Origin of the sequence: Streptomyces sp. NPDC015661 (assembly GCF_043077765.1) — a bacterium.
Lineage (GTDB): Bacteria > Actinomycetota > Actinomycetes > Streptomycetales > Streptomycetaceae > Streptomyces.
This window is the reverse complement of record NZ_JBIBST010000007.1, coordinates 1-230686: the sequence shown is the minus strand read 5'-3', so window position 1 is coordinate 230686 and position 230686 is coordinate 1. Positions and strand designations below refer to the sequence as shown.

189 protein-coding genes, 2 tRNA genes and 2 pseudogenes (1 of these 193 cut by a window edge) are annotated in these 230686 nt (G+C 72.8%); 105 read left to right on the top strand and 88 right to left on the bottom strand.

Annotated elements, in window-relative coordinates:
• On the bottom strand, nt 1-421 hold the 5' portion of the coding sequence (locus ACF07V_RS20470; protein WP_392155980.1) for a serine protease. 446 nt of this gene lie to the left of the window's left edge; only the first 421 of its 867 coding nucleotides appear in the window; the start codon lies at nt 419-421; its stop codon lies beyond the left edge, outside the window.
• A 224-nt stretch (nt 422-645) separates the two neighbouring features.
• Here ACF07V_RS20470 and ACF07V_RS20465 point away from each other — a divergent pair, with 224 nt between their 5' ends.
• The 9 genes from ACF07V_RS20465 (at nt 646) to ACF07V_RS20425 (ending at nt 9891) form a co-directional block, all read left to right on the top strand.
• Nucleotides 646-924: a polyprenyl synthetase gene (locus ACF07V_RS20465; protein WP_392155979.1), complete on the top strand. Its 279-nt coding sequence runs from the start codon at nt 646-648 to the stop codon at nt 922-924.
• Nucleotides 917-1969 carry a polyprenyl synthetase family protein gene (locus tag ACF07V_RS20460; protein ID WP_392155978.1) on the top strand — a complete coding sequence of 351 codons (1053 nt, stop codon included), beginning with the start codon at nt 917-919 and terminating at the stop codon, nt 1967-1969. Before ACF07V_RS20465 ends, ACF07V_RS20460 begins: the two co-directional genes overlap by 8 nt.
• 22 nt (nt 1970-1991) lie before the next feature.
• Nucleotides 1992-3155: an oxygenase MpaB family protein gene (locus tag ACF07V_RS20455; RefSeq protein WP_392155976.1), complete on the top strand. Its 1164-nt coding sequence runs from the start codon at nt 1992-1994 to the stop codon at nt 3153-3155.
• Nucleotides 3156-3266: 111 nt separating this feature from the next.
• Nucleotides 3267-3351: transfer RNA gene (locus ACF07V_RS20450), tRNA-Leu, on the top strand.
• Nucleotides 3352-3435: 84 nt separating this feature from the next.
• Entirely contained in the window at nt 3436-3945 is a 510-nt protein-coding gene (locus ACF07V_RS20445) for a hypothetical protein (protein WP_392155975.1), read from the top strand.
• 108 nt (nt 3946-4053) lie between these two features.
• Complete coding sequence (locus ACF07V_RS20440) at nt 4054-5871, top strand: ABC transporter ATP-binding protein (RefSeq protein WP_392155974.1); 1818 nt, start codon at nt 4054-4056, stop codon at nt 5869-5871.
• 271 nt (nt 5872-6142) lie between these two features.
• Nucleotides 6143-8179 (top strand): DNA helicase RecQ, encoded by a 2037-nt coding sequence (gene recQ / locus ACF07V_RS20435; RefSeq protein ID WP_392155973.1) that lies wholly within the window; start codon nt 6143-6145, stop codon nt 8177-8179.
• Nucleotides 8180-8350: 171 nt separating this feature from the next.
• On the top strand, nt 8351-9319 hold the full coding sequence (locus tag ACF07V_RS20430; RefSeq protein WP_392155972.1) for a hypothetical protein: 969 nt from the start codon (nt 8351-8353) through the stop codon (nt 9317-9319).
• Between the two features lie 62 nt (nt 9320-9381).
• On the top strand, nt 9382-9891 hold the full coding sequence (locus ACF07V_RS20425; RefSeq protein WP_392155971.1) for a hypothetical protein: 510 nt from the start codon (nt 9382-9384) through the stop codon (nt 9889-9891).
• 4 nt (nt 9892-9895) lie between these two features.
• Here ACF07V_RS20425 and ACF07V_RS20420 read toward each other — a convergent pair whose 3' ends face one another.
• The gene (locus ACF07V_RS20420) at nt 9896-11197 is read right to left on the bottom strand and encodes a YhgE/Pip domain-containing protein (RefSeq protein ID WP_392155969.1); all 1302 of its coding nucleotides are present in this window, start codon (nt 11195-11197) and stop codon (nt 9896-9898) included.
• A 153-nt stretch (nt 11198-11350) separates the two neighbouring features.
• Here ACF07V_RS20420 and ACF07V_RS20415 point away from each other — a divergent pair, with 153 nt between their 5' ends.
• Nucleotides 11351-13867, top strand: a complete 2517-nt coding sequence (locus ACF07V_RS20415) for an ATP-dependent Clp protease ATP-binding subunit (RefSeq protein WP_392155967.1) — start codon at nt 11351-11353, stop codon at nt 13865-13867.
• Between the two features lie 79 nt (nt 13868-13946).
• Here the strand turns inward: ACF07V_RS20415 and ACF07V_RS20410 are convergent, their stop codons facing one another.
• The 3 genes from ACF07V_RS20410 to ACF07V_RS20400 are packed head-to-tail and all read right to left on the bottom strand — an operon-like array spanning nt 13947 to nt 18064.
• Entirely contained in the window at nt 13947-14876 is a 930-nt protein-coding gene (locus tag ACF07V_RS20410; protein WP_392155965.1) for a LysR family transcriptional regulator, read from the bottom strand.
• Nucleotides 14877-14924: 48 nt separating this feature from the next.
• Entirely contained in the window at nt 14925-15761 is an 837-nt protein-coding gene (gene fdhD / locus ACF07V_RS20405; RefSeq protein ID WP_392155964.1) for a formate dehydrogenase accessory sulfurtransferase FdhD, read from the bottom strand.
• Nucleotides 15749-18064 carry an FdhF/YdeP family oxidoreductase gene (locus ACF07V_RS20400; RefSeq protein WP_392155962.1) on the bottom strand — a complete coding sequence of 772 codons (2316 nt, stop codon included), beginning with the start codon at nt 18062-18064 and terminating at the stop codon, nt 15749-15751. Before ACF07V_RS20400 ends, fdhD begins: the two co-directional genes overlap by 13 nt.
• Before the next feature lie 177 nt (nt 18065-18241).
• Between ACF07V_RS20400 and ACF07V_RS20395 the strand changes: the two genes are divergently transcribed.
• The gene (locus tag ACF07V_RS20395; protein WP_392155961.1) at nt 18242-20017 is read left to right on the top strand and encodes an FUSC family protein; all 1776 of its coding nucleotides are present in this window, start codon (nt 18242-18244) and stop codon (nt 20015-20017) included.
• 7 nt (nt 20018-20024) lie between these two features.
• Here ACF07V_RS20395 and ACF07V_RS20390 read toward each other — a convergent pair whose 3' ends face one another.
• Nucleotides 20025-22346, bottom strand: a complete 2322-nt coding sequence (locus ACF07V_RS20390) for an FdhF/YdeP family oxidoreductase (RefSeq protein ID WP_392155959.1) — start codon at nt 22344-22346, stop codon at nt 20025-20027.
• A 209-nt stretch (nt 22347-22555) separates the two neighbouring features.
• On the opposite strand from ACF07V_RS20390, the gene ACF07V_RS20385 reads away from it, so the two are divergent.
• The 3 genes from ACF07V_RS20385 to ACF07V_RS20375 are packed head-to-tail and all read left to right on the top strand — an operon-like array spanning nt 22556 to nt 24995.
• Entirely contained in the window at nt 22556-23545 is a 990-nt protein-coding gene (locus ACF07V_RS20385; protein ID WP_392155957.1) for a Dyp-type peroxidase, read from the top strand.
• A complete protein-coding gene (locus tag ACF07V_RS20380) occupies nt 23542-24357 on the top strand; it encodes a family 1 encapsulin nanocompartment shell protein (protein ID WP_392155956.1) in 816 nt (271 codons plus the stop codon). The genes ACF07V_RS20385 and ACF07V_RS20380 overlap by 4 nt, the downstream gene beginning before the upstream one ends.
• Nucleotides 24354-24995: a DUF1345 domain-containing protein gene (locus ACF07V_RS20375; RefSeq protein ID WP_392156411.1), complete on the top strand. Its 642-nt coding sequence runs from the start codon at nt 24354-24356 to the stop codon at nt 24993-24995. The genes ACF07V_RS20380 and ACF07V_RS20375 overlap by 4 nt, the downstream gene beginning before the upstream one ends.
• A gap of 12 nt (nt 24996-25007) precedes the next feature.
• Here the strand turns inward: ACF07V_RS20375 and ACF07V_RS20370 are convergent, their stop codons facing one another.
• From ACF07V_RS20370 to ACF07V_RS20360, 3 genes are all read right to left on the bottom strand, one after another.
• Nucleotides 25008-25826 (bottom strand): hypothetical protein, encoded by an 819-nt coding sequence (locus tag ACF07V_RS20370; RefSeq protein ID WP_392155955.1) that lies wholly within the window; start codon nt 25824-25826, stop codon nt 25008-25010.
• 4 nt (nt 25827-25830) lie between these two features.
• Nucleotides 25831-26295, bottom strand: a complete 465-nt coding sequence (locus ACF07V_RS20365; protein WP_392155953.1) for a GreA/GreB family elongation factor — start codon at nt 26293-26295, stop codon at nt 25831-25833.
• A gap of 100 nt (nt 26296-26395) precedes the next feature.
• Nucleotides 26396-27640: a serine hydrolase domain-containing protein gene (locus tag ACF07V_RS20360; protein ID WP_392155952.1), complete on the bottom strand. Its 1245-nt coding sequence runs from the start codon at nt 27638-27640 to the stop codon at nt 26396-26398.
• Between the two features lie 160 nt (nt 27641-27800).
• On the opposite strand from ACF07V_RS20360, the gene ACF07V_RS20355 reads away from it, so the two are divergent.
• Complete coding sequence (locus ACF07V_RS20355; RefSeq protein ID WP_392155951.1) at nt 27801-28445, top strand: 1,4-alpha-glucan branching protein; 645 nt, start codon at nt 27801-27803, stop codon at nt 28443-28445.
• Nucleotides 28446-28452: 7 nt separating this feature from the next.
• Here the strand turns inward: ACF07V_RS20355 and ACF07V_RS20350 are convergent, their stop codons facing one another.
• The 3 genes from ACF07V_RS20350 to ACF07V_RS20340 form a co-directional block, all read right to left on the bottom strand.
• Entirely contained in the window at nt 28453-29526 is a 1074-nt protein-coding gene (locus ACF07V_RS20350; RefSeq protein ID WP_392155949.1) for a trypsin-like serine peptidase, read from the bottom strand.
• A 6-nt stretch (nt 29527-29532) separates the two neighbouring features.
• Nucleotides 29533-34827 (bottom strand): trypsin-like peptidase domain-containing protein, encoded by a 5295-nt coding sequence (locus ACF07V_RS20345; protein WP_392155947.1) that lies wholly within the window; start codon nt 34825-34827, stop codon nt 29533-29535.
• Nucleotides 34828-34997: 170 nt separating this feature from the next.
• Nucleotides 34998-35891, bottom strand: a complete 894-nt coding sequence (locus ACF07V_RS20340; protein ID WP_392155946.1) for a DNA/RNA non-specific endonuclease — start codon at nt 35889-35891, stop codon at nt 34998-35000.
• 206 nt (nt 35892-36097) lie between these two features.
• Between ACF07V_RS20340 and ACF07V_RS20335 the strand changes: the two genes are divergently transcribed.
• A complete protein-coding gene (locus ACF07V_RS20335) occupies nt 36098-36907 on the top strand; it encodes a caspase domain-containing protein (RefSeq protein ID WP_392155944.1) in 810 nt (269 codons plus the stop codon).
• A gap of 154 nt (nt 36908-37061) precedes the next feature.
• Nucleotides 37062-38489 carry a rifampin monooxygenase gene (rox, locus tag ACF07V_RS20330; protein WP_392155943.1) on the top strand — a complete coding sequence of 476 codons (1428 nt, stop codon included), beginning with the start codon at nt 37062-37064 and terminating at the stop codon, nt 38487-38489.
• A gap of 204 nt (nt 38490-38693) precedes the next feature.
• Here rox and ACF07V_RS20325 read toward each other — a convergent pair whose 3' ends face one another.
• The 7 genes from ACF07V_RS20325 to ACF07V_RS20295 all read right to left on the bottom strand — a co-directional run bounded on the left by ACF07V_RS20325 (nt 38694) and on the right by ACF07V_RS20295 (nt 49383).
• Nucleotides 38694-41729: an AAA family ATPase gene (locus ACF07V_RS20325; RefSeq protein WP_392155941.1), complete on the bottom strand. Its 3036-nt coding sequence runs from the start codon at nt 41727-41729 to the stop codon at nt 38694-38696.
• A 189-nt stretch (nt 41730-41918) separates the two neighbouring features.
• Nucleotides 41919-43616 carry a S8 family serine peptidase gene (locus ACF07V_RS20320; protein ID WP_392156410.1) on the bottom strand — a complete coding sequence of 566 codons (1698 nt, stop codon included), beginning with the start codon at nt 43614-43616 and terminating at the stop codon, nt 41919-41921.
• A 519-nt stretch (nt 43617-44135) separates the two neighbouring features.
• Entirely contained in the window at nt 44136-45002 is an 867-nt protein-coding gene (locus ACF07V_RS20315; RefSeq protein ID WP_392155939.1) for a GNAT family N-acetyltransferase, read from the bottom strand.
• Nucleotides 45003-45229: 227 nt separating this feature from the next.
• Nucleotides 45230-46129: a hypothetical protein gene (locus tag ACF07V_RS20310; protein ID WP_392155938.1), complete on the bottom strand. Its 900-nt coding sequence runs from the start codon at nt 46127-46129 to the stop codon at nt 45230-45232.
• Nucleotides 46126-47136: an SPFH domain-containing protein gene (locus tag ACF07V_RS20305; protein WP_392155936.1), complete on the bottom strand. Its 1011-nt coding sequence runs from the start codon at nt 47134-47136 to the stop codon at nt 46126-46128. The genes ACF07V_RS20310 and ACF07V_RS20305 overlap by 4 nt, the downstream gene beginning before the upstream one ends.
• A gap of 88 nt (nt 47137-47224) precedes the next feature.
• A complete protein-coding gene (locus ACF07V_RS20300; RefSeq protein ID WP_392155934.1) occupies nt 47225-48493 on the bottom strand; it encodes a DMT family transporter in 1269 nt (422 codons plus the stop codon).
• A complete protein-coding gene (locus tag ACF07V_RS20295) occupies nt 48490-49383 on the bottom strand; it encodes a phosphatase PAP2 family protein (protein ID WP_392155932.1) in 894 nt (297 codons plus the stop codon). Before ACF07V_RS20295 ends, ACF07V_RS20300 begins: the two co-directional genes overlap by 4 nt.
• Nucleotides 49384-49533: 150 nt before the next feature.
• On the opposite strand from ACF07V_RS20295, the gene ACF07V_RS20290 reads away from it, so the two are divergent.
• Both ACF07V_RS20290 and ACF07V_RS20285 read left to right on the top strand, forming a co-directional pair.
• Nucleotides 49534-50136 (top strand): TetR/AcrR family transcriptional regulator, encoded by a 603-nt coding sequence (locus ACF07V_RS20290; protein ID WP_392155931.1) that lies wholly within the window; start codon nt 49534-49536, stop codon nt 50134-50136.
• A 106-nt stretch (nt 50137-50242) separates the two neighbouring features.
• Complete coding sequence (locus tag ACF07V_RS20285) at nt 50243-50611, top strand: DUF488 domain-containing protein (RefSeq protein WP_392155929.1); 369 nt, start codon at nt 50243-50245, stop codon at nt 50609-50611.
• Here ACF07V_RS20285 and ACF07V_RS20280 read toward each other — a convergent pair.
• Nucleotides 50600-51154: a DUF309 domain-containing protein gene (locus ACF07V_RS20280; protein ID WP_392155927.1), complete on the bottom strand. Its 555-nt coding sequence runs from the start codon at nt 51152-51154 to the stop codon at nt 50600-50602. The two genes, ACF07V_RS20285 and ACF07V_RS20280, sit on opposite strands and share 12 nt — an antisense overlap.
• A gap of 89 nt (nt 51155-51243) precedes the next feature.
• Here ACF07V_RS20280 and ACF07V_RS20275 point away from each other — a divergent pair.
• The 5 genes and pseudogenes from ACF07V_RS20275 (at nt 51244) to ACF07V_RS20255 (ending at nt 56709) form a co-directional block, all read left to right on the top strand.
• Nucleotides 51244-54036: pseudogene (locus tag ACF07V_RS20275) on the top strand (ATP-binding protein).
• A gap of 53 nt (nt 54037-54089) precedes the next feature.
• A tRNA-Pro gene (locus ACF07V_RS20270) sits at nt 54090-54163 on the top strand.
• Nucleotides 54164-54314: 151 nt separating this feature from the next.
• Entirely contained in the window at nt 54315-54683 is a 369-nt protein-coding gene (locus ACF07V_RS20265; protein ID WP_392155926.1) for a BlaI/MecI/CopY family transcriptional regulator, read from the top strand.
• Complete coding sequence (locus ACF07V_RS20260; RefSeq protein ID WP_392155924.1) at nt 54680-55591, top strand: M56 family metallopeptidase; 912 nt, start codon at nt 54680-54682, stop codon at nt 55589-55591. Before ACF07V_RS20265 ends, ACF07V_RS20260 begins: the two co-directional genes overlap by 4 nt.
• Nucleotides 55592-55767: 176 nt before the next feature.
• Complete coding sequence (locus ACF07V_RS20255; protein WP_392155922.1) at nt 55768-56709, top strand: tyrosinase family protein; 942 nt, start codon at nt 55768-55770, stop codon at nt 56707-56709.
• Between the two features lie 46 nt (nt 56710-56755).
• Here ACF07V_RS20255 and ACF07V_RS20250 read toward each other — a convergent pair whose 3' ends face one another.
• The 4 genes from ACF07V_RS20250 to ACF07V_RS20235 all read right to left on the bottom strand — a co-directional run bounded on the left by ACF07V_RS20250 (nt 56756) and on the right by ACF07V_RS20235 (nt 61920).
• On the bottom strand, nt 56756-57793 hold the full coding sequence (locus tag ACF07V_RS20250; RefSeq protein WP_392155921.1) for an NlpC/P60 family protein: 1038 nt from the start codon (nt 57791-57793) through the stop codon (nt 56756-56758).
• A gap of 121 nt (nt 57794-57914) precedes the next feature.
• Nucleotides 57915-58247 carry a L,D-transpeptidase gene (locus tag ACF07V_RS20245; protein ID WP_392155919.1) on the bottom strand — a complete coding sequence of 111 codons (333 nt, stop codon included), beginning with the start codon at nt 58245-58247 and terminating at the stop codon, nt 57915-57917.
• A complete protein-coding gene (locus tag ACF07V_RS20240; RefSeq protein ID WP_392155917.1) occupies nt 58244-61180 on the bottom strand; it encodes an ABC transporter permease in 2937 nt (978 codons plus the stop codon). The genes ACF07V_RS20245 and ACF07V_RS20240 overlap by 4 nt, the downstream gene beginning before the upstream one ends.
• Before the next feature lie 2 nt (nt 61181-61182).
• Entirely contained in the window at nt 61183-61920 is a 738-nt protein-coding gene (locus ACF07V_RS20235) for an ABC transporter ATP-binding protein (protein ID WP_392155916.1), read from the bottom strand.
• A 270-nt stretch (nt 61921-62190) separates the two neighbouring features.
• Between ACF07V_RS20235 and ACF07V_RS20230 the strand changes: the two genes are divergently transcribed.
• The 3 genes from ACF07V_RS20230 to fdhF are packed head-to-tail and all read left to right on the top strand — an operon-like array spanning nt 62191 to nt 66886.
• Nucleotides 62191-62448, top strand: coding sequence for an SHOCT domain-containing protein (locus tag ACF07V_RS20230; protein WP_392155914.1), 258 nt, complete (start codon nt 62191-62193; stop codon nt 62446-62448).
• Between the two features lie 53 nt (nt 62449-62501).
• Nucleotides 62502-64196 (top strand): NAD(P)H-dependent oxidoreductase subunit E, encoded by a 1695-nt coding sequence (locus ACF07V_RS20225; RefSeq protein WP_392155913.1) that lies wholly within the window; start codon nt 62502-62504, stop codon nt 64194-64196.
• Nucleotides 64193-66886 carry a formate dehydrogenase subunit alpha gene (gene fdhF / locus ACF07V_RS20220; RefSeq protein ID WP_392155912.1) on the top strand — a complete coding sequence of 898 codons (2694 nt, stop codon included), beginning with the start codon at nt 64193-64195 and terminating at the stop codon, nt 66884-66886. The genes ACF07V_RS20225 and fdhF overlap by 4 nt, the downstream gene beginning before the upstream one ends.
• Before the next feature lie 34 nt (nt 66887-66920).
• Here the strand turns inward: fdhF and ACF07V_RS20215 are convergent, their stop codons facing one another.
• Both ACF07V_RS20215 and ACF07V_RS20210 read right to left on the bottom strand, forming a co-directional pair.
• Nucleotides 66921-67778, bottom strand: a complete 858-nt coding sequence (locus ACF07V_RS20215) for a universal stress protein (protein ID WP_392155911.1) — start codon at nt 67776-67778, stop codon at nt 66921-66923.
• A complete protein-coding gene (locus tag ACF07V_RS20210) occupies nt 67775-68455 on the bottom strand; it encodes a CBS domain-containing protein (protein WP_392155910.1) in 681 nt (226 codons plus the stop codon). The genes ACF07V_RS20215 and ACF07V_RS20210 overlap by 4 nt, the downstream gene beginning before the upstream one ends.
• 192 nt (nt 68456-68647) lie before the next feature.
• Between ACF07V_RS20210 and ACF07V_RS20205 the strand changes: the two genes are divergently transcribed.
• The 4 genes from ACF07V_RS20205 to ACF07V_RS20190 all read left to right on the top strand — a co-directional run bounded on the left by ACF07V_RS20205 (nt 68648) and on the right by ACF07V_RS20190 (nt 71548).
• A complete protein-coding gene (locus ACF07V_RS20205; RefSeq protein ID WP_392155909.1) occupies nt 68648-69571 on the top strand; it encodes a universal stress protein in 924 nt (307 codons plus the stop codon).
• 174 nt (nt 69572-69745) lie between these two features.
• The gene (locus tag ACF07V_RS20200) at nt 69746-70651 is read left to right on the top strand and encodes a universal stress protein (RefSeq protein ID WP_392155907.1); all 906 of its coding nucleotides are present in this window, start codon (nt 69746-69748) and stop codon (nt 70649-70651) included.
• On the top strand, nt 70648-71226 hold the full coding sequence (locus ACF07V_RS20195) for a universal stress protein (RefSeq protein WP_392155906.1): 579 nt from the start codon (nt 70648-70650) through the stop codon (nt 71224-71226). Before ACF07V_RS20200 ends, ACF07V_RS20195 begins: the two co-directional genes overlap by 4 nt.
• Nucleotides 71108-71548 carry a universal stress protein gene (locus tag ACF07V_RS20190; RefSeq protein WP_392155904.1) on the top strand — a complete coding sequence of 147 codons (441 nt, stop codon included), beginning with the start codon at nt 71108-71110 and terminating at the stop codon, nt 71546-71548. The genes ACF07V_RS20195 and ACF07V_RS20190 overlap by 119 nt, the downstream gene beginning before the upstream one ends.
• Nucleotides 71549-71819: 271 nt before the next feature.
• On the opposite strand, the gene ACF07V_RS20185 is transcribed toward ACF07V_RS20190, so the two are convergent.
• The 5 genes from ACF07V_RS20185 to ACF07V_RS20165 form a co-directional block, all read right to left on the bottom strand.
• Nucleotides 71820-72479, bottom strand: a complete 660-nt coding sequence (locus tag ACF07V_RS20185) for a DUF4389 domain-containing protein (RefSeq protein WP_392155903.1) — start codon at nt 72477-72479, stop codon at nt 71820-71822.
• Nucleotides 72480-72549: 70 nt separating this feature from the next.
• A complete protein-coding gene (locus ACF07V_RS20180) occupies nt 72550-73197 on the bottom strand; it encodes a CBS domain-containing protein (protein WP_392155902.1) in 648 nt (215 codons plus the stop codon).
• A gap of 10 nt (nt 73198-73207) precedes the next feature.
• Nucleotides 73208-74635, bottom strand: a complete 1428-nt coding sequence (locus ACF07V_RS20175) for an MBL fold metallo-hydrolase RNA specificity domain-containing protein (protein WP_392155901.1) — start codon at nt 74633-74635, stop codon at nt 73208-73210.
• 34 nt (nt 74636-74669) lie between these two features.
• On the bottom strand, nt 74670-75659 hold the full coding sequence (locus ACF07V_RS20170; RefSeq protein ID WP_392155899.1) for an Acg family FMN-binding oxidoreductase: 990 nt from the start codon (nt 75657-75659) through the stop codon (nt 74670-74672).
• 22 nt (nt 75660-75681) lie between these two features.
• Nucleotides 75682-76305, bottom strand: coding sequence for a CBS domain-containing protein (locus ACF07V_RS20165; RefSeq protein WP_392155897.1), 624 nt, complete (start codon nt 76303-76305; stop codon nt 75682-75684).
• Nucleotides 76306-76559: 254 nt separating this feature from the next.
• Between ACF07V_RS20165 and ACF07V_RS20160 the strand changes: the two genes are divergently transcribed.
• On the top strand, nt 76560-77459 hold the full coding sequence (locus tag ACF07V_RS20160; RefSeq protein WP_392155896.1) for a universal stress protein: 900 nt from the start codon (nt 76560-76562) through the stop codon (nt 77457-77459).
• A gap of 98 nt (nt 77460-77557) precedes the next feature.
• Nucleotides 77558-79288 carry a GAF domain-containing sensor histidine kinase gene (locus tag ACF07V_RS20155; protein ID WP_392155895.1) on the top strand — a complete coding sequence of 577 codons (1731 nt, stop codon included), beginning with the start codon at nt 77558-77560 and terminating at the stop codon, nt 79286-79288.
• A 187-nt stretch (nt 79289-79475) separates the two neighbouring features.
• On the opposite strand, the gene ACF07V_RS20150 is transcribed toward ACF07V_RS20155, so the two are convergent.
• From ACF07V_RS20150 to ACF07V_RS20140, 3 genes are read right to left on the bottom strand one after another with little or no spacing between them, the layout of a single operon-like run.
• Nucleotides 79476-80162, bottom strand: coding sequence for a response regulator (locus tag ACF07V_RS20150; protein ID WP_392155894.1), 687 nt, complete (start codon nt 80160-80162; stop codon nt 79476-79478).
• A gap of 51 nt (nt 80163-80213) precedes the next feature.
• Complete coding sequence (locus tag ACF07V_RS20145; protein ID WP_392155893.1) at nt 80214-80852, bottom strand: CBS domain-containing protein; 639 nt, start codon at nt 80850-80852, stop codon at nt 80214-80216.
• 31 nt (nt 80853-80883) lie between these two features.
• Nucleotides 80884-82281, bottom strand: coding sequence for a glycosyltransferase 87 family protein (locus ACF07V_RS20140; RefSeq protein ID WP_392155892.1), 1398 nt, complete (start codon nt 82279-82281; stop codon nt 80884-80886).
• A 113-nt stretch (nt 82282-82394) separates the two neighbouring features.
• Here ACF07V_RS20140 and ACF07V_RS20135 point away from each other — a divergent pair, with 113 nt between their 5' ends.
• Nucleotides 82395-83564 (top strand): molybdopterin-dependent oxidoreductase, encoded by a 1170-nt coding sequence (locus ACF07V_RS20135; RefSeq protein ID WP_392155890.1) that lies wholly within the window; start codon nt 82395-82397, stop codon nt 83562-83564.
• Nucleotides 83561-83980 carry a hypothetical protein gene (locus ACF07V_RS20130; protein ID WP_392155889.1) on the top strand — a complete coding sequence of 140 codons (420 nt, stop codon included), beginning with the start codon at nt 83561-83563 and terminating at the stop codon, nt 83978-83980. Before ACF07V_RS20135 ends, ACF07V_RS20130 begins: the two co-directional genes overlap by 4 nt.
• Here ACF07V_RS20130 and ACF07V_RS20125 read toward each other — a convergent pair.
• From ACF07V_RS20125 to ACF07V_RS20115, 3 genes are read right to left on the bottom strand one after another with little or no spacing between them, the layout of a single operon-like run.
• Nucleotides 83956-84618, bottom strand: a complete 663-nt coding sequence (locus tag ACF07V_RS20125) for a class I SAM-dependent methyltransferase (RefSeq protein ID WP_392155887.1) — start codon at nt 84616-84618, stop codon at nt 83956-83958. The genes ACF07V_RS20130 and ACF07V_RS20125 overlap by 25 nt on opposite strands.
• Nucleotides 84615-85247 carry a DUF2064 domain-containing protein gene (locus ACF07V_RS20120; protein ID WP_392155885.1) on the bottom strand — a complete coding sequence of 211 codons (633 nt, stop codon included), beginning with the start codon at nt 85245-85247 and terminating at the stop codon, nt 84615-84617. The genes ACF07V_RS20125 and ACF07V_RS20120 overlap by 4 nt, the downstream gene beginning before the upstream one ends.
• Nucleotides 85244-85921, bottom strand: a complete 678-nt coding sequence (locus ACF07V_RS20115; protein ID WP_392156409.1) for a glycosyltransferase family 2 protein — start codon at nt 85919-85921, stop codon at nt 85244-85246. Before ACF07V_RS20115 ends, ACF07V_RS20120 begins: the two co-directional genes overlap by 4 nt.
• A gap of 135 nt (nt 85922-86056) precedes the next feature.
• Between ACF07V_RS20115 and ACF07V_RS20110 the strand changes: the two genes are divergently transcribed.
• A complete protein-coding gene (locus ACF07V_RS20110; protein WP_392155884.1) occupies nt 86057-86779 on the top strand; it encodes a response regulator transcription factor in 723 nt (240 codons plus the stop codon).
• Entirely contained in the window at nt 86776-87888 is a 1113-nt protein-coding gene (locus ACF07V_RS20105) for a sensor histidine kinase (protein WP_392155883.1), read from the top strand. Before ACF07V_RS20110 ends, ACF07V_RS20105 begins: the two co-directional genes overlap by 4 nt.
• Before the next feature lie 6 nt (nt 87889-87894).
• On the opposite strand, the gene ACF07V_RS20100 is transcribed toward ACF07V_RS20105, so the two are convergent.
• Together ACF07V_RS20100 and ACF07V_RS20095 are read right to left on the bottom strand one after the other, a co-directional pair.
• Entirely contained in the window at nt 87895-88959 is a 1065-nt protein-coding gene (locus ACF07V_RS20100; RefSeq protein ID WP_392155882.1) for an NAD-dependent epimerase/dehydratase family protein, read from the bottom strand.
• Nucleotides 88960-89076: 117 nt separating this feature from the next.
• Nucleotides 89077-90069, bottom strand: a complete 993-nt coding sequence (locus ACF07V_RS20095; RefSeq protein ID WP_392155881.1) for a GlxA family transcriptional regulator — start codon at nt 90067-90069, stop codon at nt 89077-89079.
• A 52-nt stretch (nt 90070-90121) separates the two neighbouring features.
• Between ACF07V_RS20095 and ACF07V_RS20090 the strand changes: the two genes are divergently transcribed.
• From ACF07V_RS20090 to ACF07V_RS20080, 3 genes are all read left to right on the top strand, one after another.
• On the top strand, nt 90122-90517 hold the full coding sequence (locus tag ACF07V_RS20090; protein ID WP_392155880.1) for a cupin domain-containing protein: 396 nt from the start codon (nt 90122-90124) through the stop codon (nt 90515-90517).
• Nucleotides 90518-90810: 293 nt separating this feature from the next.
• Complete coding sequence (locus ACF07V_RS20085) at nt 90811-92307, top strand: globin domain-containing protein (protein WP_392155879.1); 1497 nt, start codon at nt 90811-90813, stop codon at nt 92305-92307.
• The gene (locus ACF07V_RS20080; RefSeq protein WP_392155877.1) at nt 92304-93107 is read left to right on the top strand and encodes a pyridoxamine 5'-phosphate oxidase family protein; all 804 of its coding nucleotides are present in this window, start codon (nt 92304-92306) and stop codon (nt 93105-93107) included. The genes ACF07V_RS20085 and ACF07V_RS20080 overlap by 4 nt, the downstream gene beginning before the upstream one ends.
• A gap of 38 nt (nt 93108-93145) precedes the next feature.
• Here the strand turns inward: ACF07V_RS20080 and ACF07V_RS20075 are convergent, their stop codons facing one another.
• Complete coding sequence (locus tag ACF07V_RS20075) at nt 93146-93400, bottom strand: hypothetical protein (RefSeq protein ID WP_392155875.1); 255 nt, start codon at nt 93398-93400, stop codon at nt 93146-93148.
• A gap of 126 nt (nt 93401-93526) precedes the next feature.
• Here ACF07V_RS20075 and ACF07V_RS20070 point away from each other — a divergent pair, with 126 nt between their 5' ends.
• From ACF07V_RS20070 to ACF07V_RS20035, 8 genes are all read left to right on the top strand, one after another.
• Nucleotides 93527-95110, top strand: a complete 1584-nt coding sequence (locus tag ACF07V_RS20070) for a NaeI family type II restriction endonuclease (RefSeq protein ID WP_392155873.1) — start codon at nt 93527-93529, stop codon at nt 95108-95110.
• Nucleotides 95111-95234: 124 nt separating this feature from the next.
• A complete protein-coding gene (locus ACF07V_RS20065; RefSeq protein ID WP_392156407.1) occupies nt 95235-95675 on the top strand; it encodes an Lrp/AsnC family transcriptional regulator in 441 nt (146 codons plus the stop codon).
• Nucleotides 95676-95737: 62 nt separating this feature from the next.
• A complete protein-coding gene (locus tag ACF07V_RS20060) occupies nt 95738-98686 on the top strand; it encodes an aminotransferase (protein WP_392155871.1) in 2949 nt (982 codons plus the stop codon).
• Nucleotides 98687-98804: 118 nt separating this feature from the next.
• On the top strand, nt 98805-99629 hold the full coding sequence (locus ACF07V_RS20055; protein ID WP_392155869.1) for a PQQ-binding-like beta-propeller repeat protein: 825 nt from the start codon (nt 98805-98807) through the stop codon (nt 99627-99629).
• Between the two features lie 40 nt (nt 99630-99669).
• Nucleotides 99670-102099 (top strand): WD40/YVTN/BNR-like repeat-containing protein, encoded by a 2430-nt coding sequence (locus tag ACF07V_RS20050; RefSeq protein WP_392155868.1) that lies wholly within the window; start codon nt 99670-99672, stop codon nt 102097-102099.
• A 28-nt stretch (nt 102100-102127) separates the two neighbouring features.
• Complete coding sequence (locus tag ACF07V_RS20045; protein ID WP_392155866.1) at nt 102128-102367, top strand: ABC transporter permease; 240 nt, start codon at nt 102128-102130, stop codon at nt 102365-102367.
• Between the two features lie 135 nt (nt 102368-102502).
• Nucleotides 102503-102967: a hypothetical protein gene (locus ACF07V_RS20040; RefSeq protein WP_392155864.1), complete on the top strand. Its 465-nt coding sequence runs from the start codon at nt 102503-102505 to the stop codon at nt 102965-102967.
• Nucleotides 102968-103092: 125 nt separating this feature from the next.
• Nucleotides 103093-104763 carry an NB-ARC domain-containing protein gene (locus ACF07V_RS20035; RefSeq protein ID WP_392155862.1) on the top strand — a complete coding sequence of 557 codons (1671 nt, stop codon included), beginning with the start codon at nt 103093-103095 and terminating at the stop codon, nt 104761-104763.
• Nucleotides 104764-104770: 7 nt separating this feature from the next.
• Here the strand turns inward: ACF07V_RS20035 and ACF07V_RS20030 are convergent, their stop codons facing one another.
• From ACF07V_RS20030 to ACF07V_RS20015, 4 genes are all read right to left on the bottom strand, one after another.
• Complete coding sequence (locus ACF07V_RS20030; RefSeq protein ID WP_392155861.1) at nt 104771-106219, bottom strand: purine-cytosine permease family protein; 1449 nt, start codon at nt 106217-106219, stop codon at nt 104771-104773.
• A gap of 159 nt (nt 106220-106378) precedes the next feature.
• Nucleotides 106379-107647 carry an MFS transporter gene (locus tag ACF07V_RS20025; RefSeq protein ID WP_392155859.1) on the bottom strand — a complete coding sequence of 423 codons (1269 nt, stop codon included), beginning with the start codon at nt 107645-107647 and terminating at the stop codon, nt 106379-106381.
• A gap of 14 nt (nt 107648-107661) precedes the next feature.
• Nucleotides 107662-109092 (bottom strand): GH1 family beta-glucosidase, encoded by a 1431-nt coding sequence (locus ACF07V_RS20020; RefSeq protein WP_392155857.1) that lies wholly within the window; start codon nt 109090-109092, stop codon nt 107662-107664.
• Between the two features lie 91 nt (nt 109093-109183).
• Complete coding sequence (locus tag ACF07V_RS20015; protein ID WP_392155855.1) at nt 109184-109843, bottom strand: TetR/AcrR family transcriptional regulator; 660 nt, start codon at nt 109841-109843, stop codon at nt 109184-109186.
• Nucleotides 109844-109924: 81 nt separating this feature from the next.
• Between ACF07V_RS20015 and ACF07V_RS20010 the strand changes: the two genes are divergently transcribed.
• Together ACF07V_RS20010 and ACF07V_RS20005 are read left to right on the top strand one after the other, a co-directional pair.
• Complete coding sequence (locus tag ACF07V_RS20010) at nt 109925-110578, top strand: helix-turn-helix transcriptional regulator (protein WP_392155854.1); 654 nt, start codon at nt 109925-109927, stop codon at nt 110576-110578.
• A gap of 32 nt (nt 110579-110610) precedes the next feature.
• Nucleotides 110611-111174 carry a DUF3291 domain-containing protein gene (locus ACF07V_RS20005; RefSeq protein ID WP_392155852.1) on the top strand — a complete coding sequence of 188 codons (564 nt, stop codon included), beginning with the start codon at nt 110611-110613 and terminating at the stop codon, nt 111172-111174.
• A 22-nt stretch (nt 111175-111196) separates the two neighbouring features.
• Here the strand turns inward: ACF07V_RS20005 and ACF07V_RS20000 are convergent, their stop codons facing one another.
• The 6 genes from ACF07V_RS20000 to ACF07V_RS19975 form a co-directional block, all read right to left on the bottom strand.
• Nucleotides 111197-112429 (bottom strand): serine hydrolase domain-containing protein, encoded by a 1233-nt coding sequence (locus tag ACF07V_RS20000; RefSeq protein ID WP_392155850.1) that lies wholly within the window; start codon nt 112427-112429, stop codon nt 111197-111199.
• 449 nt (nt 112430-112878) lie between these two features.
• Nucleotides 112879-113412 (bottom strand): EF-hand domain-containing protein, encoded by a 534-nt coding sequence (locus tag ACF07V_RS19995; protein ID WP_392155849.1) that lies wholly within the window; start codon nt 113410-113412, stop codon nt 112879-112881.
• A gap of 116 nt (nt 113413-113528) precedes the next feature.
• The gene (locus ACF07V_RS19990; RefSeq protein WP_392155847.1) at nt 113529-114347 is read right to left on the bottom strand and encodes an SDR family NAD(P)-dependent oxidoreductase; all 819 of its coding nucleotides are present in this window, start codon (nt 114345-114347) and stop codon (nt 113529-113531) included.
• A gap of 117 nt (nt 114348-114464) precedes the next feature.
• Nucleotides 114465-116651, bottom strand: coding sequence for a catalase/peroxidase HPI (katG, locus tag ACF07V_RS19985; protein WP_392155845.1), 2187 nt, complete (start codon nt 116649-116651; stop codon nt 114465-114467).
• 149 nt (nt 116652-116800) lie between these two features.
• Nucleotides 116801-118699: a transketolase gene (locus tag ACF07V_RS19980; protein WP_392155844.1), complete on the bottom strand. Its 1899-nt coding sequence runs from the start codon at nt 118697-118699 to the stop codon at nt 116801-116803.
• Entirely contained in the window at nt 118696-119355 is a 660-nt protein-coding gene (locus ACF07V_RS19975; RefSeq protein ID WP_392155842.1) for an endonuclease, read from the bottom strand. The genes ACF07V_RS19980 and ACF07V_RS19975 overlap by 4 nt, the downstream gene beginning before the upstream one ends.
• A 190-nt stretch (nt 119356-119545) precedes the next feature.
• Here ACF07V_RS19975 and ACF07V_RS19970 point away from each other — a divergent pair, with 190 nt between their 5' ends.
• The 5 genes from ACF07V_RS19970 (at nt 119546) to ACF07V_RS19950 (ending at nt 123933) form a co-directional block, all read left to right on the top strand.
• Nucleotides 119546-120022, top strand: coding sequence for a universal stress protein (locus tag ACF07V_RS19970; protein ID WP_392155840.1), 477 nt, complete (start codon nt 119546-119548; stop codon nt 120020-120022).
• Between the two features lie 47 nt (nt 120023-120069).
• Nucleotides 120070-120321, top strand: a complete 252-nt coding sequence (locus ACF07V_RS19965; RefSeq protein WP_392155838.1) for a DUF6213 family protein — start codon at nt 120070-120072, stop codon at nt 120319-120321.
• A 6-nt stretch (nt 120322-120327) separates the two neighbouring features.
• Nucleotides 120328-120549, top strand: coding sequence for a hypothetical protein (locus tag ACF07V_RS19960; protein WP_392155836.1), 222 nt, complete (start codon nt 120328-120330; stop codon nt 120547-120549).
• 17 nt (nt 120550-120566) lie between these two features.
• A complete protein-coding gene (locus ACF07V_RS19955; protein ID WP_392155834.1) occupies nt 120567-121496 on the top strand; it encodes a Ku protein in 930 nt (309 codons plus the stop codon).
• Between the two features lie 106 nt (nt 121497-121602).
• A complete protein-coding gene (locus ACF07V_RS19950) occupies nt 121603-123933 on the top strand; it encodes a SpoIIE family protein phosphatase (RefSeq protein WP_392155832.1) in 2331 nt (776 codons plus the stop codon).
• A gap of 16 nt (nt 123934-123949) precedes the next feature.
• Here ACF07V_RS19950 and ACF07V_RS19945 read toward each other — a convergent pair whose 3' ends face one another.
• The 4 genes from ACF07V_RS19945 to ACF07V_RS19930 form a co-directional block, all read right to left on the bottom strand.
• Nucleotides 123950-126913, bottom strand: coding sequence for a HAMP domain-containing protein (locus ACF07V_RS19945; RefSeq protein ID WP_392155830.1), 2964 nt, complete (start codon nt 126911-126913; stop codon nt 123950-123952).
• A gap of 64 nt (nt 126914-126977) precedes the next feature.
• A complete protein-coding gene (locus tag ACF07V_RS19940) occupies nt 126978-127427 on the bottom strand; it encodes an ATP-binding protein (protein ID WP_392155828.1) in 450 nt (149 codons plus the stop codon).
• A 75-nt stretch (nt 127428-127502) separates the two neighbouring features.
• Nucleotides 127503-127892, bottom strand: coding sequence for an STAS domain-containing protein (locus ACF07V_RS19935; RefSeq protein ID WP_392155826.1), 390 nt, complete (start codon nt 127890-127892; stop codon nt 127503-127505).
• Between the two features lie 5 nt (nt 127893-127897).
• Nucleotides 127898-128893 carry a SigB/SigF/SigG family RNA polymerase sigma factor gene (locus ACF07V_RS19930; protein WP_392155825.1) on the bottom strand — a complete coding sequence of 332 codons (996 nt, stop codon included), beginning with the start codon at nt 128891-128893 and terminating at the stop codon, nt 127898-127900.
• A 185-nt stretch (nt 128894-129078) separates the two neighbouring features.
• Here ACF07V_RS19930 and ACF07V_RS19925 point away from each other — a divergent pair, with 185 nt between their 5' ends.
• Nucleotides 129079-129420: a DUF3040 domain-containing protein gene (locus ACF07V_RS19925; protein WP_392155823.1), complete on the top strand. Its 342-nt coding sequence runs from the start codon at nt 129079-129081 to the stop codon at nt 129418-129420.
• Between the two features lie 93 nt (nt 129421-129513).
• Here ACF07V_RS19925 and ACF07V_RS19920 read toward each other — a convergent pair whose 3' ends face one another.
• A complete protein-coding gene (locus ACF07V_RS19920) occupies nt 129514-129669 on the bottom strand; it encodes a hydrophobic protein (protein ID WP_392155821.1) in 156 nt (51 codons plus the stop codon).
• A gap of 204 nt (nt 129670-129873) precedes the next feature.
• Here ACF07V_RS19920 and ACF07V_RS19915 point away from each other — a divergent pair, with 204 nt between their 5' ends.
• The 4 genes from ACF07V_RS19915 (at nt 129874) to ACF07V_RS19900 (ending at nt 134088) form a co-directional block, all read left to right on the top strand.
• Nucleotides 129874-130440 (top strand): type 1 glutamine amidotransferase domain-containing protein, encoded by a 567-nt coding sequence (locus ACF07V_RS19915; protein WP_392155819.1) that lies wholly within the window; start codon nt 129874-129876, stop codon nt 130438-130440.
• Between the two features lie 136 nt (nt 130441-130576).
• Nucleotides 130577-131371, top strand: a complete 795-nt coding sequence (locus ACF07V_RS19910) for a polysaccharide deacetylase family protein (protein ID WP_392155817.1) — start codon at nt 130577-130579, stop codon at nt 131369-131371.
• Between the two features lie 71 nt (nt 131372-131442).
• Nucleotides 131443-133617 carry a hypothetical protein gene (locus tag ACF07V_RS19905; RefSeq protein WP_392155815.1) on the top strand — a complete coding sequence of 725 codons (2175 nt, stop codon included), beginning with the start codon at nt 131443-131445 and terminating at the stop codon, nt 133615-133617.
• Between the two features lie 165 nt (nt 133618-133782).
• Nucleotides 133783-134088, top strand: coding sequence for a hypothetical protein (locus tag ACF07V_RS19900; protein ID WP_392155811.1), 306 nt, complete (start codon nt 133783-133785; stop codon nt 134086-134088).
• A gap of 63 nt (nt 134089-134151) precedes the next feature.
• On the opposite strand, the gene ACF07V_RS19895 is transcribed toward ACF07V_RS19900, so the two are convergent.
• Nucleotides 134152-134643: a carboxymuconolactone decarboxylase family protein gene (locus ACF07V_RS19895; protein ID WP_392155810.1), complete on the bottom strand. Its 492-nt coding sequence runs from the start codon at nt 134641-134643 to the stop codon at nt 134152-134154.
• Nucleotides 134644-134761: 118 nt separating this feature from the next.
• Here ACF07V_RS19895 and ACF07V_RS19890 point away from each other — a divergent pair, with 118 nt between their 5' ends.
• From ACF07V_RS19890 to ACF07V_RS19870, 5 genes are all read left to right on the top strand, one after another.
• Nucleotides 134762-135685, top strand: coding sequence for a pirin family protein (locus ACF07V_RS19890; protein WP_392155808.1), 924 nt, complete (start codon nt 134762-134764; stop codon nt 135683-135685).
• 61 nt (nt 135686-135746) lie between these two features.
• Entirely contained in the window at nt 135747-136091 is a 345-nt protein-coding gene (locus tag ACF07V_RS19885; RefSeq protein WP_392155807.1) for a GNAT family N-acetyltransferase, read from the top strand.
• Between the two features lie 389 nt (nt 136092-136480).
• On the top strand, nt 136481-137893 hold the full coding sequence (locus ACF07V_RS19880; RefSeq protein ID WP_392155805.1) for a family 2B encapsulin nanocompartment shell protein: 1413 nt from the start codon (nt 136481-136483) through the stop codon (nt 137891-137893).
• 96 nt (nt 137894-137989) lie between these two features.
• On the top strand, nt 137990-139306 hold the full coding sequence (locus ACF07V_RS19875) for a family 2 encapsulin nanocompartment cargo protein terpene cyclase (protein ID WP_392155804.1): 1317 nt from the start codon (nt 137990-137992) through the stop codon (nt 139304-139306).
• A 15-nt stretch (nt 139307-139321) separates the two neighbouring features.
• A complete protein-coding gene (locus ACF07V_RS19870; RefSeq protein WP_392155802.1) occupies nt 139322-140200 on the top strand; it encodes a geranyl diphosphate 2-C-methyltransferase in 879 nt (292 codons plus the stop codon).
• Nucleotides 140201-140256: 56 nt separating this feature from the next.
• Here the strand turns inward: ACF07V_RS19870 and ACF07V_RS19865 are convergent, their stop codons facing one another.
• Entirely contained in the window at nt 140257-141759 is a 1503-nt protein-coding gene (locus ACF07V_RS19865; RefSeq protein WP_392155800.1) for an MFS transporter, read from the bottom strand.
• Between the two features lie 156 nt (nt 141760-141915).
• Here ACF07V_RS19865 and ACF07V_RS19860 point away from each other — a divergent pair, with 156 nt between their 5' ends.
• Nucleotides 141916-142359 carry a MarR family winged helix-turn-helix transcriptional regulator gene (locus ACF07V_RS19860; RefSeq protein WP_392155798.1) on the top strand — a complete coding sequence of 148 codons (444 nt, stop codon included), beginning with the start codon at nt 141916-141918 and terminating at the stop codon, nt 142357-142359.
• 252 nt (nt 142360-142611) lie between these two features.
• Here ACF07V_RS19860 and meaB read toward each other — a convergent pair whose 3' ends face one another.
• From meaB to ACF07V_RS19845, 3 genes are read right to left on the bottom strand one after another with little or no spacing between them, the layout of a single operon-like run.
• On the bottom strand, nt 142612-143595 hold the full coding sequence (gene meaB / locus ACF07V_RS19855) for a methylmalonyl Co-A mutase-associated GTPase MeaB (protein ID WP_392155797.1): 984 nt from the start codon (nt 143593-143595) through the stop codon (nt 142612-142614).
• Nucleotides 143592-145769 carry a methylmalonyl-CoA mutase gene (gene scpA, locus ACF07V_RS19850; protein ID WP_392155796.1) on the bottom strand — a complete coding sequence of 726 codons (2178 nt, stop codon included), beginning with the start codon at nt 145767-145769 and terminating at the stop codon, nt 143592-143594. Before scpA ends, meaB begins: the two co-directional genes overlap by 4 nt.
• Nucleotides 145769-147580: a methylmalonyl-CoA mutase family protein gene (locus ACF07V_RS19845; protein ID WP_392155794.1), complete on the bottom strand. Its 1812-nt coding sequence runs from the start codon at nt 147578-147580 to the stop codon at nt 145769-145771. The genes scpA and ACF07V_RS19845 overlap by 1 nt, the downstream gene beginning before the upstream one ends.
• Nucleotides 147581-147715: 135 nt before the next feature.
• Here ACF07V_RS19845 and ACF07V_RS19840 point away from each other — a divergent pair, with 135 nt between their 5' ends.
• The 3 genes from ACF07V_RS19840 (at nt 147716) to ACF07V_RS19830 (ending at nt 151518) form a co-directional block, all read left to right on the top strand.
• Nucleotides 147716-148423 (top strand): DUF2470 domain-containing protein, encoded by a 708-nt coding sequence (locus ACF07V_RS19840; RefSeq protein ID WP_392155792.1) that lies wholly within the window; start codon nt 147716-147718, stop codon nt 148421-148423.
• A gap of 131 nt (nt 148424-148554) precedes the next feature.
• Nucleotides 148555-150825 carry an MMPL family transporter gene (locus ACF07V_RS19835; protein ID WP_392155790.1) on the top strand — a complete coding sequence of 757 codons (2271 nt, stop codon included), beginning with the start codon at nt 148555-148557 and terminating at the stop codon, nt 150823-150825.
• Between the two features lie 186 nt (nt 150826-151011).
• Nucleotides 151012-151518 (top strand): HD domain-containing protein, encoded by a 507-nt coding sequence (locus ACF07V_RS19830; RefSeq protein WP_392155788.1) that lies wholly within the window; start codon nt 151012-151014, stop codon nt 151516-151518.
• Between the two features lie 17 nt (nt 151519-151535).
• Here ACF07V_RS19830 and ACF07V_RS19825 read toward each other — a convergent pair whose 3' ends face one another.
• A complete protein-coding gene (locus tag ACF07V_RS19825) occupies nt 151536-152450 on the bottom strand; it encodes a glycerophosphodiester phosphodiesterase (protein ID WP_392155786.1) in 915 nt (304 codons plus the stop codon).
• A gap of 167 nt (nt 152451-152617) precedes the next feature.
• On the opposite strand from ACF07V_RS19825, the gene ACF07V_RS19820 reads away from it, so the two are divergent.
• Both ACF07V_RS19820 and ACF07V_RS19815 read left to right on the top strand, forming a co-directional pair.
• On the top strand, nt 152618-153349 hold the full coding sequence (locus ACF07V_RS19820) for an IclR family transcriptional regulator (RefSeq protein ID WP_392155784.1): 732 nt from the start codon (nt 152618-152620) through the stop codon (nt 153347-153349).
• A gap of 181 nt (nt 153350-153530) precedes the next feature.
• Complete coding sequence (locus tag ACF07V_RS19815; protein WP_392155783.1) at nt 153531-154001, top strand: hypothetical protein; 471 nt, start codon at nt 153531-153533, stop codon at nt 153999-154001.
• Nucleotides 154002-154066: 65 nt separating this feature from the next.
• Here ACF07V_RS19815 and ACF07V_RS19810 read toward each other — a convergent pair whose 3' ends face one another.
• The 4 genes from ACF07V_RS19810 to ACF07V_RS19795 all read right to left on the bottom strand — a co-directional run bounded on the left by ACF07V_RS19810 (nt 154067) and on the right by ACF07V_RS19795 (nt 158888).
• The gene (locus ACF07V_RS19810; RefSeq protein ID WP_392155781.1) at nt 154067-155509 is read right to left on the bottom strand and encodes a GH1 family beta-glucosidase; all 1443 of its coding nucleotides are present in this window, start codon (nt 155507-155509) and stop codon (nt 154067-154069) included.
• Nucleotides 155510-155558: 49 nt separating this feature from the next.
• Nucleotides 155559-156440 carry a carbohydrate ABC transporter permease gene (locus ACF07V_RS19805; protein WP_392155779.1) on the bottom strand — a complete coding sequence of 294 codons (882 nt, stop codon included), beginning with the start codon at nt 156438-156440 and terminating at the stop codon, nt 155559-155561.
• 4 nt (nt 156441-156444) lie between these two features.
• The gene (locus tag ACF07V_RS19800; protein WP_392155777.1) at nt 156445-157449 is read right to left on the bottom strand and encodes a carbohydrate ABC transporter permease; all 1005 of its coding nucleotides are present in this window, start codon (nt 157447-157449) and stop codon (nt 156445-156447) included.
• Between the two features lie 89 nt (nt 157450-157538).
• Nucleotides 157539-158888, bottom strand: a complete 1350-nt coding sequence (locus tag ACF07V_RS19795; RefSeq protein WP_392155775.1) for an ABC transporter substrate-binding protein — start codon at nt 158886-158888, stop codon at nt 157539-157541.
• A 355-nt stretch (nt 158889-159243) separates the two neighbouring features.
• On the opposite strand from ACF07V_RS19795, the gene ACF07V_RS19790 reads away from it, so the two are divergent.
• The 3 genes from ACF07V_RS19790 to ACF07V_RS19780 all read left to right on the top strand — a co-directional run bounded on the left by ACF07V_RS19790 (nt 159244) and on the right by ACF07V_RS19780 (nt 162997).
• Entirely contained in the window at nt 159244-160275 is a 1032-nt protein-coding gene (locus ACF07V_RS19790; protein ID WP_392155773.1) for a LacI family DNA-binding transcriptional regulator, read from the top strand.
• Between the two features lie 245 nt (nt 160276-160520).
• The gene (locus ACF07V_RS19785; protein WP_392156406.1) at nt 160521-161996 is read left to right on the top strand and encodes an APC family permease; all 1476 of its coding nucleotides are present in this window, start codon (nt 160521-160523) and stop codon (nt 161994-161996) included.
• Nucleotides 161997-162046: 50 nt separating this feature from the next.
• Nucleotides 162047-162997: a hypothetical protein gene (locus ACF07V_RS19780; RefSeq protein ID WP_392155772.1), complete on the top strand. Its 951-nt coding sequence runs from the start codon at nt 162047-162049 to the stop codon at nt 162995-162997.
• A 115-nt stretch (nt 162998-163112) separates the two neighbouring features.
• Here ACF07V_RS19780 and ACF07V_RS19775 read toward each other — a convergent pair whose 3' ends face one another.
• A complete protein-coding gene (locus ACF07V_RS19775) occupies nt 163113-164867 on the bottom strand; it encodes a glycoside hydrolase family 6 protein (protein ID WP_392155770.1) in 1755 nt (584 codons plus the stop codon).
• A 16-nt stretch (nt 164868-164883) separates the two neighbouring features.
• A complete protein-coding gene (locus ACF07V_RS19770; RefSeq protein ID WP_392155768.1) occupies nt 164884-166455 on the bottom strand; it encodes a cellulase family glycosylhydrolase in 1572 nt (523 codons plus the stop codon).
• 271 nt (nt 166456-166726) lie between these two features.
• On the opposite strand from ACF07V_RS19770, the gene ACF07V_RS19765 reads away from it, so the two are divergent.
• The gene (locus ACF07V_RS19765) at nt 166727-169639 is read left to right on the top strand and encodes a glycoside hydrolase family 48 protein (protein ID WP_392155766.1); all 2913 of its coding nucleotides are present in this window, start codon (nt 166727-166729) and stop codon (nt 169637-169639) included.
• A 242-nt stretch (nt 169640-169881) separates the two neighbouring features.
• Here ACF07V_RS19765 and ACF07V_RS19760 read toward each other — a convergent pair whose 3' ends face one another.
• Nucleotides 169882-171003, bottom strand: a complete 1122-nt coding sequence (locus ACF07V_RS19760; RefSeq protein WP_392155765.1) for a dispase autolysis-inducing protein — start codon at nt 171001-171003, stop codon at nt 169882-169884.
• A gap of 291 nt (nt 171004-171294) precedes the next feature.
• Here ACF07V_RS19760 and ACF07V_RS19755 point away from each other — a divergent pair, with 291 nt between their 5' ends.
• The 7 genes from ACF07V_RS19755 (at nt 171295) to ACF07V_RS19725 (ending at nt 181027) form a co-directional block, all read left to right on the top strand.
• Entirely contained in the window at nt 171295-172809 is a 1515-nt protein-coding gene (locus ACF07V_RS19755) for an alpha-N-arabinofuranosidase (RefSeq protein ID WP_392155763.1), read from the top strand.
• Between the two features lie 158 nt (nt 172810-172967).
• The gene (locus ACF07V_RS19750; RefSeq protein WP_392155761.1) at nt 172968-174251 is read left to right on the top strand and encodes an ABC transporter substrate-binding protein; all 1284 of its coding nucleotides are present in this window, start codon (nt 172968-172970) and stop codon (nt 174249-174251) included.
• Nucleotides 174251-175297 carry a carbohydrate ABC transporter permease gene (locus ACF07V_RS19745; RefSeq protein ID WP_392155759.1) on the top strand — a complete coding sequence of 349 codons (1047 nt, stop codon included), beginning with the start codon at nt 174251-174253 and terminating at the stop codon, nt 175295-175297. The genes ACF07V_RS19750 and ACF07V_RS19745 overlap by 1 nt, the downstream gene beginning before the upstream one ends.
• Nucleotides 175294-176154, top strand: a complete 861-nt coding sequence (locus ACF07V_RS19740) for a carbohydrate ABC transporter permease (RefSeq protein ID WP_392155757.1) — start codon at nt 175294-175296, stop codon at nt 176152-176154. Before ACF07V_RS19745 ends, ACF07V_RS19740 begins: the two co-directional genes overlap by 4 nt.
• Complete coding sequence (locus ACF07V_RS19735) at nt 176151-176729, top strand: hypothetical protein (protein ID WP_392155755.1); 579 nt, start codon at nt 176151-176153, stop codon at nt 176727-176729. Before ACF07V_RS19740 ends, ACF07V_RS19735 begins: the two co-directional genes overlap by 4 nt.
• Before the next feature lie 504 nt (nt 176730-177233).
• The gene (locus tag ACF07V_RS19730) at nt 177234-179966 is read left to right on the top strand and encodes a Tat pathway signal sequence domain protein (protein WP_392155753.1); all 2733 of its coding nucleotides are present in this window, start codon (nt 177234-177236) and stop codon (nt 179964-179966) included.
• Between the two features lie 8 nt (nt 179967-179974).
• Nucleotides 179975-181027 (top strand): rhamnogalacturonan acetylesterase, encoded by a 1053-nt coding sequence (locus ACF07V_RS19725; protein ID WP_392155751.1) that lies wholly within the window; start codon nt 179975-179977, stop codon nt 181025-181027.
• Here ACF07V_RS19725 and ACF07V_RS19720 read toward each other — a convergent pair.
• Complete coding sequence (locus tag ACF07V_RS19720; RefSeq protein WP_392155750.1) at nt 181024-183912, bottom strand: glycoside hydrolase family 2 TIM barrel-domain containing protein; 2889 nt, start codon at nt 183910-183912, stop codon at nt 181024-181026. The genes ACF07V_RS19725 and ACF07V_RS19720 overlap by 4 nt on opposite strands.
• A gap of 284 nt (nt 183913-184196) precedes the next feature.
• Here ACF07V_RS19720 and ACF07V_RS19715 point away from each other — a divergent pair, with 284 nt between their 5' ends.
• The 7 genes from ACF07V_RS19715 (at nt 184197) to ACF07V_RS19685 (ending at nt 191420) form a co-directional block, all read left to right on the top strand.
• On the top strand, nt 184197-185252 hold the full coding sequence (locus tag ACF07V_RS19715) for a LacI family DNA-binding transcriptional regulator (RefSeq protein WP_392155748.1): 1056 nt from the start codon (nt 184197-184199) through the stop codon (nt 185250-185252).
• Entirely contained in the window at nt 185233-185772 is a 540-nt protein-coding gene (locus ACF07V_RS19710) for a SigE family RNA polymerase sigma factor (RefSeq protein ID WP_392155746.1), read from the top strand. Before ACF07V_RS19715 ends, ACF07V_RS19710 begins: the two co-directional genes overlap by 20 nt.
• Complete coding sequence (locus ACF07V_RS19705; RefSeq protein WP_392155744.1) at nt 185772-186440, top strand: hypothetical protein; 669 nt, start codon at nt 185772-185774, stop codon at nt 186438-186440. Before ACF07V_RS19710 ends, ACF07V_RS19705 begins: the two co-directional genes overlap by 1 nt.
• Nucleotides 186441-186525: 85 nt before the next feature.
• Nucleotides 186526-187287 carry a MerR family transcriptional regulator gene (locus tag ACF07V_RS19700; RefSeq protein ID WP_392155743.1) on the top strand — a complete coding sequence of 254 codons (762 nt, stop codon included), beginning with the start codon at nt 186526-186528 and terminating at the stop codon, nt 187285-187287.
• Nucleotides 187288-187440: 153 nt separating this feature from the next.
• Nucleotides 187441-188019: a hypothetical protein gene (locus tag ACF07V_RS19695; protein WP_392155741.1), complete on the top strand. Its 579-nt coding sequence runs from the start codon at nt 187441-187443 to the stop codon at nt 188017-188019.
• 145 nt (nt 188020-188164) lie between these two features.
• The gene (locus tag ACF07V_RS19690; RefSeq protein ID WP_392155739.1) at nt 188165-189832 is read left to right on the top strand and encodes a rhamnogalacturonan lyase B N-terminal domain-containing protein; all 1668 of its coding nucleotides are present in this window, start codon (nt 188165-188167) and stop codon (nt 189830-189832) included.
• 88 nt (nt 189833-189920) lie between these two features.
• Nucleotides 189921-191420, top strand: a complete 1500-nt coding sequence (locus ACF07V_RS19685) for a carboxylesterase/lipase family protein (RefSeq protein ID WP_392155738.1) — start codon at nt 189921-189923, stop codon at nt 191418-191420.
• 16 nt (nt 191421-191436) lie between these two features.
• On the opposite strand, the gene ACF07V_RS19680 is transcribed toward ACF07V_RS19685, so the two are convergent.
• The 12 genes from ACF07V_RS19680 to ACF07V_RS19625 all read right to left on the bottom strand — a co-directional run bounded on the left by ACF07V_RS19680 (nt 191437) and on the right by ACF07V_RS19625 (nt 205015).
• Nucleotides 191437-192567, bottom strand: coding sequence for a pectinesterase family protein (locus tag ACF07V_RS19680; protein WP_392155736.1), 1131 nt, complete (start codon nt 192565-192567; stop codon nt 191437-191439).
• Between the two features lie 22 nt (nt 192568-192589).
• Entirely contained in the window at nt 192590-193885 is a 1296-nt protein-coding gene (locus ACF07V_RS19675) for a polysaccharide lyase family 1 protein (protein ID WP_392155734.1), read from the bottom strand.
• Nucleotides 193882-194688, bottom strand: coding sequence for a rhamnogalacturonan acetylesterase (locus tag ACF07V_RS19670; RefSeq protein ID WP_392155733.1), 807 nt, complete (start codon nt 194686-194688; stop codon nt 193882-193884). Before ACF07V_RS19670 ends, ACF07V_RS19675 begins: the two co-directional genes overlap by 4 nt.
• The gene (locus tag ACF07V_RS19665) at nt 194685-196025 is read right to left on the bottom strand and encodes an ABC transporter substrate-binding protein (RefSeq protein ID WP_392155731.1); all 1341 of its coding nucleotides are present in this window, start codon (nt 196023-196025) and stop codon (nt 194685-194687) included. Before ACF07V_RS19665 ends, ACF07V_RS19670 begins: the two co-directional genes overlap by 4 nt.
• 71 nt (nt 196026-196096) lie before the next feature.
• Nucleotides 196097-197749: a family 43 glycosylhydrolase gene (locus ACF07V_RS19660; RefSeq protein WP_392155729.1), complete on the bottom strand. Its 1653-nt coding sequence runs from the start codon at nt 197747-197749 to the stop codon at nt 196097-196099.
• Nucleotides 197746-198591: a PmoA family protein gene (locus ACF07V_RS19655; protein WP_392155727.1), complete on the bottom strand. Its 846-nt coding sequence runs from the start codon at nt 198589-198591 to the stop codon at nt 197746-197748. The genes ACF07V_RS19660 and ACF07V_RS19655 overlap by 4 nt, the downstream gene beginning before the upstream one ends.
• Nucleotides 198588-199787 (bottom strand): Gfo/Idh/MocA family protein, encoded by a 1200-nt coding sequence (locus ACF07V_RS19650; RefSeq protein WP_392155725.1) that lies wholly within the window; start codon nt 199785-199787, stop codon nt 198588-198590. Before ACF07V_RS19650 ends, ACF07V_RS19655 begins: the two co-directional genes overlap by 4 nt.
• On the bottom strand, nt 199784-200644 hold the full coding sequence (locus ACF07V_RS19645; RefSeq protein ID WP_392155723.1) for a carbohydrate ABC transporter permease: 861 nt from the start codon (nt 200642-200644) through the stop codon (nt 199784-199786). Before ACF07V_RS19645 ends, ACF07V_RS19650 begins: the two co-directional genes overlap by 4 nt.
• Nucleotides 200641-201537: a carbohydrate ABC transporter permease gene (locus ACF07V_RS19640; RefSeq protein WP_392155721.1), complete on the bottom strand. Its 897-nt coding sequence runs from the start codon at nt 201535-201537 to the stop codon at nt 200641-200643. Before ACF07V_RS19640 ends, ACF07V_RS19645 begins: the two co-directional genes overlap by 4 nt.
• A 90-nt stretch (nt 201538-201627) precedes the next feature.
• Entirely contained in the window at nt 201628-203358 is a 1731-nt protein-coding gene (gene araD, locus ACF07V_RS19635) for an L-arabinonate dehydratase (RefSeq protein WP_392155720.1), read from the bottom strand.
• Entirely contained in the window at nt 203355-204257 is a 903-nt protein-coding gene (locus tag ACF07V_RS19630) for a dihydrodipicolinate synthase family protein (RefSeq protein WP_392155718.1), read from the bottom strand. The genes araD and ACF07V_RS19630 overlap by 4 nt, the downstream gene beginning before the upstream one ends.
• Before the next feature lie 116 nt (nt 204258-204373).
• Nucleotides 204374-205015: a GntR family transcriptional regulator gene (locus tag ACF07V_RS19625; RefSeq protein ID WP_392155716.1), complete on the bottom strand. Its 642-nt coding sequence runs from the start codon at nt 205013-205015 to the stop codon at nt 204374-204376.
• Nucleotides 205016-205304: 289 nt separating this feature from the next.
• Here ACF07V_RS19625 and ACF07V_RS19620 point away from each other — a divergent pair, with 289 nt between their 5' ends.
• Entirely contained in the window at nt 205305-207317 is a 2013-nt protein-coding gene (locus ACF07V_RS19620) for a fibronectin type III domain-containing protein (protein ID WP_392155714.1), read from the top strand.
• A 41-nt stretch (nt 207318-207358) separates the two neighbouring features.
• Nucleotides 207359-207826: a pyridoxamine 5'-phosphate oxidase family protein gene (locus ACF07V_RS19615; protein ID WP_392155712.1), complete on the top strand. Its 468-nt coding sequence runs from the start codon at nt 207359-207361 to the stop codon at nt 207824-207826.
• Here ACF07V_RS19615 and ACF07V_RS19610 read toward each other — a convergent pair.
• Nucleotides 207813-208811: pseudogene (locus ACF07V_RS19610) on the bottom strand (fibronectin type III-like domain-contianing protein); the annotation flags it as partial. The gene ACF07V_RS19615 and the pseudogene ACF07V_RS19610 overlap by 14 nt on opposite strands.
• 326 nt (nt 208812-209137) lie before the next feature.
• Here ACF07V_RS19610 and ACF07V_RS19605 point away from each other — a divergent pair.
• The 3 genes from ACF07V_RS19605 to ACF07V_RS19595 are packed head-to-tail and all read left to right on the top strand — an operon-like array spanning nt 209138 to nt 212777.
• Entirely contained in the window at nt 209138-210844 is a 1707-nt protein-coding gene (locus tag ACF07V_RS19605) for a Tat pathway signal sequence domain protein (RefSeq protein WP_392155710.1), read from the top strand.
• Nucleotides 210841-211863, top strand: coding sequence for an ABC transporter permease (locus ACF07V_RS19600; RefSeq protein WP_392155708.1), 1023 nt, complete (start codon nt 210841-210843; stop codon nt 211861-211863). Before ACF07V_RS19605 ends, ACF07V_RS19600 begins: the two co-directional genes overlap by 4 nt.
• Nucleotides 211860-212777 carry a carbohydrate ABC transporter permease gene (locus ACF07V_RS19595; protein ID WP_392155707.1) on the top strand — a complete coding sequence of 306 codons (918 nt, stop codon included), beginning with the start codon at nt 211860-211862 and terminating at the stop codon, nt 212775-212777. Before ACF07V_RS19600 ends, ACF07V_RS19595 begins: the two co-directional genes overlap by 4 nt.
• A 43-nt stretch (nt 212778-212820) precedes the next feature.
• Here the strand turns inward: ACF07V_RS19595 and ACF07V_RS19590 are convergent, their stop codons facing one another.
• Complete coding sequence (locus tag ACF07V_RS19590; protein WP_392155705.1) at nt 212821-213846, bottom strand: LacI family DNA-binding transcriptional regulator; 1026 nt, start codon at nt 213844-213846, stop codon at nt 212821-212823.
• A 270-nt stretch (nt 213847-214116) separates the two neighbouring features.
• Between ACF07V_RS19590 and ACF07V_RS19585 the strand changes: the two genes are divergently transcribed.
• Both ACF07V_RS19585 and ACF07V_RS19580 read left to right on the top strand, forming a co-directional pair.
• A complete protein-coding gene (locus ACF07V_RS19585; protein WP_392155703.1) occupies nt 214117-214419 on the top strand; it encodes an antibiotic biosynthesis monooxygenase in 303 nt (100 codons plus the stop codon).
• A gap of 182 nt (nt 214420-214601) precedes the next feature.
• On the top strand, nt 214602-215372 hold the full coding sequence (locus ACF07V_RS19580) for an IclR family transcriptional regulator (RefSeq protein ID WP_392155701.1): 771 nt from the start codon (nt 214602-214604) through the stop codon (nt 215370-215372).
• A 1-nt stretch (nt 215373) separates the two neighbouring features.
• Here ACF07V_RS19580 and ACF07V_RS19575 read toward each other — a convergent pair whose 3' ends face one another.
• Complete coding sequence (locus tag ACF07V_RS19575) at nt 215374-216696, bottom strand: ROK family protein (protein ID WP_392155699.1); 1323 nt, start codon at nt 216694-216696, stop codon at nt 215374-215376.
• Between the two features lie 150 nt (nt 216697-216846).
• Here ACF07V_RS19575 and ACF07V_RS19570 point away from each other — a divergent pair, with 150 nt between their 5' ends.
• The 5 genes from ACF07V_RS19570 (at nt 216847) to dgoD (ending at nt 221591) form a co-directional block, all read left to right on the top strand.
• A complete protein-coding gene (locus ACF07V_RS19570; RefSeq protein WP_392155697.1) occupies nt 216847-217752 on the top strand; it encodes an SMP-30/gluconolactonase/LRE family protein in 906 nt (301 codons plus the stop codon).
• 222 nt (nt 217753-217974) lie between these two features.
• A complete protein-coding gene (locus ACF07V_RS19565) occupies nt 217975-218613 on the top strand; it encodes a bifunctional 4-hydroxy-2-oxoglutarate aldolase/2-dehydro-3-deoxy-phosphogluconate aldolase (protein ID WP_392155695.1) in 639 nt (212 codons plus the stop codon).
• Nucleotides 218610-219560 carry a sugar kinase gene (locus ACF07V_RS19560; protein ID WP_392155693.1) on the top strand — a complete coding sequence of 317 codons (951 nt, stop codon included), beginning with the start codon at nt 218610-218612 and terminating at the stop codon, nt 219558-219560. The genes ACF07V_RS19565 and ACF07V_RS19560 overlap by 4 nt, the downstream gene beginning before the upstream one ends.
• A 31-nt stretch (nt 219561-219591) precedes the next feature.
• Nucleotides 219592-220344 carry an SDR family NAD(P)-dependent oxidoreductase gene (locus ACF07V_RS19555; RefSeq protein WP_392155691.1) on the top strand — a complete coding sequence of 251 codons (753 nt, stop codon included), beginning with the start codon at nt 219592-219594 and terminating at the stop codon, nt 220342-220344.
• Between the two features lie 101 nt (nt 220345-220445).
• A complete protein-coding gene (dgoD, locus tag ACF07V_RS19550; protein ID WP_392155689.1) occupies nt 220446-221591 on the top strand; it encodes a galactonate dehydratase in 1146 nt (381 codons plus the stop codon).
• 60 nt (nt 221592-221651) lie between these two features.
• Here dgoD and ACF07V_RS19545 read toward each other — a convergent pair whose 3' ends face one another.
• Entirely contained in the window at nt 221652-223232 is a 1581-nt protein-coding gene (locus ACF07V_RS19545; RefSeq protein WP_392155687.1) for an arabinogalactan endo-beta-1,4-galactanase, read from the bottom strand.
• A 122-nt stretch (nt 223233-223354) separates the two neighbouring features.
• Nucleotides 223355-225379 (bottom strand): beta-galactosidase, encoded by a 2025-nt coding sequence (locus ACF07V_RS19540; RefSeq protein ID WP_392155685.1) that lies wholly within the window; start codon nt 225377-225379, stop codon nt 223355-223357.
• Between the two features lie 209 nt (nt 225380-225588).
• On the opposite strand from ACF07V_RS19540, the gene ACF07V_RS19535 reads away from it, so the two are divergent.
• Genes ACF07V_RS19535 through ACF07V_RS19520 form a run of 4 tightly spaced genes read left to right on the top strand, consistent with a single transcriptional unit; the run spans nt 225589 to nt 229800 of the window.
• Nucleotides 225589-226905 (top strand): ABC transporter substrate-binding protein, encoded by a 1317-nt coding sequence (locus ACF07V_RS19535; RefSeq protein WP_392155683.1) that lies wholly within the window; start codon nt 225589-225591, stop codon nt 226903-226905.
• Nucleotides 226902-227834, top strand: a complete 933-nt coding sequence (locus tag ACF07V_RS19530; protein WP_392155681.1) for a carbohydrate ABC transporter permease — start codon at nt 226902-226904, stop codon at nt 227832-227834. The genes ACF07V_RS19535 and ACF07V_RS19530 overlap by 4 nt, the downstream gene beginning before the upstream one ends.
• Entirely contained in the window at nt 227831-228745 is a 915-nt protein-coding gene (locus ACF07V_RS19525; RefSeq protein ID WP_392155679.1) for a carbohydrate ABC transporter permease, read from the top strand. The genes ACF07V_RS19530 and ACF07V_RS19525 overlap by 4 nt, the downstream gene beginning before the upstream one ends.
• 29 nt (nt 228746-228774) lie before the next feature.
• Complete coding sequence (locus ACF07V_RS19520; protein ID WP_392155678.1) at nt 228775-229800, top strand: LacI family DNA-binding transcriptional regulator; 1026 nt, start codon at nt 228775-228777, stop codon at nt 229798-229800.
• On the opposite strand, the gene ACF07V_RS19515 is transcribed toward ACF07V_RS19520, so the two are convergent.
• Both ACF07V_RS19515 and ACF07V_RS19510 read right to left on the bottom strand, forming a co-directional pair.
• Nucleotides 229760-230440, bottom strand: a complete 681-nt coding sequence (locus ACF07V_RS19515; protein ID WP_392155676.1) for a lactate utilization protein C — start codon at nt 230438-230440, stop codon at nt 229760-229762. The genes ACF07V_RS19520 and ACF07V_RS19515 overlap by 41 nt on opposite strands.
• On the bottom strand, nt 230437-230686 hold a 250-nt coding region (locus tag ACF07V_RS19510), incomplete at its 5' end, for a lactate utilisation protein LutB domain-containing protein (protein WP_392155674.1). The genes ACF07V_RS19510 and ACF07V_RS19515, both read right to left, overlap by 4 nt.

Genomic DNA, 230686 nt, shown 5'->3' with positions numbered 1-230686 from the left:
CGTACGTCTTGGTCAGCTGGTAGATCGAGATGTCCGTGTCCGTCATCGTGCCGTACGCGATCTTGCTGGCGCGCAGCGTCCCGACGCCGGTGCCGGCCGAGTTGAGCAGGGTGAACGAGCGGCTGGAGCGCTTGTTCAGGACGACCTGGCCCGCCGTCGGCATGCCGGTCTCCAGGCAGTGCCCGTTGGACAGGACCAGCGCGGGGTCGGACGGCAGGGAGCTGGGGGTGCGGACGACGGAGCCGGAACAGTTGCTGAGCGCGACCGTTCCCGCGAAGTCGACGGCGGCCGCGGCCTGTGGCTGGGACGCCGCGGCCGGTGCCTGGGCGACCGTCTCCGTGGGCGCGGAGGCCGCGGCCGGGACCGCCGCCGCTCCGGTCAGGAGCAGGGCGAGCAGGGCGCCGGCGAGAGGCTTCTTCATGTGGGGGTTCCCCTCTGAATGACCGTGCAACCGAGAATCCTTCGGTTGTCATGTGCATTCTTTGAAGGGAGTTGCCCAAGTGGCAAGAGGGCGTGCGGTGTTGGGTGGGGCGGCCATGTCCACCTTTCGGCGAAATGATCACTCGTTCGTGAGTTCCGCCGTCCTTTCCGCACGTCCGGCGCGAGTCTGGGAGGAGTGACGTCGGCGCTTGGGCGGGAGTGGGTGTGACGCGAGAGACGGGATCCCGTGGGGGCCTCGACGATCGGGCGGTGTTACTGGCGGCGGGCCTCGCGGACCTGGCGGTGAGCACGCTGGGGTCGGGCCTCGGGCTCGTCCGGGGGCTGCTGCGGCGGTCGGACGCCGCCGAGGTGGCGGCCGAGGCGGAGCGGGACCTGGAGGCGCGCGGCCGGCTCGTACTCGACCGGTACATGTCCCCGCCCCCCGCCCACCTGGAGGTCCTCGCCCGGCACGTGCTGGCGCGACGGGCCGGCGACGGTGGCTGAGGGATGGGAGTCGGCCGCGTTCAAGGCGCGCGTCGACGACGTGCTGCGGAGCCATGTCGCGCGGGAGGCCGACGGACTCACCGCGGTCGACCCGGCTCTGGGTCCGGTGGCCGAGCAGCTGGAGGCGGCCGTCGCCGACGGCAAGCGGCTGCGCGCGGCGTTCTGCTACTGGGGCTGGCGCGCGGTGGGGCAGCCCGACAGCGACGCCCTGGTGCGGGCGGCGTCCGCCATGGAGCTCGTGCACGCGGCCGCCGTCGTCCACGACGACCTGATCGACGACAGCCCGCTGCGCCACGGCCGGCCCACCGCGCACATCGCCCTGCGGACGGCCCTGGAGCACCACCCGCGGCCCGCCGCGGGAGCCCGGTCGCTCGCGATGCTCGTCGGCGACCTGCTCATGTCGATCGCCGGGCAGCTCTTCGTCACCAGCGGCCTGCCCGCCGCCTACCTCGGCCGGGCCCGCCCGCTGTGGGCGGCGCTCGCCCGCGACCTCGTCGCCGGTGAGTGCCTGGAGATCCTGCACACCGGTGCCGCCCCCGACACGACGGCCTCGCTGAAGGTGATCCGCTACAAGACCGCCAAGTACACCGTCGAGCAGCCGCTGCTGATCGGCGGCGCCCTGGCGGGGGCGGGCGGAAGGCTGCGCGGAGGCTACTCCGCGTACGGGGTGCCGCTCGGCGAGGCGTTCCAGCTGAGGGACGACCTGCTGGGATTGTTCGGCGACCCGGAGACCACCGGCAAGGCCGGCGCCGACGACGTGCGCGGGAACCGGCCCACGGCCCTGTTCGCCGAGACCTGGCGGCTCGCCGGTGACGAGGAGCGCGGGCGGCTGCGCGAACTGCTCGCCCGGCGCGAGCCCGACGGGGACGCCCTGGAGGCCGTACGCGAGGTGATGCGGCGGCTGGAAGCGCCCGAGCGGGTCGAGGCCATGATCACCGAGCGGGTCGGGGAGGCCCTCCGCGCCCTCGACGAGCTGAACCTGCCCGCCGCCCCCGCCGCCGCGCTCACCGCCCTGGCGCACGCGGCCGCGGTCCGCCGTTCCTGACGCAGAACAAGGAGCCCTGCCCATGAGCATCACCGAGGCGTCGATGGACGCCCTGCGGCGGACCGGCGACGAACTCGCCGACGCCACCGTCGCCACCCTCTTCGAACGCGGGGAGGTGGGCACCTTCAACACCCTCATGCGGTACGTGTCCACCGCGGGATCCCCGCTGCCGGACGGGCTGCCCGAGGTCGCCCGGGAGTACCTCCACGCCACGAGCGCCCCGCCGTCCTGGGTGGACTGGGCGGAGATGGAGAAGGCCCGGCTGTTCTTCATCGACAACAACGTGCACATCTCCACCGCGCTGTCCTTCGCCTCCATGCCCGCCTGCTACCTCGTCCCGCACGTGGCGAAGCTGCTGTCGGCGACGCACGGTCTGAAGTACCCCTCGAAGCGGATGGCGGAGACCGGCCAGTTCACCGTTCATCTGATGCAGCCCGACGCCTTCGAGGCAGGGAGCCGCTTCATCCCCGCCGCGCAGAAGGTCCGCCTGCTGCACGCCTCCATCCGGCACCACCTCCGGCGCGAGAACCGCTGGGACGTCGAGGCCCTGGGGGTGCCGATCTGTCAGGAGGACATGATCGGCGGGCAGATGTTCTTCTCGATGCTGGTCCTCGACAGCCTGCACCGCCTCGGCATCCACATGTCCTCCGAGGGGGCCGACGCCTACTACTACGCCTGGCGCGTGGTCGGCGCCATGCTGGGCGTCGACCAGGACGCCGTCCCCAGGACGCTCGACGAGGCCCGCCGCTTCCTCGACCTGTACATGATCCGCCACATGGGCCCGTCCCCCGAGGGCGTCCATCTCACCCGGCAGCTGATCGACCTCTACGAGGAGGTCGTCCCCGGCACCTTCTTCGACCCGATCGTCTCCGCGCTCATCCGCTACCTGGTCGGCGACACCTGCGGCGACTGGCTCGACGTGCCCCGCACCCGTTGGGACACCGTCGTGAAGTCCGTCCCCCACCTCCTCGGCGTCCTGGAGACCATCGAGGACCGGTCACCGCTCGGCGCCTGGGCCCTGGACCGCCTCGGCCACCTCACCACCGTCCTCGAACTGTCCTCCCTCACCCGGGGCCGCGTCATGCACTACGCGATCCCCGAACACCTGAAGAAGGACTACGGACTCCCGTCCGGACCGCCCCGCACCCGCCGCTGGACCCCGCCCGCCGCCACCGTCTCCCCGTGACGCACGTCCAGCACCGCGCTGACCACCGGAAACGTGGGTGAAGAGCACCCCGGAAGCCTGGTAGATTGTTCTCTGTCGCCGCGGGGGAAACCCCGGAACGACAATCACCCGGTCCGGGTGGCGGAATGGCAGACGCGCTAGCTTGAGGTGCTAGTGCCCTTTATCGGGCGTGGGGGTTCAAGTCCCCCCTCGGACACAGAGAACACACCATGTGGTGGTCGGGATCATCCCGGCCACCACATGGTGTTTCCGTATGTCGTCACGGGGAACCGGGGGGCCGATGATTCTGGGTGATCCGCGCCGTACGGCGGTCGGCGTCCTGATGGTGCTGAGCCTCGTCGCCGGCTGCGGCGGCGTGGCCGAGCCGCCGACCCGCACGGCCTCGCAGCAGCCGCCGGAGGCTGAGGTCAGGACGGACCGCGCGCCGGTGGAGCAGCGGTTTCCGCAGTTCGGGAGGTTCACCGGAGTCGAGTGGGCCGCAGCGCCCCTCGGTCAGGCGGACTCCCGCGTGCCCGGGCCCACCGACGTCCGGTTCTCCGGTGTGGCGACCCTGGCCGAGGCGGACGTCCGGCGACTCCTGAAGGAGTACGACTGGGTGCCCGCCGAGAAGCCGCCGGCCGTCCTCGGCGGCATCGCGCCCAAGGTGCCCGGGGGCACGGCGTGGCGGACGAGCGAGGAGTTCACGTCCGAGGTCACCCGGGACGTGTACACCGGGGAGTTCCACCTGGATCCCGCAGCGGGGCTCATGGTCTTCGACACCGTCAACGCGACGGCCGCCGAAGGGTCCTGACCGACCGAGCCCCGACCGGACGGTCGGACGGAAAATGCTTGGACCGGGAAAGCGGTCGCGCGGGAGACTCCCTTTACTCACCTTCGGTACGAGAACACAGGGTTGGGTATGGGATCACCGCAATCGCGCGAAGGTCTGCCGAACAGGGGTTCGGTGCTTCTCGCAGTCCGCTTCTACGGACGGGAACTGGTCCGCCTCCGATGGCTGGCCGCTCCCGCCCTGCTCCTGCCGGCACTCGGCAACATCGCCACGAACTACATCTCCCCCCTCGTCGTCGCCAAGCTCGTCGGCCGGATCGCCGGCGGCGGCACCGGCGAAGGAATCGACGAGCTCCTTCCGTACGTCCTCGTCTTCGCCGGGGTCCTGCTCCTCGGGGAGGCCCTGTGGCGGGTCGGAATACACTGCCTCAACCGCCTCGACGCCCGCGGCATCGAGAACCTCTACGTCATCGGCATGGACGAACTGTTCGCCAAGGACGCCGCGTTCTTCCACGACAACTTCGCCGGCTCGCTCACCAAACGGGTCCTCAGCTTCGCCTCCCGCTTCGAGGAGTGCGTCGACACCCTGACCTTCCAGATCGTCGGCAGCATCGTGCCGCTGATCTTCGCCTCCGTCGTGCTCTGGCAGTACGACCCGCTGCTCGTGGTCGGACTCGTGGTCCTCCTCGTGTTCACGGGCGCGTGCGTGACACCGCTGATCCGGCGCCGGCAGGCGCTCGTCGCCCAGCGCGAGCAGGCGATCGCCCGGGTGTCGGGCCACGTCGCCGACGCCCTGACGAACATGGACACGGTCCGGTCCTTCGGGGCCGAGAGGCGCGAGGCCGCCGAGCACCGCTCCCGGGTCGCGGAGTCGCGGCGGCTCACCCTGCGCTCCTGGGACTACGGCAACCTGCGCATCGACACGATCGTCGCGCCGATGTCCGTCCTGACGAACGTCCTCGGACTCGTCCTGGCCGTCGCCCTCGGCGGGGGACAGCACGGTGTGGAGGCCGTCATCGTCGCCTTCACCTACTACGCCAACGCGACCCGGATCATGTTCGAGTTCAACCAGATCTACCGGCGCCTGGAAAGCTCGATGACGGAGGCCGCGCAGTTCACCGAGCTCCTCCTCGACGAGCCGACCGTCCTCGACCCGGAAACCCCGGAACCCCTCCGCCCCGAGGACGCCCAGGTGCGGTTCGAGAAGGTGTCCTTCGCCCACGCGGGCGCGAAGCCGCTCTTCGAGGACCTCGACCTGGACGTGCCCAGCGGCGCGAAGATCGGATTCGTGGGCCGCTCCGGCGGCGGCAAGACCACGCTCACCCGGCTGCTCCTCCGGATGACCGACATCGACGGCGGCCGGATCACGATCGGCGGCCAGGACATCAGCAGGCTCCGGCAGACCGAACTGCGCAGCATGATCGCGTACGTGCCGCAGGACCCCGCGATGTTCCACCGCACCCTCCGGGAGAACATCGCCTTCGCCCGGCCGGACGCCACCGACGCCGAGATCCGGCGCGCGGCCGAGGCGGCGCACGTCACCGAGTTCGCGGACGCGCTCCCCGAAGGCTTCGACACCATGGTCGGCGAGCGCGGCGTGAAACTGTCCGGCGGCCAGCGCCAGCGGGTCGCCCTCGCCCGGGCGATCCTGCGCGACGCGCCGATCCTCCTGCTCGACGAGGCGACCAGCGCCCTGGACTCCGAGAGCGAGGTCCTCGTCCAGGACGCGCTGTGGGCGCTCATGGAGGGACGGACCGCGCTCGTGGTGGCCCACCGGCTGTCCACGGTGGCCACGATGGACCGGCTCGTCGTCCTCGACCGCGGACGGATCGTCGAGCAGGGCACCCACCAGGAGCTGCTCACCGCCGAGGGCGCCTACGCGAGGCTGTGGCAGCACCAGTCGGGCGGCTTCCTGGACGACAGCCCCGCGGGGGCCGGGGTGCACTGACCTCGGCTTTCGCGGGGGTCGCGGTGCACTGACCTCGGCTTTCGCGGGGGTCGCCGTGCACTGACCTCGGCCTTCGCGGGGGTCGCCGTGCACTGACCTCGGCCTTCGCGGGGGTCGCGGTGCACTGACCTCGGCTTTCGCGGGGGTCGGCGTGCGCTGACCCCGGCCTTCACGGGGGCCTGGGCGCCCCGGTGCCGGCCTTCGCGGGGGTTTTCCACAGGTTGGTCCCGGGCGGGGCCGGGGTGCCGGTGCGGGCGGCTAGGCTTCAGAAATGGTCCTTTCCGACGCCTCTGCCGCTCCGGCCGCTCCTGACACTCCCGACGCCACCGCCGAGATCTCCGACGCCGCCCGGGTGCTCCACCGTGTCTTCGGCTACAGCTCCTTCCGCGGGGAGCAGCAGGAGATCATCGAGCAGGTCGTCGGCGGCGGTGACGCGCTCGTCCTGATGCCGACGGGCGGCGGCAAGTCGCTCTGCTACCAGATCCCCGCCCTGGTCAGAGCGGGGACGGGCGTCGTGATCTCGCCGCTCATCGCCCTGATGCAGGACCAGGTGGACGCGCTCAGGGCGCTCGGGGTGCGGGCCGGCTTCCTGAACTCGACGCAGGACCCGTACGAGCGGCAGGCCGTCGAGCAGGCCTTCCTCGCGGACGAGCTGGACCTGCTCTACCTGGCCCCGGAGCGGCTCCGCACCGAGGGCACCCAGCGGCTGCTCGACCGGGGCACGGTGTCGCTCTTCGCGATCGACGAGGCACACTGCGTGGCCCAGTGGGGCCACGACTTCCGGCCCGACTACCTCGCCCTCTCCATGCTCCACGAGCGGTGGCCGAAGGTGCCGCGGATCGCGCTGACGGCGACGGCCACGGAGGCCACCCACGCCGAGATCGCGAAGCGGCTCGGCCTGGAGGACGCCCGGCACTTCGTCGCCGGCTTCGACCGGCCGAACATCCAGTACCGCATCGTCCCGAAGAACAACCCGGTCAAGCAGCTCCTGGAGCTGATCAGGACCGAGCACGACGGGGACGCGGGCGTCGTCTACTGCCTGTCGCGGGCGTCGGTGGAGAAGACGGCGGCCGCCCTCGTGGAGCACGGCATCGACGCCGTCCCGTACCACGCCGGCATGGACGCCGGGACGCGCGCGGCGAATCAGGCCCGCTTCCTGCGGGAGGACGGGGTCGTCGTCGTGGCGACCATCGCCTTCGGCATGGGCATCGACAAGCCGGACGTACGCTTCGTGGCCCACCTCGACCTGCCCAAGTCGGTCGAGGGCTACTACCAGGAGACCGGCCGCGCGGGCCGTGACGGGGAGCCGGCCACCGCCTGGCTGGCGTACGGCCTCCAGGACGTCGTCCAGCAGCGCAAGCTCATCGACGGCTCCGAGGGCGACGAGACGCACCGCCGCTCCCTCGCGATGCATCTGGACGCCATGCTCGCCCTCTGCGAGACGGTCGACTGCCGCCGGGTGCGGCTCCTGGAGTACTTCGGCCAGTCCGGCACGCCGTGCGGGAACTGCGACAGCTGCCTGACGCCGGGCGAGTCCTGGGACGGGACCGTCGCCGCGCAGAAGCTGCTGTCCACGGTGTGGCGGCTCGCCAAGGAACGGCGCCAGAAGTTCGGCGCCGGCCAGATCATCGACATCCTCCAGGGCAAGAGGACCGCCAAGGTCATCCAGTTCGACCACGACCAGCTGTCGGTGTTCGGCGTCGGCTCGGACCTGGGCACCGCCGAGTGGCGCGGGGTCGTCCGCCAGCTCCTCGCGCAGCGGCTGCTCGCGGTGGAGGGCGACTACGGGACGCTCGTGCTCACCGAGGAGAGCGGCGAGGTCCTCGGCGGGCGTCGGCAGGTCCCGATGCGCAAGGAGAAGGCGGCCGCCCCGGCCCGAAAGGAGTCCGGGGCCCGCTCCGGCAAGGGCGCCCGCGTGCCGGTGGATCTGCCGGCGGCCGCCGTGCCCGTCTTCGAGGCCCTCCGTGCCTGGCGGGCCGCGACCGCCCGCGAGCAGGGCGTGCCGGCGTACGTCGTCTTCCACGACGCGACGCTGCGCGAGATCGCGACCCTGATGCCCGGCACCGTCGAGGAGCTCGGCACCGTCGGGGGCGTCGGCGAGGCCAAGCTCGGCAAGTACGCCGAGGGCGTCCTCGACACCCTGGCCCAGACCGGCGGCGCCGGGACGGGCACCCCGTCCGCACCTGCCGCAGCCGCATCGCCGGTGCCCGCTGCCGCGCCTCCGGTGCACGACGCCGGGCCGTCCTACGACGAGGAGCCGCCGTTCGACCCGGACGAGTTCGAACCGCCGTGGGACGAGGACGAGTAGCCCCGGGCATTCCCCGTTGACGGAGGCCGTGTCGGAGAGATCCGACACGGCCTCCGTTCTTGTTTCCGCGAGCTCCCGGGGTGGCTCTGACCAGCTGTGACAGCCGGGTATCCTGCTCTCCGACCGAACCAAGCCCCCACCGGGACCAGTCATGTGAGGATCCCTCAGTCGATGGCGAGCAGCCACCACAGAAACACGCGCATATGCGCGGCTCTCGCCGTCACCGCCCTTGGCCTGACCGGGTGTTCCACCGGGCAGGAGACGGGGACCGCCGCGCCGACGCCCGCCGCCACCGTCGCCGTGCGCTCCGCCGCCGACGCCTCGGCCTGGACCCTGCCCATGCAGGCGTACCGCCCGACGGCGGAGCAGGGCAGGACCCTTGCCCGCGCGGAACAGAAGCTGGTCGGCCAGTGCCTCAAGGGCTTCGGGATCGCCTGGAAGCCGGCCCCGGAGCTGCCCGCGATCGGCCCGAAGAACCTGCTCGACTGGCGGTACGGCATCCATGACGCCGGAATGTCCGCGAAGTTCGGCTACCAGGTCGACCCGGTCCAACAGGCCCGCTACGACGAGGCGTTGCGCGCCGCCGACGCCCAGCCGCAGCTCTCCGCCGACGAACAGATGGTCATGGGCGGCACCGACATGCCCGCCGAACTCCTGGAGAGGGTCGGCCCCGAGGCCCGGCGCGGTTTCCACGACGGGCGGAAGATCCCCGAGGGTGGCTGCTTCGGCGAGGCACGTCGGACCCTGGGCGCGGGTTCGACGCTGGGCGTCTCCCCGCTGGTGCAGCGGCTCACGAACGAGTCGTACCCCACCTCCATGGAAGACCCGTCGGTGAAGGCGGTGTTCGGACGCTGGTCCGCCTGCATGAAGGCCAAGGGCTTCACGTACCCGGCTCCCATGGCCGCCAACGACGACCCCCGCTTCCGGCCGAGTCCCGGGGGCGCGTCCCGCGTCGAGATCGACACGGCGCTCGCCGACATCGACTGCCGGGCCACGCACCGGGTCGCGGAGGCCTGGCACGAGGCGGAGACCCGGATCCAGCGCGCCTCGATCGCGCGCAACGCGACGGCGCTCGCGGCGGACCGCCGCACCCTCGACAGCAGCCTGCGCAAGGCGGCGGACGTCCTCGCCCGCCCCTGACCCTCAGACCTCTTCTCTTGTCTGTTTCTGTTTCTGTTTCGACGATCACTGTGGAGACCCTTGTGAAGACCTCGACCACCGTGCGGCGCACCCGCCTGCGCACCGCCTTCGTCGCCGCCGTGATGGGCGCCTCCGTCCTCTCCGGCACGGGCATGGCCCACGCGGAGGGCAACCCCACCGCCTACATCAGCAGCGACGAGGACACGATCATGTCGAGCCAGAAGTGCGCCGGCTCGTCGGAGGAGTTCCGCTTCCGCCTCTACTACAGCCCCAACTACTCGGGCGCCTGGGTCAACATCGGCCACGACATCTACGACATGCTGGCGCTCAAGATGCCGTACACCACGCCCGTGCCGCTCCGCTTCTGCCCCAACACCGGCTCGGGCAGCGGCCAGGCCGCCGGCAACAACGCGGCCTCCGCCTACAACTGGTACGACGGCTACTCGGCCAACGTGTACTACAGCGCCGGCTACAAGGGTGCCTACGACTACGTGGGCAGCCGCTCCGGCGTCTCCACGCTGGTGAACACCCGGAACGACAACCGCTCCATCAAGTTCAGCGTCTCCTGGTAGTCGCTCACTCGGGCTGCGGCGTGAGGCGCCGCAGCCCCCTGCGGTCGTAGTAGTGCGTCATGGCGAAGCCGAACGCCAGGGCCGCTGCCGTACCGACCGCGATCATGATCCAGCCGCGGGCGAGCCCCGCGTCGGCCCGGGCGTCGAAGTACAGGATGGACCGGACGCCCGAGCTGAGCTGGTGCATCGGCTCGAAGACGCCCAGGAAGCGGTAGAACGCGGGGGTCGCCTCCAGAGGGACGGTCGCCCCGGAGGACGGCAGGGCCAGCGCGATGAAGATGAACATGGACACGAGCTGGCCGATGCCGCCGAAGGCGGCGTTGATGGCCTGGACACCCAGACCGACGGCCACCGTCGCGCAGTAGGAGAAGAGCCACAGCATCGGCAGGTGGTCGGCGTCCATGTCCAGGATCCCGATCGTGGCGATCATGACGAGCGTGGTGGTCAGGAGCGCGATCCCGGCGGTCATCAGCATCTTCAGGACGAGTGTCTGGGTGCGGCTGATCGGGACGGTCGGCCGCCGGGTGTGCCAGGGCCCGAGCTCGCTGTCGGCGTAGCCGAGCGCGGTGTCGACGCCGGCGTTGACGAGGTTCCCGCCGATGAAGCCGCCCAGGACGAGCAGCAGGGTGTAGTAGAAGGCGGTCAGGCCGAGCCCGCTGTGCCGGCCGATCGGATGGCCGACACGGGTGACGACCGCGACGGGGTCGGCCAGCAGCGTCCGCGTGGTCGGTACGTCGGAGGTGGCCGCGAGCTGCTTGCCGATGGTCAGCGAGGCCTGGTGCGCCGCGCCCTGGTTGATCTGGGCCGCCAGTGACGAGCCGAGGCTGCCGAGACCGGGGTTGGTGAGCACGGTGAGCGTCGGGCGTTCCGTCGCCCGGTTCGTGGTCAGCGCCGCGACGGAGGCGGTGAAGTCCGGCGGGACGACCAGGGCGCCGAAGACCTTGCCCGAGGCCAGTGCGTCCTGGACCTCCGCGCCGTCGAGGCGGCGCCAGTCGATGGTGGTCTTCGAGTTGCCCACCAAGGCGACCGAGTCGGTGATCTGCTTCCCCAGGCTCTCCGACTGACCCGGCAGCGGGCGGCCCTGGTCCTCGTCGACCAGCGCGATGGGCAGCCGGTCCAGATGGTCGTTCGGGCTGAGGATGCCCCCCATGTAGAGGAGCGACAGCAGCAGCGACACCAGGGCGCACAGGACGGTCGGTACGAGCCACAGCTTGGCGTGCCGGACGAGCGCGGAGGCACGCACCTGAGGGCCGGGCCCGGGGCCGGGCTCGGGTTCCGGGGCGTTCGGGGGGATCGCGGAGGTCATGGGCCCATCGTCGACGGCCGGGCCGCGATCCGGGCATTCCGGTCGCCCATGCGGGTGGGTGTGTCGGGCGCGCGGCCGGTCCGCTCCGATTGCGGAGGTGTGGGCGCCGGGTTTGAGTGGGGGCGACCCCTTTTCGCGCTTTCAGGAGCTGCCATGTCGATGGCGTTCGGTTCGTCCTTCGGTTCGTCGGATCCGTTCAGCGACCTGTTCAACCGGTTCTTCGGAATGTCGCCCGCGTCCTCGCCCCCGGCGGTGCAGCGCGTGCCCATCGGACGGCTGCTGACCGAGTCCTCCCACGAACTGCTGAACACCGCGGCGCGCAAGGCCGACGAGGACGGCAGCTCCGACCTCGACACCGAACACCTCCTGTGGGCGGCGACCCAGGTCGAGCCCACCCGGCGGCTGCTCTCCCAGGGCGGGGTGAACCCCGACAAGCTCGCCGAGCAGCTCGCCCAGGTCCTGCCCCGGGAGTCCGCGGAGCCGTCCGCCGAGCCCGGACTCACCCCGGCGGCCAAGCGGACCCTGGCGACCGCCCACGCCTACTCGCAGGCGGCGGGGGTCTCGTACATCGGCCCCGAGCACATCCTCAGCGCCCTCCTCGGCGACGCGGACTCCGGCGCCTCCCGCTTCCTGCGGGCCGAGGACCTGGACGTGAAGAAGCTCCGCGGCCCCACCGACCAGGCGGCCCGCCCGGAGCAGGGCGGCGCCCCCGCCGCCGCGAAGCAGCCGGCCACGACCCTCGACGAGTACGGCCGCGACCTGACCGAGGAGGCGAAGGCGGGCAAGCTCGACCCCGTCGTCGGGCGGGCCGACGAGATCGAGCAGACCATCGAGATCCTCTCCCGCCGTTCCAAGAACAACCCCGTGCTCATCGGCGAGCCCGGCGTCGGCAAGACCGCCATCGTGGAGGGCCTCGCCCAGCGCATCGTCGCGGACGAGGTCCCCGACACCCTGAAGGGCAAGCGGGTCGTCTCCCTGGACCTGTCCGGCATGGTCGCCGGAGCGCAGTACCGGGGACAGTTCGAGGAACGCCTCAAGAAGGTCATCGAGGACGTCCAGGAGGCGAGCGGCGACATCATCCTCTTCATCGACGAGCTGCACACGGTCGTCGGCGCGGGCGCCACCGGCGAGGGCTCGATGGACGCGGGCAACATGCTCAAGCCCGCCCTCGCCCGCGGCGAACTGCACGTCGTGGGCGCCACCACCATCGACGAGTACCGCAAGCACATCGAGAAGGACGCCGCCCTCGAACGCCGCTTCCAGCCCGTCCTGATCCCCGAGCCGACCGTCGAGGAGACGGTGCAGATCCTCGAAGGACTCCGGGACGCGTACGAGGCCCACCACCAGGTCCGCTTCGCCGACGGGGCCCTCGCGGCGGCGGCCGAACTCTCCGACCGCTACATCAGCGACCGGTTCCTGCCCGACAAGGCCATCGACCTGATGGACCAGGCCGGCGCGCGCGTACGGCTCCGCAGCGGCGGGCGCTCCACCGAGGTCGTCAGCCGCGAGGACACGCTCGCGAAACTGCGCCGGGAGAAGGACCAGGCCGTCGCCGCCGAGGACTTCGAGAAGGCCAAGGAACTCAAGGACCGGATCGCGGAGGTCGAGGGCGAGCTCGCCGGGATCGAGGAGCGCCGCGAGGGCGTCGTCTCGGTCACGGCCTCCGACATCGCCGACATCGTCTCCCGCCGCACCGGCATCCCCGTCTCGCAGCTCACCGCCAGCGAGAAGGAGAAGCTGCTCAAGCTGGAGGAGGAGATGCACGCCCGGATCGTCGGCCAGGACGAGGCGGTCACCGCGGTCTCCGAGGCCGTACGCCGCAACAGGGCGGGCATGGGCGACCCGAACCGGCCCGTCGGCTCCTTCCTCTTCCTTGGGCCCACGGGCGTCGGCAAGACCGAACTCGCCAAGACCCTCGCCGAGCTGCTCTTCGGGGCCGAGGACCGCATGATCCGCTTCGACATGAGCGAGTTCCAGGAGAAGCACACGGTCGCCCGGCTCGTCGGCGCGCCTCCCGGATACGTCGGCTACGAGGAGGCCGGCCAGCTCACCGAGAAGGTCAGGCGCCAGCCGTACAGCGTCGTGCTCTTCGACGAGATCGAGAAGGGGCACCCCGACGTCTTCAACACGCTGCTCCAGATCCTCGACGACGGCCGCCTCACGGACGGCCAGGGCCGCACGGTCGACTTCCGCCACTGCGTCGTCATCATGACGTCCAACATCGGCGCCCACCGCATCCTCGCCCACGAGGGCGACGCGGCCGACCTGCGGGACGACCTGATGGAGGATCTGAAGGGGCGCTTCCTGCCCGAGTTCCTCAACCGCATCGACGACATCATCGTCTTCCACAGCCTCACCGAGGAGGACCTGTCGGAGATCCTCGACCACCTCCTCGACCGGAGCAAGCACCGCGTCCACGCCCAGGGCATGACCCTGGAGGTCACCGAGGCGGCGAAGAAGCTCCTCGTCGCCCACGGCTACCAGCCGGCGTTCGGCGCCCGGCCGTTGCGCCGCACGATCCAGACGGAGCTCGACAACCGTGTCGCCTCCCTGCTGCTCGGCGGCGAGGCGGACCCCGGCGACACGATCGTCGCGGACGTCGTCGAGGACTCGCTGCACTGCACGGTCCGCAAGCCCGAGGCCGTGGGGAGCGGCGCCGCGGCGGCCTGACGGCCGCCGCGCACGAGCAGGGAACGGGGCCGTCCCGAGCGGTCCCGTTCCCGATTTCTCCCGCCGAGTCACCCTTCTCTCAGCGCGGTACCGAGTCGCCCGGGAGGCGGTCAAGGGCTCCGGCGACGTCGGTGCGGCCCGCGACCTCCCTCAGCGCGCGCGCCATCACGGACTCCGGCTCCCGGACGACCGTCACCAGACCGACCGGGACCGACCGCGTCGGCTCGGTCATCGGCACCGCCCGCATGCCGTGCGGCACCCCGAAGACGTGCAGCCAGGCGTGCGGCACGATGCCCGCCCAGTGCCCGGTCCGGACATGGGCGAAGAGTGCCGCCACCGAGTCCGTCTCCACCCGGGGCGAGGGCCGCACCCCGGCTTCGGCGAACACCTCGTCGAGGACCTGGCGCCCCTGCATGGTCCCGGTCAGCAGACAGAGCGGCAGCCGCGAGGCCTCCGCCCAGGTCGCCGTCGTCCGGTGCGCCGGGGCGTCGGCGGCGCCGGTGAGGAGCACGTACCGCTCCTCGTACAGCGGCACCGCCCGGAAGTTCTCCGCCAGCCCCTTGTGCAGATACGTCACCCCGGCGTCGATCTCGAAGTCCCGCAGCTGCCGCAGGACGTCCTCCGCCCGCAGGTCCGTCGCCACCTCCACGGTCACCAGCGGGTGCGCCAGACAGAACGGCTCCGTCAGCAGCGCGACCGCGCCGGACGCGGTCGGGACCGAACCGATCCGCAGCCGGCCGCTCAGACCCGTCCGCAGCGCGCCGACCTCGCTCTTCAGGGCGTCACGGTCGGCCAGGAGACGCTGCGCCCACACCACGATGCGCTCGCCCTCGGGCGTGAGGCCCTCGTACCGGCGGCCGCGCAGGACCAGCGGGACGCCGAGCTCGTCCTCCAGCTTCCGGATCGCCTCGGAGAGGGCGGGCTGGGAGACGTGGCAGGCCTGGGCGGCGCGGGCGAAGTGACGCTCCCGGGAGAGGGCCACCAGGTACTCGAGTTGACGGAACAGCACCCCACGGGTCTACCGGACCGCCCGCCCGAACGCCAGCCGCCACCGCCGTCACCCCACGCCCACGGCCTCCAGCCGTTCCTCGCCGCAGTACACGTTCATCGACGTCCCGCGCAGGAAGCCGACCAGGGTGAGACCGCTCTCCGCCGCGAGGTCCACGGCGAGCGAGGAGGGCGCGGACACCGCCGCGAGCAGGGGGATCCCGGCCATCACCGCCTTCTGCACCAGCTCGAAGGAGGCCCGGCCGCTCACCATCAGCACCGTCCCGCGCAGCGGCAGGAGACCCGAGCGCAGGGCGTGCCCGACGACCTTGTCGACGGCGTTGTGCCGGCCGACGTCCTCGCGCAGGCACAGCAGCTCGCCGTCGGCCGAGAACAGCCCGGCCGCGTGCAGCCCGCCGGTGCTGTCGAAGACCTTCTGGGCCGCCCGCAGCCGGTCGGGGAGGGCGGTCAGGGTCTCGGGGCCGACGCGGAGCGGGTCCTCGGCGACGGACCAGGCGGCCGTCGTCCGCACCGCGTCCAGGCTCGCCTTGCCGCACAGGCCGCACGAGGAGGTGGTGTAGAAGTTCCGTTCCAGGGAGGCGTCGGGGGCGGCCACACCGGGGGCGAGGACGACGTCCACCACGTTGTACGTGTTGCCTCCGTCGGAGGTGGCGCCCGCGCAGTACCGGATCCCGGCCACGTCGCCGGCGGCGCGCACCACGCCCTCGCTCACCAGGAAGCCGGCCGCCAGGTCGAAGTCGTCGCCGGGGGTGCGCATGGTCACGGTCAGCGGGCGTCCGCCGACCCGGATCTCCATCGGCTCCTCGGCGGCCAGGGTGTCGGGGCGGTACGCGGCGCCGCCCTCCCGGATGCGCAGGACGCGCCGCCGCCGGGTCACGCGTCCCATGAGCCGCTCCTCGTGTCGCGCCGTCCGGCGGGTTCCAGGCGGACGAGGACGCCCTTGGAGGTCGGGCAGTTGCTGATGTCGGCGACGCTGTCCAGCGGCACCAGGACGTTGGTCTCGGGGTAGTAGGCCGCCGCGGAACCCCGGCTCGCGGGGTACGCGACCACCCGGAAGCCCTCCGCGCGCCGCTCCCGCCCGTCGTGCCAGACGCTCACCAGATCCACCGTCTCGCGGTCGGCGAGGCCGAGGGCGTCGAGGTCGGCCGGGTTGACGAGGACGACCCGGCGGGCGTCGTGGATGCCGCGGTAGCGGTCGTTCGGGGCGTACCAGACGGTGTTCCACTGGTCGTGCGAGCGCAGGGTCTGCAGCAGCAGGTGTCCCTCGGGGACGTGCGGCATCGTGAAGGCGTTGCGGGTGAAGACGGCCTTGCCGCTCGGGGTGCGGAAGACCCCGTGGTTCACCGGGTTGGGCAGGTGGAAGCCGCCCGGCCGGGCCACGCGCGCGTTGAAGTCCTCGAAGCCGGGCACGACCCGGGCGACGCGGTCCCGGATGGTGCCGTAGTCGCGCTCGAACTCCTCCCAGGGCAGGGCGGGTTCGTCCCCGAGGGTCCTGCGGGCGAGACGCGCGACGATCGCGACCTCGCTGAGCAGGTGGGGCGAGGCGGGCGGCAGCTTCCCCCGGGAGGCGTGGACGTCGCTCATGGAGTCCTCGACGGTCACGAACTGCTCGACACCGGCCTGCACGTCGCGGTCGCTGCGGCCCAGCGTCGGCAGGATCAGGGCGGTCTCGCCGCAGACGGTGTGGGACCGGTTGAGCTTGGTGGAGACATGCGCGGTGAGCCGGCAGCCCCGCATCGCCTCCTCGGTGACCGCGCTGTCCGGGGTGGCCCGTACGAAGTTCCCGGCGACGCCCAGGAAGACCTTCGCGCGGCCCTCGTGCATGGCGCGGATGGCGTTCACCGCGTCCAGGCCGTGGTGGGCGGGCGGGGTGAAGCCGAACTCGCGCTCCAGGGCGTCGAGGAACGTCTGCGGCATCCGCTCCCACACGCCCATCGTGCGGTCGCCCTGGACGTTGCTGTGGCCGCGCACCGGGCAGACGCCCGCGCCGGGCCTGCCGATGTTGCCGCGTGCCAGCAGGAAGTTGACGATCTCGCGGATCGTGGGCACGCCGTGCTTGTGCTGGGTGACGCCCATCGCCCAGCACACGATGATCTTCTCGCTCGCGAGGACCCGCTCGAAGAGCGTCTGGATCTCCCCGCGGTCGAGGCCGGTCGCGGCCAGGACGTCGTCCCAGGAGACCTTCCGGGCGTGCTCGGCGAAGTCGGCGAAGCCGGTGGTGTGCGTACGGATGAACTCGTGGTCCAGGACGGTGCCGGGCGCGGCGTCCTCGGCCTCCACGAGCAGCCGGTTCAGGGCCTGGAAGAGGGCGAGGTCGCCGCCGGCGCGGATGTGCAGGAACTGGTCGGCGATCGGGGTGCCGCGGCCGATGATCCCCCGGGCCTTCTGCGGGTGCTTGAAGCGCATGAGTCCGGCCTCGGGCAGCGTGTTGACGGCCACGACCCGGCCGCCGTTCCGCTTGGTCTCCTCCAGGGCCGACAGCATCCGGGGGTGGTTGGTGCCCGGGTTCTGCCCCACGACGAACACCAGGTCGGAGTGGTGGATGTCGTCCAGGGAGACGCTGCCCTTGCCGATGCCCAGCGTCTCCGACAGCGCGGAACCGCTGGACTCGTGACACATGTTGGAGCAGTCCGGCAGATTGTTCGTGCCGTACGCGCGCGCGAAGAGCTGCAGGAGGAACGCGGCCTCGTTGTTCAGCCGGCCGGAGACGTAGAAGAGGGCCTCGTCGGGGGAGTCGAGGGCCCTGAGCTCGTCGGCGAGCAGACCGAGCGCCTCGTCCCAGCCGATCGGCTCGTAATGCGTCGCACCGGGCCGCTTCACCATCGGCTCGGTGAGCCGGCCCTGCTGATTGAGCCAGTAGTCGGACATTCCGTCGAGCTCCGCGACCGAGTGCTCGCGGAAGAAGTCCCGGGTGACGCGCCGCGAGGTGGCCTCGTCGTTGATGTGCTTGGCACCGTTCTCGCAGTACTCGTTCCTGTGCCGCTTGCCCGGCGCGGGCTCCGGCCAGGCGCAGCCCGGGCAGTCGATGCCCTTGGGCTGGTTGATGTTCAGCAGCGTCAGCGCGGTGCGCCGCGGGGACGTCTGGCCCAGGGAGTACTCCAGCGCGTGCGTCACGGCGGGCAGCCCCGTCGCCCAGGTCTTCGGCGGGGTGACCTTCAGGTCGTCGACCGGGTCCTCGATGCCGCTCATGCTCTGGTCCGCCTCGTTCCTCGCCCGTATCGGATTCTCGCCGCAGAGCAGATTCGACCCGTTCCGCAGTGAAGTCAAAGAGATGTTTTCGATGAGCTGATAGGCGCGATCTATCGCCCGCCTTTCCGGAAATGCTTCTTTGACTTTCGAAATGAATTCCCCGAGGGTGATCGGGTCATGAATTCCAGTCGTCGGCGCCCGCCGGGCGGACCGCGGCGCGCCGCCGCCCGTCTGGGGCGCGCCCTGTCCCCGAGGGGCGCGCTCGCCCTGCAGAGCGTGGACGGTGCCCTGTCCTTCGCCGTGCGGGCCGCGCTCGCCATGGCGCTGCCCGCGCTGCCGCTGGCACTCGCCGGGCGGGCCGACCAGGCCGTCTACACGATGCTGGGCTCCTTCACCACCACGTTCGGACGCAATCTGCCCTACGCGCGCCGTGCCCGGGTGCTCGCCGTCGTCGCCGTGGCGATGACCGCGTGCGTGGGCTGCGGCGCGGCGCTCGCCGCCTGGGCCCATCCCCGGGACGGGGGAGCGGGCGCCGCCGTGACCGTCGCGGCCACGGCCCTGGTGGCCGGTCTCGCGAAGTTCGCCTGCGACGCGGCCCGGCTGGGCGGGCTCGGCGCGGTGCTGCTGCTGTTCTCCTTCGCGGTGGCGGCCAACGGCGCCTCCGCCCCCGCCGACGTCCTGCCCCAGGCGGGCCTCGCCGCGATCGGCGCGGCCGTCGCCTGGGTCCTCGCCCTGGCCGGCCGGCTCGTGCACCCGGACCGCCCGCAGCGGCTCGCCGTCGCGGCCGCCCTGCGCGAACTCGCCGATCTGTGGGACGCGAGCGGCGCCGGACGGGATGTGAGGCCCGTACGGCACCGGGCGACCGCCGCCGTCCTCCAGGCGTACCGCACGCTCGGCGTCCTGCCGCCGTCGGGCGCCGACCGGGCCGGCCGGAGCGACACCTGCGTCCGGCTCACCGACCTCTGCTGGTCGCTGCTCATCGGCTCCGCGCGCCGCGCGCCGCGCGACCCCACCGGCCTGGCCCGTACGCTGCGCCGCCAGGTCCGTCTGCTCCTCGGCCGCCGCCGGCGGGCCCCGCGCCTGCTGCCCGAACTGGCGCTCCCCGTCCTGGTCGCCCAGGCCGGCATGCTCGCCCGCCCGGCGGCGACCGGGACGCGCCCGGGGCCGGGGGCTCCGGCTCCGACCACCCTGCGCGCCACCGAGCTCCGGGCCGCCGCCCTGGTGACGGGACCGGCCCACGGCCGCGCGGCGGTCCTCCTCGTACCGGCGCTGCGGATGGTCCTCGGCACCGGCATCGCGGGCGGGGCGGCGCTCCTCCTCGGCCTCGGGCACGGCTACTGGGCGGCGATCTCCGCCGCCGCCGTCCTCCACTCGATCAACGTCCGGACGGCGGCCCAGCGTGCCGTCCAGCGCACCCTGGGCACGGTCGCGGGCCTCCTGCTCGCCCTCGGTGTCCTCGCCCTGGGCCCCGGGCCGGTGGAGCTCGTCCTCGTGATCGTCCTCTTCGAGTTCCTCCTGGAGTACGTCGTCGCCCGCAACTACGGCCTCGGCGTCGTCTTCCTCACCCCGCTGGCCCTGCTCCTGACCGACCTGGCCGCGCCCGCGCCGGCCGGAGCGCTCGTGCAGGACCGGGCGCTGAGCAGCGTGCTCGGCGTCGGCGTCGCGCTCTGCTGCGCGCTGATGGTGGTCCACGACCGGGCGGCCGTACGGGCCGAGCGCGCCCTCGCCGCCTGCGCGGCGGCCTCGGAGCGGGCCGAACGGGCCCTGGAGGAAGGGGACGTGCCCTCGTTCCCGCTCGTCCAGACGCGGCTCGCGGCGGCCGCGGTGGAGCTGCGGGAGGCGGACGACGCCGCGGCGGGCGAGCTGTGGCCGGCGGAGATCGACCCCACCGAGCTCGCCGCCGCGGAGCGGCGCGCCTACCTCCTCCTCGACCGGCTGGTCCGCCGCGGGTGATGGAACATCAGGAGGCGGGCGCGATCGTCACGTTGACGTGCTTCATGATCGGCTGGTCGCTCTGGGTGCTGTAGTCGCCCAAGGCGCAGAGCACGTTCATCTCCGGCATGTACCCGGCGGCGCAGCCGCGCGGAATGTCGTACGGGACGGCGAGGTAGCCGTTCAGATGCCGTCGGCTGCCGTCCCTCGCGGTGCTCGTGATGTCGACGCGTCCCATGTCGGCGATCCCGCGCTCGCGCATGTCCGCCCGGTTCATGAAGACCAGCGTGCGGCAGTTCTTGATGCCCCGGTAGCGGTCGTTGTCGGAGTAGATGGTGGTGTTCCACTGGTCGTGGGAGCGCATGGTGCCGAGTGCCAGGGTGCCGGGTGCGGGCACCACGTCGGGCAGCTCGGCGGAGGAGAACTCGGCGCGCCCGGACGGGGTGAGGAAGACCAGTTCGCGGGCGGGCTGCTTGATGCGGAAGCCGAGCGGCAGCCGTACGCGCCGGTTGAAGTCCTCGAAGCCGTCGAGCGCGCGGGCCATGGTGTCCCGGATGCGGTCGTAGTCCTCGACGTACCACTCCCAGGGGGTGGCGCTGTCGGGCAGCGCGGCGCGCGCCATGCCGGCGACGACGGCCGGTTCGGAGAGCAGATGGGGCGAGGCGGGCTTCTTCATGCCGGAGGACAGGTGCACCATGCTCATCGAGTCCTCGACGGAGGTGCTCTGGACGCCCTTGCGCTGGTGGTCCTTCTCGGTCCGGCCGAGGCAGGGGAGGATGAGCGCCTGCCGGCCGTGCACGAGGTGACTGCGGTTCAGCTTGGTGCTGACCTGGACGGTGAGCTCGCAATTGCGCAGCGCCGCGCAGGTGTACGGGGTGTCCGGGGCCGCGAGCGCGAAGTTGCCGCCCATGCCGACGAAGACGGTGATCTCGCCGTCGTGCATCGCCTTGATGCTCGCGACGGTGTCCTTGCCGTGCGCGCGGGGCGGTTCGATCGCGCAGACCCCGGCGAGCCGGTCGAGGAACTCCTCGCTCGGGCGGTGGTCGATGCCGCACGTGCGGTTGCCCTGGACGTTGCTGTGGCCGCGCACGGGGGAGGGGCCCGCCCCCTCCCGGCCGAGGTTGCCACGGAGCAGCAGCAGGTTGACGATCTCCCGTACGGTGTCGACGCCGTGCTCGTGCTGGGTGATGCCGAGGCACCAGCTGACGATGGAGCGGTCGGCCTCCCCGTACACGCGCGCGGCCTCGAGGATGTCGGCCCGGCTCAGCCCGGACTGCCGTTCGAGCTCCTCCCAGGGCGTGGCCTCGCACAGGGTGCGGTACTCCTCGAAGCCGGAGGTGTGCCGCTCGATGAACTCCCGGTCCAGGGCCTTCGGGTCGGTGGACGACCGCTCCAGGATCGCCTTGGCCATGCCGCGCACGAGGGCCATGTCGCCGCCGATGCGCGGCTGGAGGTTCAGGGTGCTGGTCCTCGTCGTCTTGAGGAGGGCCATGTCCGTGAAGTCGTGCGGGACGATGGTGCGGGTGGCGGCCGCCTCGACGAGCGGGTTGACGTGCACGATCTGTGCGCCGCGGTGGTACGCCCCGGCGAGGGCGGTGAGCATCCTGGGTGCGTTCGAGGCGGCGTTGACGCCGAAGATGAACAGCGCGTCGGCGGTCTCCCAGTCCTGGAGGTCGACCGTGCCCTTCCCGGTGCCCAGGGAGGCCTGGAGGGCGCGGCCGCTGGCCTCGTGGCACATGTTGGAGCAGTCGGGCAGGTTGTTCGTGCCGAGCTCGCGGGCCATCAGCTGGTAGAGGAAGGTGGCCTCGTTGCCGAGCCGGCCGGAGGTGTAGAACGCGGCCCGGTTCGGGTCGTCGAGGCCGCGCAGGGTGCTGCCGACGAGTTCGAAGGCGTCCTTCCAGCTGATCGGCACGTAGTGGTCCGACTCCGGGTCGTAGACCATCGGCTCGGTGAGGCGGCCCTCGTTCTCCAGGTCGTAGTCGCTCCACCCGGCCAGCTCGGTCACCGAGTGGGCGGCGAAGAACTCCCGCCCGACCCGCTTGCGCGTCATCTCCCAGGTGACGTGCTTGATGCCGTTCTCGCAGATGTCCAGATGGAGGCCCTTGGTGTCGTCGGGCCAGGCGCAGCCGGGACAGTCGAAGCCGGTGTTCTCGTGGTTCATCCGCATGATCGCGCGCGGTCCGTCGACGAGTGCGCCCTCGCGCACCAGGAAGTTCGTCACGCTCTTCGCGGCGCCCCAGCCGGCGGCCGGGTGGTGGTACGGATGGAATTCCGGTTCGCCGTCCGGGGTCGGGCCGACCCGGGGTTCACGTGCGTTCCGGGCGGTGCTCTCGTCCTGGTCGGTGCTCAAGGCGCTTCACCCTCTCGCCCAGCGCCGGACGCATGGGCATGGCGGGACACAGGGACCCCTTCGGGCAGGCTAAGCCCGCCGCCGAGCGCCTGCCACCCCGCGGCCGTCCGCCCCGGAGGGCGGTGTGCCGGGCTGCGTACCGGATCATGCGCACCTACGCTGACACTGTCCCTTCTGTCCGCTTTTCATGTAACTCTCGTGGGAGTGCCATGGCCGTACCCCAGCCCGTCCTCGCCCCGCCCGCGCGTGCGGCCGTCTTCCTGGTGGCCACCGTCGACCCGGGCGGCGAGACCGCGGTGCGGGAGGCGCTCCAGGACCTGGCGGGACTGACCCGTTCGGTGGCGTTCCGCGCCCCCGACGCGCACCTCACCTGCGTCGCCGGCATCGGCTCCGAGGGATGGGGCCGGCTCGTCGGCGGTCCCCGCCCCCGCGAGCTGCACCCCTTCACGCCCCTGCGGGGCCCCCGCCACCACGCCCCGGCCACCCCCGGCGACCTGCTCTTCCATCTGCGGTCGCGGCGTCTGGACCTCTGCTTCGAACTGGCCCGGCACATCGTGGCCGCCCTCGGCACCGCGGTCACCGTCGTCGACGAGGTGCACGGCTTCGTGTACTTCGACGACCGCGACCTGCTCGGATTCGTCGACGGCAGCGAGAACCCCGAGGGCGTGACGGCCGCCGACGCGGTCCACATCGGCGACGAGGACCCGGACTTCCGGGGCGGCAGCTATGTGATCGTGCAGAAGTACGTCCACGACATGGCGGCCTGGGACGCGCTCACCGTCGAGCAGCAGGAGCACGTCATCGGCCGCGGCAAAGGCTCCAACATCGAACTGTCCGACGACGTCAAGCCCGCGGACTCGCACGTCGCACTGAACACGGTCACCGACGAGAACGGCGTCCAGCAACAGATCTTCCGCGCCAACATGCCCTTCGGGCGGATCGGCACCGGCGAGTTCGGCACCTACTTCATCGGCTACGCCCGCACCCCCGCCGTCACCGAACGGATGCTCCGCAACATGTTCCTCGGGGATCCCCCCGGCACCACCGACCGCATCCTCGACTTCTCCCGGGCCGTGACCGGCGGCCTCTTCTTCGTGCCGAGCGCCGACCTCCTCGACGACCTCCCCGCCCCGCCGGCCGCCGCGGCTCCCGGGGAGACCCTGGGCATCGGCAGCCTGAAAGGAGCCCTGGCCCCATGACGCCCCCCGAGTCCACCAGCAACCTCCACCGCGAACTCGCCCCGATCACCGCCGCGGCGTGGGCCGAGATCGAGGAGGAGGCCCGCCGCACCTTCCGCCGCAACGTCGCGGGCCGCCGTGTCGTCGACGTCCCCGACCCGGCGGGACCGGAGCTCGCGGCCGTCGGCACGGGCCACCTCTCCGACCTGGCGGCGCCCGCGCCCGGCGTCACGGTACGGCTGCGCGAGGCACGGCCCCTCGTCGAGGTCCGCGTGCCGTTCACCGTCGACCGGTCCGCCGTCGACGACGTCGAGCGCGGCTCCAAGGACTCCGACTGGCAGCCCGTCAAGGACGCGGCCCGCGCCCTGGCGCTCATCGAGGACCGCATGGTCTTCGAGGGGTACGAGGCCGCCAAGGTCGAAGGACTGCGCGGCCGCAGCTCCAACCCGGTGCTGAGGCTGCCGACCGAACCCCGCGACTACCCCGACGCGGTCAGCCGGGCCCTCACCGCCCTGCGGCTCGCCGGAGTCGACGGACCGTACGCCCTCTTGCTCGGCGCCGACCAGTACCGGGCCGTCAGCGAGACCTCCGACCACGGCTATCCGATCGCGGCCCACCTCGCCCGGATGCTCGACGGCTCCCCGATCTGGGCGCCCGCCCTCGACGGCGGCTTCGTCCTCTCCACCCGGGGCGGCGACTTCGAGCTCCGCCTCGGCCAGGACGTGGCGATCGGCTACACCTCGCACGACGCGAGCAGCGTCGAGCTGTACCTCCAGGAGACCCTCACGTTCCTGGCCCACACGGACGAGGCCGTCGTCGTCCTGGAGCCCTGAGCGTGGGCCCGCGCCTCCTCGGCGCCGTGCCCCGGCTCACCGTGTCGGCCTTCGCCGGCGCGGCGACCGGGGCGGTCGTCGCCGCCCTGACCGACACGCCGCTGGGCGTCCTCGCCGGCATCGCCGCGGCCGAGACCCTCTTCGTCGTCAGCGGCTGGATCGCCCTGTGGCCCATGGACGCCGCCACGACCCACCGGAACGTCCGGCGCGAGGAGTTCCGGCCCCTCGTCGAGGAGCTCCTCGTCGTGGCGGCCTCCCTGAGCGGGCTCGTCGCCATCGTGGTGCTGCTTCTGGTCGGCCACACCGACCTGAGCCACGCGGCGGCCGCGACGGCGCTCTGCGGCGTCTTCATGACATGGGCGGGACTCCACCTCACGTACGCCACCCGGTACGCGTACCTCTACTACGCGCTGAAGCCCGGCGGCGGGATCGACTTCAACTCCCCGAACCCGCCCAAGTACAGCGACTTCCTCTACTTCAGCTTCAACCTCGGCATGACCTACCAGGTCTCCGACACGAACGTCTCCAGCGCGACGGTCCGGTCGGTCGTCCTCCGGCACTGCCTGCTCTCGTACGTCTTCGGCGCCAGCATCCTGGCGACCACCATCAACCTGGTCGCCGGGATCGTCACCGGCTGACGCGGGCGGCCGTCAGCGCCGCCACCACGGCTCGCGCACGTAGCGGCTCTCCTCGCCGGTGCAGCCGAGGCCGTTGGAGATCTCCTCGGCGTCCAGGTTCCAGCCGACCACGCCGTCGCCCTCGCGGCTCAGCTCGATCAGACGGTTGCTCTCGGTCCGCGTTCCGTCCGTGACCCGGCACGCGACGATCGACGTCCACGCCTGCCCGTCGAGCGCCGAGACGAAGGCCAGGAACGGCAGCACGAGGACCGTCAGGGCCAGCGCCACCCACTGCTCCACCCCGGCGGCCCTGCGCAGCCAGGAGGGCGGCCGGTAGCCGGACTCGCCGTGTCCGGCCCGGTCCTGCTCGTGCCGGTGGTGCGGCCGGCGGCGTCCCGTGCGGTACTCCACGACCACGCCCTGCCGCAGCGCGAAGGCGGCGAGCCCGGTGGCGAGGCCCCACCAAGGCCCGAAGAAACAGGCGTCGATGACTCCCACGGCGACCGGGTTGACGAGCGTGAGCGCCGCCCGCCGGAGGGCCCGGGCGGTCCCGCCCCCGAGCGGGACCGCCCCGCGCGCGGCGAACACGGCGAAGATCACGCGGGACACGACGACGCCGAGCACCGACCCGAGGAGCGGGTCCGTGATCACCATGCCGAGCAGGATGTCCGGCCAGTTCGCCGGCTCCATCCCGACCAGCACGTCGCGTACGGCGTCGCCGCCGCCGACCGTGTAGGCCAGCTTGGTGACGGGCACCGCGAGGGCCAGCGCGAGCAGAACGGTGTGCCCCGGGCCGCCCTTCCGGTCGGCCTCCCGGATCTGGGCGGCGCCGGGGGAGGCGGTTTCCGGCACGCCGTCAGCCGAGGGAGACCACGACCGCGGTCGTCCGGCCCTCGGGTGCCTCGTACGTGACGGTGTCGCCGGCGCGGTGGCCGAGCAGGGCCCGGCCGAGCGGGCTGTCGGCGGTGACCAGGGTCGGGTCGAGGGCGTTCGCGAGCTCGCCGATCTGGACGGTGGACTCGGTGCCGTCCGCGAACCGCACGGTCACGCTGCTGCCCACGCCGACCGCGGAGGTGGACGGCGCGCCCGCGACGGAGCCTTCGCGCAGCCGCCCCTCGATCTCGTCGATACGGGCGGCGAGCCGGTCCAGCTCGTCGGCGCGCTGCAACTCGTCGGCCTGGTCCGCCCGGTCGCCGACCTCGTCGCCACCGCCGCCCCGCAGCGTGACGGCGACGGCCTCGCGTTCGGTGCGCAGCTCGGCGAGCTCGCGCTCGAGCGCCGCACGGGCGACGGCGCTGAGGGGCTCGGGTCCACCGGTCATTGCTGCTCCCGATTCTGCGGCGGCACGGGGGAGTGCCGGGGATCATCCAGGACAAAGCGGAGATTATCAGGCAGGTGGCGGGAGGAGAGGGGGACGCGCGTCAGCTGCCGCTCGGGCTGGGCTTCGGCTCCGTCACCGGAATGTCGAAGACATGGTCCGGGGTCACGATCCGGGTGATGGCCTGTCCGAAGAGCGTGCTGGGCTCGTTGTTGTCGTGCAGCACGTCCGTGTTGAGGAGGACCACCAGGGTGGCCTTCGCCTCCGGCAGATAGATCGTGAGCGACTCGTACCCCGGCAGGGAGCCGTTGTGCCCGATCCAGCCCTGGATGTTGAAGATGCCGAGGCCGTAGCCCGCACCGGGGACGCCCGAGGGGTACGTCCTCAGCCGCTCGGCCTGCGTCCTCGGCGTCAGCAGCGTGCCGGTCGCGACCACCCGGGCCCAGGTCCGCAGGTCCTGGAGGTCGGAGATCATCGCACCGGCCGCCCAGGCCCAGGAGGGGTTCCAGTCGGTGGAGTCCTCCAGCTGCCCCGAGGCGGTCTGCTCGGTGTAGCCGTGGGCGTGCGGGCTCGGGAACGCCGCGTCCGTCGGGAACACCGTGTGCCGCAGGCCCGCCGGTTCGATCACGTTGGTCCGGACGAACTCGTCGAGCGGCGTCCCGCTGACCTTCTCCACGACGAGCCCGAGCAGGATCAGGTTCGTGTTGCAGTAGTCGAACTCGGCGCCCGGCTGGAACTGGACCGGGTGCTTGAACGAGTAGGCGAGCAACTCCTGCGGGGTGAAGGGCCGGTACGGATCGGACGTGAGCGCCTTGTAGAAACCCTCGTCCGCCGAGTAGTTGAAGAGCCCGCTGCGCATGGACGCCAGGTTCCGCAGGGTGATGCGGTCGCCGTTCGGCACGCCGTCCACGTACTTCGAGATCGGGTCGTCGATGCTCACCTCGCCCCGGTCGACCAGTTCGAGCAGGGCGGTCACCGTGAACGTCTTGGTCTCGCTCCCGATCCGCATGTAGAGCCCCGGGTTCATGGGCTGACCCGTGGACTTGTCGGCGACGCCGAAGGAGCGGATGTACGTGCCCTTGCCGGGCGCGGAGAGACCGACCGTCACGCCCGGGACGCCCGTCTCCCGCATCACGTCCCGCACCGCCCGGTCCAGAAGGGCGGCGACGGCCGGGGTGAGCTCGGGGAACCCGGCGTCCGCCGTGGGGGAAGGGGCCGTCGCCACGAGGGCGGCGGGGTCCGGGGGTTCGGCGGCGAGGGCCGCACCCGTGCCCACGGGGGCGACGAGGATCCCCACGGCCGTCAGCGCCGCGCAGACGCGTCGGTTCCGGGTGTGCGAGTACCTCACGGCGGGCCTCCTGCCGGCCGGGGACAACACTCCACCTCCAGGCTAGGTCGGCGTGGACACCTCCGCATCGTGACCGGGTCCGTCTGTTAGGTTGCGGTTCTTTGCCCCGGGTTCCCCGCCCGAGGGTCCTTCGCCCCAGGTCCAGAGGGAGATGCGCACGATGGCCGTCATCCACCACACCACGATGCAGCCCACCAAGCTGGAGCTGCTCACCGCCTGGCTGCCCGGCCGCGCCTGGTACGCCGGCGGGGCCGACGCGCCGAGCCCGGCCAAGGCGGGCGGCTTCCGGCTCGACGACCCCGCGGGCGAGGTCGGCATCGAGTTCATGGCGGTCACCGACGGCACCGGACCGGACGCGGTCACCTACCTGGTCCCGATGACCTACCGGGGCGCGCCCCTGGAGGGCGCCGAGCACGCCCTCATCGGCACCTCCGAGCACGGCGTCCTCGGCACGCGCTGGATCTACGACGGCACCCACGACCCGGTGCTCGTCGCCGAGTTGTACGCCCTCCTCGCGGGCCGGGCCGAGGCGCAGCACCAGTCGGTCGACGACACGACCGACCCCACCGTCGCCGCCTCGCTCGACCCCGCCGGGACCGGCGCGGAGCTCGTACGGGTCACCGAAGGCCCCGACCACACCGCCGTGGAGGTACGCGAGACCGGCACGGACGCACCGCTGACCCTCCGGATCCGGCGCGTCCTGCGCCCCGGCGCGGACGGCGGACCGGGCCGCGGCCGGGTCACGGCCGAGTGGCTCCTCCCCGACGGCGCCACCGCCCGCGGCACCTACGCCGTCGCCGACTAGCCGCTCCTCAGACCCAGTTGACCTCGGCCTTCGCGAGCAGCGGGTCGTCCACCAGCTCCCACAGCGGGACGGCGAAGTTGCCCGTGCGGTACCGGCCGCCGAAGTGCAGCCCGAGGACCCGGTGGTCGGCGAGGTCGAACACCGGGGAACCACTGTTGCCGCCCAGCGTCGAGCAGTCGTGCTTCATCACCAGGCCGCCGGGTGTGAACTCGGTGGCCGCGCCCGGCTGGAGCCGCTTCACGTTGTAGACGTCCATGAAGATCCGGCGCATCGACTCGGGCTCGTTGCGCCGGCCGTCCCAGGCCGGGTAGCCGATCACGTACACCGGCCGGCCCGGCAGGTCCGCCGGACCGTCCGCGGCCACGGCGAGCGGCGCCGGCAGGCCGTCCTCCGCCGAGGGCTCGACGCGGAGCAGCGCCATGTCGACGTCGGGGTGGATGCCGATGACGTCGGTGATCTCGTACGACACCGAGGGCCCGGGCGGCTCGCCCTCGACGGGCAGCTCCTCCGCCGGGTCCACCCGCGCCGACATCCCGAACTCGAGGGTCCACCGCTCGCCCTCGAAACGGCTGAACTCCGCCGCCACATGACGGTTCGTCATCACCGTGCGCGGGCCGACCAGGAACGCCGTGCCGATCCAGTCCAGGCTCGGGTGCCCGGTGACCTCGACCCGGCCGACCCGCAGGATCGAATCCCGGATCGCGGGCCGCTGCGGCTCCAGGACCGACCACTCGTCCCGCTGCGGGGCGAAGTCCTGGCGCTGCACCAGGATCGCCGGCCGGCCCTCCAGGAGGACGATCGCCTCCACGCCGAAGGTCTCGTCCCCGTCGAGCTCGTCCTCCCGGTGCGCGGCCAGCTTCTCCAGGCCGCTGACCCCGGCCTCCAGGACGCGGGCCCGCTCCTCGCGGGCGAAGCGGGAGATCTCGACCGCCGGTGCCACGTCGGCGGGGAGTTCGAGCGCGGACTCGGCGATGTCCGCCTCCAGTCCCGCGCGCACCCGCGCGGCGACCTCCCGCAGATCGTCGAAGATCCGCTCGGCTCCGGTCGCCACCGGCGACACGCTCCGTGGTCCGTTCGGCATGGTCGTTCACCTCGGCTTCGCGTTCGCTTCCCCCCGGGCCGGCCGCCCCGACTGGGCCGCCGTGATCTCCTCGTACAACTCGGGCCGGAACTCCCGGAGATGGGTCAGGATGCCGCTCATCTGGGTGCCCACGTTCACGAACCGCGTCCGGGCGCCCTGGAACTCGACCTCGTCCACCTTCCGCGTCCCCCGGTGCAGCCCCACCACCGTCCAGTCGTCGAGGCAGACCGGGGAGCCGGAGGAACCGCCCCGGGTGTCGGTGAAGTACAGGATGTCGTGCTCGTCCGCCCGGTAGACCAGGTTGTTGCGCAGCGCGACCCGCTTCGGCAGCCCGCCCGGATGCTGGATGATGTTGACCGGGACCCGCTGCCGCTCGCGGACCAGCAGCGGCCGGGTGGCGACCCGCAGCGTCGGCCTCTCCTCCTGGCCGGCGGAGAGCCGCACGATCGCGTAGTCGAGCACTTCGTCCCAGGCCTCGAGCTCGCCCGCCGTCGCCTCCGGCGCGGCCGCCGCGTTCTCGACGAAGTCGAAGCGGGAGCGCGACATGAGCGCCTGGAGCCGCAGGTCCTCGTCGCTGACGTACGGACGGACGCCCGACTCCCACGAACGGGCCATCACCACATGGTGGTTGGTGATCAGCAGCCCCGGGGCGATCATCCAGCCGGTGCCGCCGTGCGGGTACGAGGGCAGCAGCGGCGCGCCCGACTCGTACGGCGGGATCCGCAGCAGCGCCACGGAGGCGCCGGCCCGGATGCCGCCGTGCAGGAACTCGTACGGCACGGTGTCGTCCTGGAGGACGATCTCCTCCTTCATCTCCCCGGGCATCATCTCCGTCGGGAGCTCCGCCTCGCCGGTGATCTCGCGGGCCACCGCGTCCAGGGCGCCCTGGAGGACGGCGCGCGGGCCCTGCTCATGGGTCTGCTCGATCGCGTTGTGCAGCCAGATCTCCAGCGGCACCAGACCGTCGAGGAGGCGCTCGACCTGGTTCATCGCGTTGAGGTCGGCGTGCGCCTGCTCCAGGGGGTCGTCCAGCGGTTCGAGCGTGGCCGTGAAGTAGCCCGGGATGCCCTTCAGCAGGGCGGGGCGCAGGGCCCGGTCGGCGAGCCCGGCCTCCATGGTGGCGTTGCGGACCCGGACCAGCTCCTCCTGCGGCAGGTACGGCACCTTCCGGAGCGCGGCCCCGGCGGCGTTCGGTGGCGGGCGCGTCCACAGGCCGGTACGGGGACCCTGCTCGGCCCCGTGTCCTGCCGGGCTCGTTCCGTGCGCGGCGGCTGCGCGTGGCGGCGGGCCCACGTCCATCGCGGAGGCCACCCCGAGCAGCAGGTCCCCGCTGCCGTCCCGGAGCGTCAGCGCCTGCCGGGCCACGCTGTCCAGGGTGCCGCGCCGCCGCGCCTCCCGCAGGTCCCGCTCGATCCGCTCCAGATCGGGACGGCCGGCACCGGGGGAGGGCTCCGCCCCGGCGGCGGACTCCAGGATGCGGGTCAGCGGCAGGAGGAGGCCGGGCTCGTCGGTGAGCGTGGCGTCGATCCAGCGGGCCAGTTCGGTGACCACCGCCTCCTCGTCCGCCGGGAGCCCCACGAGCCGCAGCGTGTGCTCCAGGAGCCTCGGGTCCGCCCGGTACGCCGTGGCCGCCGCCGTCCGGGCCAGGGAGGGCTGCCGGGCCAGGTCCGCGTCCGGCATCCCGCGCAGGGTCCGGGCGAGCCGCTTCTCCGCGGGCGCGGCGTCGCCGTCCGCGAGCGCCGCGAGGCGCGAGCGGGCGACCAGCACCCCCAGCGACTCGAAGCGCAGCCCGAGTCCGGCGGCGATCTCCTCCGCCTCCTGGAGGTCCCGGTCCGCCTCCGTGAAGTCGCCCGAGTCCTGGGCCAGCCGCGCCGACAGCTGGAGCAGTTCGAGCTGGGTCTCCGCGCAGCCCGCCTCCTCCGCCCGGTCCACGGCCCGCTCGGCGCCCTCGCGCGCCTCCGCCGTCCGCCCCGAGCGGGCGAGCGTCTCGGCGAGCAGCGCGTGCAGCCTGCTGCACGGCGTCCACGGCCGCCGCTCCTCCAGGCGCTGCGCCGCGGCCTCCACGTACCCCTGGGTGAGCAGGTCCTCGACCTCGCGCGCGGCGATCCGCTCCCAGTCCTCCTGGTCGGCCTCGGTCATGATCTGGTCGGGCACGTGCCCGCCGATCCGGCCGAGGAGGAAGGCCGCCGAGCGGTGCGACATCTCGCGGTGCGTCGACCCGCCCAGGTAGGGCGCGACGCCCGGCTCCCAACGGGACTCCACCGTACGGGGGTTCTCGCCGAGCCGGAGCCGGTGGTAGATCTCCTCGGCGCGCTCCCGGGAGCCCTCGCGGTCCGCGTAGTACGCGACGGCCCGCCGGTCCACGGCCCGCATCAGATCGGTCCGCGCGCTGTCCGAGAGGCGCAGCATGATCGCCCGCAGATCGGTCCGGTGCCGGATGGCCTCCGGTCCCGCCGACTCCATCAGGTCGACCCGGGAGGTGAGCAGACCGTAGAGCCGCCGCGCCTCCGCGGCGCTCTCGACGTTCAGCCCCGCCGGCCCGGCCAGGACCTCCCGGATCAGGTCGGGGGTGATGAAGCGGAGGGCGAGACCCGCCTGCACGAGCGCCCGGACGTCGTCCTCCGCGATGTGCTTGAGCAGTCGGTCGTACAGCGTGCCCTGGATCAGCATCTGGTCGACCTGCCGGTCGAAGTACCGGCGCCGGGAGGGCAGCCCGCGCAGCAGCTCGCCGAGGGACGGGGAGTCTGCGCCCAGGGCGACGGCGGTCCGGGCCGCGAGCTTGAGGCTCAGGGGATGACCGCCGATCCGGTCGGCGAGGTCCTCCGCGAGCGGTTCGTCGTCCACCCCGGAGGACATCAGCAGGTCCACGGAGGCCTCGTGGTCCAGCTCGGTCAGCTCCATCGTGCGCGGGGTGAGCACCCGGGCCGGATGGTCGATCGGGGCCCGCCCGGAGACGACGAACCGAAGCCGCGAGTAGGCCGCCCGCAGAGCCGTCCAGACGGCCCACATGCGGGCGATGACGGGCGAGCCCCGGTACTGGGCCTCCTCGAAGGAGTCGACGACCACGACCAGCGGCGGGGGCGACGCGCCCGGCTCGGGGCGGACCGCCTCGGCGACCAGGGAGGCGGCCCGGTGGGCGAGCTCCTGCTCGCGGGCGCTGGCGCGGGCGTGGAAGTCGGAGGAGTAGTCGCGGCCGAGCGTCGCCCGGGTGCCCGCCAGCTGGTACAGCTCGTCGAGCTCGTTGCGTTCGCCGCGCTGGAGCGCCGCCGTCCGCTCGCACTCGTCCGCGAGCTCCTCGAAGGCGGCGCGGTGCGCGGGATGCTGGACGCCGAGCTGCCGGGCCATCTCCGCGATGACCGTGGCCGGTTCGTGGATGGAGAGCGTCGGACGCGCGAAGTCGATGTAGGCGAAGGGGAATTCGGCGGGAGCGGCGGCGGCGAGCGCGTCGAGGAGGAACTTGGCGAGCAGGGTGCTCTTGCCGATGCCGCCGACGCCGTGCAGGAGAACGGGCGGCTCCGCAGGCTCCTCGGGCAGCGCGACATAGGCGTGCAGGGCGTCGAGCTCGGCGGTCCGGCCGTGGAAGGTCCCCCGGGCGAGCCGCCGCATCGGCTGGAGCAGCCGGGCCCGCTCGAGGCGGTGCTGCACCGCGTCGACGTCGGGCAGCCCGGTCACCCCCGGGACGCGGCTCAGCCAGAGCGTGGCCTGCAGGGCGTCGGAGAGCACCTGGACCTCGTCGCGGGCGTTCGGCCCGGGGTCCGCCGGTTGCGCACCCGCCGGAGGCAGGCCCGCGCCCGTCAGCAGGTCCAGGGCCGTGCGTTCCGGTCCCGGGCCCCCGGGGCGCAGGTCGATGTTGGTCCGGAGTGCGCGCAGCGCGGCCCCGGGGCCGTCCAGGCCCGCCAGGGCCGTGTCGCGGATCTCGGGCTTGAGCGTCCACACGGTGGCCCCGGGGGCCGGCAGGGCCGTGCAGTCGTCGACGAGCTCCAGGACGGCCCGCCCGGTGGCCCGCTCCTCGCCCGGGAGCCTGAGCCGCGCCGGGTCGAACTCCTGGAGCAGGCACGCGGCCTCGCGGTAGGACCTGCGCAGGTCGGGCAGCGCGGCGGCGGGGGCGGCGAGGCTGGTGCGCAGGGCGTCGCGCAGCACCTCGCCGGCCTCGCCCGGCGGCGGTGCCGTCGGGGGGAGCGCCCGGTGGAGCCGTACGACGTCCTCCACCGCCGTGCACAGCCTGCGCATGTAACTGTCGCCGTTCGCGGGGGACTCGAGGGACCGCAGCACCTCGGCGACGGCCGTCTCCGTGAGCTCGTTCACGGCTGTCTCGTCCCCGGCGGGTGCGGTGTCGGTGAAGAACCCCCGGAAGAAGTCCCGGAGATCGCCCTCGTCGGCGAGGCGGGTCGTGTCGCGGCACTCGTTCTTGCGGATCTCGTACGGGAGCTGCCGCATCGTCGTGGCGTAGCCGAGCAGCACCAGACGCGGCACGGTGTCCGCCCGCACCGGGGTGTGCTCGTAGATCGCCCGCGCGAGGACGCCGATGCAGTCCCACACGTCCGAGTGCGGGTCGAGCCGGTCGCAGTCGTCGAGGACCAGCCAGAAGCGCTCCTCGGCGGCCGTGGCGCGGGCGACGATCCGGTGGGCGGCGTCCTCGAAGGAGGGCAGTGGATCGTTCAACCGTGTGGGGTCCAGCGGGACCCGGTCGGCCTCCGGACCGGCCACGAAGGCCGAGAGCCGCTGCATCAGGCGCGCCGCCGTGGACGTGCGGGAGAGCGTGACCCGGACCGGACGGAAGTCGCAGTGCTGGCCCAGGTGGCGGATCAGCTCGTACGTGTAGGACCGCCCGCTGTCCGGGGGCCCGTCGACGACCAGCACCGTCTGCTCCGGGTCGGCCAGGAACTCCCGGAGCTTCCCGCGCAGCTCGCGCCGGTCGAGGAAGACCTCCGTGCCGTGCTTCAGGAGCGTGCTCTCGAACGGGTCCTGGGGGGACCGGCGCAGCTGCTCGTCCTCCCGCAGCCGGGTCAGCAGGTTCCGGGCCTCGGCGCCCTGCTCGAAGGCGTGCGGATCGTCGATCGCGGCCAGCGCGTCGAGCCCCGCGAGCACGGAGAGCAGCCGCCGCTGGTGGGCGATGTCGCGACGGGCCGCGTCGACCACGAGCAGGGCGTTCCGCACGGGGTCCGGGGTGAGGGGCAGGTCCTCGACGAAGCCCGCCGGCAGGCCCGCGCGCAGCAGCCGGGCCCGTGGCTCGGGGGAGTCGAGGAGGTGGTCCCGCACCCAGCTGGCGACGAGCCCCCACTCCGTCTCGGTGAGCGGCATACCGCACCTGCCCGGCGCTCTTCGCGCAGCGCCGGTCGCTCCGGCGCCGGACCTGACGAGATCAGTCGTGACCGGACATCACCGGTCGAGGCCAGACGAACTGGCTGATCCCCCCTCATCGTTTCACCGGCGGGGAACCGTCGCAATCGCTGCCCGGGGACCCGTCCGCGTCACGGGTGCAGCACGATGTCCTCGTACGACTCCAGGCGCCGCCAGCGGTCCTCCGGCGCGCGGGTCGGCGGCATCACGTCCACGTCCGGCAGCGGCCCGAACTCCAGCTCGGTGATCTCCGCGACGTCCGAGACGGGCACCTGGTACGTGCGGAACGGCCCCAGCGGCGGAGGCGCGCCGGCCGTCGCGCCCGCCAGGGCCCGCTCCGCGTCCCGGCTCAGATCGGGGCTCTGGTCCAGGACGTACGCGGCGGCGGCCAGCGCCCCGTCCTGGACGAAGGCGGCCACCTTCCAGAACCGCATCGGCACCTGCACCCCGCGGTACGGCGGGTCGGAGTCCTGGAGCACCGGGCCGGTGAGGACCGTCAGCTTCCGGTCGTACTCGGCGGCGTGGTCGAGCAGGTAGTTCTCCAGGCCCTGCCAGAGCTGTTTGCCCTGGTTGAAGACGTCCGCCTGGGGAGCGGCGTTGGTGAAGTGGAAGGTGTCCGTATTGGCCATGGAGGCCACGGCCGAGGCGCCCCAGACGGGGTCGAGCCGGCGGACCAGATGGCCCCGGTCGAGGCTGTTGTTGCGGTAGATGTCGTTGCCGGCCTGCTGCTCCTCCGGCAGCCGGGGATCGTACTCCCAGACGTCCTCCCGGGGCACGTCCTCCAGGAGCTGCGCGCCCTCGATGCAGACCGCGGTCGAGGCCGCGAGCCGCCGGTCGGGCCGGAAGACCACGGTGAAGTGGGTGTACGGCAGGATCACCGTCTCGACCGTGGACCGGACCGGGAGCGCGAGCGGGACGACGGGGCCGAGGAAGGTCTCGTCGTAGCCGGTGCGGTCGGCGAGGGCGGCCAGGCGCTCGGCCGTGGGCGGCCGGCCGGGAGGGAGCGGCGCATCGGAAGGGTTCATACGATGTAAGTACCGCGTGGAGAGGGTCGTGCTCGGCGCCGGACCGCAGGCCACTCGATCAGACGCCCGGCACCCCCCGCCGCAGGCATCCGTCTCCGTCCCCGGCATCCCCGCCCCGGCGTCACCCCCCCGCCCAGGCGTCACCCGCCGCCCCGGCGTCCCCCCCCCGCCCCGGCATCCCTCCGCTCCGCACGAGGAGGCACCTCATGGCCACCGGACTCTCCCTGCACGTCGGACTGAACAGTGTCGACCCCGCCCGATACGAGGGCTGGGACGGCACCCTGAACGCCTGCGAGAACGACGCCCACGACATGGCGCGGCTCGCCAGGACCGCCGGATTCGAGGCCACCACCCTGCTCACCGCGGACGGCACGGTCGCCAACGTCACCTCCGTGCTCCACGAGGCCGCCGCCCGCCTGGTCCCCGGTGACATCCTGCTCTTCACCTACTCGGGCCACGGCGGTCAGGTCCCCGACGTCACGGGCTCCGACGACGAGCCCGACGCGCTCGACGAGACCCTCGTGTTCTACGACCGCCAGTTCCTCGACGACGAGGTCCAGCAAAGCTTCCGCGCCTTCGCCGCCGGCGTGCGGATCGTCGCCCTCTTCGACTGCTGCCACAGCGGCAGCAGCATCGAACTGCCCGGCGGCGCGGCGGAGGAGACCACCGGCCGCTACATGCCGGAGCCGTGGCAGCTCCGGCTCTACGAACGCGACCGCTCCTACCTCGAAGAGCTCCAGCGGACCCTGGCCAAGGACGGCCCCGCCGACGGGGCGGCCCCCGACGCGCTCCTCGTCTCGGCCTGCCAGGACAACCAGGTCGCCGCCGACGGAGCCGTCAACGGCGCCTTCACCGGGGCCCTGCTCCGGGTGTGGGACGAAGGCGCCTTCCGGGGCGGCTACCGGGCCTTCCACCGGGGCATCCAGCGGCTGCTGCCCCCGACCCAGAGCCCGAACCTCTACCTGACCGGCACCCCGGCCCCGGACTTCCTGAACCAGCGCCCCTTCACCGTCTGAGGCCCCCGGCCCCGGGAAAACAGAAAGGCAAGGAGGGACGACCTCTCCTTGCCACTCTCAAGATATAGCGCACAGGGGGCCTTGCGGCAAGGCCCCCTTCGTCCTGCAGAATCTCCCCTCGAAGCTTTGAACTGCGGAAATACGGGGCGAATCGATGATTGACGTGATCGTGGTCGGCGGCGGACCGACCGGCCTGATGCTCGCGAGCGAACTGCGCCTGCACGACGTGCGGGTGGTCGTCCTGGAGAAGCTGGCCGAGCCGACCAAGGAATCCCGGGGACAGGGCCTGCACGCGCGCAGCGTCGAGATGATGGACCAGCGGGGCCTCCTGGAGCGGTTCACCGCGGTCAGCGAGAAGTTCTCGGTCGGCGGCCTCTTCGGCGGCGTGATGAAGGCATGGCCCGAGCGGCTCGACACCGCCCACCCGTACGGCCTCGCCACGCCGCAGCCGGTCACCGAGCGGCTGCTCGACGAGCGGGCTCGCGAGCTCGGCACGGAGATCCGGCGCGGCAGCGAGGTGGTCGGGCTGAGCCAGGACGAGGACGGGGTGACCGTCGAGCTCGCGGACGGCACCGAGCTGCGCGCGCGGTACGCCGTCGCGTGCGACGGCGGCCGCAGCACGGTGCGCAAGCTGCTCGGCGTCGCCTTCCCCGGTGAGCCCGCCACCGTCGAGACGCTGCTCGGCGACATGGAGGTGACCGCGGACCCGGAGACGATCGCCGCCGTCACCGCGGAGGTCCAGAAGACCCAGCTGCGGTTCGGCCTCAAGCCCCTCGGAGACGGCGCCTGCCGCGTCATCGTGCCCGCCGACGGGGTGGCCGAGGACCGTACGACGGCGCCGACCCTGGAGGACTTCAAGACCCAGCTGCGGGCTTTCGCGGGCACCGACTTCGGCGTCCACTCGCCGCGTTGGCTGTCCCGCTTCGGCGACGCCACCCGGCAGGCCGAGCGCTACCGGGTCGGCCGGGTGTTCCTCGCGGGAGACGCCGCGCACATCCACCCGCCGACCGGCGGCCAGGGCCTCAACCTCGGCATCCAGGACGCGTTCAACCTCGGCTGGAAGCTGGCCGCCGCGGTCGCCGGCTGGGCGCCGGAGGGGCTGCTCGACACGTACGAGGCCGAACGGCACCCCGTCGGTGCCGGTGTCGTGCAGAACACCCGCGCCCAGATGACGCTGCTCGGCACCGACCCCGGGGCGACCGCGCTGCGGGAGCTGTTCTCGAAGCTGATGGACTTCGAGGAGGTCAACCGGTACATCACCGGCGTGATCACCGCGGTCGACGTCCGCTACGACCTCGGCGACGGCCATGAACTCCTCGGCCGGCGCCTGCGGGACCTGTCCCTCAAGCAGGGACGCCTGTACGAGCTGACGCACGGCGGCCGCGGACTGCTGCTCGACCGGACGGGCCGGCTCTCGGCGGAGGGCTGGGCGGACCGGGTCGACCACGTCGTCGACGCGACCGAGGAACTCGACGCGCCCGCCGTGCTGTTGCGTCCTGACGGCCACGTCGTCTGGGTCGGCGAGGACCAGGAGGAGCTCCGCGGCAGTCTGACGGAGTGGTTCGGCGCCGCGAAGGCCTGAGCGGCCGCGCGTGACGGTGTCCCGGAGGGCGGGGTCCGGGCTCCCGGACCCCGCCCTCCGGGCGCCTCGGCGCGGGCCTGCCGTGGGCCGGGCGCGTGGCGGTGGCGGCCGGCCGGGGCTCGGGCGGCGGGGCCGGTCGTGCGGGGGTGGGGTGGGCGGGTGCCGGGGGCGGCGTATCGCGATCCATGTGCCCGCCCGCGTCGTTCACGGGCGCAGGGCCGTCGCCAACTGGGCGCGGGAGCGGACGTCGAGTTTCTGGTAGATGCGGGTGAGCCGTGCCTCCACCGTCTTCACGCTCAGATACAGCTTGGCCGCCGCCTCCTGGTTGCTCGCGCCCTGGCCCACGAGCCGGGCCAGGCGCAGCTCCGCCTCCGTGAGCGAGGAGAGCGCGGACACCGACTCCTCACCGGCCGGGCCGGGTCCGGCCGCCTCGCCCGCCGGCGTCTCGCTCGCGAGCGCCAGCCACGGAGCCGCTCCGGCCCGCTCGAAGACCGAGGCCGCCTCGTGCAGGGCGCTCTGCGCCGCCGACCGGCGACGGCGGCGCCGCTCGACCCGGGCCAGCGCGATCAGCGCCCGCCCCCGCTCCAGCGGCAGCCCGGCCCGGCCGAAGCTCTCGGCCGTACGGGTGAGCAGCTCGGCCGCCTCGTCCGTCCGCCCCTCCGCCGCCAGGCACAGGGCGTACGCCCGGTCGCAGCCCAGCAGGACCGTGGTCCGGCCGAGCCGCTCCGCCACCGGCCGGACCTCCGCGAGCAGTGCCAGGGCCTCGTCGCCCGCGTCCTGCGCGAGCAGCGCCTCGGCCAGCTCCTCGTGCCAGCGCAGCATCGACGGGTCCACCGTCGACTGGGCGCGCTCGTCGGCCTGGACCCGTCGCAGGGTCTCCAGGGCGGCGGCGACGTCACCGTTGATCAGCTGGACGCGGCCGAGCGCGTACCGGCTGCGGGAGAGGAAGACGCGGTCGCCCTCCTCCTCCGAGGCCTGGACGCTGCGGCGGGCATAGCTCGCGGCCCGCGCGAAGCTGCCGCCTGCGGTCTCGGCGAGCGCGAGCGTGTACCAGGCGGGGCCGGGGGAGAGTCCGGCCTCCAGGGTGAGCGCGAGGGACTGCCCGGCGTGCGAGAGGGCGGCCGCGCAGGCGCCCCTGCGGGACTCGATCGCGGCCAGGGTGGAGAACAGCTCGATGGTGTCCTCCACCGAGCCGCGCCGCTGGACCAGGGGCAGCAGCGCGTTCAGCTCGTCCCGGGCGTCGTTCAGCCGGTCGTCGAACAGGGCGTGCCGGATCGTCAGGATCTGGGCGGCGTTGCGGATCCCCAGCGGACGCTCGGCCAGCTCCAGGCCACGCGCCTGGGCGAGCACGGCCTCCGCGTCCGGGGTGCCGAGGGCCCGCTCCATCCGCGCCTGCACGGTCAGGGCCTGTGCCGCGAGCCGCGGATCGCCCATCGAGGCGGCCAGCGCCGCCGATTCGACCGCCGCCGTGCGCGAGCGCTCCGGATCGCCGTCCGCCAGCACGTACTTGACGGCCAGGCGCAGCTGCACGGCGGCCCGCAGCGCGGTGTCCCCCTCGGAGTCCTCCATGGCGTGGACGTACATCTCGTCGAGCCCGGTGAGCCCCTGACCGGCGGTGTCGAGCACGGCCAGCCGCGCCCTGACCCGGTCGGACGGCACCGCGTCCCGGGCGAGAAGATCGGTCGCGGCCCGCATCGCGAGGTCCGCGCGGGCCGCGCGGGCGGCCTCCTCGGCGGCGTCGACGAGCCGCGCGATCCGGCGCGTCCCGTGCCGGCCGGGGGTCGACTCGGCGGCGAGCAGGGCCAGTTCGGCGGCGAGCGCGCTGTTCCCGCGCCGCCGGGCCAGGTCGGCGGCGGCCGCGACCTCGGCGGCCAGCTCCTCGTCCGGCCGCTCGGTGGCCAGCGCCCGGTGCCGTACGGCCTCGACCGGGTCGTCCACGACCTCCGCGAGCGCCGCGTGCCCGGCGCTCCGCTCGGCCCAACAGGCGTCGTGCACCAGGGTGGAGGGCAGCAGCCCGGCGGTGAAGGTCACCGAGCCGTCCTCGGAGAGCGACACCAGATCGGCCCGCTCGGCCGCCGCGAGGTCCGCCTCCGCGGTGGGCCGCCCGGCCCGGCGCACCAGCGTGGCCGAGGGCCGCAGCGCGAGCGCGGCGAGCAGCAGCGTCTCGCGTACGGCGGGGGGTGCGGCGCCCAGGAGCTGGCGGGCGAGGTCGCGGGCGCGCCCGGAGAGCGTCAGCGCCTCGGCGTGGTGCACCGGGGTCCGCGCGTCGGCGAGCGAGCGGCCGACGGCGAGCGCGAGCCGCGGATTGCCGCCGCTGGCGCGGTGGATGCGGCCGGCCATCCGGGAGGGCAGCCGGTGGTGGATGAGGAGTTCGGCGATCTCGTCGGCGTGCAGCGGCGGGACGCGCAGCACGTCCGCCTCCGAGGGCACCCAGAGGTGCGCGGCGTGCGGGTCCTCGTGGCGGTGGCTCTCGCGGTACGGCGCGTGGGCCTCGGCGTACGGCTCGGGGGTCTCCACCGCCACCACCCGCAGCGCGGGCGGGGCCAGATGGAGGGCGAAGCGGAGCAGGTCCGCGCTGTCCGCGTCGACGTGCTGCACGCCGTCGACGACGAGCAGGACGGGGCCGCGGCAGGTCAGGGCGCGCAGGATGCGGGCGATGCCGAGGCGCAGCGCGATCGGGTCCCAGCCGCCCGCGTCGATCGGCGCCTCGCGGCAGAGCATGGCGACGGCGGTGCGCTGGGGGCCGGGCAGCTGGTCGAAGACCCCGGAGGAGAAGATCCCGGCGTTGAGCACGCCGGAGGTGAGGATCCCTGAGGTGAGCGCGCCGGGGTCGCGGGGACCGGAGGCGGGCGTGCCCGCGGCGGCCGGGTCGGCTCCGTGCGGATCGGTGGGGGAGGTCGCGCCGGCGGGCGGCTCGGGGCGGCTGGTGCCGAGCCCCGGCCAGGTCACCGTCGCCGCCACCGAGGCCACGAGCGCCGCTGCGGCGGCCCCGGGTATCTCACGGTCGGACGGCAGGGTCGCGAGCCACAGCACGGTCTCGCCGCGGGCCTCCGCGCGGGCGGCCTCGGCGAGCGCGACCTCGGTCTTGCCGACGCCCGCGGGTCCGGTGAGCAGGGCGCGGCCCCGCGTGTGGAGGGCTCGTTCGAGCCGGGTGAGGAGTTCCTCGCGGCCCACCGGGGCAGGGCTCTGTGGAGCTGTCGTCACTGTCCACCACCTCCGGCCCCTCGGGGTCCGGCCCATGGACCCCGTGCGCAGAGGATACGGAGCCCACCGGCACAGTCCAGGCCCCGTGTCCGGCATACGGACAGGGGCCCGGTGGGTGCGTGCTTCCCCAACGCCAGGACGCGCCAGTGGTGTAGACCACGGGCGCGTCGCTGACCAGCAATGATGCTGATGTGGGGGGTGGTTCAGAGGTGATGCTGTGGGGCCTTAGAAGGTGAGGCTCCACGAGTCGATGTAGCCGGTGTCACCCGAGGCCACATCGCGGACCTGGAGCTTCCAGGTGCCGTTGGCGACCTCGCTCGACGCGTCGACCGTGTACGTGGCGATGACGTTGTCGGCGCTGTCCGAGGAGGACGAGGCCTTCAGGTTGCGCACCGTGCCGTCGGGGGCGACCAGGTCGACGACCAGGTCTCCGCGCCAGGTGTGCTTGATGTCCACGCCGACCTTGAGGGTGGCGGGGGCGTTGCCGGTGACACCGGTGACGGCGATCGAGGACGACACGGTGGTGTTGTCCGGGATCTGCACGTCCGTCGCGTTGCTGAAGACGGTGCCGGTCGGCGGGGTGGTGTTGAGGACCGCGTCCACGGTCTTCGAGGTGTCGGCGATGCCGGTGCCGCAGCCGCCGGTGCAGGTGCCGGGCAGCGGGCGGGCGTTGTTCTTGATCGCGGACTCGATGTCGGCCGGGGTGAGGGTGCTCTTGGCCGACTTCAGCAGGGCGGCGAGGCCGGCGATGTGCGGCGCGGCCATCGAGGTGCCCTGGTAGGGCTTGTACGTCTCCGTCGACTGGGTCGTCAGGCCCGAGTTCAGCGTGGAGTAGATCGCGTTCTCGGGCGTGGTGACGGTGCCGGGCGTGTCGGTGGCGTTGCGGGTCTCGCCGCCGGGCGCGGCCACGTCCACGATGGTGCCGTAGTTGGAGTAGTACGAGCGGCTGCCGGCGCGGTTGGTCGACGCGACGGTGATGACGCCCGTGCAGTTCGCCGGGGTGAAGCCGGAGGCGTTGGCGTTGCTGTTGCCCGCGGCGACGACGACGGTGGTGCCGCGAGCGACGGCGCCGTTGATCGCGGTCTGGTAGACGCTCGGGCAGGTGGAGCTCGCGCCGCCCAGGCTCATGTTGATGACCTTGGCCGGGGTCGGGTTGGCCGGGACGCCCGGCACGGTGCCGCCGGAGGCCCAGGTGATCGCGTCGGCGATGTCGGAGGACGAGCCGCCGCACTTGCCGAGCACGCGCACGGGCTGGATCTTCGCGTTGTACGCGATGCCCGCGATGCCCTTGGTGTTGTTCGTGACGGCCGCGATCGTGCCGGCCACGTGGGTGCCGTGCCAGGAGGAGTTGGAGGCCTTGGAGCCCGTGCCGCACTCGCCGTCGGTGGCGTTCCAGTCGCCCTCGTCCTTCGAGTCCGCGTCGCGGCCGTTGCCGTCGCGGGCGTCGGCGGAGGTGGAGATGAAGTCGTAGCCGGCGATGACGTTGGACGCCAGGTCCGAGTGGGCGGCGTAGCCGGTGTCGATCACGGCGACGGTGACGCCGGAGCCGGTCGTCTTGTCCCAGGCCGCAGGAACGTTCATGCCGCCGGTGGGCTCGAAGAGGTCCCACTGCTTGGCGTAGTCGGTGTCGTCCGGGGTGACAGCCATCGCGTAGGCGCGGATGTCGGGCTCGACCGAGGCGACGGACGGGTCGGCGCGGAAGGCGTCCATGACCTCCGTCACGTCCTGCTTGGTGGCCTTGCCGCCCAGGTTCACCAGTGCGGCACCACCGGCGAGGCGGCGCTCGAAGGCGAGCTTCTCGCCCGTCTGCGCGGCCTTCTCGGCCGCGTCGCTCTTCGCGGCGGTGTTGGAACCGGCCTCGGCGGTCCGGGTCTTGTAGGTGACGATCACCTTCTCGACGGGGGCGCTGGGAAGCGCCTGCATCGCCTGCGAAGCCGGAGCCGGCTTCGGGGTGGCTGCGACCGGGGCGGCGGCGAACGCCCCGGAAGTCATGGCAGCGGCACCGAGGATCGCGGCGCTCGCGACCACGGATATGACTCTCCGCCTGGAACCGTTCAAGGTGTGGCCCTTTCGAGTACGACGTAACTGCGGAGCAGTGGCGGCGGCGCGGGACGCACGGGGCGAAGTGGGGTCGCGTCCGCCGTTCCCTGGGCTTGGGGGGCCCGTGCGCCGCCACCGGCGCGGACGGCCCGGGTCAAGGCCGCCGCCGGCGGACGACACCCTCCGCATGCACCTGTCAGGGTGCGCTCGGGGATGATATCTGCCGGTGCGGAGGACAGTAGGGAACGGGGGGGTGAACCCGATACGGGGAAAACCCTTGTCACCCCTCAAGGGGTGGCGGGGGTCCGGGGAGGGGGAGGGGGGAAGGGCGTCCCTCGCGAGCTCGCCCCGCGCGCACCGTACCCGCCTTCACCGCTCTCCTCGGGCACGGGGGGTGGCGGATCAGCCCAGTTCGAGCGTGGTGACCCCGAAGACGCGTTCACGGGCCACCGGGCGGACCGGACCCGTGTACATCCTGGCCGTCTCGAACGTCGGCTCCAGACCGCGCTCCTGGGCCAGCCGGGCCGCCGCGGGGTTCGCCTCCGGCATGTCGACCGCGATCCGGGCCGCCCCGAACTCCCGCGCCTCGGCGGCGAGCCCGTCGAGGAGGGCGGCCGCGTCGGCCGGGGTGTCCGCGAAGAGCGGCCCCACACGGGCCTCGTCCTCGGCGGGACGAACCACGCCATACCCGGTCAGACGCCCGTCGATGACCCGGGCCAGCGCCCGATGGCCGGGAGCGGTGAGCCAGGTGTCCAGGAACCGGGGCCGGTCGGCGTGGTGGCAGCGGTTGTCGTACGCGGAGAGGGCGGCCCGGTCGACGCTCCCGGCGGCCACCAGGCCGGGGACCGGGCGGTCGGGGGCGGGGACCTCGCCCACGTACCGCGCGGTGCGGTAGGCCGTGCTGAAGCCGGAGCGCCGGTAGTTGTCCTGCTGCGACGGCACCCCGTCGAGCCCGACGGCCCGGTCGCCCGCGTGGGCGAGAGCGGCGTGCCAGGTGGCCAGGCCGTAGCCGAGACCGCGGAGTTCGGGGCGGACGAGGTAGAAGCCGAGGAAGGCGTAGGAGTCGTCGTAGTCGACCACCGAGATGGCGGAGACCGGCTCCCCGTCGACCCGGCCCAGGAAGAAGCCGGCGGGGTCCTGGGCGAAGAACGCCGCAATGTCCGAAAGTCCCGGATTCCACCCCTCCTTGGCGGCCCAGGACCGCACGAGCGCCCACTCCTGCGGGGTGGCGGACGAGACGGAGAGCGGACCGGGGGAGGCGGAGGTCATGGGGTGTCTGTCCTTCGACGGCCGGGGCGGGCGGAAACCTGGGCAAAGCGCGCCGAGCATAACGCCCCGGCCGTCGGCACCGCGGGGGCATTCGCCCTGTAGGGCGTCGCCCGTCCGCTGGGCGGTGCCCACTTGCCCGGACGGCACCCACCCGCCGCGTGGCGCCCGGCAGGACGGCACCCATCCGGCTGCGTGGGCCGCGCCCGGCGGGGCCCACGCAGCCGTGCTCAGTGGATCAGGCGAAGGCGCGTGGACGCCGCCGTGAGGTGGATCGTCTGGCCCCAGGTCAGTTCCAGCGCGTCCGACTCGACCCCGTCGCCGAAGGCGATCAGCCGGTCCGACTCGACGGTGACGCGCAGCCCGCGGCCCGCGTCCAGGAGGCCCTCGACCCGTGTCGTGCCGGTCGTCGGGGACGGCCAGGCCTCGCGGACGAACCAGGCGAGCCGCGCGTCCGAGGGCGCGGGAAGCGCGAGCGTGCTGGACCGCTGCTCCCACAGGGAGCGGAGCCAGCCCGTGGCGCCCGTCCCGGTCCCGACCAGGACCCCCGAGGAGGCCTGGGGCTCGGGCGGGACGTCCGTGCCGTCGAGCCCGAGGGTGTAACGGGCCGTCTGGTGGCCCGGCGGGCCGACGTAGATCTCGTTGAGCGCGAGGAGCCGCTGCGCGTCGTCGGTGACCGCCTCGACCATCGTCAGCTCGTCGACCGCCGCCCCGGCCCCCGTCGCGTACGGCAGCAGTCGCCGCGCCCGGTCCGGCCGGTGCCGGACCAGGACGCCCGGGTTGCGCCCCGGGTCGGCGTCGATGCCGATGACGGGCTGCCCCGTCAGGTACTTCGCCGCGTTGGCCACCAGGCCGTCCTGCCCCACCACGACCACGACGTCCTCGGGCCCGAACAGGAACCGGTCCAGGTCGGCGCGCTCCACCCGCGTCTGGCGCCACGTCAGCGGAACCGCGCCCGCCACCTCGGCGAGTGCCCGCCGGGTCCGCTCGTGCCGCTCGCGCACCGCCTCGACCGAGCGGCCGCGCGCGGAGAGGAAGAACGCGGCCTGCCCGTGCGTACCGTGCCGGGCCAGCAGCTCCTCGTACTCCGTGGTCCGGTGCACGAGCACCGCGCGCGGCGCGAGGCTCACGGCCGAGCCCCGCCCTCGCCGCCGAGCTTGGCGAGCAGCCCGGTCAGCACGTCCGGGGAGAGCGTGAGGTGCTCGATGCGCGGCAGGTTCTCCGCCGCCCGGGTCACGGCCAGGGCCCGCAGGGTCGCCGGGTCGGCCTCGGCGTGCGCCCGCAGCCACGCGGACTGCGCCGCGGCGCGCGCCTCGCCGACCTCCCGCGCCGCCTCCGCCTCGGCCCGGGCCAGCCGCACCTTCCGTACCGCCTCGGCCTCCGCCCGTACCGCGTCGGCGGCCGCGTTCTCCTCGGCCTCGCGGCGCGCGTTGGTGCCGCGCTGCTCGACCAGCCGCTCCTCCTGCCGGGCGAGCTCGATCTTGCTGGCGAGTTCGTTCTCGGCGATGGCGCGTTCCCGCTCGACGGCGACCGCGCGGCGCTCGTACGTGGCCCGGTCGGCCTCCTGCTGGATCTGCTCACGCGCGGGCGTGCGCAGGGCGCGCTCGACCTCCGGCTCGGGGCGGATCGCCACCACACGGACCGCGACGACCTCGATGCCGGTGTCCGGCAGGCGCGGCTCGGCGGCGAGCCCGGCCGCGATGCGGTCCCGTACCGCCGCCACACCGTCGACGAGCGCGGCCGCGAGCGTGGTGCGGGCGAGCACGTCGAGGGCGTGCTGCTGGGCGGTCTCGGTGAGGAGCGTGGCGAGCTGCTCCAGCGGGGTGCCGCGCCAGGCGCCCGTGTCGGGGTCGATGGAGAAGTCGAGCCGGGTGGCCGCCGCGCCGGGGTCGCCGATCCGGTACGTGACGGTGGACTGCACGCTGACGTCCTGGAAGTCGGCGGTGCGGGCGTGGAAGGCCATCGCGAGCTCGCGGTCGTTCACCGGCACCTCGGAGAGCGCGGCGGTGAGCGGCCGGAACCAGAAGCTGAGCCCTTCGCCGTCGTGGACGAGCTTGCCGCTGCGCTGGTGCCGGATGTGGGCGGTGGGCGCGGAGCGCAGATGGCGCCAGCCGGCCCGCCGGGTGATGTCGGCCATGGAAACCCCCTTGTCGTCAGGTTGACGATAGGGGGCGCGGATGATTGTCGTCAAGATGACGAATTCAAGGGGTGGTGCGGGATCGCCCTCACCCCGCGACGGGCGCCGGCATCGGCTCGCCCTCCGGTGAGCCGAGGCCGGTCGCACGGGGTGCCGGGCCGGGCCGTGCCTCCGGGGCGGTGGCCGGTGCCGGTACGGCGGCGAGCAGTGCCTCTCCGGCCGGCGAGGCCGCCGACGCGGTCGGCATCGAGCCCGGGGCCGCAGTCACCGGAACCGGTGCGGGTACGGGTACGGCGGTCCGCGTCGGCTCCGCAGTCCATACGGGCTCCGCAGTCCATACGGGCTCCTCGGCCCGTACCGGCTCCGCAGTCCATACGGGCTCCTCGGCCCGTACCGGCTCCGCAGTCCATACGGGCTCCTCGGCCCGTACCGGCTCCTCGGCCCGTACCGGCTCCTCGGCCCGTACCGGCTCCGCCGCCGTTCCGCCCTTCGTCAGCAGCACCACGCCCCGCGCCGCGACCAGCGACGCTCCGGCCGCGACCAGCCAGCCCCAGGCGCCCGCCCGGAAGGTCTCGCCGAGCAGGGCCACGCCGATCACCGCGGCCGCGGCCGGGTTCGAGAGGTTGACGACGGCCAGCGGGGCCGCGAGGCCGCCCCGGTAGGCGGCCTGGGACAGCAGCAGGCCGCCGCTGGCGAAGCCGGATATCAGCACGGCGAGCAGCGCGGTCTGCCACCAGGTCGGCTCGGCGCCGGGCAGGTCGAGCGCGAGCGCGGCCGTGAGCGTCTGGGTGAGCGCCGAGGCGACGCCCGAGGCGATCCCGGAGGCCGTGGCGTGCCCGAGTCCGCGCGCGGCCGGGCCGCCGGTCCCGCGCCGTTCGCGCCCGTGCAGCCGCCCGGAGGCCAGTACGGCGATCAGGAGCGCGGTCGCCGCGGCCACGATCAGGGACTCGCGCAGGCTCAGCGCCTCGCCGGGGGCCGTGGGGCCGGTGACGGCGACGAGCCCGACGAGCCCGCCCAGGGTCCACAGGGCTCCGCGCCACTCGGTACGGGTCACCCGGCGCCGCGCGCAGTACGCGCCCAGCGGCAGCGCCGCCACCAGCGTCAGCGCGCCGAGCGGCTGTACGAGCGTCAGCGGCCCGTAGTGCAGGGCGGCCACGTGGGCGAGGGCCCCGGCCGCGTTGAGGCCGACGGCCCACCACCACTGGCCGCGCGCGAGGAGGGCGCGCAGCGCGCCGCGCCCGTCGGCGGCCGCTGGGGAGGCGGCGAGCCGGGACTGGGCGACGGCGGCCAGCGCGTACCCGGCGGCGGAGACGAGGGAGAGGAGCACCGCGAGCACGGTGCCGGCGGCGGGGTTCATCGAAGTGCTCCGACCGGGAGGGGCGCCGCGCCGAGCGGGCGGGACACGGGTGGGGGCGCCGTCCGGTGGCCGGGGGCGCGGACGACGAGCAGCGCGAGGCCGAGGAGGGCGGCGGCGGCGAGCGCGTCGAACCAGTAGTGGTTGGCGGTGCCGACGATGACGAGCAGGGTGAGGGCCGGGTGCAGCAGCCAGAGCACCCGCAGGCGGGACCGGGTGGCGGCGATCAGGCCGATCGCGACCATCAGCGCCCAGCCGAAGTGGAGCGACGGCATGGCGGCGAACTGGTTCGCCATCGAGTCCGTCTCCGGCGTCGCCCCGTAGACGGAGGGGCCGTAGACCCGGGCCGTGTCGACGAGTCCGGACGCGGCGAGCATCCGGGGCGGGGCGAGCGGCATCAGCAGGTGCAGCGCGAGAGCGGCGCCGGTGGTGAGGGCCAGTACCCGGCGCGACCACAGGTAGTGCGCGGGGCGGCGCCAGTACAGCCAGACCAGGAAGGCGACGGTGGCCGGGAAGTGCACGGCCGCGTAGTACGTGTTGGCCGCCCGGATCAGCGGTTCGCCGTGCAGGAGCAGCTGCTGGATCGTTCCCTCGCCCGGCAGGTGGATCGCGCGTTCGGCGTCCCAGACGCGGTCGGCGTTCCGGAAGGCGCGGGTCTCGTGGCCGTTGGCGAAGAGCCGGCCGAACTTGTAGACGAGGAACAGCGCGGTGACGAGCAGGAGCTCGCGGAGGAGCGGGGGTCGGGCGGGCGCGGATCCGGGCTCCGGTTCTTGTTCCGGCTCGGAGGCGGCTTCCTGGTCCCCGGTCCCGCCCTGGGCGACGGGTGCGGGGGTGGGAGGCGTCCCCGGTCCTGCAGGACGTGGTCCTCGTATCCCGCGTATCCCGACAGCCATCGTGCGGCCCTCTAATCCGTCAAATCGCCAACAAACGGAGTGAGCCTAGATCCGAATTCATCGAGACGCAAGCGTCTCGATACGTTTGCGTCTCGATTGTGCACCCCCTACTCTCGTATGTGCAGAGACAGAGGTGTCCGGGAGGGATCGATGTCCACACAGGCCGCGACCGCCGCCGCCCGTCGCAGCAAGATCACGCCGGAGCGCGAGACGGAGCTCTACGACGCCGTGCTCCGCCTCCTCCGCGAGGGCGGCTACGACTCGGTGACCATGGAGGGCGTCGCCGCCCGCACCAAGTGCGGCAAGGCGACCCTCTACCGGCAGTGGGGCACCAAGCCCCGGCTCGTCACGGCCGCGCTCGCCCAGCGCCGCTGCGCCGTCTTCTCCGGCATCGACACCGGCACCCTCGCCGGCGACCTGCGCGAGGCCGCCCGCATCGCCGCCTCCCACCGCGAGCGGGACGCCGAGCTGATGGAGGCCGTCGCCCAGGCCTACATCCAGCACCCCGACCTGCGCGCCGCGCTCCGCGAGACCGTGATCGCCCCCGAGATCGCGGCCATCGACGCCGTCATGGCGCGCGCGGTCGAACGCGGCGAGATCGACGCCGACAACGCGGCGATCGGATTCGTCGCGCCCTGCTTCATGGGGATGCTCCGCATCGAGCGGCTCTTCGAGGAGCGGTTCGCGGACGCCTCGACGATGCGGACCTTCGTCGACGCGGTCCTCCTCCCCGCCCTGGGCGCGAAGGGCTGAGCCCGGCCTTCGTGCCGGGGACCGGGCCCGGCCAGGCGTACGAGGGTGGGGCCCGCCCCGCGCGTCGGGCGCGGTGGGACCCGGTTCCGTCCCGCACCCTGGAGGCATGGCCGCAAGCACCACCCCCGCCGTCCGTGTCCGCCGCGTCTACGAGGAGCCCTCGCCCGACGACGGGGTGCGCGTCCTCGTCGACCGGCTCTGGCCGCGCGGCCTCAAGAAGACGGACGCCCACATCGACGAGTGGCCCAAGGCGCTCACCCCGTCCACCGAACTCCGCCACTGGTACCACGGCCCCGAGGGCGAGTACGAGGAGTTCTGCCGCCGTTACGAGGCCGAGCTCGACGCCCCGGACGCCGCAGCGGCCCTCGACCGGCTACGGGACCTCGCCGCCCGGGGGACCGTCACCCTCCTGACCTCCGCGAAGGACCCGTCCGCGAGCCACACCTCCGTACTGCGGCGGGCACTAGAGCAGTAGCCGGGGCGCCTCCGCGGCGGCGTCGAGCGCGCCCCCGCCCTCCGTGCGGTCGGCCAACTCCCGCGCCCACGTCACCAGTCCGCCGACATCGATCCCGTACGCACCGGGAACCGGGCTCCCGCCGGCGAGGCGGGCGGCGCCCCGGCGCAGCAGCCGGGCCCCGCCCGCCGTGTTGCCGCGGGCCGCGTGGGTCAGGCCGACGGCGAGCTGCGCGAGCCCCTGCCACAGGTCACGCTCCGCCGCCGGACCGGACTTCCAGGCGTCCTCGAAGACCTCGTGCGCGTGGAAGGGCATCCCGGCGTCGAGCAGCCGCTGCGCCTCGCGCACGGTCTCGTCGGGCGCGCGGACGACCCCCTCGGGCTGCCGGGGCACGCCCTCCGCCCCGTACGGCAGCGGACGGCCGAGCCCGTCGCGCGGCCTGGCACTGCGGGCGCGCCCCTCCGCGTCGCGATCCCGGCCGCGCTCGTCGACCCGCGCGCCGTCCCGCTCGCCGCCCTCCGCCCCGTCCGGCGCGCCCTCGTCGTCACCTGTTGTCCGGTTCACCCGTCCATTGTCGCCCCTTGGGCGATCACGAGCGCTAGGCTCGTCTGTCCGGCGCTGTTCCGGTCCGCGCGGGTGGTGCCGGACGCGTCATGCCAACAGTTCGTGTGGGGAGTGAGTCACCGGTGCCGACGGATCCCGAACAGTCGCCGCCCGCAACGCCGTTCGCATCGCGCGTCTCCGACGCGGAGCGCGGCGGTCTGCTGGAACGCGGCCCTGAACTCGCCGCGGCCGCCCACGCCGTCGACGAACTCGTCGCCGGAGCCGCCGAGGGCGGCCGGGGACGCGGCGGGATACTCGTCTACCGGGGCGAGCCGGGCATAGGCAAGACCGCGCTCCTCGCCGAGATACACCGCACCGCCCGGGACCGCTGCACCGTCCTGACCGCCCGGGGCGGCGAGACCCTCACCTCCGTTCCCTTCCACCTCACCCGACAGCTCCTCCAGCCCGCGCTCGACGGCTTCGCCGCCGACGAGGTGCGGCAGCTCTTCGGCGACCACTTCGACCTCCTCGCGCCGGCGCTCGGACTCGCCGCGCCCTCCCTGGGCGCGCCCGCCGACCCGCAGGGCGTGCTGCTGGGCCTCGCCCGGCTCCTGGACCGCCTCGCCGACCGGCTGCGGGACCGGCCCCCGGTGCTCCTCGTGGACGACGTCCACTGGGCCGACGCCGAATCCCTGGCCTGGCTCGACGCGTTCACCCGCACCCGGCGCGACCGCCGGCTGCCCGTCCTCGTCGTGCTCGCCCACCGCCCGTTCGTGCGGGAGCCGCAGGGCCCCGGCGGGCACGCGACGCTCGCCGCGCTCGCGGACCGCGCCGTCCTCACCCTGGGCCTGCACGCCCTCACGTCGGGGGCCACCGCCGAGCTCGCCCGGGACGTCCTCGGCGGGCACGCGGACGAACCGTTCTGCCGCGAACTGTGGACGGTCACCTCAGGAAACCCGTACGAAACGGTCGAGCTGCTCGCCAATGCCCGCGACCGGATGCTCGAACCCGTCGCCGGTTCCGCCGCCCTCCTCCGCGGCCTCGGCGCCGGCGCCCGGGGCGGCGGACTCGTCGCCCGCCTCGAGGAGCTCGGCTCCGGCCCGACCCGCCTCGCCTGGGCCACGGCCGTCCTCGGCACGGACAGCACGCCCGAGCTCCTCGAGGCCCTCACCGGCCTCAGCGCGAAGCAGGTCGCCGAGGACACCGAACTCCTGCGGGCCGCAAGGATCGTGACGGGCCCGACGAACGGCCGGAACGGGCTCGCCCTCGTGCCCGTCCCGCCCCTCGAGTTCGCGCATCCGCTCATCGCCACCGCCGTGTACGGCTCGGTGCCCCCGGGCGTACGGACCGCCCTGCACGGACGCGCCGCCTGGGCGCTCACCCAGGCGGGCCACGGACCGGCCGCCGTCTCCCGCCACCTCCTCGAAGTGCACCCCGACGACGACCAGGACGTCGTGGGCCGACTGCGGGCCGCCGCCGTCGAACACCTCGCCGTCGGAGCCCCCGACGCAGCCCGCCGCTGCCTGGAGCGGGCCCTCACCGAACCGCCCGGCCCCGACACGTACGCCAGGGTCCTGTACGAGCTCGGCTGCGCCTCCCTGCTCACCGCGCCCGCCGCCACCGTCCGGCACCTGCGCTCCGCGCTCGAACTGCCCGGCCTCGACGACGAGCTGCGCATCGACGCGACGTTCCGGCTCACCCAGGCCCTCGCCCACAACAACGAACTCCACGAGGCCGCGCGGGCCGCCGCCGTCGAGTACGGCCGGACACCGCCCGGCACCGGCCGACGACGGCTCTAGGCCGCGCACTTCATGTACGAGGGGTTCCAGGCCGCCGAGGTGGACGGCCACGACCGCTCCCGCCGCCTCGCCGAGCTCACCGCCGGCTTCACCGGGGCCGACAACTCCGAACGGGCCCTCATCACCGTCCGCGGCTTCGACGCGATGATGCGCGGGGAACCCGCCACCGAGGTCGTACGCCTCTGCGACCTCGCCCTCGTCGACGGCGCGCCCGCCCGGGGCCTCGGTTGGACCGACCCCGTCTGGGGCTTCGAGATCCCGGCCCTCACCGGCATCGCGTACGCCTTCGCCGACCGTCCCGACCGGGCGGAGGCCCTCTTCGACGAGGCGGTCCGCGCCTTCGAGATCTCCGGCTGGAGCGGCGCCCACCTCGCCTTCGCCCACACCCTCCTGGGCCTCGTCCACCGGCGCCGAGGCAACCTGCCCCGCGCCCAGCACCACCTGGAGGAGGGGCTCCGGCTCGCCGACCGCGTCGGCGACGGCCTGCCCGTCCACTGGGACACCGCCTGCCTCCTCGTCGACACCCTCGTCGCCCGGGGCCGTACCGCCGAGGCCCGCCTCGTCGCCGACCGGTACTCCTTCGGCCCGCCCTGGCCGGGCGCGATCGTGCTGCCCGACGGCCCGAGCGTCCTCGGCCGGCTCCTGCTCGCCGAAGGCCGTACCGAGGAAGCGGTCTCCACCCTGGAGGGCGCCGCCGAGGCCCTGACCGGCCGCGGCCGCCACCACATCGTCTGGGCCCCCTGGCCGCTCGACCTCGCCCGCGCCCTCGCGCCCACCGACCCGGACCGCGCGGCCAAGGTCGCCCGCGAGGCCCTCACCCACGCGGAACGGCTCGGCACGCACACCGCCCTCGGCGAAGCGCTCCGCTGCCTGGCCCTCTTCGTCGACCCGCCGGAGTCCCGGCGCCTCCTCGAACGGGCCGTGGAACACCTCGCTGCGTCGCCGTCCCGCTACGAGGAAGCCCGCGCCCGCCTCGACCTCGCCCACGCCACCGGCTCGGCCACGACCCTCGCCGAAGCCACCGCCCTGGCCGCCACCTGCGGCGCCGACCTCCTCACCTCGGACGCTGTGACAGCCCGTGCGTCATCCCACCCTCCGGAGTGAGGTAATGTTTTCCCTGCACGGCGACGCGGGAGAAACCCCGCGGAGACGCGCATCGGGACGTGGCGCAGCTTGGTAGCGCACTTGACTGGGGGTCAAGGGGTCGCAGGTTCAAATCCTGTCGTCCCGACTCGAAAGAGTCGCAGATCAGGGGCCGTTTCAGAGCAATCTGAAACGGCCCCTGACTCGTTTTCGGGACCGGTTGGGCACAGCCCCGGCGGCTACGATGGAGGGACCGTTCGGCCGGGTCGATCGCTACGGCCGGTGCGAAGGGAGCGGGTGTGCGTCAGTTGGGCGAGCTGGAGGCGGAGATCATGGACCGCCTGTGGTCCTGGGGCCGCCCGGCCACCGCACGCGAGGTCCTCAACGACCTGAACAAGCAGCGGCACCTGGCGTACAGCACCGTCAAGACCGTCGCCGACATCCTCCACGGCAAGGGCATGCTCGCGCGCGACAAGGACGGCCGGGCCTGGCGCTACCGCCCCACCTGCACGCGTCAGCAGTACACGGCGGCCCGCATGCAGGACGCCCTGCAGGGCAGTCCCGACATGGCGGGGGTGATGGCGAGCTTCGTCGAGCAGATCTCTCCCAGCGAAGTGGAGGCGCTGCGCGCGGCCTTGCGCGATGCCAAGCGGCGGAGCACCTCGTGATCACGGCCGCCGTGCTGGCCGGCTACGCGGCACTGGTCGGCGCCGTGGCCCCCCGCGTCCTGGCGCGGGCGCGGTGGCCGCACCGCGCGCCGGCTCTGGCGGTCCTGGTCTGGCAGCTGCTGATGGCGACCTTCGTCATCTCCCTGGCGTTCGCCGCCCACCACGTCGTCCTGGTCGAGCGGCACGCCCACGACGGCCTGGTGGGGTTCCTCAGCGCCTGCGGGCTCGGGGACCGCGCTCCGACGAGCACCTCGGACCCGACGTTCTGGGACGCCGCCGCCCTGCTCGCGCCGGCGGTCGTGGTCGCGCTTCCCGTGGCGTGGCTGGTGCGGACGGCGTGGACGGCGCACCGCGAGCGACGCCGGCAGCTGGACGTGCTCACGCTGATCGGCCGTCCCTCGCCGACGTACGACGCGACCGTCGTCGACGACGGCACGGCGGTGGTGTACTGCCTGCCCGGCCGTCCCGGCAGGATCGTGGTCACCCGGGGCGCGTTGGAGGTCCTGGACGACGAGCAGCTGCGCGCCGTCCTCGCCCACGAGCGCGCGCACGTCGACGGCCGCCACCACCTGTTCCAGATGGTCCTGCGCGCCTTCGCCCGGGCGTTCCCGAAGCTCCCTCTCGCCCGGGACGCCCAGGAGCAGACCCTGCTCCTCCTGGAGATGATCGCGGACGACCGAGCGCTGCGACAGCACTCGCGGGACGCGCTCGCCACGGCTCTGTGCGAGGTGGCCGCCGCGCGGACACCCCGGGCCGCTCTCGGTGCGGGTGGCCCGGGCGCCCTGATCCGGCTTCGCCGGCTCCTGAGCCCGCAGCCGAGGCCGCACCGCGCGACGTGGCTGGGCATCGTCCTGGCTTCGCTCGCGGCCCCGCTGGTGCCGCTGCTCCTGGCCTGCGGTCCTGCCTGATACGCGCCCGTTCCGCGCGCCTCCCGCGCGCCCCCCATTCAGACCGTCGGCGTTGCCGCGCGGTCGGCTCCGATCCGAGAGTGGGGCGAGACGGTCGGTGCTGCCCGGGTCGTCATGGAGGCGCCGGGGAACGAAGGGCCGTCGCACCCGGTAGGCACCAGGCACGAGGAGCAGCCATGACACTCGGAGACGGCGTTCGCCGCAACATCGCCGGCGTCAGCCCCGAGGAGCGCACCCTGCTGCGCGACGCGATCCTGAAGATGAACGCCACGAAGTGGGACGGCACCCGTGACGACCCCGTACCCGGGGGTGTGACGTGGTGGTTCAAGCAGGACGAGATCCACAAGGCCACACATGTCCACGGCGGCCCCGAGTTCCTGCCGTGGCACCGTGAGGTCGTCAACCGCTTCGAGGACCAGCTGCGGGTGATCGACCCCCGTCTCTCGCTGCACTATTGGGACTGGACACAGGACCCCCGGAGCATCCCCGGCGCCAACCTCGGCACCAGCACGGGAACCCTGAACCTGTTCACCCCGCAGTTCATGGGGTTCGGCGGCGCGAGCCTCCAGCCCATCGGCCAGCCCTTCGAGGCGGCGGGGTTCTACGACCCGCAGGCCAATCCCTTCCGGTCCGACAACGCCTTCGACCCGAACAACAACCCCGCGGACAAGCCGAGGGCCGTCAACCGGCAGGTCAACGGCACGCCCATCGAGCCCGTCCGGGACCAGGAGGTCCTGGACGCCGCGGAGTACACCCCGATGCGCAAGCTGCTCGAGAAGAGCCACAACAAGATGCACGGTTTCGTCAACATGGGCAACGCGCACATCTCCTTCCGCGACCCGTTCGTCTTCCTCCTCCACTCGAACGTGGACCGGCTCTTCGCCCTGTGGCAGCTCCGGACGGGCCACCCCGAACGGCTGGACCCCGAACACGTCTACGGCGCGGAGAGCGACGACCCGGAGCTCAACGGCAACGTCGAACCCTGGTCGACCGGACACGGCGACGAAGGCGACGTACGGCCGTGGTGCGCGCCCGAGAACCTGGGCATCCCGCACACCTACAAGGACCCGTCGATCGTCACGCCCCGCCGCTACGACACCAACCCGGGCGTGGTCTGACGCGCCGTCGGTCCGGTGGCGGCGCCCCGGGCGGGGCGTGACGGTGTCAGATCCGCACGCCCCACATGAACGGCATGCCGCTGCGTGCGATCGACTCGTAGCGCACCTGCGCACCCGGCTTGGGGGCGTGCAGGATCTGGCCGTTGCCCGCGTAGAAGCCGACGTGGCTCAGGTCGTCGCGCATGATGACGAGGTCGCCGGGGCGCAGGGCGCCGAGCGAGTCGATGCGGGTGCCGGCGCTCGCCTGGCCCTGTGAGGTGCGGGGCAGGGTCACGCCGGCCTGCTTGAAGGCCCAGGACGTCAGCCCGGAGCAGTCGAAGGAGGCCGGCCCGGTCGCGCCCCACACGTACGGCATGCCGACGCGGGTCCTGGCCGCCGCGAAGGCCTCGGCGGCGCGTGCGGACGCGCTCGTCTCGTTGCCGAGGTCGACCCGGGCGCTCGCGCGGTTGGCCCGGTCCTCCGCCTCGGCGATCCTGGCCCGTTCCTCGGCGGTGAGGGTGTTGAGCAGCTTCCGCGCCTGCGCGAGCCTGGCCTGCACCTCGGACTTCTTGCGGCGCTGCTCGGCGCGGGAGGCTTCGAGGTCGGCCAGCTTCCGGGCGGCCTCCGCGCGCTGCTGCCGGAGTTTCAGACGCTCCGCCTCGAACCGCTGAAGCGTGCTCACCTCGCGGTCGCCCAGCCGCTGTTGCAGGCCGGCCCGCTCCAGGAAGGAGTCGGGATCGCCGGACAGCAGCAGCCGCATCGACGGATCGAGGCCGCCACCGCGGTACTGAGCCGCCGCGATCGCGCCGACCCGGTCCCGCAGCCTGTTGAGGTCGTCCTGCTTGCGGGCGGCGGCGTCCTGGAGGTCGGCCACCTGCTTCTGGAGGGCATCGGCCTTCTCCTTGGCTCCGTTGAACTTCTCCGTCGCCTGCGTGGCTGCTTCGTACAGCCGGTCGACCTCGGCCTTGACGCCCTTCTGCGTGGGGTCGGGTACCGGATCGGCCCACGCGGACTGCGCGGAGAGCACCACGGCCGCCGCCGCGGTCGTCGTGAGCATGCCTGCGTAGCGGGGGCGGGGAGGCTTGGGACGGCGGTGGGACGCCACAGTGGGCCGGCTCCTTCTTGCTCGGGGGGCTTCTTCGGCCGGTGACCGCGCACGGGGACGGTCGGGGGCCGAAGAAGCGTATGAATACTAAGCTGCTTAGCTGTTTAGTGGCAAGCGGGCTTCAGGAGAGCGTGCTGCCCTTCCGCCAGGTCGTCCAGTCCACGTTCCACGCGCCGTAGCCGTTGTCGGTGGCCACGGTGTCGAGGGAGTCGACGACGGTGACCGGATCGCCGTAGTTCATGCGGTCGTAGAACCACTTGGCGTCCGCGTCGCTCATGCCGATGCAGCCGTGGCTGGCGTTCACCCGCCCGAACCTGCCCTCGTTCCAGGGGGCAACATGGGCGTACGTCCCGTCATCCGCTAAGTGTCTTAGTGGACGATGGAGAGGGGGGATTGGTTCCCCGGCGGGGACGGAGGCGCAGAGGATGCGACGTGCCGCCGGGCCGCGCGTCATTCGGTGATGCGGACCGCCAGGGCCGGGCGGATGGCGGCCGCGCGGCGGGCCGGGCCGATCGTGGCCAGGAGCGACGCGGCGAAGGTGGCCGCGGCGAGGCCGCAGATGCCGGTCCATTCGACCGGGAAGCCTCCTTCCAGGCCCTCGAACGCGGCGCTGTTGCCGTACATCAGCCAGGTGGTGAGCACGCCGAGGAGGGATCCCAGGACGATCCCCTCCAGGGCGATGAAGGCGCTCTCCCAGAGGAAGGACCGTTGGACGGTCCGTGCCCGGAAGCCGAGGGCCCGCAGGATGCCGATGGTCCGCCTGCGTTCGCGTACGGCCCGGACCATGACGACGCCGAGGCCCGTGATGCCCACGCCGAGGCCCAGGGCGAGGAAGCCCTGCATGAGACGGAAGAAGGCGGTGCTGGAGTCGAACTGGCGGCGGATGTCCGACTCGATGGGGGTCGCCACCAGGCTGGCCGAGAGGTGCTCGCCCTGGAGCCGGGTCGCCAGGGCGTCCGGGGAGGTTCCGGGGCTGGTTCTCACCAGCGCGGAGGCGTTCTGCGCCTGGGTGCCGAAGAGCTCGCGCGTCGCCTGTGCGCTGGTCACCACGGGGTAGGTGGTCGAACTGGCGCCGGTGCCCGGGTAGAAGACCATCCCGTTGCTGAGCACGCCCGCGATGACCTTCTGTTCGCTGCGGCCCGTGCGGGGATCCGTCAGGGTGAGGGTGTCGCCGGGGTCGTAGTAGTCGCCGGCGGGGCCGCCGGTGCTGCCGAAGAAGCCGTCGAGGACGACGTAACGGGGGTCGGAGGCGAGAGCGTGCCAGACCGCGGCGTCGTTCGTCAGGCCGGGCAGCCGCTCCCGGAACGTGATGCCGGTGATCGCCCCGTCGGGCACGCCGACGACGGCGGTGTCGAGCGGTCGAGGGCTGCGGTGTCCCGGATCGGTGGCCCTCCCCGTGGCGTTGAGCAGCGGTGTCACGGCGGCGATCGAGGCGGCCGACGGACCGCTGCGGACGTCGGGGACGAGCCGGTCGCCGGCGACCTGCGGGTTGTAGTCCAGCCGCAGGGAGTAGCCGGCGGTGGCGTCGGCGACGACCCCGTCGACGCCCGCGCGGAGGATGCCCGAGATCTCCGTCAGCAGGACGAGGACGAACACGATCAGGGTGTACATCACCAGCGTCGCGCCGGTCCTGAACCGCTTGGCCAAGGGGTACGCGACGGCGAGCCGCGCCGCGAGGCCGCCCTCCGTCGGGCGCTGGAGGATCCGCCGTACGGGTCGGAGCAGGGTCTTCTGGTTGTCGCTGACGAGCACCACGGCGGAGAAGGCGGCCAGGGCGCCCTGGATGACGTACACCGACATGGAAGGAGTGTCGAAGATCCGGGGGCGTACGACGGGGGCCAGGAGCGTCCACGCGAGCACGGCTCCGGCCACCAGGGAGGTGACCGTGTGGCGGGGGAGGACGCGCAGCAGTGCCGGAGTCGCGAAGGCGAGCGCGAGCGCCGGCAGGAGGTACGTCGCCTCGGGCCGGCTGCGCGCCACGGCCGGGACGGCCGCGAACGCGCACAGGACGGCCAGGGTGGTGGAGACCACGAGGAGACGGCGGCGCGGCCTCTGTCCGGGCGTCGCCGGGAGGTCGCGGATCGCGGCGATGATGTTGAACCTGCTGATGCGCACGCTGGTCGCCAGGATCGCCGCGAAGGCGATGAGCAGGCCCATGGCCAGTCCGTTGAGGACGCTGGTGGGGGTGACGGCGAACGCGATGCGGAGGCTGCTTCCGCCGACCGACCAGCCCTGGAAGATCTGCGCGGCCACCACCGCGACGCCCCAGCCGACGGCGACCCCGACGGCCGCCCCGGGCAGCGCGGACAGCAACGCGTAGGTGGCCCCTTCGAGGGTGAAGGAACCGACGAGGCGCGAGCGCTTCATCCCCACGGCCCGCACCATGCCCATCTGGGACTTCCGCTCCTCGCCGAGCATCACGAAGATGTTCACCAGCAGCAGGGCGCCCGCGATGATGCTGAAGCTGCCGATCATGAGGAACAGCGCTCCGAGCGCGTCCCCGGCCTGCCGGGCGTCCCGCAGGACCGTGTGTTTCGGCGTCTCGACCGCCGTCTGTCCGGCGAGCGGTCCCAGAGCCTGCCGGATGTCCGCGGTCACCCGGTCGGTCAGGGCCTCGCCGCTCTCCACGCCGCCCCGGTTGGACACGAAGGTCACCGAGCGGGGCTCCGCGCCGGCGGCCCGGGCGGCGGAGTCGAGGGCCGCGGGTGGCAGGAACACGTCGCGGTTCAGTCGTCCGCCCAGGCCCACACCGGCAAGGCCCTGCTCCGGGACCACGCGCTCGACCCGGTACGTCTGCGGCGCCCCGAACAGGTACAGCGTGATCGGGTCACCGGCTCCCACGCTCAGGGACCGGGCCAGTGGCTCGTTGACCACGACCCGGCCGGGCTCCGGGTTCGCTCCGCCGAGACCGGAGTGCCCACCCGGCGCGCCGAAGCGCGCCGCCTCGGCGAAGTCCATCTGCCAGGCCAGGACGCGCGGTTCGGCGGCCTTGCCGCCGTCGGTGCCGCTCACGGCCGATGCCTGGGCCGCCCGGGCGTTCAGCACTCCGTCGACGTCGGGAGCGCCCGCCAGGGCGGCCAGCCGCTCGCTGACGGCGCGGCCGGCCGGCCCGGGAGGGGCGACGACGCGCTCGTCCACCGGCCCGAGGGTGCGGTACGCCTCCTGTCGTACGGAGAAGTTCAGGGTGTCGCCGACGACCAGGGCCCCGATGACGATGGCCGTGCCGAGCATCGACCCGCCGATCACCAGCGCGGCCTCGGTGCGCCGGCGGGCGACCTGCCGGAAGGCCAGCCGCCGTGACACTGGCTGCCGGACTGCGACCAGCACCAGGGCCGCGAGGGCGAGCGCGAGGGCGGTGAGCAGCGGGACGAGGAGGTTCGGGTACATGGTCAGCCCCGAGGGAGGTCGCGGGCCGCGGCCGGGGTGGCGACGGCCTGGCGGACGTCGTCGACCAGCCGCCCGTCGCGCATCCGGATCAGGCGGGGGACGCGCGCGCCGATGGCGCTGTCGTGGGTGACCAGGACGATCGTCTGGCCCTCGTCCCCGTTGAGCTCGCACAGCAGGTCCATGACCTGGTCGGCCATCGCGCTGTCGAGGTTGCCGGTCGGTTCGTCCGCCCACACGATGGCCGGGCGGCCCGCCAGGGCGCGGGCGATGGTCACCCGCTGCTGTTCGCCGCCGGACATCTCGCTCGGCCGGTGCTCGACGCGGTGGCCGAGGCCCACCCGGTCGAGCATGCCCAGTGCCCTGCGCCGTGCCTCACGTGGCCGGGTGCCCACCAGCAGCAGGGGCAGTTCGACGTTCTCGACCGCGGAGAAGACCGGTATGAGGTTGAACGCCTGGAAGACGAAGCCCATGGTGTGGGCCCGGTGCTCCGTGCGCGCCGCGTCGGACATGGCGAACAGATCGTGGCCGTCGACCTCCACCCGGCCGCCGTCGATGTCGTCGAGCCCCGACAGACAGTTGAGCAGCGTGGTCTTCCCGGAACCGGACGGTCCCATGACCCCCACCATCTCCCCGTGGCGCACGAGGAGATCCAGGTCGCGCAGGGCGGTGACCTCCACGGAGCCCGTGCGGTAGATCTTGCGTACCCCGGTGGCGACGAGGAGCGCCCGGTCGGTGTCCATGCCGTCCATACCAGCCTGCCGAAGAAGGGGGAGGCTACGGCCACCCAGGTCCGGAAGAGGGGCCGAAAGGCCCAATCGCCCGGTCGCCGCGAGGCCCGCCGGAGCGGTTTCGCCGCCGTGACCGGGCGTATGTGACCGACCGGCCCACCGGCGGGGGGCCGGTCGGCCCTGTGCGGGGCGTCCCGGGCCGCGCAGCCTGGACGTGTCGGACGGACCGGAGGCGGAGTGTCCGGCTCGCGCCCGGTCCGGCCGCCGGGAGCGTGATCGGCGATGATGTTCTGGTACGGCAACGGCATGAACGGATGGGGCTGGTTCGCCATGTCGGCCGGGATGGTGCTGTTCTGGGGCCTTCTCATCACCATCACGGTGATGCTCTTCCGCACCGTGGGCCGTCCCGCGGAACGCCCGCCGGAGTACCGGCCCGCCACGTCGGCCGAACAGATCCTGAGCGAGCGCCTGGCGCGCGGGGAGATCGACGAGGAGGAGTACCGCCGGCGGCTGGCCGCGCTGCGCGGCACGGAACCGTGAACCCCGTGGCCGACCGGGATGCGACCGGGGGCGCCCCCGGCCACCCTGGGAGCATGAGCGGTCGGATGCCCGGGGAACGGGGCGGGCGACGAGACGCGCTCCGTGAGCTGACCGCACGGCACGCGGAGCGCGGAGCACCGCTGGCGGCCGCGCTGGAGCGCGCCAGGTCGGGTACCGCGCAGGCGCCCGGGACCTGGGCGCCCCGAGCGGCCGAGGCAGTCGGACTGCCGGCCGCCGCGGGGCTCGGCCCCGCCACCTTCTTCGCCGATCTCGCCGCCCCGCGCGGCGAGCGGCACGTACGGGTGTGCACAGCGACCGCGTGCTTCGCCGCGCGCGGCGGGAAGCACCTGGCGGAGGTCGAACGCGAGCTCGGCGTGGCGGCGGGCACGGTCGACGAGGCGGGTGCCACCTCGCTGCAGGCCGTGCACTGCCTCGGCTACTGCTACGCGGGCCCGGCCGCCCTCGACGGCGCCCTCCCGCGCGCGGGCCCGGACCTGGCCGACCAGCTCGGCGGGCGGACGGAACCGCGCGCGCCGGGCGTCCCCGCGGCCGACACCACCGGGGAGCCCGTCCTGCTCGCCGGGATCCTGGGAGGGCGGTCCGCCCGGGACGTGTGGCGCCGGGCGGTGGCCGGGCTGCGGCCCGAGGACGTACGGCAGGAGGTCGGCGTCTCGGGACTGCGCGGGCGCGGCGGCGCCGGATTCCCGGTGGCGGACAAGTGGGCCGCGGCGGCGGGAAGGCCGGACACGGTCGTCGTCGCCAACGGGGACGAGGGCGACCCCGGCTCCTACGCCGACCGGCTGCTCATGGAGGAGGACCCCGAGCGCGTCCTCGCGGGCCTCGCCCTGGCCTGCTTCGCCTGCGGCGCCCGGCGCGGGATCGTCCTGGTGCGCTCCGAGTACCCGGAGGCCGCGACCCGGCTGCGCCGGGAGGTGGAGCGCGCGGCGGAGGCGGGCGACCTCGCCCCCTCGGCCGGGACGGCCGGTCCGGCACCGTACGTCGAGATCGCCGAGGGAGCCGGATCCTATGTCGCCGGGGAGGAGACCGCCCTCATCGCCCGCCTCGAAGGCGCTCGCGGCTGTGCGCGCCCCCGGCCCCCGTACCCCACGGACCACGGCCTGTGGGACGCGCCGACGGTGGTCAACAACGTGGAGACCCTGGCGGCCGTGCCCTGGATCGTCGCCCACGGAGGCACCGCCTACGCCCGGCGCGGCGTACCGGACGAGACCGGCACCAAGCTGGTGTGCCTGTCCGAACGCTTCGCCCGGCCGGGGGCGTACGAGGTCGAACTCGGCACCCCCGTGGACGAGATCGTCACCCGGTACGGCGGGGGCCTCAAGGGCGGCCGCGAACTCGTCGCCCTCCAGATCGGCGGCCCCCTCGGCGGCTTCCTCGCCGGGAACGCGCTCCACGTCCCCCTCACCACCGCAGCTCTCGCCGAGCACGGCGCCGCCCTCGGTCACGCCGGCACGGTCGCCTTCGACGACGGCATCGACCCGCACGAACTCCTCAGGCATGTATGGGAGTTCGCCGCCGACGAGAGCTGCGGCGCCTGCTCGCCCTGCCGGGTCGGCAGCCGGCGAGGGCTCGAACTCGCGCGGGACCGGAAGGGGCCGGGGGAGTCCTACGGGCAGCTGGCACGGCTGATGGGCGAGGCGAGTCTCTGCGCCTTCGGCCGCCGTGTCCCCGCCGCCGTCCGCAGCCTGGCCCGCGCCTACGGGCCGGCCCTGGAAGGATGGAACCGATGACCCGGCTCCAGGTCGACGGGGTTCCGGTCGACGTGCCCACCGGGGCCTCGCTGCTCGACGCGGTACGTGCCACCGGAACCGACCTGCCCACCCTCTGCCACGACGACCGCCTCCGCCCCGCCGGCTCCTGCCGCACCTGCCTGGTCCGCGCCGACGGGCGGACCGTCGCCTCCTGCGTCACACCCGCCTCACCGGGTCTCGCCGTCGACACCGCCGACGAGGAGGTGCGGAGTCTGCGCCGGGACGCGGTCGCTCTGATCGCCTCGGCGCTTGCCCCGCACGCGCTCGCCGACGGTGCGCACAGTGAACTCGCCGAGACCTGCCGGACCCTGGGGATTCCGGCGGCGACGGCAGCCGGTGACCCCACGCGCGGCCGGGACGAGAGCCACCCGTACGTCCACCTCGACCGAGACCTGTGCATCGCGTGCGGACGCTGCGTACGGATGTGCTCCGACGTCCAGGGCACGTTCGCGCTCACCCTCACCGGACACGGTGCCGACACGGTCGTCGCACCCGGAACCGGCGGCCCCTGGGCGGAATCCGACTGCGTGTCCTGCGGCGGCTGCGTCGACACCTGCCCCACGGGAGCGATCACCCAGCCCGGACCCGGTCGGGGCATCACCTCGCGGCAGGCCCCCGCCGAGCCGGTACGCACCACCTGCGGCTACTGCGGCGTCGGCTGCACCCTCGACGTCGTCGTCCGCGAGGACCGCGTCGCCGCCGTGCTCCCCGCCCGGGACGGGCCCGTCAACCGGGGCCACGCCTGCGTCAAGGGCCGCTTCGCGTACGGGTACCTCCACTCCGCCGAACGTCTCACGGAACCCCTGCTCCGTGAGAACGGAGTGCTGAGGCCCGCGAGTTGGGCGGAGGCGGTGGCCCGGATCGCCGACGGCCTGCGCACCGCGATCGGAGAAGGCGGCCCCGACGCGGTCGCCGCGATCTCCTCGGCCCGTGCCACCAACGAGGAGAACTACCTCGTCCAGAAGTTCCTGCGGACCGTCATCGGCACCAACAACGTCGACAACTGCTCCCGCCTCTGCCACGCACCGTCCGCCGCCGGCCTCACCGCCTCCTTCGGACGTGCCGGCGGCACCGACCCCTTCGACGACGTGGAGACGGCGGACTGCCTCCTCGTCGTCGGCGCCAACCCCGTCGAGGCCCACCCCGTCGTCGGCGCCCGCCTCCTGCGGCGGGCACTCGCGGGCGCCTCCCTCGTCGTGGCCGACCCCCGTACCGTCGGACTCGCCCGCCACGCGGACGTGCACCTGCGGCCCCGCCCCGGCACGAACGTCGCCCTCTTCCACGGCCTCGCCCACGTGCTCGTCGACGAAGGCATGACCGACCCGGACTTCCTCCGCGACCGCGCCACCGGACTGGACGAACTCACCGAACTGCTCGCCGACCACCCGCCCGAGCGGGTCGCCGGGATCACCGGCGTCCCCGCCGCCGACATCAGGACGGCCGCCCGGCTCTACGGCCGCGCGGAGCGCCCCGCCGTCCTGTACGGACTCGGGGTCACCGAGCACCTGCACGGCACCGACGGCGTCCGTACCCTGGCGAACCTCCCCATCCTGCGCGGAGCCGTCGGCGGCACCGGCCGCGGGTTCGGCATCAGCCCCCTGCGCGGCCAGAACAACGTCCAGGGCGCCTCCGACATGGGCGCCCTGCCCGATCTGCTCCCCGGCTACGGCCGCGTGACCGATCCCGAGGCCCGCGCCCGGGCCGAGGAGGTGTGGGGCAGGCCGGTCCCCGAACGGCCGGGGATGCGCATCCCCGAGATGTTCGCGGCGGCCCGGGAAGGACGGCTACGGGCGCTGTGGATCATCGGCGAGGACGTGTGCGCGACCGACCCCGACAGCCGGCGCGTGGCCGAGGCCCTCGACGCCTGCCCGCTCGTCGTGGTCGACGAACTCTTCCTCGGCGAGACCGCCCGGCACGCCGATGTCGTCCTGCCCGTGGCCTCCTGGCTGGAGAAGGACGGCACCTTCGTCAACTTCGACCGCCGCTTCCAGCGCGTACGGCAGGCGGTGGCTCCCCCCGGAACGGCGCGCTCCGACTTCGAGGTCGTGCACGCCGTCGCCGACGCCCTCGGCGCCGAACTGCGCTGCCCCACCCCGGCGGCCGCTCTCGCGGAGTGCGGACGGGTGACCCCCCTCTTCGCCGGTCTCTCGCACGAGCGGCTCGACCGGGAAGGGGCGGTGCCCTGGCCCTGCCCCGCACCGGACCGGCCGGGCGAAGCCACCCTGTACACACAGGAGTTCGCCACGCCCGACGGACGCGCCCAGCTGTCGGCCGCCCCGTATCTGCCGCCCGGCGAGGAGCCGGACCGGGACTATCCGCTGCTGCTCGTCACCGGGCGCCGCTGGGCCCACTACAACTCCGGGAGCATGACCCGCCGCGGTGGCAACCTCCTTCTCGACGCGTACGAGCGCCTGGACCTGAACCCGGACGACGCCGCCCGGTTCGGAGTCCGGGACGGCACCCCGGTCACCGTCGAGAGCCGCCACGGACAGGCAGAGCTCGTCGCCCGCGTCGGGACGGAACTCGCTCCCGGGCAGGTCTTCTGCGCGTTCCACTTCCCGGCCGACGGCGTCAACTCCCTCACCTCGGAGCACGCCGACGCCGTGGCCTCGTGCCCGGAGTACAAGGTCACGGCGGTACGGCTGCGGCCGACGGCGTCCGGCGACTGACCGGCACCGGACGCGGCCGTGGGGCACGAGAGACTCAGCCGTGGGGCACGAGAGCCACGGGGACGGGGCTGTGGTGCAGCACCGCGTGGGCCACGCTGCCGATGCGTGCGCCGAGGGTGGAACGGCGGTTGCGCCGGCCGACCACGATGAGCGCGGCGTCCCCGGCGGCCCGGACCAGTTCGAGACCCGCCGATCCGACCACCACACGGGCGGCCGTCCCGACCTCGGGGTACTTCGCGCGCCAGGGATCGAGGAGGTCCTCCAGCGAGCGCTCGATCTCCGGGGCCACGGCAGGGCGGATGTCCGGGACCATGGCGGGTCCCAGCCCCGCGAACAGCGGAAGCTGCTCCGCGTACACGGCATGGACCGGGGAACGGCGCCGGGCGGCTTCCTCGAAGGCGAACCCCAGGACGGCGTCCACGGGCTGCCGCACATCGGTCCCCACCAGGACCGGGCCCGTCGGCGTGGCCGCGCCGCCGCCCGCCCGCACCAGGACGACGGGCCGCTCGACGGCACCGGCGACCGTCAGGCCGACCGAACCGATCAGATAGCCGGCCACGCTGCCGAGGGCCCGTGAGCCGAGGACCAGCAACTCGCCCTCCCCGGCCGCGGCGAGCAGACCCGGCACGGGACCCTCGGGCAGCAGAGCGGTGGTCACCGACAGGCCGGGACGACGCTCCCGCAGCGCACCGGCGACGCCCGCCACCATCTCCCCGGCCCACGCGTCCTCGGACTCCCGTGGCACGAGCGACAGCACGGCCTCCGGTACCGGTTCCTTCGCGTACACCAGATGCACGCCCGTGCCGCGCAACAGGGCCTCTTCGGCCGCCCACTCCGCGGCTGCTCGCGCTTGTTCCGTGCCGTCCAGGCCGACCACGATGCTCCGCGTCATGACCGTCCACCTCCTTGTCCGGTGTCGTCGACGTCGTAGACGAGGCGGGTGACGGAGACCGAGACCACGCCGTCGACGGTCGCGCACATGCGCTCGATCGCCGGGATCATGCGCCGGAAGGGAAGGCTCCCGCCGAGCTCCACACGGCCGTCGCGCACCTCGACGGTGAGCGCGCCCGGTTCCAGACGCAGCGTGTCGCCGAGCACGTCCTCGACGATCTCCCGGCGGATGTCGTCGTCCTCACGGAGAAAGACGCCCAGCAGGTCGCGGCGGCTCACGATGCCCACCGGCCGGTCCTCGGCGTCGACCACGACGAGCCGCCTGACGCCCTGGACCTCCATCAGCCGCGCCGCCTCCGCCACGGTCCACTCCGGACGGGCGCACACGGCGGGTGCGGACATCAGCTCCTCGGCCCGCGTCCCCTCGGCCTTCGCCCGCTCCCACGCCTCCAGGCCCGGCACGGCCGGCAGACCGTCCGGCGCGGCGGTCTGGTCGGCGGTCTTGCGGAGCAGGTCCCCCTCCGACACCACCCCGACCACCCGGCCGTCACCGCCCAGGACGGGAACGGCGGTCACCCGGTGCCGGGAGAGCACGCGGGCGACCTCCTTGAACGGGGTGTCGCCGCGGACGCTCACCACGTCACGCGTCATCAGCCGGTCGATCCTGCGGTGACGCATCACCTTCTCCTTCCGCGCGCGGACCCGGTAGTCCTCACCCTGCTGGGCGGAGACCGCGCAGGGGCAGTGCCGAACGGTCCCCTTCCGGGACTGTTCGCCCCCATCAAGGGCCGGGGCCCTCCGGTGCTCCCGGGACCGACCAGCCCTACCCGGCCGGCCCCGATCGGTGCGAGCGTGGCAGCAGGACACCTCATGACCTGGAAGGCGGTGGGCACGATGGAGTGGCCCCTGGTGGTAGGAGTCGACGGGTCCGACGCCAGTCTCTCGGCCGTGGACTGGGCCGTCGACGAGGCGGTACGGCACGCGCTTCCCCTGCGCATCGTCCATGCCTCGCTGTGGGAGCGGTACGAGGGCGTCGCACCGGCCCGGAGCACGGACCGGCCCTCCGGCCAGGTCCTCGCCGAGAACACCGTCGGCACCGCCGCCGAACGCGCGCGGCGCCGCGCACCCGCCCTCACCCTCACCACGGACGTCATCGCCGAGGACCCGTCCACCGCGCTGCTCAGGGAGGGACAGGACAGCGCGATGCTCGTCCTCGGGTCCCGAGGGCGCGGCGGCATCGCCGAGCTTCTGCTCGGATCCGTCAGCCTCGTCGTGGCCGCCCGGGCACACGGCCCGGTCGTCGTCGTCAGAGGGGACCGGCACGCCCTGGAGGCACGCCACGGGCGCGTCCTGCTCGGCATCGGAGAGCACGACGTGGACTCGCCGGCCGTACGGTTCGCCTTCCGCGAGGCGGCGGTCCGGGACGCGGAACTCGATGTCGTCCGCGCCTGGCGACAGCCGGCGCACGGACCCGCCGACCACCTGCTGATGCGGCGCGCCGGGGGCGCCTACTTCACGGAGGAGTCCTCCGAGCTGCTCGACAAGGCCCTCGAGGCCGCCGCGGCCGAGCATCCCCGGGTGCGGCTGCGCAGGAGCTCGGTCGAGGGCCCCGCCCACAAGGTGCTCACCGAGCGCTCCGCCGCCGCCGACCTCCTGGTCATCGGGGCACGGAGGCGGGACGGACTCGTCGGTCTGGAGCTCGGCAGGGTCGCCCACCGCGCCCTGCACCACGCCTCGTGCCCGGTCGCCGTCGTGCCGCAGCGGCGCGCGGAGAGCACGGAGGGAGACGGGTGACGACCCGTCCCCGGACGGGGTGCGGGCCGCTCGCACCCGCCGGGAGGGGCCGGGCAGGTCGCGAAGGGACCGAACGGCCCATCCCGCGAAGTCCCGCCGCGGTGACAGCGTGGGAGGTGTCGCCCCCTCTCGGGACGCGGTCCCGAGCCCCGGACGTTCTGCGGAGGTGGAACCATGAACAGCGACATCCCCGTCCGGCCGGAGCTCGGCCACGTCGTCGTCGGGATCGACGGCTCCCCCTCCGGGCGTACGGCCGCGCTGTGGGCCGCCGCCGAGGCGGACCGCCGAGGACGGCCGCTGCGTCTCGTGCACGCCGCCGACACCGACCGCAGGGCCCTCTACGCCAACGCCGAGACGCTTCGGGCCGTGCGGGAAGCGGGCCGCGACCTGCTGACCGGGACCGCGAGCGCGGTCCAGGAACGTTTCCCGGACCTCACGGTCACGAAGGAACTGAGCCGTCAGGAACCGGTCGCCGGACTCCGGGCCGCCGCCGGGCACCGGGGCACGATCGTGGTGGGCAACCGGGGGCTCGGCGGCTTCTCCAGCCTCATGCTGGGCTCCGTCGGTCTGGGCGTGGCGGCCCGGGCGGAGGTCCCCGTGATCGTCGTACGCGGGGAGGGCGAGCTCCCGGACACCGGATCGGTGACGGCGGCCGTGCACGACGCGGAGGACCTGGGGTGGCTGCTCCTGGCGGCCGCCGAGGCGGAGGCCCGCAAGGCGGCTCTGCGCATCGTGAGCGTCTGGAACGTGTTCGCCCACATCGGCAGCGTCGCGACCATGCTCGACGACCTCGACGGGATCGCCAGGCAGCGCGTCCACGAGGTGAAGGCGCTCGCCGACCGCGTCCGCGCCGTCCACCCGGATCTCATCGTCGGGCACCACGTGGAGCCGGGGACGAGTACCCCCGGCATCCTGGTCGAGGCGAGCGGCCACACCGACCTGATCGTGATGGGCCGCGACCGTCGTCCGCTGGGCGTCGGACCGTCCCTGGGGCGCGTCGCCCACACGCTGATCCACCACGCCCACTGCCCGGTGGAGATCGTCCCGCTCTCCGTCATGAAGCCGGCCGGGGAACCATGAGCGACGTACTGCTGGGCGTCGATCCTCACGAGCTGTCGATCCCGGCGCTGATCTGGGCCGCCGACGCGGCGGCCCGCCGCGGACTGCCCCTGCGCCTGGTCGCGGCCGTGCCGACCGGGCACGACCGGATCGGGTACGACCCGCTCGCCCGCCAGGGCAGCGTGCGGATCCGTGCGGAGTCGGCGCTGGCCAACCTGGAGGACCTCGTACGGGAGCTGCACGGGGGACTGCGGACCGCGACCGAGCTCGTCATCGGGCCCCCGGCCACGGTGCTGCTGGCCAGGACGGCACGCGCGGCGATCGCCGTCGTGGGCTCGCGCCACCTGGGCAGGGCCGCCGGGACACCGGGCCGGGGATCGGTGGTCGTTCCGCTGGCGGCGCACGCCGACTGTCCTGTCGTCGTGGTCCGGGCCCCGGAGCACACCGCGCTTCGCCCCCCCGACCCTCGTCGTCGGTGTGGACGGGAGCAGGACCTGCGGGGAAGCCGTCGCCTTCGCGGTCGAGGAGGCGAGCCTCCGGGAGGCGCGGCTCCGTGCGGTGTGGGTCAGGCCCCGCTCGTTCCGCGCGCACGGTGACGTGGAGGAAGAGCTCGCCGAGCGTCGGCGGCTGCTGTCCGAGTCCGTCGCGGGCTGGGCGGAGCGGCATCCGGACGTCCGCGTCACCGCGGAGGTCCTCCGGGGGCACCCGGTCGAGCAGCTCGGCCTGACCTCCCGGGAGTCCCTCGCCCTGGTCGTCGGCCGTCGGGGACGGCTGGGCTCGACGGTCCGCGGGCTGCTGCACCGCGCGCAGTGCCCGTTGATCACCGTGCCCCTTCCCCTGGGCGCGCCGCTTCCGGAGCGGGACGGTGCAATGGAAGAACGACGTGCCGGCCGTCCCCCCGGGTCCACGGAGGGGTGAGCAGCATGTGGCGCATCCGAGGTGCGAGCGGCACCGGACGGAGAGAGGAGTGACCATGCCCAAAAAGACACGGCACCGCGTCGCACAGAAGACCGGGTCGTCGGCCCGGAGCGGCACACGGGGGGCGGCCACGGGGGACGCGCTGCCCGCACGTGCCGGGAACCGCCGGCAGCCGGTGGAGGGAACCAACGGGCGTCCCGGGCGTCCCGTGCAGACCGTCAGAGTGTCGGCGCTCTTCCTCTGAGCGAGGAGTCCTCGCCGCCCACGGCGGTCACCCGACGGTGCTCCGGACCGGCTCCGTGCCGCCCTGGTCGAGGCGGAAGGGCGGGTAGACGTCGGTCATCAGGCTCGCGTAGGCCGCGACGCGCAGGACCCAGCGGTTCAGCCCGACGACGAGCACGAACAGGTCGCGCGGATACCGTTCGGTGAAGGCCAGGGCGAAGCCCGCGATGACGGTGAGCAGGGTGATCAGGCCGCCGCTCCACCAGCCGGCGCGCATGCCCCCGCTGAGGAAGGCGAGCACCAGGTAGTGGGGGACGGCGAGCAGCCACCACTTGACCAGGACCAGGGAGCGGGAGAGCCGTTCCGGGTAGGCGATGTCGAGCCGGGCCGGGTAGCCGGGTTCCGCGCCGAGGCTGAAGGGCGGGTAGCGGTCGGTGCCGAGTGCGCCGTACGCGTAGTACGAGACGCGCCAGGACCAGCGGAGTACGCCGAGGTTGAAGTCGAAGAGGGCCCGTGGGTAGCGCTCGGTGAAGAGGACGGCGAAGAACGCGATCACCGTCACGACGAGGAAGGCGATCCAGAGGAAGACCAGCACGATCCAGTGGGGGATCACCAGGATCCACTTGACCAGCCACAGCCAGCGTGACAGCCGTTCGTCGAGTTCGGCCGTCACCGCCACGGGAGCGTACGAGGTGCCCGGGGTGTTCATGATCGTCACTTCCTCGGCAGGTCGTCGTCTGCGTGCGTCCGGAGGTCGACGTCGGTCCCACCTTCCAGGATCACCCGCTTCCGGCCCGGGCGGTGAGTCGGCACCGTACGTCCACCACCCCTTCGACGGCGCGTGTCAGACGGGCCGCGAGCGCGTCGTCGCGGACATGGCCGGACAGGGTCACGACACCGGCTTCGACACGGACGTCCACCTGACGGTGGGAGAGCGGGAACAGGTGCTCGACGACATCGCGCCGCACCTCGGCGGCGAGGTCCTCGTCCGGGCGGAGGAAGACCTTGAGGAGGTCGGCCCGGCTGACGATGCCCTGGATGGTGCCGCTCGTGTCGACGACCGGCAGTCGCTTGACGCGGTGGGCCGCCATGATCCGGGCCGCCTGGGGCAGGGACGCCTCGGGACGGACCGTGATGGCCGGCGAGGTCATCAGGTCCCCGGCACGGCGGGAGCCGGCCTTGCCGGTGGCGTCGAGGCGTCGCATCTGCTCGACGAGGCCGACGCGGCGGTCGTGGAACTCCTCCTTGAGGAGCAGATCCGCCTCGGAGACCACGCCGACGACGCGTCCCTCGCCCTCGACCACGGGCACGGCGGTCACCTTCCACCGCTCCATGGCGGTGACGATCTCCTTGAACTGCGCGTCGGGCAGGACGGCGACGACCTTCCTGGTCATCACGTCGGCGACGGTGAACGGCCTCGTGCTCATGACGCTCTCCTCAGCGGACCAGGACGGCCTCCCCCGGGCGGGGGACGACGGCCGTCCAGCCCAGTTCGCGGTCGATCCGGTCGCGCAGGGCGGCGGACGCGGCCGGTTCACCGTGGACGAGGTAGGTGGTGTGCGGGGGAGGGGCGGCCCGCAGCCAGTCGACGATCTGTCCGGCGTCGGCGTGGGCCGAGAAGTGGGGGACATCGGCGACCTCGGCCCGTACGGGCACGTACTCGCCGAACATCTTCAGCGTCCTGGCCCCGTCGACCAGGTCCCGCGCCCGGGTGCCGGCGGCGGCGAAGCCGACGATGACGACCGCGTTCCGCGGGTCCGGGAGCAGCCGGCGCAGGTGGTGCAGGACGCGGCCGCCGGTGGCCATGCCGGCCGAGGAGACAATGACCGCGGGGCCGTGCGCGCTGTTGATGTCGATGGACTCCTGGACCGTCCTGGCGGCGAGGAAGGGCTCGGGGCTCAGCGCGGCGGCGCCCCGGGCCAGGATCTCCGGCCTCAGCTCGGCCGAGCGCTCGCGGACGGCGTCACGGTAGACGTCCAGCGCGGCCAGGGCCATGGGGCTGTCCACGTACACGGGGACCGACCGGGGCAGGACGCCCGTCTCGCGCAGCCGCGTCAGCTCGTGCAGGACCACCTCGGTGCGGTCGATCGCGAAAGCCGGGATGACGACGGTGCCGTCGCGGGCGAGGGTGCGCGTGACGACGGAGGAGAACTCCGAGCGGGCGGACTCCGGATCGTGCCGGCGGTCGCCGTAGGTGGACTCCATGAGCAGGACGTCGGCGCCCGAGAAGGGCTCCGGCGGCAGCAGCAGCGGGTGCCCGGGCCGGCCGAGGTCTCCGGAGACGGCCAGGGTGTGGCCGTCCTCCAGGGTCAGGTGCGCCCACGCGGAGCCCAGGATGTGCCCGCCGTGATGGAGTCTGAGCCTGGTTCCGGTCATGATCTCCACCTCGGCGCCCACCGGCACCGGGTCCAGGAACGACAGCGTCTTCTCGACGTCGGAGTCGTCGTACAGCGGCTTGGCCGGGCGGTGCTTCGACCAGCCGTGCTCGTCGGCGTGACGGGCCGCCTCCATCTGGAGGTGCGCACTGTCGCGCAGCACGATTCCGGCGAGCCGGGCCGTGTGGGCGCTGGCGAGGATCGGTCCACGGAAGCCCTGCCGGACCAGGCGGGGCAGGTAGCCGCAGTGGTCCAGATGGGCATGGGTGACGACCACGGCCTCGACGTCCGTGGCGTCGCGGGCGAACCGCTCCCGGTTGCGTCGGCGCAGGGCCGCGAAACCCTGGAAGAGGCCGCAGTCGAGGAGGATCCGCGCACGGTCGCTCTCGACCAGGAACTTGCTGCCCGTGACCGTGCCCACCCCGCCCAGGAAGCTGAGCAGCGCCGGTCGTGGCGTCGTGGGAGCGGGGTTCGGGGCTGCCTCGGACATGGCTCCTCCTTCGGAAGGCGTACCGCGGGGCTGCTCAGCCGAAGGCGAGCACCTCGGCGACGGGCCGGCGCGGCGTGGCCCGGCCCGTCGGGCCGTAGCCCAGGCGGATCACCATGTGGACGAAGCCGATCGTCGAGGCGGGATCGCGGGCGTCGGCACGGAGTTCGGGCCATTCCAGCGGCTGGGACATGAGCGAGGTGGCAAGGCCGTCGAGGGTGGCCTGGAGGAGGACGCGCTGCAGTGCCTGGCCGGCCCTCAGCCAGTCCTCCGGGGTGTCCTCGACCGTGCCGAGCAGGACGATCCGAGGCCTCTTCTCGAAGCGCGCCGACCCGCGGCCGGACACCTGCCGGGAAGCGCCGAAGTCCCTGACCGGGGAGGTCACGTCGTACTGCCGCGGGCCGAGGGCGTACGCGGGGATGCCTTCGGTGGCGGGGCCCTCACCGGCCGCGCCGGTGCGTGTCCAGGCCGCGATCTCCGCGCGTACGGCCTCGTCCGCCGCCTCGAACAGTTCGGATGCGTGGACGAGGCCCATGACGGTGTCGGTGTGCCATTCCCCCGGTACGACCAGCCGGCAGCCCTCCAGCAGGGCCGCGGCCCGGAGGCCGTCGATCACCTCGGAGGGGATCACTTCCTCCGTGAAGGGGAAGCGGCTGGTGTGCCGCCGCGCCAGAGCACCGTGCAACGAGCCCAGATCGCTGTCGGCGTCCTCGGAACCGTCGAACCGCACGTCGGCGAGGTGCCAGGGATCGTCCGGGGAGGGCAGCAGCCGCACCACCGGACGCAGGGCCCGGTACGCGGCGGCGACCCGCAGACCGAACAGGGCGGCGCCGCAGCCGAGGTGGAGGGCGCGGTGGTCGGGATCCTCGTGCGGCATGCCGCGCAGCGGATCGCCGTGCAGCTCGATGACGCCGGCCTCCGTCCTGGCGACGAAGCTCCACGGCTGTGCGTTGTGCATCGAGGGGGCCGTGACGGCGTCCTCGACCAGCGACGTCACGAGCGGTCGGGTCAGAGCGGTGGTAGTCACGGTTCGTCCTGTCTGTGGTGAGTCACCGGGAGATGTCGTGCGGAGTCCGGGTGGAGGGCGCGAGCCGGGCGTCGTCCTCGTGGAACGACAGCCGGTCCACGACCGCGACGACGCCGTCCACGCGCTCGGCGAGTCCGACGAGCATCCGCGCCTGACTCCGCCGCCGGACGCGGCCCCCCAGCGTCACCACGCCGTCGAGGACGTGCACGTCCACCGCGTCTCCCGGCAGGTCCATGGCATCCGTGAGGACGTCCTCACGGATGCGCCGCCGTATCTCCGCGTCCGGGCGGAGGTAGACGCGGAGAAGGTCACGGCGGGTCACGATGCCCACCAGCCGTTCCTCCTCGTCGACGACCGGAAGGCGCTCGACTCCGCGGCGCACCATCAGCCGCGCCGCGTCCGCCACCGTCTCCTCGGCGTGCACCGTGACGGCCGGCGTGGTCATCAGGTCCCGCACGGTCAGCTCGTGGCGGGTCAGCAGGTCGCTCCCGGACACGACGCCGACGACGTGGTCGTCCTCGTCCACCACGGGGACCGCGCTGATGTCGTGCTCGGCGAGCGACCTCGCCACCTGTCCGAACGGTGTCCCGGGGACGGCGGAGACCACGTCGTCGGTCATCAGGCCGCCGACCTTCATGTGCTTCATCGCCGCGCCTCCTCTTCGAGGGCGAGGGTTCGGACGGTGTGCTGTCCCGCGTCACCCACCCTCCACCGCGCGCCCGGGGCCGGGGAGGGCCGAATGGTCCACCGTCAGGACCGAACGGGCTCGTCACCGCCGGTCCGCCCGCCGCCCCGACCGGTCGGGACCTTCGGCCCCGTCATTGGCCCCAGCGGCCCTCCGGCCGCCCGGGACCGGCTGCGACGGTGGAAGCAGTCCCCCGGACCGTGGGAGGAGGAGTCATGGACGGCACCAAAGCCCGTCCCGGCCTCGGCCGGGTCGTGGTCGGCGTCGACGGATCACCGTCCGCGCGGAAGGCGGTGATGTGGGCGGCGGCGGAGGCGGCCCTGCGGGGGAGCACCCTCTGCCTCGTTCATGCGACGGACACGGACGCACCGGGCCCGTTCCTGTCCCGGGAGGAGATCACCGGGACCCGCCGGGCAGGGCGGGAACTGCTCGACCGGACCGCCCAGGAGATCACGGCGCGCCACCCCGGGCTCACGGTCGTCGAGGAACTCACCGAGGGCCCGGCCCCCGACCGGCTGCGGCGAGCCGCCGCCCTGAGCGGCACGATCGTCGTCGGGCACCGGGGGCTCGGAGGCTTCTCCTCCCTGTTGCTCGGATCGGTCGGTCTCGAGGTCGCGGCCGCCGCGACCACACCCGTCGTCGTGGTGCGGGGGGACACGGAGGCCGCCGAGGGGCGTGTCGTCCTGACGGCGGTACGGGACGAGGCCGACGTGGGCTGTGCCCGTGCGGCGGCCCGCGAGGCCGCGCTGCGCGGGGTTCCGCTGCGGCTGCTGCACATCTGGGGCCTGGGGCTGTCCGTCGGCTCACGGGCGATGGTGCGCGGTGGCGAGGAGGCCGCCCGGGAGCACGTACGCCCGCTGTCCTCGATCCTGGACCGGGTCCGGGAGGAGTTTCCGGACCTCACCGTGCAGGCCGACGGCCAGAAGAGCCACAGCGTCGCCGGAGCCCTCGTCGAGGCGACGCACGACGCCGGCCTCGTCGTCGCCGGAGGGCGACGGTCGCCCGGCTACCTCGGCCCCACCCTCGGACGGATCACGCTCGGCCTCCTCCAGCATGCCCACTGCCCCGTGGAGCTCGTGCCCCGGCAAGGGCCCGGACACGGGACCACGTCATGACAGGCACCGCCCCGGCTGGAGCGTTCCGGGCACGGAAACTACCGTGAAGATGTGCCCGTCAGGCGAGGAGCGCGCGTGGGGCGTGCCCGGAGGTGGCGATGGAACACGAGGAGCCGGGGCCGGCGGACACCAGGCTTCCGCGGCTGCGACTCGACGAGCTGCTCGACGAGCTCCAGGCGCGCATCGACGAGGTGCGGGGCACCAGGGACCGGCTCAACGGGCTGCTGGAAGCCGTCATGTCGGTGGGCCGCGAGCTGGACCTCCGCCAGGTGCTGCGCGGCATCGTCGAGGCGGCCGTGACCCTGGTGGACGCCGAGTACGGAGCCCTGGGCGTCATCGGTGAGGGCCGGAAGCTCTCGCAGTTCCTGCCCATCGGCATCGACGACGACGTACGGCAGCGGATCGGGGCACTGCCGTCCGGGCACGGCATCCTGGGCGAGCTCATCCGCAACCCCGTGCCGCTGCGGATCCCGGAGCTCTCCGAGCACCCCGCGTCGTACGGTTTTCCGCCCCACCATCCGCCGATGCACTCGTTCCTCGGCGTCCCGATCCGCGTCCGCGACGAGGTGTTCGGCAACCTCTATCTCACGGAGAAGCGGGGAGGGGCCGACTTCGACGCCGAGGACGAGGCGGTCGTGACGACGCTGGCCGTCGCGGCAGGCATCGCCATCGAGAACGCCCGCCTCTACGAGGAGGTCCGCCTCAGGCAGCGCTGGCTCTCCGCGAGCTCCGACCTGACCAACGCCCTCCTGTCCGGCGCGGAGGAGACCGAGGTGCTCGACGGGATGCTGGAGCAGGCCGTGGACATCGCGGCCGCCGACATGGGGGTCTTCTACCTGGTGGGTGCCGGCGGTGAGCTGAAGGGCTCGCTCGCCAGCGGTGAGGGGGCCGAGGCGCACCGGGGCGTCGTCCTGCCGACCAGTGAGGGAACCCTGGCCGAGGCCGCCCTCGCGCAGAAGGGCCTGCTCACGGTCGGCGACGTCGAGAACGAGCCCCGCATCAGGGTCCAGCCCGAACGGTGGAAGGGTTTCGGGCCGGCGGTGGCCGTCACGGTCGGCACCAAGGAGCGGCTGAGCGGGGTGCTGATCCTCGCGCGGAGGCACGGGCGTCCCCCGTTCAGCGGCCTGGAGATCACGGCCCTCCCCGGATTCGCGGGGCAGGCGGCCCTGGCGCTCGAACTGGCCGACCGCCGCCGGGACACCGAGCAGGTGGTGCTGCTGGAGGACCGCGACCGGATCGCCCGTGACCTCCACGACCTCGCGATCCAACGTCTGTTCGCCACCGGCATGACGCTGCAGAGCGCCCGTCGGTTCGTCGAGCACCCGGAGGCCAGGGACCGTCTGACACGGGCGATCGACGACCTGGACGCCACCATCAAGATCATCAGGTCGACCATCTTCGGCCTCCGGGAGCATGAGGTCTCCGAAGCACCGAAGCTCAGGAACCGTGTGGTCAGAGCGGTCGACGAGGCCGCGAACACGCTCGGATTCGCGCCGGCCCTGCGCATGGAGGGCCTCCTCGACACGGACGTGCCCCCCGACGCGGCCGAGCAGGTGATCGCGGTCGTCGGTGAGGCACTCACCAATGTGGCCCGCCACGCGCGGGCCCACCGGGCGGAGGTGTCGGTCGTCGCCGACGACGGCGTGCTGGCGGTGACGGTGAGCGACGACGGCACCGGCATCGGGCCGGACGGCGCCCGCAGCGGACTGCGGAACCTCTCCGAGAGGGCCGAGCGGCTGGGCGGCACCCTCTCGGTCCACGCGAGAGGGGAGCCGCGCGGCGGCACGGTCCTGGAGTGGCGGATCCCGCTCCCGGACGAGCGGGAGTGAGCCCCCTTCACCGTGAGATCCGGGGGTGAGCCCCCTTCACCGTGAGATCCGGGGGTGAGCCCCCTTCACCGTGAGATCCGGGGGTGAGCCCCCTTCACCGTGAGATCCGGGAGTGAGCCCCCCCCCTTCATCGTGAGATCGCCGTGAGATCACTGCGAGATCACCGCAGAGATCGCTGTGAGACCCCCTACTTCTCCTCGGCGTCGTGCTCGTGTGCCTGAGCGGCGATGACGGCGGCCTGCACGCGGCGTTCGACGCCGAGCTTGCCGAGCAGCCGTGAGATGTGGTTCTTGACGGTCTTCTCCGACAGATAGAGCCGCTTGGCGATCTGCCGGTTGGTGAGCCCCTCGCCGATGAGGTCGAGTACGGACCGCTCCCGCTCGGACAGCACCGCGAGCCGTTCGTCCTCGGGCGGCTTCGCCGCCTCGGGGTCCCGGAGCGAGCGCATCAGCCGGGCGGTGGTGGCGGGGTCCAGCATCGACTGCCCCGTGGCCACGGTCCGTACCGCCGACACGAGGTCGGAGCCCTTGATCTGCTTGAGCACGTACCCGGCGGCGCCCGCCATGATCGCGTCGAGCAGGGCGTCCTCGTCGTCGAACGAGGTCAGCATCAGACAGGCCAGCTCGGGCATCCGGGAGCGCAGCTCCCGGCACAGGGAGATCCCGTCGCCGTCGGGCAGCCTCACGTCGAGGACCGCGACGTCCGCCCGCAGCGCGGGCCCCCGGGCCAGGGCCTGCTCCACCGTCGACGCCTCCCCGACCACCTCCAGGTCCGGCTCGTCGTCGATCAGGTCACGCAGGCCCCGGCGGACGACCTCGTGGTCGTCGACGAGGAAGACCCGCGTGCGCGTGGCGGCTGTCGGCAGATCGGACATGGCGATCCCTGCGGTCGGTGGGCTCGTACCCGCCCCCACAGGGATTGTCCGTCATCCGGCGTCCTCATGGGCGCCGAGACGCATCCGCACGTCGACGACACCCTCCACCGCCCGCACGGCGCGGGCCAGCAGCGGTACCAGCGAGCGGTCGGCGAGCGCACCGCGCAGCGTGGCCACGCCGTCCCGCACGGAGACCTCCAGCTCCGCCGGGACAGCCGACTCGCCGAGGACGGAACGACGGATCTCCTCCTCGATCTCGCCGTCCGTACGGAGGAACACCTTGAGCAGGTCGCTCCGGCTGACGACCCCCTCCAGCATCCCGAGGCCGTTGACCACGGGCAGGCGCTTCACCCTCCGCTTGGCCATGATCCGGGCCGCCTCGGCGAGGGTGGCGTCCGGGTGGACGGTCACGGCCGGGCTCGACATGAGCTCCCCGGCCCGCAGGGCTCCGGCCTTGGCCGCCTCGGCGACCTCGTCGGGGCGCGGCTCGTCGAGCCGGAACTCCTCCTTCGGCAGAAGATCCGCCTCCGAGACGACGCCGACGACGCGTCCCTCCCCTTCGAGGACCGGCAGGGCGCTCACCTTCCACTCGTCCATGAGCGCGACGATCTCCTTGTACGGAGCGTCACGGCCGACCGCGACGGCGGTACGGGTCATGACGTCGCCGACGGTGTAGTGCGAAGCGGGCATGTCGTGCTCCCTGGCGCTCGACGGGGCCACCTCAACGGTGTCCGCATCCAGTCTCCGCTCCACCCCATGGGCGCGGGGAGGGCCGGACGGCCCCCCTTCCGGGACCTCTCCGCCGCGCCCACCGGCCCGCGCCGATCATGAGCGCCGCGGCCCCGTACGCCCCGGTCGTCCACTCGACGCCGATCACCGGTCCCGCAAGGTAGGCGACGGCGCCGGCCAGGGCGATGCCCAGCCACTCCCACCGGCCGTCCAGGGCGACGAGGGCGACGAGCAGGAGGGCGTACCAGGAGTAGGCGGGGGTCAGGAGGAGGAAGGCCGTTCCGGTGGTGAGCAGGGCGCCGCGCCAGGGGCGTTCGGGATCGCCGCGCCACCAGACGGTCAGCGACACCGCCGTCATGACGAGCAGGACGGCGGGCGGGGCCCACGCGTCCGGCAGGACGAGGCGCAGCAGGGCGTACCGGCCGCCGGCCGAGGCGTCTTCGTACCCCTCCTCCTGCGCGTAGCCGCCCAGGTAGCCGAGGACGGAGCCGTCGGAGAGCAGGACGTACGGGAGATAGAGCATCCCGACGACCGCCACCGCCGGGACCACGACCGCCAGGAACGTCCGTGGCCGGCGGAGTCCGGACAGCGCGCCCGGGAGCAGCACGGCGGGCAGGAGTTTCGCGGCGACGGCGAGGCCGAGCAGGATGCCGCCGGTGACGCGGCGGCGGGCGACGACGGCGAGGGCGGCGACCGAGAACAGGACGGCGAGGACGTCGACATGGGCGTTGTCGACGGCCTCGACGGGGACGGCCGGGCACCAGGCCCAGAGGGCGGCCTGCCGGGGGTCGCCGCGTCGGCGCAGGACGGTGACCAGCAGGCCGGTCACCGCGAGGGAGAGGACGGCGGCGCCGGTCTGGAGCGCCTTGTGACGGCTGTCGGCCGGCGAGAGCACATGGACCAGCAGGAACCAGCCCTCGGCGACGGGCGGATAGATCGTGTGCACGGCCGGCCGGTTGATGCGGGTGCAGCCGCCGCCGGCCAGCGGGGCGAGGTCGTGGCCGCCGGCACAGGCGGCGTCGTCGGGGAACAGCCACCCGTCGCGCAGCCGGGCCAGGGCCGGGTCGGCGGGCGCGTGGTCGTACGGGGAGATCCCGGCCGCCTGTACCCGGCCGTCCCACGCGTACCGGTAGGAGTCCGTGCTCGTGCGCGGCGCGGCCAGGAGTCCGGTCGCGGTGACGGCGACGGCCCCCGCGAGCACGAGCGGGACCACCGCCCCGGCGGGGACCCGGCGCAGGGCGACCACGGCTGCCGCGAACAGCACCCAGCATCCCGCGTACCCCGTCAGGAAGCCGACCCCGAGCGCAGCCCCGCGCAGCAGAGCGGCCAGGGCGGCGGTCAGAGCCGCCAGGACGAGGGCGGTGAGGACGAGCGGACGGGCACGAGGCATGGCCGCAGCCTGGCAGCGCGCACCACGGCTCGGCGGACGACCCGTCGAGGCGTTCGGATTCCGTAAGGTGTCGGACCCTCCGAACGGAGGCGAGCGGCGGTGTCATGGACGGCATGACCTCCCGTCCGCCCGGGCCGCGCCGGACCGCCGTGCCCGCACTCCGCCCGCCCGCCTTCACCGGACGTCTCCACGACGCGCGCACGGCGACCGCCGTCGGCCGGTGGCTCGGCGCGGCCTTCGCCGTCTGCTTCGCGACCGGCCTCGTCAGCCACTACCTCCAGCACCCGCCGGACTGGCTCGCGGACCACCTGCCGCCCCGGCCGGTGTGGGGCTACCGGCTCACCCAGGGGCTGCACGTCGCCACCGGCCTCGCGGCGATCGTGCTGCTCCTGGTGAAGCTGTGGACGGTGTACCCGCGGCTGTTCGTGTGGCCGCCGGTGCGGTCCCTGCGGCACGCGCTGGAGAGGCTGTCCGTCGCGGTCCTGGTCGCCTCGGCCGTCTTCCAGGTGCTGACCGGGCTGCTCAACATCGTCGAGTGGTACCCCTGGCCCTTCTCCTTCGTGCCCGTGCACTTCGCCGTCGCCTGGGTCGTGACCGGCTCGATCCTGCTGCACATCGCGGTCAAGGCCCCCGAGATCGCCGCCCATTGGGGCAGACGCTCGGAAGGGACGCGCGCGCTGCCCGCCGAGGACGTCCGGGACCGCCGTTCCCTGCTCCTCGGCGCGGGGGCCGCCGTCGGGGTGGTCACCCTGACGACCGTGGGGCAGTCCTTCACGCCCCTCAAGGCGTTCGACCTGCTCGCGCCCCGGCATCCGGACGAGGGCCCGCAAGGGCTGCCCGTGAACCGGACCGCCGCCGCTGCCGGCGTGGCCGCCGCGAGCCTGCGGGCCTGGCGCCTCGAGGTCGCCGGACCCCGTCCGTACACCCTCACCCTCGCCGAGCTGCGGGCGATGCCCCGGACCACGGCGCGTCTGCCGATCGCCTGCGTCGAAGGCTGGAGCGTCGAGGCCCACTGGGAAGGCGTACGGGTACGGGACCTGGTGGAGCGGGCGGGCGGACGGCCGGGCCGGGACGCCGTGCGCGTCACCTCCCTGGAGGTGAGCGGTGCCTACCGGGTGATGGAGATGGGAGCGGAGTACGCCGAGGATCCACTCACCCTCCTCGCCCTCGCCCTCAACGGGCGGACGCTCTCCCTCGACCACGGCTTCCCGGCCCGGATCATCGCCCCCGACCGGCCCGGGGTGCTGCAGACCAAATGGGTCCACCGCCTGGAGGTGCTGTGAGGACGGCGAGCGTGCTCCGGTACGGGGCCGGTGCCCTGGGGCTCGCCCTGATCGGCATCGGCGCGTGGCGCGTGGCCGAGCAGCGGGACCCGCTGGGCGTACTGGTGTGGCTCGGCGGGGCGCTCGTCCTGCACGACGCGATCCTCGCCCCGCTGGTCCTCGCCGTCGGACTGCTGCTCGTCGGGCGCTCCGACCGGGGCGTGCTGCGCGGGGCGCTGGTCGTGGCGGGAAGCCTGGTGCTCGTCACGCTCCCACTGCTGGTCCGGCCGGGAGAGCCGCCGAACCCCTCCGCCCTGCCGCTGCCGTACGGACGGAACCTCGTGCTCGTCCTCGCCGCGGTGGCCGTCGTGGCCGCGGCGGTGATCCTCGTACGGCGGCGACGGCGGCGTCCTCAGCGGGGCACCGGAGACGGCTGACGGGTGAGGGTCACGAACCGACGGCCCCACAGGTCCCACCGCTCGGACACCGCCCAGCCCGCGACGGCCGCGTGCGCGGTCAGCGCGCGCACGCCGACGCGGGCCCAGGGGAACGGCGCGCCCCGCCCTCCCCGGCCGTCGTCCACCCGTACCTCGCACCGCTCGTCGACGTCCAGGGGCACGCATTCCGCGATCACCCGGCCGGAACGGGACACGACCTGCCGCAGCCGGCGCAGCAGAGCGGCCGGATCCCCGCCGATTCCGACGTTCCCGTCGATGAGCAGGACCGTGTCCCAGCGGCCCTCCCCGGGCAGCGGGTCGAAGACCGAGCGGCACAGGGCCGAAGCGCCGAGCCGGACGGCACGGGCGACCGCCTCCGGACTGACGTCGACGCCGAGAGCGCGGCGCCCTTCGGCGGCGAGTGCGGCGACGAGCCGCCCCGGACCGCAGCCGACGTCGAGGACGGTGCCCCGGCAGCGGTCCAGGACGGAGCGGTCCGCCCGGTCGGGCGCCTCGCACCAGCGCTCGACCTCCAGAGGCAGGAGCCATCCGTCGTCACGGCGCAGGAACAGCGGGCCGCGCCCGGTGCGCAGGGCGTCGTCGTACGGTCCGGCCAGCCAGGCCGTCGTCGCGGTCACGCGCCCGCTCCCGCCGGCGTCGCGGTCAGGGCGGAGTGCAGGGCGGCGAAACGGCTCCCGGGCGTCTCGGCCGCCACGAGACGTGCGTCCTCGGCGGTGTCCACGTCCCGCAGGACGGGCAGGGTGCCGATCCGGAGTCCGGCCGCGCGCAGCCGCTCGTACTGGACGGCGCCGGTGTCGGGGCGCGACATCGGGACGCCGAGCAGGAGACCGGGATCGGGGGAGGCGAGGCCGAGGGCCCAGAAGCCGCCGTCCGCGGCGGGCCCGAACCAGGCGTCGTACGTGTCCCGGCACAGGGCCGGGGCGAGCAGGGCGGGGGTGACCTGCGGGGTGTCCATGCCGATGAGCAGCGCCGGACCGTCACAGGCGGCGAACGCGGCGGCGAGCCGTGCGTCGAGCCCGCCCGACGCCTGGGGTACGACGTCGAAGCCCGCCGGGAGCCAGGCACCGGGCCTCCCGTCGAGCACCAGCACGTGCCGGTCCGCCGGGACGCGGGCGGCGGCGGCGAGCGTGTCGGCGAGGGCCGCCTCGGCGAGGGCGGCGGCCTCCTCGGGGGCGAACGGGGGAGTGAGCCGGGTCTTGACCCGCCCGGGCACGGGTTGCTTCGCGATGACGAGGAGGGTGGTCACGGGCGCCCACCGCCGACCGGCGCCGGCTCGTCCAGCACACGGCGCATGTCGTGCACGGCCTGCCAGGTGCCCTTCCAGGTGCCGGTGACCTTGGACCGGCCCGAACGGGGGAGGTAGGGCACGTCCACCTCCCGTACCCGCCAGCCGGCGTCGGAGGCCCGGACGACCATCTGCAGCGGGTAGCCGCTGCGCCGGTCGGACAGGCCGAGACCGAGGAGCGCCTCGCGCCGTGCGACCCGCATGGGCCCCAGGTCGCGCAGCCGCAGTCCGGTGCGGCGGCGCAGCAGCCGGGACAGCGCGAGGTTCCCGGCCCGGGCGTGGGCCGGCCAGGCGCCGCGCCCGGTGGGGCGGCGACGGCCCAGGACGAGGTCGGCGGAGCCGTCGGCGACGGGACGCAGGAGGCCCGGCAGCAGGCCGGGGTCGAGGGAGGCGTCGCAGTCGCAGAAGCAGACGAACTCGGCTTCGGCGGCGAGCAGTCCGGCATGGCAGGCCGCGCCGAAGCCGCGCCGGGACTCGTGCACGACGGTGGCCCCGAGGCCGGCCGCGAGTGCGGCGGAACCGTCGGTGGAGCCGTTGTCGACGACGATCGGCCGCCATCCGGCGGGGATACGGGCCAGCACCCACGGCAGGGCCTCGGCCTCGTCGAGACACGGAAGGACGACATCTACGGTCATGGTGGTCACGGCTCTCACCGTAGGAATCCCGGAGCGCCCGGGGGGCGTGGAAGTCCTTACGAAACGCGGACGGCGTGCCGCGTCCGCCCATGTGGCCGTGGCCGCCGCGCGGGGACGGATGCGAGGCTGTCCGCCATGAGCGAGCGCGGCGCCCCCGGGAGCGGGGGCAGGATCCTGGTGGTGGACGACGATCCGACGGTCGCCGAGGTCGTCACCGGCTACCTGGAACGGGCCGGCTTCTCCGTCGAGCAGGCGGCCGACGGCCTCGACGCCTTGCACAGGGCCGGGACGCGGTGGCCCGACCTCGTCGTCCTCGACCTGATGCTGCCCGGTCTCGACGGCCTCGAGGTGTGCCGTCGGCTGCGGAGCGCGGGACCCGTGCCGGTGATCATGCTGACCGCGCGCGGCGACGAGGAGCACCGCGTCACGGGGCTCGAAGTGGGCGCGGACGACTACGTCACGAAGCCGTTCAGCCCACGCGAACTCGTCCTGCGTGTCGCATCCGTGCTGCGCCGCGCTCGCGCGGCGGCGCCGGACGCGCCCCGGGCCGTGCTGCGCGCCGGTGACCTGACCGTCGACCCCGCCCATCGCAGGGCCACCCGCGCCGGCGCGGAACTCGCGCTCACCCTGCGGGAGTTCGACCTCCTGGCGTACTTCGTGGAGCACCCCGGCACGGTGCACGGCCGGGAGGATCTGATGCGCCGGGTGTGGGGCTGGGACTTCGGCGACCTCTCCACCGTGACCGTCCACGTCCGCCGCCTGCGCGCCAAGATCGAGGACGACCCGGCCCGGCCGACCCTGATCCAGACCGTGTGGGGCGTCGGCTACCGCTTCGAGCCGGAGGGCACCGAAGGATGAAGGACGTCCTGCTCATCGCCGCGTTCGCGCTGGCCGGAGCCGCCTTGGCCGGACTCGGCGGAGCGGTCGTGCTCCGCCTCGTCCGCCACCGCTCGGTCGCGGTCTCCCTGGCCGTGGTGGCCGCCGTGACGGTGTCGGCGATGCTCGCCGGCACGCTCGCCGTCGCCCGGGCGATGTTCCTGTCCGCGCACGACCTGTGGGTGGTGACCGTCGTGGTCGCCATGGCGGCCCTGGTCTCCCTGTGCACCGCCCTCGTCCTGGGGCGGTGGGTCGTGGACCGCAGCCGCGCGCTGGCCCGGGCCGCCCGTGACTTCGGCGACGGGGGCAGCTTCTCCGCGCCCCACGGCGCCGCCACCGCCGAACTCGCCGCGCTCACCCGCGAACTGGCCGCCACGAGCGCCAAGCTCGACGCCTCCCGCAGGCGTGAACGTTCGCTGGAGGCGTCCCGTCGGGAGCTCGTCGCCTGGATCTCCCACGACCTGCGCACCCCGCTCGCCGGACTGCGGGCGATGGCGGAGGCCCTGGAGGACGGCATGGCGGCCGACCCCGCCCGCTACCACCGCCAGATCCGCGCCGAGGTCGAGCGCCTCACCGCCATGGTCACGGACCTCTTCGAACTCTCCCGCATCCATGCCGGCACGCTGGCCCTCAGCCCCAGCCGCATGTCCGTGTACGACCTCGTCGGCGACGCGCTGAGCGGAGCCGACCCGCTCGCCCGCGAGCACGGCGTACGCCTGGTGGGGGAGGAGGTCGCGGCCGTCCCGGTCGAGGTGGACGGCAAGGAGATGACCCGCGTCCTCGCCAACCTCCTCGTCAACGCCATCCGCCACACCCCGGCCGACGGCACGATCGCGGTGGCCGCCGAACGCCGGGACGGTGCCGTTGTCGTGTCCGTCACGGACGGCTGCGGCGGCATTCCGGACGAGGACCTGCCCCGGGTCTTCGACACCGGCTGGCGCGGCACCGAGGCCCGCACCCCGCCGGCCGGGGCCGGTCTCGGCCTCGCCATCGTCCGCGGCATCGTCGAGGCCCACGCGGGCCGCGCCGAGGTGCGGAACGTGCCGGGTGGCTGCCGCTTCGAGGTCACCCTGCCCGCGGCAGCCGGCTGACGGTCGCTATCCGCCGACAGCCGCCGAGGCCCGCTGTCCGGCGTGGGCGAACTCCGCCATGCCCTCCGCGAAGCCGACGTCCGGGCGCCAGCCGAGGTCATGTCGCAGCCGCGACGATTCCGCGGTGATGTGCCGTACGTCCCCGAGCCGGAACTCACCCGTCACCACCGGCCGCGGGCCGCCGTGGGCCAGGGCCAGCGCCGTCGCCATCGCGCCCACGGTGTGCGGGTCGCCGCTGCCGGTGTTGTACGGGGTGAGGGTGCCGGCCGGCAGTGCGGCGGCGGCCTCGAGGACCAGCACATTGGCCGCCGCCACGTCCCGTACGTGGACGAAGTCCCGGCGCTGGCCGCCGTCCTCGAAGACGCGAGGGGCCTCGCCGCGGGCGAGCGCCGAGCGGAAGAGGGAGGCCACCCCGGCGTACGGGGTGTCCCGGGGCATCCCCGGCCCGTAGACGTTGTGGTAGCGCAGCGAGACCGCCGTTCCGTCGACCGCACGGGCCCACGCCGCCGCCAGATGCTCCTGGGCGAGCTTCGTCGTGGCGTACACGTTGCGGGGGTCGGCCGGCGCGTCCTCCCCGACCAGGCCGGGCGCGAGCTCGGACCCGCACGCGGGGCAACGCGGTTCGAAGCACCCCGCCTCCAGGTCCTCACGGCGACGGGGGCCGGGCCGGACGGCGCCGTGACGGGGGCACTCGTACCGTCCCTCCCCGTACACCACCATCGACCCGGCGAGAACGAGCCGCCGCACACCGACCTCCGCCATCGCCGCGAGCAGCACCGCCGTCCCGAGATCGTTGCAGCCCACGTACGCCGGGGCGTCGGCGAAGTCCTTGCCGAGGCCGACCATGGCCGCCTGGTGGCAGACCGCGTCGACGCCGTGCAGTGCCGCCCGTACGCCCGCCGCCTCGCGGACGTCCGCGTGCAGGAACTCGGCGTCGGGCAGGTCCGGGGCGGTGGGGTGCGCGCCGGGCAGCAGTGCGTCCAGCACGACGGGCTCGTGGCCGGCCCGGCGGAGCGAGGTGACGATGTGCGAGCCGATGAAGCCGGCTCCTCCTGTGACGAGTACGCGCATGGGCGCGACGCTACGGACCGCGGGCGGGTTCCGGAGCGGCCCGCGCCGGGCCGTAAGACTTCCGTCATTCCGATGGGGCAGGTGCCCATCGGGTCGCGCCCGGGAGGACGACCCCCGTCACCTCGCCTCCGGCCCGAACCGTTCCTTGTACGCGGACGGAGTGATGCCGGTCTCGCGGCGCATCAGCATGCGCAGATGGGCAGCGGTGCCGAGACCGCTGCGTCGCGCGACGATCTCGAAGCGGTGCTCGCCCCGCTCGATCAACCGGCATGCCAGGGAGAGCCGTTCCCCCGTGAGCCACGCCAGCGGTGTCGTCCCCAGCTGCGCGCGGAAGCGGCGATGCAGGGTCGCCGGACTGACCGTCGCACGTGCCGCGAGGTCGGAGACCGTCAGCGGCGAGTCCAGCCGTTCCTGGGCCCAGGCCAGCACCGGCGCCAGGGATTCGTCCGGCAGGTCGGGCATGGGCCGCTCCACGAACTGCCGCTGCCCGCCGTCCCGGTGGGCCGCGAAGACCAGCCGTCGGCTCACGGAGTTGGCGACCTCCGCGCCGTGGTCGCGGCGGACCACGTGCAGCCCCAGGTCGAGTGCGGCGGCGCTCCCGGCGGCGGTGAGGATGTCGCCGTCGTCCACGAACAGCACGTCCGATTCGAGGTGGACGGAGGGGAAGCGGGCGCGGAAGGAGTCCGCCCACTGCCAGTGCGCGGTGGCCCGGCGGCCGTCGAGGACCCCGGCCTCGGCCAGGGTGAAGGCGCCGCTGCAGAAGCCGACCAGGCGCGCACCGCGTGCGTGCGCCCGGCGGACGGCATCGAGCACGGCGGGACGGCGGGGCACCTCGACGTCCGGGCGGTTGGGGACGATCAGGGTGTCCGCCGCGTCGGCCGCTTCCAGACCGGCGACTCCCGTGAGCGTGAAGAACCCGTCCCGCATCAGGGTGCGGGGCTCGGGGGAGCAGAGCCTGAAGTCGTAGAGATCACGACCGATCTCCGGTCTGCGCAGACCGAAGACCTCGGTCGCGCAGCCGAGCTCGAAGGGGTTCGAGTTCTCGTCCACGATCACGACGACCCGGTGCACGCCCGGCGCCCGAACGGCCTGAGAGGATTCTTTCGCCATGTGCGATTCCTAGCACTCACGCCGACGGTGCGAAACGGTCCACGATGAGCCCATGAGCAACGAACCCCTCTCCCTCGCCAAGGCCCTGGCCTCCTTCGACGCCCTGTGGAGCCCCCGCATCGTCACGCGCGTCAACGACTACGACGTCCGCGTCGCCAAGGTCGAGGGCGAACACATCTGGCACGTGCACGACGACACCGACGAGTTCTTCCTGGTGCTCGACGGAGAGCTGCACATCTCCCTGCGCGAGCCCGACGGCGAGCGGACCGTCCTGCTCCCGCGGGGCGCGGTCTTCACCGTCCCCCGCGGCACCGAGCACAAGCCGTCCGCGCCGTCCGGCGCCGCGATCCTCATGTTCGAGCCCACCGGGACGCCGACCGTGGGCGACCGCCACGGCGAGATCCCGGACCACGTGGACGCGACGACCGGGCACGCACTCGACGTCTGAGGCGACGGGCGCGGGGCACGGGTGAAGACCCGCCCCGCAAATGTGGAGGAGCTCGGGGAAGTCCGTGAGTCTTCCGTCGGCGAATCGCGCACGGAATCGGGTGGGAGGGGCTGCCGCATCGAACCTACGCACCAGTAAACCCATCCTGACCAGTGGAAACGTGGATCTGCCCGGCTGGGCGCAGGGCCGGTGGTGCGTTCGAACAACAGGGGTATGGTCTGCCGCGTTCGCCTGACCGGGTGAACGAGGAGGGCGAGAAGACCGACCGCGGACGTTCGAGGCGAGGCAGACCGATGGAAGTTCCGGCCACCGCTTCGGCCGCCGGCGACCGGGCCGACGGGGGAGTGGACAACGGAGGCTGGTTCGGGCGAAGCCCGGGCACGCCGACGGCGCCCCCCGCACCCCCGAACGGCCCTGGGCCCGGCCCCCGCTCCGCACCGCCGAGCGGCTCCGGGCCCGGCCCCCGCTCCGTACCGCCGAGCGGCTCCGGGCCCGGCCCCCGCTCCGCACCGCCGAGCGGCTCCGGGCCCGGCCCCCGCTCCGCACCGCCGAGCGGCCCCGAGCGCGAGCCCGCGCCCCGCTCCGTACCGCCGCAGCGGGTCCACCGGGCGCCGGCCGGCGTGGACACCGACCCGTCCGTCACCCCCGGCACGTCCGACACTTCCGGCACGTCCGACGCGGCGCTGCTGCGCCGGACTATGGCCGAGATCGAGCCGATCGCCGACACCGTCACCTCGTACTTCTACGCGCTGCTCTTCCTCCGCCACCCCGCCCTGCGGGCGCTCTTCCCCGCGGCCATGGACGTCCAGCGCGACCGGCTCTTCACCGCCCTCCTCACCGCCGCGACCCACGCGGACGACCCCGTCACCCTGACCGCGTACCTGACCGCGCTCGGCCGGGGCCACCGCAAGTACGGGACCCGGCCCGAGCACTATCCGGCCGTCGGCGAGGCCCTGATCGGCGCCCTGGCCCGTTACGCGCCGTCGACCTGGGGGCCCAGGACCGAAGCCGCGTGGGTCGGGGCCTACACGACCGTCTCCCAGATCATGATCGACGCGGCGACCGCGGACGAGCTGCGCGCGCCCGCCTGGTGGCAGGCGGAGGTGGTCGCCCATGAGATGCGGACGAAGGACGTCGCGGTCGTCACGGTCCGGCCCGACCAGCCGTACCCCTTCCTCGCCGGGCAGTACACCGCCCTGGAGACCCCCTGGTGGCCGCGGGTGTGGCGGCCCTACTCCTTCGCCTCGGCCCCGCGCTCCGACGGCCTGCTCTCCTTCCACGTCAAGGCCGTGCCGGCGGGCTGGGTCTCCAACGCGCTCGTCCACCGCGCCCGTCCCGGAGACGTCCTCCGGCTCGGTGCCCCCACCGGCTCCATGACGGTCGACCACACCACCGACAGCGGGCTGCTCTGCCTCGGCGGCGGTACCGGGATCGCGCCCATCAAGGCCCTGGTGGAGGACGTGGTGCAGCACGGCCGGCACCGCTCCGTGGACGTGTTCTACGGCGCCCGCCGCAACGACGACCTGTACGACTTCGACACGATGCTGCGGCTGCAGCAGTCGCACTCCTGGCTCTCGGTCAGGCCGGTCGTCGACGACGGTCCCGCCGGCCTCTCGGGCGGGCTCCCGGAGGCGGTGCGCGAGTACGGCTCGTGGCAGACCCACGACGTGTACCTGTCCGGCCCGCCCGGCATGATCCGACGCGGCGTCGACACCCTGCTCGGCATGGGTGTCCCCTCGCGTCGCATACGGCACGACTCCATCGAGGGACTGGTCGGGGCGACGGCATGAGTACTTTCGAACAGACGACGACTCCCCTGCGCACCACCCGCCCGGGCAGCGACGGTGAACACCAGGTCCAGCGGCGCATGGGCACCGCGGAGCGCGCCGACCGCTTCTACGCCGAGCAGGTCCTCGACCGGCTCAACCCGCGGATGCGGGAGTTCGTGACCCGGCAGGAGATGTTCTTCCTCGCCACCGCCGACCGGCACGGCGAGTGCGACAACACCTTCCGTGCCGGCCCGCCCGGTTTCCTGCACGTCCTGGACGACGTGACGCTCGCCTACCCCGAGTACCGGGGCAACGGCATCCACGCCAGCCTGGGCAACATCGAGGAGAACCCGCATGTCGGGGTTCTCCTGGTGGACTTCCTGCGCGACCGCATCGGACTCCACGTCAACGGCCGGGCCGCGATCGTGGCCGACGAGGACATGCGCCGTGCCCACAGCACGCTCGCGGTGGACCCGGTGCCCGGCCGGCGGGCCCTCGTCTGGGTGGTGATCACGGTCGAGGAGGCGTACATCCACTGCGCCAAGCACATCCCGCACCTGCAGAGGATCCCCGCGGGCGGCGCCGGCCGCTCCTGGGGAACGGACGACCTGAAGCGCAAGGGCGGCGACTTCTTCGGAGCGGCCGCCGACGCACCGGCACGGGGCCCCTTCCTGCCGCCGCCCCGCGCGAACGCGGCGACCTGGCGCGCCGAAGCGGAACGGGCCCTGGCGAGGGCGGCGCGGCGAGACCCCGACGCGGGTACGCGCGGCACCGGGGCACAGAACTTCAGCGGCTGGTTCCACAGGAGCACCCCGTCCTGACCGAGGTCCGCGGCGTCCGCGCCCGCATCCCCTCCGGGTCAGGTGCGGGGGCGTACGGACCCGGAGTCCTCCGTCGTGCCGGCCTCCCTTTCCCGGGCCCGCTCGGCGAGGTCCGGTGCGGAGTTCCTGTTTCCCGCCCCCAGCCGCCAGGTCGAGTACAGCCCCGACAGCGCGATGGTCACGGCGGCCAGGGACTCGGGCGAGGTCCCGAGCGCCACCAGGGCGACGCCGGTGGCCAGCACGGCCACCAGGGCGGCGAAGTCGTAGCCGTAGGAGCGGGGCGACGGACGCATGACGATGAACTCCCGTTGTGGTGCGAGGTGATGGAGGAGTCCAGCCTGCAAGGGGGCCGATCGGTAACGGTATAGTTCTCTCGCTCCATCGGAGAAAACCTCGATCTGGAGAGAAAAGGGGATCGCGTGCGACAGCGCTCACCGGAACGAGGCGGACGCCCTCCTGCCGCTCCGCGTGGCTCGTCCGACGCGGAGAACGAGCTGGTCCTGTTTCTGCGCCGGCTCCGTGTGGACGCCGGCCTCACGGTGGAGCAGGTGCACCTCCGGCTTCCCGACGTGATCGGCGGGATCGGAAAACCGGCCCCGTCGACCCTCCACAAGCGTCTGGGCGGCACCAACCTTCGGAACAGCGGGAGTCTTGTCGAAGCCGTGATCCAGGTCTGTGTCGCGGATCCGGACGAGGCCGAGGCGGCCAGGGAAACGGCCAAGTCCCTGGTGAAGACGGCATGGCCGCAGCCGGCTCCGGGCGGTACCGCGCCCGGGCGGGGTGAGGGCGCCGACGACTGCGCGGCCCATCTCCTCAAGCTGGTCAAGGTGCAGGAGCGGCTGTTGGAGACCGCCGCCGAACTCGCGACGGTGCTCCGGGCCAAGGAGGAGGCCGAATCCGCACTCGCCGCATGGCGCGGGGCCGGCCACGCCGAACTGGCCGACCTGCGCCGCACGCTCGGGGACGTCACCGCGGAGCGGGACGCGGCACGCCGGGCCGCCGAGGCGGCGCAGCGGAGGATCGCGGTTCTCGAGGGACGGCTCGCCGCCGGCGGGGCGCCGCCGCATGCCGCTCCCACCGGCGGCGCGGCGCGGCCCGCGCCGGACTCGGCACGGCCCACCGCCGCGGGAGACGGTGAAGTGGAGGCGGTTCGAAGGGAGTTGCTGCGTCTGGACCCGCGAGGGCGGCGCATGACCGCCGTGCTCGCGGAGACCCTTGAGCGACTGCTCGACGGAGAGCACACGGGGCGGTACCACTGGGACAGCCTCGGCAAGGCCGAGAAGACGATGACGGGACAGCTGGTCGAGAACCTCTTCCTGCACGACTTCCGTTTCGAGCGAGGCCGCAGGCTCGACTTCGTGATCGCGGGGACCGAGGTCGACATGAAGGTGTCGACCGGTACGAACTGGATGATCCCGCCCGAGGCGGTCGGCGGTCTCTGCCTCCTGGTCGGCCTCGACCACCGGAGGAACCGCTGGAGTCTTGGGCTGATCGGGGTGAGCGAAGACCTTCTCGCGCGGGGATCGAACAAGGACGGCAAGAGGTCGATCAGCGTGGAGGGCCGCCGGGCGATCACCTGGATCCAGCGGGACGTCCCCCTGCCCGTCAGTGCGCTAGCCCTGCTGCCCGGTGAGGACGCGACCGCGATCCTCGCGGACCCGAGCGGGCAGCAGCGCGTGAACGAGTTGTTCCGCCGGGTGCAGCACCGGCTCCTGAGGCGTACGGACGTCGTCACGGTCGCGCGGCAGGCGGACGCGCCGAAGAGGGTCCGCGAGGCGAGGAGAGCGCTGGCGGCCGAGGGTGTGCTCGTCCTGGGTCATCAGTCCGTACACGCCGAGCCGGCCCGGGACCTCGGGCTGCCGGTGCCCGAGCAGGGCACGTGGGTCAGTGCCCGGCTGGTGCCCGCCGAGGAAGGGAGCCGGGCCCGGACGATCCTCCTGGGCGGGACGCGGTGGCGGCTGGCCCACGCCGGTGACGCCCCGCATCCCCTGCCGGAGACGTAGCCGGTGACGGTGATCCGATGACGCTCGATTCCGTCGCCATCGCACGCGAATCGAGCGTCGAGGGCTGTTGTCGGGAGTGAAATGGTTGTACGGTCGATCCATGGGCGAGTTTGAGCGAGCAGCCATGGACGAGATCGACCGGGCCATCCTTCAGGAGCTCCAGACCGACGGGCGGATCCCCTACGCCGAGCTGGGGCCCAAGGTGGGTCTGTCGCCGTCGGCGGCCCGGCAGCGGTTGCAGCGGCTGATCGACGGCAAGGTGGTCCAGGTCGTGGGCGTCACCGACCCGGTGGCCATGGGCCGGCAGGCGATGGCCCTCCTCGGGGTCCGCGTCGACGGCGATCCGCGGGCGGTGGCCGACGAGCTCTCGCGCCACCAGGAGGTCGTCTACACCGTGCTCACCTCCGGCACCTTCGACATGTTCGTCGAGGTGGTCTGCCGTCGCCCGTCCGAGCTCCTCGACTTCGTCAACGACGTCGTGCGTCCCGTCGAGGGCGTCACGGCCGTCGAGAGCTTCCCCTACTTCGGGATCCACACCCACCGGTTCCTCTGGGACGTCGGCTGACGGACCCCGTCGCCCCGGACGTCACCCGGCTCCGCACCCACCCGACAAGGACCAGACCAGCCATGCCCTCTCCCCAGTCATCCGGCGTCGACTTCTTCGCCCGCGAGGCACTGCCGGCCCCACGGCTGACCGAGGGCGACGCCCGGCGCATCGCCGCCGGGGAGTTCGGGCTCGACGTGCGCGCCGAGTCCCTGGGCAGCCAGCAGGACACCAATTTCCTCCTCCGCGGGTCCGACGCGATGCCCGTCGCCGTGCTCAAGGTCGCCAATCCGGCGTTCAGCACGACCGAGATCGAGGCCCAGGACCTCGCCGCCGACCTCATCGCCGAGGCGAACCCCGCCCTGCGCGTGGCCACCGTGCTGCGTGACCACGGCGGCGCGCGACAGGCCGCCAGGGTCGACGCCGCCGACGGCCCCCTCATCGCGCGGCTGCTGCGCTACCTGCCCGGCGGGGCGCTCTCCGGACCCCGCCACCTCCCGCCCCGTACGGTCGCGGCCATGGGAGCCGTGGCCGGCCGCGTGAGCACCACGCTCCGCGACTTCCGGCACGCCGGACTCGACCGCGTCCTGCAGTGGGACATCCGGCACGCGGACCGGGTCGTGGACCTGCTGCTCCGTCATGTGCCGGAACCCGGACGCCGCGCCGCCGTCGAGGCCGCCACGGCCGAAGCCTGGAAGCTCGTACGGGAGGTCGGCGACGGACTGCCCCGCCAGGCCGTGCACCTGGACCTCACCGACGACAACCTCGTCCGCTCGCCCGACACCCCGCTTCCCCTCCCCGACGGGATCATCGACTTCGGTGACCTGACGCACAGTTGGGCCGTCAACGAGCTCGCGGTGACCCTGTCGTCCGTACTCCACCACAGCGGCGCCGAACCCCACCACATCCTCCCCGCCGTCCGGGCCTTCCACGCCGTCCGTCCCCTGTCCGCCGAGGAAGCGGCGGCGCTCTGGCCGCTCACCGTGCTGCGCGCCGCCACCCTCGTCGTCAGCGGCCGCCAGCAAGCCGCCGTCGACCGGGACAACGCCTATGTGAACGCGGCCCTCGACCGGGAATGGCGGATCTTCGAGCAGGCCACCGCGGTGCCCGCCGCCGTGATGACCGGCCTGATCGACGACGCGCTCGGACTTCCCCACCGGCCCGCCCCCTCCCTCCCCGTCGTCCGGCCGCTCGTGGCGGACCTCGCCGGATCCGGCACCGTGCCGCTCGACCTCTCCGCCGAGTCCGACACCATGGACCACGGCGGCTGGCTGGACCCCGGCACGGAAGACCGCCTCGCGGCCGAGCTGCTCGACCGGGGCGCCGACGCCGTCACCACCGCGTACGGCCGGCCGCGCCTCAGCGCCTCCGCCGTCCTGTCCGCCACCTCGCCCGCGACCGTTCCCACCGGCGTCGACCTCTGGCTCGGCAAGCCCTCCGAGCTCCAGGCCCCGCACGACGGCGAGATCGTGCACGCCTCGCCCGGCCGGGCCACCCTCGCCTGCGGGTCCCGGCTCCTCGACCTGTCGTGGAACGGCGCGGACGCCCCGTATCAGCCCGCCGGTACCAGGCTCCGCGCCGGCGACCGGCTGGCCGCGCTGCCCTCCGGCACCCGCCTGCACATGACCCTCCGGCACCGGTACGGTCCCGAGGTCCCCGCCCTGGTCCGGCCCGAGTACGCCGCGGGCTGGCTGGCGCTCACCGCCGACCCCGCGCCCCTCGTCGGCGCGCCGGTCCTCGACGGCCCGTCCCACGGCGACCTGCTCGCCCGGCGCGACGCCTCCTTCGCCACGGTGCAGGGGCACTACTACGGCAACCCGCCCAGGATCGAACGCGGCTGGCGCCACCACATGCTGTCCACCGACGGCCGCGCCTACCTCGACATGGTCAACAACGTGACCCCGCTGGGCCACGCGCACCCCCGTGTCGAGCAGGCCGTGGCACGGCAGCTGCGCCGACTGAACACCAACTCCCGCTTCCACTACGCGGCGGTCGTGGAGTTCTCCGAACGGCTCGCGGCCCTGCTGCCCGAGCCGCTCGACACGGTGTTCCTCGTCAACTCGGGCTCCGAGGCGGTCGACCTGGCCATCCGTCTGGCCATCGGAGCCACCGGCCGCCACGACGTCGTCGCCCTGCGCGAGGCGTACCACGGCTGGACGTACGCCTCGGACGCCGTGTCCACGTCGATCGCCGACAACCCCAACGCCCTGGCCAGCCGCCCCGACTGGGTCCACACCGTGGACTCGCCCAACCCCTACCGGGGAACCCACCGCGGCGAGGAGGCGGCGGCCTACGCGACCGAGGTCGTCCGTGCCGTCGAGGACCTCGCGGCGGCGGGACGGGCGCCGGGTGCGTTCATCAGCGAGTCCTTCTACGGCAACGCCGGTGCCGTCGCGCTGCCCGACCGCTATCTCGCCCAGGTCTACGCGGCGGTGCGGCGCCACGGCGGACTGACCATCGCGGACGAGATCCAGGTGGGATACGGCCGCCTCGGCTCCTGGTTCTGGGGGTTCGAGCAGCAGGGCGTGACCCCCGACATCGTCACCGTGGCCAAGGCGATGGGCAACGGCCATCCGCTCGGAGCCGTGATCACCTCACGGGCCGTGGCCGAGCGGTACCGCGACCAGGGCTACTTCTTCTCCTCCACCGGCGGCAGCCCCGTCTCCAGCATCGCCGGGCTCACCGTCCTCGACACGCTCCGCGACGAGGACCTCCAGGGCAACGCGGTACGCGTCGGAGGACACCTCAAGGCCCGCCTCGGGGAGCTCTTGGACCGCCACGCCGTGCTCGGCGCCGTTCACGGAGCCGGTCTCTACCTCGGCGTCGAGCTCGTCCGCGACCGCGTCACCCTCGAACCCGCCCCCGAGGAGACCGCGGAGCTCTGCGACCGCATGCTGGACCTGGGCGTCATCGTCCAGCCGACCGGGGATCACCTGAACGTCCTCAAGATCAAACCGCCGCTGTGCATCGACCGCGCGGCCGCCGACTTCTTCGTCGACACGCTCGACCGGGCCCTCACCGAACTCCGGTGACCTCCCGGTTGCCGCCCACCTGGCGGCCGGAGAAAATAGTGAAGGAGCTCCGCCTCGCGACCGGGGCGTGTCCGCAGCAACTGTCCCACCACACCGAGAGTTGGTGAGCGGGGGCCGGATGCCCAAGATCCCACGCGGCGTGGCCGACGCGTCCGGCGAACGGGCCGTCGTGCACGACCGCCAGGGCACACTCATCGCGCTGGACCTGGGAACCGGCGCGGTGTTGTGGCGTCGTGGCCGCGCGTTGCGTCCCTGCGCCATCGTGGGCGGGAACGTGGTGGCGCTGCGCCTGGGTACCTCGCCCGTTCCCGAACCCGTCCTCGACGTCGAACTGTTCGACATGGCCGAGGGAACGGAACGGTGGACGTCGCCGGCCCTCGCGCTGCCGCCGTGGGCCCACCCGACACTGCAGGACTCGCCCGAGTTCACCGTGACCACGGGCGGGGACCGGGATCCGCTGGAGATCCGGTGGACGGCACGCGCCCTGTACCGGGGCGGCGCGCCGCCGGGTCCGAAGGTGGCGGGGAGTCAGCCCCGCGTGGCGCACGGCGCCCTGCGCGTCGGTGTGGCGACTCCGTCGGTGGAGCCGCTGACCGGACCGGCGACCGACGCGGACGCGAAGACCGACAGGGACGTCGATACGGACGCGGACGCGAAGGCCGACAGGGAACACGACACGGAGGCGGTCGCGGAGGCTGACAGGGAGGCGGACACGGACACGGTCGCGGAGGTCCCGGAGCCGCCGCCGCACCCGACCCTCGCCGCCGACGTACTGGACTACGGGCAGGTCGGCGGGCTCCGGATGGAACTCACCGTGCGCCCCGGCTCCCACGGCGAGGACGCCGTCGTCCTGAGAGCGGTGGACGCCCGCACCGCCGCGACCGTCTGGGAGGTGGTGCTCGACGAGACGGCGCAGAGCCGCCCCCGCAGACTCCGCCCGTGACCCACGCCGAACGGAAACGTCTCGCACCCAGAGGTGCCTCATGACCATCTCGGACGAACAGCTCGCCCAGGCCAAGGACATCACCGTCGAGCAGGTGCGACTGCTGCGCCGGAGCCGGGGTGCCACGAACGAGACCCTGGACGGCCTTCCCGTCACGGCGGTGCGCCGGGCACTGCGCCGCCTCGACTACCCCGACCTGCCCAACGCACGGCTGCTGTTCCGGTACGAACAGGAGCGCGGCGACGACGGGACGGTGCCACCGCACGCCCAGGGGACGGCACGTGCCCGGATGCGCTCGCTGGTACGGAGCACGGCCCCGGCCCCCCGGACGGCCGGCGTACCGACCGGTCACCACCGCGGCGCGCGTGCCGACCGCCCGGCGCCGACCGCGGGGATGACGCTCACCCAGTGGGAGTGGCTCGGCCCCGGAAACATCGGCGGACGGACCCGCGCCATCGTGGTCGACCCGGGCCACCCGAACAAGATGTGGGCGGCGAGCGCCGGCGGCGGCGTGTGGATCACCCGCAACGGCGGAGCGAAGTGGGCGCCCGTCGACGACTTCCTCGGCAACCTCGCGTGCGCGTGCATGGCGATGGACCCCTCGGACCCGTCGACGATCTACGTGGGCACCGGCGAGGGCTTCTCGAACGTCGACGCCCTCCGCGGCAACGGCGTCTTCCGCACCGTCGACGCCACGACCTGGACGCCCCTGCCGGCCACGCAGACCCAGGACTTCCGGGCCGTGACCCGTATCGCGGTCTCCTCGACCGGTGCCGTGGTCCTCGCGGCCACCGACACCGGACTGTTCCGCAGCTCCGACCCGGCACGGGCGACCTGGACGCGGGTCCTCGACATCCCGCTCGGCCAGGTCGTGTTCGATCCGGGCGACGACAACAGGGCGGTCGCCGGCGCGCTCAACGCCGGTGAGGCCTGGTTCAGCGCCGACGGCGGGCTCACCTGGCAGGACGCGACGCACGGCCCGTGGTCGGGCCGGGTCGAACTCGCCTACGCCGTGAAGGACCCGGAGATCGTGTACGCCTCGGTGCAGGCGCAGACCGGCCGCATCTGGCGGTCCACCGACGGCGGCAGGACCTACCGGAGCAGGAAGACCAAGGACCCGAGCGGCCAGGTGGCCGACTACCTGGCCGACCAGGGCTGGTACGGCAACACGATCTGGGCCGGGGACCCGACGGACGCGGACCTGCTGGTCACCGGCGGCGTCGATCTGTGGCGCAGTACGGACGGCGGGGACCACCTGGCCGAGATCAGCACCTGGCGGGACCCGCGTTCGGCGCACGCCGATCACCACGCGATCGTCGCGCACCCCGCGTACGACGGGGTGCACAACAGGACCGTGTTCTTCGGCAACGACGGCGGGGTGTTCAAGGCGGCCGACCTCGCGGTGCTGGGGACGGAGCCCGAGGCGCCGTTCGTGGACGGCTGGACCGAGCTGGACAACAACTACGGCGTCACGCAGTTCTTCGGCGGCGCCGGCAACACCATCAGCGGAAAGATCATCGGCGGCGCGCAGGACAACGGCACCCTCGTCTTCGACCCCGCGACCGGCACCGAGGGATGGAGGGAGTTCCAGGGCGGCGACGGCGGCTGGTGCGCCTGCGACCCGACCGACCCCGACGTCCTCTACGGCGAGTACGTCTTCCTCAACATCCACCGCAACGACGACGGCGGCGCCACCGACGATCCGGACCGCTACATCAGCGGCCAGTTCTGGAACCCGGCGATCCCCGGCTGGGACTGGAAGCCGGTGCCGTTCCGGATTCCCGACGCCAAGAACCAGCAGGCCCTCTTCATCGCGCCGTTCGTCATGGACCCGGGCAACCCGCAGCGGCTGCTCGCCGGCGGTCTCTCGCTGTGGCGGACGAACGACGCGAAGGCGCCGAACACACCGACCTCGGGCCCCAGCTGGCAGTCGATCAAGCCCAGTGCGGGGTCGCTGATCAGCGCGCTCGCCGTGGCTCCGGCGGACTCCGACGTGGTGTGGGTGGGCCACCGCAACGGCATGCTCTTCCGCACCACCGACGGCACGGCCGCGACGCCGGCCTGGGACCGCGTCGGAGTGATCGGCCCGGACCCGCTGCGGCCCCAGCGGTACTGCACGAGCATCACCGCCCATCCGACGGACGTGAACACCGCGTACGTCGCCTTCGGCGGGTTCGAACCCGGCAACCTGTGGGTGACGAAGGACGGCGGCGCCCGCTGGACCGACCTGTCTCCCACGCTCCCCGCCGCTCCCGTACGGGCACTCGCCGTGCATCCGCGGCGCCCGGCGTTCCTGTACTGCGGCACCGAGGTCGGTCTCTTCGCGAGCGAGGACTCCGGGACGACCTGGTCACCGACGAACGAGGGGCCGACCAACTGCTCCGTCGACGACCTGTTCTGGATGGACGAGACCCTCGTCTCCGTGACCCACGGCCGGGGCATGTTCCGGATCGACCTGTCCTCCGTCTGAGGGCCCGGCGAGGGTGAAGGTGAGCACGATGACGCGCAACGTACGCCTGCGGGGCCGGATCGAGGCGATCGCGGCCTCCCTCAGCGGACTGCTGTTCCTCCTGACCGTGGTCTGGCCCGACTGGATCGAAAGGGTCTTCGAGGTCGACCCCGACCAGCACAGCGGAGCCCTGGAGTGGGTGATCGTCGGCGTCGCGCTCTGCGCCACGGTCATCTTCTCGCTGCTCGCACGCGCCGAGTACCGCAGGGCCGGTGCCGTGCGGAGCTGAGACGTCTCGGCGCGTCGCGCCCCGCGCGTGGCCGGCCCCGCCCGGTCCCGGCGGGTTGTGCCGAGTTGGCCCCGGCGCGCGGTTCGTGCGCTACGGTCCGGACATCGGATCGCTGAGCGGACACTGGGCGGGGGAATGCTGGAAGAGGTCGTGACGGCACTGGCCGCGACGGGCGGTGCCGCCGTGGTTCAGGCGGCCGGCACGGATGCGTGGGGCGGCTTCAGGACCGCGGTGGCCCGATGGTTCGGCCGGGGCCGACCGGAGCGGGAACGAGTCGAGATCGAGCGTCTCGACCGCAGTGCCGCGGCGTTGGAGGCGGGCCACGAGGTCGACCGTGCGCGCGAGGAAGGGCTGTGGCAGGCGCGCTTCGAGGCGCTCTTCGAGAGCGTGGACGGAGCCGATCGTGCCCAGGCGGTCACCGAACTCCGCTCGCTGCTCACGACCCACGTGCCGGTGGGCCCGGTGGTGACGGCCGATCGGGCCGGGCTGTCCGTCGGCGGGGACGCGGACGTCCGGGCCGACCGTGGATCGGTCGCCGCGCTCCGGATGGGGGACGTCGTCCTCGGGTCCCCTTCGCAGCCGGGCCCGGACGAGGGCTGACGGTCCCCGGCACCTCCCTTCGCCCGAACGACATCCCGGAGCACGCCGTCCACGCGCAGAACGGCAGCATCGCCGCTCAGTACATCGGACTGCTCCAGCTGCAGAACCCGCCGAGCCGCCCCTCCGTGTCCTGGCCGCACCAGGTCGGGGTGCTCCCTCCCGAGGCGGACTGCTTCCAGCGGCGCGACGCGATCCATGCCCTGGACCTGGCCTCCGCGGCGCAGGAGGGCCAGGAACCGTCGACGCCGGAGGCCGGGGAAAGGTGCCACATCCTCGTCGGCGGCGGTGGAGTGGGGAAGACGCAGCTGGCGGCCCGTCATGTCCGCCGGCTGTGGCACGAAGGAGCCCTCGACCTGCTGGTCTGGGTGAACGCCGCCGGCCCCGAGGCGATCACCGAGGCCTACGCGCAGGCAGCCGTGAGCGTGCTCGGCACCGACCGTCAGGACTCACGGGGGGCCGCCGAGGCCTTCCTCCGCTGGCTCGGCCAGGACCACGGCAAGCGCTGGCTGGTGGTACTGGACGATGTCACCCAGCCGGCGGATCTCCACGGTCTCTGGCCGCCGCAGGGCCCCGGTGGACGCACCCTGGTGACGACGCGCAATCGTGACGCCGCCTTTCTGGCGCGAGGACGCGCCCGCATCGAGGTCGGCCTGTTCACGCCCGAGGAGTCCCACGACTATCTGGTCAGCAAGCTCGCCGTGCACCGGCGGGCCGACAGCACCGAGGAGATCCTCGCGCTGGCGGAGGACTTCGGGCACCTCCCGCTCGCTCTCGCCCAAGCCGTTCCGTACATGGTCAACAAGCATCTGGACTGCGCCGCCTACCGTAGGCGCCTGGCCGACCGCAGACTCGTCCTGCACGACGTACTCGCGGACATCAGCGGTCTTCCCGACGGCCAGCGGCACACGGTCGCCGCCGCCTGGTCGCTGTCCGTCGACCTGGCCGACCGGCTCAGCCCGCGAGGGGTCGCACGTCCCCTCCTCGAAATCGCCGCGATGCTCGACCCCAACGGCATACCCGCGTCGATTCTCGACGGGTGGGCCGCACTCGACTTCATCAACCGGGACCGCGAGGCGGAGATCGACCTCCAGGACGTCACCTGCGCGCTGTGGAACCTGCACCAGTTGAGTCTCGTCGACCACACGCCCGGGGTCCTGCACCGCACCGTGCGCGTGCACCAGCTCATCCAGCGGGCGGTCCGTGAACCACTGGAGCCCGACCGGCGGCGACGGCTCGCCCGGACCGCCGCCGACGCCCTGGCCGACGGCTGGCCCGACCGTGAACGCGACGCGGACCTGGCCCGGGCGCTGCGGTCCAACACGGACGTCCTGAAGGACCACGCCGAACACGCCCTGCACTGGCCCGAGGTGCACACGGTGCTCTCCCGCTCGGGCCACAGCCTCGGCGAGAACCGGCAGGTCGCGGCAGCCCGCGAGCACTTCGACCGTCTGTCCGCCACGGCCCGGCACCATCTGGGCGCCGAGCACCCCGACACCCTCACGGCCCGTCTCGACCTCGCCGTGTGGAGCGGAAGGGGCGGCGACGCCAAGGCCGCCGCCGAACTCCTGGCCGAGCTCCTCCCGCCCACCCTGTGCGTGATGGGCGAGAGTCACCCGCAGAGCCTCACCGTCTGGAGGCACCTCATCGACTGGCGGGAAGCGGCCGGTGACCTTTCCGGGGCGGCGACCGCAGGCCTCCGCTTCCTCGACCACCTCAAGCGCGTACTCGGGGCCGATCACCCGCTGACCCGAGCTCAGCAGGCCTCCGTCCGGCGGCGGAGCCACGACGGCAGGTGAGTACGGGTCAGCCGACGGGTGCCGTCGTGCGGTCGCCGTCCTCGGTCGCGGCCGGGTGGACGGTCTCGGCCGGCGGGTCGGCCGTGCGCCGCACCCACAGCCAGTACACGGCCCCGGTGACGACCAGACCGACGATCCACGAGATGTCGGCGCCGTCGAGCTTCCTGGTGATCGCGCCGGTGTACAGCTTGGTGGCCAGGAACGGGATCTGGACGGCGACGCCGAGGACGTAGCAGGTCAGCGCGGTGACGTTCCAGCGCCCGTAGCGGCCCTCCGGGTCGTACAGGGCGGGGATGTCGACCCGTTCGCGGGAGACCAGGTAGTAGTCGACCAGGTTGATCGCGCTCCACGGGGTGAACACCATCAGGATCAGGAGCACGAAGTTCTTGAAGTTGTTCAGGAAGTCGGCGCTGGCGGCGAGCGCGATGCCGATCGACACCGCCGTGAAGCCGACGATGTAGGCGGCGCGGGCGGCCGCCGAGATCCGGGAGCGGCCGTCGAAGGCCGTGACGGTCGTCAGGATCGACATGAAGCCGCCGTACGCGTTGAGGCAGTTGACGGTCAGCTTCCCGACCACGATCACCAGGTAGATGAGGAAGGCGAGCGCCGCCGGACCGGCCAGCTCGCCGAGGAAGCCCACCTGGTCGGTGAGGAAGGCCTTGCCCGCGACGGCCGCGGTGAGCGCGCCGAGCGTCATGGCCCACTGGGAGCCGATGACGGAACCGGCGAACGTCGACCAGAACGTCGCGCGCGTGCTGGTGTCGCGCGGCAGGTAGCGCGAGTAGTCGGCGACGTACGGGCCGAAGGTCAGCTGCCATCCGGCGCCGAGACCCACGGCGAGCAGGAAGGTCGCCGCCTCGAAGCCCTTGAGCCCCAGATGCGCGCCGACGTCGTACTGGGTGAACACCCGGACCAGCAGGTAGCCGAGGCCCAGCACGCCGGCGACGGTCGCGACGCGGCCGGCGGCGTGGATCAGCCGGTAGCCGGTGACGGCGACCACGGCGGTCAGGGCGCCGAAGACGAGGATGCCGACCTGTGTGTTGTCGGTGTGGAGGAGCTCGGCGAGCGCCTGGCCCGCCAGCACGCTGCCGGTGGCGGCGAAGCCGAGGTACATGAGGATCACGAGCAGCAGCGGCAGGACCGCTCCGTGGACGCCGAACTGCGCGCGGCTGGAGATCATCTGCGGTACGCCGAGCCGCGGGCCCTGCGCGGAGTGCAGCGCCATCACGATGCCGCCGAGCACGTTGCCGATGAGGAGTGCGGGTATCGCCCACAGCGCGTCGGCGCCGAAGACGACGGACAGCGCACCGTCGACGATCGCGGTGATCTGCATGTTGGCGCCGAACCACAGCGTGAACTGGCTGCGCGGCGTGCCGTGCCGCTCGGCGTCGGGAATGACCTCGATGGTGCGCCTCTCCATCGCGAGTCGTTCCCCGGGGGCGTGCTGGACCGGCATGTGGAGACCTCTCCCCGCAGTGATTCCTGTGTATCCGGACGGACCGCAGCCGTGTACCCGCGCTGCGGTGCGCCGAATCTCGCATAGGGTTCAACAGGGAGCAAGGCTCTGAATGCAGAATTTCAGAGAGTGGGACGGGGCCGTGTGCGGACGTACGGGTCAGGCCACGCCCCTGATGCGGTGGACGAGCAGGCCGCCGGCCAGGATGACCAGGGCCGCGGTGGCGTACAGGCCGGTGTAGCCGCCGAGGTGGGCGATGACCGGTGCGGCGAGCGCGGGGGCGAGGACCTGCGGTCCCGAGTTCGCGATGTTGATGACGCCCAGGTCCTTCGCGCGGTCGGCGGCCTCGGGCAGGACCTGGGTGACCAGTGCCTGGTCGACGGCGAGATAGACGCCGTAGCCCGCGCCGAGCACGGCCGCGGCGGCGAGGGCGGACGGCCACGTGTGCACCAGGGCGAGCAGCAGCGCGGCCGCCGCCATGATCAGCGAGCAGGCGGCGACGAAGCCCTTGCGGCGTCCGGCCCGGTCGGACAGCACCCCCACGGGGATCGCGGTGAGCGCCGCGCAGAGGGTGTAGATCACCGTCAGGATCAGCACGCCGGTGCCGGGGTCGCCGTAGTGGACCGCGTCGGCCAGGAAGTAGAACAGGTAGAGGGTGCCCAGGGCGTTCCCGAGGTTGATCAGGAACCGGGTGAGCCACGCCCAGCCGAAGTCCGGGTGCTTCCGGGGACTCACCCACAACGAGCGGGCGAGGGCGCGGGCGTCGACGGCGGGGCGCAGCGTCCGCGGCAGGGCCGGCTCGCCGTGGCGCAGCACGAACGGCAGGGCCAGGACGACGGTGAGCACGGCGAGCGTGACGTAGCCGGAGCGGACACCCGTGACGAGGAGCGCGGTGATCAGCGCGCCGAGCACCAGGCCGACCGACTGCATGAGGCCCGTCCAGCCGGAGACCACCGCGCGCTGGGTCAGCGGCACACGGTCGGCGATCGGGGTGGTGACCCCGGCCAGCATCGCGTTGAGGCCCGCCTGGGCGAGGCACCAGCCGACGGCGACTCCCGCCACCGTGTGCTGGGAGGCGGTGACCACGAGGCCCGCCGCCCCGGCGAGGGCGCCACCGAGGATCCAGGGCCGGCGCCGGCCGAACCGGCTGGTGGTCCGGTCCGACCAGGCGCCGGCGACCGGGTTGGCCAGGACCGCGACGAGCGCGCCGAGGCCGGTGACGAGCGACAGCGCGGTGTTCTTGTCGTGCGGGTCGATCTGCTCCAGCTGGAGCGGCAGCAGGATCTGAATCGGCGTCATGAAGGCCATGAAGACGGCGAGGGTGGACAGCGAGAGGCTCGCCGTCCAGCCGGCCGTGACCGGGACGGTGGGCTCGGCGAGGACGGCGGCGACGGCGTCCTCGGCGGCCTCTTCCGGAGCGTGGGCCATGGTGGCTGCGCCGCTCAGGACCGCGGGGAGGTGCCGGCCGCGTCCGGGGAGGCGCTGCCGTCAGGACCGGAGGGGCCGAGGCCGCGATGGGAGGCGATCAGGTCGCGGTACCAGTCGAAGCTCGCCCGGGGCGTGCGGCGCCCTGTGGCGAAGTCGACCTCGACGAGACCGAAACGCTGGTGGTAGCCCTCGGCCCACTCGAAGTTGTCGAGCAGCGACCAGGTGAAGTAGCCGCGCACGTCCACCCCTTCGGCCACGGCATCGGCGACCGCCGTGATGTGTCCGGCGAGGTAGTCGACGCGTTCCTGGTCGTGCGGCCCGGCCGGCTGTGAGCAGCCGCTCTCGGTGATCCACACCGGCGGGAGGGCCGCGCCGTAGCGGTCCCCGAGGCCGGTGAGCAGCTCCGTGAGCCCGTCGGGGACCACCGGCCAGCCGAACGCGGTGCGCCGGTACGCCTCCTGGGGCTCGGTCAGGTCGAAGGGGAGCCCCGCGGCGGGATCGGCCGGGGCGGTCACCCAGGTCGGGTTGTAGTAGTTGATGCCGAGACCGTCCAGCGGCGCGGAGATGGTCGCGAGATCGCCCTCGCGCACCACCCCTCCCCAGCCCGGGTCGGCCATGCCGTACGCCGAGAGATCGGGGTAACTCGCCAGGAGTACGGGGTCGTTGAAGAGGCGGTTGTGCAGTGCTTCGTACGCCGCGGCGGCCGCCGCGTCCCCGTCCGACCGGGTGTCCGCGCGCAGCCGTACGGGCGTGCAGTTGTTGGCGATCAGCACCTGCCCGTCCGGCACGGCGGCCCGCAGCGCCGCGGTCGCGAGGCCGTGGCCGAGCAGCTGGTGGTGCGCCACGGGCAGCGCGTCGAGCAGCAGGGCGCGGCCCGGGGCGTGGACGCCGAAGCCGTAGCCGAAGGACATGTGCACGAAGGGCTCGTTCAGGGTGATCCACCGCTTGACCCGGTCACCGAGCCGGTCCGCCACCACCGCCGCGTACGCGGCGAACCGGTGCGCGGTGTCGCGGTTCAGCCAGCCGCCCTCGTCCTCCAGGGCCTGCGGCAGGTCCCAGTGGAAGAGGGTGGGCGTCGGCTCGATCCCGGCGTCGAGCAGCGCGTCGACCAGCCGGTCGTAGAAGTCGAGGCCGCGCGGCTCCACCTTGCCCGCACCGGTCGGCAGGATGCGCGGCCAGGAGACCGAGAACCGGTACGCGTCGAGTCCGAGCCGCCGCATCAGCGCGACGTCCTCGTCGAACCGGTGGTAGTGGTCGCAGGCGACGTCGCCGGTGTGGCCGTCGCGGACGGCGCCGGGGCGCCGCACGAAGGTGTCCCAGATCGACGGCCCCTTGCCGTCCTCCTCGGCCGCACCCTCGATCTGGTACGCGGCGGTCGAGGCGCCCCAGGTGAAGTCGGCCGGGAGGGCGGGGAGCCGGGTGGGGTCGGTGGGGCTGGAGGTCACGGGTACCTGCCTTCTGCTGGCTCGCCGTCCGAGGTGGGCCGCACCGTAACATGAACACTCGTTCACGTTCTATGGATCGGACGGGCCGCAATCACCCCTCCTCCGCGGTCAGCCGGCCGCTCAGGTCCTCCCAGTAGCAGTTCAGCATCCGCTTGAGCTCGTCCACGGTCTCCAGATCCGGCTCGCCCTCGCCCTTGAACACCTCGTGCAGCACGGCGTTGGCGGCCCACACCACCATCCGTGTCGCCCGCCGCGCCCGCTCGCCCCCTGGGACGCCGGTCAGGTGCTCCACGATGCGCCGCAGGCCCTCCGCGATGAGCGCGTTGCTCGCCTCGTCGGCCCGGGCGAGCTCGGGGCTGAGGTGCCGCCCGGCCCACAGCGCCATGCCGCCCGGCTGGGACCGGAACAGCTCGCTGTAGACGTCGACCATCGTGCCGACCAGGTCGGTCAGTTCCCCCTCGACGGCCCGCTCGACCAGCTCGTCGATGGCGGACGCGAACGCCTCCAGATACCGCCGGCCGAGCGCGTCCACCACGGCGCCCTTGTCGGGATAGAACTGGTAGATGCTGCCGACCGGCACGCCCGCGTCCTCGGCGATCCGCCGCATCGTCAGCGCCTCGTACCCCTCCTGGGACAGGAGCCGGTCGGCCGCGCCGAGGATCGCCTCGACCCGGGCCCGGCTGCGCGCCTGCTGCGGCTGCCTCCGCAGTCGCGGCTGCGCATCCGGCCGCGGCTTCTTCGTCTCCGTCACCACACGCTCCCGGTCGTCGGACGTCCGAACGTAGCAGCAGCCCCTTCTATCGCCAATCCGCGTTGTTCCTAGAATGGGCGCGTGGAGGACATCGACGCGATCGCGGTGCTGCAGGATCCTGTACGGCGCCGCCTGTACGAGTACGTGGTGGCACAGGGCCGTGAAGTCGGCCGCAACGAGGCCGCCGAGGCCGTCGGGGTGGCGCGCACGCTCGCCGCGCACCATCTGGACAAGCTGACCGGGGCCGGCCTCCTGGAGAGCGGCAGCCGCCGGCTCTCGGGGCGCTCGGGGCCGGGGGCGGGCCGTCCCGCCAAGGTGTACACGCGGGCGCCGGGCGAGCGCGCGGTGTCGCTGCCCGCCCGCGACTACCGCACGGCGGCCGAGCTGCTCGCCGAGGCCGCCGAGGAGGCCGGGCTCGACGCCGGTCTCTGCGCGGCCGCGCGCCGCAGGGGTGAGGCCCTGCGGGGTGCGGCGGGACCCTGTGGCGGCCTCGACGAGGCCATGGGCGTGCTGGCGGCCCGGGGCTACGAGCCGTTCGTCGAAGGTGATGCCGTCCGGATGCGCAACTGCCCCTTCCATGCCGTCGCCGAGAGCTTTCCGCCGCTCGTCTGCGGCATGAACCTGGCCCTGCTCGAAGGGCTGCTGGGTGCGGAGGGGCCCGTACGCGCGCGCATGGACCCGCGGCCAGGGGAGTGCTGCGTGGTGGTCGAGGTTTCTAAAAACAATGTTGATTGACATAGAAAACGCGCGCGTGCTGGGATGAGGCCATGACCGCATCCACGCATCCCGCCCACCTCGCCCAGCTCAACGTCGCCACGCTCCGGTACCCCCTCGACGACCCGCGCGTGGCGCCGTTCGTCGAGATGCTCGACCCGGTCAACGCCGCCGCCGACGGGACGCCCGGCTTCGTGTGGCGGCTCGTGGAGGACGGGGAGGGCGACGCCACCGGGCTGCGACCGCTGGGCGACGACGTCATCGTCAACCTGTCCGTGTGGGAGAGCCAGGAGGCCCTGTGGGACTTCGCCTACCGCAGCGGGCACCTGGAGGTCATGCGCAAGCGCCGTGACTGGTTCCACCGGCACGTCGAGGCGCACCTCGTGCTCTGGTGGGTCCCCGCCGGGCACACCCCGACGGTCAGCGAGGCCGTGGAGCGACTGGCGGAGCTCCGGGCGCACGGACCCTCCCCGCGCGCCTTCACCTTCGCCTCCTCCTACACCGCGGCCGAGGTCACCGCGGCCGAGGCCGGCGCCGCCGAGGCCGGCGCCGCCGAGGCCACCGCGGCCGAGGTGGCTCCCGGGCACGCGCCGGACGGGGACTCGGCGGCGGTGTGAGGCGGACCGCCCGCGACGCCGGTCAGCCGAAGTCGGGGATCGGGTGCGCCGGGGCCAGGGCGGCGGCGATCCGCTGGGCGATCACGTGCGCCGTGTGGCCGGCCGCGGCGTCGGGGCCGTTCGTGGTCGAGACCGCGATGGAGAGCCGCTCCGACGGCAGATACGCCTGGGACGCCGAGTAGCCGAAGAACAGCGGGTGCTGGGACACCCAGTCGCCGAGCACGAGCAGGCCGAGACCGTAGTGGGTGGCCTCGGTCTGCGCGATGCAGATCGTCTCCGGGCACTTGCGGGTGGCGTGGCCGAGGCCGACGGTCCCCGGGTTCAGCAGCTCCCGGTAGGAGGCCGGGGAGAGCAGCCGGCCCGAGCCGATGCCGGCGGCCGAGCTCGCCAGGTCGCAGATGTCGGTGGTCTCGACCGCGCCGGGGGCGGTGGTCCACGAGGGGTTCCAGAAGCTGGACTCCTCGTACGTCCCCCGGTCCGAGGTGAAGGCGTGCAGGGCGGGTTCCGGGATGTCGGGGGTGAAGCCGTTGCGGGTCTCGCGCAGTCCGAGCGGGCCCAGGACCTGCCGCTGGAGCAGGACGTCGAGCCGGGTGCCGGTGATCTTCTCCAGGGCGGCGCCGAGCAGGACGAAGTTGGCGTGCGAGTAGCTCCAGTTGGTGCCCGGCTCGTACCACCGCTCCTTGCTCGTCGAGAGCCGCACGAGCTCGTCGGCCGTCCAGTGGCGGAAGGGGTCCGCGACGACGGCCTGCTGGAACGCGGGGAGCCTCACGTAGTCGACGAGACCGGTGGTGGACGCGGCCAGCATGCGCAGGGTGATCCGGTCGCCGTCCTTGAGGCCGGGCAGCCAGCGGGCGACGGGGTCGTCGAGCCCGACCCTGCCCTGGTCGACCAGGCGCAGCAGGGCCGTACCCATGTAGGCGATCGCGATGTTGCCGTTCCGGAAGTGCATGGCGGGCGTCGCCGGTACCCCCGTCATCGATTCGCCGAGCGCGGTGGTGACGACCTCGCGGCCGTCGACGGTGACCCGCAGGATCACGGACTTGAGGCCCATGTCCGCCTTGGCCTGCTCGGCGATCCGCAGGATGTCGCGGGCCGGGCCGTGGCCGGGCAGCCGGGAGGCGACGCAGGGGCGGTGGCGACCGGGGTCGCCCGCCGGGCCGGCGGCCGCCGTGGCGGGGGCACCGAGGGCGAGGAGCGCGGCGAGGGCGGTGGCCGCGGCGCGGCGCGACCGGGGCAGGGAACGGGGTGGTGTCATGGCCGGAGTATTGGCCGGTGGTGCCGGTACGACGACGGAGGCGCCGTCGAACCGCGCGAACATCACCCGTCAGGCCCGCGCGACGACATCGGGCCGAGGACGTCACGCGGGCGGCACCGGGCCGGCGTCGCCGACGCGCGCGACGACATCGGGCCGAGGACGTCACGCGGGCGGCACCGGGCCGGCGTCGCCGACGCGCGGGCGGCATCGAGTCGGCGTCGGCGACGGGCGCGAAGTGGCAAGGCTCTTCTTCCTTCGGCTTCGGCAGGTGGATGTCACTGAGAGTGAGTCTGCGGTGCGGCGTCCGGCGCGGCGCGATACGCGGTCCAAGGGGTGACGGCGCCGCACGGCCCCGCCGTCCGGCCGGAGACGGGAGAAGCCCCCCGGCGGGAACGGGTCCCGGATGCCGAGGGGCTTCGCGCGTCGGCCCGCAGGGCCGGTTCCGGCGGTCAGTACAGGGCGTCACCCATGGGCGATCCGTCGCCCGTGACGTACGCGCGGATCGACGCGAGGTACTCCGCGCGGCCGACGCGTCCGTCCCCGTCGGCGTCCAGCGCGTCGAAGGCCGAGCCGGCGTTGTCGGCCCGGTTGCCGAGGGCCTCGCGCAGCAGGGTGAACTCCGACCGGTCCAGGGCGCCGTCCTCGTCCGCGTCGGCGAGGTCGAACAGGGCGCCGAGGGCGTACTGGCAGATGGTGTCGAACTTCTCCGCGTCCACCCAGGAGATGTACTCCTGATAGGTCATCACGCCGTCGCCGTTGGCGTCCATCGCGGCCCAGGCGCGTTCGCCCGTGGCACGCGCGGCCACGACCAGGGGGTCGTCGTCGGCGCGGCCGGTGGCCCGCTGGGCCCGTTCGATGCGGACGAAGTAGTCGTGCTTCGAGGCGACTCCGTCACCGTCCGTGTCCAGCATCGCGTAGATACGGGCCTTCGGGGTGGTGAGGTCGGCCGGGGCCGCCTGTGGCTCGGCCTGGGGGAGCGGCATGTCGGATCTTCCTTCGCAGAGGGGGACGTACCCGCCCATGATCGACGGTGGAGCCCTTCGCACGCGGACGACCCGCCAGGCGCCGGCAGCGGAGTTGCCGCGGCCGCCCCTGCCGGTCACCCCCGTCCGACGAGTTCGTCCGTCAGCTTCATGAGACGCTCGCGCGCCCCGGTGTCGTACGCCTGCTCGTGGGCCCTCGCCTCGGTGAACCGGTCGAAGTAGCGCCCCGTGACGGTGGCCAGTTCCGGGTCGAGGAGGAGTCGTACGGTGGGGCGGACGCCCTCCTCGGTGGTGGTGACGGGGGTGAACCCGTAGGCGCGGACGGCGGGCGTGTCCATCAGGTGGGCCGGGTGCAGGGTGTTCACCGTGACGCCGGTGCCCTCCAGCTCGGCGCCCAGCTCGAAGGTCGACATGATCATGGCCAGCTTGCTCCGGCAGTAGGCCCGCAGGCCCTCGTACTCGCGCTCCATCATCACGTCGTCGAAGTCGACGGCCTCCTGTCCGATGGAGGCGACGTTGACGACCCGCGCCGGAGCCGAGGCGGTGAGTAGCGGCAGCAGGGCGCGGGTGAGCGCGTACGGCGCCAAGTGGTTGACCGCGAAGCGGAGTTCATGGCCCTGGACGCTCAGCTCCCGGACGAGGGGCCGCGATCCGCCGCCGGCCACCGCGTTGTGTATCAGGCCGTCGAGGTGCGGCTCGGCCGCCCGGATCCGGGCGGCCATCGCCCGCACCTGGTCGAGGTCGGAGAGGTCGGCGAGATAGGTGCGGACCGTGGTGCCGGGGCCGGCGGCCCGGGCCTCGGCGGCCACGGCTTCGAGGCGTTCGGCCTTCCGGCCGTGGAGCAGGAGGGTGCCGCCGCGGGGCGCCAGGTCGAGGGCGAGCGCGCGCCCCATGCCGTGGGTGACGCCGGTGATGAGGGTGGTGGGGTGGGTCATGGTGACCACGCTGGCACCACCCGGCGGTCCACCGGCAGTGTGTGCCACACCTGGTGTCGACACCACCAGGCTACGGAGCCCGAGGGGCCGGCCGGGCCGGCCGGCCCCTCGCCCCGCTCAGCGCAGGTCGAACCGGTCGAGGTTCATCACCTTGTCCCACGCGGCCACGAAGTCCCGCGCGAACTTCTCCCCGGCGTCGGCCGACGCGTACACCTCGGCGAGGGCCCGCAGCTGGGAGTGCGAGCCGAAGACGAGGTCGACGGGGGTGGCGGTCCACCGCACCTCGCCCGTGGCGCGGTCGCGGCCCTCGAAGACGTTCTCGTCGGACGTCGACGCCTTCCACTCCGTGCCCATGTCGAGGAGCCCGGTGAAGAAGTCGTTGGTGAGCGACTCCGGCCGGTCGGTGAAGGCCCCGTGCGCCGTCCGCCCGAACCCGGTGCCGAGGACCCGCATGCCGCCGACGAGCGCCGTCATCTCGGGCGCGGTCAGCGTCAGCAGGCTGGCGCGGTCGAGCAGGAGGGTCTCCGGCGACAGCTTCTCTCCCGCCCGGAGGTAGTTGCGGAAGCCGTCCGCCCGCGGTTCGAGCACCGCGAAGGACTCGACGTCGGTCTGCTCCTGCGAGGCGTCCGTGCGCCCCGGCGTGAAGGGGACCGTGAGGTCGTGTCCGGCGTTCTTCGCGGCCCGCTCGACGGCCGCGCACCCGCCGAGCACGATCAGGTCGGCGAGCGAGATCTTCGTCCCGCCGCCCGAGCCGTTGAAGTCCTCGCGGATCCGCCCGAGGGCCTCGACCGTCCCCGCCACCTCGGGCAGGTCGTTGACCTCCCAGTCCTTCTGCGGGGCGAGCCGGATCCGCGCGCCGTTGGCGCCGCCGCGCTTGTCGGTGCCGCGGAAGCTCGCGGCCGACGCCCAGGCGGTGGTGACCAGCTGGGAGAGGGAGAGCCCCGAGTCGAGGATCCGGGCCTTGAGGGCCGTGACGTCCGCCTCGCCGACGAGCGGGTGGTCGACCGCGGGGACGGGATCCTGCCAGAGCTGCGGCTCGGGGATCCACGGGCCGAGGTAGCGCGAGAGGGGGCCCATGTCGCGGTGCAGCAGTTTGTACCAGGCCCTGGCGAACGCGTCCGCGAGCTGGTCCGGGTTCTCGTGGAAGCGCTTCGCGATCGGTGCGTAGACCGGGTCGAGCCGCAGCGAGAGGTCCGTCGTGAGCATCATCGGGGCGTGCCGCTTCGACGGGTCGTGCGCGTCGGGCACGGTGTCCTTCGCGGACGCGTCCTTGGGCGTCCACTGGTGGGCGCCGGCGGGGCTGGTGGTCAGCTCCCACTCGTACCGGAACAGGTTGTCGAGGTAGCCGTTGTCCCACTTCGTCGGCTCGTTGGTCCACGCCCCTTCGAGTCCGCTGGTGAGCGTGTCGACGCCCTTGCCGGTGCCGTACGCGTTCCGCCAGCCGAGGGCCTGCTGCTCCATGGGGGCGGCCTCGGGCTCCGGGCCGATGTACTCCGGATCGACCGCGCCGTGACACTTGCCGAAAGTGTGGCCGCCGACGATGAGCGCGACGGTCTCCTCGTCGTTCATCGCCATGCGCCCGAACGTCTCGCGGATGTCCCGGGCGGCGGCGATCGGATCCGGGTTGCCGTTGGGGCCCTCCGGATTGACGTAGATCAGGCCCATCTGCACGGCGCCGAAGGGGCCCGTGAGCTGCCGGTCGCCGCTGTAGCGTTCGTCCCCGAGCCAGGTGTCCTCGGGGCCCCAGTAGATCTCCTCGGGCTCCCAGATGTCGGGGCGCCCGAAGCCGAACCCGAAGGTCTTGAACCCCATGGACTCCATGGCGCAGTTGCCGGCGAAGACCAGGAGGTCGGCCCAGGAGATCTTCCGCCCGTACTTCTGCTTGACCGGCCACAGCAGCCGGCGCGCCTTGTCGAGGCTCGCGTTGTCCGGCCAGCTGTTGAGCGGGGCGAAGCGCTGGGCGCCGCGGCCGCCGCCGCCCCGGCCGTCCGCGATGCGGTACGTCCCGGCGGCGTGCCAGCTCATCCGGATGAACAGGGGCCCGTAGTGGCCGTAGTCGGCGGGCCACCACTCCTGGGAGTCCGTCATCACGGCGAAGACGTCGCGCTTCAGCGCGTCGACGTCCAGGCCCGCGAACTCCTTCGCGTAGTCGAACTCCTCGCCCATCGGATCGGAGAGGGGCGACTGCTGATGGAGGACCTGGAGGTCCAGCTGGTTCGGCCACCAGTCCGTGTTGGTCTTGGGCCGGGTCTCGGTCGGGGTGGGGGAGGCGATCGCAGGGTTCTCGCTGTCGCTGCCGGGCACGTGGGTCCTTCTTCCGCTCATCTGTGACGGTTTCGGCGTCCGTCATGCTCGCGTACGGCGGACTGCGCGGAGGCGATAACACGCAGGGCCCGGCAAACCTGCGGGAATGATCGGAAGAAGGACTTTCCGACCGGCGGCCCGACGCGCGCCTACCGCGCGACGAGCGCCCGGGCGGCCCGGACGATGTGGGCACGGGAGATGCCGCACGCGTCGAGGAGTTCGTCGGTGGTGCCGGAGCCGGGCAGCTCCGTGACCGCGAGGTGGCCGAAGCTGAGATGGGGGAAGGCGGGCCGCCCGGCGTCTGCCGCGAGGGCCGACAGGACGGCCTCGCCCAGCCCGCCCTCGGGATGGTGGTCCTCGACGACGAGGACGGCGCCGGTCTCCCGGGCCGCGCGCGCCAGGGTGCCCCCGTCGACGGGTTTGACCGAGTACAGATCGACGACCCGGGCCCGTACGCCCTCGTCGGCCAGCTCCTCGGCGGCCGCCAGGCACTCGTGCAGGGTGACCCCGGCGCCGACGAGCGTGACCCGGTCGTCCGGGCTCTGGCGCAGGGTCTTCGAACCGCCGACGGGGAACGTCTCGTCACTGTCGTAGAGGACGGGGTAGGCCCCGCGGGTGGCGCGCAGGTACGAGATCCCGCGGCGGTCGGCCATGGCTGCCGTCAGGGCGGCCGCGGACGTGGCGTCGGAGGGATACAGCACGGTGGAGCCGAGGACCGCCCGCATCATCGCGAGGTCCTCCAGGCCCATCTGCGAGGGGCCGTCCGCGCCGATCTCGACCCCGCAGTGCGTCCCGCACAGGGCCATCGTGATCCGCGAGACGGCGGCCATCCGGATGAAGTCGTGCGCGCGCGTGAGGAAGGCGGCGAAGGTCGTGGCGTACGGATGGAAGCCGCGCACCGCCATGCCGACCGCGTCCGCGATCATCTGCTGCTCGGCGATGTACGTCTGGAAGTACCGCTCCGGATGGGCCTTGCCGAACTCGTCGGCGTGGGTCGAATTGCCGACCTCGGCGTCCAGGGCGACGATCTCGGGCCGGGCCCCCAGGGCGGCCAGGGCGGCACCGAAGGCGACCCGGGTGGCGACCTCGTCGCCGACCTCGTAGCGGGGCAGCTCGACCGGGCCGGCCTGTCGGTCGCCGGGGCGCGCGCGCTGTTCTCCGGACGGACGGGGGCCGCGCACCCGCAGGTTCCGTACGCCGCCGAGTTCGGCGACGGCCCGGGCCGCCAGGTCCTCGGGCAGCGCCTTGCCGTGCCAGCCCTCCTTGTCGGCGACCTCCGTCACACCACGGCCCTTGACGGTCCTCGCGACGACGACCGTGGGCTCCCGTCCGTCGGCGGCCGTCGTGAGCGCCAGGTCGATCGCTTCGAGGTCGTGGCCGTCGACCACGATCGCCCGGCAGCCGAACGCCTCGACGCGGCGCGCGTAGGCCTCGGTGTCCCACTCCAGCTCCGTGGGACCGCTCTGCCCGAGGCGGTTCACGTCGAGCAGGACGGTGAGGTTGCCGAGCCGGTGGTGCCCGGCCTTGTCGAGGGCCTCCCACACCGACCCCTCGGCCGTCTCGCTGTCGCCGCACAGCACCCACACCCGGCAGGGCCGCCGCTCCAGGTCACGGACCGCGAGCGCGATCCCGACGGCGTAGCCGATGCCCTGGCCGAGGGAGCCGGTGGCCACGTCCACCCAGGGCAGCTCGGGGGTGGGATGGCCCTGGAGGCGGTGGCCGGCACGGCGGTACGTCGTCATCAGCTCGTCGTCGCCGATCGCCCCGGCGGCCTTGAACATGGCGTACAGCAGGGGCGAGGCGTGCCCCTTCGAGAAGACCAGGTGGTCGCCGTCCGGGTCGTGGGGAGCCTCCCAGTCGTAGTGGAGGTGGCGGGCCATCAGGACCGCCATCAGATCGGCCGCGGACAGGCTGGAGGTGGGGTGCCCGGACCCCACCGCCGTACTGGCGCGCACCGAGTCCACCCGCAGCTGCTGCGCGAGTTCGAAGACCTGGGAGAGATCGCTCCGGGGGCCGAGCGTGGTGGGGGTGAGGGGAGGTGCGGTCATGACGGGGTCCTTTCCGGTCGGCCCTTCCCGTCCCCGTTCACCGACGGCCCCGAAAGACCGGCGCGGACGAGAGCGGCCGCCAGGCGGGCCAGGTCCTTCGGCGGTACGTGGCGGGCGAGGCCCGCCGGGGTGTGGGGCAGGGCGAGGCCTGCGGCGGTGGTGAGGGCGCGTTCGTCGAAGTACGGGCGCAGCTCCGGCCAGACGGCCTGCGCCTCGCGGCAGAAGATCCCGGCGCCCACCGGGCCGATCCTGGGCACCTCCCGCAGCAGGGCGCGGAGCTTCCCCGGATCGCCGGAGGCCTCCTCGCGGAGGCGTCGCAGGTCGCCGTGGTAACGGTCGAGGACCAGCGTCGCGCCCTCGCCCAGGGCGGTGGCCGTGCTCTCGTCGTACCGGACGTAGTGCGCCCGGCCGAGCGCCTCCACGCGCGCCTGCCAGGTGGAGTCCGCCATGGCGCGGGGGGTGCGCAGCCCGGCGGCGAACAGTTCGCGGGCGGCGGCGGTGGCGGTCGAGGCCCTGATCCGTATCGAGCAGAGGACCGTGAGGACCAGCAGCTGGTACAGCGGCGCGGGCTCGTCCCGCAGGGTGATCCCGGCCTCGTCGGCGAAGGTCCGTCCGTGCTCGCGCAGCAGCCGCGCGATCGCCCGGTCGGTGTCCATCGGAACCCTCCTCGGTCGGCCCGGCCCTCTTCGACCAGCGTCCACCCCTCCTCGGCCCGCGACTACCCGAGCGATCCGGGACGCACGCGTACGGCACGCGGCGCCGGGTAGTCGGTGGGGAGGAGAGGCCGGGGCCCCGGCTCCGTCCGGCTCCCCGGGCCCGTTCGGGAGCGTGAGAAGGGGCACGATCATGAACGTCAGCGACGGCAGCCCCCATGTGGTCGTGGGCGTCGACGGCTCCCCCTCGTCGTACGCGGCGCTGCGGTGGGCGATCCGGCAGGCGCGGCAGACCGGAGCGACCCTGGACGTGGTGGGGGTCTACGACGTGCCCGGGGCGACGGGACGGTCCGCGCCCCCCGTCGACGCCGCCTTCGACGAGGAGCAGGCCCGGAAGGCGCTGTCCGAGGAGCTCGGCGCGGTGCTCTCCCGCAGCGGCGACATGCCGCCGATGGAGCAGCACGTGGTCCGGGGCAGTCCCGCCAAGGTGCTCATCGAGGCGTCCGCCGGCGCCGACCTGCTCGTCGTCGGCAGCCGTGGACGGGGCGGGTTCTCGAGCCTGCTCCTCGGCTCGGTCAGCCAGCAGTGCGCCGTGCACGCGGCCTGTCCGGTGGTCATCGTCCGCGCGGCGGCCTCCGCGGAGGCCGCCGGGGCGACGGACACCCCCTGACGGTCCCCCGTCCCGTACCCCGGAGGTCGGATCCCATGAACGCGTCGATGTCCCTCGTGCATGTACCGGGAGGTCCTCTCCTGCTCCCCGCCGACGAGGTGACCCTGCTGCTGCGGCGGCTCGCGTCACGCTGGCTCGACTCCGCCGACGACCGCGATTCGGGCCTCGAACCGGAGACCGTCGAGGCCCTGGTCCTCTCCCTCACGGAGGTCGCGGACAGGATCGACGCCGAGTGCATCGCCCTCCTGCCGCTCAGCGACGGGGAGGACAGCGGGAGCGGCGCGCCGGAAGGAAAGTGATCGGAAATGAGCGAGCAGCAGAGCCCACGCCGTCCCGACGAGCCGCTGCCCCGGGACCGCGAGGACGAGCAGGCCGCAGCGGGCGACCCGCTGTCCGTTCCCCTTCCCGAGGGGGCCGGTGACCCGGAGGTCCCGGACACCGACGAGGCGGGCACGGGCCCCAGGGGACGTCCCCGTGACGGCACGATCCACCCCGAGCACCCCGTGCCGGACGAACCGGCCGACTGAACGGAACGGTGAGGGCCATGGCACGGCCGGTGTGGAGGGGAAATCTGGCGTTCGGTCTGGTCAGCCTGCCGGTCGGGCTCTACACGGCCACGGACCGGCACTCCGTCCGCTTCCACCAGCTCCAGCGCGGTACCTCGGACCGCGTCCGCAACCGCCGGGTGAACGAGCGCACGGGCGAGGAGGTCGACCTCGACGACATCGTCAAGGGCTTCGACGCCGGGGACGAATACGTCCTCGTCGAACCCAGCGAGCTCGACGACATCGCGCCCGGCCGCTCGAAGACGCTGGAGATCAGCGGGTTCGTCGACCTCGACGAGGTCGACCCGATCTTCTTCGACAAGACGTACTACCTCGGCCCGGTCGACAAGGAGCACGGCAAGATCTACCGCCTGCTCGAACAGACCCTCTCGCGGGCGAACCGGGCCGGCATCGCCACGTTCGTCATGCGGCAGCGCGAGTACCTCGTCGCGGTGAAGGCCGAGAACGGGCTGCTGACCTGCCACACCCTCCACTGGGCCGACGAGATCCGCGACCCCGCCGGGGAGATCGACAACCTCCCCGGCAGGCCGAAGACCTCGGAGAAGGAACGGAAGACGGCCGAGCAGCTCATCGAGGCCATGGCGATCGACTGGGACCCCGAGGACTACCACGACTCCTTCCAGGAGAAGGTCGCCGCGCTGATCGGGGCGAAGCAGGCCGGCGAGACCGTGGAGAAGGCCGAACCGCCCGCCGAGGCCACCAACGTCATCGACCTCATGGAGGCCCTGCGCGCCAGCGTGAAGCATGCGCGCGGCGGATCCGGGAGCGAGCCGGAGCCCGAGCCGGAGGAGGACCGCGACCTCGGCGCCCTCACGAAGTCCGAGCTGTACGAGAGGGCCGCGGACGCCGGGATACGGGGCCGCTCCGCCATGACGCGCGACGAGCTCATCGAGGCCCTCGTGGCCTGAGCCCGCCCGGCCACGAGCGGCCCGGCGGCCCGCCCGGCGAGTAAAATCCGGAGCGGATCCGAACGCGCGCTCCGTTCGCCCGCGCGGAGGCGGATCGGAGGTCGTCTTGACAGGTTCTCCACGATCCACCGGGGCGCCGCCCGGCGCCCGGGCCGATCCCGGACACGCCCCGCTCGCCGCCGAGAACCGGTGGCTGCGCGACCGGCTCGCCCGACGCCATCTGCTCGACCTCGCCACCGGAGCGCTCTCCGCGCAGCTGCGGCTGCCGCCGTCCGAAGCGGCCGAGTACCTCGACGCCCTCGCACAGGCGACCGGCCTGTCGGTCGAGGATCTCGCCGCGGACATCGTGAACGCGGCCGCCGGGGACACCGTGGTTCCCCCGGAGAGCCTCCCCCCGGGCGGCGACGGTCCCACCGCGGTGCGTCCCGCCGAGCGCCGCCGGGCCCGCCGCGCGGCCGCGGCGGCGGAGACCGCGGACACGGTCCGCGAGGCGGCCCGCACCCTCCTGGAAGAAGGCCTCGCCCCGCTCGGCGCGGACAGCCTCTGGCTGTGGAGACGCGCCGACCTCGACTGTCTGCGGCTCGCCGGGTACGCGGGAGTGGGCGCCGCCGAGGCGGCGGCCTGGCAGTGGATACCCCCCGCCGCCCCGGGACCCTTCCGTGCCGTACTCGACGAGGACACACCGGTCTGGCTGGAGACGGGGCCGCCCGTCGGCGAGCCGCTGCCGGGACCCACGGCGCACGCGGCCCGCGCCCTGCTCCCGCTGCACCGACGCGACCGGACGATCGGTCTCGCGCTCGTCGGCTGGCCGGAGCCCACGGCCCTCGACGGGGCGGTACGGCGCGCCCTCACCGGCCTCATGGAGGTGGCGGGCACGGTCCTGGACACCGCCGACCCGGCACCGGCCGCCGCCCCCGTCCTCGTGGACGTCCTCGACGCCCTCGCCCAACCGGCGATGCTGCTCGACCTGCGGGACGTCCAAGGCGCCCAGGGCACCCGGAGCAGGCCGGGGGCGCCCGCCGTGCGGCACCTCAACGAGGAAGCGGCCGGCGCGCTCGGCGGCGCCTCCGTCGCGGGCGAATCCTCCCTCGCCCACGCCTTCCCCCTCGTCCACGCCGACCTGGCCCGCATGGCGCGCCGCGCCCTCGGCACGGGGCGCACCCAGCGGGCCGCCCGGCTCCCGGTGGCGGCCGGCCCGGGAGAACCCCCGCCCCTCCTCGACGTACGCGTCCTGCCGGCCGGCGGCGAGCGCGCCCTGCTGCTCTGGCACACCGTGGGCGACACCGGCCTCGCCGCGGCCCGGGCGGTCGCCCGGCTGCAGAGCGTGGCCCCCTTCCAGGACAGCCTGACCGGCGGCGACACGCTGTGGTCGGGCGAGGCGTACGCCATCTTCGGCGTGGACCCCGGCGAGGCGCCGGTCCCGCTCGCGGAGCTGCGCGAGCGCATCCGGCCGGACGACCGGGAACCCCTCGACGAACTGCTGACGAACCTGACCGAACGGCAGACGGGCGGGCAGACCTTCCTGCGGGTCGTGCTCCCCGACGGGACCGTGCGGCATGTGCGCGTCGCGGCCGAGCCGCTCATCGCGGAGGGGACCGTCACCGGCTTCGCCGGGGTGTACCAGGACGTGTCGGACAGCCGCAGGACCGAGGCCGCGCTGACCGCGACCTTCGACCACCTCACCGCGCTCCACGACCAGGCGGAGCTGCGCCACCAGATGGCGCTCCAGCTCCAGCAGGCGATCGTGCCCGAGGTGCCCGGGCTCCAGGAGATGCCCGGGAACCTCGTGGTGGCCGCCCGCTACCGGCCCGCCGCCGAGGAGTACCGGGTCGGCGGCGACTGGTACGACGTGCTCGCGCTGCCGAGCGGCAAGATCCTCGTCGCCGTCGGCGACATCGCCGGACACGGCATCGACTCCGTCACGGGCATGGTCGCCCTCCGCAACGCCCAGCGGGCGCTCGCCTTCACCGGCCACTCGCCCCGGCGGCTCATGGAGTGGCTCAACGACGTGACCCTGCGCACCGGAGGCGGCACCACCGCGACCGCCGTCTGCGCGCTGTACGACCCCGGGGACGGCGGCCTGCTCTGGTCGAGCGCCGGGCACCTGCCCATGCTGCTGGTCAGGGACGGTCGGGCGAGGCTCCTCGAACCGCCCCAGGACGTCCTGCTCGGGGCCGTGGCGTCGTACGTCTACCACGAGCAGCGGATCGGGCTGCGCCCCGGGGACACCCTGCTGCTGTACACCGACGGGCTGATCGAGCGCCGCCACGACGGCCTCGACGAGGGCGTGGCGCGGCTCGCCGCCGAGGCGGAGCGGCTCGCGGGCCACGCGCCGGACACGCTCGTCGACGAGCTGCTCGGCAGGGCGGCCGGGGACACCGACGACGACACCAGTCTCGTCGCCGTACGGGTGCGGGGCCGGCCCCCGGACGGCTGAAGCTCCGGAGCCGGGATCAACCCGCCAGCCAGGCGCGGATCTTGGCGGTCAGTTCGGCCTCGTCGACCGGCTTGGCGACGTAGTCGTCGGCGCCCGCCTCCAGGGCGTCGGCCCGGTCGCCGGGCATCGCCTTCGCGGTGACCGCGATGACGGGGAGGCCCCTGCGGCCCGGCAGCTCTCGGATGGCCTGGATGGCCGTGTAGCCGTCCATCCCGGCCATCATGACGTCCATCAGCACGAGCGCGATCTCCTCGTGCGCGGCGAGGAGGTCCAGACCGGCCCGGCCGCCTTCGGCCGTGAGGACACGCAGCCCGTGCCCTTCCAGCACCTCGGTGAGCGCGAAGACGTTGCGGGCGTCGTCGTCCACGACCAGCACGGTCCGGCCCGCCATCCCGTCCGGACCGGTGGCCGTGCCGGGCAGGCCGGCGGGGGAGGAGCCGAGGTCCGGCAGGGCCGCGTCGGCGGGGCCCGCACCGGGCGCCGGGGCCTCCGCGGCCCGCGGCGCGGGCAGATAGAGCGTGAAGGTGCTGCCGCCGCCGGGCACGCTCTGTGCCTGGATCGTGCCGCCGAGCAGTCCGGCCACCTCCCGGCTGATGGAGAGACCGAGGCCGGTGCCCCCGTACCGGCGGGCGACCGTGCCGTCGCCCTGCTGGAAGGCCTCGAAGACGTGGTGCAGCTGCTCGGCGGGGATGCCGACGCCGGTGTCGGTGACCCGGAAGGCGAGGACCTGTCCCGCGGCGCCCAGGGCGGGGGGAGCCTCCTCGGGGGTCGCGTACTCGACGGTGAGCGTCACCCGGCCCTCGTCGGTGAACTTCAGCGCGTTGGACAGCAGGTTGCGCAGGATCTGACGGATGCGTGCCTCGTCGCCGCGCAGTTCCTCGGGTACGCCGTCGGCGAGCGTGACGGTGAAGTCGAGGTGCCGTTCGTCGGCGACCGGACCGAAGGTGGCCTCCAGGTACTCCATCAGCTGGCGCAGCGGGAAGAGCTCGTGGCGGACCTCCATCTTGCCGGACTCGACCTTCGACAGGTCGAGGATGTCGTTGATCAGCTGGAGGAGGTCGGAGCCGGCGGAGTGGATGACCTCGGCGTAGTCGATCTGCTTCTGCGTCAGGTTCCCCTCGGCGTTCTGGGTGAGCAACCGGGCCAGGATCAGCAGGCTGTTGAGCGGGGTCCGCAGCTCGTGGCTCATGTTGGCGAGGAACTCGGACTTGTACTTGGAGGTGCGGGACAGCTGCTGGGCCCGCTCCTCAAGCTCCTGGCGCGCCTGCTCGATGACCCGGTTCTTGGACTCGATGTCCTTGTTGCGCTGGGCGAGGAGCGCCGCCTTCTCCTGCAGCTCGGCGTTGGAGTGCCGCAGTTCCTGCTGTCCGGTCTGCAACTCCTTCGACCGGGAACGGAGTTCGTCGGCGAGCTTCCGGTACTGCCCGAGGAGTTCGTCCGTACGGAGGTTGGCGACCAGGGAGCTGAGGACGGCGCCCACGCTGACGACGAAGCGGTCGAGGAACTCCCGCCGCAGCGGGGTGAAGGGCTGGAGGGAGGCGAACTCGACGGCGCCGAGGACCTGTTCCTCGACCACGACCGGCAGGACGATCAGCATGCTCGGCTCGCCGGAGCCCACCCCGGAGGCGATGGTGGCGTACCCGTCGGGGACGTGCTCGACGAGGAGGGTGCGCCGGTCGCGGGCGGACTGCCCGATCAGGGACTGGCCGAGGCGGAACCTGCGGGGCTCGGCGTCCGGGGCGTCGGGGGACCCGTACGAGGCGGTCATGACGAGCTCGACGCCCTTCTCTCCCTCCTCGGTGAGGAAGAAGGCGCCGTACTGGGCGGCGACCAGCGGCGGCACCTCCGCCATGATCAGTTCGGCGATCTCGGGCAGGCTCCGGGTGCCCTGCAGGAGGCCCGTGATCCGGGCGAGGTTGGTCTGCAGCCAGTCCTGTTCCTCGTTCGCCCGGGTCGTGGCGCGCAGCGACTCGACCATCGAGTTGATGTTGTCGCGCAGGTCCCTGACCTCGCCGGGCGCGTCGACCGTGATCGAGCGGGTCAGATCGCCCTCGGCGACGGCGCTGGTGACCTCGGCGATGGCGCGGACCTGGCGGGTCAGGTTCCCGGCGAGTTCGTTGACGTTCTCGGTGAGCCGCTTCCAGGTGCCGGAGACGCCCTCGACCTCGGCCTGGCCGCCCAGCTTGCCCTCCGTGCCGACCTCGCGGGCGACGCGGGTGACCTCGGCGGCGAAGGAGGACAGCTGGTCGACCATCGTGTTGATGGTGGTCTTCAGTTCGAGGATCTCGCCGCGCGCCGAGACGTCGATCCGGCTGGTCAGATCGCCCTGTGCGACGGCGGTGGTGACCTGGGCGATGTTCCGCACCTGGTTGGTGAGGTTGTCGGCCATGGAGTTGACGTTGTCCGTGAGGTCCTTCCAGGTGCCGGAGACCCCGTGGACGGTGGCCTGGCCGCCGAGCTTGCCCTCCGTGCCGACCTCGCGGGCGACGCGGGTGACCTCCTCGGCGAAGGAGGACAGCCGGTCGACCATCGTGTTGATGGTCTCCTTCAGTTCCAGGATCTCGCCGCGGGCGTCCACCCGGATCTTCCGTGTGAGGTCACCGCCGGCGACGGCCGTGGCGACCTGGGCGATGGACCGCACCTGGGAGGTGAGGTTGTCGGCCATCGTGTTGACGTTGGACGTCAGCTCCCGCCACACCCCGCGCGCGCGTGGCTCGCGGATCCGGCCGCCGAGCAGCCCCTGCCCGCCGACCTCGCCGGCGACGCGGGTGACCTCGGAGGTGACGAGCGAGAGCTGGCCGACCATGTCGTTGTAGACCCCGGCGATCTCCCCGAAGATGCCGCCGCCGGTGTCGGGGAGCCGCACCGAGAGATCGCCGTCCCGTACGGCGGTGAGACCGGCGAGCAGTCGCCGGAGGCCGTCCTCCCCGAGGCCCGCCTGCGGCGCCGCCGTGTCGGAAGGGGGGTTGCGCTCTGCCATGGGGACCTCGCACAGGGCGATCGTGGCGGGTGTACGGGGCCGGGCCCCGCTCCACCACTCCACTCTAGGACGGTCCGACGGCCCCGGCCCGGGCCGGCACCTCCACCTCGAACCAGACGGCCTTGCCGCGGTCCCGGGGGACGCAGCCCCACGCGGCCGCGAGCCGTCCGAGGAGGTACAGGCCGTGCCCGGAGGGGCGGCCCGCGTGGTGCCGGCCGTGGGGCCTGGGCCGTACCGCGCTCGTGTCGCTGACCTCCACCCACAGCCGCCCGTCGGAGCGGTCGAGCCGCAGTTCGTACGGGACGCCTCCGTGCGTGAGGGCGTTGGTGACGACCTCCGAGACCAGCAGCAGCGCGTCCTCGGCGGCCGTCTGCCCGGGATCGCCCGCGGCCCCGAACCAGTCGGTCAGGGCCTGCCGCGTGAGCTCACGGCACTCGTGCACCACCCCGTCGTCGGCCGTCAGCTCGTAGCGGCGGGTACGAGCCGTCGTCGGCCGCATGCGCGGACTGGTCACGTAGTGCGGCTTCCCACCCCCGGGTCTCCGAACCGTGCCGGGCGCGTCTTCCGGAGACCCGCCGGCCTGTGCCCGTCACGCCTCCGGGGCGCCGAGCGCGGCGTCGACGTCCTCGTACACCCGGAAGACCTTCAGGGCGCCGGTGATCTCGAAGATGCGGTCCACCGGTGGCCGCAGCCCGGCGAGGTCCACGTGCCCGCCCGCGGCGGTCAGCCGCAGCCGCGTCCTGAGGAGCAGGTTCAGCCCGGTGGAGTCGCAGAACCGCAGTCCCGAGCAGTCCACGACGAGACGGCCGGCCCCGGAGTTCCTCTTCAGCGCGTCCCGGAGGGGTTCCGCCGTGTCGTGGTCGAGTTCGCCGTCGAGCGTCAGGACGACGGCGCCGGGGCGCCGGCCGGGCCGGGTCTCCACGCGGAGACGGTCGGCCCGCGCGGCCCTCGCCGTTTCGGTCCGGCTCGCAGCCTCCATGGTGCTCACCGCCTCCTCGCGCCTCGCTCCGGGAACCTCCGCGGCTCCGGAGGCCCCTCTCCGGTGTTCTGCCCGGGGGCGCCGTCCTGGAGGAGGCCCTTCCTGAGGTCGCCGAGGATGCGGGTGAGCAGCCGCGAGACGTGCATCTGGGAGAGGCCGATCCGGTCGCCTATCTCCGCCTGGGTGAGTTCCTCGCCGAAGCGGAGCTCCAGGATGCGCCGGTCGCGGTCGTCGAGCCGGGCGAGCAGCGGCCGCAGCGCCGTGAGCGACTCGATCAGTTCGTACGAGGGTTCCGCGTCGGCCAGGTGACGTGCGCCCGGACCGGGGGCGGAGTCCTCGTCGCCGGCGGGGGCGTCCAGGGACCGGGCCGCGTAGCCGTGGGACGCGAGCTGGCCCTCGGCGACCTCCTCCTCCGTGAGGTGCAGCTCCGCGGCGAGCTCCGCCCGCCGGGGGCGGCGGCCGAGGCTCTGCTCCAGGGTGTCGGCGGCCTTCGCGAGGTCGATCCGGAGCTCCTGGAGCCGGCGGGGGACGCGTACCGCCCAGCTGGTGTCCCGGAAGAAGCGCTTCATCTCGCCGACGATCGTCGGGAGGGCGAACGCGGAGAAGTCGACCGTGCGCTCGGGGTCGAAGCGGTTGATCGCCTTGATCAGGCCGATCGTGCCGACCTGGACGATGTCCTCGACGGGCTCGGCCCGGTTCCTGAACCTGCGGGCCGCGAACTTGACCAGGCTGAGGTTCAGCTCCACCAGAGTGTTGCGGACGTACGCGTACTCCGGCGTCCCCTCGTCCAGCGCGCGCAGCCGTGCGAACAGTGCCACGGACAGGGTCCGGGCGTCGTCCGTGGAGACGGCGGTCGGCCGGGCCGGCTCGGGTAGCCCGTCCAGCGCCCGGCGGCGCGTCGCGGCCCCGGCGGCGGGGCTCACCCCGCTCCCGGGGCGCGGGCCGGGGGCGACGGTCGTGGCGGAAGGGGAGAGGTCGGAGCGGTCTCCGGCGGTGGACATGAGGGCTCCTTCGACGGTGGCGAGGGGCCTGCGTCGCTGCCGAGAGGGCGGTGGCGGGGGTCCGTCGGTCGAGCGTCCTGAAGTGAGGATGCCCGGCTTAGAGTGGTTTGACACGGTTCCCCAGGGAAGCAGCAGTGCGACGGCGCGCTCGCGCCGGCCGCGGGGATCGGGAGGAGGTGTCCGCGATGGACGAGGCCGGGCTCTCGGCACACGAGCGGCGCGTTCTGGCGGAGATCGAGGAAGCACTGGACCGGGACGAGTCGCTCGCGCGCCGGCTGCGCACGATGCGGCGTGTTCCGCGCCCGCACGCGCCCTCGATCGCCGGCGTCCGCCGTCACCTCTCCTCCTTCGGTGTCGCCTCGCTCGGCGCCACGACGCTGGTCCTGTTCGTCCTCGCCGTCGCCACCGAGGCGCCGGTGCTCATCTGGGCGTTCGCCGCCGTGTGGGTGCTGACCCTGGTCGCCCTGCTGATCCTGGTCGTCCGCTGGGCACGGCGCCGGGCGGCGGAAGCCCGGAAGAAGGAGTGAGCCACCGGTCTCCGGGCCTTCCGGCCCGGAGACCGCAGACCGCCGCCCCGGACAGCGTCCGGGGCGGCGGAAGGTGCGGTTCGGGCCCGGCGCTCACCAGCGGTACCAGCGCCCGCTGCCGCTCCGCATCACGAAGCCGAGCAGCCACAGCACCAGGATGGCGATGGCGATGTACCAGAGGACGTCGAGGGCGAATCCTGCGCCGAACAGCACCAGAATCACCAGGAGTACGAGAAGAAGGGGAACCATGGCGGCACCTCCGCTGCCTGCGGGGCCCGGCCGGTCGGTGTCGGCACGGGAACTCGGTATCAGCGCGGTTGCCCGCTTCCCCCGGGAACATGCGTGCCGCCCGGCCGGACACCGAGGCGGGACGGAACGCGACGTTTGAGGCGCCCGTGCGGGGTGAGGCGCTTTAGTGGCGGGGGGCCGCGACGCCGGAGAGGAGGGCGCATCGTGTCGCCCCACGGAAAGCTCGACGGAGAGCACGTCCTCGTGCTCACCACGAACTACGGGACGGAGCAGGACGAGCTGCGGAAGCCGGTGGCCGTGCTGCGGGAGAACGGAGCCCGGGTCACGGTCGCCGCACAGAAGGACGAGGCCGTACGGACCCTCGTCTCGGACCGGCGCCCCGGCGCCGAGGTCCGGCCGGACACGACCCTGGCGAAGGCGAGACCGGAGGAGTACGACGCCGTGATCGTTCCGGGCGGCACCCTGAACGCCGACCGCCTGCGGACCGACGCCGACGCGCGCCGCCTCGTCGGGGCCTTCGCCGAGGCCGGCAAGCCGGTGGCCGCCATCTGCCACGGACCCTGGCTCCTCGTCGACAGCGGGCTCGCCAGGGACCGCGAACTGACCTCGTACCCCTCGCTCCGGGCCGACCTGGAGAACGCCGGAGGCACCTGGCTGGACCGCGAGGTCGTCGTCGACACCTCGGGACCCCACCCCCTGATCACCTCCCGCAGACCGCGGGACCTCGACGCCTTCGCGGCGGCGATCGTCCGCGCCCTCGCGGGAAGCTGACCGGCGGTCAGCGGACCGCGCCCCGTTCCCCGTCCCCCCGTCCCGCCAGTTGGTCGGGATTCGGTGAAACCTTCCAGCTCCTCGTACCGTCCTCTCACCAGGGAGACGGTCGGAACCGACGGGGAGTGGGGATTCCATGGGGCAGGGCAAGTACACCGCGCACATAGCCGTGGTGGCTTCGGCAGTGGGGCTGAGCCTGGCGGTGTGGGGTGCCGCGGCGTTGATGGACAACGAGGCCGCCGCGAAGATCGGGGGCGCGCCGAGCTCGCAGTCGCCCGACGGGAAGGCGAAGGAGCCGGCCCAGGTGCGGCCGCAGAAGGTGCCCGAGAGCATCGCGCACGCCGCCGAGGCGGGGGGCAAGGCCGTGAACATCACCATCGACGACGGCCCGGACCCGCGCTGGACGCCCCAGATGCTCGACATCCTCAAGCAGAACGACGTCAAGGCCGTGTTCTGCATGGTCGGCCCGATGGCCCAGCAGCACCCCGAGATCGTCAAGCGGGTCGTCGCGGAGGGCCACCGGCTCTGCGACCACACGGTCTCCCACGACACGACGATGGACAAGAAGTCCGTCGCGTATCAGAAGAAGGAGATCTTCGACGCGAAGAAGATGATCGAGGACGCAGCCGGGGGAGCGAAGGTCGAGTACTACCGGGCGCCCGGCGGTGCGTTCACCCCGGACAGCCGCCGGCTCGCCGCCGCCGCGGGGATGCGGCCGCTCGGCTGGAACGTGGACACCAAGGACTTCGAGCAGCCGGGCACCGCCTCGATCGTGAACACCGTCAAGAACGAGCTGTCCAACGGGCCCACGATCCTCTTCCACGACGGCGGCGGCGACCGCGCCCAGACCGTCGAGGCCCTGCGGCAGGTCCTCCCGTGGCTCAAGGAGAACGGACACTCCTTCAGCTTCCCCGTCCGCACCAGGCCCTGACCCCCTCCGCCCGCCCCCCTCGGCCCGAAATCCGCATGCACCGGGCCGTGCGGGGCTGGCAGCATGCCGGAATGGTCCACGCTCTCGAACGTCTGGTCGTCCGTCACACCCTTCGCCTCCCGCTCCCGGCAGCAACCGGGGGCGGAAACGGCGACGTCGCGGCGCGGCGGTTCGACGCCGCCCTGATGTCGGTCGGGTTCAAGCTGTCGGCCGGACTGCTCGAAGGACTGTCCCGGCTGCCGGAGGCGACGGTCGTCGCCCTCGCCGCCCGCACCCTCGGCACCGTGCGCGAGATCGTCGGCGACCACGTCCGCCACAACGCGTACTTCATCGACTTCCCGGCCAACGTGCCCGACACCCTCGACTTCTGGAGGAGCTGCGTCGCCGAGGCCCTCGACGACGACACCGCGCGCCCCGGCATCCTGGAGCGGCTGCGGGCCGGCGTGCTCGACCTCCTCACCCTCCCCTCGTACGGCACCTACCGCCACACCTACGAGGAGATGCTCGCCGCGCACGACGAACTGATCGCCGCGGCGGGCGACCGGATGACGGTCCTCCACCCCGGCGGCACCCTCGACGAGGAGACCACCGCCCTCTATCTGTCCCTGGCCGGAAGCACCACACCGCTCGGTGACGACCACCTGGGCGACCTCGCGCTCCTCGCCGCCCACCGGGTCGACGGACCCCAGCCCGAGGCGATCCCGATCCGGGAGCACCGCGCCGTCGTCAACCGGGCCCGTCTCGACGCGGGCGCCGGCCTCCTCCTGGACACGGTCACCGACGTCCTGCGCCTGGCCTGCGCCCTCTCCGACGGTGACGTCGCCCTGCGCGAGCCGACCCGGTTCCGCGCACTGTCCCGGCCCGTCCGCCGCGCCCTGCTCGGCGGCCTCGACGCCCTCGTCGCCGAAGACCCCGCCAAGCTCGCCGACGTCGCCGCGCACCGCGAGGCGTGGAAGCGCCTCGGCGAGCGGCTGCACCCGCACGAGTACCCGCGGTGGCCGGACGCCGCCGAGGTCTTCGCCGTGGCCCGGGGCGAATGGAAGGTGCCCTCCTTCGACAGCCGCGTCGAGGAACTCCTCGGCCGGGGCGACGTCACCGGGGCGGCCGGACTCCTGACGTCCGCTCCCGGCAGGCTCCTGCGCGCCCTGGACCGGCTCCTCCGCGCGGCGGACGGACAGAAGGAACTCGACGCCGTCCTCGCCGCGTTCGAGAGCGCCGTGCCCCGGGTGTCCGGCCGGGTCGTCCTCTCCCTCCGCGAGCACGTCCAGAACCGCGCGGGGACGCCGGGGGAGCGGCGGGTCTTCGTCAACCGGCTCGGCGCCGCCTGGGTCACCGCCGACACCCGGCCGCCGCTGCCGCCCGCGGTACGGGAGCGCCTGTGCGCCGTCCTCGACGCCGAGACGCGCCGCCGGCTCCCCGACCCGGGGCACCTGCTCGTCGACCCCGCCGTCCTGGACGTGGCGCTGCCGCTCAGCGGCCGGGCGACCGCCGCGGGGCTCGGCGTCCTGCCGCGCGGCTCCGTCTCGCCCGTCGAGGGCGAGCTGCTGCGCTTCTTCACGTACTGGAAGCAGACCGCGCGCCGTACGGACTACGACCTGTCGGCGCTGGTCCTGGACGAGGACTACGCGACCGTCACCTGGCTCTCGTACACGGCCCTCACCGCCGTCGAGGGCGCGCACTCCGGCGACATCACCGAGGCGCCGGACGGTGCCTCGGAGTTCATCGACCTGCGGCTCGGGGCGGTCCGCGGCAGCTACATCGTGCCGCAGGTGAACCTCTTCGACGGCGAGGACTTCGAGGAGGTCGAGGAGTCGTTCTTCGGCTTCATGCTGCGCGAGTCCGAGCAGCGGGGCCGCCCGTTCGAGCCGCGCACCGTCCGGATGAAGTCCGATCTCCGCGGGCCCGGCCGGGTCGCGCTGCCGCTCGCCTTCGAGCGCGGCGAGGACGGCGGCTGGCGCGCACGGTGGCTGCACCTCTATCTGAGGGGCACCCCGTCGTCGAACCGGGTCGAGGAGAACCGGGTGTCGGTCGCGGTACTCCTCCGGAGCCTGCTCGCCCGCACCCCGCTGACGGTCCGGCACCTCACCGACCTGATGGCCGCCGACGCCACCGCCACGAGCCGGTGGGACGGCTCGACGCTGCCGGAGGGACCCGTCACGTACATCGGCCTGGACCGGCCCGCCGGTCTGCCGCCGGGCTCGCGCGTGCTCACACCCGAAAATCTGCGCGACCTGATCCCCGCCTGACTGCTACGGTCGTCCCGGGCGAGGCCATGAAGAGGCTTCCTTCTCAAAACCCATTGAAATAGCCTCTTCGCTTTCCTCGCCCCTCTGCTTGACGGTGGGCCCCCGTTCGGACGGTGAGAGCGGGGGCCGGCCGTGTCCCACGGCGGGCGCGCCCGTTGTGAGGGTGTGACCTCAACACGACGCATCTCCTCGATCCTCGCCGTCGCCGCCGCCTTCTCGTGTCTCGGCGCCTCCGCGGCGTCCGCCGCGACCGCCGCGGACACCACCGGGCCCCTCGGCCCCAAGGTGAACCCCGTCAGCGAGCTCGACGCCCTCACGACGACCGGCATTCCCGAGGAGTCCCGGGGACAGTTCCCCGGCATCGCCGGCCAGCTGGGCGGCCTCAGCCGGGTGAACGAGCTGGGCCAACTGCGGCAGCTGACCGACCTCGCGGCGCCTGTCACCGGGCTGCTCCCGGAGATCTCCACCTGACCGACCGACTAGCCTCCCCGACGCGAAGGTCCGGTGCCTCAGTGGCACCGGACCTTCGCCGTGTCAGGCCCCGGGGGAGGTCTCCCGTACGGGGTGCTTGCTCAGGATCGAGACCCGGTTGAAGGCGTTGATGGTGATCGCCACCCAGATCACCGCCGAGATCTCGTCCTCGTTCAGGGAGCCGCGCGCCTCGTCGTAGGCGCGTTCCTGCGCGAGGGCGTCGGCGGGGGAGGTGGTGGCCTCCGCGAGGGCCAGGGCCGCGCGCTCCCGTGCCGTGAACAGCGCGGTGTCGCGCCAGGCGGCGAGCACGCCCAGACGGCGGGTGGTCTCACCGGCGCGCAGGGCGGCCCGGGTGTGCACGTCGAGGCAGTACGCGCAGCCGTTGATCTGGGACACACGGAGGTTGACGAGCTCCACCAGGAGGCGGTCGAGCCCCGCGTCCGCGGCGGTCGCGCGGACGGTCTCGGCCGTCTGGACGAGGGCGTGATAGGCCTTGGGGCTCTGCTTGTCGACGTAGACCCGCCTGTCCGCAGGGGCTCCTGCCGTGTCGCTCACCGTGTGCTCCTTCCCGAGGCCCGATGGCCTCGTCCGCCGACCGTGCGTGTCACCGTCGCAGGGGCTATCATCGTCCATGATTGTTGAAAATGGAACTACTTCCATGGAGGGGTCGACGATGAGCACCACGGAGATCGAGGTCCTGACCGCGCGGGACGTCCCGCTGGGCGGGCCACGGGCCATGACCGTACGGCGTACGCTCCCACAGCGGGCCCGGACGCTGATCGGAGCCTGGTGCTTCGCCGACCACTACGGCCCCGACGACGTCGCCGAGTCCGGCGGCATGGACGTCGCACCCCATCCGCACATCGGGCTGCAGACCGTGAGCTGGCTGTTCAGCGGCGAGATCGAGCACCGCGACAGCCTCGGCAGCCACGCGTACGTACGGCCCGGAGAGCTGAACCTCATGACCGGCGGCCACGGCATCAGCCACACCGAGGTCTCCACCGCCCGCACCACCGTCCTGCACGGCGTCCAGCTGTGGGTGGCCCTCCCCGAGGAGCACCGCGACACCGCCCGCGACTTCCAGCACTACGCCCCCGGGACCGTCCGCGTCGACGGCGCGGACCTCCGGGTCTTCCTCGGATCGCTCGCCGGCTCGACCTCCCCGGTCCGCACCTTCACCCCGCTCCTCGGCGCCGAACTCCTCGTCGACCCGGGCGCGACCGTCACCCTCCCCACGGACCCCGCCTTCGAGCACGGCCTGCTCGTCGACACGGGAACGATCCGCCTGGGCGACGCGCTCCTGCGCCCGGCCGAACTGGGGTACGCCCCCACAGGTGCCGACACCCTGACCCTCACGAACGAGACGGACGCCCCCGCCCGCGCGGTCCTGCTCGGCGGAACCCCGTTCGAGGAGGAGATCGTCATGTGGTGGAACTTCATCGGCCGCAGCCACGAGGACATCGTCGAAGCCCGCGAGGAGTGGGAGAAGGAGTCCGACCGCTTCGGCAGCGTCGACGGCTACCCCGGCGACCGCCTCCCCGCCCCCGCCCTGCCCAACGCCCGGATCGCACCCCGCAAGAACCCCGCGCCCCGCTGACGCGCGACCGCCTGCCGTTTCCCCGCTTCCGAACCGCACCTCCTTGCGAAAGGCACTCCCCATGACCGAGCCGACCACCACCGCCCCCGTCGTCCGGCGCGTGGACGCCCGCCACCGGTACGAGATCCTCGTCGACGGCGAGCGCGCGGGCCTGACCGCCTACCGCGACCGGGACGACCGGCGCGTCTTCTTCCACACCGAGGTCGGCGACGCCTACGCGGGCCAGGGCCTGGCCGCGATCCTCGTCGAGCAGGCCCTCACCGACGTCCGTGCCTCCGGGATGCGCATCGTCCCCGTCTGCCCCTACGTGGCGAAGTTCCTGAAGAAGCACGAGGAGTTCGCCGACATCACCGACCCGGTGACGCCCGAGGTCCGCGAGTGGCTCGACGGACAGCTGCGGCGCTGACCCCTCTCCGGAGCGGCCACCCGTCAACGAGGCGCACGCGGAGCCGAACGCTTCCTCCGGATGGCCAGTTGCGCGCGACCGGGCCCGTGCGCCCCCCTGAGCCGGGGGGCCGAACGGGCGACCGAACCGGCGGGCCCGTCGCGCGTTGCTGGCCGACTCCCGACCGGTTGGCCGGAACGTGCTGGTCATCGACTTAAACATCGTTTCAAGCAAGATCACTGTAAGGAGGTAATGCCCTCGGACTCTTCGAGCGAGGCGGGCTCGGCGGCCGTTACTGTTCCCCGAGATCTGGACGGATTCCCGGATCTTCGCCCCCCTTTCACCTTCTTTCACCGGACTTCTGCGCACTCGTGCGCCGAACGCCGCCCTTGCGAAGGAGAGCTCGCCCGATGACCGTTGACGACCGCCCGGACGTACAGCTGGAGCCGCCCCGGCAGTCCAGTCTGAGCACCGCGGCCGCCCGCAACCTCGCCACCACGACCAAGTCCGCCCCGCAGATGCAGGAGATCAGCTCCCGCTGGCTGCTGCGGATGCTCCCCTGGGTGGAGACCAAGGGCGGCGCCTACCGGGTGAACCGCCGGCTGAGCTACACGGTCGGCGACGGGCGCATCGACTTCGTCCAGGACGGCGCCCGCGTCCGCGTCATCCCCCGCGAACTCGGCGAACTCGCCCTGCTGCGCGGCTTCGAGGACGTCGACGTGCTGAACGCCCTCGCCGACCGGTGCGTCCAGCGCGACTTCAGCGCCGGTGACGTGCTCGTCCAGCGCGGTGCGCCCGCCGAGCAGATCCATCTGATCGCCCACGGCCGCGTCAGCCAGACCTCCGTCGGCAAGTACGGCGACGAGGTCGCGGTCGCCACGCTGGCCGACGGCGACCGCTTCGGTGAGAACGCCCTGCTCGACGGCGACGCCGGCTGGGACTACACCGCGACCGCCGAGACCTCCGGCACCCTGCTCACCCTCTCCCGCGCCGACTTCGCGAGCATCCTCTCCTCGGCGCCGAGCCTCCAGGCCCACATCCGGGAGTTCAGCTCGCTGCCGGACCAGCGGCAGAACAAGTACGGCGAGGCCGAGATCGCCATGTCGGCCGGCCACAAGGGCGAGGCCGACATCCCCGGCGCCTTCGTCGACTACGAGCTCAAGCCGCGCGAGTACGAGCTCTCCGTCGCCCAGACCGTGCTCAAGATCCACACCCGGGTCGCCGACCTCTACAACGGGCCGATGAACCAGACGGAGGAGCAGCTCAGGCTCACCATCGAGGCGTTGCGCGAGCGCCAGGAGTACGAGCTGATCAACAACCCGGAGTTCGGCCTGCTGCCCAACGCCGACTTCAAGCAGCGGATCCAGCCGCACTCCGGCCCGCCCACCCCGGACGACCTCGACGAGCTCCTCTGCCGCCGCCGCAGCACCAAGCTCTTCCTCGCCCACCCGCGCACGATCGCGGCGATCGGCCGCGAGTGGAACCGCGCCGGGCTCTACCCGGACACCGTCGAGCTCCACGGGCACCGGGTCCCGGCCTGGCGCGGGGTCCCGATCCTGCCCTGCAACAAGATCCCCATCAGCAAGGAGAACACCAGCTCGATCCTCGCCATGCGTCTCGGCGAGGACAACCAGGGCGTCATCGGTCTGCGCCAGACCGGTCTCCCCGAGGAGTACGAGCCGGGCCTGTCGGTGCGGTTCATGGGCATCAACGAGCAGGCGATCATGTCGTACCTCGTCACGACGTACTACTCCGCCGCCGTCCTGGTCCCGAACGCGCTCGGCGTACTGGAGAACGTGCAGATCGCGCGCAGGCGCGACTAGGGCTTCCCGCAGGCCACCACCACCCGGACCATCCGGGCCGGGCCCGCGTGCCCGGATGCTCCGGGACGGCCCACCCACCTCTCCAAGGAGTCTCGGATGCCCGATCCCGGGCTTTCCCCTCTGCAGTCCAGCCTGCCCGGCGCCGCGGCCTCGTTCACCGCCCGGGTCCTCGCCGACGCGGCGGCCCACGGCCACGCCGTGCCCCACCTCCTCACCGAAACACCGGCCGTCCCGGCCGCCCCCCACCCGGAGGCCCCCGCGGCGGCCCCCCTCGCGGCCCCCGCCGTCGGCCCCGTCGCCGTGGCCCCGCCGAGCCTGCCCGAGCCGGGGTGGGTTCCGCGCGGTCCCAGCGGACTGGGTACGGCAGCGCTGTCCCTGGCCCCGCGCGCGGAGCCGCCGGCACCCCCGGTGGCGCCCGTCGCGGCACCGGCGGACGCCCTGATCATCCCGGGTCTCTACTGGCACCCGGTGCCGGAGCCCGACCCGGTGCGGGTGGAGGAGGTCAGCCTCCGGATCAAGAACTGGGCGGTCGACGAGGTCCAGCTGTTCCCCGAGGACTGGGAGGGCCAGTTCGACGGGTTCTCCGTCGGGCGCTACATGGTCGCCTGTCACCCGGACGCCCCGACCGTCGACCACCTCATGATCGCCACCCGGCTGATGGTCGCCGAGAACGCCGTCGACGACATCTACTGCGAGGACCACGGCGGTTCGCCCATCGGCCTGGGCGGACGGCTCCTCCTCGCGCACACCGCCCTGGACCCGCTGTACTCGACGGCGGAGTACCAGCCGCAGTGGGCGGAGTCGCTCCACGCGGACGCGCCCCGGCGTGCCTACCGCTCCGCCATGGAGTACTTCGCCCGGCAGGCGACCCCCTCCCAGGCCGACCGGTTCCGGCACGACATGGCCCGGCTGCACCTGGGCTACCTCGCCGAGGGCGCGTGGGCCGAGACGGACCACACGCCCGAGGTGTGGGAGTACCTGGTGATGCGGCAGTTCAACAACTTCCGGCCGTGTCCCACGATCACCGACACCGTCGGCGGTTACGAACTCCCCGCCGATCTGCATGCCCAGCCGGCCATGCAGCGGGTCCTGGCGCTCGCCGGAAACGCCTGCACCATCGTGAACGACCTGTACTCGTACACCAAGGAACTCGCCAGCCCCGGCCGGCACCTGAACCTGCCCGTGGTGCTCTCCGACCGGGAGAACCTCTCGGAGAAGGACGGGTACCTGAAGGCGGTCGAGGTCCACAACGACCTCATGCGCGACTTCGAGGCCGCGTCCGCCGAACTGGCCGCCGGCTGCCCCGTCCCGAGCGTGCTCCGCTTCCTGAAGGGAGTGGCCGTGTGGGTCGACGGCAACCACTACTGGCACCAGACCAATACCTACCGCTACAGCCTGCCCGATTTCTGGTAAGAACGGATTTCATCTGTGACCAACACCGAGCTCCGCACCGTCGACTCCGCGTTCGTTCCCGCTCCGGCGACGCCGTACCAGGGAGACATCGCCCGTTACTGGAACTCCGAGGCCAGGCCCGTGAACCTGCGCCTCGGTGACGTCGACGGGCTGTACCACCACCACTACGGCATCGGCGCCGTCGACCACGCCTCCCTCGGGGACATCGAGGACAGCGAGTACGAGAAGAAGCTGATCGCCGAGCTGCACCGCCTGGAGTCGGCCCAGACCGAGGTCCTCCTGGACCACCTCGGCGCGATCGGCAGCGAGGACACCCTCGTCGACGCGGGCTGCGGCCGCGGCGGTTCGAGCGTCATGGCCCACCAGCGCTTCGGCTGCAAGGTCGAGGGCGTCACCCTCTCCTCCACGCAGGCCGAGTTCGGCAACAAGCGCGCCAAGGAGCTGGGCATCGCGGACCACGTCCACGCCCAGGTCTGCAACATGCTCGACACCCCCTTCGAGAAGGGCAGCATCGCCGGCTCGTGGAACAACGAGTCGAGCATGTACGTCGACCTGGACGACCTGATGGCCGAGCACGCGCGGTTCCTCAAGGTCGGCGGCCGCTACGTGACCATCACCGGCTGCTGGAACCCGAGGTACGGCCAGCCCTCGAAGTGGGTCTCGCAGATCAACGCGCACTTCGAGTGCAACATCCACTCGCGCCGTGAGTACCTGAAGGCGATGGCCGACAACCGCCTCGTCCCGCAGGCCGTCATCGACCTGACGCCGGACACGCTGCCCTACTGGGAGCTGCGGGCGACGTCCTCGCTGGTCACCGGCATCGAGGAGGCGTTCATCGAGTCGTACAAGGACGGCTCCTTCCAGTACGTCCTGATCGCGGCCGACCGCGTCTGACCCGACGGCGCACGGAAAAGGGGTGGGCCCGTCGTCCGACGGGCCCGCCCCTCTCGTCATGCCGCCGCCTTCTCCTTCTCGGAGGCTTCGGCGGTCCCGGCGGCCGGTGCGCTCACCCGCTCGGTACGGGGCGCCTGGCCGGCCCGCAGGCCGAGCCGGGCGATGACCGCGACCAGGGCGAAGGCGGCGGCGCCGATCCAGAAGGTGAGGGTGAAGCCGGACTCGGCCGGGAGGGCCGGGACGCCGGCGGGCAGGTGCTCGATCGTCTGCGAGGCGAGGATCGTGGTGACCACGGCGCTGCCGACCGCGCTGCCGGTGGAGCGGGAGATCGAGTTGATGCCGTTGGCGATGCCGCTCTGGTGGTGCGGGACGCTCGCCATGATGACGGCGGGCATGGCCGCGTAACCGAAGCTGACGGCCGCGCCGACGATCACGCCGGCACCGATCACCGAGGCGGTGTGGCCGTGGTCGAGGGCGAGCCAGCCGAAGCCGACGGCGCCGAGCGCGGCGGCCAGGGTCAGCGCCGTGCGCGGGCCGCGGTGGCGGACGAGCCGGCCGCCGATCGGCGAGGCGAGCAGGGAGACGATCGCGCCGGGCAGCAGGAACTCCACGGAGGCGCGGAGGATCGACGCGCCGAAGCCGTAGCCGGTGAGGGCCTCGGGCATCTGGACGAGGTACGAGACGCCCAGGAAGTTCGCGAACATGCCGAAGCCGACGAGGATGCCGGCCAGGTTCGCCATGAGCACCGGGCGGTGCACGAACATCCGCATGTCGACGAGGGGCTCACGGACCTTGAGCTCGGTGAACACCCAGACGACGGTCATGACGGCCGCGGCGGCGAAGCTGCCCAGGGTGCGGCCGGAGGTCCAGCCCCACTCGTGGCCCTGCGAGATCGGCAGCAGGAGCAGCAGCAGGGTGGCGCCGAGGGTGAGCGCGCCGAGGAAGTCGGTGCGGCCGCCGGTCTTGTGGCGGGTCGCGGGGACCAGGAACACGACGGCGAGCAGGGCGATCGCGGCGAAGCCGGTGGCCATCCAGAAGGCGCTGCGGTAGTCGGCGTCGGAGCCGGAGGTGAGCAGGCCGGTGGCGACGAGCGCGAGGCCGCTGCCGAAGGCGAGGGTGCCGCTGACCAGGGACATCGCGCCGGGCAGCTTCTGCGGGCGGACCTCCTCGCGCAGCACGGACAGGGCCAGCGGGAAGATCGCGGTGGCGGCGCCCTGGAGGACGCGGCCGAGGATCAGCAGGGGGAGCGAGGTCGCCAGGGCGGCGACGACGGAGCCGGCCACCATGACGCCGAGGACGGCGACGAGGGTGGGCTTCTTGCCGTGCTGGTCGCCGAAGCGGCCGAGCAGCGGGGTGAAGACGGCGGCGGAGAGCAGGGTGGCGGTGGTGACCCAGCTGACGTTGGCGGCCGAGGTGCCCAGGTCGGCGCGGATGAGGCCGAGGATCGGGACCGGCAGGGTCTGCATCATCGACACGACCATGGCGGCGAGGCTCAGCGCGAAGACGACGCGCGTCTCGCGCCGGGGATCGGCGGCGGGCGGGGTGGTCTCGTGACTCATGTGTGGGGGACCTTCTCGGTGCTTCACGTCGTAGATGTTTGACGTCATCAAGTAATACGACGACGGTAGGCCCCGATGCTTGAGGAGGTCAAGTAAATGCTTGAGGTGCTTAAGTAAACAATTGATAATGTCAAGGATCGTGAGTAGGCTCGAACCATGAGCGCGACGACCCCCGAGACGACGCCCACCAAGCTCCAGCTGCTGGAGCTCCTGGCCGCCATCGGCACGGCCCAGTGGCGCGACTTCGCCGCGGCCGCCGCCCACCACGGGCTGACGTCCACGCAGGCCAAGGTCCTCGCCCAGCTGAACGGCCCGCTGCCGATGCGCGCCCTCGCGACCCTGCTCGTCTGCGACGCCTCGAACGTCACCGGGATCATCGACCGCCTGGAGGGGCGCGGCCTGGTGCGCCGCGAGCCCGACGCCTCCGACCGGCGCGTGAAGAACGTCGTCGCCACCGACGAGGGCCGGGAGGTCATCCGGCGGGTCCGCGAGGAGATGCAGGCCACCCACGGCGCCCTCGACACGCTCGGCGCGGAGGACAGCGCCACCCTGTACGCCCTGCTCGCGCGACTGCGCCCGGGCATGGAGCAGGGCGCCTGAGAGCGGGCGCCGCCCCGGCATGGAGAAGGGTGCCTGAGAGCGGCTGCGCCCCGGCACGGAGAAGGGTGCCTGAGAGCGGGCGCCGCCGCGGCATGGAGAAGGGTGCCTGAGAGCGGCTGCGCCCCGGCACGGAGAAGGGTGCCTGAGAGCGGGCGCCGCCGCGGCATGGAGAAGGGTGCCTGAGAGCGGCTGCGCCCGGGCACGGAGAAGGGCGCCCGACGGGAGAACCCGTCCAGGCGCCCGTACCCCGCCTCAGTCCCGGCGCTCCCCGAAGGCCTTCAGGATCTCCTCGGCGGCCAGCGTCGCCGTCAGCTCGCCGTCCCTGACCCGCCGCTCCAGGGAGGGCGTCACGTCCTGGACGGCCGGGTCGGCGCTCAGCCGCCGCAGCAGCTCCTCGCGGACCATGGTCCAGGTCCAGTCGACCTGCTGGTCCTGGCGCTTGGCCGCGAGACGGCCGGTCGAGTCGAGCAGCGCGCGGTGCTGCCGCAGCCGGTCCCAGACCTCGTCGAGCCCGGCCGACTCCCGGGCGCTGCAGCTGAGCACCGGCGGCGCCCAGACCGCGTCGGCGCCGTGCATGAGCCGCAGCGCACCCGCCAGTTCACGGGCGGCGGCGCGGGCGTCGCGCTCGTGCGGGCCGTCCGCCTTGTTGACGGCGACCACGTCGGCCAGCTCCAGTACGCCCTTCTTGATGCCCTGGAGCTGATCGCCCGTACGGGCCAGGGTGAGCAGCAGGAACGAGTCGACCATGTTCGCGACGGCGGTCTCGGACTGGCCGACGCCCACCGTCTCCACGAGCACCACGTCGTAGCCCGCGGCCTCCATCACGACCATCGACTCGCGGGTCGCCTTCGCGACCCCGCCGAGCGTGCCCGCGCTGGGGGAGGGACGGACGAAGGCCGCCGGATCGACGGCGAGCCGCTCCATCCGGGTCTTGTCGCCGAGGATCGAGCCGCCCGTACGGGTCGAGGACGGGTCGACGGCGAGCACGGCGACCCGGTGGCCGAGCCCGGTCAGCATCGTCCCGAACGCGTCGATGAAGGTCGACTTGCCGACCCCGGGCACCCCGCTGATCCCGATCCGCACGGCCTTTCCGCTGTGCGGCAGGAGCTCGGTGAGGAGCTCCTGCGCGAGGGCCCGGTGCTGGGGGCGGGTCGACTCGACGAGGGTGATCGCCCGGGCGATCACCGCCCGCTTCCCGTCGAGCACGCCCTTCACATACGTGTCGAGACCGATCACAGCTCGTGTCCGAGGCCGGCCGCGAGCCGGGTCACCAGGTCGTGGGCCGCGTCGGGGATCACCGTCCCCGGCGGGAACACGGCCGCCGCACCCATCTCCAGGAGCGTCGGTACGTCCTGCGGCGGGATGACGCCGCCGACCACGATCATGATGTCCTCGCGGCCCTCCGCCGCCAGCTCCTCGCGCAGCGCCGGCACGAGGGTCAGGTGACCCGCGGCCAGCGACGAGACCCCGACGATGTGCACGTCCGCCTCGACGGCCTGACGCGCCACCTCGGCCGGGGTCTGGAACAGCGGGCCGACGTCCACGTCGAAGCCCAGGTCGGCGAAGGCGGTGGCGATGACCTTCTGGCCGCGGTCGTGCCCGTCCTGTCCCATCTTGGCGACCAGGATGCGCGGCCGGCGCCCCTCGGCCTCGCCGAAGGCGTCGACCAGGGCCCGGGTGCGGTCCACGGAGGGGGACTCGCCTGCTTCGTTGCGGTACACACCGGAGATCGTACGGATCTGGCCGGCGTGCCGTCCGTAGACCTTCTCCAGGGCGTCCGAGATCTCGCCGACGGTGGCCTTCGCCCGGGCCGCCCGCACGGCGAGCTCCAGGAGGTTGCCCTCGCCGCCGCCGGCGGCGCGGGTGAGCGCGTCCAGCGCGTCCCGGCAGGAGGTCTCGTCGCGCTCCTCGCGCAGCCGCCGCAGCTTGGCGATCTGCTGGGCGCGGACGGAGGAGTTGTCGACCTTGAGGACCTCGATCTGCTCGTCGGAGGCCACCCGGTACTTGTTGACGCCGATCACCGGCTGCCGTCCGGAGTCGATCCGGGCCTGGGTGCGGGCCGCGGCCTCCTCCACGCGCAGCTTGGGGATGCCCGCGTCGATGGCCTTGGCCATGCCGCCGGCCTGCTCGACCTCCTGGATGTGCTTCCACGCGCGGCGGGCCAGGTCGTAGGTGAGCTTCTCGACGTACGCGCTGCCGCCCCAGGGGTCGATGGTCCGGCAGGTGCCGGACTCCTGCTGGAGGAGCAGCTGGGTGTTGCGGGCGATGCGCGCCGAGAAGTCGGTGGGCAGCGCGAGCGCCTCGTCGAGGGCGTTGGTGTGCAGCGACTGGGTGTGGCCCTGGGTGGCGGCCATCGCCTCCACGCAGGTCCGCGTGACGTTGTTGAAGACGTCCTGCGCGGTCAGCGACCAGCCGGAGGTCTGCGAATGCGTCCGAAGCGAAAGCGACTTGGCGTTCTGCGGGTCGAACTGCTTCACCAGCTTCGCCCAGAGCAGCCGGGCCGCGCGCAGCTTGGCGATCTCCATGAAGAAGTTCATGCCGATCGCCCAGAAGAACGACAGGCGCGGCGCGAACGCGTCCACGTCGAGCCCGGCCTCCCGGCCCGCGCGGATGTACTCCACACCGTCCGCGAGCGTGTACGCCAGCTCCAGGTCGGCCGTCGCGCCCGCCTCCTGGATGTGGTACCCGGAGATGGAGATGGAGTTGTAGCGCGGCATCCGCTGCGAGGTGTAGGCGAAGATGTCGGAGATGATCCGCATCGAGGGCCCGGGCGGATAGATGTAGGTGTTGCGGACCATGAACTCCTTGAGGATGTCGTTCTGGATGGTCCCGGCCAGCTTCTCGGGCGGTACGCCCTGCTCCTCGGCGGCCACGATGTAGAGGGCGAGGACCGGAAGGACCGCGCCGTTCATCGTCATCGACACGGACATCCTGTCCAGCGGGATGCCGTCGAACAGCTGGCGCATGTCGTAGATGGAGTCGATGGCCACGCCGGCCATGCCGACGTCGCCGGTGACGCGCGGGTGGTCGCTGTCGTAGCCGCGGTGGGTCGGCAGGTCGAAGGCGACCGACAGGCCCTTCTGGCCGGCGGCGAGGTTGCGCCGGTAGAAGGCGTTCGATTCCTCGGCCGTGGAGAAACCGGCGTACTGACGGATCGTCCAGGGCTGGTTGACGTACATCGTCGGGTACGGGCCGCGCAGGTACGGGGCCACGCCCGGGCGGGTGTCAAGGAAGTCCAGGCCCTCCAGGTCCTGCCCGGTGTAGAGCGGCTTGACGGAGATGCCCTCCGGGGTCTCCCACAGCAGGTCGTCACCGCCCGCCGCCTTCTTGACGGCCGAGCGCCACTCGTCGGACCCGCCGTCGGCGGCCTGTGCCCCGAGCTCGATCCCGGAGAAATCGGGGATGGACATCAGGACACTCCCATGCGGTCGAGGGCGGTGGAGAGCAGGGCGACGGCGTCGCAGCCGGCGAAGACGTACGAGTCGACACCGGCGTACGAGGCGGGGCGCCCGGCCAGGAGGACGTGCTCGGCCCCGGCCGCGCGCAGCTCCCCGGCGGTCGCCTCGGCCTGCTCCTCGTACAGCGCGTCGCTGGAGCAGAGGCAGGCCTCGCGGGCGCCGCTCTCCTCGAACGTGCCCTCGGTGACGGCCTCGATGCCGCCCGCCTGGAAGAGGTTCGCGGCGAAGGTGAGCCGGGCCGAGTGCGCGGCGGCCGGGCCGAGCGCGGCCAGGTAGACGCGGGGGCGGGCGCCGGTCGCCGCGAGGTGGGCGTCGGAGCGGGCGCGCAGCGCCTCGTACGCCTCGTCGCGCCGGACGCGGGGCAGGCCGCCGGAGAGCGGCTCGGGCGCGGGCGCCCGGTCGACGGGCTTCTCCGCGAGGTGCGGGAACTCGCTGACGCCGGTGATGGGTTCGCGGCGGGTGGCGAGCTTCCTGCTGCGCGCGGCCCAGGTCTCGGCGAGCCGCTCGCCGATCAGGCCGGAGCGCAGCGCGGCCTCCTGGCCGCCGGCCCGCTCGATCGTCCGGAAGAACTCCCAGGCGGCGTGGGCGAGTTCGTCGGTGAGTCGCTCCACGTACCAGGAGCCGCCCGCGGGGTCGATGACCCGGGACAGGTGGGACTCCTCGATGAGGACGGTGGAGGTGTTGCGGGCGATGCGGCGGGCGAAGGCGTCGGGCAGGCCGAGCGCGTCGTCGAACGGGAGCACGGTGACGCTGTCGGCGCCGCCCACACCGGCGGCGAGGGTCGCGATGGTGGTGCGCAGCATGTTCACCCAGGGGTCGCGGCGCGTCATCATCACGGGCGAGGTCACCGCGTGCTGGCGCTGTGCGCCCGCCTCCGGGGTGCCGCAGGCCTCCGCGACGCGCGCCCAGAGGCGGCGCGCGGCGCGCAGCTTCGCGATCGTCAGGAACTGGTCCGCGGTGGCGGCGTAGCGGAACTCCAGCTGCCCGCAGGCCTCGGTGACGCTCAGTCCGGCCTCGGTCAGGCCGCGCAGATACGCGACGCCGGTCGCGAGGGAGCAGCCGAGCTCCTGCGCGGCCGAGCCGCCTGCCTCGTGGTACGGCAGGGCGTCCACGGTCAGGGCGCGCAGCCCCGGGTACGCGTCGGCGCAGCGGCGGGCGAGGCCGGCGACGGAGGCGACGTCGTAGGCCGGGCGGCCGGTGCGGGCCTCGTGGCCCAGCGGGTCCGCGCCCAGGTTGCCGCGGGCCGCCTCCGGGGCGACGCCCCGCTCCTCGTACAGCCGCAGCAGCCGCTCGGCGGCCGCCTCCGTCTCGTCGCCCGCGTCGAGGACGACGGGCGCGAGGTCGAGGTAGACGCCGGTGAGGGCGTTGTCGAGGGAGGACACCGGGATGCCGTTGCCGCCGACGCCGAGCCAGAGGGAGGTGACGCCGTTCTCCAGGTCGGCCAGGACGGCCTCGCCGTCGGCCGTGAGGTGCCGCTGGCGCACGTCCCAGCCGCCGACGGTGTTGCCCTCGGCGCGTCCGCCGCGCACGAAGGGTGCGAAGCCGGGGAGGCCGGGGTCGGGCGCGGAGTCGCGCGAGGTGTAGAGCGGGCGTGTGCCGAGGCCGTCCTCAAGGAGGGTGGACAGGGCGTCCTCGGCGGCGGCGCCGGAGACCTCCTTGCCCGACTTGCGCAGGACACCCGCCACGAGGTGTTGCCACTGCTCATGTGGCGCGTCTGGGAATTCGGACGCCAGGGAGAGCCCGTCGTCAGGCAGGACCGTCATGGCTCGGATGCTAGGGGAGATCGACAAAGGAGCAGGAGGGCGTACGACTGTGACCTTCTTCTCTTCGCCGGAATGAGTTAGGTTAGGCTTGCCTAAATTGCAAGGTCCTCGTCGTCCTTCCCCGGGAGTACGTGCATGCGTCCCTTCAGTGCCCACGCCGCGCGGCCCACGCCCGCCGAACGCGTCCGGTCCGTCCTGACCGCCGCCCACTCGATGACCGTCGTCACCGACGGAGTCCACCAGGAGGTCCACCTCCTCGACGGCAGCGGGCCGATGGGACACCTCCACCTCCACGACCCCTCCGAGGACTGCCCCGCCGGACGCACCGCCCGCATCCCCGTCCGCCTCGAACTCACCGACATCGCCCCCACCCCCGTACGCCGGCGCCTGCGCGCCCGCGTCACCCTGACGGGACTGCTCTCCGCCCCGTACACCTCGGAGGCCACCACCAGCAGCTGCGTGGAGTTCGGCCAGGCCCTCCTCGAGGACGACGAGGGACGCACGTACGTCACCCTCGACGAGATCCGCGCCACCGACCCCGACCCGATGGCCACGGCCGAGGCGACCATGCTCACCCACCTCGTCGACCGCCACGCCGAACTCGTCCCCCTGCTCCTCCGCCTCGTCCGGCCGCGCCCCGAACGGGAATTGGTCCGCGCCCTGCCCGTCGCCCTCGACCGGTACGGGCTCACCCTGCGCCTCGAACACCGCGCCGGCCCCGACCGGGACGCCCGGCTGCCGTTCCCCACCCCGCTCGGGGACATGGACCAGGCCGGCCCCCGCATCCACGCGCTTCTGGCCGCCGCACGCCGGGCCTCCCACACGGACCACCTGCTCACCTGAGCCCGCCGGCCGGGGCGTCCTTCCGCCGAGATGCCGGAGCGCCGCGGCAGGCGCACCATGGACGGCGTAGGCCCGCGTGCAGCGGGTGCCGGAACCGCTCGGGGACTTCCCTATACGGACACGGCCACGCCATGAACGCAGGAAGCCCGGCCAACGGCCGGCCAGCACCCACCAAAGGCGTCCTCTACCGAACCGGTCACTGGTGTGCCCGCCACTTCGTCGTCGTCATCGTCCTCTGGCTGGCGGCCGTCGCGGGGCTCCAGGTCCTCGACCGGGCCGTGGGCGGCCAGTTCGAGGACAACTTCTCGCTCCCCGGAGTGCAGTCGGCCGACGGACTCGACGTCCTCAAGGCACACGATCCCGCGGCCGGCGGATACACCTCGACGGTCGTCCTGAACGACCCCTCCAAACCCCTCACGCAGGAGTCGTCCGCGGTCAACTCCGTCGTCACCGCCCTGGGGAAGCTCCCCGACGTGATCGGCGTGCAGAACCCGCTCCCGCCGCCCGGGACCACCCCGCCCGCGCTCCCGGCCGGGACGCCCAACGTGGGACCGCTCTCCACCGACGGCAAGACCGCCTACATCACCGTCCGCTTCAGCGTCGCGCCCTCCACCCTGGGCACCGACTACCTGAACGGCGTCGACGCCGCCGTGCAGCCCCTCCGGGACGCCGGCGTCACCGTCGAGTACGGCGGTTCGCTCGGTGAACTCGCCCGCCCGACCGCCGACGACCGCAGCAGCGAGGCCATCGGCTTCGCCGTCGCCATCGTCGTGCTCCTCATCGGCTTCGGCAGCGTGATCGGCGCCGTCATGCCGCTGGTCACCGCACTGCTCGGAGCGGTCTGCGGGCTGGCCCTGCTCGGCCTGACGGCGGCCGCCTTCACCTTCGGGACCGTCTCGCCCACCCTGGCCACCATGATCGGCCTCGGCGTCGGCATCGACTACGCGCTGTTCCTCATCACCCGCCACCGCCAGAACCTCATGAACGGCCACGATCCCGCCGACGCGGCCGCCCTCGCGGCCACCACCAGCGGCCGCGCGGTCCTCGTCTCCGGCTGCACCGTCATCATCGCCCTGTCCGGCCTCTGGGTCTCCGGCGTCACCTTCATCGGCAAACTCGGCCTGGCGGCCGCCTTCACGGTCGTCACCGCCGTCATCGCCGCACTCACCCTCGTCCCGGCCATGCTCGGACTCGTCGGCAGACGCATCGACCGCTACCACGTCCGCAAGCCCGTGGCCGAGACCGACGCCGAACCCGGAGCGCCCGCGCACGGCACCTGGCACCGCTACGCGCAACGGGTCGAGAAGCGCCCCTGGTGGTTCCTGACCGGCGGTGTCCTCGTCCTGCTGGTCCTGGCGTTCCCCCTGCTCTTCATCCAGCTCGGACACATCGGCGACGGCGCCGACCCCGAATCGTTCACCGACCGGCGGGCCTTCGACCTCATCTCCACCTCCTTCGGCCCCGGCGTGAACGGGCCGCTCACGGTGGTCGTCGACCAGTCGGCCGTCCCGTCCGCCGACCGGGCCGACCTCGCCACCAAACTCAAGGACGCGCTGACGGGCGTCCCCAACGCCGCCTACATCACCCCGCTCCAGACCACCTCCGACGGAGACGTCCTCGTCGGCACCGCCTACTCCGTGGCCTCCCCGCAGGACGCCAAGACGACCGAACTGACCAACCACCTGGTCGACGACGTCCTTCCGCAGGCGGTGACGGGCACCGACGCGCAGACGTACGTCACCGGGAACACGGCCGCCCAGGTCGACTTCCTCGACATCGTCTCCAGCCGCCTGCCGCTGATCATCGCCGTCGTCGTCGGACTCGCCTTCCTCGTCATCCTCATCGTCTTCCGCGGCGTCCTGGTCGCGGTGAAGGCGGCCGTGCTCAACGTCCTCTCCATCGCCGCCTCGTACGGCGTCGTCGTCGCCGTCTTCCAGTGGGGCTGGGGAGGACCCGCCCTCGGAGTCAACGGCAAGGTGCCCATCGAGAGCTACGTGCCGATGATGATGTTCGCCATCGTCTTCGGCCTGAGCATGGACTACGAGATATTCCTGCTGTCCCGCGTCCGCGAGGCCTGGCTGCGGACCGGGGACGCCAAGGCCAGCGTGGCCCACGCCCTGGAGATCACCGCCCGCGTCATCACCTGCGCCGCCCTCATCATGGTCAGCGTCTTCGCGGCCTTCATCGTCTCCGACAACATCGTCATCAAGATGCTCGGCCTCGGGCTCGCCGTCAGCGTCCTCATCGACGCCACCGTGGTGCGCCTGCTGCTCGTGCCCGCCGTGATGACCCTCCTCGGCAGCCACGCCTGGTGGACCCCCGCCTGGCTGGACCGGATCCTCCCCCACCTGGACACCGAGGGCGAGGGAATCCCCGAGACGAGGACGAAGGCGTCCGTCTAGCGCCCGCCGCCACCTTCCCGCGCCACACCTTCCCCCGTCGCCCGAAGGGACCCTGGACGCGGCTCACCCCCGCGACAGTTCGCCGAGCGAGCGTCACTCCAAGGGTCATGCACCCGGAAACCGGCCGCTCCGGGACCGGCGTTCCCGATTCCGTGTGAACACCGTGTGGCAGGGATGATGGGGCGCATGATGACGCTCGCCGAAGTGGACGCCCTGGCCGACCGCGCGCACGCCGGACAGGTCGACAAGACCGGCGCCCCCTACGTCGCCCACGTCCGCGCGGTCGCCGCAGGCCTGGAACCGCTCGGCCCGCACCTGGCCATGGCCGGACTGCTGCACGACGTCATCGAGGACACCGCGTGGACGGCCGGACAGCTGCGCGCCGCCGGGATCCCCGACGCCGTCGTCTCCCTCGTCGAAGCCGTCACCAACCACCCGGACACGCCCTACGAGGAGAAACTCCGCCGGATCACGAGGGACGCCGGCGCGACCCTCGTGAAGATCGCCGACAACGCGCACAACAGCCGCGCGGACCGGGCCGCCGCCCTGCCGCCCGCCCAGCGGGAACGGCTCGCCGCCAAGTACCGGGCGGCCAGGGCCGTCCTGTGGCCGGCGGCCGACCCCGGTGACATCGCGACGATCCTCCGGGTCGTCAACCCCGAACTGCTCGCCGAACTCACCGGGACGGCCTGACCGGCGCCGTCGGAGGATCAGGCCCGGCGGCCCGCGATCCAGCCCGTGAGTTCCGTCGGACGGTTCGTGATGACCCCGTCCACGCCCAGCTCGTCGAGGGCCTTCCAGCGGGCCGCGTTGTCGACGGTCCACACGTTCACGGCCACGCCCGCCGCGTGCAGCTCGTCGACGGCCGCCGGACGCACCGAGAGGCCCTTGTCCGAGACGTTGTACGCGGCCAGGTGCAGGTCCTGGGCGACGGCGACCGGATCGGCGTCCAGGTTGTCGCGCAGCAGACCCAGCGGCAGCTCGGGCGCCAGCTCGTGCACACGCCGCAGGGACGTCTCGTCGAAGCTCTGCACGAAGACCCGGGTCGTCATGGACTGGTCCCGGACCTCCCGCACGATCCGCTCCACCTCGGCCTCGGTCTGCCGGCCCTTGATCTCCAGGAGCAGATTGCCGCCCCGCGTCCGCAGGTCCGCCAGCTGATCGGCCAGCGTGGGGACGCGCGCGCCGGCGAAGGCGGGGGCGAACCAGGAACCGGCGTCGAGGGCGTCCACCTGACCGGAGGTCAGCGAGCGGAGCGTGCCCGTGCCGTCGGTCGTCCGGTCCACGGTCGCGTCGTGAAGGATGTACGGCACGCCGTCCTTGCTGGGCTGGACGTCGTTCTCGATCCACGTCGTCCCGCCCCGCCGGGCCACCTCGTCGGAGAGCAGGGTGTTCTCCGGCGCCGCGGACGAGGCGCCCCGGTGGGCGAACACGGTCAGCGGTGCCCCCGCCGCGCGGATCCAGTGGCTCGCCGCGGCCCCCGGCGCCGGGCGCGGCGCGGACGGCGAGGCCGGGGAGGTGGCGACGAACGCGGTCGCGAGCGCCGCCACGGCGACGGGCACGGCGACGAGACCGGCGGTCCGGAGCCGGCGCGACCGGGTGACGGGCGGGTGAGCGTCTCTCATGAGCGGACACCCTAGACGGAACGCCCGGCGGACGGCGGGCGGGCGACACGACACGACGCACCGCGCCTGCCCTTTGGCCGAATCGTCCCGTCCGCGGCATGGTGGGGCATGTGCCCGCAGCCGTGCCGTCGGGGGACCCGGCCGGGCGTACCGAGTCAGGGGGACTCATGGACAACGGAAAGGCACGGAGAACCGGCGGCGTCGCGGAGACCGCCGCACCGGGACACCCGGAGCGCGGACGGGGAGTGCTCGAAGGAGCGTTCGCGCTGCTCGACGCCCTGCGCAGGAACGGCGACGAGGCCGGAGTGACCGAACTCGCCCTCGCCTGCGGGGTGCCCAAGGGCAGCGTCCACCGGCTCCTCGACCAGCTCGTCGGCGTCGGCGCCGTCGAACGCAGGGGCAACCGCTACCGCGTCGGCCCGCAGCTCTACCGCCTCGGCCAGGCCTGGGAACCGCACCCCGGACTGCGCACCGCCGCCCGACTGCCGCTCCAGCGACTGCGGGCCGCCAGCGGCGCCAGCGTCGTCCTCGCCGTGCTGCGCGAGGACATGGCCCTCACCGTCGGCTCGGTACCGGGCGACCTGGAGCCGCTGCTCCCCGTACGCGACGGGATCGCCTTCCACCTCGACACCGCCGCGGGGAAGGCGCTGCGCGGGCCGCTCCGGGGCGGGCCCGTGTTCGACCGCGAGGATGTGATGGAGGGCGTCTGCTGCGCCTCGCTGCCGGTCCGCGCCCCGGACGGCCGTACGGTCGCGGCGCTCGCCGCCATGGTCCCGGCCGGCCACCGACTCGACGCGCTCGCCCAGGCCGTCGCCGAGGCGGGGGCCGCGGTCACCCGCGCGCTCGCCCGGGGCGGCGGACAGCGCCGACCGGTGCCGCCGGCCGCGCTCGTCCTGTAGTCGCCCCTTTGAAGTCCCTTGATTTCCGGGCCCGTTCCATCCAGCGGAACGCGCGTAGAACCGGGGCGGGTCCGCCGGGCACAGTAGGTGTCGTGCCGGGGGAAACGGCACACCGGGGCCGCCGGGGGAAGGCGGACCGGACACCATGTCACGCGAGTGACCCGATGTGTGGGGGGACCACATGCGCAAGAACCGAGCCGTCCGAACGGCCGCCACCGCCCTGCTCGGGCTCGGCAGCCTCGGCGCCTTCGCCGGCACCGCGCACGCCGAGCCGATCGACTACGTGAGGATCGAGCTGTTCGAGCTGCACTGCCAGCAGAACAGCGAGGGCGACCACGACGAGGCCTACCTCAAGATCACCGACGCCAACGGCAACGCCGTCAAGGTCTGGCCCGGCAACGGCATCAAGTACCAGACCATGGGCACCGGTTACGTCCGCTCCATGGAGGACGGCAACGGCAACGCCGCGCTCATCCTCGGCAAGGAGCAGGCCCGCACCCTGACCCTGTGGGACTACGACTCGACCAGCAGCGACGACAAGCTGGGCGCCACGCTCGTCACCGGCAGCGAGGTCGGCGCCGAGACCCAGTGGCGCACCGTCGAGGGCTCCGGCGGCATCTACGTCATCGGCTACCGGGTCGTCGACATCTGATCGACCCCCGACAGCAGGGGAAGGGCCGTGCCGGCGACCGGCACGGCCCTTCCGCACGTAGCGCGTCAGTCCCCTTCGGGCGCGTGCAGCTCGCCCGAGCGCGCCACCCGCGCGTACCAGCGGGCGCTCGACTTCGGCGTGCGCTCCAGGGTGTCGTAGTCCACCCGCACCGCGCCGAACCGCTTCGCGTAGCCGTACGCCCACTCGAAGTTGTCGAGCAGCGACCAGAGGAAGTACCCGCGCACGTCCACCCCGTCCGACAGGGCCCGGTGCACCGCCTCCAGATGTGCGTGCACATAGGCGGCGCGCTCCGGGTCGTGCACCGAACCGTCCGGGCCGACGACGTCCTCGTACGCCGCCCCGTTCTCGCTGATCACCAGCGGGAGTCCGGGGTACGTGGCGGAGACCCGGGTCAGCAGGTCGTACAGCGCGCCCGGCTCGACCGCCCAGCCCATCGCCGTCGGCTCGCCCGGCCCGCGGTGGAAGGCGACCGCGTCCGCGCCGGGCCACGGCGAGTGCTCGCTGTGCCCGTGACCGTCGTCCTGCGGCTTCTCCGCGCCCTCCGGCACGTGCGAAACGACCGTCGGCGTGTAGTAGTTGATCGCGAGGAGGTCCAGCGGCTGGTTCGCCGCCGCGGTGTCGCCGTCCCGGACGAAGGACCAGTCGGTCAGGTGCGCCGTGTCGGCGAGCAGGTCCTCCGGGTAGGCGCCCTCCAGCATCGGGCCCAGCCAGACCCGGTTGCCGACGGCGTCGATGCGGCGCGCCGCCTCCAGGTCCTCCGCAGAACCGGTCAGCGGACGGATCTCGTGCAGATTGAGCGAGACCGCGAGCTGCCGGTCCGCCGGAAGCGAGGCACGCAGCGCCTGGACCGCCAGACCGTGCCCGAGGTTGAGGTGGTGGGCGGCGCGCAGCGAGGCCACCGGATCGGTGCGGCCGGGGGCGTGCACCCCGGAGCCGTACCCCAGGAAGGCGCTGCACCAGGGCTCGTTGAGGGTCGTCCACCGCTTCACCCGGTCGCCGACGGCGTCCGCGACGATCCCCGCGTACTCGGCGAACCGCTCGGCGGTCGCCCGCTCCGGCCAGCCGCCCGCGTCCTCCAACTCCTGCGGCAGATCCCAGTGGTAGAGGGTCAGCGCCGGCTCGATCCCGGCGGCGAGCAGCTCGTCCACGAGCCGACGGTAGAAATCGAGGCCCTGCTGGACGGCCGGGCCCCGGCCGGTGGGCTGGACGCGGGACCAGGAGACGGAGAACCGGTAGGCGTTCAGGCCGAGTTCGGCCATGATCGCCACGTCCTCGCGGAACCGGTGGTAGTGGTCCACGGCCACGTCGCCGGTGTGGCCCTCGAAGACCTTGCCGGGGGTGTGCGAGAAGGTGTCCCAGATGGAGGGGGTGCGGCCGTGCTCCGCCGCCGCTCCCTCGATCTGGTACGCGGCGGTGGCGGCGCCCCACAGGAAGTCGGCGGGGAACGAGCGGACGGCGGTGAGCGGCCGGGATTCGGGCGCGGTCATAGGAGGGGGCTCCCAACACGGGTACGGGGTGACGGAGTTGAGCGGCCGGTCAGCTCTTCACGGCGCCGGCGGTGATGCCGCCGACGATGTGCTTGCCGAGGAAGGCGAAGACGAGCAGCAGCGGCACGGTGGAGATCAGGGCGCCGGTCAGCACCACGGCGTGGTCCACGGTGTGGTTGCCCGCGCCGAGGCCGGCGAGCGCCACCTGAAGGGTGGGGTTGCCGTCCGGGGTGAGCGCGATGAAGGGCCAGAAGAAGTCGTTCCACGCCTGGACGAAGACCAGCATGCCGAGCACCGCCATGGCGGGCCTGGCCACCGGGAAGACCACGTGCCAGATGATCCGCAGGCTGTGCGCCCCGTCCATCCGGGCCGCCTCCACCAGCTCCACCGGCAGCGCCTCCACCAGGAACTGCCGCATGAAGAACACGCCGAAGGCGGCGACGAGCGAGGGCAGCACGACCGACTGGAGCTGATCGAACCAGCCGAGGTCCGTGATGATCTGGTACAGCGGGATCACGCTGAGCTGCGGCGGGATCGTCATCGTGGCGACCACCAGCGAGAGCAGCATCCCGCGGCCGCGGAAGGGCAGTCTGGCGAAGGCGAAGCCGGCGAGCGTCGAGAACAGCACGGTGGACAGCGCCACCAGGCTCGCCACGACCGTGGTGTTGACCAGGGCCTCGCCCATGTCGACCTGGTTCCAGGCGAAGCTGAGGTTGTCCAGGAGCCGCTTGCCGGGCAGCAGCGGCGCCGGGGCCTCCACGACCCGCTCGCCGGTGTGGGAGGCGGCGACCACGTTCCAGTACAGCGGGAAGAGCGAGACGAAGGCGGCGAGGACGAGCAGGACGTACGTCAGCGGACCCGCGTGGTGCTGCCGGCCGGCGGACTGCCCGAACCGGCGTGCGGGCGGGGGTGATGCGAGTGTGCGGGCCATGAGGTCATCCCCCCAGCTTCTTGCGGTTGTGGCGGGAGACGAGCGCCTGGACGCCGCCGATCAGGAGGAGCAGCAGGAGCATGACCCAGGCGATCGCGGAGGCCTGCCCGAGGGCGCCGGTCACCCAGCCCTTCTCGTACATCAGCAGACTCAGCGTCTGGAACTGGTTGCCGCTGCCGCCGCTGATCCCGACGCTGCCGCCGAAGAGCATCGGCTCGCCGAACAGCTGGGTCGCGCCGATGGTGGAGACGATGATCGTGAAGAGGATCGTCGGCCGGATCGACGGGATGGTGACGCTGATGAACTGCCGCCACCGCGAGGCCCCGTCGAGCGAGGCCGCCTCGTACAGGTCCTGCGGCACGGCCTGCATCGCGGCCAGGTAGATCAGCGCGTTGTAGCCGGTCCAGCGCCAGGTGACGATCGCCGAGATCGCGATCTGCGCCGGCCACTTGGACGACTCCCAGTCCACCGGGCCGACGCCGATCCAGCCGAGCAGGCCGTTGATCATGCCGTAGTCGGTGTTGAACAGCTGGGCGAAGACCAGGGTCGCCGCCGCGATCGAGGTGGCGTACGGGGCGAGGATCGCGACCCGGAAGAAGCCCCGGCCGCGGAGCTTGTAGTTGAGCAGGTGCGCCAGGCCCAGGGCCATGAGCAGCTGCGGAACGGTCGAGATCACTCCGATGGTGAAGGTGTTGAGCAGCGCGTTCCAGAAGAACTCGCTGGTGGCGAGGTCGGTGTAGTTCTCCAGGCCCTTCCACGTCGGGTCCCCGCCGAGCTCGACCCGGTTCAGCGAGAGCCAGCCGGTGTAGATCAGCGGGAAGAGGCCGAAGGCGGCGAAGGTGAGGAAGAAGGGGGCGATGAAGACGTACGGGATCGCCTTGATGTCCCAGCGGTAGAGCGTGCTGCGCAGGCCGCCCGGGGAGGAGGGGCGGCGCCGGGAGCCGGGGGAGGAGGGCGGTGCGGCGGGCGGCGGGGAGCCGGCCCGCCCCGCCCGGACGGAGGTGGCCACGGGGGCGTCCTTCCAGGTCGATGCGTGCGGTGGTGCGGACGGTGCCGGTCCGCCGCACGCGGGCGGCGGCGGACCGGCAGGCGCCCCCGCTACTGGTCGATCTTGTCGTCGACCAGCTTCTTGACGTTCTCCCAGGCCTTGGCCGGGTCGGTGCCGCGCTGCTCGATGTCGAGGATGCCGTTGTCGGTGAGGAAGGTCTTCACCTGGCCGTCGTAGCGGCTGATGGTGGCGGGGGTGATGCCGGCCGCCGCGCCGGCGAAGATCTTGCCGACCGGGGTGTCGCCGAAGTACGGCAGCTTCGCCTCCTGGACCGCCGAGGAGAGGAGCGTGTCCTTGGACGAGGGGATGTTGCCGTTCACCGCGAACACCTTGGCGTGCTGCGCGGGGGCGGTCAGCCAGGCGGCGAGCTCGGCGGCCTCCTTGATGTGCTTGCCGGCCTTCGGCACGGCGAGGAAGGAGCCGCCCCAGTTGCCGGCGACCGGCGGCGCGGCGATGTCCCACTTGCCCTGGTTGGCGGGACCGGCCTGGTCCTTGATGATGCCGGTCATCCAGCTCGGGCAGGCGACCGTGGCGAACTTCGAGTTCTTGAAGGCGGCGTTCCAGGTGCCCTTCTCGTCGAACTGGCGCAGCTTGGCGGTGAGTCCGCCCTGGGCCGCCTTCACCGCGGTCTCCCAGGCGTTCTTCACGCCGGGGCTGTTCTCCCAGTCGAGCTCGCCGCTCGCGTTGGCGTACTGCACCGGGTCGCTGGAGACGACGGCGTTGAACAGGCCGCTCGCGGAGTCGTGGAAGGCGGTGCCGGCGGGGGCCGCCGCCTTGTACTTCTCGCCGGTCTCGATGAACTTGGACCAGTCGCCGGCCCACAGCTTGGCGACTTCCTCGCGGGTGGTGGGCAGCTTGGCCTTGGCGAAGAGGTCCTTGTTGTAGCAGATGGCCATGGGGCCGATGTCGGTGCCGAGGCCGATGGTCTTCCCGTCGGCCGTCGTCGCCTGCTTGACCTTCCAGTCGAGGAAGTCGCCGAGGTTCGCGCCGCCCTCCTTGCCCAGGTCGACCCACTTGTTCGCCATGGCCGTGCCGGTCGCCTCGGCGATGTAGCCCACCTCGACGGCCTGGATGTCGGCGACGCCGCTGTTCTGGGCGAGGCGCAGCTTCAGCGTGTCCCAGTACTTCTGGCCGTCGGAGACGTTCGACTCCTCGATCTTGATGTTCGGGTGGAGCCGCTCGTACTCGGCGTAGAGCTTGGCGCCGGTCTTGTTGTCGTAGCCGAAGGAACCGAAGGTCCCGATCCGCAGCGTGATCTTCCCGGAGCCCTGGCCGCTCGCGCCGCCCTTGCCGCCGTCGTCGTCGCTGCCGCAACCGGTGAGCAGGGTCGTGCCGGTCACGACGACGGCGACCGCCGCGATCGCCGCACGGCGTCCGCGTCTGCTGCTGGAAGTGCGCATTCCACTCTCCTCGTCCAAGGTGGTGCTCTTTGTGCGCCAAGAGGCCCGGCCGGCTGATCGCGGCTCGGCGGCGCCTGCCAGGACCTGATGCAGGGCTGTGTCGCGCCCTGATGGGAGCGCTCCCACGTCGTTGCCGGAAGGTTGCTGCCTGGCGGGTGTGAGTGTCAAGACATGAACGCGGATTCGTTACCGGAAGGTTTTCCGGCGGTTTCGCGGCGCCCCGCGACTGCCGGGTCGTCATCTCCTGAACACATGCTCGTGGTGTGGACGGCCCGTGTGGGCTAGTGTGGGAGCGCTCCCATAGGGTGATGCCCAGGGCGAGCGGCGCGTTGTCTACGAGGGGAGTTCGGCGGTCGTGAACGGACGGCAGAGCGGCAGACCCACCCTGGAACAGGTCGCGGCCAGGGCCGGGGTCGGCCGGGGCACGGTCTCCCGGGTGATCAACGGTTCCCCCCGGGTGAGCGATCAGACCAGAACGGCCGTCGCCCGAGCCGTCGCCGAACTCGGCTACGTCCCCAACCAGGCCGCCCGCGCGCTGGCCGGCAGCCGCACCGACGCCATCGCGCTCGTCATCCCCGAGGCCGAGGCCCGGCTCTTCGCCGAGCCCTACTTCCTCGACCTCATCCGCGGAGTCAGCGCCGAACTCGCCGAGGCCGACAAGCAGTTGCTGCTCACCCTGGTCCGCAGCGAGCAGGAGCGGCAGCGCTTCGAGCAGTACCTCGCCGCCCAGCGCGTCGACGGGGTGCTGCTCGCCTCGGTCCACGGCGACGACCCGCTGCCCGACCGCATCAGGGAACTCGGCCTCCCGGTCGTGATGAACGGCCGCCGCACGGAGGCCGAGCCCGTGCCGTACGTCGACTCCGACAACATCGGCGCCGGACGCGCGGCCGTCGCCCATCTGGTGGGGCGCGGCCGGAGCCGTATCGCGACCGTCACCGGACCCCTCGACATGTACGTGGCCCGGGCCCGGCTCGGCGGCTACCGGGCCGGTCTCACGGAGGCCGGACTCCCGACCGACGAGACCCTGGTGTCGGCCGGCGACTTCACCGAGGACGGCGGCCGGCGGGCCATGCGGGAGCTCCTGGACCGCAGGCCCGACCTGGACGCCGTCTTCGTCGCCTCGGACGTGATGGCGGCCGGCGCGCGCGGTGCGCTGCGGGAGGCGGGCCGCCGGGTTCCCGGGGACGTCGCGCTCGTCGGTGTCGACGACTCGCCGGTGGCGCGGCTCATGGACCCGCCGCTGACGAGCGTGCGGCAGCCCATCGAGGAGATGGGCCGCACGATGGCGCGGATGCTGATCCAGGAGATCCACGAGAGCGCGGTGACCGCCCCGGTGGAGCCGCGCCGGCATGTGCTGCCGACGGAGCTGATCGTGCGGGAGTCATGAGGCATCGGCGTTGCCGAACGGCCCGGAAACAACGAAATCCGAAGCTGTCAAGCAACACGGAGGAGGAAACGAGCGTCTGGCCGTCGACCGATCAACCGAAATCGCGTTCTGCGGCTTGTGCATTTCCGGATGGTTGAGGAAGATCTCGTGCAACTGGCCGAAAGAAGACGGTCAGCCCCCGTACTTCCTTCTCCGGAGAGGCGCGATCGTTGAGCAACAGGCCCCGTAGCGAGGGGGGCGGTGGCCTGCGGGCCGACGCCCTGGGCACGTTCGATTCCGTGGTGATGGCGATCGTGGGGTGCGGACCGGCGTACACCGTGGCCGGAATCGTCCCCCTCGTCATCGCCGCCGCCGGCTTCGCCGCCCCTGCCGTACTGCTGTACTGCGCGATCCCGATGGTGGGTATCGCCCTGGCCTTCCGTCACCTCGGCCGGCTCGACGTCAACGCGGGCGCCTCGTACAGCTGGGTCGCCCGCTCCCTCCACCCCTTCCTCGGATTCCTGAGCGGATGGGCCGTGGTCTGCTCGGCCACGGTCTTCCTCGTCTCCGCGACCGTGCCGGCCGGCGGCGCGACGCTCTCGCTCATCGCCCCCGGCCTGGCGCGCGAGACCGGGCTCGCCACCGCCGTCGGCGTCGGCTGGTTCCTGCTGATGGCCTTCGTGGCCGCGCGCGGCAGCCGGATCGGCAGCCTCGCCCGCACCGTCCTCGGCGCCGTACAGCTCGCCCTGCTGCTGGTCTTCGCCGTCGCCGGCCTGCTCGCGGACGACAGGGCCGCGGCGTTCTCCCTCTCCTGGCTCGGCTTCAGCCACTTCGACGCCTCGCACACCTTCGTCGCGGGAGCCCTGATCGCCGGAGTCACCTACTGGGGCTGGGACGTCACCAGCAACCTCAGCGAGGAGACCCGCGACAGCCGGCGCGCCTCCGGACTCGGCGGCCTGATCGGCGTCGTGCTCACGTGCGCGGTCTTCGTGCTCTTCACGGTCTCCGCGATCTCCGTCCTCGGGCCCGCGGCGATCGCGGACGACCCGGCCGGTTACCTCTCCGCGCTCGGCGAGTCCATCTGGCCGGGCTGGGGCGGTCGCCTGCTCGCCCTGGCGGTCATGCTGTCCACCGTCGCCACACTGGAGACCACCCTGATCCAGGCCACCCGGACGCTCTTCGCCATGGGCCGCGACCGCACGATGCCCCGCGCCTTCGGCCGCACCCACGCCGAGTGGCGGACACCCTGGGTGGCCACCCTCGCCGTGGCGTCCGTCGCGGTCGTCCTCATCGTCGCCTCCACGACGGCGGGCTCGGGTGCGGAGTTCATCGAGAACGCGGTCGGCGGCGTCGGCCTGCACATCGCCTTCTACTACGCGCTCGCCGGACTCTCCGTCGTCGTCGCCTACCGGAAGGTCCTGTTCAGGTCCCTGGGCAATCTCGTCTTCATGGGACTCTGGCCGCTCGGCGGAGCACTGTTCATGATCTGGATCTTCGCCCAGTCGCTCCCGGAACTCGGCGCGCAGGCACTCGGTACCGGTCTCGGCGCCCTGGCGCTCGGACTGCTGCCGATGTTCTCCTCGTGGTTCCGGGGCGGTTCGTACTACCGGCCGAGGCCGCTGTCCTCCCTGGCCGTGCATCCTGAACAGGCCGATGCCGGGGGCGAGTTCCACGCAGGTCCCGGACCGGATGCGGCGTACGCCGGATCCGCGCGGCGGGACGACGTCCTCTCCGACTTCTGAGCTCAGGCCCCGAGCTCCGGATTCCGAACCGACCCGCGAGGAGCACGTCCATGTCAGCCTGGCTGCGCCGCAGTTCTGGAAGACCCGTCTACGACCGGACCTTCGGCGACCGCGCCCTCGCCGACGGCTGCGAAGACATGCTGATGGGCCGCTGGGAGGGCGCCCGCGACCTGCTCGCCGAGCAGCCACGCGACGACTGGGACCGCCGCTCGCACCGGGTCCGGCTGCTCGCCGACTCCGCCGCCGGGCGGCGCACCGTGGACGTCTGGCACGCGTCCGAGCCCGGAAACCCGGACGCCGCCGTGCTGCGCGCGGAGACCGAGGTGATGCGGATGTTCGCGGCCGCACGCGCCGGTACGTCTCCGCCGGGGGACAGCCTGGACCGGGTGACGCGGCTCTGCCTCCAGGCGTCCGAGCTGGCCCCCGCCGACCCGCAGCCCTGGGTCTCGCTGATCTCGCTGGGCCGGCTGTACGAGGGCGGCCACCCGCACATGGGGTCCTGGTGGAAGGAGCTCCTGGCCCGGGACCCGTACCACCGCGAAGGCCATCACCAGGCGCTGCGCCATCTCTCCGCCCGCTGGCACGGGTCCCACGGACAGGCTGCCAACTTCGCCTGGGACGTGGCAGGTTACGCGCCGGCGGGCTCACCGCTCGTGGTGCTGCCGCTGGTGGCGCGCTCGGAGGAGTACACCCACCGGACGGAGACGGAGGGCCGCACCGCCATCGGTCTGACGTACCACTGGAACGGCGAGAGCGCCCAGCGGGATCTCCGCGTCGTCCTGGACACCTGGATCGCCGCCCGGACGAGGGTGTACGCGCAGGACGTCGCCGACCTCAACCACCTGGCCCACGGGCTCGTCCGCGCCGGCATGAAGCGGGAGGCGGCCGACGTCTTCCGGACGCTGGACAACCGGGCGACCAGGGTACCGTGGTCGTGTGCCGGCGACCCGGAGGAACTGTTCGTCTTCTGGCGCGACGCGGCGCTCGCCTCCCCCTCGTGACTCGCCTCCCCCTCGTGAGGAGAGATCCCCGACAGCGTCACCCCCTCGGGCCGCACGCGTGCCGACGACCCCACGGGCCGGATCCCGTGGGGTCGCTCCGGTGCCGGGGCGGGTGCTACAGCGCCGGGTAGGCGTTCTTCAGGAGCTCCTGGAACTGGGCCGAGAACCACTGGCCCGAGAGCGGGGCGTCCGGCAGCGCGCCCGACATGCTGTTCCCGTTACGGGCGTTGCCCGTGTACGTCGGGTCGCACATCCGGTCGAAGCCCTTGCCCTCGGTGTTCGGGATCTCCTTGGAGGCGCCGTCGGACTCGCCCGGGGGCTTCATCCAGACGTACGCGTCGATGCCCGCGGCGGGAGCCGCCTGGGGCCGTTCGCCGAGGCCCGCACCGGACTGGTTGCACCAGTTGCCGAGGTGGATGCGCCGGTCGTAGCGTCCGCCGTTCACGTAGGTGTCGACGCTGGTCGTCGCGCCCGGACCGGTGGGCCGGGCGGTGCCGCCCCAGCCGTTGCGGGAGGTGTCGATCAGCATCCCGAGGTTGCTGTCGAAGCCGATCGAGACCAGCTTGGCGCGCATGGCCTGGGCGTAGGACAGCTCGTCGGTGTAGCGGTTCCAGTCGACCCACTTGGACTGGCGCACGGAGACCCCGTTGACGCTGTCGTCGATGGTGAAGTTGTTCTCCTTCAGCGCGCTGTAGTTGGCGGTGTTGACGATGAAGCCGTGCACGTTGGAGAGGGTCGAGCCCTCGGCCGTGGCGGCCGTCCTGAAGAGCTCGGCGGACGGGCCGAAGTTGTCGTCCCAGCCCAGCCAGCCGTGGTGGCCGGCGTCGATGTAGTTGTAGACGTTGCCGATCGCGCCGAACTTCTTGAGCGCGTAGCCGACGCCGGTGATGTAGTTGCCGTTCGCCTTCATGACGTCGCAGTTGGCGGTGGCCGTGGGACGCCCGGAGACGTTGGTGACCAGGTTGGGCAGCGAGTCGATCTCGACGGTGGTGACGATGCGGAGCCCCGCGTACTTGGAGTCGGCGAGGATCGCGGCGATCGGGTCGATGTACTCGGTCTTGTAGCGGCCGATCTCCGTCGGGCCGAGCTCGCCGTTGGAGGCGAGCGCGGCGCAGTCGCGGCCGGGCAGGTCGTAGATGACCAGCTGGACGACGAGCTCGCCGGAGCCCTTCTGCTTCAGGGCCTCGTCGAGGTGGGCGCGCAGGCCCATGGAGGTGCCCGAACCGTTGATCGCGGCGATCCGGTCCAGCCAGACGCCGGTGGGCTGGCCGGAGACCTTGGTGCCGCCGGGCTCGGCCGCCGCCTTCGCGGACCACTCGGGGTTCACGTACACCTTGGCGCCGGCGTACGGGTTGTCCACCTTGGTCCCGGCCGGAGGTGTCGTCGGCGGGGTCGTCGGAGGAGTGGTGGGCGGGGTGGTGGGCGGAGTGGTCGGGGGGTCGGTCGGCTGCGTGGCGGTGTTGCAGGTGACGCCGTTCAGCTTGAAGGTGGCCGGCACGGCGTTGGTGCCGCTGTAGGAACCGTTGAAGCCGAAGGACGTCGAACCACCGGTCGCCAGCGCGCCGTTGTACGACATGCTCCTGGCGGTGACTGCGGCCCCGGACTGCGTGATGGTGGCGTTCCAGCCCTGGGTGACCTGCTGGCTGCCGGCGTAGGTCCACTCCAGGGTCCACGCCGACGTCGGGTCGCCGGTGTTCGTGACGACGACGTTGGCGCCGAAGCCGGTGTTCCACTGGTTGGTGATGCTGTAGTCGACCTTGCAGCCCGGTGTGGCTGCTCCGGCGGTGGTGCCGAAGACCGTGGCGGTGGCTCCCGTCGCGGTGATGAGACCGAGGGCCGCCAGGAGGGCGGTACGGCTGGTGCGGCTCATGGGGTGGGGGTTCCTCTCAGGAGGTGAGGGCGCGCAGGTGGTCGCGCAGCCCGATGCCGAACGCGGTGGGGGTCCCGTCGTACGAAGTGATCAGCGCGGGCCCCGAGGCGCAGTTCCAGGTGTTCCAGGTCCAGCCCAGGTACGAGAGGCCGCGGTCGTCGAACCACTTCATGACGCGGTCGACGAACGCGTGGCCGCAGGTGTTCTCGCCGATCTCGCCCGCGAGGAGGGGCACTTGAGCGGCCACCGGGGCGAGGGTGGTGTTCCAGCACGTCTCGTCGGAACAGGTGTTGAAGTTGTAGACGTGCCAGGCGGCGGCCAGATTGCCCGCCGGGTCCGTGGGGCGGTACGTGAGCCACTGGCTCAGGTCGTTGGAGTACGCCAGGCCCGGGACGAGGACGAGGTTCTTCGCCCCCGTGGCGCGGACGGCGTCCACCAGGTCCTGCATGCCGGCGACCTCGTAGCCGATGCCGGGGCAGCTGCCGCCGTCGCGCCAGCAGGTCCAGGCCTGCGCCGCGGTGGAGGTCGCCCGGTCCGGGTAGGGCTCGTTGAACAGGTCGAAGACGACCCGTCTGTCGTTCTTGAAGGTGTTCGCGACCGAGGTCCAGAACGCCGGGGTGTACTGGGCGTCCGGCATCGGTTTCTGGCAGGAGGCGTGCACGTCGGAGCAGCCGGACGAGTTCCCGGTGTACTGGCCGTGGGTCCAGTGCAGTTCGACCACGGGGGTCATGCCGTGGGCGAGCACCTTGGCCACCAGGTCCTTCACGGCGGCGATGTAGTTCGCGCCGCGGTACTCGGCCTTGATGTTGTCGAGGCCGAGCCAGCACTCCTCGTTGAGGGGGATGCGGACGGTGTTGGCCTTCCAGTCGGCGATCGCCCCGACGGAGGCGTCGTCGACGGGGCCGTCCCAGATGCCGTAGCCCTGGACGCACATGAACTCGCCGCCGGAGCGGTTGACACCGAGGAGCCGGCGGGTGGCGCCGTTCTGGTCGGTGAACCTGTTGCCGGTGACGGTCAGTTCGGGTGCGCCGGTGACGGGGGTCGGGGGTGTTGTCGTCGGGGGCGTGGTCGGAGGCGTGGTGGGAGGCGTGGTCGGGGGTGTAGGGGGTGGCGTCGTGGGGGTGGTCGGGGTCGTCGGGGTGGTCGGGGTGGGGGTCGGTGTCGGCCCGTCCGTATTGCACGGCGTGCCGTTGAGCGTGAACGCGGTGGGTGCCGTGTTGGCGCCCGTCCAGGAGGCGATGAAGCCGCCCGAGACCTTCGCGCCGGTACCGAGAGCGCCGTTCCAGCTCTCGTTGACGACCGTGACGGACGCCCCGGACTGGGACCACTTGCCGCCCCAGCCCTGACTGACCACCTGGCCGGCCGGGAAGTCGAAGCCGAGGCTCCAACTGGTCAGCGGTGCACTGTTGTTGGTGAGGGTCACGGCACCCTGGTAGCCGCCGGCCCACTGGCCGACGACCGAGTACTCCACGGTGCAGGCGGGTGCGGCCGAGGCTCCGGCGGCCGTACCCATGACGGCGAGAGCGGTGCTCGCCGTCGTGAGCGCCGCTCCTGCGAGCAGCGCGGAAAGGCGTGGGGGATGTCGCATGAGCGAGTCCTCACAGCGAGGGCACACCCCTGACGGTGTGCCGACTGGATGGAATCGCTCCCACTGGGTCGGGCAGACCGTAGCGTCAACTGGTGCCAAGGAAAAGAGGAGTTGGGTAAATTCCCCGGCTTTTGGCTTCGACTTCCTCACACACCTTGACGGCGTGGGGCCCCAACTGCACAGTGGGAGCGCTCCCACTGGTTCACAGCTTGACCGTCGCACTTCGAGCTCTTCGCATCCCCACCTCCCGAGCCGCGAGGAGAACCACCCCATGGCACGACTCCGCCCGAGAACGCGCCCGCGCCGGCAACTGACCGCCCTGGCCGCCGCGCTCTCCCTCCCCCTCGGCCTCACCGCCGTCGGCGCCACCACCGCCCAGGCCGCCGCCGTCCAGTGCAGCGTCGACTACAGGACCAACGACTGGGGTTCGGGCTTCACCGCCGAACTCACGCTCACCAACCGGGCAGCCGAGCCCCTGAACGGCTGGACGCTCACGTACTCCTACGCCGGCGACCAGAAGCTCACCAACGGCTGGAGCGGCGTCTGGTCGCAGTCCGGCAAGAACGTCACGGTGACCAACGCGTCCTGGAACGGCACCCTCGCCGCGGGCGCCGCCACCACCACCGGCGCCCAGTTCACCTACAGCGGGACCAACGCCGCCCCGACCGGCTTCGCCGTCAACGGCACCACCTGTGCCGGCGCCCATCAGCCCCCGGTCGCGGTCCTGACCAGCCCGGCCGCCGGGGCCGTGTACACCGAGGGCGACGCGGTGCCGCTCGCCGCCACCGCCGCCGCGGCCGACAGCGCCACCGTGAACAAGGTGGAGTTCTACAGCGACACGACCCTCCTGGGCACCGACACCACCGCGCCCTTCACCTACAGCGCGGCCGGTCTCGCCGCCGGTGCCCACTCGCTCTACGCCAAGGCCTACGACACGCTCGGTGCCTCCGCCGAGTCGGCGCCCGTCGGCATCACGGTCGCCGCCGGACCCGCGCTCGTCGCCTCCCCGAGCCAGCTCGGCGTACGGCAGGGCGGCACCGGCACGTTCGACCTGAAGCTCTCCACCGCCCCCACCACCAACGTCACGGTGAGCGTCGCCCGTACCTCCGGCAACACCAGCCTCACCGCGACCCCGGCCACCCTCACCTTCACCCCGGCGAACTGGAACACCGCCCAGAAGGTGACCGTCGCCGCCGCGGCCACCGGCACCGGCTCCGCCGTCTTCACCGCGACCGCCCCCGGTCACGCCAAGGCCGAGGTCACCGTCGCCCAGCTGGCCGCGAACTCCACGTACGACGCCCGCTTCCTCGACCTCCACGGGAAGATCACCAACCCGGCCAACGGCTACTTCTCGCCCGAGGGCATCCCGTACCACTCCGTGGAGACCCTGATCGTCGAGGCCCCCGACCACGGGCACGAGACGACCTCGGAGGCGTACAGCTACCTCATCTGGCTCCAGGCCATGTACGGCAAGATCACCGGCGACTGGACCAAGTTCAACGGCGCCTGGGACACCATGGAGAAATTCATGATCCCCACCCACGCCGACCAGCCCACCACCTCCTCCTACAACGCCTCCAAGCCCGCCACGTACGCCCCCGAGTGGGACCTCCCCTCCCAGTACCCGGCGAAGCTCGACTCCGGCGTCACCTCCGGCATCGACCCGATCGCCGGTGAGCTGAAGAGCGCCTACGGCACCGACGACGTCTACGGCATGCACTGGATCCAGGACGTCGACAACGTCTACGGCTTCGGCAACGAGCCGGGGAAGTGCTCCGCCGGACCGACGGCGACCGGCCCCTCGTACATCAACACCTTCCAGCGCGGCCCGCAGGAGTCCGTCTGGGAGACCGTCACCCACCCCACCTGCGACAACTTCTCCTTCGGCGGGAAGAACGGCTACCTGGACCTCTTCACCGGGGACTCCTCCTACGCCAAGCAGTGGAAGTACACCGACGCCCCCGACGCCGACGCCCGCGCCGTCCAGGCCGCCTACTGGGCCGACCTCTGGGCCAAGCAGCAGGGCAAGGGCTCCCAGGTCGCCACGACCGTCGGCAAGGCCGCCAAGATGGGCGACTACCTGCGGTACGCGATGTTCGACAAGTACTTCAAGAAGATCGGGAACTGCGTCGGACCGACCGCCTGCCCGGCCGGCACCGGCAAGGACAGCGCCCACTACCTGCTGTCCTGGTACTACGCCTGGGGCGGCGCCACCGACACCTCCGCGGGCTGGTCCTGGCGCATCGGCTCCAGCCACAACCACAGCGGCTACCAGAACCCCCTCGCCGCCTACGCCCTCAGCTCCTACGCCCCGCTCAAGCCCAAGTCGGTGACGGGCCAGGCGGACTGGGCGACCAGCCTCGGCCGGCAGCTGGAGTTCTACCGCTGGCTCCAGTCCGACGAGGGGGCCATCGCGGGCGGCGCCACCAACAGCTGGCAGGGGCGGTACGCCACCCCGCCGGCCGGCACCCCCACCTTCCACGGCATGTACTACGACGAGCAGCCCGTCTACCACGACCCGGCGTCCAACCAGTGGTTCGGCTTCCAGGCCTGGTCCATGGAGCGGGTCGCCGAGTACTACCAGCAGACCGGTGACGCCAAGGCGAAGGCGGTCCTGGACAAGTGGGTCTCCTGGGCGCTGTCGAAGACCACGATCAACCCCGACGGCACCTACCGGATCCCGTCCACCCTCCAATGGACCGGCGCGCCCGACACCTGGAACGCGGCGAGCCCCGGCGCCAACGCCGGACTCCACGTCACCGTCGCCGACTACACCGACGACGTCGGCGTCGCCGCCGCCTACGCCAAGACGCTCACCTACTACGCCGCCAAGTCGGGGCACGCCGAGGCCAAGCGCGTCGCCAAGGCCCTCCTCGACGGCATGTGGGACCACCACCAGGACGCGCTCGGCATCGCCGTCCCGGAGACCCGCGCCGACTACAACCGCTTCGACGACCCCGTGTACGTGCCGAGCGGCTGGACCGGCACCATGCCGAACGGCGACGCGGTGAACTCCTCGTCGACCTTCGCCTCGATCCGTTCCTTCTACAAGGACGACCCGGCCTGGCCGAAGGTCGAGGCCTACCTGGCGGGCGGCGCCGCCCCCGTCTTCACGTACCACCGGTTCTGGGCCCAGGCGGACATCGCCCTGGCCATGGGCTCGTACGCGGAGCTGCTCGAATAACGGCCCGCCCCGCGAGAGCGGGCTCCGCGTACGACGAGGCCGGGCGGCCCCCCTTTCCCGGGGGTCCGCCCGGCCTTCGGGCACGACGGGACCGTCGGTTCGGGTGCCGAGACGACGGGACCCTCAGCTCGGGGTGCCGAGACGACGGGACCCTCAGCTCGGGGTGCCGAGACGACGGGACCGTCAGCTCGGGTGCTGAGACGACGGGACCGTCAGCTCGGGGTGCCGAGACGACGGGACCGTCAGCTCGGGGTGCCGACCTCCTCCACGCCCAGGTACATCACCGAGGGCCGGACGGGGTTGAAGGCGATGGCGGAGACGCCGTCGAAGGCGTTGTGCGTCTTGGTCACCGCGCCCGTGGCCGCGTCGTACCGGAAGAGATCGGTGCCGTAGCCCATGAAGTACGTGCCGTACTCGAAGTGGAGCACGTTCGGGTCGGTCGGGCTGGGGGCGAGGAGGGTGCTGTTGGTCAGCTTGTGCTCCGCCGTGTCGTCGACGATCTTGACGAAGGTGCGGCCGCCGTCGGTCGAGCGGTACAGGTGCCGGCCCTCGTTGCCCGAGCCCGGGACGGCCTCGGCGAGGTCGACGCCGACGCCGTGCACGACGGACGGGTCGGCGGGGGAGAACGCCGTCGAGAAGAGGTTCGCGTTCGTGCCGGAGGTCAGCCCGGTGGAGGCGGTCCAGGTGGCGCCGCCGTCGGTGGTCACCGCGCCGCCGCGCACCATGGCGCCGGCGACGGCGTGGTCCGGGTCGGCCGGGTCGAACGAGACCGAGTAGACGCCGGTGCCCTCGGGGAAGGCCGGGGTGCCGGTGACGGTCCAGGTGGCGCCCGCGTTCCGCGAGTCGTACAGGCGGCCGTCGGCGCCCGCGAGGCGGACGTGGTTCGGGTCGGCCGGGTCCGTGCCGAGGCCCATGACGGCCGCGACCGGAGCGGTGAGGGGCGTGACGGTGGCGCCGTCGACACGGGCGAGGTAGCCGCCGTTCGGCTCCCAGACGAAGGCGCGGGAGCCGCTGCCCGCCGTGAGCTTCGTCGTGTCCGCGCCCAGTGTCGCGACGTGGTTCCAGCTGCAGCCCGCGTCGGTGGAGCGCTGGAGCTCGCTGTTGCGGGTGGCGAGGAGGGTGTCGGCGGCGCCGAGCGCGACCAGGCCGTGGGTGTAACTGACCGGCTTGAGCGTGCCCGTGGTGCCGGCGAGGCTCGCTCCGCCGTCCGTGGTGAAGGTGACCGCACCGTCGCCGACGACGCGGTTGCAGGTCGGGGCGGTCCAGCCGGTGCTCGTGGCCGCGGTGGCCGCGGTGGCGGCGGACGGCAGGGCGAGGGTGATGGCGGCGGCGGCCGTGATGACGGCGGTACCGGCTCGCTTCATGGGTGCCTCCCTTGTGGGGTGGGGCGCACGAGGCGCTTGTCGATCTTGTTCTATCCAGGAAAGTTGATCTTGGACAGCATGATCATTTGCCAAGTTTGTTGACCGGAAAGCTTCTTGACGAAGGATCTCCTTGAGGAGCCGGTGAATACGAAAGGAATTCCGCGTGACGCGAGCGCCTCGGAAGTGCCGGTCCGCCGGTCCATTGACGGCGGATGGCTTCGCTCCTACGTTCTCGTTCGGACATACGGCCGCTGGTCGATATTTCGAACGTCTCGAACGAGAGGGATGCGCATGTCACTTCCCGAGCCCGCCGCCCGCTTCACCCTCGACCCCGACTTCACCGTCGGCCCCGTCGATCCCCGCCTCTTCGGCTCCTTCGTCGAGCACCTGGGCCGCTGCGTCTACACCGGCCTCCACGAGCCCGGCCACCCCGCCGCCGACGAGGACGGGCTGCGCACCGACGTCCTGGAGCTCGTCCGCGAGCTGGGCGTCACCGCGATCCGCTACCCCGGCGGCAACTTCGTCTCCGGACACCGCTGGGAGGACGGCGTCGGCCCGGTCGAACAGCGGCCGCGCCGGCTCGACGTCGCCTGGCGCTCCACCGAGACCAACCGCTTCGGTCTGAGCGAGTTCATGGCCTTCCTGCGGAAGCTCGGCCCGCAGGCCGAGCCGATGATGGCGCTCAACCTCGGCACCCGGGGCATCACCGAGGCCATGGACCTCGTCGAGTACGCCAACCACCCCGGCGGCACCGAACTCTCCGACCGGCGCATCGCCCACGGCGACAAGGATCCCTTCGGCATCCGCCTGTGGTGCCTCGGCAACGAGATGGACGGCGCCTGGCAGACCGGCCAGAAGACGGCGGAGGAGTACGGCCGGCTCGCCGCCCAGACGGCACGGGCCCTGCGCCAGATCGACCCCGGGCTCGAACTCGTCGCCTGCGGCAGCTCGGCGCGCGGCATGGAGACCTTCGCCGCCTGGGAGGCCACCGTCCTGGCGGAGACGTACGAGGTCGTCGACCACGTCTCCCTGCACGCCTACTACGAGGAGACCGACGGCGACCGCGACTCCTTCCTCGCCTCCGCCGTCGACATGGAGGCCTTCATCGAGGAGGTCGTCGCCACCTGCGACCACGTGGGCGCCCGGCTGAAGTCCGCCAGGAGGCTGACCCTCTCCTTCGACGAGTGGAACGTCTGGTACCAGCGCCGGCCCAACCCGCATCCGGTGGAGGACTGGCAGGAGGCCCCGCGCCTCCTGGAGGACGTCTACACCGTCACCGACGCCGTCGTCTTCGGCAGCCTCCTGATCACCCTGCTGCGCCACGCCGACCGGGTCGCGGTGGCCTGCCTCGCACAACTGGTCAACGTGATCGCCCCGATCATGACCGAGCCCGGCGGCCCCGCCTGGCGCCAGACGACGTTCTTCCCCTTCGCCCAGGCCTCCCGGTACGGCCGGGGGGCCGTGCTCGACGTGCGCGTGGCCTCGCCGACGTACCCGACGGCCCGCTTCGGGGACGTTCCGCTGCTGCACGCCACGGCCGTGCGCGGCGAGGACGGCTCGGTGACGGTCTTCGCCGTCAACCGTGGCCGGAACACGCCCCTGCCCCTGGAGGTGGCGCTGCGCGGTCTTGACCTGAGCCGGGTCGTGGAGCACAGTGCGCTCGCCGACGCGGACCCCGAGGCCCGGAACACCCTCGACGAACCGGAGCGGGTCGCACCGCACGCGGTCGAGGGCGCGCGCATCGAGGACGGGGTGCTGCGGGCGGTCCTGGAGCCGATGTCCTGGAACGTCGTCCGGCTGGTCTGACCCTCCTTCCTGAATCCTTTCAAGAGGGCCTGGGTCACTCCCGTTTCGAAGCGCTTCGAAAGATCCTGTCCGAAGCGTTGACGTGGCTGACGAGCGAACCTACTTTGTCCCAGCAAGCGCTTTCCTGAAACGTTCTAATGACGCGCGGAGGACGAACTGTGCGTACTCAAGGCACTGTTGACCGGCGAGGTCTGCTCAAGCTCGCGGGCGGGTCGATCGCGGCCCTCGGGCTGACCGCAGCGGGGTGCGGCACCGGCTCCGGATCCGGGGACGGCACCGTCACCCTCCGGTACGCATGGTGGGGCTCCGACGACCGGGCCAAGCGGATCAACCAGTCGATCGCCCTCTTCGAGAAGAAGTACCCGAAGATCAAGATCAAGACCGACTTCCAGCCGTACGCCGACTTCTGGAAGAAGTTCAACACCCAGGCGTCGGGCGGCAACGCACCGGACGTCTTCCAGAACGCCATCGGCTTCCTCCGCAAGTACGACGCGAAGAACGTCCTCCTCGACCTGCGCGAGCAGGCCGAGGCGGGCCACCTCCGCCTCGAAGGGTTCCGGGCCGGCCTGGAGAAGTTCGGCGAGGTCGACGGCAAGCTGCTCGGCATACCCGTCGGCAGCAACTCGATGGCCCTCGTCGTCGACCAGGCCGTCTTCACCAAGGCCGGCGTCGCCCCGAAGCCCGGCTGGACCTGGGACGAGTACCACGCGGCCCTCGCGAAGATCCACGACAGCCAGGGCCGGGCCGGCGACGCGGGGCCGTACGGGATCATGTACCTCTACGACCTCTACCTGCGCCAGCACGGCAAGGCCTTCTTCACCACCTCCGGCCTCGGCTTCACCGAGGCGGACCTCACGGACTGGTGGACCAAGGCGTTCGAGCGCGTGAAGTCCGGCGTGTACGCCGACCCGAAGAAGACCATCCAGGCCAAGCCCAAGTCGGCGGTCACCGCCGAACTCGCGGGTGCCGAGTTCACCTGGGACAACTTCGCCGTCCGCTACACCGCCGAGGGCAAGAGCCGGTACGGCCTCGCGCCCATCCCCACCACGGACGGCCACAAGACCGGCCAGTACCTCGGCTCCCTCATGCTCAGCGGCTCGAAGCGCACCAAGCACCCCGAGGAGGTCGCCCAGTTCATCGACTTCATGGTCCACGACCCCGAGGTCGGGAAGATCATGGGCTACGACCGGGGCGTCCCCGCCACCGAGGCCCAGTACCGGGCGTACGTGCCGACCGACGAGGTCGGCAAGCAGATCGCCGCGTACGAGAAGCAGCTCGTCGAGTCCCGCGTCCTGGAGCCGATCACCCCGCACCCGGCCGGTGCCGACGTCTGCGAGGCCGCCTTCCTGCGGCTCTCCGAGGAGATGTCCCTGGGCAAGCGGCCCGTCGCGGACGCGGTGAAGCAGTACTTCACCGAGGCGAAGACGGCGCTGTCCTCCTGATGGACGCCGCCGTGACTTCCGTACCGGATTCCGCGCGACCGGACCTCCCCGTGGACTCCCCGTCGGACGGCGGGCGCCCGCGAGGCGCTCCGCGCACCGGCGGGGCGCGCCGGGAGAGCCGCGCCGGCGGGGCGCGCGGTCGGCGCCGCACCGGCGGGGCGCGCCGGGAGAACCTCGCCGGCTACCTCTTCATGTCCCCCTGGATAGCGGGCTTCCTGCTCCTCACCGCGGGACCGATGGTCGCCTCGCTCTACTTCGCCTTCACCGACTACAACCTCTTCGACGCCCCGCGATGGATCGGCCTCGACAACTTCACCGAGATGTTCGGCGACCCCCGCTGGCGGACCTCCGTCGAGGTCACCGGCCGGTACGTGGTCATCGGCACCCCGCTGAAACTCGCCGCCGCCCTCGGCGTCGCCCTGCTGCTCAACCAGAGCCGGCGCGGACAGGGCTTCTACCGGGCCGCGTTCTACGCGCCCTCGCTCGTCGGGGCCAGCGTCTCGATCGCCATCGTCTGGCGCGCGCTCTTCTCCGACGGCGCCGCCGTCGACCGTACGCAGCAGCTCTTCGGCCTGGAGGCCGGAGGCTGGATCGGCGACCCCGACCGGATCATCTACGCCCTGGTCGCCCTCACCGTCTGGCAGTTCGGCGCGCCGATGGTCATCTTCCTCGCCGGGCTCAAGCAGGTGCCGCGCGAGCTGTACGAGGCGGCGCAGGTCGACGGGGCGAGCCCCTGGCGGAGGTTCTGGCACATCACCCTGCCGATGATCTCGCCGGTGCTCTTCTTCAACGTGCTCCTGGAGACCATCCACTCCTTCCAGATCTTCGGCTCCGCCTACATCATCGGCAGCCAGGGCAATGCCTGCGGGCCGGCCGACGGCACCCTCGTCTACACCTGTTACCTCTACATCCAGGGCTTCGAGAACAGCCGGATGGGCCTCGCCTCCGCCATGGCCTGGATGCTGCTGCTCGCCGTCGGCCTGGTCACGGCGGTCCTGTTCTGGTCCCAGCGGCGCTGGGTGCACTACGAGGAGGGGGGCCGATGAGCCTCGCCACGCGAACGGGAACACGAACGGGCCCGGTGGGCTCCGTCGCCTGGCACCTCGGTGCCCTGGCCGTCCTCGCGGTCATCCTCTACCCGGTGGTGTGGGTGATCGGCGGGTCCTTCAAGCCGAACGACGAGATCGTCGGCAGCCTGAACCTCCTCCCCACCCATCCCCTCACCGACAACTACCGGCGGCTCGCCGACGGCATCGCCGACATCCCCCTCTCCACCTTCTTCGGCAACTCCCTCTTCCTGGCCGTCGGTTCGGTGATCGGCGTGCTGATCTCCAGCTCGCTCGCCGCGTACGCCTTCGCCAAGATCGGCTTCGCCGGGCGCGGGCTGCTCTTCACCCTGATGATCGGGACGCTGCTGCTGCCGTACCACGTGCTGCTCATCCCGCAGTACGTGCTGTTCCAGAAGCTGGAACTCGTCAACACCTACACGCCGTTGCTGCTGGGCAAGTACCTGGCCACGGACGCCTTCTTCGTCTTCCTCATGCTCCAGTTCATGCGGGGGCTGCCCAGGGAGCTCGACGAGGCGGCGCGGCTCGACGGCTGCGGGCACCTGCGGACGTACTGGTCGATCGTGCTGCCGCTGTGCCGGCCGGCGCTCATCACCAGCGCGATCTTCACCTTCATCAACGCGTGGAACGACTTCATGGGCCCGCTGATCTACCTCAACGATCCCGAGAAGTACACGGTCTCGCTGGGCCTCAAGATGTTCGTCGACCAGGACGGCGTCGCCAACTACGGCGGCATGATCGCGATGTCGCTCGTCGCGCTCCTCCCGGTCATCGCCTTCTTCCTCGCCTTCCAGCGCTACCTCATCGACGGCATGGCCACGTCGGGGCTCAAGTGAGGAGCGAACGCTTCCGGGCCGGCTTCGGGGCCTTCGCCGAGAGCCTGCTGGTCGGGGTCTGGATCGCGGTGGCCGCCCTGCCACTGGTGACGCTTCCGGCGGCGCTGGCGGCCGGCGCGGGGCATCTGCGGCGCTGGACGGGCGGCGAGGCCGCGGGCCTGCGGTCCTTCGCCGCGGACCTGCGGGCGGCCCTGCGGGGCGGCGGCTGGGGAGTGGGCCTCGGCAGTCTCGCCGTCCTCGCGCTGGTCGGGGCGGACCTCACGCTCGTACGGGTGGTGCCGGTGCCCGGCGGCCGGGCGGCGGGGGCGCTGGCGATCCTCGCGGCGCTGTGGCTGACGGTCACGGTCCTCCGGGCGGCCACGGCGTGGCGTCCGTCGCTGACGTGGCGGCCCCTGCTGGCTCCCGCGGCGCGGCGCGCCCTGCGAGACCCGGCGGGATCGCTCCTGGTGGTCTGCGGCCTGGTCGTCATGGCGGCGTCGGCCTGGTTCTCCGCCCCACTGGCCCTGCCGGCCCTCGGGATCCTGGTCGCCGCGACCGTGGCGGCCGAACGCCGCGGATCCCCAACGCCCACCTGACCCGCCACCCCCGTTGTGGGCACGCGTTCCGCCGGGCGGCGCCGACCCCGTTGCGGGCAGGCGTTCCGCCGAGGCGGTGCCCACCCGCCGCCCCCCCGTTGTGGGCAGGCGTTCCGCAAGGGGCGGAACGGGTGGGCACAACGGACGGCGCCCTTGCCGGCGCCAGAGGCTCCCGCGCCTGAACCCGCACCGCAGGTACGGCGCACTCGTGGTGCGGGTCCAGGAGCGGAAGGCGGGGGCGCGGCCAGGCGCGCCGTCCCGTGTGCCCACCCTCCCCCAAGCTCTCGGCTTGGCTCGAGCAGGGGGACCCCATCGCCCCAGCGGGACGATTGCCCGCACGGCGGTGGGCGGGGGCACCGCCCAGCCGGGCGCGGGCCCACACGGGCGGGGGCACCGCACCGCACGGGCAGGCGGGCGCCGTCCCGTTGGTCCCGGCCGAAGACCTCCCCCCAGAACCCCCACTTCCACAGGCATGCCCTCCGCATGCCCTCGAAAGGAGTTTCCGTGTCCTCCCTCCCTCGTCGTTCCCTCCTCAAGGCCGCCGCCGTGGCCGGGGCCGCCGCGCAGTTCAGCTGGGCACTCGGGCGTGGGGACGCCCGGGCCGCCGTGCCCGCCGAGGCAACCGCCGCCGATCGCCCCGCGACCGTCGCCTGGCTGGAGCCCGGCGGGCTCGGTGCGGCCGCCGGGTCGACCTTCGGTGTCGCCTGGCCCCAGGGCGTTCACCCCGCCGACCGGACCTTCGCGCTCACCACCGCCGACGGCGCCCCCGTCCCCGTACAGACGTGGACGACCGCCCGCTGGCCCGACGGTTCCCTCAAGTGGACCGCGCACGCCGTCGGGCCCGAGGCCGCCGGCGCCGAGCGGTTCAGCCTCGCCCCCGGGACCTCCGCCGACGGCGCGAAGACCGTCTCCGTCAGCCAGACCGACCGCCGCATCACCGTCGACACGGGGACCGTCCGGGCCGTCCTCTCCAAGGACGGCGGGAAGCTCGTCGAGTCCGTCACCCGCGACGGCGTGAAGATCGCGACCGACGGCCGGCTGGTCCTCCTCCGGCAGAGCGACCTCGTCGACGGCGACCAGGGCAACGCCAAGTGGGAGCGGTTCGACGGCGAGATCTCCGGAGCCACCGTCGAACAGAGCGGCCCCGTCCGGGCCGTGGTCCGGGTCGACGGCAAGCACCGCAAGGGAAGCCGAAGTTGGCTGCCGTTCTCCGTGCGGCTGTACTTCTACGCCGGGTCCGAGTCCTTCCGGATGGTGCACACGATCACCTACGACGGCGACCAGAACCAGGACTTCATCCGTGGCCTCGGCGTCCGGTTCACCGTTCCCCTGCGCGACGCACCCTACGACCGCCACATCCGCATCGCCGGCGAGGGCGCCGGCTTCCTCACCGAAGCCGTCCAGGGCATCACCGGCCTGCGCCGTGATCCCGGCGCCGCCGTCCGCACCGCCCAGGTCAAGGGCGAGAAGCTGCCCGACCCCGCCACCTGGGACCAGCGCGTCACCAGCCGCCTCCAGTACGTCCCCACCTGGGGCGACTACACCCTGTCCCAGCTCTCCGCCGACGGGTTCGGGATCCGCAAGCGCACCAAGGCCGGGCACGGTTGGATCGCCGCCGGCGGCGGCCGCCGCGCGAGCGGTTTCGGCTACGTCGGCGGCGTGACCGGCGGACTCTCCTTCGGTCTGCGGGACTTCTGGCAGAAGCACCCCGCCCAGCTCGACGTCCGCGGCGCCGCCGGCGACGCCGCCGAGGTCACCCTCTGGCTCTGGTCGCCCGAGGCCCAGCCCATGGACCTGCGCTTCTACCACGACGGCATGGGCCAGGACACGTACGCCGAACAGCTCGAAGGCCTCAACATCACCTACGAGGACCACGAGCCCGGCTTCGGCACCCCCTACGGCATCGCCCGTACCAGCGAGCTGATGTTCTGGGCCAACGCCGCCACCCCCACCGCCGACACCCTCGTCGCCCAGGCCGCCGCCGTCCGCACCCCGCCGCAGCTGGCGGCGAGCCCCGAAGACCTCGTCCGCGCCCGGGTGTTCGGCGGGCTCTTCTCGCCCGTCGACCGGTCCACCCCGGCGAAGGCCAGGATCGAGGACCACCTCGACTACCTCTTCGCGTACTACAAGGACCAGGCCGAGCAGCGCCGTTGGTACGGCTTCTGGGACTACGGCGACATCATGCACACCTACGACGAGGACCGGCACCAGTGGCGGTACGACATCGGCGGCTACGCCTGGGACAACTCCGAACTCTCGCCCGACCTCTGGCTCTGGTACGCCTACCTGCGCTCCGGCCGCGCCGACGTCTTCCGCTTCGCCGAGGCCATGACCCGCCACACCGGCGAGGTCGACGTCTACCACCTCGGACAGTGGGCCGGCCTCGGCACCCGCCACGGCGTCCAGCACTTCGCCGACAGCGCGAAGCAGCAGCGGATCTCCACCGCCGTCTACCGCCGGCCCTACTACTTCCTCACCGCCGACGAACGGGTCGGAGACCTCATGCACGAGCAGGTCGACTCCGACGAGACCTTCCTCGTCCTCGACCCCATCCGCAAGATCCGCACCGAGCCCTACACCCCCGACCGGCACGCCCTGTCGGTCGGCTTCGGCACCGACTGGAGCGGTCTCGCCGCGGCCTGGCTCACCGAGTGGGAGCGAGGCGGCCCCAAGGCCGCCAAGGCCGAGGCGCGGCTGCGCTCCACCATGGAGACGATCGCCGCCCAGCCCAACGGCTTCGTGCAGGGCACCGGCCTCTACGACCTCGACACCGGCCGCTTCGCGATCGCCGACAAGCCCGTCGTCGGCGTCTCCCACCTCTCCGCCATGTTCGGCCTCGTCGAGATGTGCGCCGAACTCATCGACCTCATCGACATGCCGGCCTTCAAGAGCGCCTGGCTCGACTACTGCCGCTACTTCAACGCCACCAAGACCGAACAGGCCGCCCGTTACGGACAGAACTTCGGAACGCTGCTCCTCTTCCAGGGCCACTCGCGCCAGGACGCCTACGCCGCGGCCCAGTTGAACGACACCAAGCTCGCGCAGCGCGCCTGGGCCAGGTTCGACAAGAGCGACGGGTACACGGCGGCCATGGTCTGGGAAAAGACCCCCGTCCAGGGCTCCGCCGCCCTCGAACCCGGCTACGAGCACCTGTGGATCAGCACCAACACCACCGCCCTGTTCGGACTCGCCGCCATCCAGAACCTCGCCCTCGTCGGCGAGCACCTGCCCAAGTGAGGCCCACGATGAGAACGACAGCCCTGCTCGCCACGGCGGCGGCCCTGCTCGGGACGCTCGCCGCCGCGCCCGCCGCCCACGCCGACGGTCCCTTCGGACAGGGCCTCGACCACTGCGCCCCCACCGGCACCGGGGCGCTCGCCTGCCACTTCGACATCGCCCCCGGTACGTACGACGTGACCGTGACCCTCGGCGGCGAGAGCGCCGGGGCGACCGCCGTCAGCGGCGAGACCCGGCGGGCGCTGCTCGCCGAGACCGCCACCGGGGCGGGGGAGCTGCTTCGGCGCTCCTTCACCGTGGACGTCCGCGACCCCGAGGGCGAGCCCACCGGGGGCACCGGCAGCCCGGGCCTCGACCTCGTCCTCGGCGGGTCGGCCCCCCGCGTCACCGCGCTCCGGGTGACCCCGGCGCCCGCCGCCCGGCGGCTCTTCCTGGTCGGGGACTCGACGGTCTGCGACCAGCCGGGCGATCCGTACACCGGGTGGGGGCAGATGCTGCCGGTCCACCTCCGGCGGGGCGTCGCCGTCGCCAACCACGCCGACTCCGGCGAGAGCACCGTCACCTTCCTGGCGAACCCGGCGCTCTTCGACCGGGTGGAGGCCGAGATCCGGCCCGGGGACCCGGTCCTGATCCAGCTCGCCCACAACGACAAGCAGACGGACGCGGCCACGTACCGGGCCAACCTCACGACGCTGGTCGAGCGGGTACGGGCGAGGGGCGGCGAACCGGTCCTGGTGACGCCCGTCGTACGGCGCTGGTTCAACGCCGACGGCACCCTGAACAACGGGATCGCGCTGCTGGTCAACGGCCTCGGCGTCGACCACCCGGCCGAGATCCGGGCCCTCGCCGGCACCCTCGGGACCCCGCTGATCGACCTCACCGCCCTCACGAAGGCGCGGGTCGAACAGCTGGGCCCGGAGGCGTCCAAGGCGCTCTACCTGACGGCCGAGAAGCGGGACAACACCCACACCTCGGTCCGTGGGGCCACCGAGTACGCGGCCCTCGTCGCCGGGGAGCTGCGGGCCCGGGGCATCCTCCCGGCCCCGCTGTTCCGGCCCTAACCCCCCACGGGGGAGAACGTGAAGGAGAAGGACGCCGGGGCCACGCCGAGCCGGTGTTCGGGCAGCACCCCCGGTCCACAGGACTGCGAGCCGATGCCGTGCTGGGCGTGGTCCAGGTGCAGCCAGAGGGTGTCGCCCGGCACCAGATCGGTGTCGTGGGCGGCCGCGTCCAGCTGCTCGGTGGTCCAGCGGCGGGCGGTGAACGCGAAGGCGGGCTCGCCCGCCACCCGTACGCCGTCGCCTCCGCCGGTGAGCGAGAGCCACCGGGTGTCGATCCGGGCCCCGTTCTCCTGCGGTCGCAGGTACGGGGTCCGGAGCGCGTCCACCGCGGCCTCCCAGCGGCCGAGCCGGGCGGCGGCCCGGGTGTCGGGGTAGGCCTCGCCCGGCCCGCCGCCGTACCAGACGGCCCGGTCCAGGGCGGCCGGCAGACCGAGGCGGACGCCGAGCCGGGGGAGCGGCAACCGCCAGTCGCCCTCGGGGGCGACCTCCACCCGGAGCCGCAGCGCCGTGCCGTCCGAGGTCCAGCGGTACGTGGTGCGCAGGCCGACCGCCTGGGCGGCGGGCGCCACCCGTGTCCGTACGGTCAGGGTGTCGCCGTCGAGGGCGACCTCGTCGACGCGGTGCCGCATCCGGTGCAGCCCGAGCTCGCGCCAGAGCGGCCCGTGCTGCTCGTCGGGCTGCCAGGGCGCACCGTCGTCGTTGTCGGTGGGCGCCCGCCAGACGTCGAGCCGCAGACCACCGGTGACGGGGACGCCGCCGAGGGCCAGCGGCTCACCGCTGCGGAGGTCGAAGACCCCGGGGCCGAGGACGATCCTTCCCCCGGCCAGGACGGGCCGCACGGTGGTCACCTCACGCGGGGCGGGGACGGGCCCGGCGGCCTCGGTCGCCGGGAACTGCCCCCACGCCACCTCGTGGCCCTGCGGGGCCCAGGCGGTGGCGGTGGCGAGTTCCGCGCGTACGGTCCAGCGCGTCTCGGCCTCCGCCGGGTGCGCGGGCGGCGTCGGCAGTGCGACGCGGGCGCTCTCCCCGGCGGCGAGCGCGGGCACCTCAAGGGGGCCGCCGGCGAGGGTCTCGCCGTCGGCCAGGAAGGACCAGGTGAAGGCGAGATGCGCGAGGTCGGCGACGTCATGACCGTTCGTCACCAGGACGGTGCCCGGACCCCCGGAGCTGATCCGGACGGGTTCGATCACCTTCTTGTACTCGAGCAGCCCCGGCGACGGCGTCCGGTCGGGGAACAGCAGCCCGTCGCAGACGAAGTTCCCGTCGTGCAGTTCCTCCCCGAAGTCCCCGCCGTAGCCGTACCCGTGGACGGGGTGGGCCAGGCCGTGGTCGATCCACTCCCAGACGAAGCCGCCCTGGCAGCGCTCGTACGTCTCGAAGAGCCGCTGGTACTCCGGGAGACCGCCGGGCCCGTTGCCCATGGCGTGGGCGTACTCGCACATGAGGAACGGGAGTGCGCGCCGGGCCTCCGGGCCCCCGTCGGCCCGGCGGCCGATCTCCTCGACCTCGGCGTGCGGGACGTACATCCGCGAGTAGACGTCGGTGTCGGCGCAGGAGCGGTCGCCCTCGTAGTGGACGAGCCGGGACGGGTCGCGATCGCGGATCCACTCCGCCATGGCGGTGAGCCCGGCGCCCGTTCCGCATTCGTTGCCGAGGGACCACAGGACGACCGAGGGGTGGTTCTTGTCGCGTTCGACGAGCCGGGCCGCCCGGTCGAGCAGGGCCGGCGTCCAGCGCGGGTCGTCGACCGGGTTGCCCTGCCAGTCGAGTTCCTGGAATCCGTGCGTCTCCAGGTCGCCCTCGTCGACGACCCACAGCCCGTACGCGTCGCACAGGTCGAGGAAGGCGGGGTGCGGCGGGTAGTGGGAGGTGCGGACGGCGTTGACGTTGTGCCGCTTCATCAGCTCCACGTCCGCGCGCAGGGTCGCGAGGTCGAGCGCGCGGCCGTGCTCCGGGTGGAACTCGTGCCGGTTCACGCCCCGGAAGAGGATCCGGCGCCCGTTGACCTTCAGGACGCCGTCCTCGACCGCGACCGTCCGGAAGCCGATCCGCAGCGGGATCCGTTCGCCGGCGGTGGCGAGTTCACCCTCGTACAGGCGGGGGACCTCGGCGCTCCACGGTTCTACCCGCACCCTCGCCGCCGCCCCCGTGGCGAGGTCGAGGCCGAGTTCGGGCACGGTGACCCGTCCGGGTACGTCGCACTCGACGTGCAGGGTGCCTTCGCCTGTGAGGTGGTCGTACGAGGCGTGCACGAAGAAGTCGCCGGGTGCGCCCTCCGGCCGGTGGAGCAGCGTCACGTCACGGAAGACGCCGGGCAGCCACCACTGGTCCTGGTCCTCCAGGTAGGAACCGGAGGACCACTGGTGGACACGGACGGCGAGGACGTTGTCCCGGGCCTTCAGAAGGGGGCCGACGGCGAACTCGTGGGCCAGCCGGGAGCCCTTGAACTCGCCGAGCTCCGTGCCGTTGAGCCAGACCCGGGCGCAGGACTCGACCCCGTCGAAGCGGAGGACGGCCCCGCCCTCCGCCGGCCAGTCGGCGGGCAGGTCGAAGCGGCGCAGATGGTCGCCGGTGGGGTTCTCGGTGGGGACGCGGGGCGCGTCGACGGGGAAGGGGTAGCGGACGTTGGTGTAGGCCGGGCCGCCGTACTCCGTGCCCTTGCCCTGGAGCACCCAGTGGCCCGGCACCGTGACCGTCCCCCAGGCGCCCGCGTCGAAGCCGGGGGCCGCGAACGAGGCGTCCTCGGCGTCGGCGGTGGGGGAGAGACGGAAGGCCCAGTCGCCGCCGAGGGAGAGGGCGACGGCGTCGGAGCGGGCGTACCAGGCGCGGGGCGGGAGCGTGCCGCGACCGGGGGAGACGTCTTCGTACCAGGGCAGGGCGGACATGATCCTCCTGTCGGAGAGAGGGGTGAGAGGGGTGAGAGGGGAGAGAGGCGAGAGGTGCCGGAGGTTTCGCAGAGAGGACGGGGAGCCCCATGACGGTGCAGAAAGCGCTTGCCGGACGGTGTCCATCCCACCGCGCCGGGAAGCCGTGCACAACCCCACCCGGGGCCCGGGTCCTTGGACTCTTCGCGACCCGCCTGGACAGCTCGACGAACCGCCGCTTAGGGTCGGGAGCCGAATCGTCGGGCGGCCGCCCGCACCACCGGGAACCGTCCAGGAGCACGCACGTGGTCACCCTCGCCGATGTCGCCCGCCACGCCGGCGTCTCGGCCAGCACCGTCAGCTACGTGCTCAGCGGGAAGCGCTCCATATCCGCCCCCACCCGCGAGCGCATCCAGCACAGCATCGACGCCCTCGGCTACCGGCCGCACGCCGGTGCCCGCGCGCTCGCCAGCAGCCGGACGAACATCCTCGCGCTGATGATGCCGCTGCGCACCGGCCTCTACGTCCCCGTGATGATGGAGATCGCGATGGCCGTCACCACCACCGCGCGCTCCCACGGCTACGACGTGCTGCTGCTCACCGGAGAGGAAGGCCCCGAGGCCGTCCGCCGCGTCGAGGGCAGCGCCGTCGCCGACGCCATGATCGTCATGGACGTCGGGCTCGACGACCCCCGGCTCCCCTGCCTCCAGGAGGCCGAGCGGCCCTCCGTACTCATCGGCCTGCCCGCCGAGACGGTGGAGGCCGCCGACGCCACCGGACTCGACAGCGTCGACCTCGACTTCGAGGCCGCCGGAGCCCGCTGCGTCGAGCACCTCGCCGGCCTCGGCCACACCCGGATCGCGGTCCTCGGTGAACCGCCCGCCGTGTACGAGCGGGGCACGGGCTTCGCCGCCCGCACCCTCACCGGACTGCGCGCCGCCGCCGGGACCCACGCTGTCGGACTGCTCCACCGTCCCGTCGACGGCACCTACGCGGCCGTCGCCGCCGCCGTCACCCGCGTCTTCGAGGAACGCCCCGGCACCACCGCCCTCGTCGTCCAGAACGAGGCCGCCGTCGAACCCCTCCTCGCGCTCCTGCGCCACCAGGGCCGCGCCGTGCCCGAGGACGTCTCCGTCGTCGCCATCTGCCCCGACCAGGTCGCCGTGCACGCCTCCGTGCCGCTCACCTCCGTCTCCGTACCCGCCCGGGAGATGGGCCGCCTCGCCGTCGAGCGGATCGTCGGCCGCCTCGACGGTGAGCCCCCGCGCGGGGCGCGGCTCATCGCGCCCGTCCTCACGGCCCGCGCGAGCACGGGCCCGGCCTTCCGCACCGAGGACGCTCGTGATCACGGCGGGCGCTGACGCCGACGACGACGCGACGGAGTTCCGGGCCTTCTTCGAGCGCCACTACGCCGAACTCGCGCGCCTGGCCCATCTGTTGACCGGCGAGAGCGACGCCGCCGACGACCTCGCCGCCGACGCCATGCTCGCGCTGTGGAACCGCTGGGACCGGGTCCGCGCCGCCGACCACCCCGCCGCCTACGCCCGGGGCGTCGTCGCCAACCTCGTCCGCACCCGCATCCGCGGCACGGTCCGCGAACGGCGCCGGATCGCCGCCTTCTGGGACCGCCGCCCGGAGCACACCGAGGACCCGGACGTCCCCGCCGTCGTCGACGTGCGCACCGCGCTGCGTGCCCTGCCCTTCCGCAAGCGCGCCTGCGTCGTGCTCCGGCACGCCTTCGACCTCTCCGAACGCGACACCGCCCTCGCGCTCGGCGTCTCCGTCGGCACGGTCAAGAGCCAGACGGCCAAGGGCATGGCGGAACTCCAGCGGCTGCTCGGCGACCGGGCCGCCACCGAACTCGCCGCGGGGAGGCGCTGATGGACGAGACACGGCTCCGCCGCGAGCTGCGGGAGGCGGCGCGCGCGCACCGGCCCGACCACGCCCGCATCCTCGCCCGGGTGGAACGGGGCATGGCCGCGCCCGCGCCGGCCGGCCGGCGCACCCGATCGCCTCGCCCGTCGGCCGGCCGCCGCCGGGTCGTGGTCCTCGCCGTCACCGCGGCCGTCGCCGGGGTCGTCGGCATCGGCGGCCTCGCGGTGACCACCCGGGACGACCGGCCCGCCGGACCCGCCACCACCCTGCCCGCGCCCGGCCCCACGGCCCGCGCCACCGGCACCGTCGACCCCGGCAGCAACCGCTGGTGGGCACAGAGCGACCTCGCCGTGACGACGGGATCGCCGCTCGCCGGCCTCACCGTCGAGCTGCGGATCGCCCGTACCCCCGGCGTCGCGAGCACGGGGCACTGGCGCACCCGCCCCGCCGAGGACTTCACCGTGACCGTGACCGCGGAACCCAGGGCCCTGGTCTACCGGTGGACGCTCAAGCCGGGGCGCCCGGTGCCGCCCGGCTCCCACACCTTCGCCGGCCAGTACAACCACGCCGAAGGCGTGCGCGACGCCTCGGCCGACACGTACGACATCGTCCTGACCGGCACCGACGGCGGCCGCACCACCCTCCGGGGCGGCTTCGGGCCCCGCGGGAACTGAACGACTTGCGGTTGACGCGGCGTCAACCCCTACGTTCTTCGAGCGGGGCCGGAGACACCGGCCCCGGCGAAGGAAGGACACCGTCATGGCCTGGTCGATCGCGGACGTGGCCCGGATGTCCGGGGTGACCTCCCGGACGCTGCGGCACTACGACGAGATCGGTCTGCTGGAGCCCGCGTGGACCGCGAGCGACGGGCACCGTCACTACGAGGAGCCCCAGCTGCTGCGCCTCCAGCAGATCCTGCTCATGCGGGAGCTGGATCTGGGCCTGCGCGAGATCCGGGAGGTCCTGGACAGCGGGGCCGACCGCGTGACGGTCCTGCGCGAGCACCACGCCCGGCTGCTCGCGGAGCAGGACCGGCTCGGCACCCTGGCCCGCACGGTCGCCCGCACCATCGCCGAACTCGAGGAAAACGAGGACGAGCACATGGTGGAGATCAACCGCCCCGAGAACCTCTTCGAGGGCTTCCAGCCCGACCCCGACCTGGAGGCCGAGACCCGCGAGCGCTATCCGCAGGCGTACGAGCAGTCCCGGCAGGCCGTCGAGGCGCTGACCCCGGAGACCGCCGAGCGGTGGCAGCGCGAGGTCACCGCCCAGATGATCCGCTTCGCCGAGTTCATGGCCGCCGGCACGCCCGCCGACGCCCCTGCGGTCCAGGCCGAGGTGGACGTCCACTACCGGGACGTCTGCCGCTTCTGGACCCCGAACGCCGAGGCGTACCGGGGGCTGGCCCGGACCTACGTCGAGGACGACCGGTTCCGGGAGAACTTCGACCGGATCGCCGTCGGTCTCGCCGAGTACGAGTGCCGGGCGATGACCGTCTACGCGGACACCCGGCTGAGCTGAGACGGGCCGGTCCGCGCACTACTCCGGGCCGATCCCCCCTCGCCCGTGCGGCGGAGGGGGCTCGGCCCGTCGGGCGATCCGCCGGGCCCTCGCGGACGGGACCGTGGTCGGTGACGGGCCGACCGCCGGCCCACCGACACCGAGGACCGCGCGATGAAGACGACGAGTACCGGTTTCCGCGGCGAAGGACAGGGCCGGTTCCGCGCCGCCTGGCGCGCCGCCCACACCCCCGTCCCGGGCGTCTCGCCCCGCGCCCGGCTCCTCGCGCTCGCCGTGCCCCTGACGGTGCTCCCGGCGAGCCTCTGGCGTCTCCCCGCCGCCTTCGACGCCGGGATCGGCATCGGCGAGCGCGTGTACATCGTCTTCCTCTCGGTCTTCTCCGAGGCGGTCGCCTTCACCGCGTTCGGGCTCGTCGCCCGCTGGGGCGAGGTCGTCCCCGCCTGGGTCCCGGGCCTGCGCGGCCGCCGGGTCCCTCCGGCGGCGGTGCTGGTGCCCGCCGCCCTCGGCGCCACCGCCCTCACGCTCCTGTGGACCGTGCTGACCCTCGCCACGGAGATCATGGGCACCACGCTCCAGGGCGCCCCTCTGCCCGCGGACTTCCCCAGCCGGAGGGGTGGGTGGATGGCCGTCTCCTACTACGTCTGCTACGCCCCGCTGGTGCTGTGGGGGCCGCTGCTCGCGCTGCTCGCCGTCGCGTACGGCAGGCGTCGCGCCCACAGCGCGCCGCGGTAGTGACGGGGGCGTCTCCGTCGTGAACAACGGCGGACCCCCGGGCCGTCCGTCCCGTCCCCCGGCACGGGCCCGAGCGGCAACCCTTCTCCCCGCGGCGGCGACCTGAGGACAACGAGTCCGCACGCCGTCGAAGGAGACGTAGCCGATGAGCCCGTACGACACACCCCGCCTCCCCCTGCACCGCCGCACCCTCCTCGGCGCGGCGGCCGCCGGAGCCGCGCTCGCGGTGGTCCCGTCCACGGCCGGCGCCGCCGGGTTCGGCTGGAGCGACGACGGGAGCCAGTACGTCGTCGACACCGGCGCCGGACTCGTCTTCAAGGTCTCCAAGTCGACCGGCGACCTCACCTCGCTCGTTCACAAGGGCAAGGAGTACGAGGGGTACGGCGGCAAGCACTCGCACGTCGAGTCCGGCCTCGGCACCTCCACCGTCACCATCGCCCAGACCGGCTCCACCGTCCTCGTCACCGTCGTCCACGGCACCCTCCGCCACTATCTGGCGGCCCGCGCGGGCTTCAACAACGTCTATCTGTGGACCGACAAGGCCGACACCTCCGTCACCGCCACCCGCTTCATCGCCCGCCTCAAGCCGGGGATCTTCCCCAACGAGGGCTCCGACTCCTGGGTCGAGGGCGCCGACACCGTCATCGAGGCCGGGGACGTGTGGCAGCGGGCCGACGGACAGACCCGTTCCAAGCACTACTCCGGCGTCCGCGTCATGGACTACACCCACATCGGGTACACCACCGGCTCCGTCGGCCTCTGGATGGTCCGCTCCAACCACGAGAAGGCCTCCGGCGGGCCCTTCTACCGCTCGCTGCTCCGCCACTCCAACGAACTCGGCGTCGGCCTCTACGAGATCCTCCACTACAACCAGTCCCAGACCGAGGCGATGCGCTTCGGCCTCCAGGGGCCCTACGTCCTCGCGTTCACCGACGGCGGCGCACCCGACCCGGCGCTGTACGCCGCGAACCACGACACCTCCTGGGTCGACGGCCTCGCCCTCCCGAACTGGGTCGGCGCCGCCGGACGCGGCCGGGTCGCGGGCGTGGGCCTCGCCGGCATGGACCCGGACCATCCGTACACGGTCGGCTTCGCCAACGCCGACGCCCAGTACTGGACCGGTGCCGCCGCCGGCACCGGCGCCTTCTCCTGCCGGGGCATGCTGCCCGGCACGTACACCCTCACCGTGTACAAGGGCGAACTCGCCGTCCACACCGGCACGGTGACCGTCACCGCCGGGACCGCCACCGCCCTCCACACGATCACCCTCGCCGACGATCCGAGCACGGCCCCCGCGATCTGGCGCGTCGGCGACTGGGACGGCACCCCCGGCGCCTTCAAGAACGCGGGCCTCATGACGTACGCCCACCCCGCCGACGTCCGCGCCGCGCCCTGGACCGGGAACGTCGTCCTCGACGGCGGGGACGTGTCCGGATCCTTCCCCTGCTACCTCTGGAAGGACGTCAACGACGGCGTCCTCGTGTACTTCAGGCTCACCGCCGCCCAGGCCGCCGCGGCGCACACCCTGAGGATCGGCGTCACCACGGCCTTCCTCAACGGACGCCCGCAGGTCACCGTCAACGACTGGGTCTCCGCGATCCCCTCGCCCCCGACCCAGCCGTCGACCCGGTCGCTGACCAACGGCTCGTACCGGGGCAACAACCACACCTTCACGTACGTCGTCCCGGCGAGCGCCTGGAAGACGGACCCGAGCCAGTACAACGTGCTCCGGCTGAACATCGTCAGCGGCTCCACCGGCACCGGCTTCCTCAGCCCCGGCACCGCGATCGACTGCGTCGATCTGCTGCCGTGACGCCCGCGCACCATTGACACCGCCCGTGCGTCAATCGTCATGATCTTGGTGTTGGTGCCGGTCAGGGGTGTGATGGCAGGCTGAGGCCATGGACACATTCAAGACGACGTGCGGTGCGGTACGAGGCTTCCGGGCGTCGGACGAGGTCGTCGCCGTGCTCGGAATCCCGTACGCCGCACCGCCGTTCGGCGCCCACCGGTTCCGGGAGCCCGCCCCGGCGGACGCCTGGAGCGGCGTACGGGACTGCACGGCCTTCGGTCCCGTCGCCCCGCAGTCGGCGGAGCTGCCCGGCTCGCCCGTGTGGTCGCCGGGCGACGAGGACGTCCTCACCGTCAACGTGTGGACCCCGGCCCCGGACGGCGGCTCGCTGCCCGTCCTGGTCTGGATCCACGGCGGCGCCTACACCTTCGGCTCCTCCGCCCAGCCCGACTTCGACGGTGACGCCCTGGCCCGTGCCGGACTGGTCGTCGTCACCCTCAACTACCGGGTGGGCTTCGAGGGGTTCGGGCACATCCCGGACGCCGGGGAGACGTCGTACCCCGACAACCGGGGGCTCCTCGACCAGATCGCCGCCCTGCGCTGGGTGCGGGAGAACATCGCCGCCTTCGGCGGGGACCCCGGCAACGTGACCGTCGCCGGCCAGTCCTCCGGGGGCGCCTCGGTCGCCTGCCTCATGGTGATGGACCGGGCGCGCGGCCTGTTCCGCCGGGCCGTCGTCCACAGCCCCGCCAGCCCCCACTACACGCGCGACATCGCCGCCGCGACCACCCGCGAGGTCGCCGCCGAGGCCGGCTGCCCGGCCACCCCCGAGGGCCTGGCCGCCGCGACCCCGCAGGCCCTGCTCGCCGCCTCGGACCGGGTCGTCGAGGCCTACCGGCGGGACCCGGCCTCCGGGTCCCGCCACTACGACCCCTCGCTGTACGCGCCCGTCCTCGACGGCGACATCCTGACCGTCGACCCCCTCACGGGTCTGGCCGCCGGAGCGGGCCGGGACGTGGACCTCCTCGTGTGCCACACCACGGAGGAGTACTGGCTGTTCGACGCCGTCGACAGCTGCGCCAAGGTCACCACCGAGGACCAACTGGACCGATTCGCCGAGGACTTCGGGCTGCCCGACGGTCTGGTCGCCGGCTATCGCGCCGCGCTGCCCGACGCCCCGGTGCTCGACGTCCATCTGGCCGTCTTCGGCGACCTCCTCTTCGGCGAGTACGCCCACCGGCTCGCCGAGCAGCAGGCCCGGGGCGGCGGCCGGGCGTTCCTGTCGCGCTTCGACCGCCGCCGCGGCGGCCCGCACGGAACCGTGCGGGCCTGGCACTGCGCGGACATCCCCTTCGCCTTCGGCAACGTCGGCAAGGACTGCGTCGCGTTCCTCATCGGCGGCGCCCCCACCGCCGCCGACCACGACCTGGCCCGCCGGATGGTGGGCGCCTGGACCGGTTTCGCCGCCACCGGAGACCCGGGCTGGCCGGCGTACGACGACACCACCGCGCAGGCGAGGGTGTGGCGGACCGAGGGGGAGGAGCGGGACGAGCCCCTCGCGCTCCGCGCCCTCTGGGAGCGGGCCGAGTTCCCCCTGCTGCGTCCCTGATCACGGAGCCCGGCCGTCAGGCGCAGGGCCTCCGGGGAGCCCAGTCGCCCAGGTACGTCGTCCGGGTCACGGTCGCGGCCTCGGCGGGGTCGAGCTGGGGGCGGTTCTCCGGAACCGTGATCCCGGCGCCCGGGCCGGTGTTGCGGTACTCGGCGAACCGCTGCTCCTGCCAGGGGTAGGCCTCGCGCATGTTCGCGTACGGGGCGACGGCGTCGATCCCGGGGCCGAGGACGCTGTCCCGGACCACGAGCGAGGGCCGGGCGGTGGGGTCCGAGCCCGGCACCCAGGGCCTGGCCAGCTTGTAGAAGCCGTCCGGGGCCTCGCTGGTGATCCGGCAGCGGGCGGCGAGGAAGCCGTACGGGTTCGTCCTGGCCGTGGAGGGGGCGAAGACGAAGCCGTGCGGGGCGGCCGCCAGGTCCGGGCGGAGCAGCGTACGGAAGTGGCAGTGCTCGAAGACCGCCCGGGCCCGGCCGAAGACGAAGTCGACGTCCCCCTCGGCGTAGCAGTGCGCGAAGTACTGCCGGGCCACGGCCGCGAGGGTCATGGAATCGGCGTACAGGGTGTCCTGGTGGCCGAGGAACCGGCAGTGGAAGAAGGCCGACCGGTCACCCTGTGCCTTCAGTGCCACGGCCTGGGTGCCGGGATTCCCCGGGAGGTCCGTGCGGAGGAAGTCGTTGGCGAAGGTGACGCCCTGCGCGGTGAAGCCGTCCGCCTGGACGGTGGTGGTCGCGGAGCCGGACGTGCCGTAGGTGCCGCCCCCGGGCCGGGGCGAGCCGGCCGCGTTGGCGTACACCACGACGACGTCCCGGGGGTCCCCGCTCGCGCCGATCCACGTCATGTCCGTACGGGCGGGGCTCACCGTGACCGTCTCGCGGTACGTTCCGGGGGCGAGCACCAGCGTCCAGCCGGGTCCCTCGGCCGCGGTGACCGCCGCCTGGACCGTGGTGTGGTCGCCCAGGCCGCCGGGGTGCACATACAGGGTCCGGGCGGTGAGCCGGGCGGCGGGCGAGCCGAGACTGCCGAAGGGCGCCGGGGGAGCGGCGCTCGCGGTCCCGGCCGGCAGGGCCAGGGCGAGAGCGCCGCCGAGGCCGGCGGTGAGCAGGGCGCGGCGTCCGGGGCCGTCGGCTCCGGTGGGGTGCGAAGACATGCGGGTCCTCCTTCCCGGGGGCTCAGCGGAGACGGCCGGCGCCGGCCCGGTGGTCGACGAGGGCCGGGACGGCCAGGGGGTGGTCGACCCGGGTGCGCAGGACCGGGGTCCAGCCCGCGTCCGCGCGCAACTGCTCTGCGGGGTACTGCGCGTTGTGCACGGCGAGCAGGTCGACCGGGCTCCCGTCGACGTAGTTGCCGGAGGCCGTGACCGGCGCGTCCTTCCACTTCTTCAGGATCTTCCCGGCGGGGACGTCGGCGGCGAGCGTGAACGCGTTCTTCTCGGCGACGAGTTGCGACTCCTGGCCGATGCCGAGGCTGTACACGTACGCCGGACCGGGCACCACGAAATGGTTGTTGTACGCGTCGACCTGCCCGAAGCGCACCCGGGGCGCGCGCTCCACCACGTTCTCGAAGAGGTTGTGGTGGAGGGTCACGCGGAGCCTGCCCCGGTCGGTGGCGCCCGCGCTGTCGCTGTTGCCGATCATCAGCGTCTTGTCGTGGTCGGTGAAGACGTTCCAGGAGACGGTGACGAGGTCCGCGCCCCGCACGATGTCGAGTTCGCCGTCGTGCCGCTGGTAGACCTCCCCGTAGTACGAGGGCAGCGAACTGTCCGGGTGGGCCCCGTCGGTGAAGGTGTCGTGGTCGATCCAGACATGGCTGGAGCCGTACACGACCAGGCTGTCGTACTCGGAGTTCCACGCGCCCGTCGCCCCGTCGGTGGGGTCCCACTGCGGGAAGCAGTCGAGGGGGGACTCCAGGGTGAGGTTGCGGACGACGACGTTGTCCACGCCCTGCACCTGGAGGCTGCCACCGGTGATCCCGGCGTGCCTTCCGACGCCGACGATCGTGGTGTTGGCGGGGACCTTCACCTTGATCGCCTGCCCCTGTGCCGTGGCCGAGGCCGCCCGCAGGTCCTCCTGGGGGCCGCTGACCTCCTTCTCGTACCCCCAGACGGCGGGGTCGTAGTCGGCGAGGTAGCGGGCGAAGTCGTAGCCGGGGGCCTCGAACACCGCGCAGCCGGCGGCGGTGGCGTCCAGGACGCCGGCCACCCTCACGATGCGGGGTTCCGTGCCGGGCACGGCCAGCGCGTTCCGGAACTGCTCCCAGGTGGTGACGGTGAAGACCCGGGAGGCGTCGGCCGCGGACCCGCCGGTGGTGCCGGTGCCGGCGGACGCCCAGCCGTCACCGGCCGGCAGGGTCGCGCGGGCCGGGTCGCCGCCGGGCCGGTGGGCGGCGTGCGCGCCGGCCACCGGGGCGGTCACCGTGAGGACGAGGGCGGTCGCGGCCACCACTCCCAGCTGCTTGCGTCGGTTCACGGTCGGTTCTCCTCGGGTGCGGGCCAGGTGATCCACTCGGTGGGTATCGCGTCGTCCAGGCGGCGCGTCTCGCGCGGCGCGAGGACATGGGTGCGCAGGAGTTCGGCGGCGACCAGACGGGCCACCTCGATCGCCCCCGGCGGGTTGAAGTGCGTGTTGTCCTGCTCGGTCGCCGTCCAGTTGAAGTACGTCTTCGTGGCCTCCGGGCCGAGCCGCTGCCACAGCGCCAGGGACAGCGCCTCGATGTCGAGCAGCGGTACGTCCGACTCCACGGCCACCTCCCGCATCGCCGCCGGGTAGGCGCCGTGCGTGCGCAGCGCGGTGCCGTCCGCCGCGAACTTCCGCCGCTCCACGGAGGTGGCGAGCACCGGGAGGGCGCCCCGGGACCGCGCGCCCTCGACGAAGACCCTGAGGTTGTCCTGGTAGGTGGTCCACGGCTCGGTGTAGCGGGTGGGGTCGGCGACCTTCTCGTCGTTGTGGCCGAACTGGATCAGGAGCAGATCGCCGGGCCGGAGCGCCGCCAGGATCGGTTCGAGCCGGCCCTCGTCGAGGAAGCTCTTGGTGCTGCGGCCGTTGACCGCGTGGTTGGCGACCGTGATGTCCCGGTGCAGGAAGAAGGGGAGCGCCATGCCCCAGCCGGTCTCCGGCGCGGCGTCGGCGTACTTCTGGGCGGCCGTGGAGTCGCCCGCGAGGAAGACCGTGCGCGTCCGGGACTGTTCCTGGGCCCGGGCGGCGGGGGCCCCGGCCAGGGCGAGCGCGAGGCCCGCCCCGGCCGTGACGACGGCGCGGCGGACGACGCTCACCGGTTCTGCTGCTTCCACTCGGCCTGCGCCGTGTTCAGCTGCTCGGCGAGGTGGTCCAGGAACTCCTTCGCGGTGGACTTGCCGAGCAGGACCTTCTGGAAGCCGGGTTCGTTGTCGGCCTTGGAGATCGTGTTCCAGTCGGGCAGGTAGTACGGCAGCTCGACGATCGTGGCCTTGCCGCTGAAGAGGACCTCGGCGCCGAGCTTGGTGGGCTCGGATTCCGCGAGCCACGGGTCCGCGGCGGCCTCCGTGTTGGCGGGGATCGCGCCGGCCGACCTGTTCCACTTGCTGTTGGAGGCGTGGGAGGCGGCGAACTCGATGAACTTCCAGGCGGCGGCCTTGTTCTTGCTCGACGAGAAGAGGCCGAGGCCGTCGACCGGGTTGGAGACCTGGACCCGGGTGCCGTCGTCGAGCGTCGGGTTCGGGATGCCCCGGAACCTGCCCGTGCCGAGCGCCTTCACATGGTCCTGGTACGAGCCCAGGTTGTGGTTCAGCATGCCGATCTCGCCGCTGTCCCACTGCGCGACCATCTTGGTGAAGTCGTTGTTGACGTCGGCGGCCGGGGTGTCCTTCTTGTAGAGCGCGGCGTACTTCTCCAGGGCCGCCACGTTCTTCGGGTCGTTGACGGTCGTTCTGTCGCCGTTCCAGAAGCTGGTGATGCCGCTCTGGCCGTACATGGCGTCGAGCGCCTGGGCGATGGAGCCGGCGCCGCCGCGGATCGTGTAGCCGAAACGGTTCTTGTCGGCGGCGGTCAGCTTGTCGGCCGCCGCGTAGAACTTCGACCAGGTGGTGGGCTCCGGCAGGCCGGCGGCCTTGAACAGGTCGGTGCGGTAGTAGAGGACGCCGTTGCTGGCGGAGGTGGGGACGGTGAACAGCTTGTCCCGGCCGCCCGCCGACTTCACGCTCGCGACCATGCCGGGGTTCAACTTGCCCTTCAGGGAGCTGCCCTCGATCCGGGCGTCCAGCGGCTCCAGGGCGTTCTGCGCGGCGATCCCGGCGAGCATCGCCGCGCCGACGCCGCCCACGTCCGGCAGGCCGTCGCCCTGGATGGCGGTGTCGTACTTGGACTGGACCTCCTTGGAGGCGATCCCGACGTACTCGACGTCGATGTCGGGGTTCGCCTTCTCGAAGTCCGCGATGATCTCCTTCCAGACCTCGGTGCGGACACCACCGTTGTTGTCCCAGAAGGTGATCTTTCCCTTGCCCGATCCCTCGGTGCCCTTGTCGCCGCCCGCGCCGCTGCCGTCGTCACCGCAGGCGGTGGCGGTCAGGGCGAGGACACCGGACAGGGCGAGGGCGAGGGCGGCTCTGCGCCGTCCGCCGGGGAAGATGGTCATCGTCGGCTCTCTTCTCTCGGGTCTTGCGGGTGATCTCGGGGTCTTGCGGGTGAGGGGGAGTGCGGGGAACGTCAGGCGGGGGTGACGCGGAAGGCGGAGAACACGGCCGTCCCGGCGTGCCCCGCCCCCGCCGGGGCGCCCGCGAACAGGCCGAGGAGCGCGCCGACCCAGCGCCAGGGCGTGGCGGCGAACTCCGGCCCGAGCCGGACCGGTCCTTCGGCGCCGTCGGCGGAGTACGAGAACCGGCAGCGCGCGTCCGCCGTGACCTCGATCCGCAGCAGGACCGCGCCGCCGGGGACGGCCCGGGAGTGCGCCGCGTCCCGTTCCCGGTCGGCGTCCGCCGGGGCGAAGCGGTGCACGAGCCGGACGCCGCCGTCCGCGGCCCGCTCCAGGCCGATCCAGGCGTAGGCGTCGCCCAGGACGACCAGACCCGCCCGGGCCCCGGGCGCCTCGCCGTCGAGCCGCAGCCCGACCTCGACGGTCAGGGCCCCGGCCGGCAGGCGCTGGGTCAGCACGTGCGGCACGCTCCGCAGATCGGCCGGCCGCTCCGTACGCACACAGCCGAGCCGCAGCCCGTCGCCCGAGTGCTGACTGGCCCAGCCCTGCTCCGGGTTGGCTGTCCACTGCCACTGCCGTCCGAACCGCCCGCCCGGGAACGTGTCGTCCACCGCGGGACGCGCGCGCGGCTGCTCCGGCAGGTCCGGCTTCCGGTGCACCCGGACCGGGGCGCCGTCCGTGCCGAGGACCGGCCAGCCGTCCTCGCCCCAGCGCATCGGCTGGAGGTGCACGAGCCGGCCGTGCGCGCCCGACTGCTGGAAGTGCAGGAACCAGTCCTCGCCGCGCACGGTGCGGACCCAGCCGCCCTGGTGCGGCCCGTTGACGTCGGTGTCGCCCTGCGCCAGGACGATCCGCTCCTCGTACGGTCCGAAGAACGACCGCGAGCGGAACGCGCCCTGCCAGCCGGTGGCCACGCCCCCGGCCGGCGCCAGGATCCAGAACCGGCCGTCGTGGCGGTACAGCTTCGGGCCCTCCAGGGTGAACCAGCCGGGGATCCGGTCGGCGTCCACCAGGACCCGGCCCTCGTCGAGGACCTTGCTGCCGTCCGGGCTCATCCGGTGGCCGGTGAGCCGGTTGTTGAACCCGGCGCGTGACCTGGCCCAGGCGTGCACGAGGTACGCCTCGCCCGACTCCTCGTCCCACAGCGGGCAGGGGTCGATCAGGCCGAGGCCCGCCTTCACCAGATGCGGCGAGGTCCAGGGCCCGCGCACCGAAGGGGCGTTGACCTGGAAGATCCCGTGGTCGGGGTCGCCCCAGAAGATCCAGAACCGGCCGTCGTGGTGCCGGAAGGAAGGCGCCCACACCCCGCGGTCGTGCCGGGGCGCGGTGAACGCGGCGGCCGGTTCGAGCCGCTCGAGGGCGTGGCCGACGAGCGTCCAGTTGACCAGGTCCCGGGAGTGCAGCAGGGGCAGCCCGGGGGCGCGGCCGAAGCTGGACGCGGTCAGGTAGTGGTCCTCGCCGACCCGCAGGACGTCCGGGTCCGACCAGTCGGCCGCGAGGACCGGATTGCGGTACGTGCCGTCGCCGAGGTCGCCGGTGGGGGTGACGGTGGTGGCGCCGGTGGGGGCGGTGGCGGTACGGGTTGCGGCTGTGGGGGCGGTGGCGGTACGAGTGGCGCCGGTGGGGGCGGTGGCGGTGCGGGTGGCGGCTGTGGGGGTCGTGCTCATGACGCCACCGCCTTGCGGACCAGCGCCGCGGCCCCCGCCCGGTCGAGCCGCCCGTCGGCGACCACGGTCACCACCCGGCGTACGAAGGTCTCCCCGGCCGCCACCGGAAGCCGCGCGTCGTACGCGAGGGAGGAACCGACCCCCGGGTACTCGGCGGCGCGCACGAACCACGGGTCGCGGCGGGTCCGCGCGGTCGCCCCCGCGAACACCAGCGTCCAGTCCGGGCCGGCCAGGGCCACCCAGTCGGCCGCGACCCCGTGCACCGCCGCCTCGCCGTCGGCCTCCGCCCCGAAGACCACGGGCGCCGTCGCCTCCTTCGGCGCGCGCCAGAAGAAGCCCCCGTACGCGGCGCCGGGCCGGCCGTTCGTCGCCGGGCTCCCGATCGACAGCTCACGGCCCGACACGTTCGCGAGGGAGAAGGTGAGGTCGAGCGCCCAGGCGGAGTCGGTGAGCGCGGTGGCCGCCACCGTCCGGTGCTCCCGGAACAGCCGCTCGCCTCCGGCCGTCCAGCTCAGCTCCTCCACGAACCCGTCCGGGTCGCACAGCTTGAAGTTCTCGTGCCGCTGCACCCCGTGGTTGTCGAGCTCCACGGAGCCCCGGCCGCGCACGAAGGTGCGCCCGCCCCAGAAGTTGTGGCCCGCGACGTCCGGCACGGCGACGCCGGCGCCCAGGTGGTGCGGGTGGTCCTCGGGCAGGGTTTCGGTCACCGGGAGTCCGGCGAGGGTGGTGACGGGGTGGAGGTACGGGCGGGGCGCGTGGTCGGCGGCGAGCTCGGGCCGCGTGGTGTAGCGGGCGACGGTGCGGCCCGCGCAGCGCAGGACGGTGGGGGACACGGGGGTCATCGGGCCTCCGCCCGGGCCGGGGGCGCCCAGGGGGCGCCGAGTTCGGAGAAGAGCCCGAGGGCGTCGGCGCTCGCGTCGACCAGGGCGTCGACGCCGTCGACGACGCGACGCGGCGCGCTCTCGCCCGGCTCGGTGTGCCAGTGGGCGGCGGGGACGTCAAGGGGCTCGGGAGCGGTCCGTACCGCTTCGACGACCCGCATGAAGGCACCGGTCTCCGCCGGGGGCACCCACAGCCGTTCGCCCCCGGTGACGTGCGCGACGAGGTTCTCCAGGAGGTCGGTGCGGCCGTACTCGGTCTCCACCGGGCCGTGCCCGGCGCGCTGCACCAGGACCCGGTCCTGCCGGTACCAGAAGGTGATCCGGCCCTGGCTGCCGTGGACGATGACGTACGGCTCCGCGGACTTCTCGGCGCACAGGGTCGCCGCGACCGTGACCTGGGTGCCGGCCGAGGTCACGACCCGTACGGCGGAGGTGTCGTCGGACTCGATGGCGTTCGCGCGCAGCAGCTCCGTCTCGATGTGTTCGACGTCCTCGGCGCGGGTGGAGCCGGAGAGCGCGAGCGCCGTGGCCACGGCGTGCGCGAGCGGGTTGGTGAGGGCCCCGTCGACGACGTCCACGCCGTCGAGCCGCCGGTGTCCCGCCCAGGGCGCACGTCGGAAGTACGCCTCGTCGCGGACCCAGGCCCCGGCCGCGCCGACGCCGAGGAGTTCGCCGATCGCGCCCTCCTCCACCATGCGGCGGATCGCGGGCACCGCGTGCGAGCCGAGCGACTGGAAGCCGATCTGGCAGGCCACCCCGGCGGCCTCGACCCCGTCGGCCATCCGGCGGAACTCGGCGTACGAGGGGGCGGGCGGCTTCTCCAGGAGGATGTGCGCGCCGTGCCGGGCCGCGGCGAGTGCCATGTCGGTGTGGGTCTGGATGGGGGTGGAGAGCACCACGATCCGGGCGTCGGTCGAGGTGAGGAGCGCTTCGAGGTCGGCGGACTGCTTCGGGTCGCCGATGCCGTCCAGTTCGGCCTCGTCGAGCGGGCGGAGTTCGCAGATACCGGCGAGCCGGACGAGACCGAGGTCTTCGAGGCGGCGGATGTTGAGGAGGTGGCTGCGGCCGTGGCCGCGGGCGCCCGCGAGGACGACGGGCAGCGGGGTGCGGGTGCGTGCGGTGTCCATGTCTTCCCTGTTCGTGTGGGTGCTGTTCATCCCTTCACCGCCCCGGCGCTGAAGCCGGTGACCAGCCACTTCTGGATGAAGGCGAAGACGACGACCACGGGGACGGCGGCGATGACACCGCCCGCGGCGAGTGCGCCGAGGTCGACGCTGTCGGCGCCCATGAGGGTGTTGAGGCCGACCGGGATGGTCTGCTTGTCCTGGCTGCTGAGGAACATCAGGGCGAAGAGGAAGTGGTTCCAGGCGTGTACGAAGGCGAAGGAGCCGACGGCGACGAGACCGGGCCGCAGGAGCGGGAGGACGACGATCCGGAAGGCGTGGAAGCGGTTGCAGCCGTCGACCCAGGCCGCCTCTTCGAGGGAGTACGGCACGTTCCTGATGAATCCGCTGATGAGGATCATCGACAGCGGGAGCTGGAACACGGTCTCGGCGATGATCACGCTGCCGAGCGAGTTGATCATCCGCAGTCCGGCGAAGATCTGGAACAGCGGGACGAGGAGCAGGGCGCCCGGCACGAACTGGGAGCAGAGCAGGGCCAGCATGAAGCCCTTCTTGATCCGGAAGTCGAAGCGGGCGAGGGCGTAGCCGCCGGCCAGGGCGACGACGGTGGTGCTGATGAGCACCGCCACGCCGATCAGCAGGCTGTTCTGGAAGAAGACGGCGAAGTTCCGCTCGGTCCACACCTTCTCGAAGTGCGCGGTCGTCATCGGCCAGGGCAGCAGCGAGGTCGAGCCGGCCGGACGCACGGCGAAGAGGAGGATCCAGTAGAAGGGGATCAGGGTGAAGAGGAGATAGATCCCGAGCGGCAGGTAGATCTGCCAGCGGGGTGCTTCGTCCCAGGCCCGGCTGCGGCGGCCGGGGACGGCGATCAGGGGTATCGCGGCAGTCACTTGCCGTCGCCTCCGAACTTGCTCAGGCGCAGATAGACCATCGAGCAGAAGAGAAGGATCACGAACGCCACCGTGGTGAGGGCGGAGGCGTAACCGAAGTTGTGGGCGTCGACACTGGTGTGGGCGATGTAGAGGGGCAGCGTGGTCGTCTCGCCCGCGGGGCCGCCGCCGGTCAGCGTGTACAGCAGGTCGACGTTGTTGAACTCCCAGACCGCGCGCAGCAGCGTGGACAGGACGATCGCGTCCCGGAGGTGGGGGAGCGTGATGTGCAGGAACTGCCGGAGCCTGCTCGCCCCGTCGACCTCGGCCGCCTCGTACAGGTCCTTCGGTACGGACTGGAGGTCGGCGAGGATGAGGATCGCGAAGAACGGCACCCCGCGCCAGAGGTCGGCGACGATCGCGGCCGGGAACACGGTCGATGTGTCGGAGAGCCAGGACGTGCCGTACGTGCCCAGGCCGAGGTCCGCCAGATAACGGCTGATGCCCGTCTGGGAGTTGTAGAGCAGCACCCAGATCGCCGAGGTCAGCACGCCGGACACCGCCCACGGCGAGAAGACCAGGGCCCGGCCGAGGGCGCGGCCGACGAAGCTCTGGTTCACGATGAGGGCGAGCGCGAGCCCGAGGAGGAGCTGGAGGGCCACCTCCACGACGACCCACTTGAGGCTGAACGTCAGCGTGCCCCAGAAGCGCGGGTCGTCGGTGAGGATCCGGGTGAAGTTGTCCAGGCCGGCAAAACCGTTCCGCCAGGGCTTGGTGGGGTTGTGGTTCTGCAGGCTGTAGTAGAAGACGCTGAGCACCGGGTACGCGATGAACCCCAGCATCAGCAGGCCCGCGGGGGCGATCAGCAGGTACGGCAGGGCGGCTCGGCGTGCGGGGGTCACAGCTGAGGCCATGACGGCGGCTCCGTTCTCGGTGAAGCGCTTCGCGAACGACGTTCGAGATTTCGGACAAGCGGGGTGGGGTGGTTCCTTCGAGGGCGGGGCTCAGCCCGCGTACGGATCGGGGGTGGTTCCCGGCCTGGCCAGGAACGCGAAGTCGCAGCCGGTGTCGGCCTGGGAGATCTGCTCCATGTAGAGCGCGCCGTAGCCGCGCTCGTACCGGGCCGGCGGCGGTGTCCACGCGGCCCTGCGGCCGGCCAGCTCCTCGTCCGTGACGTGCAGACGGAGGGAGCGGGCCGCTACGTCGAGGGTGATCGTATCGCCCGTACGGACGAGGGCAAGGGGTCCGCCGACATGTGACTCGGGCGCCACGTGCAGCACACACGCCCCGTAACTCGTCCCGCTCATCCGGGCGTCCGAGATCCGGACCATGTCCCGCACCCCCTGCTCCAGGAGGTACCGGGGGATCGGCAGCATCCCGTACTCCGGCATCCCCGGACCGCCCTTCGGGCCCGCGCCCCGCAGCACGAGCACATGCTCGGCCGTGATCCCCAGCGCCGGGTCGTCGATGGTCCGCTGCATCGTCCGGTAGTCCTCGAAGACGACCGCCGGGCCGGTGTGCCTCAGCAGCCGCGGCTCGGCCGCGATGTGCTTGATGACGGCGCCGTCCGGGCAGAGGTTGCCGCGCAGCACCGCGACCCCGCCCTCGGCGGCCAGCGGCCTCGACCGCTCCCGGATCACCTCGTCGTCGTGGACGAGGGCGCCGGCGAGCTGCTCGCCCAGGGTGGCGTGCGAGACGGTCGGCCGGTCCAGATGGAGCACGTCGATGAGCCGGGACAGGAAGCCGGTCATGCCGCCCGCGAAGTGGAAGTCCTCCATCAGATACCGCCCGCCGGGCCGCAGGTTCGCGAGCACCGGCACGGTCCGCGCGATCCGGTCGAAGTCGTCGAGCGTCAGCTTCACCCCCGACCGGCCGGCCATCGCGATCAGATGGATGACCGCGTTCGTCGAGCCGCCGAGGGCCAGGACCGCGGCCACCGCGTCCTCGTACGCCTCGCTCGTCAGGATCCGGGACAGCCTGACGTCCTGCCGTACGAGCTCCACGATCCGAAGCCCCGAGGCCGCCGCCATCCGGTCGTGCCCGGAGTCCACCGCCGGCACCGAGGAGGCACCCGGCACGGTCACGCCCAGCGTCTCGGCGGCGGCGGTCAGCGTCGACGCCGTGCCCATCGTCATGCAGTGACCGGGGGAGCGGGCGAGACCGCTCTCCAGCTCGGCGAGCTCGCAGTCCCCGATCGTCCCGGCCCGCCGCTCGTCCCAGTACTTCCACATGTCCGTACCGGAACCGAGGGTCTCGCCCCGCCAGTGCCCCGGCAGCATCGGACCGGCCGGCACGAACACGGTCGGCAGGTCCACCGAGGCCGCGCCCATCAGGAGCGCCGGGGTCGTCTTGTCGCAGCCGCCCATCAGGACCGCGCCGTCCACCGGGTACGAGCGCAGCAGCTCCTCCGTCTCCATCGCGAGGAGGTTGCGGTAGAGCATCGGGGTGGGCTTCTGGAAGGTCTCCGACAGGGTGGAGACCGGGAATTCGAGCGGGAAGCCGCCCGCCTGCCACACGCCCCGCTTCACGGCCTGCGCCCGGTCCCGCAGATGGACGTGGCAGGGGTTGATGTCGGACCAGGTGTTGAGGATCGCGATCACCGGCTTGCCGAGGTGCTCCTCGGGCAGATAGCCGAGCTGCCGGGTGCGGGCGCGGTGGCTGAACGAGCGCAGCCCGTCCGTGCCGTACCACTGGTGACTGCGGAGCTCCTGCGGCTTCTTCGGTGTCTCGCTCATATCGGCCACCCGGCGGCGATCGCGGCGACCTCGGCCCGCTCCGCCTCCGGGAGCTCCCGGCTCGGCGGGCGGATGTCGCGGCGGCACAGGCCGAGCGAGGCGAGGGCCTCCTTGACCACGGTCACGTTGTCGGCGCTCGCGTTGGCCGCGCGCAGCTCCTCGAAGCGGCGGATCCGCTCCCAGACCTTCATCGCCGTCGGATAGTCGCCCGCCCGCAGGGCGGCCAGCATCTCCAGGGAGAGCACGGGGGAGACGTTGACCAGGCCGGAGGTGAAGCCGGTCGCGCCGCTCGCGAAGTACGCGGGCGCGTACGGCTCGGCGAGACCCGCCACCCACACGAACCGGTCGAGGCCCGCGTCCCGCGCGAAGCCGGCGAACCGGGCCGCGTCCGGGACGGCGTACTTCACGCCGATCACATTGGGGCAGGCGGCACCGAGCTCGGCGAGCCGGGCGCCGCTCAGGAGCGGGTTGCGGAGGTACGGGACGACGCCGAGCTCGGGCACGGCCTCGGCGATCGCCCGGTGGTAGTCGACCCAGCCGCTCTCGGAGACGTACGGGTGGACGGGCTGATGGACCATCACCATGTGGGCGCCGGCGGCGCGGGCGTGCCGGGCGGCCTCCACCGCGGTCGGCACGTCGTGTCCGACGCCGACCAGGATCGCGGCGCGGCCGCCGGCCTCCTCGACGGTCGCCTCGGTGAGGGAGCGGCGCTCCTCGGGGGTGAGGGCGTAGAACTCGCCGGTGTTGCCGTTCGGGGTGAGGGTGCGGACGCCGCCGTCGAGCAGCCGGCGCAGGAGCGCGCGGTGCGCCCCGGTGTCCACGGAGCCGTCCTCGGCGAACGGGGTGACCGGGATGGCCACGACCTCGGCGAGGGCGGCCCTCATCGTCTCGAATTCCATACTCACTCGCTGTCCAGAGGGGAAGGGGCGGGGCTCACGCGCTCTCCGGGAGGGAGGCTCACTCGCTGTCCGGGAGGGAGGCTCACTCGCTGTCCGGGAGGGAGGCTCACACGCTGTCAGGAAGGGAAGGGGGGGAAGGCGCGCTCCACGAACGAGGCGATGTGCTCGTGCACGGCCCGGCCCGCCCGCTCGACGTCGCCGGCGACGGCGAGCCGAAGGATCTCCTCGTGCTCGGCGGCCTCGCGTTCCCAGGACGGGACGGCGGCCCAGGCGACCGTGGAGACCAGGGCGGCCTGGTCGCGGACCTCGTCGAGCATCCGGCCGAGCAGCGGGTTGCCGCAGGGCAGGTAGAGCGCGCGGTGGAAGTCGCGGTTGGCCAGGGACCGTTCGGCCGGGTCCTCCGCTCCCGCGGCGCGGCGCAGGGCCTCGTCCGCCGCGTCGAGCGGGGCGCCGGAGGCGACGGCGCGGCGGACGGCCTCGGGCTCCAGGAGCAGGCGGACGTCGTAGACGGCGCGGGCCATGTCCGCGTCGACCATCCGGACCGTGACGCCCTTGTACTGGTTCATCACCACGAGCCCGCTGCCCGCGAGGGTCTTGAGCGCCTCGCGGACCGGGGTCTTCGACACCCCGAAGCGCGCGGCGAGTTCGGTCTCCACGAGCGCCTGGCCGGGTCTGAGGCCCCCGGTGAGGATGTCGTGCTTGATCGCTTCCTGGACGTACTGGGTGCGGGAGGGGATGGGGCTGGGGGCGAAGGCCATGGAGCACTCTCAGATCTCGTGTATCGCGTCTCATATATGACGTACGAAGTGCAACGGGCATGAAGTTAGGGGGACGTTCGTGTTTCGTCAATGGATCGCGCAAGCGCTTTCTGTCGAGGGCTCGACCCGGGGCCGTTCGGGTGCGACGGTCCCCGACATGCCGCTTTCGGTGTAATCGGAGGGTTGTGGGTCCTCCGGCGGTCACGCTGTGCCTGTCGATCATCGCCCGGCCGGGGAAAACGCTGGCGCACAGGTCATATGACGTGCCGGCCGAGAGAGGAAAATGACCATGGCTCTGAGCCGCCGCAGCTTCGTCGCCTACGCCCTCGGGGCCGGACTGGCGCTGGACGTCGGCGATGTCGTCGTCTCGCCACGCACGGCGAGCGCCGCCGACACCCCGGTTCCACCCGAGTTGCTCGCCGGTCAGGCGCTGACCTCGTCGACCGTACGACTGCTGTGGACGGCGGTCACGGGGGCGGAGACCTACCGCGTCTACCGGGACAACGTGCTGATCGCGGAACAGCCGGGCACCTTGCTGGAGGACGGCGGGCTGACGGCGACGACGACGTACAGCTACGAGGTCACCACCGTGATCGGCGGGGTCGAGTCGGCGCGCTCGGCACCCGTCGTCGTGGTCACCCAGCGGGCGGACCCCGCGACGGGGCCGACGGCGCCGACCAACCTCAAGACGAGCTCGCTCACCTCGTCGGGAGTGAAGCTCAGCTGGACCAAGTCCACCGCCGCCGCCAAGATCACCGGCTACCGGATCCTCCGCGGCGCCGTCGGGGCGCCGCTGGAGAGCCTGGTCCAGATCGCGACGACCGACGGCACCACCAGCTACACCGCGAGCAAGCTGTTCGCCAACCGCGCCTACCAGTTCGCGGTACGCGCCGTCGACGTCGCGGGGCACGTCGGCCCGGCGGCCGCCATCGACCTCACGACCAAGACCATGAACGACACGAGCGCCCCTTCGGCGGTCTCGAACAGCAGCGTGGTGGTGAAGCGGTACTCGGACAGCCGGCTCGACATCACCTGGGGGTCGTCCAGCTCCAGCGACGTCGCCGGGTACCAGGTGTACCGCAACAACGTCCTCATCGCCACGGTGGAGGAGCCGCTCCGCAAGACGTACTCCGACAACGGACTCTCCCCGTCGACGTCGTACACCTACCGGATCGCGGCCGTCGACTCCGCCGGCAACGTCTCCGCGCTCACCTCCGGGAGGGCCGGCTCCACCCCCGCGGCCGGAACCGTCCTCGTCACCCGTGGCCCCTACGTCGTCCAGACCGACCGGACGAGCGCACGCGTGCTGTGGTGGACCAACCTTCCGACCGACAGCACCGTCGACTTCGGGGTCGGAACGTTCTCCGACAGCGTCTTCGACCCCACTCCGCGGCTGCAGCACGCCATGCTGCTCGGCGGGCTCGAGCCCGGAACCGAGTACGTCTACCAGGTGCGGTCCGGCAACGCCACGCTCGCGGGCAACCGCTTCACCACCGCACCCGCGCCGGGCACGGCCTTCACCTTCGCGGCGGTCGGCGACTTCGGGGGCGGATCGGGGCAGCAGACGAGCATCGCCAACCTGATCGCCGCATCGTCGACCTCGTTCCTGCAGACGCTCGGCGACAACGTGTACCCGGACGCCCAGGACCCGGACCCGGAGCGCTTCTACTCCGACTTCGACAACCGCTTCTACAAGCAGTACGGCGCGGTCATCCGGACCCGGTCCCTCTACCCGGCGAACGGGAACAAGGAGTACTACGGCGACGGCGCGGCGGCACGGAACCTGTGGTCGCCGAACAACCAGCGCTGGTACAGCTACGACTGGGGCGACCTGCACGTCCTCGTCGTCGACAGCGAGCAGCCCATGGGAGCCGGCTCCGCGCAGCGCGCCTTCGTGGACGCCGACCTCTCCGCCACGACGGCGGCGTGGAAGATCTGCGTCGTCCACCGGCCGCCCTACAGCTCGACGACCAGCACCTCCAGCTCGTCGACGGTCCTCGCCCAGCTGGTGCCGCGCCTGGAGCTGTACGGGGTCAGGCTCTGCCTCTCCGGCAACTCCCACAACTACGAGCGGAGTCATCCGCTGCGTGCGGGCGTGACCGATCCGACCGGCGTGACGTACATCGTCTCCGGTGGCGGCGGCAACGGGCTCAACCAGTTCACGGCGAGCCAGCCGTCCTGGAGCGCGTACAGGTCGGCGCGTTTCGAGTACGTGCAGTGCTCGGTCTCGCCCACCCAGCTCGTCCTGAACGCGTACAGCGACACCGGGGAACTCTTCGACAGCACGACGCTGACCCAGTGAAACACCGGGCCCCCGCACGGGGGCCCGGTAGCCTCCCGATCATGACGAACACTCAGCCCGTGCGCGACACCGCCCGCCGTATACGAGACGTGCTCGGCCGGCTCGACGAGGAACAGGACATCTGGGTGTCCACGGCGGACGCGACCGGGGAGCCGTACCTCGTGCCGCTCTCCTTCCTCTGGGACGGCACCCACCTGTGGCTGTGCACGCGCCTCTCCAACCCCACCGGCCGCAACCTCGCGTCCGGCGGCCGGGTACGACTGGCCCTCGGCCACACCCGGGACGTCGTCCTGCTCGACGGCGAGACCGTGACCCTCGGCCCCGACCGGGTCCCGGCCGAGGCGGCGGAGGCGTTCGCGAAGAAGACGGGCTGGGACCCCCGCCGCTCGGGCCCCGCCTACCACTGGTTCCGGGTCCTCCCGACCGAGGTCCAGGCCTGGCACGAGGAACCCGAACTGGTGGGGCGCCACCTCATGCGGGACGGCGTCTGGACGGTCACGCCGGGGTGAAGCCGAGCTGCGCCGGCCGGACGGGTCCGTGGAGCCGGATCCGGAGATCCGTCCCGTCCCGCAGGCGCAGGGGGGCGGTGAGCGTGCGGTACGCGCACGGGCCGCCCGTCGGGGCGAGCTCGATCCGGGCCAGGGGCGTGCCGTCCGTGAGGACCAGTTCGATCGCGCCCTCGCCCGCGGCCGTCACCGCGGCCTCCGTCACCCCGGCCGCGAAGTCGCAGGAACGATGAAGGAGTTCTCCTTCCCGACGCGGCGCGGCCGGGGCCACGGCGTCGCCCGACACCTTCGTGCGGTCCACGACGACCGTGCCCGACTGCTCGTCGTAGTCCGCCGCCGCGAGCCCGTCGGTCAGGACCGACCGCGGGCCCGGCCCCTCGCCGGCCACCTCCACGCGGACCGTGCGCCTGATGTCCGCGCTGGACGCGCCCACCTGGATCCCGTACCCCCCCCCGGGCTCCACCGTCCACCGGCCGTGCGCCACGTCCCCGTACCCGAGGGACGCCGACGGCACCGTGAAGGAGGGGGTCGCCGAGGCGCCCGGGGCGAGTGACGTCCGCTCGTGCGCCACCAGTTCGCGGTGCGGGCGCGGAACCGACGCCGTCACGGACCGGGCGAGCGTGCCGGCGGCCTCGGGCACGGCGTACGGGGAGGAGGAGACGGGGACGGTGCGCGGGTTCGCGGCGTGCGCGGCCCACCACAGCCGGTCCTGGTGGGCGGGGAGCGCGAGGGTCGTCCGGTCCTCGGTCGCCCGGCGGTTGACGTGGGGGTCGTTGCCGGCGACGACGATCACCGTGTCCGCCCCGGCCGCGGCCCGGGCGACCGCCTCCTCGCCCCGCTCGACCGTCTCCACGGAGAACACCTCGGCGGATTCCCGGTCGGCGGCAACCTTCACGCCGTCGGCGGCGACAGAGACGTAGCCACCCGCCCCCACATGCAGAAGGAGGTGACCGCCGCCGTGCGCTTCCCGCCGGAAGGTCTCCTGGATTCGAAGCGCTTCGATGCTCGGTGGGTGGGGAACGGGTGTCACGGTGTGCCGCCCGTCCACCCGGCCTACGGGCGGCGGCTGTCGAAGGATTCGAGGGCCGTTTGCAGCCCCGGGAATCTCCGTGACGACTCTTGCCGCGTCTGTGACGTTCACTTAACCTCGCAGCCATATCGAAGCGCTTCGACTCGACGGTCGACAGCGCCCGTTCGACCGTGCCCAGGGCTCCCGGGGCTCCGCCCCCGCCCGCTCCGCCTCCACCACCGCAGCCGCCCGGCGACACCTCTGGTCGCCGTGCGTCCCGGCGCGTGCCATGAAGGGTTGACGCAATGACGCCGAACGCCGTCTCCACGGGCTCCAGGACATCCACCCCGAGCCGGCGGGGCTTCCTCGCCTCCAGCGCCGTCGCCGCCGTCGCCGTCGCCGGCGGAGCCCCCCTGCTCGCCGCGTGCAGTGAGGGCGGGAGCACCGGGCAGAAGGACGGCACCACCACCGGCAAGGACGCGGCGAAGCTCCTCCCCGCCTTCGTGGCGAGCACGGTCGTCGCGCCCGACGTCGCCCCGAAGAACGGCTCCGCCGCGGGCTTCACCCGCGCCGTCCCGGCCGCCCGGCTGAAGGCCTCCGTGGCCACGAAGAAGGGCAAGGGCGCCGCCCTCACCGTCATGGCGCCGCTCTGGGGCACCCCGCCGTCCCCCGACAACCCCTACTACAAGGCCATGAACGAGGCCATCGGCACCGACGTCACCTGGCAGAACCAGGACGGCAACGTCTACGACCAGAAGCTCGGCGCCGTCCTCGCCTCCAGCGACATCCCCGACGTGGTCGTCGTGCCCGGCTGGAACCTCGGCGGCAAGATCCCCGGCGCGATCAACGCCAAGTTCGAGGACCTCGGCCCGTACCTCTCCGGCGACCGGGTCAAGGCCTATCCGAACCTCGCGGCCATCCCCACCGACGCCTGGCAGCGCTCGATCTTCGGCGGCCGGCTCCGCGGACTGCCCATGCCCGCCTCGTACGTCACCAACATCGCGCCCTTCTACCGCAAGGACCTCTTCGCGACGAAGGGCTGGCAACTCCCCAAGAGCGCCGACGAGTTCCTCGCCCTCGCCAAGGAGATCACCAGCGCCAGGGCGAAGGTGTGGGCCTGCGACGACCTGACCTGGACCGCGTACAACATGTTCGGCGTGCTCTCCGGCAGCGACAAGGCCCTCGGCTGGAACCTCGTCGACGGGAAGCTGGTCAACCGGATCGAGACGCAGGAGTACCTCGAAGCCCTGGCGTGGACCCGCAAGCTCTTCGACGCCGGGGTCGTGCATCCCGACGCCAAGGCGCAGAACCAGGGCGACGCCGGCAACCGCTTCACCTCCGGACAGGTCCTGATCTACAACAACGACCTCTCCCACTGGTACGCCAAGACCTCCGAACAGGCCGCCCAGAACCCGGCGTTCGCCATGGCCGCCATGGACGTCCCCGGCCACGACGGCGGCACCCCGAAGCTCTGGGCCACCAACCCCGCCAACATCTGGGCCTTCGTGAAGAAGGGCAGCTCCCGGGCGGTCGTCGAAGACGTCCTCGCCATCGCCGACTTCACCGCCGCCCCCTACGGAACCAAGGAGCGGATGCTCACCGACTACGGCGTCGAGGGCGTCCACCACACGGTGAAGAACGGCCTGCCCGTCAAGACGGACGCGGGGAACCTGGAGGTCAACAGCTCCTGGATGTTCGTCGCCAGCCCCGCCCCGTACGTCGCCCACCCCGACACCCCGGACGTGACCCGCGCCATGGTCGAGTGGCAGCAGCGCATGGGCGCCCTCACCACCAAGTCCGCCTTCTACGGCATGACCGTCACCGAACCCGCGCAGTGGACCGGCCTCATGAACGACTTCGAGCAGCTGGAGAAGGACATCGTCCGGGGCCGCAGGAGGGTCTCCGACATGCAGCAGGCCGTGTCCGAGTGGAAGAGCAAGGGAGGCGACCGGCTCCGCGACTGGTACCGGATGCTCCTCGACACCACCGGCTCCGCGGCGAGCCGACCGTGAGCACGCTCGACACCAGGACGAAGGACCCGCACGCGGAAGCCGCCGAGGACGGCGGCCGGGCCCGTCGCCGCACGTCCGCGCCCCCGGCCGGGAGGGTTCCCCTCGGCCGGCGGTTCCGGCGCGACCGCACCCTCCTCCTCATGACCGCGCCCGCGCTCGCCCTCGTCGTGGTCTTCCACTACATCCCGATCCTCGGGAACGTCGTCGCCTTCCAGGACTACGACCCGTACGTCTCCACCAACGGCGTCACGGCCGTCCTGGAGAGCCCCTGGGTGGGCCTCGCCCAGTTCGAACGGGTCTTCTCCGACCCGGGGTTCTGGCACGCCGTCGAGAACACCCTGATCTTCTTCCTCCTCCAGCTGCTGCTGTTCTTCCCCGTGCCCATCGCGCTCGCCCTGCTCGTCAACAGCCTCCTCCGCCCCGGGGTCCGCGCGGTCGTCCAGGCCGTCCTGTACCTGCCGCACTTCTTCTCCTGGGTGCTGGTCGTCACCGTCTTCCAGCAGATCCTGGGCGGCGCCGGCGTCATCGCCCAGACCCTGCGCGAACACGGCCACGAGGGCTTCGACCTCATGACCGACCCGGAGGTCTTCAAGTTCCTCGTCACCGCCGAAGGCATCTGGAAGGACGCCGGCTGGGGACTCATCGTCTTCCTCGCCGCGCTCGCCGCGGTCAACCAGGACCTGTACGAGGCCGCCGCCATGGACGGCGCCGGGCGGTGGCGCCGGATGTGGCACGTCACCCTGCCCGCGCTGCGGCCCGTCATCGCCCTGCTCCTCGTCCTGCGCGTCGGCGACGCGCTGACCGTCGGCTTCGAGCAGCTGCTGCTCCAGCGCGACGCGGTCGGGCCCGGGGCCGCCGAGGTCCTCGACACCTTCGTGTGGTGGACCGGCCTGCGCAGCCAGGACTTCAGCTACGCGGCCGCCGCCGGGCTCGTCAAGGGAGTCGTCGGCCTCGCGCTCGTCCTCTCCGCGAACAAGGCCGCCCACCTGATGGGCGAGCAGGGGGTGTACCGGAAGTGACCCGGCCGCGCACATCACGGTGGGCCGCGCCCGCCCGCCCCGTCTGGGAGGAACCGCCCGGCCGCGCCGGACTCGCCGCCAAGGGCGGCGTCCTCGTCCTCGCCTGCCTCGCCGTCCTCTTCCCGCTCTGGATCGTCGTCGTCACCAGCCTGTCGTCGAAGAAGACGATCACGGAGACGGGCGGCCTGGTGATCGTCCCCCGGGACCTCACCCTCGTCGCCTACCAGGAGCTGCTGAGCGGCGGCCAGGTCACCCGGGCGGCGATCGTCAGCGTCGCCGTCACGGTCACCGGCACCCTGTTCTCGACGGCCGTGTCGATCCTCTGCGCGTACGGGCTCTCCCGGCCCGGCTCGCTCGGCCACCGCTTCATCCTGCTGGCCCTGATGGCCACCATGTTCTTCGGGGCCGGACTGATCCCCACGTACCTCCTCGTGCAGACCCTCGGCCTCACCGACACCTATCTCGCGCTGATCCTGCCGAGCGCGGTGAGCGTCTTCAACATCCTGGTCCTGCGCGGATTCTTCATGGGGATCTCGCCCGAACTCGTCGACAGCGCCCGCATCGACGGCGCCGGTGACCTGCGCATCCTCTGGCGGATCGTGATGCCGCTGTCCAGGGCGGTGATCGCCGTCATCACCCTCTTCTACGCGGTCGGTTACTGGAGCGCCTGGTTCAACGCCTCCCTCTACCTCAGCGACCAGAACATGATGCCGCTGCAGAACGTCCTCATCCAGCTCGTCCAGAAGCAGGAGATCCCCGTCGGCCTCGGCCAGGCGGTGAAGGCCGGGAACCTCTCCGGGCTCGCGGTCCAGATGGCCGTCATGGTCCTCGCCCTCCTCCCCGTCGCCGTCCTCGCGCCGTTCGTCCAGAAGCACTTCAGGAAGGGCATGCTCACCGGAGCCGTCAAGGGCTGAGACGCCTTCCGGCCCGGGAAGCTCACGGGCGAGGAGCGGGTCGTCAGTTCCTGACCGCGGGCGGGGGGCCCGAGCTGTCCCGTGCGGTCAGGGCCGGAGCGAGGAGTTCGACCCCGGTGGCGCCCTCGTCGCCGGGCCGGGCGAGGCGGGCGACCAGCCGCTCCACCGCCCTGCGGCCGAGCTCCTGGGCCGGGATCGCCACCGAGCTGAGCGGCACCGAGGCCTGGGCGGCGATCTGGTCGGCGCAGACCGCGACCACCGACACGTCCTCCGGTACGGCCCTGCCCGTGCGGCGCAGCAGGGCGAGGAGCGGCTCGACGGCCGTCTCGTTCTGCACGACGAAGGCGCTGACCGCGGGCCGCTCGTCGAGGATCCGCGCGAGGACGCCGGCCACCGCGTCGTGGCTGCCCTCGCACGGCCGGTGCAGCAGCCGGACGCCGCGCTCGGCCGCCCGGTCCCGCAGCCCGCGCAGGGTCCGCTCGGCGAAGCCCGTGTGCCGCTCGTACACCCCGGGAGACTCGCCGATCACCGCGATCTCCCGGTGTCCGAGGTCCGCCAGATGCTCCACGCACAGGGCACCGGCCGCCGCGAAGTCGAGGTCGACGCAGTTCAGTCCGGCCGGGTCGGCGGGCAGTCCGACGAGGACGGACGGCGGACCCGCCGTACGCAGGAGGGGCAGCCGCTCGTCGTCGAGCTGCACGTCCATCAGGATCACCGCCTCGGCGAGACCGCTGCCGGTGACCCGGCGCAGCGCCGGCGGTCCTTCCTCGCCGGTGAGGAGCAGGACGTCGTAGCCGTGGGCGCGGGCGGTGGTGGCGACGGCGACCGCGATCTCCAGCATCACCGGCACGTACATGTCGGTGCGCAGCGGCACCATGAGCGCGATGATCCCGGAGCGGCTGCTGGCGAGCGCGCGGGCGCCGGCGTGGGGCTGGTAGCCGAGCTGCTCGATGCTCGCCCGCACCCGCCGGCGGGTGAGGTCGGAGATGGGCCGCTTGCCGCTGAGGACATAGCTCACCGTGCTCGCCGAGACTCCGGCGTGCCGGGCAACCTCGGCAAGGGTGACCATCCGTTCTCCCCGGGGCCAGGACGCGGCTGCGTCCATGGTGAATCGCTTCGACGTGAAGGGGCGAGTGATCGCTTCGGCGATCCAAGCCGACCGTAGTGCGGAGGAGTTGGGGTGTCCAGATGTGCGGCGGGGGAATATCGAAGCGCTTCGATGTCTCCCTTGGTGTCGTGGTCTACCGAACGGTTCAGTCTTGACAGTGAACTGGTCGGTGTAGTTCTGTCGTTCCCGGGGGCGGCACGGGCCGCCGGCCGTGACGAGGGAGGCGGAGAGATGTTCGCGGTGGTGTACCGGTGGCGGGTGCGTCCGGGCAGGGAGCAGCTGCTCGTCGACGGCTGGCACCGGGTGACCGTGGCGATCCACCAGGAGTGCGGAAGCTACGGCTCCCGGCTCCACAAGGCGGACGACGGGACCTGGGTGGCGTACGCCCGCTGGCCCGACCGGGAGACCCGGGAGAAGTGCGGGACCCCCGATCCGGAGGGCGAGGCGATGATGCGGGAGGCGATCGCGGAGTACTTCCCCGAGACGCGCCTCACCCTCGTCGACGACCTGCTCGCCGAGCCGGAGGCCGACTGAGGGGCCGCCCGAGCGGACGGCCGAGGGGTCGACCGAAGGGCAGGACAGGGCCGGGGCGCAGGGGGGGCGCAGGGGGGAGACGGCTCGCGGGGGTGTCGGCGGGAAGGTGTCCGCGCTAGTCTCTGTCCGCGATTTCGATCGCTGTACGGGATATCGAACAGCGCGAGGGTGGGGTGGGGCTCATGGGACGACTCGTTCCGGCGGTGACCAGGGCATTCGACATACTGGAGCTCTTCCTCCAGGGCGACGCCACGCTGTCCGCCCCCGAGATCACCCGCAGGCTCGGGCTGCCGCGCACCACCACCCACGAGCTGGTCACCACCCTGACCGCCCGCAACTACCTCGTGCCGGTGCCGGGACAGCCCGGCCGCTACCGGCTCGGCGTCCGCACGTACCAGCTCGGCAGCCGGTACGCGGAGCAGCTCGACCTCGCCGCCGAGGGGCACCAGGTCGCCCGCGAGGTGGCCGACACCTGCGGCGAGACCGTCCACGTCGCGGTCCTCGAGGACACGGACGTCATCTACATCGCCAAGGTGGACTCCAGCCATGCGGTACGGATGGTCTCGGCGGCCGGCCGCCGCCTCCCCGCCCACTGCACCGCCGTCGGCAAGATGCTCCTCGCCACCCTTCCCGAGGTCGAGCTCGACGAGCGCCTCGAAGGGCGCGAACTCGTCGGCATGACGCCCCGGAGCCTCACCGACCCGGACGCGCTGCGCGCCGCGCTCGCGGAGATCCGGATCCTCGGTGTCGCCGTCGAGCAGCAGGAGTCCAACCCCGACGTCAGCTGCGTCGCCGCACCCGTGCGGGACCGCTCGGGCCGGGTCGTCGCGGCGCTGTCCGTCTCCGTGCCGGTGCTCCGCTGGAACGAGGACAAGGAGAACGAACTCACGGCCCTCGCGGTCAGGGGCGCCGGTGAACTGTCGGCCCGCCTGGGCCACCGGCAGGTGCGCTGACTCACCTACCGACACCGGCACCGGCACCGGCACCGGCGGCGCCCGCGCGTCCGCCGGCGTCGGTGGTGTCCGCGCGCCCCGCGCCCTTGCGTTCGCGCGGCTGGCGCATGCGGCTGACCGGGCCGAAGACCTCCCGGTCGTCGAGGAAGCCCTCCAGGGCGAAGGCGGCCGCACCCCGCGTCACCGCGTTGTGCGGCACCGCGCTGCGCCGCAGGGTCGCAGCCCGGTGCGGCAGCGGCAGGACGTGCCGGGCGACCGCCTCGTAGGTGGCGTCGAGCAGGCGCTCGCCGAGCAGGTCCACGACCTGGTTGCCGAGGACGAGCACCCGGGGGTTGAGCAGGTTGACCAGATTGGCCACCGCCGCGCCCAGATGGCGTGCGGTCCGGTCGACGACGGCCTCGGCCACCGGGTCCCGCTCCGCCGCCGCGCGCGCCAGGGCGGCGACCGTCGCCGCGTCGTCCGCCCCCGTCGCCCGCTCGTCGCCGGGGGCGAGTTCGCGCCAGGTCTGCGCGATCCCCCGGGTGGAGACGTACGCCTCCACACAGCCCCGGTTGCCGCAGGTGCACAGCCGGCCGTCGACGGCGAGGCAGGTGTGACCCCACTCGCCCGCGCTGTTGGTGAAGCCCCGGTAGAGCTGCCCGTCGATCGCGATCCCGGCGCCGACACCGGCGCGCAGGGTGACCACCACCAGGTCGTCGACCTCCCGCCCGGCACCGAACCACAGCTCGGCGACCGTGCTGGCGCGCAGCGGGTTGTCGAGCCGGAGGGGCAGCCCGAGACGCTCGTCGAGCAGGGACCGCAGCGGCACCTCGCTCCAGGACCAGTACGGGGAGTACGAGGAGACGCCGCCCTCGCGCTCCACCATGCCCGGCACGCTCACCCCGGCCCCGAGGACCCGTTCGCGGGGCACGCCGGAGCCGTTCAGGAGCTCCTCGACGCAGGCGGCGAGCTGCTCGACCACGTCGGTGGGCCTGACGTCGCCGGGGGGGAGGGGGCGCTCGACCGAGTGCCGGACCTCCAGGGCCAGGTCGAAGAGCTCCGCGTGGACGGCGGTCTCGGCGATGTCGATGCCGATCAGCGCGCCCCGCTCGGCGTTGACGGCGAGCCGCGCGCGGGGGCGGCCTCCGCTGGAGTCCTCGTGGCCGGCCTCGACGAGGACCCCGGCCTCCAGGAGCTCGGCGGTGAGGTTGGCGACGGTGGCGAAGGAGAGGCCGGTCGCCGCCGCGAGGTCCTGACGGCTCATCGCGCCCGTTCCCGCGTAGAAGCGTCGCAGGACCTCGAAGCGGTTGAGGCGGCGAATCTCCTGCGACGTCCGCTTGATCATCTGTGCTGTCCTCCGCTCGACCTGCCCGTGCCCCACTCTCACCGGATCTTATTCAAAGGGTTGGAAGAAGGGGAGCGGAGGTTATTTACAACCGTTAGACGAAGCCGTAGTTTTTCTCGCGCCGCACCAGTCGCCGACCGAGGAGGCCAGATGCACCACCTCAGGGCCGTACCCTGCTCCCCCCTGCCCGGACGCCTGACGGAAGGACCCGTCTGGGACACCCGGCGCCAGGAACTCCTGTGGGTGGACATCCCCGAGGGGCTCGTCCACCGGGCCGCACTGTCACCCGGCGAGGAGCCGCCGGAGCTCGCGCACCTCGGCACCCTCCGCTTCGACCGGGCCGTCGGCGCCGCCCTGCCCTGCGCCTCCGGCGCCCTCCTCGCCGCCGCCGGCACGTCCTTCCTGCACCTGGCGGACGGCCGGCCCGTCGCCGAGGCCGTCGAACTCGCCGCGCCCGCGCTTCCGGACGACGGCATCCCGCGCCGCATGAACGACGCCGCCGTCGACCCCGCCGGGCGACTCCTCGCCGGAACCATGGCGTACGACGAGAGCCCCGGCGCCGGCGCCCTCTACCGCCTCGACCGCGACGGGCTCGTCACCCTGGTCGACTCCGTCACCATCTCCAACGGCCTCGGCTGGAGCCCCGACGGCACCCGCCTCTACTACGCCGACAGCCCCACCGGCCGCGTCGACGTCTTCGCCTACGACCCGGAGACCGGCACCCCGAGCGACCGCCGCCCCTTCGCCGTCCTCGACCGGGGCGTCCCGGACGGCCTCGCCGTCGACAGCGAGGGCCGCGTCTGGGTCGCCGTCTGGGGAGGCGGCGAAGTCCTCGCCTTCGCGCCCGACGGCAGCCTCCACGCGCGCGTGGAGGTCCCCGCCTCCCACGTCACCAGCTGCGCCTTCGCCGGACCCGGGCTCGACGTCCTGGTCATCACGACGGCCTCCGTGGGCCTCGACGAGGCCCGCCTGCGCGCCGAACCCGACGCGGGCCGCCTCTTCGTCTGCCGCCCCGGCGCGACGGGCCTGCCCACCACCCCGTACGCCGACCACTGACCCGTAGGGGGTGTCGTGCCGATCAGGCCGGGCTCGCGGCGTCCGGCACCGCGCCTCGCCGCGTCGTCGTCGGCCGGCATGGCTCCGCCATGACTCCCTCCTCCGCCTTGCGATCCGTCCCCTCGGCCCTGGCGGGCCCGGGGAGACCCCGGGCACCAGACGCCGCCCCCCGATCCGGCCTGATCGACACGACACCCCCTGCCTCCCCCAAGGAAGAAGCCCATGACCACCCCGCACGACGGGCTGCGCGCCGCCCTCGACGCCGTCCCCGTCATCGCGATCCTCCGCTCCGCCTCCGCCACCCGCTTCGCCGAAGTCACCGACACCCTCCTGGCCTCAGGCGTCCGCGCCGCCGAGTTCACCCTCACCACCCCCGGCGTGCTCGACGCCCTGCGCGAGTACGCCGCCGACGCCCCGCCCGGACTCGCCCTCGGCGCCGGCACGGTCACCACGCCCGCCGAGGCACAGGCGGCCGTCGAGGCCGGAGCCACCTACCTCATCACCCCGACCACCTCCACCGAGGTCATCGCCGAGGCCGTCCGCCTGGGCGTCCCGGTGCTCCCCGGCGCGTACACCCCGACCGAGATCCTCACCGCCTGGCGGGCGGGCGCCACCATGGTGAAGCTCTTCCCCGCCGCCACCGGCGGACCCGAGTACCTCCGCGCCGTCCGCGCCCCGCTGCCCGAGGTCCCCCTCGTCCCGACCGGCGGCATCGGCGCCGCCGAGGCTCCCGCCTACCTCGCCGCCGGCGCCGCCGCCCTCGGCATCGGCAGCCCCCTCGTCGGCGACGCCTGCGAGGGCGGTTCCCTGGCGGCCCTGACCGAGCGCGCCGCCGCCCTCCTCGACGGGATACGCCGATGAGCGCGAGCCCTTCACTCGTCACCCTCGGCGAGGCCATGGCCGTCGTCGCCGCCACCGAACCCGGGCCGTTCGCCAACGGCGCCCCGGCCCGCCTCGGCTGGGCCGGCGCCGAGGCGACCGTCGCCGTCGGCGTCAGCCGGCTCGGACACCCGGCGGCCTGGACGGGCCGAGTGGGCGACGACGCCATGGGCGCGATGGTCCTCGCCGGGCTGCGCGCCGAGGGCGTCGACGTCTCCACCGCCCGCACCGACCCGGCCGCGCCCACCGGTCTGATGCTCAGGGAACGCCGCACCGCCGACCGCCTCCGCGTCACCTACTACCGGTCCGGTCTCGCCGGCTCCCGGCTCGCCCCCGAGGACCTCGACGAGGCCCGGATCGCCGCGGCCCGGATCCTCCATGTCACCGGCATCACCCCGGCGTTGAGCGCCACCGCGCGCGCCGCCGTCGCACACGCCGTCGCCCTGGCCCGCGCCGCCGGGGTCACCGTCTCCTTCGACGTCAACCACCGCGAACGGCTCTGGAGCCGCGCCGAGGCCACCGACGTGCTCGCCCGCCTCCTTCCGTACGCCGACATCGTCTTCGCCGGACCCGAGGAAGCCGCCCTGTTCGTGCCCGAGGACGAGCCCGAACGGATGGCCCGCGCCCTCACCCGGCTCGGCCCGCGGCAGGCCGTCCTGAAGCTCGGCGCCGAGGGAGCCCTCGCCGTCGTCGGCGACGAGCTCCACGTCCGGCCGGCCGTGCCCGTCACCGCCGTCGACCCCGTCGGCGCGGGCGACGCCTTCGTCTCCGGCTACCTCGCCGCCGTCCTCGACGGTTCCCCGCCCGCGGAACGCCTCCGCCTCGCCGCCCTCTGCGGAGCCTTCGCCGTCTCCGTACCGGGCGACTGGGAGGGCCTCCCGCGCCGCGCCGAACTCGACCTCCTCACGGGCCAGGACATCACCCGCTGACCCGCCCCGCAGACACCAGGAACCCACCCCCATGAACCGTTTCTCCGGACAGACCGCCGTCGTCACCGGCGCGGCCTCCGGCATCGGCGCCGCCAGCGCCGCCCGCCTCGCCGCCGAGGGCGCCGCGGTGCTCGTCTCCGACATCGCCGACGAGGCCGGCGAGGCCGTCGCCGCAGCCATCCGGGCCGACGGCGGCCGAGCCGCCTACGTCCGCTGCGACGTCTCCTCCGAAGCCGACTGGAAAGCCCTCCGGGAAGAGGCCCACGCCCGCTTCGGCCCCGTGAGCGTCCTCCACAGCAACGCCTTCTTCCACACCCAGGCCGCCGCCCACCAACTCCCCGTCGCCACCTGGGACCGGGAGATGGCCGTCAACCTGCGCGCCCTCTACTTCGCCACGCGCGTCTTCCTCGACGACCTGCGCGCCGAGCGCGGCAGCCTCGTCGCCACCTCCAGCGTCCACGCCGCCTTCGGCCTGCCCGGCTACGCCGCGTACGCCGCCGCGAAGGGCGGGATGTGCGCGCTCGTCCGCCAGCTCGCCGTCGAGTACGGCCCCGAGGTCCGCTTCAACTCCGTGCTGCCGGGCCCGATCCTCACCGACGTGTGGAACGAGGTCGACGAGGAGGGACGACGGATCTCCGCCGACGCCACCGCCCTCGCCCGGCTCGGCCGCCCCGAGGAGGTCGCGGCCGCCGTCGCCTTCCTCGCCTCCGCCGACGCCGCCTACATCACCGGAACCGACCTGGTCGTCGACGGCGGCTGGACCGTGAAGAAGGAGTCCAAGTGACCAAGGGACTGCAAGCGAGGAAGGACGCCAAGTGACCAAGGGACTGCAAGTGCAGAAGGACGCCAAGTGACCAAGGGACTGCAAGTGAAGAAGGACGGCAAGTGAAGATCACCGCCCTGCGCACCTACCTCGTCGCCCCCCGCTGGTGCTTCCTGCGCATCGACACCGACGAGGGCATCACCGGCTGGGGCGAGCCCGTCGTCGAGGGCCGCGCCCACACCGTCGCCGCCGCCGTCGAGGAACTCTCCGACTACCTCGTCGGCCAGGACCCCATGAAGATCGAGGACCACTGGCAGGTCCTCACCAAGGGCGGCTTCTACCGTGGCGGCCCGGTCCTCTCCAGCGCCGTCGCCGGCATCGACCAGGCCCTCTGGGACATCACCGGCAAGGCCCTCGGCGTCCCCGTGTGGCAGCTCCTCGGCGGCAACGTCCGCGACCGCGCCCGCGTCTACAGCTGGATCGGCGGCGACCGTCCCGACGAGGTCGCGAGCGAGGCCCTGGCCCGCAGGAACGAGGGCTTCACCGCCATCAAGATGAACGCCTCCGCCCAGCTGCGGCTCATCGACACCCCGGCCGCCACCCAGGGCATCGTGGACCGCGTCGCCTCCATCCGCGAGGCCGTCGGCGACGAGTTCGACATCGCGATCGACTTCCACGGCCGCCTCACCGCCCCGATGGCCCGCCGGGTCCTGCCGCTCCTGGAGCCGTACCTGCCCTTCTTCGTGGAGGAGCCGGTCGTCCCCGAGATGAGCGACCACATCGGCGACATCGTCCGCTCCACCTCCATCCCCGTCGCGACCGGCGAACGCCTCTACTCCCGCTGGGACTTCAAGAAGGTCCTCGCCCAGGGGATCGCCGTCGCGCAGCCCGACCTCTCGCACGCGGGCGGCATCTCGGAGGTCCGCAGGATCGCCGCGATGGCGGAGGCGTACGACGTCTCCCTCGCCCCGCACTGCCCGCTGGGCCCGATCGCGCTCGCCTCCTGCCTCCAGGTCGGCTTCGCCGCGCCGAACCTCCTCATCCAGGAGCAGAGCCTCGGCATCCACTACAACACCGGCTCCGATCTGCTCGACTACCTCGTCGACCCCACGGTCTTCCGGTACGAGGACGGCCACGTGGCCCTGCCGACCGGCCCCGGCCTCGGGATCGAGGTCGACGCGAAGGCGGTCGAACGGGCCGCCGAGGTGGGCCACCGCTGGCGCAACCCGGCCTGGCGCCGGGACGACGGCTCGCTGGCCGAGTGGTAGCCGGAACGCGCCGAGGGGGCGGGCCCGTGAACGGGCCCGCCCCCTCTCATGCCGTACGGATCAGCGGTGCGCCAGCACCCCGGCCGCCGGCAGCAGCCTGCTGTCGTAGTCGAACAGGGCCTGGTTCTCCCAGCCGTTGCCCGAGGAGGGGTCGGCCGGGTCCCAGCCGTTGCCCGCGACGGCCGTCCAGGTCGGCTCCCAGTAGACGACGCCGAGACCGCGGCCGTTCGGCACGGCCTCGACGACGTTCATGACGTCCCGCAGCCAGGCCGTCTGGCCCGCACTGCTCGCCGGGTAGCCGGAGACCAGCTCGGAGGAGAGGTCGATGATGTTCTCGTGGGCGTCCTCGCTGTCCAGACGGAACGGGTACGCGGTCTCCGCGACCATCACCTTCTTGCCGTAACGCGCCGAGATGTCGTCGAGGTTGGCCTGGAGCGAGGACAGCGCGCCGTGCCAGTAGCCGTAGAAGGACAGCGCGATGACGTCGTAACTCACGCCCTGCGCCGTCGCGTTGTCGAACCAGGTGCGGTAGAGAGTGTTGTCGCCGCCGTTGGCGAGGTGCAGCGCGATCTGGGTGCTCGACGAGACCGCCTTGGCCGCCGAGATCCCGGACTTGAGCAGGCCGGCGAGCTGGGACCAGTTGCTCGTGGAGCCCTCGGGCCAGAGCATGCCGGTGTTGATCTCGTTGCCGATCTGCACCATGTCCGCCGTCGTGCCCTGCGCCTTGAGGGCGTTGAGGACGTCGTACGTGTGGTCGTACACGTCGGTCTTCAACCGGCTGTACGAGTGGCCCGACCAGGCGGCGGGCTTGGTCTGCGCGCCGGGGTCGGCCCAGATGTCGGAGTAGTGGAAGTCGACGAGGAGCTTCATGCCCTGTGCCTTGATCCGCTTGGCGGTCGCGAGGACGCGGGCCTTGTCGTTGTAGCCGTCCGCCGGGTTCACCCACACCTTGAGCCGGCCGTAGGTGGCGCCCGCGTTCCTGAGGAGGGCGACCGGGTCGCCGGTCACGCCGGCGCTCGACTTGTACGTCCCGCCGAGGTCCTCGCTCTTCTTCAGCGCGGACAGGTCGACGCCCTTCACGGTGAGCCCGGTCGTTCCGGAGGTGAAGGCGAGATCGTCGACGTTGATCCAATTGCCGGCGTTGGCATCCGAGTTGACGCTGACCGTGCAGGCCCCGCCGACGACCTTGACCGGGGTGACGATCCGTATCCAGCCGCTCGACGTCACCGGCAGGTCGGTGCGCTGTTCGGCGGAGCCGCAGTTGCGCAGGGCGAGATAGGCGGAGTTCTGTCCGCCGCCGGAGCGGACCCAGGCGCTGAGGGTGTAGTCGCCGTCGGTGAGACCGGAGAGGTACTGGTACGTCTCCACCTTGTACGCGGCGGAGGACCAGTGGGAGAGGCGGTAGCCGCCGCTGTGCCCTCCGGCCTCGGTGAAGGAGGCGGAGTTCTGCCCGGCGGCCGAGTAGGTGGACCAGCCGGAGGGGGTGGCGGTCCCGGTGCCGTCGGCCTCGAAACCCGTGTTGGTGAGGGTGGAGGCCGCTTCGGCCCGGTGGGCCGCCGGGAGCGGTGCCAGGAGCAGGGCGCCGAGCGCGGCGGCGAGGGCCGTGGCGCGCAGGCGGATGCGGCTGCGGACGGGGTGCATCGTCGAGTCCCTTCGACGGTGGCGGATGTGAGTGTCGTGCGGTGGTTCCTTGCGGTGGTACGGCTCACCCGGGGGCGGCGCAGCGGGTGCGGGCCGCCCCCGGGGAGTTCAGGGGGTGGGGCTCAGGCGTCGAGGCGTACGACCCTGACGGCGCCGGCCGGGACGGCGAGCCTGCCGTCCGCCGCGTCACCGTGGAGGAGCTCGGTACCGGAGCCGTCCAGCGGCACCTCGGCGTCCTCGGCGGAGTGGTTCAGGGCGAAGACGTACCGCTGTCCGGCGTCCCCGGCGCGGTGCACGACCTCCAGGTCGTGGGGGAGTGCGGTGCGCGGGGCGACCCCGGCGTCCTCGCAGGCGGCGGCGAGGATCGCGTCGAGCGAGGCCGCGTCGAGGCGGGTGGAGACGTACCAGGCGGTGCCCCGGCCGAGCCGGTGCCGGGTGACGGCGGGCCCGCCGGCGGCCGGGCCGTCCGCGTAGGTCCACACGGTCTCCGCCCCGCGCGGGCGGACGAACTCCGTCCAGACGTCGGCGGTGAGCGTGGCGCCGTCCGGCCCGGTGACCGTCACGCGCTGGTCGTCCAGGAGCGGGGACCACTCGTCCACGGTGAGGCCGAGGACCTCGCGCAGGGCTCCCGGGTAGGCGCCCGGGTGGACGGCGTCGTGTTCGTCGACGATCCCGGAGAAGTACGAGACGACGAGGGTGCCGCCGTTCTCGACGTACTCGCGGAGGTTCTGGCCGGCGGCCTCGGTGGTGAGGTAGAGCGCCGGCACGACGACCAGCGGGTAGGCCGAGAGGTCGGACTCGGGGTGCGCGAAGTCGACGGTGAGGTGCCGGTCGTAGAGGGTCTCGTAGAAGCTGTCGGCGCGCTCGCGGGCCTCGTGGGCCGCGTTCGGCCGCCATTCCAGGTTCTGCGCCCACCAGGAGTGCCAGTCCCAGACCATGGCGACGTCCGGGACGGTCCGGCTGCCGCGCACCTCCTCCAGGGCCTCGAGACCGGCGCCGAGGGCGACGACCTCGCGCCAGATCCGGGTGTCGGTGCCGCCGTGCGGGACCATCGCGGAGTGGAACTTCTCGGCGCCGCGCCGGGACTGGCGCCACTGGAAGAACATGGCGCCCTCGGAGCCGCGGGCGACGTGGGCGAGGGAGTTGCGGGCCATCTCGCCGGGGCGCTTGGCCGGGTTGCGGGCCTGCCAGTTCACGCCGGAGGTGGAGTGCTCCAGGAGCAGCCAGGGCGCGCCGCCGGCGACGGAGCGGGTGAGGTCGGCGGCCATGGCGAGGTTGACGTGGGTGCGGCGGCCGTCGGTCATCAGGTAGTGGTCGTTGGTGACGAGGTCGACCTCGCGTCCCCAGGCCCAGTAGTCGATGGAGTCGCACTGGCTGAGCGCGGTCATGAAGTTGGTGGTGACGGGGATGTCCGGGGTCAGTTCATGGAGGATGTCCCGTTCCGTCCGGAAGTTCTCCCGGATGGTGGCGTCGGCGAAGCGGCGGTAGTCGAGCTGCTGGGCCGGGTTGCCGACGGTGGGGGTGGCGCGGGGCGGGTCGACCTCCTCGTACGAGCCGTAGTGCTGGCCCCAGAAGGCGGTGCCCCAGGCCTCGTTCACGGCGTCCACGGAGCCGTACGTCTCGTGGAGCCAGCGGCGGAAGTGGGCGGCGCAGCTGTCGCAGTAGCAGGCGCTGACGGGCACGCCGTACTCGTTGTGGACGTGCCAGAGGGCGAGTGCCGGGTGGCTGCCGTAGCGCCGGGCCAGTGCGGTGGTGATCCCGGCCGCGGCGGCGCGATAGGCGGATGAACTGTGGCAGATCGCCCCGCGTGAGCCGTACGAGAGGCGGACGCCCTCGGCGGTGACGGGCAGGGCCTCGGGGTGGGCGCGGTAGAACCAGGCGGGCGGCGCGACGGTGGGGGTGCCGAGGTCGACGCGGACGCCGTTCTCGTGGAGCAGGTCGAGGACCCGGTCGAGCCAGCCGAAGTCGTACCGGCCGGGCTCGGGTTCGAGCAGGGCCCAGGAGAAGATCCCGACGCTCACCATGGTGACGCCGGCCTCGCGCATCAGCCGGACGTCCTCCTGCCAGACGCTTTCCGGCCACTGTTCGGGGTTGTAGTCCCCGCCGAACGCGAGCCGGTGCAGGCCCTTGGGAACGGTCTGCGGCATGAGTCTCTCCTGAAACCTCGGAAGTTGAAAGCTTTGGTTCGTTGGGAACGTGCACACACTCGATCTCGATGTGGCAACGCAACATAACCGCACACGAACAACCATTGACAAGTGTCCGGAACGTTTCTCTACTGTGAACGCTCACAGATGCATGACCGGCCATCCCGCTCCAGGGAGAGGCCCCTTTTTCGGTCAGGGAGAAGTACCCCATGCCTCACATCTCGCGCCGCGGACTCGCCGCCGCCACCGCCGTCCTGCTCGGTGCCACCGCGCTCTCCGCCTGCGGTTCCTCCGACTCCGGCGACAAGGCGGGCGCCGAGTCCGGCCCCGTCTCGCTCACCTACTGGGCCTGGGCGCCCGGCATGGACAAGGTCGCCGCCCTCTGGAACGCCGAGCACCCCGACGTCAAGGTCACCGTGCAGAAGCAGGCCTCCGGCGACGACCTCGTCACCAAGATCATCACCGCGACCAAGGCGCACAAGGGCCCCGACCTCGTCCAGGCCGAGTACCAGGCCCTCCCGACCCTCGTCAGCAACGACTCCCTGGCCGACATCGCCCCCGAGGTCCCGCAGAACGTCAGGAACGCCTTCGCCCCCGGCCTCTGGCAGCAGACCACCCTCGGCGGCGACGGCGTCTACGCCCTGCCGCAGGACTCCGGGCCGCTGATGTTCTTCTACCGCGAGGACCTCTTCAAGCAGTACGGCCTCTCCGTCCCCACCACCTGGGACGAGTTCGCCGCCACCGCCCGCACCCTGAAGAAGAAGGCCCCCGGCAAGTCACTGACCACCTTCTCCGCCAACGACGCCGGCCTCTTCGCCGGCCTCTCCCAGCAGGCCGGCGCCAAGTGGTGGACCTTCGAGGGCGACAAGTGGAAGGTCGGCATCGACGACGCCGCCACCAAGAAGGTCACCGACTTCTGGGGCGGCCTGGTCGCCGAGGGCGCCATCGACAACCAGCCCATGTACACCCCCGCCTGGAACAAGGCCATGAACACCGGCGAGCAGCTCGCCTGGGTCAGCGCCGTCTGGGCCCCCGGCACCCTCACCACCGCCGCCCCCGACGGCAAGGGCAAGTGGGCCATGGCCCCGCTCCCGCAGTGGACCGAGGGCGCCCACGCCACCGGCAGCTGGGGCGGCTCCTCCACCGCCGTCACCTCCGACTCGAAGCACAAGGAGGCCGCCGCGAAGTTCGCCATCTGGCTGAACACCGACCCGAAGGCCCTCGCCGCCCTCGTCAAGGAGAGCGGCATCTACCCCGCCGCCACCGCCGCCCAGACCAGCGGCGCCCTCGCCAAGGCCCCCGACTACTTCGCCAACCAGCCCGACTTCTACACCCGCGCCGCCGAGATCGCGAAGACCACCGCGCCGGGCGCCTGGGGCCCCAACGTGAACGTCGCCTACACCTCCTTCAAGGACGAGTTCGGCAAGGCCGCCAAGGCCAGGTCCGACTTCGGCACCGCCCTCACGGCCGTGCGGAACACCACCGTCACGGACCTGGAGAAGCAGGGCTTCGGAGTCGCCAAGTGACGCAGCCCCACCAGGGCGCGCGCCGGCCGTACGGGGTCAAGGCGGCCCCGTACGGCTTCCTCCTCCCCGCCGCCGTCCTCTTCGCCCTCTTCTTCGCCCTGCCCATCGGCTACGCGGTCTGGCTCAGCTTCCACAAGGTCGAGATCAAGGGCCTCGGCCTCGGCAAGGGAGCCAGGCACGAGGTCTGGGCCGGCCTGGAGAACTACACCTCCGCCCTCACCGACTCCGAGTTCCTCCACAGCGCCCTGCGCGTCCTCGGCTACGGCGCGATCGTCGTCCCCGTCATGCTCGGCCTCGCCCTGTTCTTCGCGCTCCTGCTCGACTCCGAGCGCGTCCGGGCCCGCTCCTTCGCCCGCCTCGCGATCTTCCTGCCGTACGCCGTCCCCGGCGTCATCGCCGCGCTCCTCTGGGGCTTCCTCTACCTCCCCGACGTCAGCCCCTTCCTCTACCTCCTCGACGCCCTCGGCCTCCCGCAGCCCGACCTCATGGACGGCGGCGCGCTCTACCTGGCGATGTCCAACATCGCGATCTGGGGCGGCACCGGCTTCAACATGATCGTCATCTACACCGCGCTGCGCTCCCTGCCCGCCGAGGTGTACGAGGCGGCCAAGCTCGACGGCTGCTCCGAGCTCCAGATCGCGCTCCGCATCAAGATCCCGATGGTGACGCCCTCCCTGGTCCTCACCTTCTTCTTCTCGATCATCGCCACCCTCCAGGTCTTCAACGAGCCCATGACGCTCAAGCCGCTCACCAACGGCATCCCCTCCACCTGGAGCCCCCTCATGAAGGTCTACAGCGACGCCTTCACCGGCGGGAACATCCACGCCGCCTCGGCCACCGCCGTCGTGCTCGCCCTCGCCACCTTCGCGCTCTCCTTCGCCCTCCTGAGGGTCTCCAACCGCCGCACCGCACAAGGAGCAAGCCGATGAACGGGCTCGCCTCCCCGATCCGCGCCGCCGCCCCGGCCGCCGGCACCACCCCCGGCACCCCCCAGGGCCCGCCGCCCCGCCCCCGCCGCACCGCCCTGCTGCCCACGGCGGCCCTCGTCCTCGGCGCGCTGTACTGCCTGCTGCCCGTCGCCTGGGTCGTGGTCGCCGCCACCAAGTCGGGCCAAGACCTCTTCGCCACCTTCACCTTCCTGCCCGGCGACGGCTTCGCCGACAACCTCGGCGACCTGAACACGTACCGCGAGGGCATCTACTGGCGCTGGATGGGCAACTCCGTCTTCTACGCGGGCCTCGGCGCCGTCCTGTCCACCGTCGTCTCCGCGTTCGCCGGATACGCCTTCGCCGTCTACCGCTTCCGCGGCCGCGAGGCCTTCTTCAACCTGATCCTCACCGGCGTCCTCATGCCGCCCGTCATCCTCGCCATCCCGCAGTACCTCCTCATGGCCGAGGCCGACCTGACGGACACCTACGCGTCGGTCCTGCTCCCGCTGATCCTCTCCCCGTACGGCGTCTACCTCGGCCGCATCTACGCCGAGGCCGCCATCCCCATGGAACTGGTCGAGGCGGGCCGCATGGACGGCGCCGGAGAGTGGCGGATCTTCCTGCGGATCGCCGTCCCCATGATGTCCCCGGGCCTCGTGACGATCTTCCTGTTCCAGTTCGTCGCCATCTGGAACAACTTCCTGCTGCCCTTCATCATGCTCGGCGACGACGAGAAGTTCCCCATGACCGTGGGCCTGTTCACCCTCCTCAAGCAGGGCGCCAGCCAGCCCTCCCTCTACACCCTCGTCATCACCGGAGCCCTCCTCGCCATCGCCCCGCTCATCGCCCTGTTCCTCGTCATCCAGCGCTTCTGGAGCCTCGACCTGCTCTCCGGCGCCGTAAAGTCCTGACCACAGGGGATCGAGGGGAAACACACAGCATGAGCACTGCAGCGAGCAGGCGCCGCCCGGCGACCATCCACGACGTGGCCCGCGAGGCCGGGGTCTCGCGCGGCACCGTCTCCCGCGTCCTCAACGGCGGCCACTACGTCAGCCCGACGGCGAAGGCCGCCGTCGACGCCGCGATCCGAAGAACGGGATACGTCGTCAACCGGCACGCCCGCTCGCTGATCACCGGCAAGTCCGACTCGGTCGCCTTCCTCCTGACCGAACCCCAGGAGCGCTTCTTCGAGGACCCCAACTTCAACGTCCTCCTCAGGGCCTGCACCCAGGCCCTCGCCGCCCAGGACATCCCGCTGCTCCTGATGATCGCGGGCACCGAGGACGAACGCCGCCGCAACCTCCGCTACATCGAGGCCGGCCACGTCGACGGCGTCCTCCTCGTCTCCAGCCACTCCGGCGATCCCGTGGTGGCCCGGCTGCACGAGGCCGGCGTCCCCGTCGTCGCCTGCGGCAAGCCCCTCGGCCAGACCACCAAGATCGGCTACGTCGCCGCCGACGACCGGGACGGCGCCCGCGACATGGTGCGCCACCTGTACGCGACCGGGCGGCGCCGGATCGCCACCGTCACCGGCCCGCTCGACACCCCCGGCGGCGTCGAGCGCCTCGCCGGCTACCGCGAGACGCTCGCCGAACACGGCCTGCCCGTCGACGAGACCCTCGTCGCCACCGGCGACTACAGCCGCGCCAGCGGCGAGGACGCGGCCCGCGCCCTCCTGGAGCGCGCACCCGACATCGACGCCGTCTTCGTCGCCTCCGACCTCATGGCGCAGGGCGTCCTCGACGCGCTCGCCCGGGCCGGCCGGCGGGTCCCCGAGGACGTCGCCGTCGGCGGCTTCGACGACTCCCCGGCGGCGCTCTCCTCCCGGCCCTCGCTGACGACGATCCGTCAGCCCTGGGACCGGATCAGCACCGAGATGGTCCGGACGCTCCTCGCGCGGATAGCGGGCGAGGACCCGGTGACGGTCATCCTGCCGACGGAGCTGGTCCGCCGGGAGTCGGCGTAGCGGGGCCGCCCGTCACCAGGATCACCTCAAGGGTCCGCGGCCCGTGGACGCCCTCCACCCGGTCGAGCTCGATGTCGCTGGTCGCGGAGGGACCGGAGATCCAGGTCAGCGGGCGGGCCGGGTCGAGCCGGGGGAGCGCGAGCGGCACCGAGGCCACCACCTGCTCCGGGGCCCGCACCACGCAGAGGTGCAGATCGGGGACGAGGGTGAGCGCCCGGCGGCCCTGGCCGGGACCGCCGTCCAGGACGATGCTGCCGGTCTCGGCGATCGCCAGCGCACACCCCGTCACCACGGCATCCGTGCCGTCGAGGTCGTACGGCGTCAGCCGGGGCTCGTCGAACCGCCGCACGGCCTCCGCCGCGGCGAGCCACTCCTCGGGCAGCCCGGGCGGTACGACGACACTGCGCGCGCCGTGCTCCGCGAGGAGCCGCGCGACGAGCCCGGCGAGGCCGTCCGGTGCGGTGCGGTGGACATGGGCCCGGTAGTCGGCGAGGTTCTCGTGGAGGAGATCGAGGAGCCTGGCCCGGTCGTCCGGGGTGTGGCTGGTCCGGTAGTCGCGGGCCACGGGCACGGCCTCGGGGGCGTCCGCGACGGCGGCACGGATCCGGGCGAGGATGCGTGCGCGGGAGTTCTGGCTCACGGGCGGTCTCCTGTGCGGTTCTTCTTCCACCAGTCGCGGAACGGTGCGTCGGGCATCTTTGGCAGGTCGCGGCTCTCCGTCCACTGCCGGGCCCCGGGTCCGGGCAGTTTCTTCGGGTGCAGTGCGCGGGTCTTGGAGGCGAGGCGTTCGGCGGCCGCGAGGACGTCGGGGTGGTTGAGGACCCAGGTGGAGGCCTTGATGGCGGTCTTCTCCAGTCGGTGGCCTGGTCCTCCCTGCTCGGCGACT

Bases quoted from the DNA above. Each gene is read 5' to 3' on its own strand.
- ACF07V_RS19615 (WP_392155712.1), top strand. From the start codon at position 207,359: ATGACGAACACTCAGCCCGTGCGCGACACCGCCCGCCGTATACGAGAC.
- ACF07V_RS19695 (WP_392155741.1), top strand. From the start codon at position 187,441: ATGAAGACGACGAGTACCGGTTTCCGCGGCGAAGGACAGGGCCGGTTC.
- ACF07V_RS20350 (WP_392155949.1), bottom strand. From the start codon at position 29,526: ATGCCGAACGGACCACGGAGCGTGTCGCCGGTGGCGACCGGAGCCGAG.
- ACF07V_RS20110 (WP_392155884.1), top strand. From the start codon at position 86,057: ATGAGCGAGCGCGGCGCCCCCGGGAGCGGGGGCAGGATCCTGGTGGTG.
- ACF07V_RS20055 (WP_392155869.1), top strand. From the start codon at position 98,805: ATGCCCAAGATCCCACGCGGCGTGGCCGACGCGTCCGGCGAACGGGCC.
- ACF07V_RS20200 (WP_392155907.1), top strand. From the start codon at position 69,746: ATGAACAGCGACATCCCCGTCCGGCCGGAGCTCGGCCACGTCGTCGTC.
- ACF07V_RS20175 (WP_392155901.1), bottom strand. From the start codon at position 74,635: ATGTCCGAGGCAGCCCCGAACCCCGCTCCCACGACGCCACGACCGGCG.
- ACF07V_RS19825 (WP_392155786.1), bottom strand. From the start codon at position 152,450: ATGAGAGACGCTCACCCGCCCGTCACCCGGTCGCGCCGGCTCCGGACC.
- ACF07V_RS20105 (WP_392155883.1), top strand. From the start codon at position 86,776: ATGAAGGACGTCCTGCTCATCGCCGCGTTCGCGCTGGCCGGAGCCGCC.
- ACF07V_RS19960 (WP_392155836.1), top strand. From the start codon at position 120,328: ATGAGCGAGCAGCAGAGCCCACGCCGTCCCGACGAGCCGCTGCCCCGG.
- ACF07V_RS20090 (WP_392155880.1), top strand. From the start codon at position 90,122: ATGAGCAACGAACCCCTCTCCCTCGCCAAGGCCCTGGCCTCCTTCGAC.
- ACF07V_RS19905 (WP_392155815.1), top strand. From the start codon at position 131,443: ATGGTCCACGCTCTCGAACGTCTGGTCGTCCGTCACACCCTTCGCCTC.
- ACF07V_RS20215 (WP_392155911.1), bottom strand. From the start codon at position 67,778: ATGACGCGGAGCATCGTGGTCGGCCTGGACGGCACGGAACAAGCGCGA.
- ACF07V_RS20005 (WP_392155852.1), top strand. From the start codon at position 110,611: ATGACCGCATCCACGCATCCCGCCCACCTCGCCCAGCTCAACGTCGCC.
- ACF07V_RS19630 (WP_392155718.1), bottom strand. From the start codon at position 204,257: ATGGAATTCGAGACGATGAGGGCCGCCCTCGCCGAGGTCGTGGCCATC.
- ACF07V_RS19990 (WP_392155847.1), bottom strand. From the start codon at position 114,347: ATGACCCACCCCACCACCCTCATCACCGGCGTCACCCACGGCATGGGG.
- ACF07V_RS19830 (WP_392155788.1), top strand. From the start codon at position 151,012: ATGATGACGCTCGCCGAAGTGGACGCCCTGGCCGACCGCGCGCACGCC.
- ACF07V_RS20415 (WP_392155967.1), top strand. From the start codon at position 11,351: ATGTCGATGGCGTTCGGTTCGTCCTTCGGTTCGTCGGATCCGTTCAGC.
- ACF07V_RS20195 (WP_392155906.1), top strand. From the start codon at position 70,648: ATGAGCGACGTACTGCTGGGCGTCGATCCTCACGAGCTGTCGATCCCG.
- ACF07V_RS20000 (WP_392155850.1), bottom strand. From the start codon at position 112,429: ATGACACCACCCCGTTCCCTGCCCCGGTCGCGCCGCGCCGCGGCCACC.
- ACF07V_RS20135 (WP_392155890.1), top strand. From the start codon at position 82,395: ATGACCTCCCGTCCGCCCGGGCCGCGCCGGACCGCCGTGCCCGCACTC.
- ACF07V_RS20295 (WP_392155932.1), bottom strand. From the start codon at position 49,383: ATGGCTGTCGGGATACGCGGGATACGAGGACCACGTCCTGCAGGACCG.
- ACF07V_RS19665 (WP_392155731.1), bottom strand. From the start codon at position 196,025: ATGACCATCTTCCCCGGCGGACGGCGCAGAGCCGCCCTCGCCCTCGCC.
- ACF07V_RS19690 (WP_392155739.1), top strand. From the start codon at position 188,165: ATGAGCCCGTACGACACACCCCGCCTCCCCCTGCACCGCCGCACCCTC.
- ACF07V_RS20065 (WP_392156407.1), top strand. From the start codon at position 95,235: ATGGACGAGATCGACCGGGCCATCCTTCAGGAGCTCCAGACCGACGGG.
- ACF07V_RS19815 (WP_392155783.1), top strand. From the start codon at position 153,531: ATGCGCAAGAACCGAGCCGTCCGAACGGCCGCCACCGCCCTGCTCGGG.
- ACF07V_RS20115 (WP_392156409.1), bottom strand. From the start codon at position 85,921: ATGACCGTAGATGTCGTCCTTCCGTGTCTCGACGAGGCCGAGGCCCTG.
- ACF07V_RS19625 (WP_392155716.1), bottom strand. From the start codon at position 205,015: ATGGCCTTCGCCCCCAGCCCCATCCCCTCCCGCACCCAGTACGTCCAG.
- ACF07V_RS20430 (WP_392155972.1), top strand. From the start codon at position 8,351: ATGGCGAGCAGCCACCACAGAAACACGCGCATATGCGCGGCTCTCGCC.
- ACF07V_RS19685 (WP_392155738.1), top strand. From the start codon at position 189,921: ATGGACACATTCAAGACGACGTGCGGTGCGGTACGAGGCTTCCGGGCG.
- ACF07V_RS19955 (WP_392155834.1), top strand. From the start codon at position 120,567: ATGGCACGGCCGGTGTGGAGGGGAAATCTGGCGTTCGGTCTGGTCAGC.
- ACF07V_RS20095 (WP_392155881.1), bottom strand. From the start codon at position 90,069: ATGGCGAAAGAATCCTCTCAGGCCGTTCGGGCGCCGGGCGTGCACCGG.
- ACF07V_RS19650 (WP_392155725.1), bottom strand. From the start codon at position 199,787: ATGAACAGCACCCACACGAACAGGGAAGACATGGACACCGCACGCACC.
- ACF07V_RS19575 (WP_392155699.1), bottom strand. From the start codon at position 216,696: ATGATCAAGCGGACGTCGCAGGAGATTCGCCGCCTCAACCGCTTCGAG.
- ACF07V_RS19885 (WP_392155807.1), top strand. From the start codon at position 135,747: ATGACCGAGCCGACCACCACCGCCCCCGTCGTCCGGCGCGTGGACGCC.
- ACF07V_RS20060 (WP_392155871.1), top strand. From the start codon at position 95,738: ATGCCCTCTCCCCAGTCATCCGGCGTCGACTTCTTCGCCCGCGAGGCA.
- ACF07V_RS19535 (WP_392155683.1), top strand. From the start codon at position 225,589: ATGCCTCACATCTCGCGCCGCGGACTCGCCGCCGCCACCGCCGTCCTG.
- ACF07V_RS19965 (WP_392155838.1), top strand. From the start codon at position 120,070: ATGTCCCTCGTGCATGTACCGGGAGGTCCTCTCCTGCTCCCCGCCGAC.
- ACF07V_RS20240 (WP_392155917.1), bottom strand. From the start codon at position 61,180: ATGTACCCGAACCTCCTCGTCCCGCTGCTCACCGCCCTCGCGCTCGCC.
- ACF07V_RS20380 (WP_392155956.1), top strand. From the start codon at position 23,542: ATGACGCCCCCCGAGTCCACCAGCAACCTCCACCGCGAACTCGCCCCG.
- ACF07V_RS19680 (WP_392155736.1), bottom strand. From the start codon at position 192,567: ATGTCTTCGCACCCCACCGGAGCCGACGGCCCCGGACGCCGCGCCCTG.
- ACF07V_RS20165 (WP_392155897.1), bottom strand. From the start codon at position 76,305: ATGAAGCACATGAAGGTCGGCGGCCTGATGACCGACGACGTGGTCTCC.
- ACF07V_RS19765 (WP_392155766.1), top strand. From the start codon at position 166,727: ATGGCACGACTCCGCCCGAGAACGCGCCCGCGCCGGCAACTGACCGCC.
- ACF07V_RS19910 (WP_392155817.1), top strand. From the start codon at position 130,577: ATGGGGCAGGGCAAGTACACCGCGCACATAGCCGTGGTGGCTTCGGCA.
- ACF07V_RS19525 (WP_392155679.1), top strand. From the start codon at position 227,831: ATGAACGGGCTCGCCTCCCCGATCCGCGCCGCCGCCCCGGCCGCCGGC.
- ACF07V_RS19880 (WP_392155805.1), top strand. From the start codon at position 136,481: ATGACCGTTGACGACCGCCCGGACGTACAGCTGGAGCCGCCCCGGCAG.
- ACF07V_RS20385 (WP_392155957.1), top strand. From the start codon at position 22,556: ATGGCCGTACCCCAGCCCGTCCTCGCCCCGCCCGCGCGTGCGGCCGTC.
- ACF07V_RS19740 (WP_392155757.1), top strand. From the start codon at position 175,294: ATGAGCCTCGCCACGCGAACGGGAACACGAACGGGCCCGGTGGGCTCC.
- ACF07V_RS19705 (WP_392155744.1), top strand. From the start codon at position 185,772: ATGGACGAGACACGGCTCCGCCGCGAGCTGCGGGAGGCGGCGCGCGCG.
- ACF07V_RS19930 (WP_392155825.1), bottom strand. From the start codon at position 128,893: ATGTCCACCGCCGGAGACCGCTCCGACCTCTCCCCTTCCGCCACGACC.
- ACF07V_RS20030 (WP_392155861.1), bottom strand. From the start codon at position 106,219: ATGCCGGTCCAGCACGCCCCCGGGGAACGACTCGCGATGGAGAGGCGC.
- ACF07V_RS19840 (WP_392155792.1), top strand. From the start codon at position 147,716: ATGCGTCCCTTCAGTGCCCACGCCGCGCGGCCCACGCCCGCCGAACGC.
- ACF07V_RS19980 (WP_392155844.1), bottom strand. From the start codon at position 118,699: ATGACCGCACCTCCCCTCACCCCCACCACGCTCGGCCCCCGGAGCGAT.
- ACF07V_RS19545 (WP_392155687.1), bottom strand. From the start codon at position 223,232: ATGCACCCCGTCCGCAGCCGCATCCGCCTGCGCGCCACGGCCCTCGCC.
- ACF07V_RS19795 (WP_392155775.1), bottom strand. From the start codon at position 158,888: ATGCGCACTTCCAGCAGCAGACGCGGACGCCGTGCGGCGATCGCGGCG.
- ACF07V_RS19520 (WP_392155678.1), top strand. From the start codon at position 228,775: ATGAGCACTGCAGCGAGCAGGCGCCGCCCGGCGACCATCCACGACGTG.
- araD (WP_392155720.1), bottom strand. From the start codon at position 203,358: ATGAGCGAGACACCGAAGAAGCCGCAGGAGCTCCGCAGTCACCAGTGG.
- ACF07V_RS20150 (WP_392155894.1), bottom strand. From the start codon at position 80,162: ATGTCCGATCTGCCGACAGCCGCCACGCGCACGCGGGTCTTCCTCGTC.
- ACF07V_RS20230 (WP_392155914.1), top strand. From the start codon at position 62,191: ATGATGTTCTGGTACGGCAACGGCATGAACGGATGGGGCTGGTTCGCC.
- ACF07V_RS19760 (WP_392155765.1), bottom strand. From the start codon at position 171,003: ATGAAGCGAGCCGGTACCGCCGTCATCACGGCCGCCGCCGCCATCACC.
- ACF07V_RS19945 (WP_392155830.1), bottom strand. From the start codon at position 126,913: ATGGCAGAGCGCAACCCCCCTTCCGACACGGCGGCGCCGCAGGCGGGC.
- ACF07V_RS19700 (WP_392155743.1), top strand. From the start codon at position 186,526: ATGGCCTGGTCGATCGCGGACGTGGCCCGGATGTCCGGGGTGACCTCC.
- ACF07V_RS19620 (WP_392155714.1), top strand. From the start codon at position 205,305: ATGGCTCTGAGCCGCCGCAGCTTCGTCGCCTACGCCCTCGGGGCCGGA.
- ACF07V_RS20455 (WP_392155976.1), top strand. From the start codon at position 1,992: ATGAGCATCACCGAGGCGTCGATGGACGCCCTGCGGCGGACCGGCGAC.
- ACF07V_RS20180 (WP_392155902.1), bottom strand. From the start codon at position 73,197: ATGAGCACGAGGCCGTTCACCGTCGCCGACGTGATGACCAGGAAGGTC.
- ACF07V_RS20205 (WP_392155909.1), top strand. From the start codon at position 68,648: ATGACCTGGAAGGCGGTGGGCACGATGGAGTGGCCCCTGGTGGTAGGA.
- ACF07V_RS20345 (WP_392155947.1), bottom strand. From the start codon at position 34,827: ATGCCGCTCACCGAGACGGAGTGGGGGCTCGTCGCCAGCTGGGTGCGG.
- ACF07V_RS19640 (WP_392155721.1), bottom strand. From the start codon at position 201,537: ATGGCCTCAGCTGTGACCCCCGCACGCCGAGCCGCCCTGCCGTACCTG.
- ACF07V_RS20395 (WP_392155961.1), top strand. From the start codon at position 18,242: ATGAATTCCAGTCGTCGGCGCCCGCCGGGCGGACCGCGGCGCGCCGCC.
- ACF07V_RS20440 (WP_392155974.1), top strand. From the start codon at position 4,054: ATGGGATCACCGCAATCGCGCGAAGGTCTGCCGAACAGGGGTTCGGTG.
- ACF07V_RS19720 (WP_392155750.1), bottom strand. From the start codon at position 183,912: ATGTCCGCCCTGCCCTGGTACGAAGACGTCTCCCCCGGTCGCGGCACG.
- ACF07V_RS20140 (WP_392155892.1), bottom strand. From the start codon at position 82,281: ATGCCTCGTGCCCGTCCGCTCGTCCTCACCGCCCTCGTCCTGGCGGCT.
- ACF07V_RS20210 (WP_392155910.1), bottom strand. From the start codon at position 68,455: ATGCGTCACCGCAGGATCGACCGGCTGATGACGCGTGACGTGGTGAGC.
- ACF07V_RS19570 (WP_392155697.1), top strand. From the start codon at position 216,847: ATGCACCACCTCAGGGCCGTACCCTGCTCCCCCCTGCCCGGACGCCTG.
- ACF07V_RS19560 (WP_392155693.1), top strand. From the start codon at position 218,610: ATGAGCGCGAGCCCTTCACTCGTCACCCTCGGCGAGGCCATGGCCGTC.
- ACF07V_RS19590 (WP_392155705.1), bottom strand. From the start codon at position 213,846: ATGGTCACCCTTGCCGAGGTTGCCCGGCACGCCGGAGTCTCGGCGAGC.
- recQ (WP_392155973.1), top strand. From the start codon at position 6,143: ATGGTCCTTTCCGACGCCTCTGCCGCTCCGGCCGCTCCTGACACTCCC.
- ACF07V_RS20025 (WP_392155859.1), bottom strand. From the start codon at position 107,647: ATGGCCCACGCTCCGGAAGAGGCCGCCGAGGACGCCGTCGCCGCCGTC.
- ACF07V_RS20075 (WP_392155875.1), bottom strand. From the start codon at position 93,400: ATGCGTCCGTCGCCCCGCTCCTACGGCTACGACTTCGCCGCCCTGGTG.
- fdhD (WP_392155964.1), bottom strand. From the start codon at position 15,761: ATGGGACGCGTGACCCGGCGGCGGCGCGTCCTGCGCATCCGGGAGGGC.
- ACF07V_RS20420 (WP_392155969.1), bottom strand. From the start codon at position 11,197: ATGACCTCCGCGATCCCCCCGAACGCCCCGGAACCCGAGCCCGGCCCC.
- ACF07V_RS20085 (WP_392155879.1), top strand. From the start codon at position 90,811: ATGGAAGTTCCGGCCACCGCTTCGGCCGCCGGCGACCGGGCCGACGGG.
- ACF07V_RS20315 (WP_392155939.1), bottom strand. From the start codon at position 45,002: ATGACCTCCGCCTCCCCCGGTCCGCTCTCCGTCTCGTCCGCCACCCCG.
- ACF07V_RS19770 (WP_392155768.1), bottom strand. From the start codon at position 166,455: ATGCGACATCCCCCACGCCTTTCCGCGCTGCTCGCAGGAGCGGCGCTC.
- ACF07V_RS19835 (WP_392155790.1), top strand. From the start codon at position 148,555: ATGAACGCAGGAAGCCCGGCCAACGGCCGGCCAGCACCCACCAAAGGC.
- ACF07V_RS20050 (WP_392155868.1), top strand. From the start codon at position 99,670: ATGACCATCTCGGACGAACAGCTCGCCCAGGCCAAGGACATCACCGTC.
- ACF07V_RS19890 (WP_392155808.1), top strand. From the start codon at position 134,762: ATGAGCACCACGGAGATCGAGGTCCTGACCGCGCGGGACGTCCCGCTG.
- ACF07V_RS19780 (WP_392155772.1), top strand. From the start codon at position 162,047: ATGTCAGCCTGGCTGCGCCGCAGTTCTGGAAGACCCGTCTACGACCGG.
- ACF07V_RS20300 (WP_392155934.1), bottom strand. From the start codon at position 48,493: ATGAACCCCGCCGCCGGCACCGTGCTCGCGGTGCTCCTCTCCCTCGTC.
- ACF07V_RS19995 (WP_392155849.1), bottom strand. From the start codon at position 113,412: ATGCCGCTCCCCCAGGCCGAGCCACAGGCGGCCCCGGCCGACCTCACC.
- ACF07V_RS19655 (WP_392155727.1), bottom strand. From the start codon at position 198,591: ATGACCCCCGTGTCCCCCACCGTCCTGCGCTGCGCGGGCCGCACCGTC.
- rox (WP_392155943.1), top strand. From the start codon at position 37,062: ATGATTGACGTGATCGTGGTCGGCGGCGGACCGACCGGCCTGATGCTC.
- ACF07V_RS19810 (WP_392155781.1), bottom strand. From the start codon at position 155,509: ATGACCGCGCCCGAATCCCGGCCGCTCACCGCCGTCCGCTCGTTCCCC.
- ACF07V_RS20325 (WP_392155941.1), bottom strand. From the start codon at position 41,729: ATGGGCCGGACCCCGAGGGGCCGGAGGTGGTGGACAGTGACGACAGCT.
- ACF07V_RS20080 (WP_392155877.1), top strand. From the start codon at position 92,304: ATGAGTACTTTCGAACAGACGACGACTCCCCTGCGCACCACCCGCCCG.
- ACF07V_RS20400 (WP_392155962.1), bottom strand. From the start codon at position 18,064: ATGAGCGGCATCGAGGACCCGGTCGACGACCTGAAGGTCACCCCGCCG.
- ACF07V_RS19820 (WP_392155784.1), top strand. From the start codon at position 152,618: ATGGACAACGGAAAGGCACGGAGAACCGGCGGCGTCGCGGAGACCGCC.
- fdhF (WP_392155912.1), top strand. From the start codon at position 64,193: ATGACCCGGCTCCAGGTCGACGGGGTTCCGGTCGACGTGCCCACCGGG.
- ACF07V_RS19565 (WP_392155695.1), top strand. From the start codon at position 217,975: ATGACCACCCCGCACGACGGGCTGCGCGCCGCCCTCGACGCCGTCCCC.
- ACF07V_RS20445 (WP_392155975.1), top strand. From the start codon at position 3,436: ATGATTCTGGGTGATCCGCGCCGTACGGCGGTCGGCGTCCTGATGGTG.
- ACF07V_RS19585 (WP_392155703.1), top strand. From the start codon at position 214,117: ATGTTCGCGGTGGTGTACCGGTGGCGGGTGCGTCCGGGCAGGGAGCAG.
- ACF07V_RS20335 (WP_392155944.1), top strand. From the start codon at position 36,098: ATGGCCACCGGACTCTCCCTGCACGTCGGACTGAACAGTGTCGACCCC.
- ACF07V_RS19865 (WP_392155800.1), bottom strand. From the start codon at position 141,759: ATGAGTCACGAGACCACCCCGCCCGCCGCCGATCCCCGGCGCGAGACG.
- ACF07V_RS20355 (WP_392155951.1), top strand. From the start codon at position 27,801: ATGGCCGTCATCCACCACACCACGATGCAGCCCACCAAGCTGGAGCTG.
- ACF07V_RS19860 (WP_392155798.1), top strand. From the start codon at position 141,916: ATGAGCGCGACGACCCCCGAGACGACGCCCACCAAGCTCCAGCTGCTG.
- ACF07V_RS19975 (WP_392155842.1), bottom strand. From the start codon at position 119,355: ATGGACACCGACCGGGCGATCGCGCGGCTGCTGCGCGAGCACGGACGG.
- ACF07V_RS20245 (WP_392155919.1), bottom strand. From the start codon at position 58,247: ATGACGCGCGGCCCGGCGGCACGTCGCATCCTCTGCGCCTCCGTCCCC.
- ACF07V_RS20145 (WP_392155893.1), bottom strand. From the start codon at position 80,852: ATGCCCGCTTCGCACTACACCGTCGGCGACGTCATGACCCGTACCGCC.
- ACF07V_RS20285 (WP_392155929.1), top strand. From the start codon at position 50,243: ATGGCCGCAAGCACCACCCCCGCCGTCCGTGTCCGCCGCGTCTACGAG.
- ACF07V_RS20255 (WP_392155922.1), top strand. From the start codon at position 55,768: ATGACACTCGGAGACGGCGTTCGCCGCAACATCGCCGGCGTCAGCCCC.
- ACF07V_RS19935 (WP_392155826.1), bottom strand. From the start codon at position 127,892: ATGGAGGCTGCGAGCCGGACCGAAACGGCGAGGGCCGCGCGGGCCGAC.
- ACF07V_RS20365 (WP_392155953.1), bottom strand. From the start codon at position 26,295: ATGACCGGTGGACCCGAGCCCCTCAGCGCCGTCGCCCGTGCGGCGCTC.
- ACF07V_RS19605 (WP_392155710.1), top strand. From the start codon at position 209,138: ATGACGCCGAACGCCGTCTCCACGGGCTCCAGGACATCCACCCCGAGC.
- ACF07V_RS19845 (WP_392155794.1), bottom strand. From the start codon at position 147,580: ATGACGGTCCTGCCTGACGACGGGCTCTCCCTGGCGTCCGAATTCCCA.
- ACF07V_RS19555 (WP_392155691.1), top strand. From the start codon at position 219,592: ATGAACCGTTTCTCCGGACAGACCGCCGTCGTCACCGGCGCGGCCTCC.
- ACF07V_RS20045 (WP_392155866.1), top strand. From the start codon at position 102,128: ATGACGCGCAACGTACGCCTGCGGGGCCGGATCGAGGCGATCGCGGCC.
- ACF07V_RS20320 (WP_392156410.1), bottom strand. From the start codon at position 43,616: ATGCAGGCGCTTCCCAGCGCCCCCGTCGAGAAGGTGATCGTCACCTAC.
- ACF07V_RS20040 (WP_392155864.1), top strand. From the start codon at position 102,503: ATGCTGGAAGAGGTCGTGACGGCACTGGCCGCGACGGGCGGTGCCGCC.
- ACF07V_RS19660 (WP_392155729.1), bottom strand. From the start codon at position 197,749: ATGAGCACGACCCCCACAGCCGCCACCCGCACCGCCACCGCCCCCACC.
- ACF07V_RS20235 (WP_392155916.1), bottom strand. From the start codon at position 61,920: ATGGACACCGACCGGGCGCTCCTCGTCGCCACCGGGGTACGCAAGATC.
- ACF07V_RS19925 (WP_392155823.1), top strand. From the start codon at position 129,079: ATGGACGAGGCCGGGCTCTCGGCACACGAGCGGCGCGTTCTGGCGGAG.
- scpA (WP_392155796.1), bottom strand. From the start codon at position 145,769: ATGTCCATCCCCGATTTCTCCGGGATCGAGCTCGGGGCACAGGCCGCC.
- ACF07V_RS20100 (WP_392155882.1), bottom strand. From the start codon at position 88,959: ATGCGCGTACTCGTCACAGGAGGAGCCGGCTTCATCGGCTCGCACATC.
- ACF07V_RS19755 (WP_392155763.1), top strand. From the start codon at position 171,295: ATGTCACTTCCCGAGCCCGCCGCCCGCTTCACCCTCGACCCCGACTTC.
- ACF07V_RS20160 (WP_392155896.1), top strand. From the start codon at position 76,560: ATGGACGGCACCAAAGCCCGTCCCGGCCTCGGCCGGGTCGTGGTCGGC.
- ACF07V_RS19920 (WP_392155821.1), bottom strand. From the start codon at position 129,669: ATGGTTCCCCTTCTTCTCGTACTCCTGGTGATTCTGGTGCTGTTCGGC.
- ACF07V_RS19875 (WP_392155804.1), top strand. From the start codon at position 137,990: ATGCCCGATCCCGGGCTTTCCCCTCTGCAGTCCAGCCTGCCCGGCGCC.
- ACF07V_RS20290 (WP_392155931.1), top strand. From the start codon at position 49,534: ATGTCCACACAGGCCGCGACCGCCGCCGCCCGTCGCAGCAAGATCACG.
- ACF07V_RS19580 (WP_392155701.1), top strand. From the start codon at position 214,602: ATGGGACGACTCGTTCCGGCGGTGACCAGGGCATTCGACATACTGGAG.
- ACF07V_RS20185 (WP_392155903.1), bottom strand. From the start codon at position 72,479: ATGAACACCCCGGGCACCTCGTACGCTCCCGTGGCGGTGACGGCCGAA.
- ACF07V_RS19775 (WP_392155770.1), bottom strand. From the start codon at position 164,867: ATGAGCCGCACCAGCCGTACCGCCCTCCTGGCGGCCCTCGGTCTCATC.
- ACF07V_RS20340 (WP_392155946.1), bottom strand. From the start codon at position 35,891: ATGAACCCTTCCGATGCGCCGCTCCCTCCCGGCCGGCCGCCCACGGCC.
- ACF07V_RS19540 (WP_392155685.1), bottom strand. From the start codon at position 225,379: ATGCCGCAGACCGTTCCCAAGGGCCTGCACCGGCTCGCGTTCGGCGGG.
- ACF07V_RS19745 (WP_392155759.1), top strand. From the start codon at position 174,251: ATGGACGCCGCCGTGACTTCCGTACCGGATTCCGCGCGACCGGACCTC.
- ACF07V_RS19970 (WP_392155840.1), top strand. From the start codon at position 119,546: ATGAACGTCAGCGACGGCAGCCCCCATGTGGTCGTGGGCGTCGACGGC.
- ACF07V_RS20225 (WP_392155913.1), top strand. From the start codon at position 62,502: ATGAGCGGTCGGATGCCCGGGGAACGGGGCGGGCGACGAGACGCGCTC.
- ACF07V_RS19805 (WP_392155779.1), bottom strand. From the start codon at position 156,440: ATGGCCCGCACACTCGCATCACCCCCGCCCGCACGCCGGTTCGGGCAG.
- ACF07V_RS19725 (WP_392155751.1), top strand. From the start codon at position 179,975: ATGAGAACGACAGCCCTGCTCGCCACGGCGGCGGCCCTGCTCGGGACG.
- ACF07V_RS20155 (WP_392155895.1), top strand. From the start codon at position 77,558: ATGGAACACGAGGAGCCGGGGCCGGCGGACACCAGGCTTCCGCGGCTG.
- ACF07V_RS20305 (WP_392155936.1), bottom strand. From the start codon at position 47,136: ATGGCCGACATCACCCGGCGGGCCGGCTGGCGCCATCTGCGCTCCGCG.